224 protein-coding genes, 1 tRNA gene, 1 pseudogene, 1 riboswitch and 6 other annotated features (2 of these 233 running past the window's edge) are annotated in these 230,686 nt (G+C 45.1%); of the genes and pseudogenes, 40 read left to right on the top strand and 186 right to left on the bottom strand.

Annotated elements, in window-relative coordinates:
* The 5 genes from recJ to MHB63_14970 form a co-directional block, all read right to left on the bottom strand.
* Positions 1 to 185: the beginning of a single-stranded-DNA-specific exonuclease RecJ gene (gene recJ, locus MHB63_14990; GenBank protein ID MEK3807826.1), read on the bottom strand. The gene continues 2,158 nt to the left of window position 1, outside the view; 185 of the gene's 2,343 nt are visible here — the first part of the coding sequence; the start codon lies at positions 183 to 185; the stop codon falls past the left edge of the window.
* 863 nt (positions 186 to 1,048) lie between these two features.
* Entirely contained in the window at positions 1,049 to 1,393 is a 345-nt protein-coding gene (locus MHB63_14985) for a lipopolysaccharide assembly LapA domain-containing protein (protein MEK3807825.1), read from the bottom strand.
* Positions 1,394 to 1,583: 190 nt separating this feature from the next.
* Positions 1,584 to 2,018: a cell wall hydrolase gene (locus tag MHB63_14980; protein ID MEK3807824.1), complete on the bottom strand. Its 435-nt coding sequence runs from the start codon at positions 2,016 to 2,018 to the stop codon at positions 1,584 to 1,586.
* Positions 2,019 to 2,130: 112 nt separating this feature from the next.
* Positions 2,131 to 4,386: a protein translocase subunit SecDF gene (secDF, locus tag MHB63_14975; GenBank protein MEK3807823.1), complete on the bottom strand. Its 2,256-nt coding sequence runs from the start codon at positions 4,384 to 4,386 to the stop codon at positions 2,131 to 2,133.
* A gap of 35 nt (positions 4,387 to 4,421) precedes the next feature.
* A complete protein-coding gene (locus tag MHB63_14970; protein MEK3807822.1) occupies positions 4,422 to 4,718 on the bottom strand; it encodes a post-transcriptional regulator in 297 nt (98 codons plus the stop codon).
* Positions 4,719 to 4,860: 142 nt separating this feature from the next.
* Between MHB63_14970 and spoVB the strand changes: the two genes are divergently transcribed.
* Positions 4,861 to 6,423, top strand: coding sequence for a stage V sporulation protein B (gene spoVB / locus MHB63_14965; protein ID MEK3807821.1), 1,563 nt, complete (start codon positions 4,861 to 4,863; stop codon positions 6,421 to 6,423).
* Positions 6,424 to 6,426: 3 nt separating this feature from the next.
* Here the strand turns inward: spoVB and MHB63_14960 are convergent, their stop codons facing one another.
* On the bottom strand, positions 6,427 to 7,077 hold the full coding sequence (locus MHB63_14960) for a DUF421 domain-containing protein (GenBank protein MEK3807820.1): 651 nt from the start codon (positions 7,075 to 7,077) through the stop codon (positions 6,427 to 6,429).
* 180 nt (positions 7,078 to 7,257) lie between these two features.
* Here MHB63_14960 and MHB63_14955 point away from each other — a divergent pair, with 180 nt between their 5' ends.
* Positions 7,258 to 7,605 (top strand): TIGR04086 family membrane protein, encoded by a 348-nt coding sequence (locus MHB63_14955; GenBank protein MEK3807819.1) that lies wholly within the window; start codon positions 7,258 to 7,260, stop codon positions 7,603 to 7,605.
* Between the two features lie 50 nt (positions 7,606 to 7,655).
* On the opposite strand, the gene yajC is transcribed toward MHB63_14955, so the two are convergent.
* The 12 genes from yajC to nadB form a co-directional block, all read right to left on the bottom strand.
* Entirely contained in the window at positions 7,656 to 7,940 is a 285-nt protein-coding gene (gene yajC, locus MHB63_14950) for a preprotein translocase subunit YajC (GenBank protein ID MEK3807818.1), read from the bottom strand.
* 82 nt (positions 7,941 to 8,022) lie between these two features.
* Entirely contained in the window at positions 8,023 to 9,168 is a 1,146-nt protein-coding gene (gene tgt, locus MHB63_14945) for a tRNA guanosine(34) transglycosylase Tgt (protein MEK3807817.1), read from the bottom strand.
* 27 nt (positions 9,169 to 9,195) lie between these two features.
* On the bottom strand, positions 9,196 to 10,224 hold the full coding sequence (queA, locus tag MHB63_14940; GenBank protein ID MEK3807816.1) for a tRNA preQ1(34) S-adenosylmethionine ribosyltransferase-isomerase QueA: 1,029 nt from the start codon (positions 10,222 to 10,224) through the stop codon (positions 9,196 to 9,198).
* Between the two features lie 30 nt (positions 10,225 to 10,254).
* Entirely contained in the window at positions 10,255 to 11,256 is a 1,002-nt protein-coding gene (ruvB, locus tag MHB63_14935) for a Holliday junction branch migration DNA helicase RuvB (GenBank protein MEK3807815.1), read from the bottom strand.
* An 11-nt stretch (positions 11,257 to 11,267) separates the two neighbouring features.
* A complete protein-coding gene (gene ruvA / locus MHB63_14930; protein ID MEK3807814.1) occupies positions 11,268 to 11,876 on the bottom strand; it encodes a Holliday junction branch migration protein RuvA in 609 nt (202 codons plus the stop codon).
* A gap of 133 nt (positions 11,877 to 12,009) precedes the next feature.
* Positions 12,010 to 12,558, bottom strand: coding sequence for an intercompartmental signaling factor BofC (locus tag MHB63_14925; protein MEK3807813.1), 549 nt, complete (start codon positions 12,556 to 12,558; stop codon positions 12,010 to 12,012).
* Between the two features lie 76 nt (positions 12,559 to 12,634).
* Positions 12,635 to 13,306, bottom strand: a complete 672-nt coding sequence (locus tag MHB63_14920; GenBank protein ID MEK3807812.1) for a hypothetical protein — start codon at positions 13,304 to 13,306, stop codon at positions 12,635 to 12,637.
* A gap of 293 nt (positions 13,307 to 13,599) precedes the next feature.
* Positions 13,600 to 14,331, bottom strand: coding sequence for a YhcN/YlaJ family sporulation lipoprotein (locus MHB63_14915; GenBank protein MEK3807811.1), 732 nt, complete (start codon positions 14,329 to 14,331; stop codon positions 13,600 to 13,602).
* 204 nt (positions 14,332 to 14,535) lie between these two features.
* Positions 14,536 to 16,131, bottom strand: a complete 1,596-nt coding sequence (gene safA / locus MHB63_14910) for a SafA/ExsA family spore coat assembly protein (GenBank protein MEK3807810.1) — start codon at positions 16,129 to 16,131, stop codon at positions 14,536 to 14,538.
* 183 nt (positions 16,132 to 16,314) lie between these two features.
* Positions 16,315 to 17,424, bottom strand: a complete 1,110-nt coding sequence (gene nadA / locus MHB63_14905) for a quinolinate synthase NadA (protein MEK3807809.1) — start codon at positions 17,422 to 17,424, stop codon at positions 16,315 to 16,317.
* A 15-nt stretch (positions 17,425 to 17,439) separates the two neighbouring features.
* The gene (gene nadC, locus MHB63_14900) at positions 17,440 to 18,270 is read right to left on the bottom strand and encodes a carboxylating nicotinate-nucleotide diphosphorylase (protein MEK3807808.1); all 831 of its coding nucleotides are present in this window, start codon (positions 18,268 to 18,270) and stop codon (positions 17,440 to 17,442) included.
* Positions 18,257 to 19,831, bottom strand: a complete 1,575-nt coding sequence (gene nadB, locus MHB63_14895; protein MEK3807807.1) for an L-aspartate oxidase — start codon at positions 19,829 to 19,831, stop codon at positions 18,257 to 18,259. The genes nadC and nadB overlap by 14 nt, the downstream gene beginning before the upstream one ends.
* 93 nt (positions 19,832 to 19,924) lie before the next feature.
* Here nadB and MHB63_14890 point away from each other — a divergent pair, with 93 nt between their 5' ends.
* Both MHB63_14890 and MHB63_14885 read left to right on the top strand, forming a co-directional pair.
* Positions 19,925 to 21,067, top strand: coding sequence for an IscS subfamily cysteine desulfurase (locus MHB63_14890; protein ID MEK3807806.1), 1,143 nt, complete (start codon positions 19,925 to 19,927; stop codon positions 21,065 to 21,067).
* A 6-nt stretch (positions 21,068 to 21,073) separates the two neighbouring features.
* Positions 21,074 to 21,610, top strand: a complete 537-nt coding sequence (locus tag MHB63_14885; protein ID MEK3807805.1) for a transcription repressor NadR — start codon at positions 21,074 to 21,076, stop codon at positions 21,608 to 21,610.
* Between the two features lie 413 nt (positions 21,611 to 22,023).
* Here the strand turns inward: MHB63_14885 and pheA are convergent, their stop codons facing one another.
* From pheA to MHB63_14705, 36 genes are all read right to left on the bottom strand, one after another.
* On the bottom strand, positions 22,024 to 22,881 hold the full coding sequence (pheA, locus tag MHB63_14880) for a prephenate dehydratase (protein MEK3807804.1): 858 nt from the start codon (positions 22,879 to 22,881) through the stop codon (positions 22,024 to 22,026).
* Between the two features lie 19 nt (positions 22,882 to 22,900).
* Entirely contained in the window at positions 22,901 to 23,344 is a 444-nt protein-coding gene (locus MHB63_14875; protein ID MEK3807803.1) for an ACT domain-containing protein, read from the bottom strand.
* Positions 23,345 to 23,419: 75 nt separating this feature from the next.
* Positions 23,420 to 24,706 carry a GTPase ObgE gene (obgE, locus tag MHB63_14870; protein MEK3807802.1) on the bottom strand — a complete coding sequence of 429 codons (1,287 nt, stop codon included), beginning with the start codon at positions 24,704 to 24,706 and terminating at the stop codon, positions 23,420 to 23,422.
* 22 nt (positions 24,707 to 24,728) lie between these two features.
* A complete protein-coding gene (locus MHB63_14865) occupies positions 24,729 to 25,277 on the bottom strand; it encodes a sporulation initiation phosphotransferase B (GenBank protein MEK3807801.1) in 549 nt (182 codons plus the stop codon).
* A gap of 228 nt (positions 25,278 to 25,505) precedes the next feature.
* Complete coding sequence (gene rpmA, locus MHB63_14860) at positions 25,506 to 25,799, bottom strand: 50S ribosomal protein L27 (protein ID MEK3807800.1); 294 nt, start codon at positions 25,797 to 25,799, stop codon at positions 25,506 to 25,508.
* Between the two features lies 1 nt (position 25,800).
* Positions 25,801 to 26,154 carry a ribosomal-processing cysteine protease Prp gene (locus MHB63_14855; GenBank protein MEK3807799.1) on the bottom strand — a complete coding sequence of 118 codons (354 nt, stop codon included), beginning with the start codon at positions 26,152 to 26,154 and terminating at the stop codon, positions 25,801 to 25,803.
* A gap of 11 nt (positions 26,155 to 26,165) precedes the next feature.
* Complete coding sequence (rplU, locus tag MHB63_14850) at positions 26,166 to 26,474, bottom strand: 50S ribosomal protein L21 (protein MEK3807798.1); 309 nt, start codon at positions 26,472 to 26,474, stop codon at positions 26,166 to 26,168.
* 15 nt (positions 26,475 to 26,489) lie between these two features.
* Positions 26,490 to 26,573, bottom strand: a sequence feature (ribosomal protein L21 leader region).
* 52 nt (positions 26,574 to 26,625) lie between these two features.
* Positions 26,626 to 28,056, bottom strand: a complete 1,431-nt coding sequence (locus MHB63_14845) for a ribonuclease E/G (GenBank protein MEK3807797.1) — start codon at positions 28,054 to 28,056, stop codon at positions 26,626 to 26,628.
* Between the two features lie 59 nt (positions 28,057 to 28,115).
* On the bottom strand, positions 28,116 to 28,982 hold the full coding sequence (locus tag MHB63_14840; protein MEK3807796.1) for a M50 family metallopeptidase: 867 nt from the start codon (positions 28,980 to 28,982) through the stop codon (positions 28,116 to 28,118).
* Positions 28,975 to 29,751 carry a peptidoglycan DD-metalloendopeptidase family protein gene (locus MHB63_14835; GenBank protein MEK3807795.1) on the bottom strand — a complete coding sequence of 259 codons (777 nt, stop codon included), beginning with the start codon at positions 29,749 to 29,751 and terminating at the stop codon, positions 28,975 to 28,977. Before MHB63_14835 ends, MHB63_14840 begins: the two co-directional genes overlap by 8 nt.
* A gap of 282 nt (positions 29,752 to 30,033) precedes the next feature.
* A complete protein-coding gene (gene minD, locus MHB63_14830) occupies positions 30,034 to 30,840 on the bottom strand; it encodes a septum site-determining protein MinD (GenBank protein MEK3807794.1) in 807 nt (268 codons plus the stop codon).
* A gap of 2 nt (positions 30,841 to 30,842) precedes the next feature.
* Positions 30,843 to 31,526: a septum site-determining protein MinC gene (gene minC / locus MHB63_14825; protein MEK3807793.1), complete on the bottom strand. Its 684-nt coding sequence runs from the start codon at positions 31,524 to 31,526 to the stop codon at positions 30,843 to 30,845.
* A 177-nt stretch (positions 31,527 to 31,703) separates the two neighbouring features.
* The gene (gene mreD / locus MHB63_14820) at positions 31,704 to 32,225 is read right to left on the bottom strand and encodes a rod shape-determining protein MreD (protein MEK3807792.1); all 522 of its coding nucleotides are present in this window, start codon (positions 32,223 to 32,225) and stop codon (positions 31,704 to 31,706) included.
* Positions 32,222 to 33,118 (bottom strand): rod shape-determining protein MreC, encoded by an 897-nt coding sequence (gene mreC, locus MHB63_14815; protein ID MEK3807791.1) that lies wholly within the window; start codon positions 33,116 to 33,118, stop codon positions 32,222 to 32,224. The genes mreD and mreC overlap by 4 nt, the downstream gene beginning before the upstream one ends.
* 94 nt (positions 33,119 to 33,212) lie before the next feature.
* Positions 33,213 to 34,235 (bottom strand): rod shape-determining protein, encoded by a 1,023-nt coding sequence (locus tag MHB63_14810; GenBank protein MEK3807790.1) that lies wholly within the window; start codon positions 34,233 to 34,235, stop codon positions 33,213 to 33,215.
* A gap of 136 nt (positions 34,236 to 34,371) precedes the next feature.
* On the bottom strand, positions 34,372 to 35,055 hold the full coding sequence (radC, locus tag MHB63_14805; protein ID MEK3807789.1) for a DNA repair protein RadC: 684 nt from the start codon (positions 35,053 to 35,055) through the stop codon (positions 34,372 to 34,374).
* A gap of 36 nt (positions 35,056 to 35,091) precedes the next feature.
* Positions 35,092 to 35,661 (bottom strand): Maf family protein, encoded by a 570-nt coding sequence (locus MHB63_14800; protein ID MEK3807788.1) that lies wholly within the window; start codon positions 35,659 to 35,661, stop codon positions 35,092 to 35,094.
* Positions 35,662 to 36,166: 505 nt separating this feature from the next.
* Positions 36,167 to 37,123 carry a thymidylate synthase gene (locus MHB63_14795; GenBank protein ID MEK3807787.1) on the bottom strand — a complete coding sequence of 319 codons (957 nt, stop codon included), beginning with the start codon at positions 37,121 to 37,123 and terminating at the stop codon, positions 36,167 to 36,169.
* Between the two features lie 25 nt (positions 37,124 to 37,148).
* Positions 37,149 to 37,829 (bottom strand): 4'-phosphopantetheinyl transferase superfamily protein, encoded by a 681-nt coding sequence (locus MHB63_14790; protein ID MEK3807786.1) that lies wholly within the window; start codon positions 37,827 to 37,829, stop codon positions 37,149 to 37,151.
* On the bottom strand, positions 37,822 to 38,583 hold the full coding sequence (locus tag MHB63_14785) for a hypothetical protein (GenBank protein ID MEK3807785.1): 762 nt from the start codon (positions 38,581 to 38,583) through the stop codon (positions 37,822 to 37,824). The genes MHB63_14790 and MHB63_14785 overlap by 8 nt, the downstream gene beginning before the upstream one ends.
* 2 nt (positions 38,584 to 38,585) lie before the next feature.
* Positions 38,586 to 39,257 carry a C1 family peptidase gene (locus MHB63_14780; protein MEK3807784.1) on the bottom strand — a complete coding sequence of 224 codons (672 nt, stop codon included), beginning with the start codon at positions 39,255 to 39,257 and terminating at the stop codon, positions 38,586 to 38,588.
* Between the two features lie 17 nt (positions 39,258 to 39,274).
* On the bottom strand, positions 39,275 to 40,243 hold the full coding sequence (locus tag MHB63_14775) for an ImmA/IrrE family metallo-endopeptidase (protein MEK3807783.1): 969 nt from the start codon (positions 40,241 to 40,243) through the stop codon (positions 39,275 to 39,277).
* Between the two features lie 10 nt (positions 40,244 to 40,253).
* On the bottom strand, positions 40,254 to 40,559 hold the full coding sequence (locus tag MHB63_14770; GenBank protein MEK3807782.1) for a helix-turn-helix transcriptional regulator: 306 nt from the start codon (positions 40,557 to 40,559) through the stop codon (positions 40,254 to 40,256).
* Positions 40,556 to 40,810: an acyl carrier protein gene (locus tag MHB63_14765; protein MEK3807781.1), complete on the bottom strand. Its 255-nt coding sequence runs from the start codon at positions 40,808 to 40,810 to the stop codon at positions 40,556 to 40,558. Before MHB63_14765 ends, MHB63_14770 begins: the two co-directional genes overlap by 4 nt.
* A gap of 20 nt (positions 40,811 to 40,830) precedes the next feature.
* Positions 40,831 to 41,457, bottom strand: coding sequence for a dTMP kinase (gene tmk, locus MHB63_14760; GenBank protein MEK3807780.1), 627 nt, complete (start codon positions 41,455 to 41,457; stop codon positions 40,831 to 40,833).
* A gap of 430 nt (positions 41,458 to 41,887) precedes the next feature.
* Complete coding sequence (locus tag MHB63_14755) at positions 41,888 to 42,406, bottom strand: DUF1643 domain-containing protein (GenBank protein MEK3807779.1); 519 nt, start codon at positions 42,404 to 42,406, stop codon at positions 41,888 to 41,890.
* A 364-nt stretch (positions 42,407 to 42,770) separates the two neighbouring features.
* Positions 42,771 to 43,799, bottom strand: a complete 1,029-nt coding sequence (locus MHB63_14750; protein ID MEK3807778.1) for an SPOR domain-containing protein — start codon at positions 43,797 to 43,799, stop codon at positions 42,771 to 42,773.
* A gap of 117 nt (positions 43,800 to 43,916) precedes the next feature.
* Positions 43,917 to 44,738, bottom strand: coding sequence for a hypothetical protein (locus MHB63_14745; protein ID MEK3807777.1), 822 nt, complete (start codon positions 44,736 to 44,738; stop codon positions 43,917 to 43,919).
* On the bottom strand, positions 44,719 to 45,333 hold the full coding sequence (locus MHB63_14740) for a PilN domain-containing protein (GenBank protein ID MEK3807776.1): 615 nt from the start codon (positions 45,331 to 45,333) through the stop codon (positions 44,719 to 44,721). Before MHB63_14740 ends, MHB63_14745 begins: the two co-directional genes overlap by 20 nt.
* On the bottom strand, positions 45,334 to 46,305 hold the full coding sequence (pilM, locus tag MHB63_14735) for a pilus assembly protein PilM (GenBank protein ID MEK3807775.1): 972 nt from the start codon (positions 46,303 to 46,305) through the stop codon (positions 45,334 to 45,336).
* 16 nt (positions 46,306 to 46,321) lie between these two features.
* Complete coding sequence (locus MHB63_14730) at positions 46,322 to 47,083, bottom strand: A24 family peptidase (GenBank protein MEK3807774.1); 762 nt, start codon at positions 47,081 to 47,083, stop codon at positions 46,322 to 46,324.
* 18 nt (positions 47,084 to 47,101) lie between these two features.
* Positions 47,102 to 47,509 (bottom strand): prepilin-type N-terminal cleavage/methylation domain-containing protein, encoded by a 408-nt coding sequence (locus tag MHB63_14725; protein ID MEK3807773.1) that lies wholly within the window; start codon positions 47,507 to 47,509, stop codon positions 47,102 to 47,104.
* A 106-nt stretch (positions 47,510 to 47,615) separates the two neighbouring features.
* Positions 47,616 to 48,821, bottom strand: coding sequence for a type II secretion system F family protein (locus tag MHB63_14720; GenBank protein MEK3807772.1), 1,206 nt, complete (start codon positions 48,819 to 48,821; stop codon positions 47,616 to 47,618).
* A complete protein-coding gene (locus MHB63_14715) occupies positions 48,821 to 49,861 on the bottom strand; it encodes a type IV pilus twitching motility protein PilT (protein ID MEK3807771.1) in 1,041 nt (346 codons plus the stop codon). Before MHB63_14715 ends, MHB63_14720 begins: the two co-directional genes overlap by 1 nt.
* Positions 49,862 to 49,866: 5 nt before the next feature.
* A complete protein-coding gene (locus tag MHB63_14710) occupies positions 49,867 to 51,534 on the bottom strand; it encodes an ATPase, T2SS/T4P/T4SS family (protein ID MEK3807770.1) in 1,668 nt (555 codons plus the stop codon).
* Positions 51,527 to 52,837 (bottom strand): G5 domain-containing protein, encoded by a 1,311-nt coding sequence (locus tag MHB63_14705; protein MEK3807769.1) that lies wholly within the window; start codon positions 52,835 to 52,837, stop codon positions 51,527 to 51,529. Before MHB63_14705 ends, MHB63_14710 begins: the two co-directional genes overlap by 8 nt.
* A gap of 181 nt (positions 52,838 to 53,018) precedes the next feature.
* Between MHB63_14705 and MHB63_14700 the strand changes: the two genes are divergently transcribed.
* From MHB63_14700 to MHB63_14690, 3 genes are read left to right on the top strand one after another with little or no spacing between them, the layout of a single operon-like run.
* Entirely contained in the window at positions 53,019 to 53,450 is a 432-nt protein-coding gene (locus MHB63_14700; GenBank protein MEK3807768.1) for a type II secretion system protein, read from the top strand.
* Complete coding sequence (locus MHB63_14695) at positions 53,447 to 53,956, top strand: prepilin-type N-terminal cleavage/methylation domain-containing protein (GenBank protein MEK3807767.1); 510 nt, start codon at positions 53,447 to 53,449, stop codon at positions 53,954 to 53,956. Before MHB63_14700 ends, MHB63_14695 begins: the two co-directional genes overlap by 4 nt.
* A gap of 10 nt (positions 53,957 to 53,966) precedes the next feature.
* Positions 53,967 to 55,640 (top strand): hypothetical protein, encoded by a 1,674-nt coding sequence (locus MHB63_14690; GenBank protein MEK3807766.1) that lies wholly within the window; start codon positions 53,967 to 53,969, stop codon positions 55,638 to 55,640.
* Between the two features lie 36 nt (positions 55,641 to 55,676).
* Here the strand turns inward: MHB63_14690 and MHB63_14685 are convergent, their stop codons facing one another.
* The 3 genes from MHB63_14685 to MHB63_14675 all read right to left on the bottom strand — a co-directional run bounded on the left by MHB63_14685 (position 55,677) and on the right by MHB63_14675 (position 61,492).
* Positions 55,677 to 57,389, bottom strand: coding sequence for a sensor domain-containing diguanylate cyclase (locus MHB63_14685; GenBank protein ID MEK3807765.1), 1,713 nt, complete (start codon positions 57,387 to 57,389; stop codon positions 55,677 to 55,679).
* A 95-nt stretch (positions 57,390 to 57,484) separates the two neighbouring features.
* The gene (locus MHB63_14680; GenBank protein MEK3807764.1) at positions 57,485 to 58,777 is read right to left on the bottom strand and encodes a folylpolyglutamate synthase/dihydrofolate synthase family protein; all 1,293 of its coding nucleotides are present in this window, start codon (positions 58,775 to 58,777) and stop codon (positions 57,485 to 57,487) included.
* Between the two features lie 72 nt (positions 58,778 to 58,849).
* Complete coding sequence (locus tag MHB63_14675; GenBank protein ID MEK3807763.1) at positions 58,850 to 61,492, bottom strand: valine--tRNA ligase; 2,643 nt, start codon at positions 61,490 to 61,492, stop codon at positions 58,850 to 58,852.
* A 75-nt stretch (positions 61,493 to 61,567) separates the two neighbouring features.
* Positions 61,568 to 61,797: a binding site (T-box leader), on the bottom strand.
* Positions 61,798 to 61,958: 161 nt separating this feature from the next.
* Here MHB63_14675 and MHB63_14670 point away from each other — a divergent pair.
* Positions 61,959 to 62,150, top strand: coding sequence for a hypothetical protein (locus MHB63_14670; GenBank protein ID MEK3807762.1), 192 nt, complete (start codon positions 61,959 to 61,961; stop codon positions 62,148 to 62,150).
* 27 nt (positions 62,151 to 62,177) lie between these two features.
* On the opposite strand, the gene ysxE is transcribed toward MHB63_14670, so the two are convergent.
* A complete protein-coding gene (gene ysxE, locus MHB63_14665; protein ID MEK3807761.1) occupies positions 62,178 to 63,200 on the bottom strand; it encodes a spore coat protein YsxE in 1,023 nt (340 codons plus the stop codon).
* Positions 63,201 to 63,308: 108 nt separating this feature from the next.
* Positions 63,309 to 64,325 carry a stage VI sporulation protein D gene (gene spoVID / locus MHB63_14660; GenBank protein MEK3807760.1) on the bottom strand — a complete coding sequence of 339 codons (1,017 nt, stop codon included), beginning with the start codon at positions 64,323 to 64,325 and terminating at the stop codon, positions 63,309 to 63,311.
* A 158-nt stretch (positions 64,326 to 64,483) separates the two neighbouring features.
* On the opposite strand from spoVID, the gene MHB63_14655 reads away from it, so the two are divergent.
* Both MHB63_14655 and MHB63_14650 read left to right on the top strand, forming a co-directional pair.
* Positions 64,484 to 64,672 (top strand): CsbD family protein, encoded by a 189-nt coding sequence (locus MHB63_14655; GenBank protein MEK3807759.1) that lies wholly within the window; start codon positions 64,484 to 64,486, stop codon positions 64,670 to 64,672.
* 83 nt (positions 64,673 to 64,755) lie between these two features.
* Positions 64,756 to 64,923, top strand: a complete 168-nt coding sequence (locus tag MHB63_14650) for a hypothetical protein (GenBank protein MEK3807758.1) — start codon at positions 64,756 to 64,758, stop codon at positions 64,921 to 64,923.
* A 38-nt stretch (positions 64,924 to 64,961) separates the two neighbouring features.
* Here MHB63_14650 and hemL read toward each other — a convergent pair whose 3' ends face one another.
* The 6 genes and pseudogenes from hemL to hemA form a co-directional block, all read right to left on the bottom strand.
* Complete coding sequence (gene hemL / locus MHB63_14645; protein MEK3807757.1) at positions 64,962 to 66,248, bottom strand: glutamate-1-semialdehyde 2,1-aminomutase; 1,287 nt, start codon at positions 66,246 to 66,248, stop codon at positions 64,962 to 64,964.
* Positions 66,249 to 66,267: 19 nt separating this feature from the next.
* Positions 66,268 to 67,248, bottom strand: coding sequence for a porphobilinogen synthase (hemB, locus tag MHB63_14640; GenBank protein ID MEK3807756.1), 981 nt, complete (start codon positions 67,246 to 67,248; stop codon positions 66,268 to 66,270).
* A gap of 3 nt (positions 67,249 to 67,251) precedes the next feature.
* The gene (locus MHB63_14635) at positions 67,252 to 68,034 is read right to left on the bottom strand and encodes a uroporphyrinogen-III synthase (protein MEK3807755.1); all 783 of its coding nucleotides are present in this window, start codon (positions 68,032 to 68,034) and stop codon (positions 67,252 to 67,254) included.
* Positions 68,034 to 68,966, bottom strand: a complete 933-nt coding sequence (hemC, locus tag MHB63_14630) for a hydroxymethylbilane synthase (GenBank protein MEK3807754.1) — start codon at positions 68,964 to 68,966, stop codon at positions 68,034 to 68,036. Before hemC ends, MHB63_14635 begins: the two co-directional genes overlap by 1 nt.
* Before the next feature lie 32 nt (positions 68,967 to 68,998).
* Entirely contained in the window at positions 68,999 to 69,832 is an 834-nt protein-coding gene (locus MHB63_14625; protein ID MEK3807753.1) for a cytochrome c biogenesis protein, read from the bottom strand.
* 84 nt (positions 69,833 to 69,916) lie between these two features.
* Positions 69,917 to 71,206: pseudogene (hemA, locus tag MHB63_14620) on the bottom strand (glutamyl-tRNA reductase).
* Between the two features lie 268 nt (positions 71,207 to 71,474).
* Between hemA and MHB63_14615 the strand changes: the two are divergent.
* The 3 genes from MHB63_14615 to MHB63_14605 all read left to right on the top strand — a co-directional run bounded on the left by MHB63_14615 (position 71,475) and on the right by MHB63_14605 (position 73,137).
* Positions 71,475 to 71,960: a DUF5668 domain-containing protein gene (locus MHB63_14615; protein ID MEK3807752.1), complete on the top strand. Its 486-nt coding sequence runs from the start codon at positions 71,475 to 71,477 to the stop codon at positions 71,958 to 71,960.
* A 667-nt stretch (positions 71,961 to 72,627) separates the two neighbouring features.
* Positions 72,628 to 72,885, top strand: coding sequence for a hypothetical protein (locus tag MHB63_14610; protein MEK3807751.1), 258 nt, complete (start codon positions 72,628 to 72,630; stop codon positions 72,883 to 72,885).
* A gap of 105 nt (positions 72,886 to 72,990) precedes the next feature.
* Positions 72,991 to 73,137, top strand: a complete 147-nt coding sequence (locus MHB63_14605; GenBank protein ID MEK3807750.1) for a hypothetical protein — start codon at positions 72,991 to 72,993, stop codon at positions 73,135 to 73,137.
* Positions 73,138 to 73,458: 321 nt separating this feature from the next.
* On the opposite strand, the gene MHB63_14600 is transcribed toward MHB63_14605, so the two are convergent.
* Positions 73,459 to 73,707, bottom strand: a complete 249-nt coding sequence (locus tag MHB63_14600) for a hypothetical protein (protein MEK3807749.1) — start codon at positions 73,705 to 73,707, stop codon at positions 73,459 to 73,461.
* Positions 73,708 to 73,789: 82 nt separating this feature from the next.
* Here MHB63_14600 and MHB63_14595 point away from each other — a divergent pair, with 82 nt between their 5' ends.
* The gene (locus MHB63_14595) at positions 73,790 to 74,425 is read left to right on the top strand and encodes a hypothetical protein (protein ID MEK3807748.1); all 636 of its coding nucleotides are present in this window, start codon (positions 73,790 to 73,792) and stop codon (positions 74,423 to 74,425) included.
* Between the two features lie 38 nt (positions 74,426 to 74,463).
* On the opposite strand, the gene yihA is transcribed toward MHB63_14595, so the two are convergent.
* From yihA to MHB63_14465, 26 genes are all read right to left on the bottom strand, one after another.
* Positions 74,464 to 75,051: a ribosome biogenesis GTP-binding protein YihA/YsxC gene (yihA, locus tag MHB63_14590; GenBank protein ID MEK3807747.1), complete on the bottom strand. Its 588-nt coding sequence runs from the start codon at positions 75,049 to 75,051 to the stop codon at positions 74,464 to 74,466.
* Positions 75,048 to 77,372 carry an endopeptidase La gene (lon, locus tag MHB63_14585; GenBank protein ID MEK3807746.1) on the bottom strand — a complete coding sequence of 775 codons (2,325 nt, stop codon included), beginning with the start codon at positions 77,370 to 77,372 and terminating at the stop codon, positions 75,048 to 75,050. The genes yihA and lon overlap by 4 nt, the downstream gene beginning before the upstream one ends.
* A gap of 377 nt (positions 77,373 to 77,749) precedes the next feature.
* A complete protein-coding gene (gene lonB, locus MHB63_14580) occupies positions 77,750 to 79,408 on the bottom strand; it encodes an ATP-dependent protease LonB (protein ID MEK3807745.1) in 1,659 nt (552 codons plus the stop codon).
* A gap of 271 nt (positions 79,409 to 79,679) precedes the next feature.
* On the bottom strand, positions 79,680 to 80,945 hold the full coding sequence (gene clpX / locus MHB63_14575; protein MEK3807744.1) for an ATP-dependent protease ATP-binding subunit ClpX: 1,266 nt from the start codon (positions 80,943 to 80,945) through the stop codon (positions 79,680 to 79,682).
* A 449-nt stretch (positions 80,946 to 81,394) separates the two neighbouring features.
* Entirely contained in the window at positions 81,395 to 82,681 is a 1,287-nt protein-coding gene (gene tig, locus MHB63_14570; GenBank protein MEK3807743.1) for a trigger factor, read from the bottom strand.
* A gap of 242 nt (positions 82,682 to 82,923) precedes the next feature.
* Positions 82,924 to 83,931 (bottom strand): tetratricopeptide repeat protein, encoded by a 1,008-nt coding sequence (locus MHB63_14565; protein ID MEK3807742.1) that lies wholly within the window; start codon positions 83,929 to 83,931, stop codon positions 82,924 to 82,926.
* Between the two features lie 223 nt (positions 83,932 to 84,154).
* Positions 84,155 to 84,742 carry a 3-isopropylmalate dehydratase small subunit gene (gene leuD, locus MHB63_14560; protein ID MEK3807741.1) on the bottom strand — a complete coding sequence of 196 codons (588 nt, stop codon included), beginning with the start codon at positions 84,740 to 84,742 and terminating at the stop codon, positions 84,155 to 84,157.
* Positions 84,714 to 86,153 (bottom strand): 3-isopropylmalate dehydratase large subunit, encoded by a 1,440-nt coding sequence (gene leuC, locus MHB63_14555; GenBank protein ID MEK3807740.1) that lies wholly within the window; start codon positions 86,151 to 86,153, stop codon positions 84,714 to 84,716. Before leuC ends, leuD begins: the two co-directional genes overlap by 29 nt.
* Positions 86,154 to 86,230: 77 nt before the next feature.
* On the bottom strand, positions 86,231 to 87,343 hold the full coding sequence (gene leuB, locus MHB63_14550) for a 3-isopropylmalate dehydrogenase (protein MEK3807739.1): 1,113 nt from the start codon (positions 87,341 to 87,343) through the stop codon (positions 86,231 to 86,233).
* Positions 87,344 to 87,386: 43 nt separating this feature from the next.
* A complete protein-coding gene (locus tag MHB63_14545) occupies positions 87,387 to 88,931 on the bottom strand; it encodes a 2-isopropylmalate synthase (GenBank protein ID MEK3807738.1) in 1,545 nt (514 codons plus the stop codon).
* Entirely contained in the window at positions 88,918 to 89,940 is a 1,023-nt protein-coding gene (gene ilvC / locus MHB63_14540) for a ketol-acid reductoisomerase (GenBank protein ID MEK3807737.1), read from the bottom strand. The genes MHB63_14545 and ilvC overlap by 14 nt, the downstream gene beginning before the upstream one ends.
* Before the next feature lie 217 nt (positions 89,941 to 90,157).
* Positions 90,158 to 90,673, bottom strand: a complete 516-nt coding sequence (gene ilvN, locus MHB63_14535) for an acetolactate synthase small subunit (protein ID MEK3807736.1) — start codon at positions 90,671 to 90,673, stop codon at positions 90,158 to 90,160.
* On the bottom strand, positions 90,670 to 92,388 hold the full coding sequence (ilvB, locus tag MHB63_14530; GenBank protein ID MEK3807735.1) for an acetolactate synthase large subunit: 1,719 nt from the start codon (positions 92,386 to 92,388) through the stop codon (positions 90,670 to 90,672). The genes ilvN and ilvB overlap by 4 nt, the downstream gene beginning before the upstream one ends.
* A gap of 154 nt (positions 92,389 to 92,542) precedes the next feature.
* Positions 92,543 to 92,800: a binding site (T-box leader), on the bottom strand.
* 3 nt (positions 92,801 to 92,803) lie between these two features.
* Positions 92,804 to 93,709, bottom strand: coding sequence for a branched-chain-amino-acid transaminase (gene ilvE / locus MHB63_14525; protein ID MEK3807734.1), 906 nt, complete (start codon positions 93,707 to 93,709; stop codon positions 92,804 to 92,806).
* Between the two features lie 832 nt (positions 93,710 to 94,541).
* A tRNA-Arg gene (locus tag MHB63_14520) sits at positions 94,542 to 94,617 on the bottom strand.
* Positions 94,618 to 94,742: 125 nt separating this feature from the next.
* On the bottom strand, positions 94,743 to 95,255 hold the full coding sequence (locus MHB63_14515) for a metallophosphoesterase (protein ID MEK3807733.1): 513 nt from the start codon (positions 95,253 to 95,255) through the stop codon (positions 94,743 to 94,745).
* Positions 95,256 to 95,274: 19 nt separating this feature from the next.
* Positions 95,275 to 95,862 carry an XTP/dITP diphosphatase gene (locus tag MHB63_14510; protein ID MEK3807732.1) on the bottom strand — a complete coding sequence of 196 codons (588 nt, stop codon included), beginning with the start codon at positions 95,860 to 95,862 and terminating at the stop codon, positions 95,275 to 95,277.
* Between the two features lie 5 nt (positions 95,863 to 95,867).
* Positions 95,868 to 96,626 carry a ribonuclease PH gene (gene rph / locus MHB63_14505; protein ID MEK3807731.1) on the bottom strand — a complete coding sequence of 253 codons (759 nt, stop codon included), beginning with the start codon at positions 96,624 to 96,626 and terminating at the stop codon, positions 95,868 to 95,870.
* 167 nt (positions 96,627 to 96,793) lie between these two features.
* Positions 96,794 to 97,879: a GerMN domain-containing protein gene (locus tag MHB63_14500; protein MEK3807730.1), complete on the bottom strand. Its 1,086-nt coding sequence runs from the start codon at positions 97,877 to 97,879 to the stop codon at positions 96,794 to 96,796.
* A gap of 157 nt (positions 97,880 to 98,036) precedes the next feature.
* Positions 98,037 to 98,834 (bottom strand): glutamate racemase, encoded by a 798-nt coding sequence (gene racE, locus MHB63_14495; GenBank protein ID MEK3807729.1) that lies wholly within the window; start codon positions 98,832 to 98,834, stop codon positions 98,037 to 98,039.
* 9 nt (positions 98,835 to 98,843) lie between these two features.
* On the bottom strand, positions 98,844 to 99,296 hold the full coding sequence (locus MHB63_14490) for a MarR family transcriptional regulator (protein MEK3807728.1): 453 nt from the start codon (positions 99,294 to 99,296) through the stop codon (positions 98,844 to 98,846).
* 188 nt (positions 99,297 to 99,484) lie between these two features.
* The gene (gene gerE / locus MHB63_14485; protein ID MEK3807727.1) at positions 99,485 to 99,709 is read right to left on the bottom strand and encodes a spore germination transcription factor GerE; all 225 of its coding nucleotides are present in this window, start codon (positions 99,707 to 99,709) and stop codon (positions 99,485 to 99,487) included.
* 134 nt (positions 99,710 to 99,843) lie between these two features.
* The gene (locus MHB63_14480) at positions 99,844 to 100,311 is read right to left on the bottom strand and encodes an acyl-CoA thioesterase (GenBank protein MEK3807726.1); all 468 of its coding nucleotides are present in this window, start codon (positions 100,309 to 100,311) and stop codon (positions 99,844 to 99,846) included.
* A gap of 72 nt (positions 100,312 to 100,383) precedes the next feature.
* The gene (gene sdhB / locus MHB63_14475) at positions 100,384 to 101,148 is read right to left on the bottom strand and encodes a succinate dehydrogenase iron-sulfur subunit (protein MEK3807725.1); all 765 of its coding nucleotides are present in this window, start codon (positions 101,146 to 101,148) and stop codon (positions 100,384 to 100,386) included.
* A 3-nt stretch (positions 101,149 to 101,151) separates the two neighbouring features.
* Positions 101,152 to 102,912, bottom strand: coding sequence for a succinate dehydrogenase flavoprotein subunit (gene sdhA, locus MHB63_14470; protein ID MEK3807724.1), 1,761 nt, complete (start codon positions 102,910 to 102,912; stop codon positions 101,152 to 101,154).
* Between the two features lie 30 nt (positions 102,913 to 102,942).
* A complete protein-coding gene (locus MHB63_14465) occupies positions 102,943 to 103,551 on the bottom strand; it encodes a succinate dehydrogenase cytochrome b558 subunit (protein MEK3807723.1) in 609 nt (202 codons plus the stop codon).
* A 345-nt stretch (positions 103,552 to 103,896) separates the two neighbouring features.
* Between MHB63_14465 and MHB63_14460 the strand changes: the two genes are divergently transcribed.
* The gene (locus MHB63_14460; protein MEK3807722.1) at positions 103,897 to 104,313 is read left to right on the top strand and encodes a YslB family protein; all 417 of its coding nucleotides are present in this window, start codon (positions 103,897 to 103,899) and stop codon (positions 104,311 to 104,313) included.
* 49 nt (positions 104,314 to 104,362) lie between these two features.
* Here MHB63_14460 and MHB63_14455 read toward each other — a convergent pair whose 3' ends face one another.
* The 13 genes from MHB63_14455 to zapA all read right to left on the bottom strand — a co-directional run bounded on the left by MHB63_14455 (position 104,363) and on the right by zapA (position 119,632).
* Entirely contained in the window at positions 104,363 to 105,604 is a 1,242-nt protein-coding gene (locus tag MHB63_14455; GenBank protein MEK3807721.1) for an aspartate kinase, read from the bottom strand.
* 141 nt (positions 105,605 to 105,745) lie between these two features.
* Positions 105,746 to 105,930: riboswitch (Lysine riboswitch) on the bottom strand.
* A gap of 74 nt (positions 105,931 to 106,004) precedes the next feature.
* Positions 106,005 to 107,789, bottom strand: coding sequence for an excinuclease ABC subunit UvrC (uvrC, locus tag MHB63_14450; protein MEK3807720.1), 1,785 nt, complete (start codon positions 107,787 to 107,789; stop codon positions 106,005 to 106,007).
* A gap of 281 nt (positions 107,790 to 108,070) precedes the next feature.
* Positions 108,071 to 108,385, bottom strand: a complete 315-nt coding sequence (gene trxA, locus MHB63_14445) for a thioredoxin (GenBank protein ID MEK3807719.1) — start codon at positions 108,383 to 108,385, stop codon at positions 108,071 to 108,073.
* Between the two features lie 164 nt (positions 108,386 to 108,549).
* On the bottom strand, positions 108,550 to 109,527 hold the full coding sequence (locus tag MHB63_14440) for an electron transfer flavoprotein subunit alpha/FixB family protein (GenBank protein MEK3807718.1): 978 nt from the start codon (positions 109,525 to 109,527) through the stop codon (positions 108,550 to 108,552).
* A gap of 56 nt (positions 109,528 to 109,583) precedes the next feature.
* Positions 109,584 to 110,357, bottom strand: a complete 774-nt coding sequence (locus tag MHB63_14435) for an electron transfer flavoprotein subunit beta/FixA family protein (GenBank protein MEK3807717.1) — start codon at positions 110,355 to 110,357, stop codon at positions 109,584 to 109,586.
* Between the two features lie 72 nt (positions 110,358 to 110,429).
* Positions 110,430 to 111,203, bottom strand: a complete 774-nt coding sequence (locus MHB63_14430) for an enoyl-CoA hydratase (GenBank protein MEK3807716.1) — start codon at positions 111,201 to 111,203, stop codon at positions 110,430 to 110,432.
* A 42-nt stretch (positions 111,204 to 111,245) separates the two neighbouring features.
* Complete coding sequence (locus MHB63_14425; GenBank protein MEK3807715.1) at positions 111,246 to 111,830, bottom strand: TetR/AcrR family transcriptional regulator; 585 nt, start codon at positions 111,828 to 111,830, stop codon at positions 111,246 to 111,248.
* A 285-nt stretch (positions 111,831 to 112,115) separates the two neighbouring features.
* Complete coding sequence (locus MHB63_14420; GenBank protein ID MEK3807714.1) at positions 112,116 to 113,804, bottom strand: AMP-binding protein; 1,689 nt, start codon at positions 113,802 to 113,804, stop codon at positions 112,116 to 112,118.
* Between the two features lie 341 nt (positions 113,805 to 114,145).
* The gene (locus MHB63_14415; protein MEK3807713.1) at positions 114,146 to 114,550 is read right to left on the bottom strand and encodes a DUF350 domain-containing protein; all 405 of its coding nucleotides are present in this window, start codon (positions 114,548 to 114,550) and stop codon (positions 114,146 to 114,148) included.
* 17 nt (positions 114,551 to 114,567) lie between these two features.
* The gene (locus tag MHB63_14410) at positions 114,568 to 116,925 is read right to left on the bottom strand and encodes an endonuclease MutS2 (protein ID MEK3807712.1); all 2,358 of its coding nucleotides are present in this window, start codon (positions 116,923 to 116,925) and stop codon (positions 114,568 to 114,570) included.
* Between the two features lie 43 nt (positions 116,926 to 116,968).
* Positions 116,969 to 118,693, bottom strand: a complete 1,725-nt coding sequence (gene polX / locus MHB63_14405) for a DNA polymerase/3'-5' exonuclease PolX (GenBank protein MEK3807711.1) — start codon at positions 118,691 to 118,693, stop codon at positions 116,969 to 116,971.
* A gap of 115 nt (positions 118,694 to 118,808) precedes the next feature.
* Positions 118,809 to 119,351, bottom strand: coding sequence for a CvpA family protein (locus MHB63_14400; protein MEK3807710.1), 543 nt, complete (start codon positions 119,349 to 119,351; stop codon positions 118,809 to 118,811).
* 8 nt (positions 119,352 to 119,359) lie between these two features.
* Positions 119,360 to 119,632 carry a cell division protein ZapA gene (gene zapA / locus MHB63_14395; GenBank protein MEK3807709.1) on the bottom strand — a complete coding sequence of 91 codons (273 nt, stop codon included), beginning with the start codon at positions 119,630 to 119,632 and terminating at the stop codon, positions 119,360 to 119,362.
* Between the two features lie 103 nt (positions 119,633 to 119,735).
* Between zapA and rnhC the strand changes: the two genes are divergently transcribed.
* Complete coding sequence (gene rnhC / locus MHB63_14390) at positions 119,736 to 120,674, top strand: ribonuclease HIII (protein ID MEK3807708.1); 939 nt, start codon at positions 119,736 to 119,738, stop codon at positions 120,672 to 120,674.
* A gap of 54 nt (positions 120,675 to 120,728) precedes the next feature.
* Here rnhC and pheT read toward each other — a convergent pair whose 3' ends face one another.
* The 3 genes from pheT to MHB63_14375 all read right to left on the bottom strand — a co-directional run bounded on the left by pheT (position 120,729) and on the right by MHB63_14375 (position 125,315).
* The gene (pheT, locus tag MHB63_14385; GenBank protein ID MEK3807707.1) at positions 120,729 to 123,143 is read right to left on the bottom strand and encodes a phenylalanine--tRNA ligase subunit beta; all 2,415 of its coding nucleotides are present in this window, start codon (positions 123,141 to 123,143) and stop codon (positions 120,729 to 120,731) included.
* Positions 123,144 to 123,157: 14 nt separating this feature from the next.
* A complete protein-coding gene (gene pheS / locus MHB63_14380; GenBank protein ID MEK3807706.1) occupies positions 123,158 to 124,192 on the bottom strand; it encodes a phenylalanine--tRNA ligase subunit alpha in 1,035 nt (344 codons plus the stop codon).
* Between the two features lie 66 nt (positions 124,193 to 124,258).
* Positions 124,259 to 124,502 (bottom strand) — a binding site (T-box leader).
* Positions 124,503 to 124,562: 60 nt separating this feature from the next.
* A complete protein-coding gene (locus MHB63_14375) occupies positions 124,563 to 125,315 on the bottom strand; it encodes an RNA methyltransferase (protein ID MEK3807705.1) in 753 nt (250 codons plus the stop codon).
* A 357-nt stretch (positions 125,316 to 125,672) separates the two neighbouring features.
* On the opposite strand from MHB63_14375, the gene sspI reads away from it, so the two are divergent.
* Positions 125,673 to 125,885, top strand: coding sequence for a small acid-soluble spore protein SspI (gene sspI / locus MHB63_14370; GenBank protein ID MEK3807704.1), 213 nt, complete (start codon positions 125,673 to 125,675; stop codon positions 125,883 to 125,885).
* A gap of 150 nt (positions 125,886 to 126,035) precedes the next feature.
* Here the strand turns inward: sspI and MHB63_14365 are convergent, their stop codons facing one another.
* Positions 126,036 to 127,121 (bottom strand): M42 family metallopeptidase, encoded by a 1,086-nt coding sequence (locus MHB63_14365; GenBank protein MEK3807703.1) that lies wholly within the window; start codon positions 127,119 to 127,121, stop codon positions 126,036 to 126,038.
* Between the two features lie 62 nt (positions 127,122 to 127,183).
* Positions 127,184 to 127,672: a dUTP diphosphatase gene (locus MHB63_14360; protein MEK3807702.1), complete on the bottom strand. Its 489-nt coding sequence runs from the start codon at positions 127,670 to 127,672 to the stop codon at positions 127,184 to 127,186.
* Positions 127,673 to 127,800: 128 nt separating this feature from the next.
* On the opposite strand from MHB63_14360, the gene MHB63_14355 reads away from it, so the two are divergent.
* On the top strand, positions 127,801 to 128,196 hold the full coding sequence (locus tag MHB63_14355; protein ID MEK3807701.1) for a sigma-w pathway protein ysdB: 396 nt from the start codon (positions 127,801 to 127,803) through the stop codon (positions 128,194 to 128,196).
* A 22-nt stretch (positions 128,197 to 128,218) separates the two neighbouring features.
* On the opposite strand, the gene MHB63_14350 is transcribed toward MHB63_14355, so the two are convergent.
* The 26 genes from MHB63_14350 to MHB63_14225 all read right to left on the bottom strand — a co-directional run bounded on the left by MHB63_14350 (position 128,219) and on the right by MHB63_14225 (position 154,952).
* Positions 128,219 to 128,803: a VTT domain-containing protein gene (locus MHB63_14350; protein ID MEK3807700.1), complete on the bottom strand. Its 585-nt coding sequence runs from the start codon at positions 128,801 to 128,803 to the stop codon at positions 128,219 to 128,221.
* Between the two features lie 61 nt (positions 128,804 to 128,864).
* The gene (locus MHB63_14345) at positions 128,865 to 129,134 is read right to left on the bottom strand and encodes a DUF1294 domain-containing protein (GenBank protein MEK3807699.1); all 270 of its coding nucleotides are present in this window, start codon (positions 129,132 to 129,134) and stop codon (positions 128,865 to 128,867) included.
* A 65-nt stretch (positions 129,135 to 129,199) separates the two neighbouring features.
* Complete coding sequence (gene rplT, locus MHB63_14340; GenBank protein ID MEK3807698.1) at positions 129,200 to 129,559, bottom strand: 50S ribosomal protein L20; 360 nt, start codon at positions 129,557 to 129,559, stop codon at positions 129,200 to 129,202.
* Positions 129,560 to 129,586: 27 nt separating this feature from the next.
* Entirely contained in the window at positions 129,587 to 129,787 is a 201-nt protein-coding gene (rpmI, locus tag MHB63_14335) for a 50S ribosomal protein L35 (protein MEK3807697.1), read from the bottom strand.
* A 21-nt stretch (positions 129,788 to 129,808) separates the two neighbouring features.
* Positions 129,809 to 130,327 carry a translation initiation factor IF-3 gene (infC, locus tag MHB63_14330; GenBank protein MEK3807696.1) on the bottom strand — a complete coding sequence of 173 codons (519 nt, stop codon included), beginning with the start codon at positions 130,325 to 130,327 and terminating at the stop codon, positions 129,809 to 129,811.
* A 49-nt stretch (positions 130,328 to 130,376) separates the two neighbouring features.
* Positions 130,377 to 130,506: a sequence feature (ribosomal protein L20 leader region), on the bottom strand.
* Between the two features lie 131 nt (positions 130,507 to 130,637).
* Positions 130,638 to 132,566 (bottom strand): threonine--tRNA ligase, encoded by a 1,929-nt coding sequence (gene thrS / locus MHB63_14325; GenBank protein MEK3807695.1) that lies wholly within the window; start codon positions 132,564 to 132,566, stop codon positions 130,638 to 130,640.
* A 371-nt stretch (positions 132,567 to 132,937) separates the two neighbouring features.
* Positions 132,938 to 133,762 (bottom strand): putative sporulation protein YtxC, encoded by an 825-nt coding sequence (ytxC, locus tag MHB63_14320; GenBank protein MEK3807694.1) that lies wholly within the window; start codon positions 133,760 to 133,762, stop codon positions 132,938 to 132,940.
* Positions 133,763 to 133,878: 116 nt separating this feature from the next.
* Positions 133,879 to 134,814, bottom strand: coding sequence for a primosomal protein DnaI (gene dnaI / locus MHB63_14315; protein ID MEK3807693.1), 936 nt, complete (start codon positions 134,812 to 134,814; stop codon positions 133,879 to 133,881).
* Between the two features lie 22 nt (positions 134,815 to 134,836).
* Positions 134,837 to 136,234 carry a replication initiation and membrane attachment family protein gene (locus tag MHB63_14310; protein ID MEK3807692.1) on the bottom strand — a complete coding sequence of 466 codons (1,398 nt, stop codon included), beginning with the start codon at positions 136,232 to 136,234 and terminating at the stop codon, positions 134,837 to 134,839.
* A gap of 84 nt (positions 136,235 to 136,318) precedes the next feature.
* Complete coding sequence (gene nrdR / locus MHB63_14305) at positions 136,319 to 136,777, bottom strand: transcriptional regulator NrdR (protein MEK3807691.1); 459 nt, start codon at positions 136,775 to 136,777, stop codon at positions 136,319 to 136,321.
* Between the two features lie 114 nt (positions 136,778 to 136,891).
* Positions 136,892 to 137,290, bottom strand: a complete 399-nt coding sequence (locus MHB63_14300) for a cytosolic protein (GenBank protein ID MEK3807690.1) — start codon at positions 137,288 to 137,290, stop codon at positions 136,892 to 136,894.
* 116 nt (positions 137,291 to 137,406) lie between these two features.
* Positions 137,407 to 137,787: an adenosylmethionine decarboxylase gene (speD, locus tag MHB63_14295; GenBank protein MEK3807689.1), complete on the bottom strand. Its 381-nt coding sequence runs from the start codon at positions 137,785 to 137,787 to the stop codon at positions 137,407 to 137,409.
* A 1,419-nt stretch (positions 137,788 to 139,206) separates the two neighbouring features.
* Complete coding sequence (locus tag MHB63_14290) at positions 139,207 to 140,229, bottom strand: glyceraldehyde-3-phosphate dehydrogenase (GenBank protein ID MEK3807688.1); 1,023 nt, start codon at positions 140,227 to 140,229, stop codon at positions 139,207 to 139,209.
* Positions 140,230 to 140,353: 124 nt separating this feature from the next.
* On the bottom strand, positions 140,354 to 140,959 hold the full coding sequence (gene coaE, locus MHB63_14285) for a dephospho-CoA kinase (protein ID MEK3807687.1): 606 nt from the start codon (positions 140,957 to 140,959) through the stop codon (positions 140,354 to 140,356).
* A gap of 18 nt (positions 140,960 to 140,977) precedes the next feature.
* Positions 140,978 to 141,613, bottom strand: a complete 636-nt coding sequence (gene ytaF / locus MHB63_14280; protein ID MEK3807686.1) for a sporulation membrane protein YtaF — start codon at positions 141,611 to 141,613, stop codon at positions 140,978 to 140,980.
* Between the two features lie 61 nt (positions 141,614 to 141,674).
* Complete coding sequence (mutM, locus tag MHB63_14275; GenBank protein MEK3807685.1) at positions 141,675 to 142,499, bottom strand: DNA-formamidopyrimidine glycosylase; 825 nt, start codon at positions 142,497 to 142,499, stop codon at positions 141,675 to 141,677.
* Positions 142,500 to 142,511: 12 nt separating this feature from the next.
* Entirely contained in the window at positions 142,512 to 145,142 is a 2,631-nt protein-coding gene (polA, locus tag MHB63_14270) for a DNA polymerase I (protein ID MEK3807684.1), read from the bottom strand.
* Positions 145,143 to 145,243: 101 nt separating this feature from the next.
* A complete protein-coding gene (locus MHB63_14265; protein ID MEK3807683.1) occupies positions 145,244 to 146,179 on the bottom strand; it encodes a protease modulator HflC in 936 nt (311 codons plus the stop codon).
* The gene (gene hflK / locus MHB63_14260; GenBank protein ID MEK3807682.1) at positions 146,169 to 147,146 is read right to left on the bottom strand and encodes an FtsH protease activity modulator HflK; all 978 of its coding nucleotides are present in this window, start codon (positions 147,144 to 147,146) and stop codon (positions 146,169 to 146,171) included. Before hflK ends, MHB63_14265 begins: the two co-directional genes overlap by 11 nt.
* A 200-nt stretch (positions 147,147 to 147,346) precedes the next feature.
* Complete coding sequence (locus MHB63_14255; GenBank protein MEK3807681.1) at positions 147,347 to 149,107, bottom strand: ATP-binding protein; 1,761 nt, start codon at positions 149,105 to 149,107, stop codon at positions 147,347 to 147,349.
* Positions 149,100 to 149,819, bottom strand: coding sequence for a response regulator transcription factor (locus MHB63_14250; GenBank protein MEK3807680.1), 720 nt, complete (start codon positions 149,817 to 149,819; stop codon positions 149,100 to 149,102). Before MHB63_14250 ends, MHB63_14255 begins: the two co-directional genes overlap by 8 nt.
* A gap of 216 nt (positions 149,820 to 150,035) precedes the next feature.
* A complete protein-coding gene (locus tag MHB63_14245) occupies positions 150,036 to 150,509 on the bottom strand; it encodes a MaoC/PaaZ C-terminal domain-containing protein (GenBank protein ID MEK3807679.1) in 474 nt (157 codons plus the stop codon).
* 87 nt (positions 150,510 to 150,596) lie between these two features.
* Positions 150,597 to 151,535 (bottom strand): malate dehydrogenase, encoded by a 939-nt coding sequence (gene mdh / locus MHB63_14240; protein MEK3807678.1) that lies wholly within the window; start codon positions 151,533 to 151,535, stop codon positions 150,597 to 150,599.
* 79 nt (positions 151,536 to 151,614) lie between these two features.
* Complete coding sequence (gene icd / locus MHB63_14235; protein MEK3807677.1) at positions 151,615 to 152,883, bottom strand: NADP-dependent isocitrate dehydrogenase; 1,269 nt, start codon at positions 152,881 to 152,883, stop codon at positions 151,615 to 151,617.
* A gap of 100 nt (positions 152,884 to 152,983) precedes the next feature.
* Complete coding sequence (gene citZ, locus MHB63_14230; GenBank protein MEK3807676.1) at positions 152,984 to 154,102, bottom strand: citrate synthase; 1,119 nt, start codon at positions 154,100 to 154,102, stop codon at positions 152,984 to 152,986.
* A 391-nt stretch (positions 154,103 to 154,493) separates the two neighbouring features.
* Positions 154,494 to 154,952: a DUF441 domain-containing protein gene (locus MHB63_14225; GenBank protein MEK3807675.1), complete on the bottom strand. Its 459-nt coding sequence runs from the start codon at positions 154,950 to 154,952 to the stop codon at positions 154,494 to 154,496.
* A gap of 50 nt (positions 154,953 to 155,002) precedes the next feature.
* Between MHB63_14225 and ytvI the strand changes: the two genes are divergently transcribed.
* The gene (gene ytvI, locus MHB63_14220; protein ID MEK3807674.1) at positions 155,003 to 156,112 is read left to right on the top strand and encodes a sporulation integral membrane protein YtvI; all 1,110 of its coding nucleotides are present in this window, start codon (positions 155,003 to 155,005) and stop codon (positions 156,110 to 156,112) included.
* Between the two features lie 593 nt (positions 156,113 to 156,705).
* On the opposite strand, the gene MHB63_14215 is transcribed toward ytvI, so the two are convergent.
* The 8 genes from MHB63_14215 to dnaE form a co-directional block, all read right to left on the bottom strand.
* On the bottom strand, positions 156,706 to 157,092 hold the full coding sequence (locus MHB63_14215; protein ID MEK3807673.1) for an FxsA family protein: 387 nt from the start codon (positions 157,090 to 157,092) through the stop codon (positions 156,706 to 156,708).
* Between the two features lie 112 nt (positions 157,093 to 157,204).
* Positions 157,205 to 158,965, bottom strand: a complete 1,761-nt coding sequence (gene pyk / locus MHB63_14210) for a pyruvate kinase (protein MEK3807672.1) — start codon at positions 158,963 to 158,965, stop codon at positions 157,205 to 157,207.
* A 54-nt stretch (positions 158,966 to 159,019) separates the two neighbouring features.
* Positions 159,020 to 159,979 carry a 6-phosphofructokinase gene (gene pfkA / locus MHB63_14205; GenBank protein ID MEK3807671.1) on the bottom strand — a complete coding sequence of 320 codons (960 nt, stop codon included), beginning with the start codon at positions 159,977 to 159,979 and terminating at the stop codon, positions 159,020 to 159,022.
* Between the two features lie 337 nt (positions 159,980 to 160,316).
* On the bottom strand, positions 160,317 to 161,294 hold the full coding sequence (gene accA / locus MHB63_14200) for an acetyl-CoA carboxylase carboxyl transferase subunit alpha (protein MEK3807670.1): 978 nt from the start codon (positions 161,292 to 161,294) through the stop codon (positions 160,317 to 160,319).
* On the bottom strand, positions 161,288 to 162,151 hold the full coding sequence (gene accD / locus MHB63_14195; protein ID MEK3807669.1) for an acetyl-CoA carboxylase, carboxyltransferase subunit beta: 864 nt from the start codon (positions 162,149 to 162,151) through the stop codon (positions 161,288 to 161,290). The genes accA and accD overlap by 7 nt, the downstream gene beginning before the upstream one ends.
* 126 nt (positions 162,152 to 162,277) lie before the next feature.
* Positions 162,278 to 162,904, bottom strand: coding sequence for a GntR family transcriptional regulator (locus MHB63_14190; protein ID MEK3807668.1), 627 nt, complete (start codon positions 162,902 to 162,904; stop codon positions 162,278 to 162,280).
* Between the two features lie 10 nt (positions 162,905 to 162,914).
* Positions 162,915 to 164,150, bottom strand: a complete 1,236-nt coding sequence (locus MHB63_14185; protein ID MEK3807667.1) for a malic enzyme-like NAD(P)-binding protein — start codon at positions 164,148 to 164,150, stop codon at positions 162,915 to 162,917.
* A gap of 120 nt (positions 164,151 to 164,270) precedes the next feature.
* Positions 164,271 to 167,633: a DNA polymerase III subunit alpha gene (gene dnaE / locus MHB63_14180; GenBank protein ID MEK3807666.1), complete on the bottom strand. Its 3,363-nt coding sequence runs from the start codon at positions 167,631 to 167,633 to the stop codon at positions 164,271 to 164,273.
* Between the two features lie 132 nt (positions 167,634 to 167,765).
* Between dnaE and MHB63_14175 the strand changes: the two genes are divergently transcribed.
* The 3 genes from MHB63_14175 (at position 167,766) to MHB63_14165 (ending at position 168,922) form a co-directional block, all read left to right on the top strand.
* Positions 167,766 to 168,104 carry a YtrH family sporulation protein gene (locus MHB63_14175; protein ID MEK3807665.1) on the top strand — a complete coding sequence of 113 codons (339 nt, stop codon included), beginning with the start codon at positions 167,766 to 167,768 and terminating at the stop codon, positions 168,102 to 168,104.
* Complete coding sequence (gene ytrI, locus MHB63_14170; GenBank protein ID MEK3807664.1) at positions 168,101 to 168,604, top strand: sporulation membrane protein YtrI; 504 nt, start codon at positions 168,101 to 168,103, stop codon at positions 168,602 to 168,604. The genes MHB63_14175 and ytrI overlap by 4 nt, the downstream gene beginning before the upstream one ends.
* 135 nt (positions 168,605 to 168,739) lie before the next feature.
* Positions 168,740 to 168,922, top strand: a complete 183-nt coding sequence (locus MHB63_14165) for a hypothetical protein (protein ID MEK3807663.1) — start codon at positions 168,740 to 168,742, stop codon at positions 168,920 to 168,922.
* 15 nt (positions 168,923 to 168,937) lie between these two features.
* On the opposite strand, the gene MHB63_14160 is transcribed toward MHB63_14165, so the two are convergent.
* Positions 168,938 to 169,879 carry a bifunctional oligoribonuclease/PAP phosphatase NrnA gene (locus tag MHB63_14160; GenBank protein MEK3807662.1) on the bottom strand — a complete coding sequence of 314 codons (942 nt, stop codon included), beginning with the start codon at positions 169,877 to 169,879 and terminating at the stop codon, positions 168,938 to 168,940.
* A gap of 146 nt (positions 169,880 to 170,025) precedes the next feature.
* Here MHB63_14160 and MHB63_14155 point away from each other — a divergent pair, with 146 nt between their 5' ends.
* Entirely contained in the window at positions 170,026 to 170,322 is a 297-nt protein-coding gene (locus tag MHB63_14155; protein MEK3807661.1) for a YtpI family protein, read from the top strand.
* 60 nt (positions 170,323 to 170,382) lie between these two features.
* Here MHB63_14155 and MHB63_14150 read toward each other — a convergent pair whose 3' ends face one another.
* From MHB63_14150 to MHB63_14140, 3 genes are all read right to left on the bottom strand, one after another.
* On the bottom strand, positions 170,383 to 171,702 hold the full coding sequence (locus MHB63_14150; protein ID MEK3807660.1) for a DRTGG domain-containing protein: 1,320 nt from the start codon (positions 171,700 to 171,702) through the stop codon (positions 170,383 to 170,385).
* A 65-nt stretch (positions 171,703 to 171,767) separates the two neighbouring features.
* Entirely contained in the window at positions 171,768 to 172,001 is a 234-nt protein-coding gene (locus tag MHB63_14145; GenBank protein ID MEK3807659.1) for a hypothetical protein, read from the bottom strand.
* Positions 172,002 to 172,098: 97 nt separating this feature from the next.
* The gene (locus MHB63_14140) at positions 172,099 to 172,779 is read right to left on the bottom strand and encodes a metal-dependent hydrolase (protein ID MEK3807658.1); all 681 of its coding nucleotides are present in this window, start codon (positions 172,777 to 172,779) and stop codon (positions 172,099 to 172,101) included.
* Positions 172,780 to 172,902: 123 nt separating this feature from the next.
* Between MHB63_14140 and MHB63_14135 the strand changes: the two genes are divergently transcribed.
* Positions 172,903 to 173,256 carry a hypothetical protein gene (locus MHB63_14135; GenBank protein MEK3807657.1) on the top strand — a complete coding sequence of 118 codons (354 nt, stop codon included), beginning with the start codon at positions 172,903 to 172,905 and terminating at the stop codon, positions 173,254 to 173,256.
* 550 nt (positions 173,257 to 173,806) lie between these two features.
* Here MHB63_14135 and ald read toward each other — a convergent pair.
* Together ald and MHB63_14125 are read right to left on the bottom strand one after the other, a co-directional pair.
* Positions 173,807 to 174,925: an alanine dehydrogenase gene (ald, locus tag MHB63_14130; protein MEK3807656.1), complete on the bottom strand. Its 1,119-nt coding sequence runs from the start codon at positions 174,923 to 174,925 to the stop codon at positions 173,807 to 173,809.
* 185 nt (positions 174,926 to 175,110) lie between these two features.
* On the bottom strand, positions 175,111 to 175,869 hold the full coding sequence (locus MHB63_14125) for an SDR family oxidoreductase (protein ID MEK3807655.1): 759 nt from the start codon (positions 175,867 to 175,869) through the stop codon (positions 175,111 to 175,113).
* 141 nt (positions 175,870 to 176,010) lie between these two features.
* Here MHB63_14125 and MHB63_14120 point away from each other — a divergent pair, with 141 nt between their 5' ends.
* Positions 176,011 to 177,306, top strand: coding sequence for a cytosine permease (locus MHB63_14120; protein MEK3807654.1), 1,296 nt, complete (start codon positions 176,011 to 176,013; stop codon positions 177,304 to 177,306).
* Positions 177,307 to 177,321: 15 nt separating this feature from the next.
* Here the strand turns inward: MHB63_14120 and MHB63_14115 are convergent, their stop codons facing one another.
* From MHB63_14115 to MHB63_14105, 3 genes are all read right to left on the bottom strand, one after another.
* Positions 177,322 to 177,489, bottom strand: coding sequence for a hypothetical protein (locus tag MHB63_14115; GenBank protein ID MEK3807653.1), 168 nt, complete (start codon positions 177,487 to 177,489; stop codon positions 177,322 to 177,324).
* Between the two features lie 82 nt (positions 177,490 to 177,571).
* Positions 177,572 to 178,945: an argininosuccinate lyase gene (gene argH / locus MHB63_14110; protein MEK3807652.1), complete on the bottom strand. Its 1,374-nt coding sequence runs from the start codon at positions 178,943 to 178,945 to the stop codon at positions 177,572 to 177,574.
* The gene (locus tag MHB63_14105; GenBank protein ID MEK3807651.1) at positions 178,942 to 180,153 is read right to left on the bottom strand and encodes an argininosuccinate synthase; all 1,212 of its coding nucleotides are present in this window, start codon (positions 180,151 to 180,153) and stop codon (positions 178,942 to 178,944) included. Before MHB63_14105 ends, argH begins: the two co-directional genes overlap by 4 nt.
* Positions 180,154 to 180,341: 188 nt before the next feature.
* Here MHB63_14105 and MHB63_14100 point away from each other — a divergent pair, with 188 nt between their 5' ends.
* Together MHB63_14100 and MHB63_14095 are read left to right on the top strand one after the other, a co-directional pair.
* Positions 180,342 to 180,653 (top strand): hypothetical protein, encoded by a 312-nt coding sequence (locus MHB63_14100; GenBank protein MEK3807650.1) that lies wholly within the window; start codon positions 180,342 to 180,344, stop codon positions 180,651 to 180,653.
* Between the two features lie 236 nt (positions 180,654 to 180,889).
* The gene (locus tag MHB63_14095; protein ID MEK3807649.1) at positions 180,890 to 181,069 is read left to right on the top strand and encodes a hypothetical protein; all 180 of its coding nucleotides are present in this window, start codon (positions 180,890 to 180,892) and stop codon (positions 181,067 to 181,069) included.
* Positions 181,070 to 181,143: 74 nt separating this feature from the next.
* On the opposite strand, the gene MHB63_14090 is transcribed toward MHB63_14095, so the two are convergent.
* From MHB63_14090 to sppA, 10 genes are all read right to left on the bottom strand, one after another.
* Positions 181,144 to 181,659: a MogA/MoaB family molybdenum cofactor biosynthesis protein gene (locus MHB63_14090; protein MEK3807648.1), complete on the bottom strand. Its 516-nt coding sequence runs from the start codon at positions 181,657 to 181,659 to the stop codon at positions 181,144 to 181,146.
* A complete protein-coding gene (locus MHB63_14085; GenBank protein MEK3807647.1) occupies positions 181,646 to 182,500 on the bottom strand; it encodes an EcsC family protein in 855 nt (284 codons plus the stop codon). The genes MHB63_14090 and MHB63_14085 overlap by 14 nt, the downstream gene beginning before the upstream one ends.
* Before the next feature lie 81 nt (positions 182,501 to 182,581).
* A complete protein-coding gene (locus MHB63_14080; protein MEK3807646.1) occupies positions 182,582 to 183,991 on the bottom strand; it encodes a Na+/H+ antiporter NhaC family protein in 1,410 nt (469 codons plus the stop codon).
* Between the two features lie 106 nt (positions 183,992 to 184,097).
* Positions 184,098 to 185,285: an acetate kinase gene (locus MHB63_14075; protein ID MEK3807645.1), complete on the bottom strand. Its 1,188-nt coding sequence runs from the start codon at positions 185,283 to 185,285 to the stop codon at positions 184,098 to 184,100.
* Between the two features lie 244 nt (positions 185,286 to 185,529).
* The gene (locus MHB63_14070) at positions 185,530 to 186,519 is read right to left on the bottom strand and encodes a class I SAM-dependent methyltransferase (protein MEK3807644.1); all 990 of its coding nucleotides are present in this window, start codon (positions 186,517 to 186,519) and stop codon (positions 185,530 to 185,532) included.
* 517 nt (positions 186,520 to 187,036) lie between these two features.
* Positions 187,037 to 187,537, bottom strand: a complete 501-nt coding sequence (gene tpx, locus MHB63_14065; protein ID MEK3807643.1) for a thiol peroxidase — start codon at positions 187,535 to 187,537, stop codon at positions 187,037 to 187,039.
* A gap of 132 nt (positions 187,538 to 187,669) precedes the next feature.
* Positions 187,670 to 188,137, bottom strand: coding sequence for a GerW family sporulation protein (gene ytfJ, locus MHB63_14060; protein MEK3807642.1), 468 nt, complete (start codon positions 188,135 to 188,137; stop codon positions 187,670 to 187,672).
* Between the two features lie 16 nt (positions 188,138 to 188,153).
* Positions 188,154 to 188,846, bottom strand: coding sequence for a DUF2953 domain-containing protein (locus MHB63_14055; GenBank protein ID MEK3807641.1), 693 nt, complete (start codon positions 188,844 to 188,846; stop codon positions 188,154 to 188,156).
* Between the two features lie 86 nt (positions 188,847 to 188,932).
* The gene (locus MHB63_14050; GenBank protein ID MEK3807640.1) at positions 188,933 to 189,391 is read right to left on the bottom strand and encodes an RDD family protein; all 459 of its coding nucleotides are present in this window, start codon (positions 189,389 to 189,391) and stop codon (positions 188,933 to 188,935) included.
* A 78-nt stretch (positions 189,392 to 189,469) separates the two neighbouring features.
* Positions 189,470 to 190,474 carry a signal peptide peptidase SppA gene (gene sppA / locus MHB63_14045; protein ID MEK3807639.1) on the bottom strand — a complete coding sequence of 335 codons (1,005 nt, stop codon included), beginning with the start codon at positions 190,472 to 190,474 and terminating at the stop codon, positions 189,470 to 189,472.
* 163 nt (positions 190,475 to 190,637) lie between these two features.
* On the opposite strand from sppA, the gene MHB63_14040 reads away from it, so the two are divergent.
* Together MHB63_14040 and MHB63_14035 are read left to right on the top strand one after the other, a co-directional pair.
* A complete protein-coding gene (locus tag MHB63_14040; protein ID MEK3807638.1) occupies positions 190,638 to 191,441 on the top strand; it encodes an NAD kinase in 804 nt (267 codons plus the stop codon).
* Positions 191,442 to 192,282: 841 nt separating this feature from the next.
* Entirely contained in the window at positions 192,283 to 192,621 is a 339-nt protein-coding gene (locus tag MHB63_14035) for a hypothetical protein (GenBank protein ID MEK3807637.1), read from the top strand.
* Positions 192,622 to 192,704: 83 nt separating this feature from the next.
* Here MHB63_14035 and MHB63_14030 read toward each other — a convergent pair whose 3' ends face one another.
* The 6 genes from MHB63_14030 to MHB63_14005 form a co-directional block, all read right to left on the bottom strand.
* Positions 192,705 to 194,279, bottom strand: a complete 1,575-nt coding sequence (locus MHB63_14030; GenBank protein ID MEK3807636.1) for an amidohydrolase — start codon at positions 194,277 to 194,279, stop codon at positions 192,705 to 192,707.
* Between the two features lie 94 nt (positions 194,280 to 194,373).
* On the bottom strand, positions 194,374 to 195,951 hold the full coding sequence (locus MHB63_14025; protein MEK3807635.1) for an acyl--CoA ligase: 1,578 nt from the start codon (positions 195,949 to 195,951) through the stop codon (positions 194,374 to 194,376).
* Between the two features lie 124 nt (positions 195,952 to 196,075).
* Positions 196,076 to 196,207, bottom strand: a complete 132-nt coding sequence (locus MHB63_14020) for a hypothetical protein (GenBank protein ID MEK3807634.1) — start codon at positions 196,205 to 196,207, stop codon at positions 196,076 to 196,078.
* Between the two features lie 104 nt (positions 196,208 to 196,311).
* The gene (locus MHB63_14015) at positions 196,312 to 196,512 is read right to left on the bottom strand and encodes an alpha/beta-type small acid-soluble spore protein (GenBank protein MEK3807633.1); all 201 of its coding nucleotides are present in this window, start codon (positions 196,510 to 196,512) and stop codon (positions 196,312 to 196,314) included.
* A gap of 89 nt (positions 196,513 to 196,601) precedes the next feature.
* Positions 196,602 to 197,801, bottom strand: a complete 1,200-nt coding sequence (thiI, locus tag MHB63_14010) for a tRNA uracil 4-sulfurtransferase ThiI (protein MEK3807632.1) — start codon at positions 197,799 to 197,801, stop codon at positions 196,602 to 196,604.
* Positions 197,802 to 197,805: 4 nt separating this feature from the next.
* Positions 197,806 to 198,945 (bottom strand): cysteine desulfurase family protein, encoded by a 1,140-nt coding sequence (locus MHB63_14005; GenBank protein MEK3807631.1) that lies wholly within the window; start codon positions 198,943 to 198,945, stop codon positions 197,806 to 197,808.
* A 241-nt stretch (positions 198,946 to 199,186) separates the two neighbouring features.
* On the opposite strand from MHB63_14005, the gene brnQ reads away from it, so the two are divergent.
* A complete protein-coding gene (gene brnQ / locus MHB63_14000) occupies positions 199,187 to 200,536 on the top strand; it encodes a branched-chain amino acid transport system II carrier protein (protein MEK3807630.1) in 1,350 nt (449 codons plus the stop codon).
* Between the two features lie 43 nt (positions 200,537 to 200,579).
* Here the strand turns inward: brnQ and ezrA are convergent, their stop codons facing one another.
* On the bottom strand, positions 200,580 to 202,277 hold the full coding sequence (ezrA, locus tag MHB63_13995) for a septation ring formation regulator EzrA (protein ID MEK3807629.1): 1,698 nt from the start codon (positions 202,275 to 202,277) through the stop codon (positions 200,580 to 200,582).
* Between the two features lie 230 nt (positions 202,278 to 202,507).
* Here ezrA and hisJ point away from each other — a divergent pair, with 230 nt between their 5' ends.
* On the top strand, positions 202,508 to 203,311 hold the full coding sequence (hisJ, locus tag MHB63_13990; GenBank protein MEK3807628.1) for a histidinol-phosphatase HisJ: 804 nt from the start codon (positions 202,508 to 202,510) through the stop codon (positions 203,309 to 203,311).
* A 13-nt stretch (positions 203,312 to 203,324) separates the two neighbouring features.
* Here hisJ and refZ read toward each other — a convergent pair whose 3' ends face one another.
* Entirely contained in the window at positions 203,325 to 203,969 is a 645-nt protein-coding gene (refZ, locus tag MHB63_13985; GenBank protein ID MEK3807627.1) for a forespore capture DNA-binding protein RefZ, read from the bottom strand.
* A 129-nt stretch (positions 203,970 to 204,098) separates the two neighbouring features.
* On the opposite strand from refZ, the gene MHB63_13980 reads away from it, so the two are divergent.
* On the top strand, positions 204,099 to 204,578 hold the full coding sequence (locus tag MHB63_13980; GenBank protein MEK3807626.1) for a GAF domain-containing protein: 480 nt from the start codon (positions 204,099 to 204,101) through the stop codon (positions 204,576 to 204,578).
* 63 nt (positions 204,579 to 204,641) lie between these two features.
* Here the strand turns inward: MHB63_13980 and megL are convergent, their stop codons facing one another.
* Both megL and MHB63_13970 read right to left on the bottom strand, forming a co-directional pair.
* On the bottom strand, positions 204,642 to 205,826 hold the full coding sequence (gene megL, locus MHB63_13975) for a methionine gamma-lyase (protein ID MEK3807625.1): 1,185 nt from the start codon (positions 205,824 to 205,826) through the stop codon (positions 204,642 to 204,644).
* 91 nt (positions 205,827 to 205,917) lie between these two features.
* Positions 205,918 to 207,714: a sensor domain-containing diguanylate cyclase gene (locus tag MHB63_13970; protein MEK3807624.1), complete on the bottom strand. Its 1,797-nt coding sequence runs from the start codon at positions 207,712 to 207,714 to the stop codon at positions 205,918 to 205,920.
* A gap of 344 nt (positions 207,715 to 208,058) precedes the next feature.
* On the opposite strand from MHB63_13970, the gene rpsD reads away from it, so the two are divergent.
* Complete coding sequence (gene rpsD, locus MHB63_13965; GenBank protein MEK3807623.1) at positions 208,059 to 208,661, top strand: 30S ribosomal protein S4; 603 nt, start codon at positions 208,059 to 208,061, stop codon at positions 208,659 to 208,661.
* A 414-nt stretch (positions 208,662 to 209,075) separates the two neighbouring features.
* Here rpsD and MHB63_13960 read toward each other — a convergent pair whose 3' ends face one another.
* The 4 genes from MHB63_13960 to MHB63_13945 all read right to left on the bottom strand — a co-directional run bounded on the left by MHB63_13960 (position 209,076) and on the right by MHB63_13945 (position 211,727).
* Positions 209,076 to 209,366: a hypothetical protein gene (locus MHB63_13960; GenBank protein MEK3807622.1), complete on the bottom strand. Its 291-nt coding sequence runs from the start codon at positions 209,364 to 209,366 to the stop codon at positions 209,076 to 209,078.
* Positions 209,367 to 210,273: 907 nt separating this feature from the next.
* The gene (locus MHB63_13955; GenBank protein ID MEK3807621.1) at positions 210,274 to 210,480 is read right to left on the bottom strand and encodes a DUF6440 family protein; all 207 of its coding nucleotides are present in this window, start codon (positions 210,478 to 210,480) and stop codon (positions 210,274 to 210,276) included.
* Positions 210,481 to 210,621: 141 nt separating this feature from the next.
* The gene (locus MHB63_13950) at positions 210,622 to 210,996 is read right to left on the bottom strand and encodes a cyclophilin-like fold protein (protein ID MEK3807620.1); all 375 of its coding nucleotides are present in this window, start codon (positions 210,994 to 210,996) and stop codon (positions 210,622 to 210,624) included.
* A gap of 152 nt (positions 210,997 to 211,148) precedes the next feature.
* Positions 211,149 to 211,727, bottom strand: a complete 579-nt coding sequence (locus MHB63_13945; protein ID MEK3807619.1) for a sugar O-acetyltransferase — start codon at positions 211,725 to 211,727, stop codon at positions 211,149 to 211,151.
* Positions 211,728 to 211,954: 227 nt separating this feature from the next.
* Between MHB63_13945 and MHB63_13940 the strand changes: the two genes are divergently transcribed.
* A complete protein-coding gene (locus MHB63_13940) occupies positions 211,955 to 212,350 on the top strand; it encodes a MerR family transcriptional regulator (GenBank protein MEK3807618.1) in 396 nt (131 codons plus the stop codon).
* Positions 212,351 to 212,441: 91 nt separating this feature from the next.
* Here the strand turns inward: MHB63_13940 and MHB63_13935 are convergent, their stop codons facing one another.
* Positions 212,442 to 212,660 carry a hypothetical protein gene (locus MHB63_13935; GenBank protein MEK3807617.1) on the bottom strand — a complete coding sequence of 73 codons (219 nt, stop codon included), beginning with the start codon at positions 212,658 to 212,660 and terminating at the stop codon, positions 212,442 to 212,444.
* Between the two features lie 128 nt (positions 212,661 to 212,788).
* Positions 212,789 to 214,054, bottom strand: a complete 1,266-nt coding sequence (gene tyrS / locus MHB63_13930; protein ID MEK3807616.1) for a tyrosine--tRNA ligase — start codon at positions 214,052 to 214,054, stop codon at positions 212,789 to 212,791.
* Positions 214,055 to 214,102: 48 nt separating this feature from the next.
* Positions 214,103 to 214,324, bottom strand: a binding site (T-box leader).
* A 131-nt stretch (positions 214,325 to 214,455) separates the two neighbouring features.
* Here tyrS and MHB63_13925 point away from each other — a divergent pair.
* Complete coding sequence (locus tag MHB63_13925; protein MEK3807615.1) at positions 214,456 to 217,365, top strand: transglycosylase domain-containing protein; 2,910 nt, start codon at positions 214,456 to 214,458, stop codon at positions 217,363 to 217,365.
* A gap of 484 nt (positions 217,366 to 217,849) precedes the next feature.
* Here the strand turns inward: MHB63_13925 and acsA are convergent, their stop codons facing one another.
* Positions 217,850 to 219,568, bottom strand: coding sequence for an acetate--CoA ligase (gene acsA, locus MHB63_13920; GenBank protein ID MEK3807614.1), 1,719 nt, complete (start codon positions 219,566 to 219,568; stop codon positions 217,850 to 217,852).
* Positions 219,569 to 219,730: 162 nt separating this feature from the next.
* On the opposite strand from acsA, the gene MHB63_13915 reads away from it, so the two are divergent.
* From MHB63_13915 to MHB63_13905, 3 genes are read left to right on the top strand one after another with little or no spacing between them, the layout of a single operon-like run.
* A complete protein-coding gene (locus tag MHB63_13915) occupies positions 219,731 to 220,363 on the top strand; it encodes a GNAT family N-acetyltransferase (GenBank protein MEK3807613.1) in 633 nt (210 codons plus the stop codon).
* Between the two features lie 39 nt (positions 220,364 to 220,402).
* Entirely contained in the window at positions 220,403 to 221,047 is a 645-nt protein-coding gene (locus tag MHB63_13910) for an acetoin utilization AcuB family protein (protein MEK3807612.1), read from the top strand.
* Positions 221,044 to 222,216, top strand: a complete 1,173-nt coding sequence (locus MHB63_13905) for an acetoin utilization protein AcuC (protein MEK3807611.1) — start codon at positions 221,044 to 221,046, stop codon at positions 222,214 to 222,216. The genes MHB63_13910 and MHB63_13905 overlap by 4 nt, the downstream gene beginning before the upstream one ends.
* Before the next feature lie 42 nt (positions 222,217 to 222,258).
* On the opposite strand, the gene ccpA is transcribed toward MHB63_13905, so the two are convergent.
* Both ccpA and MHB63_13895 read right to left on the bottom strand, forming a co-directional pair.
* Positions 222,259 to 223,329, bottom strand: a complete 1,071-nt coding sequence (gene ccpA, locus MHB63_13900; protein MEK3807610.1) for a catabolite control protein A — start codon at positions 223,327 to 223,329, stop codon at positions 222,259 to 222,261.
* A 232-nt stretch (positions 223,330 to 223,561) separates the two neighbouring features.
* On the bottom strand, positions 223,562 to 224,638 hold the full coding sequence (locus MHB63_13895; GenBank protein MEK3807609.1) for a bifunctional 3-deoxy-7-phosphoheptulonate synthase/chorismate mutase: 1,077 nt from the start codon (positions 224,636 to 224,638) through the stop codon (positions 223,562 to 223,564).
* A 324-nt stretch (positions 224,639 to 224,962) separates the two neighbouring features.
* On the opposite strand from MHB63_13895, the gene MHB63_13890 reads away from it, so the two are divergent.
* On the top strand, positions 224,963 to 227,083 hold the full coding sequence (locus MHB63_13890; protein MEK3807608.1) for a cell division FtsA domain-containing protein: 2,121 nt from the start codon (positions 224,963 to 224,965) through the stop codon (positions 227,081 to 227,083).
* A 169-nt stretch (positions 227,084 to 227,252) separates the two neighbouring features.
* Here MHB63_13890 and ytxJ read toward each other — a convergent pair whose 3' ends face one another.
* From ytxJ to MHB63_13875, 3 genes are all read right to left on the bottom strand, one after another.
* A complete protein-coding gene (gene ytxJ / locus MHB63_13885; GenBank protein ID MEK3807607.1) occupies positions 227,253 to 227,582 on the bottom strand; it encodes a bacillithiol system redox-active protein YtxJ in 330 nt (109 codons plus the stop codon).
* Positions 227,583 to 227,685: 103 nt separating this feature from the next.
* Positions 227,686 to 228,183 (bottom strand): YtxH domain-containing protein, encoded by a 498-nt coding sequence (locus MHB63_13880; protein ID MEK3807606.1) that lies wholly within the window; start codon positions 228,181 to 228,183, stop codon positions 227,686 to 227,688.
* A gap of 46 nt (positions 228,184 to 228,229) precedes the next feature.
* Complete coding sequence (locus MHB63_13875; protein ID MEK3807605.1) at positions 228,230 to 228,673, bottom strand: DUF948 domain-containing protein; 444 nt, start codon at positions 228,671 to 228,673, stop codon at positions 228,230 to 228,232.
* 216 nt (positions 228,674 to 228,889) lie between these two features.
* Here MHB63_13875 and MHB63_13870 point away from each other — a divergent pair, with 216 nt between their 5' ends.
* Positions 228,890 to 230,005 carry an aminopeptidase gene (locus MHB63_13870; protein MEK3807604.1) on the top strand — a complete coding sequence of 372 codons (1,116 nt, stop codon included), beginning with the start codon at positions 228,890 to 228,892 and terminating at the stop codon, positions 230,003 to 230,005.
* 213 nt (positions 230,006 to 230,218) lie between these two features.
* Here the strand turns inward: MHB63_13870 and murC are convergent, their stop codons facing one another.
* Positions 230,219 to 230,686: the final stretch of a UDP-N-acetylmuramate--L-alanine ligase gene (murC, locus tag MHB63_13865; protein ID MEK3807603.1), read on the bottom strand. Its footprint extends 831 nt past the window's final position; 468 of the gene's 1,299 nt are visible here — the last part of the coding sequence; the start codon falls outside the window, past its right edge; its stop codon occupies positions 230,219 to 230,221.

The raw sequence follows: 230,686 nt of genomic DNA, 5'->3' as shown, positions 1-230,686 counted from the left end.
GTAAAAGGATCGAGAAAGCCGTGCTTTTCTATGTGAAGAAACTGGTCGGCCTCTTCAGCCGATTCAATTCCCCGGTTAAGCAAAAGTGAAGCTACCAGAGGCGTAAGATTCAAAGTATTCATCAATTCATTCATTTTTTCGGGATGGTGTTCGTGAACATCCCATCTGTTCTTTGCTTTCAGCAAAAAAATCACCCCTCAACCACCCTATTATACTAGAGGCGGGATGGGGTGACAAACGAATATAAAGGCAGACGCTGTCGGCAGATTCAAATTGTATGTGCAATCCGGCGGAAAAATAGCGTGATGTATAATGCCTTCCTTCCTGTATGAATGACTGATTTTTATAGTAGAATTCCTATCCTTGCTTACCCTCCAAAACTGTTTTTCGGTTTTAGAGGGTAAGATTAAGCTAAAGCATGAATCGGCGCGGATCCTCAATCGGAGGCGACTGCGTTACTACCGACAATCCGGATAACACAACCAGCTTCATATGTTTTACAACCAACAATCATTGCGTTACAACCAATTTTCCCCGTTTTATTACCAACCCCTCTTTTCACACACCAACTACCTCTTTTTCTAGCAAGATCTTGGGCATTTGTCAGTTGATTTGCGGTCCTGGACTGCGCAAATCAGCTATATCATGGACGCCGCGGATCCGCTGCTCAGAGCAGGGTGCGTTACTACCGACAATCCGGATAACACAACCAACTTCGTATGTTTTACAACCAACAATCATTGGTTTACAACCAACTTTCCCTGATTTACTGCCAACACCTTTTTTCACACACCAACTACCTCTTTTTCTAGCAAGATCTTAGGCATTTATCAGTTTATTTACGGTCCTGGACTGCGTTCGTTCACACGTTTGCTTACCCTCACAAAACTGTTTTTCGGTTTGAGAGAGTACGACTCATACAACCTGATTCCTCTGCCTCGTCATGGTCCTCCATCCAAACACTCCGGCCACTCTTTTTACGCATGAAAAAACAGGCCTCCGCAAATAAAGCGGAAAACCTGTTGATCTGTCATTTATTCATACAATTCTACATCTCATCAGATGTCTGGCCAATTTGTTTTGCGCCATGAGAACTGCTTTTCGTTTCATCTGGAACGTCTTGCATCTTCAATTTTTCATTTTCACTCAGCAGCTCGGCATTTTCTTTTTCAAGAGCCTTCACTCTCCGCTGCAAGGAGAAAATTCTGGTTAGTCCGGCAGAAGCAATCATCAGGCCGCCAAGCAGAACAGAGCCTAAAATAATCAGAATCAGAGGCCATCTGGCTTCTCCGAACAAATAATCCACTTCAACCGAATCCACGTTGATGACAGCAAAAACAGCAACAATAAGTGCAAATAGGATGGCAAAAAGAAAACTCCATTGTCTTTTCATCCTGTACTCCCCCTTTCTTTCGATTCTCTTTTATACCCGGATGTTTCAGTCCGCAAAACATGCTGGCAAAGAGAATCATTTTCCCATTCTACTATGATGTCCATTAGCATGGAAAGCATGAATGTGTTCATAGGGAAAGGGGGAGCCTGCTTAAGCTTTCAGCTCCTGCATCACTGACTGCTGTCAGCTTTTAGTATACACTCGCACATGTTCCTGCTTTAGGCTCATAAAAACAATGCTTTTTAAATTGCCCCGAATGTGGCTGGCCGTACCATGTCGGAGGGCATGGCGCGTATGGATTGAAATACCAGAGGGCAAATTTAGCCGGATGATCTCTCCAGGATTCCAATGTTCTTCTGGCAAGCTTCTGTTCGGAAGATCTTGCCCTGCTGTAAAAGAGATTCCCCTTTTGAACCGCTTCAAACGAATAATTACCGCCCTGAACCTGGTAAATGACCTGCCTGATCGTTCTGACATCCTTAAAATCGAGACAATCCGCCACCGCCCGGTTAACAATGACATTGCCTACATAAAGCATTCCCTGCTTTCCTTCCCCCTCTGCTTCTGCTCTCATCATTCTCGCCACTAAATCAACGTCTGCACTTGTATATTTCACCCTTGGCATTTATATCACCCCATATTTAGTGTATGAACACCAGCCGCTTTGATGCTATTTTGGGCCTTTTCTGAAGAGGCAGCAGCACACAAAAACCGCGGAAATGATTCCGCGGTTCTAGTTAAACAATCGGTTCTTCCTGTTCCTGCACATTTTTCGCTTTGCTTTTCTTTTGGATTTCTTTCCACTTCCACATCATCCACAGCTGTGCTGCGATGAACAAGGAAGAATAGGTTCCTGAAATTAAGCCGATCAGAAGCGCGATGGAGAAGTTCCGGATGGATTCACTTCCAAAGACCATAAGCGCAATGACGCAGAATACGACGGTCAGGACCGTATTGACTGATCGCGTAAACGTCTGCTGAAGGCTTCTGTTTACAATACTCTTCAGGTCATCATATGTTTTGACCTTCGTTTTCTTATAAAGCTCTCTTATCCGGTCAAACGTAACAATTGTATCATTGATTGAATACCCCACAATCGTCAGAACAGCGGCGATAAAGGTAATATCCACTTCAAGACGCGTGATGCTGAATACTGCAATGATAAAGAAGGCATCATACAGCAGTGCAAGAACAGCAGCCACGGCCATTTTGTATTCAAACCTCAGGGAGACATAAATAATAATTCCCAAAGAGGCGATCAGCACACCGTACATGGCGTTTCTGGCAAGTTCTTTTCCTACTTCAGGCGAAACCGTGCTGATGCTCGGTTCTTTGCCGTACTTTTCATTAAAGAAATCTTTAACATCTGCAATTTCCCCTTTGTCCAGCACGCCGGCAAATCTTGCTACAGCCGTCTGGTTCTGGTTTCCTGCAAAGACAATATCTTTTGCTTCAAGATCGAGCGATTCAAGATCTTTCTCAACTTCTTCAGCTGTCAGTGTCTTATCGGCACCGATTTCAATGCGGGTACCGCTTGAAAAATCAATGCCAAGGTTCAGTCTGAAAATAATCAGCAGTACTAGACCCGCAGCAAGCAGGATTCCGGAAGCTGCAAAGAATTTTTTGCGGTGCTTAACAAAATCCACTTTATCAAATTTAGTCGGCGCATCCACATCTTCAGTTGATTTGCTCAAATCGATAATATCTTTTTTGTTTACGCCGAAGTATCCAGGCTTCTTATCAAGCCATCTGCTTTCCACCAATAAACCGAGCAGCAGTCTGCTCAGGAAAACGGACGTCAGGAAACTCATTAAGATACTGAGAATAAGACTCGTTGCAAATCCTTTGACGGCACTTGTCCCAAAAAAGAACAGCACTCCGCCTGCAAGCATCGTGGTGATATTTGCATCAAAGATTGTCGCAAACGCCCTTCTGCTGCCAGCTCTGTAAGCTGATCTGATTGACTTTCCAAGCTTGATTTCTTCTTTAATCCGTTCATAGGTAATGATATTGGCATCAACGGCCATACCCACCCCGAGAATCAATGCAGCAATACCCGGCAGTGTTAAGACGGCATTCATCCAGTCGAATACCTGCAGGACAAAGTACAGATATGTAGTAAGGGTTACAACTGCGATGACTCCAGGTAAACGATAGAAATACAGCATGAAAAGGAAAATGAACCCGATTCCGATAATACCTGCAAGAACCGTTGTCTGTAGCGCTTCTTCTCCGAACTGGGCTCCTACTGAAGTTGAGTAGGTTTCAACCAGCTTAACCGGAAGTGATCCTGCATTAAGAAGATTGGCAAGATCTTTAGCTTCTTCCACAGTAAATTGACCGGTAATCGTTACGTCTGTTGTATCAAACACTTCATTGACGTTTGGATTTGAAATAAATTTCGGTGACTCTTTTGATACTTCCTCTTTATAGGAATCACCTTCAGCATAATCAAGCCAGATGACCAGCTGATTTTCATTTTGCGGCGCCATGGCAGAGATCTGCTGTGTTACCTTTTTAAATTTATCAGCATCTTTCAGCTTTACAGCAACAATCGGCTCTTGTGTTTCCGGGTCGAATGTCTGTTTAGAAGCTCCTTCTACAAGGTCTGATCCGTTCATCATGACCTTGTCATTCACATCGCGGAACGTCAGCTCAGCCTGTGTGGAAAGAATCTCCCTCGCCTGATTCTGATCCTTTACTCCCGCAAGCTGCACCCTGATGCGGTTCTCGCCTTCAATTTGAATGTTCGGCTCGCTTACGCCAAGGACATTCGCTCGTTTTTGAAGGGCATTGACCGTGCTGACGAGCGCATTTCTGTCAATTTTATCCCCATCATTGGCAGGCTCAACGTCATACAGAATCTCAAACCCACCCTGCAGGTCAAGACCAAGGAGTATATTTCCTGTAGCCTTGTTCCCAAAAGCACCGATTAAACTTCCTACGCAAAGGACGAGTAAGAAAAAAACAATGATGCGTCCCTTTTTAACCATGTTGCATCCTCCTTAAGAAAACCGTTCAATATGTATTATTCTTTTGCCGTGCCTATTTGTCTGCCTTCTTCACTGTCAAACCAGCTGCCGGACTTAAACGACTCAATTGTTGCAAACGTCATAAATTCATTCGGTTTTACAGCCATAATATCAGCCACCATTTCGTGAACCATCAGCTCGGTCTTCTTTTTCCATTTTTTATTTCTCAGGTAATTCCATATCTCTGATTCTGTCACATCGCCGTAATCAAGAATCTTAAACTCTTCTGCTTTGCTGACAAGCGCCGGTTTCACATGGTGGCGGTATTTTTCAATTTCATCCTTTTGGGTCATGGCACGCTCCTCCATTCATTATGTATGCGTGATCGGGACTTTATCAGCGGCCATGCGCGAACATCTTGTCATGCTTGGCCAATCATAGCGCATATAGTTAATTGTATATGATTAGATGCTATTTGAGAAGGCGGGGAACGTGATGTCAAAGCAAACATTTTTACAGGGGACGCTCATTTTAATAGCCGCCGGCCTGATTACCAGGGTTCTTGGATTTATGAACCGGATTGTAGTCGCCCGTTTTATCGGAGAAGAAGGCGTTGGACTCTATATGATGGCTATGCCGACACTTGTGCTGATCATCACCATAACTCAGTTTGGGCTGCCGGTGGCAATCTCAAAGCTTGTGGCAGAAGCAGAAGCGGAAGGAAATCAGAGGAAAATTAAAAAAATCCTGATTGTATCTCTTGCGGTTACCGGCACGCTGAGCCTTATATTTACACCTGCCATTATTTTGCTTGCCCCGTATTTATCAAACTCGCTCCTGACAGATCCAAGGACGCTCTATCCGCTTCTTGCCATCTCGCCGGTTGTCCCGATCATCGCTGTATCTTCCGTCCTCAGAGGATACTTTCAGGGCAAGCAGAATATGCGTCCGGCTGCGATTTCACAAGTGCTTGAGCAGGTTGTGCGAATTTCTCTTATTGCTGTCTGCACAAAAACCTTTTTGCCTTACGGAATTGAATACGCTGCTGCAGGGGCGATGGCATCAGCTGTTGCAGGAGAACTCATCTCCCTCTTGTATATGTTCTCCATGTTTAAAATGAAAAAGAAGTTCCGGATACGCCGCAAATTTTTCACTTCCCTGAAAGAAGGAAAAACAACCTTTCAGAATTTAATGAGCATCGCCCTTCCGACTACAGGAAGCCGCATGATCGGTTCGATCGCCTGGTTTTTCGAGCCGATTGTAGTGGCTCAGAGCCTTGCCATTGCAGGATTTACCGCCACAATGGCAACTAAGCAGTACGGGGAGCTGACAGGATATGCCCTGCCCCTTCTGATGCTTCCGTCATTTATTACGTATTCTCTCTCAACGGCTTTAGTCCCCGCGATCAGCGAAGCGATGGCGCAAAAGAAAATACATGTTGTTCAGCACAGGCTCCAGCAGGCCTTCAGGCTCTCTTTAGTAACCGGAGGGTTTGCCGTCGTCATTCTGTACATCTATGCAGATCCGCTGATGACAGCTATGTACGGAAGCAGCCATGCCGCGATTTTTGTTCAGGTCATGGCTCCGTTTTTCATCTTTTATTACTTTCAGGGTCCTCTCCAGGCAGTCCTGCAGGCCCTTAACCTTGCAAAGGCTGCGATGATCAACAGCTTTGTCGGATCGGCAGTAAAAACCGCCCTGATCTTCCTTTTGGCTACTAGGCCTACTCTCGGTATTATGGGAGCAGCGCTTGCGATTGTGGCAGGCATCATGCTTGTTACCCTTCTGCATTTGGCAACGGTGATGAAAGTTATTTCCCTGACCATTAAAGTGAGTGAATATCTCAAATGCTTTTTAACGATGATCCTCTCAGGCGTTGCAGGCTATTTCTTTTTTAAGGTTCTGCCCCTCGGTTTGGGCATGAATCTGATGATTTCGGTTTGCTTTACTTTTTCTGTATACTGCATCCTTCTTGCAGCCTTCAGGCTTGTATTGAAGGACGATGTCGGCAGACTTCCGTTTATCGGCGGTCATCTTTCAAAATTTGTGCCGCGATAATGCCTACTTGTCATCAATTAGATCTATAAAAAAAGTTTGTTTGTTGTGGGTGCAAAGAGAAATATTCTTCACATCAAAGTACCCGAGCTTTCTCAGCTGCTGTCTCAGCCATAAATTCGTTTTGCCGATCCGGTACAAATTTTCCTCCTGGATCAATCCGTCCACAATAAGCGGCAGCTGAAGCTCCTGATGCTCACTGCCATTTTCTTTTTTTATAACTGACAGTTTGCCTGAAGGTTCGAGAATCGCAAAATCAACTTCGCTTATGTCATTTACATCCTTTTCTCTAAGCTGAGTCATGAGGTCATCAAAATTGTAGCGCTGGGTTTTCATTGCACGCTCATTGATTTTCCCTCTGTCAATGATGATGGTCGGCTTTCCGTCTATCAGTGCACGCACTTTCTGGTTCTTCAGTGAAAAGTAGGCAAGACTGATCTGGATCAAAAGAAGCAGAAACATTGGAATAATCGTATGAATCAGGGGATCATTCGTATTTTCAATCGCCATGACTGCCATTTCCGCAATCATCAGAAAGACCACAAGATCCAATAAGCTGAGTTCCCCGATTTCACGTTTGCCCATCAATCTGAAAATAATCAGAATAAGAATGTACAGAAAAATGGTGCGTCCGATGATTATGAAATGCACTTCCATTTTTTTTGCCCCCTTGCTGCATCGATACGTTTATTTTGAACGGATAAACCTTTTTCATGTAGAACAATTTCGATTCTATTTTTGCTTCATGTGAATAGGATGGTAGTAAGACGAGCGAAAACAAGCTAAGGAACAGAGGGGGAGATTGGAATTAATACGCGCAGATGGGGAAAAGCCATCATGTATGGCTTATCAAGTATTTTAATCGCAGCACTTGCTGTAAGCTTATTATTTTCTCTGCTGCTTAAATTCACTTCATTAACAGAGGATTCCATTAAGTGGGTTATTTTAGGCCTCTCATTTCTGGCTGTCTTTATAGGGGGATTTATAGCGGGCGGAAAAGGCAAAGAACGGGGATGGCTCGTTGGAGGCACAACAGCACTCCTTTACACGCTGATCATTTTTTTCTTTCAGTTTTTGGGCTACGGCAAGACGTTTACGATGGAGCAGACGATGTATCACGGGGGATTTCTTGCCATCGCCATGCTTGGCGGCGTGATGGGAGTCAACTTGTCAGGATCCAAATAGAAAAACAAAAGAAGCGCCCGCGGGCGCTTCTTTTGCTTTTGCCGTATGTATTAGGCTTTTTCCATTGAGATGCCTTTTTGTTCAACAACGTCGCGGATTGCGCGGCGGTCAAATGTCAGACGGGATCCGTCTCCTGCTTTGATGACAACTTTCTCTTCATCGATTGAATCAACGATGCCATGCATTCCGCCGATTGTAACGACTTTGTCGCCTTTAGACAGACTGTCCTGCATTTCACGCACTTTTTTCTGCTGCTTCTGCTGCGGACGAATCAGCAAAAAGTAAAAAATCGCAAACATCAGAATCAGCGGTCCAACTGTAGTCAATAGTTCCATTTTTTTCACCCCTTTCAAATATGGCAGCTGCCAAGAGATACCGTATCTATGAAGCTGCCTGCAGGGCAGGCAGCAGAACTAATTAGAAGTTTTTCGCGTTTGGTTTATTGAACCCGTACTGCTCGAAGAATTCATCTCTGAAATCCCCGAGGCGATCTTCGCGGATTGCCTGTCTTACCTGCTCCATTAAGTTTAACAGAAAATGAAGGTTATGGTAAGAAGTTAATCGGATGCCGAATGTTTCGTCACACTTCATGAGATGGCGGATATAGGCGCGGCTGTAATTGCGGCACGTATAACAATCGCAATTCTCGTCAATCGGACCGTAATCACGGGCAAATGCTGCATTTTTGACGACCAGGCGGCCTTTGCTTGTCATAAGGGTTCCGTTACGCGCAATGCGTGTCGGAAGCACACAGTCAAACATATCAATGCCTCTCACTGCCCCGTCAATCAGTGAATCAGGAGATCCTACGCCCATCAAATAACGCGGTTTATCAGAAGGCAGCAGCGGTGTTGTAAACTCAAGCACGCGGTTCATCACATCTTTAGGCTCTCCGACTGAAAGCCCGCCGACTGCGTAACCAGGGAAATCCATTGAAATCAGATCTCTTGCACTCTGTTTTCTGAGCTCCTCATATTCTCCGCCCTGAACGATTCCGAATAGACCCTGATCGTTTGGACGTTCATGTGCAGTCAGACAGCGCTCTGCCCATCTGCTTGTCCGCTCAACAGATTTTTTCATGTAATCATACTCTGCCGGGAACGGAGGGCATTCATCAAATGCCATCATAATATCTGAGCCGAGGTCATTTTGAATCTGCATCGCTTTTTCCGGAGACAGGAAAAGCTTGTCTCCATTCAGATGGTTTCTGAAGTGGACGCCTTCTTCTTCGATCTTTCGGAATTCACTTAAACTGAATACCTGGAAACCGCCTGAATCCGTCAAAATGGCACGGTCCCAGTTCATAAATTTATGAAGGCCGCCCGCTTCTTTGACAATTTCATTTCCGGGACGAAGCCATAAATGATACGTATTGCTTAAAATAATGCCTGCTCCCATTTGAACAAGCTCTTCCGGAGACATTGTTTTAACTGTCGCAAGCGTTCCCACCGGCATAAAAACAGGCGTTTCAAATGACCCGTGCGGTGTATGAACCCGTCCGAGCCTTGCTCCTGTCTGCTTGCACGTTTTAATTAATTCATAGCGAATTGGTGGATATGACACCTTTTTTCCTCCTTCAAGGCAGTATTTCTAGATGATCAGCATGGCATCGCCAAAGCTGAAGAAACGGTATTTTTCCTTAACAGCTGTTTCGTATGCATGCATGACGTGCTCCCTTGTTGCAAGAGCACTGACGAGCATAATCAGGGACGATTTCGGCAAATGGAAATTGGTCACCATGCCGTCGATTGCCTTGAATTCATAGCCCGGGTAAATGAAGATATTGGTCCAGCCGCTGTCTTCCTTAAATGTACCGTTATTTGCCGACGCGATTGTTTCAAGGGTGCGGGTCGACGTCGTTCCGACAGAGATAATCCGTCCGCCTTTTTCCCTGACCTGATTAAGCAGCTGTGCTGTGCCTGCGCTCATCTGATAAAACTCGGCATGCATTTCGTGCTCTTCCACTACGTCAGCGCTAACCGGGCGGAATGTACCGAGGCCGACATGCAGTGTAATAAACGCAAGATGGACTCCTTTTTCTTTCAGAGCTTCAAGAATCTGTTCGGTAAAATGAAGACCGGCCGTCGGGGCTGCAGCAGACCCGACCTCTCTTGAGAATACCGTCTGATAACGTTCCTGATCATCAAGCTGTTCTTTAATGTACGGCGGCAGCGGCATTTTACCGAGAGAGTCAAGCGCCTCATAAAAAATACCTTCGTACTTGAACTCAAGCATTCTGCCACCGTGATCGGCCTCTCCTGTGCAGACCGCACGCAAAATGCCGTCGCCAAATACGATTTCAGTTCCGACTTTCACGCGTTTGGCAGGTTTTGCAAGAACTTCCCATACATCTCCCTGTTCCTGTTTTAGCAAGAGCAGTTCAATTTTTGCGCCTGTATCTTTTTTCTCGCCAATGAGTCTTGCAGGCAGAACACGTGTGTTGTTCAAAACAAGACAGTCGCCTTCCTGAAAATAATCAATAATCGATTTGAACTGGGCATGTTCCACCGTTCCGGATTCTTTATCAAGCACCATCAGTCTTGACGCGTCCCGCTCGAGCAGAGGAACCTGCGCGATCAATTCTTCAGGCAAATCAAAATCAAACAAATCTACTTTCATCATTTTTCACCTTTTCCGTTATGCAAATCTCTATTGTTTCGGAACTTCCATTTGAAAGTGATGATAAACAGCATCTGTTACCATTCTTCCCCTTGGAGTCCGTTGTATAAAACCAATCTGCAAAAGATATGGTTCGTATACATCTTCAATTGTGTGCGATTCTTCGCCTATTGTAGCAGAAATCGTGTCGAGTCCCACGGGTCCGCCTTTAAATTTTTCAATAATGCCCATCAGCAGCTTGTGATCGATATGATCAAGGCCAAGTCTGTCGACTTGCAGCCTTTCAAGCGCTTCATTTGCGAGGCTGCCTGTAATGGCCGGTTTTCCGAGAACCTGCGCAAAGTCTCTTACCCTCCTGAGCAGCCTGTTGGCTATCCTCGGAGTCCCGCGTGACCGGCGCGCCAGTTCGAGTGATGCTTCTTTTTCGAGGCCAATGCCAAGAATATCTCCTGTCCGCTCGGCAATCAGGGAGAGCTGGTCTTCATTGTAGTACTCAAGACGGCTCAAAACACCGAAACGGTCCCTGAGGGGTGCAGTCAGCAGCCCGACTCTTGTTGTCGCTCCAATGAGCGTAAACGGAGGCAGATCAAGGCGCACGGACCTGGCTTGCGGTCCTTTTCCAATGACAATATCAAGACAGAAATCTTCCATTGCAGGATACAGCACTTCTTCAATGGAACGCTGAAGGCGGTGGATTTCATCAATAAATAAAACATCACCGGGTTCGAGAGCGGTCAGAATGGCGGCAAGGTCGCCCGGCCTTTCAATGGCCGGTCCTGAAGTCGTTCTGATATTGACGCCCATTTCATTTGCAATGATGGTGGCAAGGGTCGTTTTGCCAAGCCCGGGAGGCCCGTAAAGAAGCACGTGGTCAAGTGTTTCGCTTCTCATTTTTGCTGCTTCGATAAAAACCTTAAGATTATCCTTTACTTTATCCTGCCCAATGTACTGCGATAAAGTCCTCGGTCTAAGGGAGAGCTCAAGAGCTCCTTCATCAAGCTCCGCTTCGCCGGAAACAAGACGTTCGTCCATAAATGATCACCTTACTTTAATAGCTTTTGCAACGCTTTTTTCACATACTGGTCTGTGGAAAGCTCCTCTTCCATAAGAGCAGGAACAACTTTGCTGATTTCCCGTTCTGCATAGCCGAGAACTTTCAGGGCTTCAAGTGCTTCACTCAGTGATTTGGAGGCTGTTTCTGATGCAGCATGCTCTTCGTGGGTAAACAGGTCCGGCGCAAGTTCGCCTGCAATATCTCCAAGCTTCCCTTTCAAGTCAAGGATGATCTGCCTTGCCGTCTTTTTGCCTACGCCGGGAAATTTCACGAGGAATTTTTCATCCTCACTCTCAATGGCTCCGACTACTTGTGACGGATTCCCGGAAGCAAGTATCGCGAGAGCTCCTTTAGGACCGATGCCTGTCACATTTAAAAGCTTCATGAATAAGGCTTTTTCTTCTCTTGTATGAAAACCGTACAGCGCGAGGATATCTTCTCTGACATGCTGATACGTATAAATCGTCACTTCCGAGGAACGGCTGCGCTGGTAGCTGAATGGGTTAGGAGTGTGAACCTGATAGCCAATGCCCCCGCGGTCAATCACTACATACTCGGGAGTCACCAGATCAATGGTTCCTTTTATAAATTCGATCAAACTTTTCACCTCTTTATAACTGTACCTCATTGTAACATACTTTTTTTCTCTGCCTGTAGTATTAAACAGCGGATTTTGCCTAAACAAAACAAAAAAATGCACCCGTTCAAAAGATCGGGCACATAAGACAGCTTCAGTTCGCCTCTGCAGGCGACGAGTAGGCTTTATATGATTGAATGACTTTTAAGTAATGGTCTTTCGACTGGATGCGAATGCCGTGTCTCAGCTCGTCATGTTTCCTGGTCTCGAGCTTCCCAACATCAATCTGAAAGAAGGAATGGATGATCTCCGAAGCATCATCAGGCTTGCCGTTGAAAATAGAGAACACCCCTTCTGATGAAAGGCCGAAATACCCGTTTGCTTTTAACAATGGGGAGATATCATCAACTTCTTTTTGAAAAATGATCTGATTATCATCCTGATCGACAAGCTGCCAGCCTTCATACTTAGCCCAGAAATCTTCCATTGCAAGAATGGTTTCTGTTTTAACCTCTTCGCTGATTTCCCCGTCCAGGTAGATCCTTTCAAGAACCACTGTCACAGTCAGGGGACCGCTGACTTCATAGGCCTGATCGTCATTGCCGGCTGCATCGTACGGTTCATGCACAGCAGGAAAAGAAAGAAAAAAGATTCCAATGAACGCTATTGCAGCTGTAAACAGGAAACGATGAGATGACATCATTTTTTACACCCCAATCCATTTACCGTTCCGGTAAAGAAATATTAATTCGTTATTAGTTTGACCATAAATAGAAGGATTAACCATAGAAAAGCGGAATCAGCCGTTTAGCTCCGACAGACAGAAAAGAAATCACCCGAAAAGTCCGGGTTTGACTTTTTGGGGGATTTTGTTCTGGCGGAGGAGCTGGCTGATGGAGCTGGACACCATAGAAAAGCGGAATCAGCCGTTTAGCTCCGACAGACAGAAAAGAAATCACCCGAAAAGTCCGGGTTTGACTTTTTGGGGGATTTTGTTCTGGCGGAGGAGCTGGCTGATGGAGCTGGACACCATAGAAAAGCGGAATCAGCCGTTTAGCTCCGACAGACAGAAAAGAAATCACCCGAAAAGTCCGGGTTTGACTTTTTGGGGGATTTTGTTCTGGCGGAGGAGCTGGCTGATGGAGCTGGACACCATAGAAAAGCGGAATCAGCCGTTTAGCTCCGATAGGCAGATAAGAAATCACCGAAAAAGTCCGCTTTTGACTTTTTTGGGGATTTTGTTCTGACAGAGGAGTTGGCTGATGGAGCTGGACACCATAGAAAAGCGGAATCAGCCGTTTAGCTCCGATAGGCAGATAAGAAATCCCCAAAAAAGTCCGCTTTTGACTTTTTTGGGGATTTTGTTCTGACAGAGGAGTTGGCTGATGGAGATGGACACCATAGAAAAGCGGAATCAGCCGTTTAGCTCCGATAGGCAGATAAGAAATCACCGAAAAAGTCCGCTTTGACTTTTTTGGGGATTTTGTTCTGACAGAGGAGTTGGCTGATGGAGCTGGACACCACAGAAAAGCGGAATCAGCCGTTTAGCTCCGGGAGTCAGATAAGGATTCGGCAGAAAAGGCGCTTTTTGCCTTTACTGCCGAATCTGTTCTGGCAGAGGAGTTGGCTGATGGAGCTGGACACCACAGAAAAGCTGGATAAGAAATTACACCAAAGGCCGGATCATGCGGGTATAAAATTGGACAAATTAAAAAGAGGCGCACTGAGGCACCTCTTTTAACCGTTATCGGGCTTGCTGAACCGGTTGGTTCATCATGTTCCCCATATCATCAAACAAATCGCGGATATCGGCATCAATGGACTTTTTATCATTTCCATTTTCAATATTGTCGTTGATCGTTCTCACGCGGGTAAACGTTCCTTCATCGGTGACAACTTGTACGTCTTTTCCTTTAGCTGCAGGTTTGACTGCATCCATTACTGCATTTTTCACGTTTTTGTCATTCTTGTCGTCCGTGTCAATTGCAACCAGGACCTGATCGCCATTTACAAGGGTCCGGACGTCGTCAACGTTTTTCACATCTGCAGCCTGTTCAGAAACTTTTTTAGCCATAGCTTTCTCATTGTCATTGTAATAGCTGATCTGCTTTACCTGACCATGATAATTTTCATCATTTCGGCTGAAACGATTATCTCTCTCGAGCATGCCGTCTTCATTTGAAAGCGGCGCAGTGGGATTATCCATTCTTCCATTATGAAAAGCTGTATCCCGATCATTTACTTTTGTAAAGTAATTATCGTTCATATCGCCTTCCATCATTTCAGTCAGAGGTCCATCATTATCTACGTTGTCTACATTGCCATTATTGCCGCGGTGCTCATTTGAATAATAGCCGATCGGTCTGGCGTTATCATTGTAGCGTGTATCAAGCGCGCCTTCGTTATTGTTATTACAAGCAGCGAGACCTGTTGCAGCGACAGCAATTGCAGCAAAAGCAGTAAGTTTATGCCTCAATATAAAAACCCCCTGATTTTTCTGATGCGAGCAAATCCGCTCTTGTATAGGTTGCTCGTTCAGGAGGGGATTAACCTGTTAGTTAAAGGTAAGTTCTTTAAATAATGGAGAGGAAATTTCACTTGTTCCGGCTGATGATTTTATTTCATAAACAGTTAAAAAACATAAAAAAAGAGACGAACAAATCCGTCTCTTCAGGCGACATTAGTCTTCTTCTTCTTCGTCAAATCTTGGCATGGCGAACTGATCACTCTGCCCAAACTGGCCTGGCATCCCGCCGAATTGACCCTGACCGCCCGGCATGCCCCCGAACTGACCTGGCATTCCGCCAAACTGTCCTTGACCAAATTGGCCAGGCATTCCGCCAAACTGTCCCGGCATGCCCATTCCGTAACCTGGCTGCCCTCCAAACCCCGGACCAGGTCCTCCGCATCCGCAATCCTCTTTATCCATTACAGGACTGACCTGAGGCGGCTGGTTGTTTTCCGGCGCTCCTCCGCCGTATGCCCCCATCACTTGACCAGGCATATTTGGCGCTCCGCCGTATGCTCCCATGACCTGACCAGGCATGTTCGGCGCTCCTCCGTATGCTCCCATGACCTGACCAGGCATAGGTCCTCCGCCATATCCTCCCTGCTGAGGATATCCGAAACCCGGTCCAGGCATGACTGGGGATACCGGTACACATCCAGGAGGATAGCCATAGCCCGGTCCGCCGAAGCCTGGACCCCCGAAGCCCGGACCGCCAAATCCTGGTCCGCCTCCAAATCCCGGGGCTCCGCCATATCCTGGTCCGCCAAACCCCGGTCCGCCGAAGCCAGGCTGCTGCGGACTGTATGCGCCCATTACATCATCATCGTCATCGTCATCAAACGGCATCTGCTGCGGCATTCCCTGCATTCCGCCGTAAGGCTGCATTTGCGGGTATCCTCCATATCCAGGACCGCCGCCGAAACCAGGTCCTCCAAATCCAGGACCGCCGCCGAATCCAGGTCCTCCGAATCCAGGTCCCCCAAAACCCGGTCCGCCAAATCCTGGTCCAGGCATGACCGGTGATACTGGATAACAGTCATCTCCCCCTGGCCCCTGATCCATAGCTCCGGCAACCATGCCCGGATTCTGGAACGGCACTCCCTGCTGGCCGGGAAATCCTTGACCCTGAGGTTGGCCAGGGAATCCCTGAGGGCTTTGCTGGCCGGGACCGCCCTGATAGGCACCCATTACCCCTTGCTGAGGCATGCTTGGTTTGTTTTCCATGTCTTTATCAGCCTCCTCTTTGCTTGCCGGCGACACATATTTCGGTTTTTCTTTTTCGGCAGGTTTCTCAGCCGGTTTTTCAGCCGGCTTCATCATTTCCGGCATGACATTTGACGGCTTAGGCGGCAGTTGAGGCTGAGGCGCCTGAGGCATCATCGCCATATTCAGCATGTAGTAGTTGTTAATATCAAGCTCCGGATAGGCCGGCTGCTTCATATTCGGTACTGGCGGAACATAAGGAACAGACGGTTTTTCCTTAGGAACTTCTTTTGGCTTTGTATCCGAAACTTCCATTACCTGCTTAGGTTTTTCCTTCGAAAAAGGATGTTCGGACTTAGGCATTTCTTTTTTGCCTGAAAAATTAAGCTTTGTTTCGTTTTTCACAGGCACGCCGCCGGTTGGAACCTTTATTTTCATTCCCGGCATAATTAAATCAGGATTGCTGAGCTGAGAATTCATTTTTTTCACTTCTTCAAAGTCTACACCATATTTTTTGGCAATCTTCCAAAGGGTATCGCCTTTTTGAACAATGTGGATTTTCAACCTTTCCCCCTCCTATGCTTGAAACTTTATCGCATATGATTAGCAGGCAATGATGCCATTCTTCTTCATCACAACTTATGCTTGTGAAGACAAATATATGTTCAGGGGAAAAGAAAAAACTGACAAACATTAGGCCTGTGCAAGCATATCTGCTTACATGACCGAGTGTCTGCCAGTTATGGGTTAAACGTTCTCAAGCATCCTCTCAAGAGCAAGGACTGCATCCTTTGCTGTATGTTCATCAACGCGAATCTGATTGACCGGTTTTCCTTCTGCAATTCCCTCAAGAGACCAAAGCAGGTGGGGCAGATCAATTCGGTTCATTGTCAAACAAGGACACATGAACGGATTCAGCGAGACAATCTCTTTGTCAGGATGCTGATCAATAATCCTTTTAACAAGGTTCATCTCTGTTCCGACTGCCCATTTGCTGCCAGGCTCTGATGCCTCAATGACATCGATAATGTATTTGGTAGAGCCTGCAAGATCGCTTGCCGCCACAACCTCTCTGCTGCATTCAGGGTGAACAATAATGTTCATGTCGGGCTTTGTGCTTCTGATATGCTCGATGTTCTGCACGGTGAATTTTTCGTGGACAGAGCAGTGGCCCTTCCAGAGGATCACAATGACATCTTCAGGATTGCCGTCACATTCAAGTTCATTGGTATGAGGGTTCCAGACAGCCATTTTCTCAAGGGGAATGCCAAGGTTATAAGCTGTGTTTCTTCCAAGATGCTGATCAGGCAAAAAGAGAATTCTTTCCTTCTGTCCAAAAGCCCAGCTCAGCATTTTTTCCGCATTTGAGGACGTGACCGTTGCACCGCCATTTCGGCCTACAAACGCTTTAATGGCAGCCGTTGAATTCACATATGTCAGCGGCAGAATCGTGTCGCCAAACAATTCCTGAAGCTTGATCCATGCCTGCTCTGTCTGGCTGATATCCGCCATATCGGCCATCGAGCACCCGGCTCTCATATCCGGCAAAAAGACCTTCTGATGTTCTGTTGTCAGCATATCGGCTGTTTCAGCCATAAAATGCACGCCGCAAAAAACAATGTATTCGGCTTCTTTGTTGGCAGCTGCAGCCTGTGCAAGCTGCAGGGAATCACCCGTTATATCTGCAAACTGGATCACTTCATCTTTTTGATAATGATGGCCGGGGATCAGCAGTTTCTTCCCGTACTTGTCTTTAATTGCCCTGACTCTTTCAATCATTTCTTTTTCACTTAGCTCTTTATAGTGCGGCGGCATTTTTTCATTTGTTTCAAATTGAAGCATATCCAAAACGTTCATGTCACGTTCCCCCTTCTATTCTACATTCATGCTCAAATCAAGCGCCTTTGCGGAATGAGTCAGCATACCTAGTGAAACATAGTCCACTCCCGTGCGCCCGTAATCTGCTAAATTTTCAAGCGTAATGCCCCCTGATGCTTCAGTAATAATGGAGTCTGGTGTGATGGCTGCAAAAGCTGCCGCTTCAATCGGGGTCCGGTTATCAAACATAATAATATCTGCGCGTGCCGCGATGGCCTCGTGCAGCTGCTGCTCCGTTTCAATCTCAACCTCAATTTTGATCATATGCCCTGCTTTCGCTCTTGCTTTTTGAACCGCTTCAGCAATCGAGCCCGCGCTTGCGATATGGTTATCTTTCAGCATGATGCCGTCATACAGTCCAAATCTGTGGTTGTACCCTCCTCCGCACCTGACAGCATATTTTTCAATCATTCTGAGGCCCGGAGTCGTTTTTCTTGTATCGCAGATTTTCGTATGATCTGAATTCAGCAGCTTTACCGCCTGATTGGTCAGAGTTGCAATTCCGCTCATCCGTTGCAGAAGATTCAGCACGACTCGCTCTCCTGTCAAGATGGATGCAATCGGCCCGGTCATGACAGCCGCCTTTTCCCCCCTGTAAATGGCCTCTCCGTCCCGTTTCAGAACCTGGACGTTAACCCGCGGGTCTAAAACGGCATATCCGGCTTTCAGCACTTCTTCACCGGCGAAAATACCATCTTCCTTTGCACGGATAACAGCAGTACCTGTCTGTCCTTCCGAAAAAATGAACGTGCTCGTTGCATCAAAGTCTCCGATGTCTTCTGTAAAAAAACTTTCCAGCTGCTTTTTTAATTTAAGTAAATTCAATGATCTTCACCTCTGAATGTTGTTGATAGCTGCACCCTTTTTTCGAAAGAAGAATTTGTTTTTTCAGCCAGAATGCATCGTTTGATCCTGGAAAATCCAATCGGCAGTGACCTCCTCTGCTTTCGGTCCTCTGAAGAGCAGCCGATACAATCAGCCAGCCTGAGGTCATCATATTAAGACGTTCAGCACTATCATTTGTGAGGTCTTTCACATTAATAGCCCAATACGGCTTCAGCCATTTTTCAAACCAGTGCAATGCTTTCGCAAGATCTTTCTCAGTCCGTTCAATTCCCGCATATGCGGTCATCACCTGCTGAATGTCTTCCTGTTCCGGCAAATCGATATCTGCAGGATATGAGAATACTTGTGCATCCGATCCTTTTAGATCAACTGTTTCCTGGATGCTCTGTATCTTGTTTGCCAGACGCTTTCCGAAGACCAGGCCTTCAAGCAGGGAGTTGCTCGCCAGCCTGTTTGCTCCATGAACCCCCGTGCACGCCGTTTCTCCTGCAGCATAAAGCCTGCTGACAGATGTCCGGCCATGCAGATCGGTCTTGATGCCGCCCATTAAAAAATGCATGCCCGGCGCAACCGGGAGCAGTCCGTTTTCAATCGCTATGTTATATTTCCTGCACATAGCCGTAATGGTCGGAAACCGTTCTTCAAAGCTTGAAACCGGCAGGATGTTCAGATAAACGCTCCGCCCCTTTTTGATCTGCGAAAAGATAACGCGTGCAACGATGTCTCTCGGCGCAAGGTCTTTAAGAGGATGGATGCCTTCCATGATCCGTTCGCCCAAATCATTTTGAAGAAAGGCCCCTTCCCCTCTTACTGCCTCAGAGATCAGTCCGGCACACCCGCCGCCTGCAAGCAGCATCGTCGGGTGAAACTGGGTAAATTCCATATCCGCAAGCACCGCGCCTGCTCTGTATGCAAGTGCAAGGCCGTCTCCTGTAATGCCGTCAGCATTGGACGAGTGCTGATACAGCTTTCCGCAGCCGCCTGTCGCAAGAATTGTATGCTGGGCAGTATGCGTGTTTACAAGTCCGTTCTGAGATCTTGAAACGGCACCGAGGCATACTCCGTTTTCCACAATCAATTCAAGCACCATCTCGTTTTCATGAATGACCGTGTTTTCATTCAGGCAGGACAAAAGAAACCGCATCATCGCTCTTCCTGTGGCATCTCCTCCTGCATGGAGAATTCGGCTGAAGCTGTGAGCGCCTTCCATGCCAAGTAGGAGCTCGCCTCTGCTGTCCCTGTCAAAAGGAAGCCCGTTTTCTGCCAGTGAAAGAACGTCTTTTGCTCCCTGCCTGACAAGCAGCTCAACAGCTTCATCATCATTATGAAAATGACCGGCATTAAGCGTATCCTCGGCATGATTCTTGAAGCTGTCATTCGCACGAATGGCGGCAGCAATCCCGCCTTGAGCAAGCATCGAATTGCTGCTGACTTTCGCCCCTTTGGTCAGGATGGTCACTTTTTTCGTTTTTTGCAGCTGACAGGCTGCAGATAAAGCTGCGATGCCGCTTCCAATGATTAATACATCCGTTTGAGGCAAAAAAATAACCCCCATTCTTTACAAGTGTCTTGACACCTATATTTACACAAAACTAAACTAATGACAAGAGATTTTTTTGGAGGAGAGAATGGGATGATCTATCTTGATTACGCAGCAGCAGCTCCGCTTAGTGAAGAGGCTCTTCATGTATTTTCTGAAGCGTCCAGGAAGGCGTTTGCCAACAGCAACAGTCTTCATGATGAAGGAGATCTTGCGGGTTCATTGCTTGAGGCATGCCGGAGAAAACTTGCAGGTCTTATAGGCGGTACGGCTAAGGGAATTTGCTTTACATCAGGCGGCAGCGAGTCAAATGTGCTTGCTGTTGACACTCTTTTGGCGAATGCGGAGGGAAAAAACCACATCATTGCATCCGCATTAGAGCATTCGTCGATCTATAACTACTTGACGTTTTTACAGGGAAAAGGCTATGAGGTAACATTTTTAATGCCGGACAATCATGGTAAACTACATGTGGACAGTATTAAAGAAGCAGTTCGCGAAAACACCGCACTGGTGACCGTTCAGCACGTAAATTCGGAAATAGGCTGTATACAGAATCTGCAGGAGATCGGCCAGTGGCTTTTAATGCAGCCGGTTTATTTTCACAGTGACTGTGTTCAGTCGTTCGGGAAGGTCTCTCTTAAGGCTGATGAGTGGGGACTTGATGCAGTGTCTCTTTCAAGCCATAAGATTTACGGGCCAAAAGGGGTCGGCTGTTTATATTTAAATCCGCGGCATGTTTTTAATCCATACATCCACGGGGGAACACACGAAAATGGATTCCGGGCGGGCACCGTAAACGTTCCAGGGATTGCAGCATTTGCAACTGCAGCTGAACAGGCGTGTTCGGATATGGAATCTGAATCTTTAAGGCTCAGTGAATTGCGGGACGTTTTTTTCGAGATGCTGAAGCCCTTTAAAGAGCATGTGCACATCATCAACCAGCACAGCTCAGATCAGGTGCCGTCGATTATCGGCCTTCACATAAAAGGAATCGAAGGGCAGTATATGCTGCTTGAGAGCAACCGGAGAGGTGTCGCCATTTCAACAGGAACGGCCTGTCAAATCGGCATGCAGGAGCCTTCCAGATCTCTTCTTTCCATTGGCTTGTCACCTCAGGCTGCCCTGCAGTACATCAGGATCTCAACAGGTAAATACACCACGGCTGAAGATCTGAAAAAAATGGCCGGCATTATCGGCCGGACGCTCAGCGAAAGACAGGCAGAAAGGACGTAAGAAAGAATGAAAATTCCGGGTAATGAAAGAAGAAATGTGATCCTTAACTGGCTGAAGGAAGCGGACGAACCGCTGAAGGGGAGCGAGATTGCGCAGCGGACAAATGTGAGCAGACAGGTCATTGTGCAGGATATCTCCCTTCTGAAAGCTCAAAATGAACCCATTCTTGCGACAAGTCAGGGCTATGTGTATGTCATGCAGGATAAAGAAGAGCTGCCTGTTTACAAGCGGATCATCGCAAGCAGCCATGGCCCTGAAGCAACAGAAGAAGAGCTGAACCTGATTGTGGACCACGGGGTAACGGTCAGGGATGTAATAATCGAACATCCTGTCTACGGGGAACTGACAGCCTCCATCATGGTCAGCAACCGCAAGGAAGTCAAAGATTTCATCAAAAAAATTGAAGACCGCAACGCCGCCTACTTATCACAGCTGACAGAAGGTCTCCACCTTCACACCCTGGCAGCAGACAGGCAGGAAAAAATAGATGAAGCATGTGCTGCACTTAAAGCTGAAGGATTTTTGGTGGATGAGGATGATTGAGTGTTGCCTTTTCGGCGCAACTTTTTGTTGAGTTGTGGCATTATTCGCCCGAGTGCTGCCACTTCGGCGCGATTTTTCCAATGAGTTGTGGCGCTTCTCACCCTAATGGTGCCACTTCGGTACAACTTTTATATTGCGTTGTGGCATTACTCGCCCGAGTGCTGCCACTTCGGCGTGACTTTTCCAATCAGTTGTGGCGCTTCTCACCCTAATGGTGCCACTTCGGTACAACTTTTATATTGCGTTGTGGCATTACTCGCCCGAGTGCTGCCACTTCGGAGAAGCTTTGCTTTGATTTCTGGGTGCTACTCTGCTGAGTGCTACTAAAATCCTTTAATCACGACAAAAAAGACAGGCAGGATCCAAATCTGGAATCCTGCCTGTCTTCTTTATGGCTAATAGCCGTTTTCTATCTAAATGGCATAAGCCGAGTATGTCCCTAAAATCCTGACTCCGCAGCCAAGGGCTTCAAGCTCTGCCGTTGCACCCGGGATAAGGACTTCATCTAACTTCATATCAATGTCCACGATAAAAAAGTAATTGCCGAGACCGGTTTTCATCGGCCGCGACTCAATCTTTGAGAGATTGAGCTTTCTCCATGAAAACGCAGAGAGCACCTGATGCAGGGCTCCTGACTGATCGGATGGCAGGGTAATCATCAGGGTGGTCCGGTCAGTTACTTTTCTTAAATTTGTTCTGAAGGATCCTGACTTGTCGGGATGAAGCACGGCAAAGCGCGTATGGTTATGGGGGTAATCATGAATATCCCTTCTGACCATTTTCAGCCCGTATTCTTTAGCTGCCAGCTCATTTGCGATGGCCGCAACCTTTTCTTCAGGATGTTCCTGTATGTATTTTGCAGCAGCACCGGTTGAGGCGGCATTTTCGTAGGCTGCATCCGGAAGCTCCCGGTGCAGGAATTTATGGCACTGGGCAATGGCGTGGGAGTGGGAGTATACTTTCTCCGTCTCTTCCCAGCAATGTTCTCTTTCAGGATGCACTAATAGATGCTGCTGAATCGGCGCAACAATCTCCCCTACAATCGGCAGCGGCTGTTCATGCACGAGGTAATCCACTGTTAAGTTAACAGATCCTTCAAGAGCGTTCTCAAGCGGAACGACCGCGACATCAATTTCACCAGCCGCAACGGCATCTATGCATTTGGGTATATTCAAAAACGGTATCTGCTCTGCTTCATCTTCAAAATATTTCGTCACTGCAAGATGGGTAAACGTAGCTGCAGGCCCTAAATAGCCAACCTTAAAAGACATACTTGTAATCCTCTCCTCGCTAAGCTCCAGATCCTAATATCTCTACTTTCTCCACAAATTCAAGCCGTTTAAGCTTTGCCATGACACTGTTTATATCTTCTTTCATTCCATTGGTGTTCAGGGACAGCGTGACGTTTGCCCTCCCCTGAAGAGGAATGGTCTGGTGAATCGTCAGAACATTGCACCCTGCCGATGCGACAACTGCAAGCAGCTGGGACAATGTACCGGAACGGTCCTCAAGATGGAAAAAAAGTGTGATAATCCGTTCATTCACCATGGTGTGAAACGGAAAAACGGCATCTCGGTATTTATAATAGGCGCTTCTGCTCATATCAACGCGCTGAACAGCTTCTGCAACCGATTCCGCTTTCTTCCGCTCAATGAGCTGCTTCACTTCAAGTGTTTTTCTCATCGCTTCCGGCAGAACATCTTCTCTTACTAAAAAAAAGGTTTCTTCTTTCATGACCTTCTCCTTTATGAAAACTGCACTTTTTTCCTTTTGAAAAAAGAAGAGCAGGCAATCGCTCTTCTTTCATGACTATTCAACAAATTCAAATTCAAAATCAAGCAGACGAACAATATCGCCGTCTTTCGCTCCGCGCTGACGCAGGGCTTCATCGACACCAAGTCCGCGAAGCTGTCTTGCAAAGCGGCGGATTGATTCTTCGCGCTGGAAGTTTGTCATTTTGAAGAGATATTCGACTTTCTCTCCTGTTACGTTGAACGTACCGTCGCTGTCACGGTTGATTTCAAACTCCGCTGCCTCTTTATCGAATTTATAAAGGACGCGGTGATCAGACAGATCCTCTTCCTCATAAAGAGGGAACTCAGGCGTCTTCTCAATCGTATTCATCACTTCATAAAGCAGTTCGCGCACACCTTCGCGGGTAATGGCTGAAACAGGGAAAATCGGAAGGTCGTCCTCAAGCTTCTCTTTGAAGATTTTCAGATTTTCTTCTGACTCAGGCATGTCCATTTTGTTGGCTACAATAATCTGCGGTCTTTCAGTCAGACGCAGGTTGTATTCCTTTAGCTCCGCATTGATTGTCAGATAATCCTCATAAGGATCGCGGCCTTCGCCGCTCGACATGTCGATCACATGCACAATGACGCGTGTACGCTCGATGTGGCGGAGGAACTGGTGGCCAAGTCCGACACCTTCATGCGCCCCTTCGATCAGACCCGGAAGATCTGCCATGACGAAGCTTCGGCCATCGCCCGTTTCAACCACTCCAAGGTTTGGAACAAGCGTTGTAAAGTGGTATTCTGCAATTTTCGGTTTTGCGGAACTGACAACAGAAAGAAGCGTTGATTTTCCTACGCTCGGAAAACCGACAAGTCCTACATCTGCAAGAAGCTTAAGCTCCATGATGATGTTTCGCTCCTGACCAGGCTCACCGTTTTCAGAAAGCTCCGGTGCCGGGTTTGCAGGAGTGGCAAAACGGCTGTTTCCGCGTCCTCCGCGTCCGCCTTTTGCAATAACAGCCTGCTGGCCGTGCTCTGTTAAATCAGCAATAACCGTTCTTGTTTCTTCTTCCATCACAACGGTACCCGGCGGAACTTTGACAATCATCGCCTCCGCATTTCGCCCGTGCTGGTTTTTGGACATGCCGTGCTGTCCGCGGTCTGCTTTAAAGTGGCGCTGATAGCGGAAATCCATCAGTGTGCGCAGTCCTTCTTCCACCTGGAAAATGACATCTGCGCCTTTACCGCCGTCTCCGCCTGCAGGTCCGCCCTTCGGTACGTATTTTTCTCTGCGGAACGCGACAAGGCCATTGCCCCCGTCTCCGCCTTTCACATATATCTTCACCTGATCTATAAACATGGTAATCCTCCGTCCAAGCCAATTATGCAAGTTCAACCGCAACGGTCAATTCATTCGGGGAAAGCTCATAGTGCTTCACTTCAACCCCGCTTTGCTCATTTGCCTTCAGCCAGTTTAATAACAGTGCTTTATCTGTTATTATGCCGTTAAAGTCAAAAAAGAACCGGGCTTGTCTTTGATTGGCTTCTGTTTCTATTGTAATGCTCATATGATTTTCAGCGCAGCGGTCCGCAGCATCATCAAGAATCTGAAAGAATTTTCCGCACCACTCTGTTGCTGTCTGATCGAGTTCAGACAAATCACACGCAGTGCCAAGCACCTCGTATTCGAGGGCATAGTGATGCCTGTGCCAGTTAAATGTCATCAGCATGCTTGCAAACGAAAGCATCTTCAGATTGCAGAGTTTTGATTCATTCTGGGATTCAATCACAATTTCTTCAATAATCTGCTGTACGCGGTCATATTTATTCAGCGTTATGTTTCCTTTTAGTAACTGAAGTTTATTCATCCAGTCGTGGCGGGAATGACTCAGCACCTCGACAATATTCCACTCTTCATTTGTTTTTTTCATGTCGGCACTCCTGCTCCCTTATCTTTCTCTATTCATTTCTCTAGGAGTTTCAACTTGGAAACTGAATGTCGTACTAAATTATAACAAACAATCCAGGGGAAAATAAGGGCAATTTGAAAAAAGCAGAAGGAATCAGCTAGATGGGGGGTATTGAATGAGGCTGCCATCGTTTGCATTTATTAAACAAAAGAAAAACTCTAACCGTGGGCTAGAGTTTTCCTAAAGAAATTATGCTTCTTGTGCTACAGGATATACGCTAACTTTTTTGCGGTCACGTCCGAAACGCTCGAAACGCACAACTCCGTCCACTTTCGCGAAAAGAGTGTCGTCGCCGCCGCGGCCAACGTTTTCACCTGGATAAATTTTCGTACCACGCTGACGGAAAAGGATAGAACCACCGCTTACGAATTCGCCATCTGCACTCTTAGCGCCAAGACGCTTAGAGATTGAATCACGTCCGTTCTTAGTAGAACCTACTCCTTTTTTAGAAGCGAAGAACTGAAGATCTAAAGTTAAAAACATTCTAGTCCACCTCCTGCTGGTTGTTATTTATAACAATGTGTATGAAATGTCCGTAGCTAAGTTCAATTGACTGCAGAGAAACAAGCATTCCCTCAAGCAGAAGCTGTGCCTTGGCGGCTGCATCCTGCTCCAGTTCCTGCGGCAGCTGAAACGAAAGATATCCTCCGTCGCCGCCCTGCTCGACAATCGGCGTTATGCCTGTTAATTTATGTACTGCATTAACAGCGCCGAATGCGACAGCAGATGCTCCAGCACAGACAATGTCCTTGCCGTGAACATCGAAATCGGCATGTCCAGATAATGTAAACGATTCAATTAAGCCGCTGCGAGAGCGGTTAATGACTGCTTTTATCATCTTAAAAAGCCTTAAGCGTTGATTGCATCAATAACAAGTTTCGTGTATGGCTGACGATGACCTTGCTTTTTGCGGTAGTTTTTCTTAGCCTTGTATTTGAATACAGTGATCTTTTTAGCGCGGCCCTGTTTTTCAACTTTCGCTGTAACAGTCGCACCAGCAACGATCGGGCTTCCAACTTTCACGTCATCTCCGCCGATAAATAATACTCGGTCAAAAGTAACAGTGTCACCTTGCTCACCAGCAAGCTTTTCAACGTAGATCGCCTGACCAGCTTCTACTTTGATTTGTTTGCCACCAGTTTCAATAATTGCGTACATTCCTATGCACCTCCTAATTAGACTCAGACTCGCCAGCAGACAGGTGTTCCGGATAATCCGAAAGGCTTTATACCTGCATCTGAGCGGTTGTAGCACGGGTGCTACAATCAATAACATAACAATACTATCAAAAGCGGGCTATCTGTGTCAATCACATTTTCTCTTTATTTTTCAGCAGGCGGATGATTTCTTCCGCGTCTCCCTGGTGAACAATTCTGTATGTGCCTGTTTCAGACGACGGATTCAGGAAGATGCGAAAATGCAGAACGCTCTCAAGACGCTTTACATGCTCGTCCTGTTCTCCCCTGAAAATCCTTGCCGCGTCCTCCGGAAGTTCGACTAAAACGGCTTCATGCTCCATATACTGCCGCTCCCACAGCTCCCGCTCAAGTCTGAACGCTGTCGTTTCCGCTGAAACGACCGTTCCGGTGCCGCTGCAGTGCGGACAGGGGCTCATCAGCAGGGAGGCAAGATCTGGCCGGACTCTTTTTCTTGTCATCTGAAAAATATTCATCTGGGTAAACCCGATGATCCGTGACTGCACCTTATCCCGTTTCGCCTCTTTCAGCATTTCAGAGAGAACAGCCTGCCTGTCATCCTGCCTGTCCATATCAATGAAATCAATAATGATCATTCCGCTCAGATTGCGGAGCCTGATTTGGCGGGCTGCTTCCTTTGCTGCTGCAAGATTTGTCTTCAGCACCGTATCCTGAAGAGAGCTCTTGCCGGAAAATTTCCCAGTATTGACATCAATGACAGTCATGGCCTCAGTCTTATCGATCACAAGGTACGAGCCATTCGGCAGCCAAACGATCCTCTTGAGGGCTTTCTCCATTTCCTGTTCAACCCCATACGCTTCAAAGACCGGCTGCTTAGACTGGTGAAAGATCACCTCCGCCCCTCTGCACCGCGCTTTAAGATCCAGAGCAAGCTCACTATCATCACAGACAATCCGGTCAACTTCCCCCAGGTCATACTCCCGCAGCATCCGGTCAAAAAACGGTGTCCCCTCGGCAAGCAGGGATGGCACTTTTTCCGGTTTCTTCATTTTTACTTCTTCGTATTTCCCTTTTAAATAATCAAATTCACGCGTGAGTTCCTCTTTCTCTCTTCCGTTTGCCGCGGTCCTGAAAACAAGGCCTTCTTCTTCTTTGCAAAGAGAGGCTCCGATGGCAAGCAGCCTCTCTCTTTCAGCGGAGTCTTCAATTTTTTTAGAGACGGCTGTATATCCGGAATCAGGCATATAAACAAGATACTGTCCGCCAAACTCCAGTTTTGCTGTGAGTTTTGGCCCTTTATGCTCTGTTGCCTCTTTTGCCACCTGAACGATGATCTGCTGTCCTTCTCTTATTCTTTTTTCCATAGAGGAAGGAAGATCATGGACAGAAAGATAGCCGTTTTTCTCCGACCCGATATCAACAAACGCAGCCGCCATTCCCTTCAGAACATTTAAAACACGGCCCGCGTAAATGGCGCCGGCCGTTTCATGTATATGATGAATGTGTATTTCCTGAACATCTTTGTCTTCAAGCAGCGCGCAGCGGTTCTCACTGCCCTTTGCATTGAAAAGTAACGTACGCAATGAAACATCCTCATTTCTATAAGTGCTTTCTCTTATTTACTCATTTTATGAGGCCAGCGTCAATAGAGGTAGTTCAGCTCACCGACTGTCGACTGCACGCGTTTATCGGCAAAATAAGCATGCAGCAGCTCATTTTCATCAAGCTCAAACAGTTTTTTTCCGTCACGTTCTACAATAATCGGGTGCTTGCATCCCCTCCTGAACTTCAGGAGAGTCTGATAAATCATCTCATCCTCATCTACTACAATCGGCTCAAGGATCCCCGGGTCCTGTTTATTGCCGTAATACCTCTCAAGCAGAAAACGCATGCTTACAAAGCTTCGGTGTTTGTATTCAGTATATAAGGAATAGATGAGAAACCCTGCAATGATCCAGACGTTCAGCTGCTGCGGAGAAAACAAGAGGAAAACCAGCAAATACACCCCAAGAAAAACAGCTGACACCATCAGCATCAATCGGTGGGCCTCCTGATAGGACCGCCTCACAGATACAAACAAAAACAGCAGCTTTCCGCCATCCAGCGGCCAGATCGGCAGCAGATTAAACAGAAAGATCATTCCGTTGTAAAACGTAAAAAGCTGAAACGTTTCCGGACTCATATAGCCTGCTGAAAACAAAAGAAAGGCAGCTCCCTGCAGAGGAAGATGCTGAAACGGTCCCGCAGCAATCGTAATAAGCTCTTCCTTCAGCGGCCTGTTCCCATGCTCCTCAACTTCTGCCACCCCTCCAAATGGAAGGAGGACAATTGATTTCAGCCTCCAGTCAAAATGTCTTGCAGCCATTGCGTGCCCAAGCTCATGCACAAGAATGATCACAAGCAGAATCAACAGTGACTGAAAGTGGGCAGTCATGACCGAGATTCCCATGATCAGCCATAGAATGGGGTGAATATGAATGTGAAGAAACACAGACAAATATTTATTCAAAGGAGATCACCTGTATCGGGTCTATAAATTGCTCACCCTTTTTAATAGCAAAATAATACGTTCCCTTTTGATCTTCTGCTGCTTTGATTTTGCCGATTTCTTTGCCGTTCTCAACAAAGTCATACAGGGAAACCTGCACTTCTTCGAGGTTTCCGTACCAGCTTTCTGTTGAATCGTCATGCTGGACGACTACCGTCAGACCTGACTCTTCCTTTTTTCCGATTTCAATGACGATACCCTCATTCATCGCTTCCACAAGCGTGCTGCTTGTTTCTACCATCACACCCTGGCCATTGTCTTCAAACGTTTCAAGCACCTTGCCTGATGCAGGAGCGGTATACTGGTCTGAAGCAGGCTGTTTGTCAGCAGCAGGCTTTATCAGAGCCAGAGGGTCACCGAACTGTTCCCCGTACCATTTTGATATTCTCGCAAACTGGAACTCTTCTTCAAACGTGCTTGTGACAACATGCTGAACCTTTTCAAACGGAGGCGAATCATTTTTAAACACGATCGCTGATACCAGCACAAGACAGGCGCCGATCAGCAGTTTGAACATAAACACATCCGGCTTAAACAGCGGATGCTTTCCTCCCCCGGCGTCACTGCCGGGATCGTACGAATGATACGCAGCGCCGCTGTATTTCTCCTCATCATCCGTGTAAGGAAGAGCTGAAAACGGTTTGGGATCCCGTTTAGAAGCATCCCCCAAACGGAGCTCCCGTTTTCTTTTCGCCATTTTTTTCCGCAGATCATCCGCACGATTCCCCATTGCAGCTCCCATCCCCTCATAGCACATTTACTGCATCATATGCCTTGTCCGACGGGATTATGACAAGCCCTGATACAAAAGCGCAAGCGCCAAGGCCCGCTCCGATAGACAGATAAGAATCCGGCAGAAAAGTCCGGTTTTGACTTTTTTGCCGGATTTGTTCTGACAGAGGATTTAGGTGCTGGAGCTGGACGATGATGACTTTGTTATGTTAGCCTATTATTCTTTATAATTTACTTAACAACGAAAAAAACAGCCTCCCTGAATAAGGAGACTGCCCGTTTATACTCTTACACCGAAAAAGCGTTTGATTTTTGTAAACATGCCCGGATTCGCATCCTCAAGCGACTGAAGAGGAACGGCTTCGCCAAGGATCCGGCGCGCGATGTTCCGGTAGGCAATGGATGCGCGGTTTGAAGCGTCCATTGCGATCGGCTCGCCTTTATTGGAAGCTTTAATCACATCATCGTCATCCGCTACAATCCCAATGAGGTCAATCGACAGATGAGCAACAATATCATCTATATCAAGCATATCGCCGTCTTTTACGAGATGATTCCGTATCCGGTTAATCACAAGTTTTGGAGGCTCAATGCTTTCTTCACGTTCAAGCAGTCCGATAATTCGGTCTGCATCCCGCACCGCAGATGTTTCGGGAGTTGTTACGACAATTGCCTTGTCCGCCCCTGCGACTGCGTTTTTAAAGCCCTGCTCAATGCCTGCCGGACAGTCGATCACGATATAATCGTAGTCCTGTTTCAGCTCATCAACAAGCTTTTTCATCTGGTCGGGATTCACAGCCGACTTGTCGCTCGTCTGAGCAGCAGGAAGCAGGTAAAGCCTGTCTTCAAAGCGTTTATCTTTAACCAGAGCCTGATGAATTTTGCAGCGCCCTTCTACAACATCCACCAGATCATAAATGATCCGGTTTTCAAGTCCCATTACAACATCGAGGTTTCGAAGACCGATGTCAGTATCAATGAGACATACCCGTTTTCCTAAAATCGCCAATGATGTTCCTAGATTGGCAGAAGTCGTTGTTTTTCCAACTCCGCCTTTGCCAGAGGTAATAACGATTGCCTCACCCACGGTTAAATTCCTCCCTCAAACCTTGTCAATTCAGGTCGTAAATGAGTTAACTGCTGCAGTCGGTCAATGACGATCGACTCGCTTTCATCTATGTACGCACATTCCATCTCATGCGTTTCTTCCCGGACATAATCAGGCGCTCTGCCGACTGTTGAGCCAATCCGGATTTGCGACGGCATCATCACGGATGCGGCAATGACAGCTGAGCTCTTCCCGTTATATCCGGCATGAGCAATTCCTCTGAGTGTTCCCATAATGAAAATGTTGCCCCCGGCAATCACAGTGCCGCCAGGATTCACATCTCCTATCAAAAGAAGATCACCGTCAACCTTAAGAACCTGGCCTGAACGGATGACCTTTGCCACAGAAACGATTTCCGCTTCTTTCTTCATGCGTGCGGCATGTTCTTTTGTAACAACATTGCTTTCGAATGTTTCAACAACCAGATTACGCTTTTTCTGAATCACAGCCTCAATTTGTTCCTGATGGCTTCTGTGAAGCAGGCGGTTGCCCGCTTTTACGTTAACGGTGATCGTTGGCCCATCTTCATGTATATACTGTTTCAGAGACAGCATCTGCTCAAGATCATTCAGCAGTTCTTCAAACGAACACGAATCATCAAGATGCAGGGTTAAGCCGTCTTTCGTGCCTTTTATCGTGACATAATGCTGTTTTTGAGCCTTCATGACGTTCACCTCAACGACTATACAATTTCGACAGATCGATGCATTCTTCCTCTTTTTAAAACGCAATTTCTCAAACTTTGCCCGTTTCCTGATTCAGGAAGAATGGCTCACAAGCAGTACTCATTTCACCCGGCCATATCTGTCTGCACAGGCAGTAATCTGCTGTCAGATTACAGTCTACAGATCATCCATATAGTCCCTTTTCACTTTTGAAATAAAACGGCTCATCGGATAGATCAGGACGATGGCGCCAACTGAGTTTGCAAGAATCGTCGGAAGAAGCCTCAGATTTGTAAAATCATAGAATGGCAGATTTGAATAGCCGATCAGCATCTGAATGCCGTAAGAATAAAACTCCAAAAGAGTAACTGCCAGCAAAGACAGGAAAAGCACAACAAGCATGTTCCCTTGAAGAGCCTTCAGAGCTTTTGAGATCAGGTAGGCAAACAGCGGATAGGCAAACAAATAGATGCCGAGGATTTCGGTATACACAATATCATGCAGCAAACCGAAAACCATTCCGTAGATGATCCCCATCTTCTGGCTGTAGTAAGCCGTAATAAAAACGACGGATAGCATCACAAACCTCGGGATAATCACTTGATCTTCGGATGTGAACGGAAGCTCAATCAGATCGGTAAAGGTGCTCTCCGATATAAAAACGAACAAAATGAAAAGAGGAAGGAGGATACGGTTCATGATTCCTCCTCCTCCTCTGGATCCATATTTGTAATATCGATTGTTTCTTTTACTCTGTCTGTTACAAATACCCGGTCAATATCATACAGATCTGCTTCCGGCTTAATGTAGGCCATTTGCGATAGTCCGTAGGAATCTGGTTCAACCTCGAGCACTTCACCAATAACAAGTCCTTCCGGGAAGATTCCGCTGCTGCCGGAAGTCACAACTTTCTGGCCTTTTTCGATTTTGACGTCCGATTCAATCTTCTTAAGCAGAAGAGCTTTTTTCTTCTCGTCATATCCTTCGATCAGACCGAAAATATTCGGCTGTCCGTCTTTGCCCTGAATTTCAGCCGCGATCCGGTTTTTCCGGTCAGGGGAACTTAAAAGCTGAACGGTGGAGTTGAATTTAGAAGTGCTCTTCACTTTCCCGATCAGGCCTTTATTTGTAATAACAGCCATATCCTTTTCAACGCCGTGCTGTGATCCTTTATCAATGGTAATCAGATCAAACCATCTGCCCGGGTCCGGGTTGCGGGCAATCAGCGCTGCCGGAATGGGGTTGTATTCCCTTAATGATTCCTGTGCACCCAGCTCTTCGCGCAGCTTTTCATTATCGCGTCTGAGAGCCTGCAGCTCTGTTTCAATTTTCATATGCTCATCGATCTTGCTTTTGAGGAGCTTGTTTTCTTCATACGTATTTTTAAGATCGCCGACATTCTCAAAGAAGCCCGCTACATATTGTGCGGGCTTATGAAAGACTGTCTGAAATAATCCTGTTGAATCTTTGACAAATTGCTCCGGCCAAGTAAGCTCTCTGTCTTCTTTTAGCGAATAGCCGATCAATGCCACTAAAAAGATAATACTGACCAGGAGCAGGATAAGACGTTTATTCAAGAAAAACTGCGGCATGTGACTTTACACCCTCTTACTATTTGCTGTGTTCGCAGGAATCAGTCCTTGCAAATGCAGCTGTTATGGAGCGGACCTTCTGCAGGTACCTGTATTATCTGCTGTCTTTTGCTTTTGTTTTGAAAAGATGAATATGTTCAAGAGCTTTGCCGGTGCCGATTGCTACACAGTCAAGAGGATTCTCGGCAATAAGGACAGGCATGTTCGTTTCTTCACTAATCACTTTATCAATATTGCGGAGCAAAGCGCCGCCGCCAGTAAGGACGATGCCGCGGTCCATAATGTCCGCTGCAAGCTCAGGCGGAGTCTTTTCAAGTGTGTTTTTAACAGAATCGACAATTGAATTTACCGTATCGCGAAGAGCTTCTGCAATTTCTTTCGCAGTAATTTCAATTGTTTTCGGAAGACCTGTCAGAAGATCACGGCCGCGGATGTCCATGTTCTCAACGCCCTCAGGAGATCCTGCTGAACCGATTTCCATTTTAATGGATTCAGACGTGCGGTCACCGATCATCAAATTGTATGTTTTGCGGATGTAGTTGACGATTGCATCATCCATTTCATCGCCTGCTACGCGGATTGACTGTGACGTGACAATTCCGCCAAGAGAGATGATGGCTACTTCAGTCGTACCGCCGCCAATATCAACAACCATGCTTCCAGTCGGTTCCCAGACAGGAAGATTTGCACCGATCGCAGCTGCAAACGGCTCTTCTATTGTATAAGCATCACGTGCACCAGCCTGTCTTGTTGCATCGATCACTGCACGTTCTTCTACTGCTGTAATGCCGGAAGGAACACAGACCATAACGTAAGGCTTGCTTGAGAAAATGCCTTTCCCTTTTGTTGCTTGTTTTATGTAATACTTCATCATTGCTGCTGTTGTTTCATAGTCGGCGATAACGCCGTCTTTCATCGGGCGGAGCGCCACTACATTGCCGGGTGTGCGTCCGATCATATTTTTCGCGTCGTTTCCTACTGCCACGATCGACTTCGTATCCGTCTGCATCGCCACAACTGAAGGCTCGCGCACAACAATTCCTTTTCCTTTAACAAATACCAGTGTATTGGCCGTACCCAAATCTATACCAAGGTCTCTTGTCCCAATTCCAAACATTAATTGTATCTCCCTTTCTGAAAACCGAATTACTTATTTTAAAAGCAGTCAAATGCGACGGCGAAAAAAACTCATAAACATTATTATAGCGTAATTACACACATTATTATAGCGTAATTACACAAAAATAAAAGTGTTACAAATATCCTTTTTCTTTTAAACTCACATATTTTTGCTCGCCGATAATAAGATGGTCCAAAAGCTCTATCCCTAACATTTTACCACACTCTGTTAATCTTTTAGTAACTTCAATATCTTCTCTGCTAGGGGAAGGGTCGCCTGACGGGTGGTTGTGGATGCAGATAATCGAAGCGGCAGAGCGTTTCAGCGCTTCTTTAAATACTTCGCGGGGATGAACGATTGAGGCATTCAGGCTTCCGATAAAAACGGTTTGTTTATGAAGCACCTGATTTTTCGTATTTAAATAGAGGCAGACAAAATGCTCCTGTGACAAAAAGCGCATTTCCTCCATGACATAATTGGCGCCGTCCTGAGGGGATTTAATGACATATCTGTCTTCATAGGCAAGACGGTTGATCCGTCTGCCGAGCTCAAGCGCCGCCAGAACCTGAACGGCCTTAGCCTCTCCGATTCCGGAAATGCTCGTCAGCTCGGCGACTGATGCTTCCTTTAAAAACCGCAGGCCTTCAAAATGGTTGAGCAAACGGTTGGCAAGCTGCAGAACAGACTCTTTTTTTGAACCTGTTCGAAGCAGGATGGCAAGCAGCTCATGGTTTGCGAGACTTTCAGGACCATCATGAATCAGCCGTTCACGCGGCCTGTCTTCCAACGGGAAATCATGGATTTTCAGCACGTCCAATCTGTTTCTCCTCCTGATTCCCTCTCTGCCTTTCTCTTAACGGATGTAACCCGCTTTTTTCAGCTCTCTCGCTGTCCTTGACAAAGGAAGTCCTACGACAGAAAAATAATCACCGCGGATCTCTTTTACAAACAGTGATCCAAGACCTTGTATGCCGTAGGATCCCGCCTTGTCCATCGGCTCTCCGGACAGCACATACTCTTCAATGTCTTCAACTGTAAGCGGCCAGAATGTCACATCTGTCTGCTCGTAAAAAACGATTTTCTTCTCCTGATGCAAAATGGCAACACCTGTGAGCACCTGATGTGTTTTGCCAGAAAGCTTGGCAAGCGTTGTCTTTGCATCCTCTTCGTCGGCAGGTTTTCCGAGAATTTCGCCGCCGTAAACGACTACTGTATCCGATCCAAGAACAACGGAGTCTCTGAAGCGCTCTGCAACAGCAGCGGCCTTCTGCTCAGCGAGAGACATGACAATGTCAGAGGGCGAAAGCGCAGGGTCAACTGTCTCTTCCACATCACTGACAACAACAGTAAACGGGATGCTGACTTTTTCAAGAAGCTCTTTTCTGCGCGGAGATCCTGAGGCTAAAATAAGATGATGTTTCATTCTTCAACATCCTTTCATTCGGTATAAAGGGAGATACACTCGTATCTTAGCAAACACCGGCAGGTTTCACAAACGGCCAAAATAGAATTTTGCACGAAAAAAAGCAAGGATTAACGGTTGTGTTTGCTCTGTATTCGGAAAGCGCGGATAAAAAGACTGGCTGGTCCCCCCAACAGCCTCCTTATAATTATGCAACTTAATAATCAGTTTTTTCTCAATTATCAAGTAGCTTTCTCTTACTTTCTTTTTCTTACTATGTATTTTTGTATTTGTTGACTAATCATCTTTTGATTTTCCAGTTCCTATTAAACCATCGAATACTTCCAATAATCTAATACCCGAGATTTACGCTCGTATTCTAGTTCATTTTCCGATGTCTTAACATTTTGCTTCAGTTTCCAAGACATTCATTGAAATCCACCATAATTCATCTCTAAAAAAAAAGAATATAAGTATAAGTTACTTACATTCTTTACTGTTTTGAAATTTAATTGTTCATTTCTCTCTAAAATTTACAAAAGGGTCTAAAGTCTTTCTTTTCTTTGAACCAAAGAAATACACTATATCCTAAAAGATTTTTAGGCAAGTCTTCTACAGCAGTATTTGAATCAATATCACCATTTTTGTATAAGTTATAGAGGTTAAATAATTTCTGATAAGGTTCACATACCTGATTATAAATACGATTAATCATTTTATCATGTTCTACATTTACAAAGTTTGAGATATCAAAACTTTCCTTTTCTACATACAATTTTTCAATTATTTGAGGATCATTTTTCTCAAGTATTATTTTAACTTTTTCAAAGTGCTTCGAATATAAATGTAGTGAATCAGTAAAATGCCTTTGATGACCAACTTTACAATTAATTTGTTCTGCAATATAGCTTTGTAATAAATAGAAAACTAGTACATTATAGGGTACACCTAAATACACATCATTTGATCTATTAATAACGGTCATATCTAATTTATTATCTCGTATTTTTAACATTATCGATACGTTACAAGGAATATCTTTTGAATCATAACCCAAATCCCTACTACTCCACATTGTTAAAACTACTCTTCTTGTAGTTTTATCTTTCTTTAAAACTGATATAGCTTTTCGAATTTGGTCTTGACCGTTAAGAGTCCTTAATCGATAGCCATAAGCCCCATAAAGTGTTTGTCCATCATCAGAAAATTGATTATAGTTCTTAATAAAATAGCTTAAAGGCTCTAACTGATTTGAACCACTTATCAACCAAGAATACTCCATTAGAGCAAAAAAAGGATTAAATCCTCTACCATCTAACAGAGGCATTCTAAAGATATCCTTATTGCTAATCTCAAAGTATGCAGGTCCTAAATCTCGGACATCTCCATTCCTAGAATTAGTAATAGATGAGGTACTGTTTATTGATTCTTTTAATAAGTTGTAATAAATTTCACTAAAGTTATTACCTAATATAGTGAGCAAAGGTATCTCCCCAATATACATACTTTTATAATTTCACAGCTATACTTAGTACAAAATCAGAATACTTATCCCAATAGCCTATCCCCTCATTTTTCTCAAAGGAAAACTTAAACTGTTTTTCTTCTAAAATAATACTGTGGATATTTATGTCAAATATTGATTCAACATTGTAACCAATAGAAGATAAGCACTTATAACAAGCTTCCTTAGAACTCCAAGCAATAGTTAACAATGTATGCATATCTTCTTTGGAAGTTTCCCTTAGCCACAAATCCTTTTCACATTCAGACAAAAAATAGTTAGGGAATTTATAGTGCCTAATTTTAATTTTTTCTATGTCGCAGCCTATAGAATTAAATTCCGAGCTAGAACAAGAAAACCCAACCCCTCTACAATGTGCAATAGAAAACCTTATATCATTATCATAATTAAATAGAAAAGGTGAACCATTTCTTCTATTTTTAATATTTAATAATTTTATATCTTCATTGTCTAAACCTAGACATCTTATTATTGAATATTTTGCAGTAATTCTACCAGCCAACCAATTACAACCGTTTCTTAAATACCTCTTATTATTTTCCCATAATTCTAGCTCTTCTTTATGTAAACAATTTAAATCTTCAGTAGTATATCCCTTAATAAATGCATGTATTTTTTTATTTAGGAGCTTAGAGCTACTTTTATTTATTGGGCTATCAAGCATCAAAATTAAGTTCCACTTGTTTCTGATTGGCACATATGTCAACCATTTTGCTAAAGTTTGCTTTAGGACTTATAGAGCCTAAGTCAGCGTGAGTTGCGATACATGTTAGTTTTCCAACCTTATAACCAGCTTCTTTAGCAATAAACTCTAATAATCTACCCAATCCAAGGTAATTTCCATAAGCCTTTTGGACAAAGTATTGGTTTCTGTATACTGCAGTTAAATCTACAAACTCTTTTCTAATCTTTACACTTATAAAACTCATACAAGGAAAACCCATCTGATTATTAAGGTCTAGAATTGGATCATATATAGACATTTCGTACATAACCCTTATACCTCTACCATTTTCTTTTTCTCTACTTAATTTGAAGATAGTATTTTCTAATTGATTAAAACATTTATCTGTTCCATACCCGCATTGAACTAATCTTCCAAAGTAAGTTCCTTTATTATTTTCTTGAACTTTCCGTAATGTTGGATATACTTTAATAAACCTTTCATATAATTTATTTCTATTTTCACTTTTAGACCAAATTCCATAAGGGAAAATTGTATTAGCAACAGTTTCAATACTTTGATTCCCCATACCTAATAAAACACTATTAAACTGCCTTCTCGTCTCTGAGTCATCTTTTGTAGGATCTTCAACCTCAACTATTAGATTATAATCTTCTCTACCATTTTTTAGTAAATGATTAATAGCATTTTTCCATGCGTTAGAGATATTTTCACCCTTAATAACATCATTCATAGTTATGCCCCCTTAGGAATAGTCCAGGTTCCAATACTATATTTTGTAAAATATTCATAAGAAACATATGCGTAGCCACTATCTCCCCAATCTGCACCCCAACTATTCCTAATAATAAAACATTTGTTTCCATCATTTCTTTCTCCATAACCTACAATTACAATTGCATGATAACCTTCAACAGATTCAATGGAAGGGACATCTATAAAATTATTTCCAGGGGATAACCAAAATGTTGGTTGTACTACAACACCAGCGATTACAGACCGTTCTTCACTAAGTTGAGTTTCTATATCACTTATAATCTGGCTAACTGTATTATATGAGGTTATTTTTCTGGTTTCAGCTTCAGTTAATATTCCTTTTGGAATATCTTTAAGTAATAAGGGGAATTCCGAAGTTTCTCTATAGGGTAATAAATCATTTGTTGTATGACCATAAAGATAAATTGATTTTAATGCTGTAATTATACTTACTCCTTTATCATCGTAAGCTCCTTGGATTGATTTTGCACAGCTAAATAGAAACTCTTCTGACAATCGCTCTTCTAAGTTTCTATGATGCTCATGACTAGAAGTAACCGCAAAAGCAGTACACGTCCCTCTTCTACCTTGATCTCTTACTTCCGGAAAACTATATCTTAGATCCACTGTGAATTTGTATTTTTGACTCATAATTTCAAATAACCCCTTTAAGCAACCAAATTATTTATGTGAATGCCATGTCTCTTCTTTTGAACAGAGATATTTAAATTGAACATATTTATCGAGTCAGATAAAGGTCGCCAAGGTCGATTGTGATATAGATTCAATTTTATGTCCTCAATTTCCTCAATCTTCAATATAATATTTCTAATACCAGAACCTCCAAACATACTGCTATCTTCTTGAAATGAATTCCAAAAAGTGGTTATCCCCTCGATATCCGGAGGTAATATCCACTTATATCCAGTAGTTGGATTTTCCTCCAATAATATTCTTACTTCATCTCCAACATTTGGATAAATAGTACTAGCCTTCTCTTCCTCCGATAAATTCCAAATATTATTCCAATTTGAAGAAAGTTTATCAATTCCATATTCTTTTTTAATCTCTATTGGTTCTACGTCTAATTCATCAAATTTTTTCTTTGTTTGAAAAATCTTTAAAGTAAATAGTCTATTTAATGTAGCCTGGTAACTAGTCCCCATTCTTAAAGAAAGGTCATAAACAGCTCTAGGATTAATTAATTCACTGTCCCTTATACCTATATTTTTAAGAATACTCAATACTAGTCTCCTAGGCATTAGCAAACAAGAAGCAAATTCTTCTGCAATCCTCTCATTATCTTCTCTTTTATAACTTTCATAAAATAACTCTTCTGAGGTATCAAAACTTGCTGAATCTCCCCTTATAAAATGACAAAATTCATGTGCTGCTGTATACCTTTGTCGAGATAATGGTAAGTTCTCATTTATCAATATCCCTGCACGATTCTCTTTTGTCTCAGGTATATATGCACCAGCTAAATTCTCCAGTTTTTGAAAATTTAAAATTACGTTACAATTATCAATTATCTTAAATATGTCTACTGGTTCTGTAAGAGAAACTTTGCATTTCGCTAAAACTCTTGAAGCGTCTGCGAAGGCTGTTTTAATTATTTCTTGTCTAGATAAACTCATTGTTACACCCCTATTTCATGTTTGAAAGTATGTATGAAAACCTCATTACATGTTCACGATCGTTATCTGATAAATCAGAAGTTGCTCGGGCCATCACTTCAACATCAGATTTAAAACTATATTCGCTATCTAAAAAATAATTTATGGAGTGCTTATATAACTTTGAAAACTTTTCTAAATCCTCTGTTTTTGGTATCACCTGACCATTTTCGATTTTAGTCAAGGATTCTAAGGGAATATTTAAGATTTCTGCAACAGATTCTAAAGTTAGCCCAACGTAATCGCGTGCATTGATTAATCTTTTATTTATATTCATGTTTTCCCCTCCAAAATCTCATCTACTAGTGTACAAAAATCTTTGAAAGAAGATTTAACACGTTTATGTACTTGTTTTACTGGTATATTAATGCCCATATCTTCTTCCAACATACCGATTATTTCTAAAAAAAAGATTGACTCCACATCTGTATCACCAAATTCAAGAATTTCATTAATAATTCTTTCCGCACTGTCACCACAAATATCTTCAAGATAGTCTGCGATTTTCTCAACTAATTCTCCTTGCATTTGTATCATCCTTTATTTTTCTACTTCATTTGAGATTCAATTATCTGTACGATATCTTTATTTAATGATTGAAAATCCTTTGTGCCATCAACAATCTTTATCCTATCTGGGTCTTTCTCAGCAGTATATAAAAATCCTTCACGAACTCTACTTTGAAAATCTATTTTTTCTAAATCGAATTTGTCTAAGGTTTTATTATCCCTTAATGCAATTCTTTTCTGGGCAATTTTCGGCTCTATATCTACTAAAAAAGTAATATCTGGTTTTCTATTATTAGTCGCAAGATTTGTTAAAGTACTAATTATATTGATATCAAGACCTCTTCCAAATCCTTGGTACGCTATAGAACCATCAATACCTCTGTCACTAATAGTAATTACCCCTTCTTTACTATTAGGCTCTACAATCTTCTTAAAAGTCTCATGTCTATCAGCTTCAAACAAAAATAACTCAGATAAACTTTCTGGTTTAACATCTAAATTAGTTACGAGGATATTTCTTAATAAACCACCTATTAAAGTTCCGCCTGGTTCTTTTGTTAACGCTACATTTATTGACTGTTTTTTTAAGTATTCATACAAAAGGCCCGCTTGAGTCGACTTTCCAGATCCACCAATTCCTTCAAAAGTAATCCATAGTCCCTTCATTGTCATCTCTCCATTTACTATATTTAGTTAATTATACAGTTTTAAAGCTTATATAAATACTTAAAAGGCTAAAAAATTGTTTATTTTTTACAAGAGTCGAAAGTAGTTCTTTTGAATTATAGTATTAATAAAAAACCGGGAAATTATTACTTTATGTGGATCAACAAAGAAACGAGTTTGAATTAATTAACGAAAAATTAACTCTTTCAGGCAACAGTTGTACTATGTGTTGAAGTATTTGTAAAACAAATAGATATGATACTGAACAAAAAGAAATGCTTGATCAATCACATAAAAGTTATCGATGTAGATAACTTTATTAGCAGCACAAAAAATGAAATTAATAATGATTATTATTCTGACACTAGTAATCCCTACTATTAAAATATTAGAAAAAGCTAAGCCATCAAGGTCATATTCCTTCGACGACTTAGCTTTTATTCAAAAAAGGTTCTGGGATTTTATCAGCTTTTACATAGAGAGGATGTCTTGGATACCCATATCGTGTTAACTCTAATGTATATATAGGAGTACTAATATCTTTTAACAATTGTAAAACTTCCTTATCTCTATCTAATAAACTCCCTTTGGTCCCCCAAGCGAGTACTACTTTATCAGATCTATTCAACGCTTCTCTAATATATTCATTATTTTTTTCACCTATAGGATCATGCGCTGAAATTAATAATTTGGGATCTGTTGACCTATAGGCGAAAAGATTCACAACTTCAAGTGACCCAAATCCCCAACCCATAGCAAATTTTATACATCTGCGAAGTGTTGGATCATCTTCTTGGTCATCTGCTGTACTAGGGTTTAACATGATAAAAGTAATCCTTGGAAGATTTTCATTCCAAATTCTCCACAAAGAGTACCTATATTCTTTCTTTTCATCAATTATAGCACCACTTAAATTCTTATTTAATTCATCATGGAATGTTAATTGCATCTGTATCACCTATTATAATTATATAAAATATATAAATTTTACATTCTCAATTCTATTTTACTAACGGATAACTAACTTAACAAGTAAATAAGGGCATTAACTCGGATATTCCGCCCAATAATACTGAATAAAATAAAAATATTATAAGTTTAGTAATTTTTAAGATTTTACTTCACCCTAAAAACCTTGAAAATATGTCCCAAGATAATCAAAGGGGTAGAACGTTTCAGCGCTTCTTTGATACACTCGTATCTTAGCAAACACCGGCAGGATGCACAAAAGGCCAAAATAGAATTTTGCACGAAAAACAGCAGCTTTTTCCCGCAAAAAAAGCACCTCTTTTCATAGAGATGCCCCGGGAAATTCAGTTAAGCGAAACAAGCAGGTCCATCAGCTTCTGCTGTGCGGCCCATCCTGTCTTTTCATCAGCACCTTCAGCAAGCAATGACGACACATCCGTTAATTCTTTTTTCATCGAAACAAGACGTTCATCCTTCGGTTTAAGCTTTCCAAGCTCTGAAAGAACAGCTTCAGATTTCGATTTTACCTCTTTGCCGTTTCCTTCCACCGCGGCGGATGAGAGGGAAACAAGTGTTTTGAAATGGCCGATGAATGCTGACGCATCTTCATTTGATTTCACAGAGAAGTCAGCCGTTTTTCCGCTCCATGTATCAATGGAGCTGGACTTATAGACATTGCTCAGCCCGTCTGCCTCCTGTTTTTCATTGCCGACTCCCCCGTAAACGAAGTAGGAGCCGTCTTCCTCAACTGCTGCAGCAGGAAACCCTTTAGCTTTTAAGTCGGCAGCCGTGGCATCGGCACCCTCCTTAGAAGAAAACTTTCCGATTTGAGCGAAGTAAAGCTGAATCGTTTGCTCTGCAGCTCCTGCGCCCGCATCCCCGCCTGCTGCCTCAGGAGCCGCCGTTTCTCCTTCCGCCTGTCCCGCGCCTGTCTGAAGAGCGGCAGGAAGATCCTCGTCTGACATGAAATTCAGGGCAAGAAATCCGAAGCTTACGCCCAGCACAATCGCGAGCACAATGGTGATGGCATATTGCTTAAATGGATACGCACTTAGATGAACCTTTTTCCCAGTACTGAAGTATGGAGAATGCTTGGATTTAGAGGATACCTTTTTAACGGCGACAACTTTGGGGTCATCCTGGAAAACCTCCCCGTCATCATCCGGGAGGACCCATGTGAACTCATCTTCTTTTTCAGCATCAGACGCGGCCGCCTCCTGCTCTGCCATCGCTTTTTCATTCCAGCTCGTTACAGGAATGTCAGGCTTTTCTGCCTCTTCCTCTTTCTTTCCTTTTTTTCGATTATTCTTCCCCTTCCAATTCCGTTCCTCGCCATTGATCTTAACCTTCATTGCATGTGCACGCTTGTCCACCTCTACACCGCCTATCTGTACGAATCGAGTATTTGGTTTTCATGCTAGCACAGCAAAAATAAAAAAGAACAAGACATTTGTCGTCTTGTTCAGAAAGGTTTTCGTCAAATACCCGCTCTATTCGCCATCTTCTTCCTTTACGAGGGAAGTGTTGAGGGGATTCAGCTTGCCCCCCGGCTCGGGCGCTGCCACTTTTGGCGTTTCATCCTTAAGGTCCTGAAGAGTATCCATATAAAAGGCGGAGACCTGAAGGGAATACTTCAGCGGTTCTGCTTCCTGATCAAGGGAAGTCAACTCTTTTGCTCCATTAAACGTTAGCAGGTCAACTTTCGCGACGCGCTGCTGTGTTTCAAGTTCTGCAATAAAGGCTTCCATGTCGAAATAGTTGCCGGACGTCACCTCTAGCGTAATAAGGATGCGTTTAAGTCCCTCAGGTGCCGCTGGCAGTTCGGCTGCCGGTGCAGCAGCCTGGGCATTTTCAGGCTGAACAGGTGCTGTCTCAGCTGAATCTGGAACCTCAGGGCTTTCAGTCTGACCAACAGGAGTTTCATTATCGGCTGCTTCAGGCTGGGTTTTTTCCGGTTCAGCAGGCGGGGGAAGAAGGGCGTTTTCACTCTCAGCAAACGTGATGCTCTCAATTTTACTGTTTGAAATGGTCTCCGCCCTTTCAAGATCAAGCACAATCTGCTCCACCATCGGGGAAACCGGGACTTTTCGCTGTAATTCTACAGAATGAACGGGAGCCTTTGTTTCTGTCGAAGGATTCTCTTCTAGAGCAGCCACCTGGGCGTTTAGCATGTTTTTTGAAGTCTCAAGCGTGCTGATTTCCTGTTTTACAGGCTTCAGAAACAGAAAGTACGCACCAAAATAAAGCAGGCCAAGCAAAAGGGCTGCTGCAAGCAGGACGATAAGATGTTTTTTATGAAGATGAATTGTCATCAGCCTGTTCCCCGCTCTCTGCCTGTAAATAATCCGGATTCACTCTGAGAATGTACTGTGCTTCTGACCTCGAGACCTCATTGGTTTCTTCTTCAGGCGTGACAGTTCCTTCGCCTTTGACCGCAGCTATACTGATCAGGTCAGCTTTTGTAAAATAAGATGATTCTTTCAATCTCGCAAGATAGTACGCTGCCTCGCGGTTTGTATCAAACTGGACAGAGAGGGTCAGCTCTCCTGCGTCATTGTAGGAGAAGGTTTTGAAGAAGCCCCGTTCAGGAAGTTTGCCTGCGAGTTCTTTTACTACCGGAACAGAATCGAGCGAAACGCCATCAGCATATTCAACAGCGCTTTGAAGAGCGGAAACAGAAGAGCTTGAACTGCCTTCTGTTCCTTTCTCAGCCATGAGCCGCTCAAGCTCTGATTCAACTGCCGCAACCTGGTTTTTAACGTCTGCTTTTTCTCCATTGGCAGAAGTCAGCTGAATGATAAAAAGCCCCGCAAAGATGACGGCGATAAAAGCAAGAAGAAGATAGAGCGTGGCATTGGCCACATTCCTGGGATCTTTCTTCGGCAGCAAATTAATATCGGCCAGCATTTAACGCACCTCTTTTAATGCCAGACCGGCAGTCAGATAAAACAAAGCAGGCAGCGGAGTTTTATTCAACGTTTCAGCTTGCGCATTCTTTAATGAATCAACAGGATAGTCATACCGTTCAGCCAGAAGCCGCTCTGCTTCATGGAGCAGCGGGTGATCTCCCGTCAGGATGAAGGATGAAACTTCATCATTCCCCTGATTCAGTGAAAATCTGTAGAAATTGAGGACATGGTCGATTTCCTTTATGATTTCGTTTGCCTGGAGACGGAAATCTTCTGGTGACATGCTCACGCTAATTTGTTCAGATTCACGGATATTCTTCTCAACCTCTATATTCCGCATAAACACAGGCTGCTCCTGCTGAAAGATGCTCAGGTTTACGCCTGACAGATCATACTGAATAAGCATGACAGAGGATGCATGATCCACTTTTGGTTTTTGATTCAGGTAAAAGCGGTACTGGCAAAGGGGAGAGATATCGGCGGCATCCGGTTTCAGGCCCGCACTGTCAAACAGGTCTGAATAGCTCCTGACAAGCTCTTCGCCCGACGCAAACAGCAGCAGCTGAAGCTCCTTGTCCGTCCGGCCAGTTACGATATAGTCAAATACAGATTCATCAAAAGGCAGATGGATCGACGAACCGATTTCGACATAGAGATGCCCTCGAATCTCATCGTCGATTAAATCGCCGGGGACACTCACCTTCCGGATCACTACATGGGAATCAGGAACCGTAAACCGTACTTTCCTGCCCTTAATGCCCCATTCTCTCACACACTCATCCAGAATTAGTGAAAGGGTGTCAAAATCCTGGATGACCCCTCCGCGGATGAGCCCTTCAGGAAGCAGGCGCTCTTCGCACATCCCCATCATCAATGGTTCTGCCTGCTTAAGTTCCGCATAGCGGATGGCATCATCTTTGATCGTAAAATTTCCTGTCTTTTTGCTGAAACGAAATCCGGAAAGCCTCAATATGCTCCCTCCTTTCCTAATAACCGATCAAACGGATATACCAGTCTATTAATGTTTCTCCGAAAAAGTAGGCTGCAAGAGTCCCCGCCATGATGGAAGGTCCGAACGGCATCGGCTCCTTCCGCTTTGCTTTTCCAAAAAGCATCGCAATCCCTCCGGCAAGCGAACCGGCGAGACACGAGAGAAAGAAGGCAAGCAGTACAAGCTTCCATCCAAGCGCAAGGCCAAGAACTGCAAAGAGCTTGATGTCCCCGCCGCCCATACCTTTGCCCCTCGTCACGAAAGCAATCGCATAAAGCAGCGAAAACCCGGCTGCAGCACCTGCCAACGGAGCCCACCAAGGCGAAAGCGGAATTAAAATTCTTTCAAGAGCCAAAAGCCCGCCGAAAAAAAGCAGTACTTTATCAGGAATCACCATGTATTTCACATCAGACACAAAAATAATCATAAACAGCGAAATCAGCGTCAGGGCAACAGCCAGTTCCCCCGTCCATCCCAAAAGCAAAGCCGCCGCTGCAAAAAGCAGCGCCGTCATCCCTTCCACAAATGGATACAGCGGAGAAATGCGGGCTTTGCACTTTCTGCACTTACCGCCCTGTAAAACATAAGAAACAACAGGAATAAGCTCGCCTGCTGTTAATGTATGTCCGCACCCCGGACACGCGGAGCGGGGTGCGACTATGGATTGTTTCATTGGGACGCGAAGGCCGACTACGTTGTAGAAGGAGCCTAGTAGGAGGCCGTAAGTAAACAATATTAAGCAAAAGAAATACGCCATATCTATATTAGAGACCAATTATTTTTTTAACTCATCGGCTATTAACTGCTCTGTAGCACCTGTGGTAAGACCACTTATACTATTGACCTTATGCCCTGTAATTGTATAAGTCAGTTTATCATTTGTACCCTTAGTAACAGTTAGAACGAAATTACTTGAACGATCAAGATATTTCGACAAATCATTTTTTGTGCTAGTTTTCTCTAATGTTTGAGGATAGGTAGGTGTAGGTTCACTAGCTACATATAACTTAGCAGCATCTATGATCTGAGAAGCTTCAGTCAGAGCAGCATCATCTTTAGAGTTAGCTATCACATTCCCAATAGCAGGCACAGCAATAGCCGCAATAATCCCCAAAATAACAACAACAGCAAGTAATTCAATCAGTGTTAATCCCCGTTCGTTCTTAAGCATTTTTTTAAACATGTCTCTTTCTCCTTATCTAGTAAATTAGAAGTATAGGTCTTTGTGTTTATTCTACCGTCATTATAGCATACAAAATTGGATTTTACTTCTATTTTTTCCACGAAAATTAATTTATTTTGTTGAAAATATCAAACATAGGTACTAGGATGGAAGTCACGACTACACCGACAATTCCTGCAAGGAAGACAATCATCAGGGGTTCGATGAGGGACTTCAGCCTGTCTGTCGCCTGCTCGACCTCATCTTCGTAAAAATCCGCGACTTTTGCGAGCATTTCGTCGAGTGAGCCCGTTTCTTCTCCAATTGCGATCATTTGTGTGACAAGCGGAGGGAATACCCAGTGTTCTCTCATCGGCTCCGTAAGAGAATTACCTTTTTCAAGAGCGTTTCTTGAGTCTTTCAGCACCCGGCTGATCACTTCATTTTCTACAATGCTCTCTACTATTGAAATCGCCTGCAGGATCGGAACGGAGCTTGAGAACAGAGAACTGAGTGTCCTTGTCATTCTTGCAAGCGCCGCCTTTTGCAGCATTTTTCCAAATATCGGCATTCTCAGCGCAGCCGCATCGAGATAGTACTTTGATGAGGGCTGTGACTTCATCACTGCAATTCCGGCAAAAAACAAAAGAATCAAGAGGATGACAAGCCACCAGAATGACTGCATCCATTCACTCGCCCCGAGGACAAACTTTGTAATGAGCGGAAGATCGGCCCCGAAATCCTGAAACATGTCAACAAACGTTGGTACGACCGCGACCAAAAGAAAGATAATGACTGCAATGGCCACCACTCCGACAACGGCAGGATAAGCAAGCGCCGAAATGATTTTCTGTTTTGTTTTATGCTGTTTTTCATAATGTACGGCGAGGCGGTCGAGCGTTTCGTCCATGTTCCCTGCGGCTTCGCCCGCCTTGACCATGTTTGTAAACATGCTGGAGAAGATTTTTTTATGCTTTGCCGCTGCGGCAGAGAGCGGATTTCCTGACCTTAGCTCCTCTTCCACATCAAAAAGCGCTTTTCCCAATGCCTTGCTTTCTGTTTGTCTGGCAAGGATGTTCGTCGCCTCCACAACGGAGATTCCAGCTTTGAGCAGCGTCGAAAACTGCCTCAGGTAGATGACGAAGTCCTGGAGCTTAACAGGGTTTCCTATGCTGATTTCTTTTGTCAGCAGCGTTTCCTGCAGCTCCTCAATCTTTGTAATCCGGAGTCCCTTTTCCTGAAGCTTTACAATCACATCTCTTTTTGAAGTTCCGGTGACCACACCGCTTGTCTGGCCTGCTTTTCCCCGTCCTTCATATTTAAACCGCGCCATTACCGCATCGTCTCCTGTAAATATGGTTCTGCCATTTCCCTTAAAATGACGCCTGATTGAACAAGCTCCCGTATTGATCCTTCAAGGGTCATCATGCCCTGATCACGGCCTGTCTGGAGTATATTCGGAATCTGGTGGATTTTTTCATTCCGGATCAGGTTTGCTATCGCCGGGTTGTTGACAAGAATTTCTGTTGCCGCCCGTCTCCCTCTGAAATCCGCGGTCTGAAAAAGCCTTTGGGACAGAATTCCGGTTAATACGGATGCAAGCTGAATTCTTACCTGCGCCTGCTGGTTGGGAGGAAAAACATCAATGATTCTGTCGATGGTCGCAGGGGCACTTGAGGTATGGAGAGTCCCCAGGACAAGATGGCCTGTCTCTGCAGCCGTAATCGCTGTATGGACAGTCTCCAAATCTCTCATTTCCCCTACGAGGATGACATCCGGATCCTGCCTGAGTGCTGCCCTCAGACCGTTGGCAAAGTTCAATGTGTCAAACCCTACTTCTCTCTGGTCAATGATGCAGGATCCGTGCTTATGAAGATATTCAATCGGATCTTCAAGGGTAATAATGTGCTTTCTGGCCGACTGGTTCATGTGGTGGATCATAGCAGCAAGCGTAGTGGATTTCCCGCTTCCTGTCGGTCCTGTTACTAAAATAAGTCCCTGGGGTTTATGGGAAAGTGTCTTCAGCACATCCGGCAGGTGCAGGTCTTCAAGCGTCGGGATGGACGTCGGAATAATCCGGACGGCAAGCGCCGTACAGGAGCGCTGCTTGTAGGCATTTATTCTGAATCTCGATACACCTGCTATGCCATAGGAAAAGTCAAGCTCTCCTTTTTCCTGAAACTTCTCCCACATCGCCCTCGGCAGAATGGACTTTGCCATTTCCTCTGTATCCTCCGGCGAAAGAACCAGACCGCTGTAGCTTCTTAGTTCTCCGTTCACTCTAAGCATAGGGGCAATTCCGACTGTCAGATGGATGTCGGATGCTCCAAGTTCGAACGCGGCTCTCATGATTTCTTCAAGTTTCACTTTCATCTTCATCACTCAGATAAGGCTACGCGCAGAATTTCTTCTGTCGTCGTCAGCCCCTGTTTCACTTTCAGCAGGCCGTCATCAATCAGGAAGAGCGTTCTGTTTTTAACAGCCAGATCTCGTATGGCAGAGAAGGATTCTCCGTTCATAATGACTTTTTTCATTTCATCTGTTACAACTAGCAGCTCATGGATCGCAAGGCGGCCTTTATAGCCCGTCATGTTGCATGTACCGCAGCCTCTTCCCCTGACAATGGATTCAACGGTCATGCCTCGTTTGGCGAAAATCTCTTTTTCCCGGACGGTGGGCTGAACGGTTTCCGCACAGTCGCGGCAGACTTTCCGCACAAGTCTCTGGGCAACCACTCCCGAGAGTGAAGTAGCCACAAGAAACGGTTCTACCCCCATATCAATCAGGCGGGTAATCGTGCCGACAGAGTCATTCGTATGAAGGGTGCTCAGCACAAGGTGACCTGTCAGCGAAGCCCGTATGGCAACCTCAGCCGTCTCTTTATCACGGATTTCTCCGACCATGATAATATTCGGATCCTGCCTCAGAATGGAGCGAAGCCCTTTTGCAAATGTCATGCCGACAGTCTGATTCACCTGAATCTGATTGATGCCTTCAAGCTGGTATTCAACCGGATCTTCAATGGTGATGATGTTGACCTCTTCAGAATTCAGTTTGTTCAAAGCGGCATAGAGCGTTGACGACTTCCCTGAACCGGTCGGTCCGGTAATCAGCACAATGCCGGACGGCCGTTCAATCAGCTGCGAGAAACGCTCCAGATTCATTCTATGGAAGCCGAGCTGCGTCATGTCATTTAATGCACTGCTCAAATCAAGCACCCTCAGCACAATCTTTTCCCCGTATACGGTCGGCAGGGTGGCAACGCGCAGATCAATCGGGTGAAAATCAAGCGTCAGCTTAATTCTTCCGTCCTGAGGAACACGCTGCTCCGTAATATCAAGATTGGACATAATCTTGATTCTTGCAGTGAGAACACTCTGCATATGTTTAGGAAGAACCCGTTCCGTTTTCAGGACGCCGTCTATTCTGTAGCGTACGGCAATCTTGGTTTCCTGAGGATCAATATGAATATCGCTCGCCCGCTGCTGAACGGCATTTTGCAGCAGCTGATTAACAAGCCTCACAATCGGCGAATCCGCTTCAGTTGCTTTCTCGTCCTTCACCGTTTCTTCCGGCGCACCGATCAGCTGATCAATGTCTTCTTCCATATCAAAATATTTTGTAATGGTTCTTAAAATATCGTCCTTCGTGGCAATGGCAGGCTCCACCTGAAAGCCTGTGGACAGCCTCAAGTCCTCAATTGCGTAGTAATCCATCGGATCCGCCATGGCAACGTACAGCTTGTCCCCTTCTCTTTTCAGCGGAATCATATAGTTCCGTTTGGCCGTTTCCTTCGGAATTAAGGTGAAAAGCTTTGTATCGAAAGGATACCTGAACAAACTGACGTGCGGAATGCCGAGCTGAAATTCAAGCACCTCTATCAGCTGCTGCTCTGTAATGTAGCCGCGCTGCAGGAGAGCATCCCCTAGCTTTTGACGTTCACTTTTTTCCTTCAGCGTTACTTTCAGCTGCTCATCCGTTATCAGTCCTGTTTCCACAAGAAGGTCCCCGAGCCTTTTTCGCGTCTGCTTCACCGTGCTATTCATCCCCTTTCTCAAATGCCGGTTCTTCCCACAGCTCCTGATCGCGGTCGCCTCCAGCCGGAGGGGTCTTGTCAGGCTGATTCTCCAGTGGAGAGTTCCCCGTTCCTTCTGCAGGTTTGTTTTGATCAGCCCCTGCTTCCGGCTGAACGGTTCCTTCTTCGCCGCCCGGGACTGATTGCTGTTCTGACTTGAGCGCTTTTACTTCCACTCTGTGAACAGGTGCGTAAAAGTCGTCTGATATCAGGGTGCTTGACAGTACGCTGCCGTTACTGTCCAGCTCATTCCTGTACACTTCAGCAGACTGTCCGCTTCTGCCTTCCTCTTTTACTCTTGTCGTCTGATCATCAAGAGCCGGGTCATAGTGAATGATGGTTTTAGGCTTAAATTCTTTTTCATTTTCCATTGTTAAACTGTACGCATTCTCAAAGGCAGCTCCTTCAAGACTGATGGAAAGGGACCCTCCGTCCTGAACAAGCTTCAGTTCATAAGCCGCATCGTTCGGGTTGTAAAAGACAAGGTCCTGCTTACCTTTCATAAATGCAGCTTCCTTGCCAAGCTCTGCATAGGCGGGCAGTTCTGCACTTATGTGGCGTTCAAGAATGTCAAAGTTCGTGAGGAGAATGGTCTGATAGATTCCTGTTGCCATCCTGCTCAAAGCGGCATCATCCAGCTGCAGGGGAAACTCTTCGAGATACGCTTCCAAAGAGAACGTTTCGAGAGGGTCTATCCGGATAACAGCCGGCTGCAGGAGAAGACCCGGATCTGCAGGAAGTTCAGATCCTGCAAGCAGCGTTTTTGGAAGTTTTTCTTTCAACAGGTACTTATTGATAGACAGAGTGAAAATCCCCTCTGTCAATTCAGATGCTGCGAGCTCTATTTCGGCTGAGAGCGCTTTTTGGTCAACAGCTCCGAACGTGTCTGCACTGAGCTCATTTTCAAGAAATGTGCTAAGAGCTTTTTCATCAACCGCGGCAATCAGCCGGTTCGTTTTATCGGCAACAGCGAGATCCGCTGTTTTTTTCACATCGAATACGACAAGATTCAGATCCAGACCGAGCTCCCGGTCTGCCTGAAGAAAATAAAAGCTGTTTTCTTTCCAGGCGGTGATGGCCTGATTCAGCTTTGCTTCCGCTTCCTTCTGAGACAGGCCGGACAGCGGTACTCCGCCCGCCTCGACACCAGAAGGAACCGTTTTTTCATTAAAAAGCGCTCCATACGCCTTCGCTCCAAAAAAAGAAAATCCAAAGAGAATAAAAACACATCCGAACAAAACAAAAAACGTTTTTCTTTTTGATGATGTACCCACTTCATGCCCCCCTTTGTCACACATACCGTTTACTAGTTAAATAAACCTAAGTAATTCGAATTATTTTTTTCCAAATACTAGACAAAAATCGACTAGTTTTATTGTATAATAGCTTTATTCAGAAGAAAAGAAAGATTTTCCTTTCTGCCCATAATTTATAAAAGAAAGTACGGGGATGCCCATGAAAACGGCTTTTAAAAAAGAACGGGGATTTACATTGATCGAAGTTTTAGCCTCCATCGTCATTTTGACCATCATGTTTTCGGTTCTGAGCAGTTTTTTCGTGAATAGTGCTTCTTACTCAAATTCTTTCGACAAAAACATTACATCCCAGCAGCTTAGCAAAAGTCTTCTTGAAGCCTATCAGGCGGAAGGATTTATTGAAGCAAAAAGAAAACTAAGCACAAGAGAAGTTCTGGCCCCTGATGCCATAAGGCAGAAACTCGCACTTCAAGAAGAAGCTTTTTCTCTGAGCGGATATTCTGCCGACGTCTCCTTTAAAGAACCGCCGCAGGCAAATTTAAGGGGAAAGCTTGTAGAAATTTCAGTCACAGTGACAAACCGTGACGGGATATCGTCCTCTTCTACACTCGAAGGGTATGTGCGCAAATGAAGAAAATTCTTTTAAATCAAAATGGAATAACATTGATCGAGCTGCTGCTGGTGCTTGCCCTCTCCTCTATTATTCTCACAATGAGCACCGGATTTTTAATGTCTATGATGAAAGCGGGGGAATCTACGCTTTCTAAAACCAATCTCAGAAATGAAGCGGTACTGATTGTCGACTCTTTAAACAAGGCGCTTGAGAACGCAGATGAGTTTGGACTTGGAGATTTAAAAGGACAAGAGCTTACAAAAGTCACTCCCGTTAAAGTCACTAAAACGGTTAATCCTTCAAATTTATTAGATGAAACAAGAACGCCCATTCCGGTTATTTTTTCTGGCGGAAATTTGAGCATTGACGGAAAACCCGTCAATAATGAAAACATTTCATTAGAAGGCAGCCATTTTTTCATCTCAGACGACTCCTCCCAATTGATCTGCAAGCTGGTCCTGAAAGAAAAAAACACTGATTCAAAACCGTATGAAATCCTGAAAATATATAACCTGGCAGATTGAGGTGATTGGTTTGAAAAAATTAAATCAGAACGGCTATGCACTGCTTAATGTGCTGATGGTTTTTACATTAGTTTCGATTCTGGGTATTTCACTTCTCAGCATTACGATAAGCTCTCAGGCATTTGTAAAGCATTCGAAAACGTACCTTGAGGATATGACCAAAGCGGAGAAACTCCTTGACGAAGCTTCGGCAGAATATGAAGTTCTATTGGAAAACATCAACAATGAAGCGCTGAATTCTCAGACTCTGCTCACCAAATTGAGCAGCTTGGAGTCAAGAATTGAGCAGCGATCAGGAATTGAGGTAACCGGAAAAATCTTAAAGCCGATTTCTGCAACCAACAATCTGTTTGTTCAAACGGTTGATATAGCAGCTCCAGTCGGTCCTGAGAGTTCCGGAAAGCAATTGAAGCGAACTCTCAAGGTGTCCACTATTGCGGATATTTTCAACTACGGTGTTGTAACAAATGGAGATTTAACGCTGAATGGCGCTGTGGATATTAAAGGAAATATCTTTGTACAGCAAAGGCTTTATTTAGGCAGCAGGGGCAAATTCATCCAATCTGGCTCAACGTATTATCCCGGAACCGTTTATCCGTCGATACAGGGTGATATGACAGTAAAAGGCCAGGACTCTTCCGGTCAGACTTATCCATCCAAATATTTTTATAACAGCTCTTTTTCCAATACTGCTGCCGCAAATTTCCGGCCCGTTGCGAATTCAGGCAGCCTGCCGAGTTATTTTGTGACGCCTCCAAGAATACGAGATGCGATTGTCTCAACAAACCAGATTAACATCCTGAGCCGGATCAATGAAAAGCATGCAGCATTTACAGCAAGAAGAGGACAAATTGCAAACGGTTTGAATGACACCCTCCTTTCAGGCAGCACCCTTCACAATACCAGCAAAAAGTTTCTTCAGAATCTTGAATTGACGGGTGTTCTTAACGTAGCCGGCGATGTTTTAATGGAAGGCAATTTCACTATGGGAGAAGCAAGCAGGCTCATTACAAGCGGCAATGTCTTTATTAATGGACAGGCGGATTTAAAGGGCACCATCGAATTAACAAACCCCAACAGCTATGTCTATATTAACGGAAAAGCTGCGATATCAAATCTGAAACTCCAGGGACAAATGTATATCTCGGATGCAGCAGATATCCGATCAGATTTTAATACTAACGGAACGGTTTATGTAGAAAAGAATACTTCAATTGAAAATCTCAACAATGTAAGCGGCGGAACAGCTGTTATCTTGAGCAACGGCAGCATGCTTGTCGCAAATAATAATGAGTACAGCAATACTCCAAAGATTATAGATGCCTTTCTTTACTCAAACGAAACTCTTGAAATGTATGGAGTAGGTTCCAATATTAAAATTAGAGGAGGCGTTTATGGATCGAATATTACTCTGAATGCCACCAAGGGAGAGACAAGAAATACCCTTGGGGCACGCTATGTCTGGGTTGGGCCTAAATGGTATCAATTTGCCTGGCGGTATGATTTTGATCCTGAGCTGTACAACAATATCGGCGGGCTGTATTTTGAAAAGAATCAGCAGCAGCCGGGATTGCCTTCCCGACTGCAAATAGAATTCAAAGAGGACCTGATCCTTAATCCCCCTACAGGCATTCCGACAGTAGAAAAACTGAAAGTCGAAACCATCGATACAGAAGTTAAATAATGTAAAAGCCGGCATCCAAATAGATGCCGGCCTTTCCTATTTCACATATTGCGCTACTCTGTTCCGTCCCGCCTGCTTTGCACCGATGTACATGGCGCGGTCTGCGTGGCGGATGAGGTCTAGCGGACCTTCGGCATCTTCCGGGGCGGTTGCGTAGCCGATGCTTGCTGTAATGGATACAGGCTGGCGCTTGCCGGGATGACCGATGCTTTGTTCAACGATGAAAGGACGATTTGCGATGCTCTGGCGTATGCCTTCTGCCGCTGCGAAGCATGCATGCTTGTCCATACTTGGCAGAAGGATGACAAACTCTTCACCGCCGTATCTTGCGACCGTTCCTCTTTCCCCGACGAATTTGCAAAGACGCTCGGCAAGTGAAATCAGAATTTCATTTCCTGCCTGGTGCCCGTATGTATCATTCACTTTTTTGAAATGATCGATGTCGAGCAGAATCAGCGACATGCTGCCGCTTTTTTGCTGAATCAGTTCCGTGTATTCATACTCCAGCAGCTTCTCCATGTAGCGGTAATTATAAAGGCCTGTTAATGGACAGCGTTCACTTTGTTTTTTCGTCTCTTCGTAGCTTTTTGCATTTTCAATTGCCACACCCAGATAGGCGGTCAAAAGATCCGTAATCATCAGCTGTGCGCGGTCATAAAACCGTTTTTTATTTGACGCAAGAATGACAATCCCAACGACCTTCTGGTTTCTGACAATCGGAACTGCAATCACGCTCTCTACGCTTTCCGGCAGCAGGGTTTTCTCAAGTTTCGCCCATTGATCCCGCTTAGTGTACAGCATGCTTTTTTTGGTTGCATAAACCAGACCGCTGACACCATGGTGAACAGATATGGATTCCTGTACATTCTTGACGATCCGGCCGTTTTCAAGTTTCCGGATGACCTTCAACTCATTGTCGTCGATCACATCAATAATATATGCATAATCCGCTTTGATCATGGACGTCAGTTTATTCAGGTACACCTTAACAACTTTCTTCACTTCCAGCCTTTCGGTAAGCTGATGGCCGATTTCGCTTGCCTGCTGAAGATACGTATTGAGGCGCTGGCTGCGAGACAGCAAAATAAGGATATAAGAGGTTCCCACAAATGGAATGCCCACATAAAACAATGCCTCAAATCCAAGGTCAAGGTACAGAATGTAGAGCAAAATGCCCACCGGCAAAAACATGAGCGTTGTGAGAATTTCCCACAGAAAATCCCTCGAGAAAAATTTTTCTTTCATCTTATAGAAATACCCTCTGATCACATGCTGGAGAAAGAAGTGATTAACAAGGCAAATGGTAAATGAATAGGCAATCACTTTGAGAATAAACGGAAAGGTGAGAGCCTCCCGTTCATGTGTACCGCCAATCGCATAATAGACGGCTGCCCCTGCTGCTGATACGATCAGAAACATCAGGGAGTTCGTCGGAAACCGGTAAATTTCCCGTTTTCCAACTCTGAGCTTCAGCAGAAGCACAGTGAGGGCTGCCTGCATAAGAATCATTTCAACAAAAGGACCGAAGAGCAGAAAGACGGATATGGAAACACCCTGAGCAAAAAAAACGGGCGTTTCATTGACGATGATCGGGAAAACCGAAACAATGCACATGAAAACCAGAAAAGCGGCAATCGTCCATTCATTTTCTGAAATTTTTACCGGCCAGAGAGTATACGCTGCAAATAGTGATGAAGGAAATACGATGGCCCAGACGGCCCACAAAATGGACTTCAGCTTTGTTTCCATGGATTGTCCCCCTCTCCCGCCGTGCTGTTATTTATATTTTAACAAAAATTCAGATTTTTGTCATTTATTTCGGGACTATCAGCCTAATTTTTATGTTATATTTTTCGACAATAAGGCCTAACCTCAGAAATAAAGTAGAGAGAACCTGTTATTAAAAAGATGTCTCCCCCTTTGCCCGCTGCAATCATTTCATCAATTGCCCCTTTCCAGTCTTCATGGAACGATTTTACCGGATGCGTGCACGCTTCATACAGCTCTGATGCTCCAGCGGCTCTCGGAAAATCAAAGGTTGTGAAATGCATGCTGTCCGCAATAGCGGATAGAGTTGAAATCATCGGGCTGTATTCCTTGTCTTTCAGGGCTGAAAAAAGAACATGAATCCGTTTGCCGGCATAGTGTCTTCTCATTACTGCCGCAAGACTTTCAGCTCCCTCTTTATTGTGTGCGCCGTCAAGGATGACGGCAGGAAACTCGGAAACCTGTTCAAACCTTCCGCTCCAATTAGTCTGATGAAGACCTTTTCGAATGTGCTCATCCCCGGCAACAAACAAGCCGTGGACCCGTAAATAATCCAGAGCCATAACAGCAAGCGCGGCATTTTGCACCTGATGCTCTCCCCTCATGGAGATCTCTAGCTCCTCGAATGAATGATACGGTGTTTTCATATCGAACCTTTCCCCGCCCCTTAGCGGCTCGTGTTTCAGAACAGGAAAAGAATCGTGGAACAGATCAGCATTTTTTTCTGCCGCTCTTCTTTTTATGACATTAAGGGCGCGCTCATCCGTTACTGCTGTAAGCATGGGCACACCCTTTTTAATGATGCCCGCTTTTTCACCTGCAATTTCCTCTATGGTGTTCCCAAGGATATGCATGTGATCATAGCCGATGCTTGTAATCATAGTCAGAACCGGCTCTGAAATATTCGTTGAATCAAATGTGCCTCCAAGCCCTGTTTCAAGCAGCAGCACATCTGTCTTTTCATGGTTGCCGAAATAATAGAAAGCCATGGCGGTGATGATTTCAAACTCGGTCGGCCCTCCAAGCTCTGTTTGCTCAAGCTCGTCTGACAGCGGTTTTATCGTATTTGCCAAAAACAGCATCTCCGCATCAGGAATGGGAATCCCGTTCATGCTGATCCGCTCGTTGAAGGTTTCAAGGAACGGGGATGTAAAGGTGCCGGTTTTATAGCCTGCTTCTGTAAGCACGTTTCTCATGTAGGCAATGGTCGACCCTTTTCCGTTTGTGCCTGCCACATGGATGGTTTTCACTTTTTTATGAGGATTACCGAGTCTGTTCATCAGCCATTCCATACGCTTCAGGCCGGGTTTGATACCGAATCTGAGGCGCGAATGAATCCATCCGACAGCATCTTCGTACGTTTGAAACATATCATCTGCCCCTTCTTTTTATATACATGAAAACTCGGGCATGATCATAAATCACACCCGAGTCTTTGTCATTCAGCCTTTCAGCTCTCCGATTCTTGAGAGAACGGCTTCTCTTTTTTCTGTATAGTCTTTTTCTTTCGCGCGTTCTTCTTCTATAACCTTCTCAGGCGCTTTTTTAACGAAGCCTTCATTGCTCAGCTTTTTCTGAACACGTTCAACTTCCTTATTTAATTTTTCAAGCTCTTTCTCAAGACGTGCAATTTCTTCATCGAGGTTGATCAGGCCTTCAAGAGGGAAGATCAGTTCCGCTCCTGTTACAACAGATGTCATCGCTTTGTCGCCTGTTTCAGCATCCGTGCCGATTGAAAGACTGGACGTGTTGCAGAAACGCTCGATATAGGCGCGGTTTTGCTCGAGCTGATTTTGGATGTCAGCTGACTTTGCTTTAATCATCATTGGAATTTGCTTGCTCATCGGCGTGTTCACTTCAGCTCTTACATTTCGAACCGAACGGATTACTTCAACTAGAAGCTTCATATCTGCGGCTGCTGCTTCATCAGTCAGTGACGGATCGGCAACCGGCCATTTGGCGATTGTAATGGATTCCCCTTCGTGCGGAAGGTTTTGCCAAATTTCCTCGGTAATAAACGGCATGAACGGATGAAGAAGTCTCATCGTGTTATCAAGTACATATGCAAGGATTGAACGTGTTGTCTTTTTCGCCGCTTCGTCGTCGCCATAAAGCGGAAGCTTCGCCATTTCAATGTACCAGTCACAGAAATCATCCCAGATAAAGTTGTACAGATGGCGGCCGATTTCACCGAATTCGTATTTATCGGCAAGCTTTGTCACGTGCTCAATGGTTTCATTGAGACGTGTCAGAATCCACTTGTCTGCCACTGACTTTTCACCGGTCAGATCGATTTCATCGAATTTCAGGCCGTCCATGTTCATCAGCGCAAAGCGAGAAGCGTTCCAGATCTTATTGGCAAAGTTCCATGTTGCTTCTACTTTTTCGTAGCTGAAACGCAGATCCTGGCCAGGCGAGCTTCCTGTTGAAAGGAAGTAGCGAAGAGAATCCGCTCCGTACTTATCGATCACATCCATCGGATCAACACCGTTTCCAAGCGATTTACTCATTTTGCGTCCCTGCTCATCGCGGACAAGTCCGTGGATCAGCACATCTTTAAATGGACGCTTGCCGGTAAATTCAAGACCCTGGAAAATCATGCGGGAAACCCAGAAGAAAATGATGTCATAGCCTGTGACAAGCACATCTGTCGGATAGTAGCGCTGGTAGTCAACGGAATCCTCATCCGGCCAGCCCATTGTCGAAAACGGCCACAGTGCGGAACTGAACCACGTATCGAGTACGTCTGTATCCTGTTCCCAGTTTTCAAGGTCTGCAGGCGGTGCATGATCAACATGCACCTCGCCAGTTTCTTTATGATACCAGGCAGGAATGCGGTGTCCCCACCAAAGCTGTCTTGAAATACACCAGTCGCGGATATTTTCCATCCAGCGCATATAGGTATTCTCAAAACGGTTTGGTACAAAGTTGACTTTGTCATCTCTGTCCTGAAGCTCAATCGCTGCATCTGCAAGAGGCTGCATCTTAACGAACCACTGCGTAGATAGGTACGGTTCAACAACCGCTCCGCTCCGTTCGCTGTGCCCGACTGAATGCATGTGCTCTTCAATTTTGAACAGAACATCCATTTCCTGAAGATCCTTCACGATCTGCTTTCTGCACTCAAAACGGTCAAGTCCGCTGTAGATTCCTGCTTTCGCATTCATCGTTCCGTCCTCGTTCATCACAAGAACACGTTCAAGGCTGTGGCGGTTTCCGATTTCAAAGTCATTCGGATCATGCGCCGGAGTAATCTTAACCGCTCCGGAACCGAATTCCATATCAACATAGTCATCTCCGACAATCGGAATTTCGCGGCCTACGATAGGGAGAACAACGGTTTTGCCAATCAAATGCTTGTAGCGCTCATCTTCAGGGTGAACAGCAACCGCTGTATCGCCAAGCATCGTTTCAGGACGTGTCGTCGCAACTTCAATTGCACCGGAACCGTCTGACAGAGGATAGCGCATGTGGTAAAAAGCACCCTGAACATCTTTATAGATAACTTCTATATCTGAAAGAGCTGTTTTTGTCTGCGGATCCCAGTTGATAATATATTCGCCGCGGTAGATGAGCCCTTTTTTATAAAGAGAGACAAATACCTCATTAACCGCTTTTGAAAGTCCCTCATCAAGCGTAAACCGCTCTCTCGAATAATCAAGGCCAAGGCCAAGTTTTGACCACTGCGCGCGGATATGGGATGCGTATTCTTCTTTCCATTTCCAAGTTTCCTCAACAAACTTTTCGCGGCCAAGGTCATAGCGCGACTTGCCTTCCTCGCGCAGCTTTCCTTCCACTTTAGCCTGAGTGGCGATTCCGGCATGGTCCATTCCCGGAAGCCAGAGAACGTCATAGCCCTGCATGCGTTTCATGCGCGTCACGATATCCTGAAGCGTCGTGTCCCAGGCATGGCCAAGGTGTAGCTTTCCTGTTACGTTCGGCGGAGGGATCACAACCGTGTACGGCTGCTTTTCCTGGTCGTTTGAAGCTTCAAAAAACTTTCCCTTCAGCCAGTAGTCGTAGCGATCGCGCTCAATTGCCTGCGGATCATATTTTGTAGAGAGTGTCTGCTCCTTGTTCTCCATGTTTCTTCCTCCTTAAAATCTTCAAATCAGTTCATTTCCGCACTTTTCGGAAAATAAAAAACTCCCCTCGTCCGGTAAAAGGACGAAAGGAGTTGATTTCGCGGTGCCACCTTTTTTCACAGGCAAAAAAGAACCTGTGCTCTCAAATGGGATAACGGCGTTCATGCCGATTCTCTCTACTTCATGGTTCAAGAGAATTACTCCAGGGCGACCTTCAAGCACGCTTGTTTAAGAAATCTCTCAGCAGGCGATTTCTCTCTCTGAAAACAGCTTTCCGCTTTACTCTTCCCTATCACGGTATGTGTTCGATTATGAAAATATTATATATGTTGTATTGTATACAATCCAGTCAATTCACGTCAATCATCTTCTCCATTTTTCAATGCCTTTATTCCCGAAAAGGCACAAAACTGGGTAAATGCACATATTCTTTATACAAGAAGGATTCAGTGAGGAGAGTTTTAGGATGCGCAGAAAAATAAATGATTATAACCTGTCGCCTTATGTAAAGCAGTTCAAGCTCATTGCCGGTCAGTTCATCGTGCCGATTACCCTCTTTCAGACCGTCCGGACCCTGATTTTCCCGTCGCCCGTCGACCTTGTCCTGCTGGCGCTGCTGATTTTGCTTGGGGTTGCTTTGTACATGGAGTGGATTTAAAAAACCCAATCACCGATTGGGTTTTGTTTATGTCGACTGCTCTGCGGCCAGTTTTTTGTTTTCTTCGATCTGCGTCACTTTCATGACGAAGTACTCGATGTTTTTAAAGGTCCAGTAAGATTTGATCAGGTCCTGATTTTTCTGAAGCTGCGATGCGCTTCTGCCTTTCAGGTTCATGTGCTTTTTCACTTGTTTGTAGACAAAATCGGGATAGGCGAGATAGCAGATGAACAGCTGCATTTCCTCTTCTCTGTACGGGAACGTCTGCTGATAGGTGTAAAACCAGTCGGCACAGTTGTCATCTGCAAACGGGTACGTATGGAACGTCCTGTGATAAAAAAGAAGCGCATCATCAATGGGCGATGAATACCTGGCATGTTCAAAATTGGTGAAATACCCCGTTCCCTGTTCATCATACAAGTAATGATGAATGGACGCTCTGCCGTGGATCATGACTTGCCGCACATCCTCTTTTTCCTTCATCATCTCGTACCACTCATCAAGTTTTTTGCGGGCAAATTCTGTCGCACGTGCGGTTTCAAAGTAATAGGTGACGGCCTGCAGTTCAAACGGGGAGAGATACCACTTCTTCTCGCATTCCTCCACGTATTTTTCATACAGGGCTTTGTTGTCATCCCATTGCTTGGCAAGGGTATCGTAATGAATTTTCAGTGCATTCTGATTCAGCTTTTCCTCAGCAGCCGTTCTCTGATGAAGCGCTGCAAGTTCCCTGAACATATTTTTATGCCGCTCATCCCGCTCTTCTTCTGTTTCATTCGTGAGCCAGGGCATAATGTAATACCAGTTCTCTCCGTCTGAGGTAAAAAACTGCCGGTGCCTGTTTCTGAAGATGGGCACATACCCTGAATACCCTTTCTGATGAGCACCGTGAAGCGTTTCGATGAATTGGCCATTCCGGTTCGATGACATCTTTTTTAATGCGTAGGAGGCGCCTGAACTGGCATAGACCTTCGTCAGTTTATCTGTAACAGACTCCGCATATTCCGCTTTCAGCTCATACTCTTTTAAAACCTCCGCAAGTTTATCCATATTTTCTCTCATCATTTTTTGTCTCACTTCCTTTTAACCAGGTCTCATGTAAAGAGACTTACAAAAAAAACAGCTGAGGAACTCTCCTCCCCAAGCTGCTTTCTTTTCTTAATGAGTATTTGCATAAACAGGAATGTAGAGTGTCTGGCCTTCGTGCACATCTGCGCTTGAATTCAGCTGATTAACTCTGTGCAGCTGCTGAACCGTAATCCTGTATCGGTCGCAAATGCTGTCAATTGTGTCACCCTGCTGGACAAGGCAGATCTTAAGCTTTGTAAACTCCTCTTCTTCATCTCGTTCAAAAAGCTTCGTTAAGTAGAGGGAGTTTTCCGTATGCTTTGGTTCATCCTGCTTTCTTGCTTCTTCTTCTTTTCTTGCTTTCGGACTTTGCTTTTGAGGCGCCTTATACGTTTCCTCATACTGCGGCCTGCTTGCAAAATAAGAAATGTCCGGTGCAGCGGCTTCTTCCTCTGCCGCCTCTTTTTTCACTTCTACATGAAACGGTTCATAAAGATCCGCATGATTCTGGCTGCCTGCATTCGCAAAAGCATCATACTCTTCTACTTGCGTTTCCTCTTCATACAGTGCCTGAGGTGAGCGGAACAGCGGCTGGAGCTCCGGTTCCTGCTCCTGCTCAAACACATATGCCTGCTCAAGTTCCTGTTCTTCTTCAGCTTCTTCAGCCTCAACAGCCGCATCCCCGCTTGCAATTCCGCTGATTTCAAGGTCAGCTACAAGCCTCAGGTTTCTGCTTTCTGACAGATCATAATCAAAAGATTCAATCGTTACATAAACTTCTTCCAAGTTTCCAATGCGGTTCCTCGGAATCGTGATATCTACAGGAAAACCGTGAACAAGCTGCGATATGCCGTCTTCTCTCGTTTCTACATTGCTGATAAAACGGAGATTGGCATATTCAAATTCCTCTTCGCTATAATCCTCATCTATTTTGTACTCACCCGTAAGCTTAAGCGCACCCCGAATCGAGATGTACTGGTCAAACTCCTGGATGGTGATGTCTGGATCTAATGAGATGGATAACAGCTCACCCACTTCCTGTCCCTTTTGAAACCAAACGGATTCCTCAACAGAGAACCGCAATGATGATTGTTGATCCTGTGACAACTTGAACTCCTCCTTTCAGGTGTCCTTACGAAAATACCTGTGACATTAAAGGAATATGCCGCACGGTGAAGGTTTATGATTTTTTTGATTAAATGCCTGGTTTAAGCTCTGTAAATGCAGGGAACATGAAAGATACAAGAAGAAAGGAGTGTTTGATGATGTCAAAAGATCATGGCATGAGCGACAAAGTAAAAGGCAAGGTAAACCAGGCAAAAGGCGAAGTGAAAGATCAGGTGGGCAATGCAGCAAACAATCCTGAGCTTCAGCGTGAAGGAAAGAAAGACAAACTGAAAGGGAACCTTCAGGAAGGCGCCGGAAAAGCAAAAGAAGGTTCAGCTAAATACTGAGTACATAGAGAACCTGCCGTCTGCAGGTTCTCTTTTTTCGGCCCCATTTGCTATACTAGAAGAAAAACAATCAGGAGATTAGTATGAGACCCCTATTCTTTGTCATCATCGGCGCAATCTTTTTACTGCAGATACCGTTATGGATCACGATTGTATCTGATCTGCTTATGATTGCAGTCGCCACTATCGGACTGACCATTATCCTTGCCAGCAAATGGCTGAGCCGGAAATCAGGATATACGCCCAAATAATAAAACCCCTTGCAAATGACGCGCAGGGGGTTTTCACTTTATTTAAGGGCAGCGAATGCTTTCTCTGCCGCTGCAATCGTCTTTTCAAGATCCTCATCACTGTGGGCAGTGGAAAGGAACAGACCTTCGAACTGTGAAGGCGGCAGAAAGACACCTTCGTTTGCCATTTCGCGATAGAACTTTGAGAAGTACTCAAGATTGGATGTCTTCGCTTTTTCGAAATTGATGACGTTCTCGTCTGTAAAGAAAAAGCCAATCATTGATCCCGCGCGGTTCACTGTAATCGGAATGCCGTGTTTTTCAGCAGCCGCTGTTAATCCTTCTTCAAGGATGTCCGCTTTTCTGCCGAATTCTTTGTAGGTATCCGGAGTAAGCTGACTGAGCGTTGCATAGCCTGCTGTCATCGCAAGAGGGTTTCCGGACAGGGTGCCAGCCTGGTAAATCGGTCCGCTCGGCGCAACCTGTTTCATAATGTCGGCACGGCCGCCATATGCTCCGACAGGAAGTCCGCCGCCGATCACTTTCCCGAGGCATGTCAGGTCAGGCGTAACGCCGAAGTACCCTTGAGCACAGCCGTAATCAACCCGGAAGCCTGTCATCACTTCATCAAAGATAAGCAGTGAACCGTACTCCTGTGTGATGCTGCGCAGGCTTTCTAGGAAGCCTGGAAGCGGAGGGACAACGCCCATGTTTCCTGCAACCGGCTCCACAATCACACCGGCAATGTCATCACCGAACTGTTCAAAGGCGTATTTTACGCTTTCCATGTCATTGTACGGAACAGTAATCGTGTTTTTGGCTACTCCTTCGGGAACTCCCGGGCTGTCAGGCAGTCCAAGAGTTGCAACGCCTGAACCTGCTTTGATCAGCAGAGAATCCCCGTGGCCGTGATAGCAGCCTTCGAATTTCAAAATCTTATTTCTTCCGGTAAAACCGCGAGCGAGTCTCAGGGCACTCATCGTTGCTTCCGTTCCAGAGCTAACCATCCGGATAATTTCAATAGATGGCACGCGGTCAATCACAAGCTTTGCCAGCTCATTTTCAATCAGCGTCGGAGCTCCGAAGCTTGTACCGGATTCTGTCACCTTTTTGATGGCTTCAACAACCGCGTCATTTGTATGGCCCAAAATAAGCGGTCCCCATGAAAGCACATAATCAATATATTCATTTCCATCAATATCGTAAATTTTAGAGCCTTTTCCCCGCTCCATGAAAATTGGATCCATAGCGACGGATTTAAAGGCGCGAACAGGGCTGTTCACTCCGCCAGGCATCAGCCCTTGGGCTTCTTCGAAGGCCTTGCCTGATTTTTCATAACTGCGCATTTGACTTCTCCTCCTGCGATTAGTGTTGTTCCTTCAGCCAGCGTGCACAATCCTTGGCATGATACGTCAAAATCATATCAACGCCGGCGCGCTTCATGCTGATCATCATTTCCATCACGATTGCCTTTTCATCGACCCAGCCGTTTTGTGCGGCTGCCTTGATCATGGCATATTCGCCGCTTACGTTATAGGCAACAATCGGCACGTTAAAGTTGTTTTTCACATCGCGGATGATATCAAGGTAAGACAAGGCAGGTTTCACAATCAGGAAGTCTGCCCCTTCCATCATGTCCGATTCTGCTTCTCTGAGTGCTTCAAGACGGTTGGCAGGATCCATCTGATACGTTTTCCGGTCTCCGAACTGGGGAGTGCTGTGGGCAGCATCCCTGAAAGGTCCGTAAAAGGCGCTTGAGTATTTAATTCCGTATGACATAATCGGCACATCTTCAAATCCGGCTTCATCCAGGCCATGGCGGATAGCAGCCACAAACCCGTCCATCATGTTTGAAGGAGCGATGACATCAGCACCCGCTCTTGCCTGGCTGACCGCAGTGCGCGCCAGCAGATCAAGCGTCGGGTCATTGAGGATTTTTCCCTCTTTCACAATTCCGCAGTGGCCGTGGTCTGTATACTGGCAAAGACACGTGTCGGCAATCACAACAAGCTCAGGGAAATGTTCTTTAATCTGGGAGATCGCACGCTGAACGATGCCGTGGTCATGGTAAGCCTGTGTGCCAAGCTCATCCTTTTGATCAGGCACTCCAAAGACGATGACAGACTTGATTCCGAGATCGCTTACCTCCTGCATTTCTGCATTCAGGTAATCAAGCGAAATCTGCTCAACACCGGGCATGGATTTTACCTCATTGCGTTTTTGCTCGCCTTCTACAACGAAGATCGGATAAATAAAGTCTTCTGCGTGCAGATGTGTTTCGCGGACAAGTGATCTCATGCTGCCTGTGCTCCGCAGTCTGCGGTGTCTTGTAAATTGAATGTCCATAGCTTATTCCTTCCTTTCAGCATGTGTTTGGATACGGTCAATCATGGCATCGATGGTGTAGGGATCTGACACAATGCCGTCATAGCCGTACTTCTTAAGTGTTTTATGTGTAATCGGTCCAATGCTCACAAGCGTAACGCCCTCAAGCAGAGTATCCAGATTTTTGTTTTTCATGACCTTCATGAAGGCATCAACTGTGGATGAGGAGGTAAAGGTAATGTAATCGAGTTTTTGCTCCTGAAGCAGCTGCTCAATCCTGTTTCCATCCTCTATATTATGTATTGTTTCATATAGCGTAAGGTCTGTCACGGAGAAGCCCTTGAGAGTCAATTCTTTCATAAGAATTTCCCTGGCAAGATTCCCCCTGAAGAGATAAACATGCTGGTCATGCCTGATGCTCCCCGCGATTTCTTCCGCCAGCCTTTCTGCTACATACTCCTTCGGCATGATTCTGACTGTATAGCCCCTGTCTTCAATCAGCTGCCTTGTTTTCCGCCCCACGGCGGCAAACGTGCAATCAGACAGGAAATCAGAAGGGATGCCGTGTTCTTTCAGAAAATCAAAAAAGAAAAGCACGCCGTTCATGCTTGTAAAGACAAGGCAGTCATCCGCCTTTATCCCGCGGATTTCCTTTTTAAGATTATGTATATCCTTCGCTTTTTCAAAAGAAATCAGCGGAGCAGTAACAGGAACTCCGCCGGCTTTTTTAATTTTCGCTGCAAAAGTGGTTGCCTGCGTTTCTTCTCTCGTAATCAGAATGTTCTTTCCAGAGAGACCGCCGGCCATTAAAGGTCAAGCTCCTCTTTCACCTTGTCGATCAGCTGCTTTGCCCCCTGAGCTATCAGCCTTTCAGACACTTCTTTTCCCATGGCTACGGGATCTTTGCCTGTGATTCTTTCTTTATAGATCTCTTTTCCGTCAGGAGAGGCAATCAGTGCGGTAAGCGAAATTTCTTTGTCAAAAGCCACTTCTGCATACCCTGCAATCGGCACCTGGCATCCGCCCTCCATCACGTGAAGGAAGGTGCGCTCTGCCTGAACGGCAAGCTGTGTCGCTTCATCCGTAAAATGGGACAAAAGAGTAAGCAGCTCATGATCGTCTGCACGGCATTCGATGGAAAGCGCGCCCTGGCCGACTGCCGGAACGCAGTCTTTCGCATCAAGAAATTCTGTCACAACGTCCTGGCTCCAGCCCATTCTCGCAAGACCGGCTGCTGCAAGGATGATCGCATCATAATCTTCATGCTGAAGCTTTGCCAGGCGCGTGTCGATATTGCCTCTGATCCACTTGATATCAAGATCAGGCCTCATGGCAAGGAGCTGGGCGCTTCTTCTTAAACTGCTTGTTCCCACCACTGCACCTGCAGGGAGGTCAGCAAGACTGACGTGATTTTTAGAAATAAAAGCATCCCTTGCATCTTCACGGTGCGGAATGCAGCCGATTGTCAGCCCTTCCGGCAGTACAGCCGGCATATCCTTCATGCTGTGAACAGCCATATCAATCTCGCCGTCAAGCATGGCCTGTTCAATCTCTTTTACAAATAGGCCTTTTCCTCCCACTTTTGAGAGGGTGACATCAAGAATCTGATCGCCCTTTGTCACGATTTCCCGGACTTCAAAGTCAAAAGGCAGCCCGATTTTTTTCAGCTGGTCAATCACCCAATTCGTCTGGGTCAAAGCCAGTTTGCTTCGTCTGGATCCTACAATGATTTTGCGCATAATGAGTTCCTCCAACTAGGATGTATCTTGCATTAAGAGTCCCAAATATGAAACCTTGAAAGGCTTCCGAATAAAAAGAAATTAATTAATAAAATTAAAAAGGCTGCTGCGTTATAATAAGCCACCTGTTTTCCATGCCACTCCTTCACAATCCGGCTGTATAAATAATAGCCGTACACAAGGAGCATCATGAACGAACCGGTTACCTTCGCGTCGTACCAGTGGAAGTTCGGGATTTTCAGATAGGCCCAGATCGTTCCGAGAATTAAGCTCAGTAACAGCATCGGTACACCAATCACATTTAATACATATGACATGTGATCAAGCTTGGCCAGATCGTCAATCCGGATCAGCTGCTTTCCCCATTTTTTCTTCTTCAGCAAATTGTACTGAATCAAATACAAAATAGAAAAAACGAAAGACAGGGTAAAAGCCCCGTAAGACAGGATGGCCATTGTGATGTGGATAAACAAAAGCTCCGAAATCAGCTGTCCGGAAACCGCTGCCGATTCATATTGTGACGGCGCGAATGTGTGGATGCTCAGCATGATAAAACCGAGCACATTTGTAAAAAAGATAATAAAATCCGCTTTCAAAAAACGGTTTAAGACGACCGACAGCGTCACTAGCACCCACGAATAAAAATAAAGCCCTTCTGATATGTTCAGGACTGGAAATCTGCCGGTCTCAAACATTTGATAAAACAAAAAAATTGTTTGCAGCAGCCAAACAATAGAAAGCAACCAGAAGGCAATTTTGCTGGCCTTCCGGTTGTTATGAATAAAATCTATGAAAAAAAAGAGAACACTGAATGCATAAAGAATTATAATCAGTTCGTTTATTCTAGGTAAACTCATTTCTGGCATACATCAAATTCCTCTCACTTACGTTTGAAGTGAAGCTCTTGCCTGCCCAGGCACCGCCTGAGAGCTGCTTAAAGAAACCGAGTTTTCTCTGCGTTTTTGCTCTTCAACTGCTTCTTCAATATCAAAGATCTTCATGAAAAGCTCCAGATTCTGTTCTGCGTCCGACTCAGCAGCAAGCTCTTTCACCTTAAGAATCGGATCGCGGAGCATCTGGTTAATAATGCTTTTTGTGTGCTTGTTCAGAAGCTTCAGTTCACGGTCAGTCAGATTAGGCATTTTGCGCTCGAGGCTTTGCATCGTTTCAGCCTGAATGCCAAGCGCTTTTTCGCGAAGCGCCGAAATGACAGGAACAACTCCGAGTGTGCCGAGCCATTGCTTGAAGGCGACAATCTCTGCCTCTAGCATCAATCCGATTTCCTCCGCTGCTTTTTGGCGCTCCTGAAGGTTGGCGTCCACAATTCCCTGAAGATCGTCAATATCATACAGAAACACACTTTCAAGTTCATCAAGAGCAGGGTCAAGATCACGGGGAACCGCAATATCCACCATAAACAGCGGCTTGCCCTTTCTCATTTTTTCAGCAGGAGCCATCATCTCTTTTGTGATGACAAAATCACTTGAACCGGTTGAGCTGATCAGGATGTCCGCTTCGACCAGCGCGCACTGCAGTTCATTTATCCCTTTTGCATGGCCGCTGAATTTTCTGGCCAGAACCTCTGCTTTTTCAAACGTGCGGTTTACAACCGTCACTTTGCGCACTCCGCTGCCATGAAGGTTCTGTGCAGCAAGCTCGCCCATTTTGCCGGCACCGAGAATAAGGACGTGCTTGTTCGTCAGGTCGCCGAATATTTTCTTCGCAAGTTCAACAGCTGCATAGCTGACAGAAACTGCGTTAGCTCCGATATCAGTCTCAGAGTGTGCTTTTTTGGCAAGCGTCACTGCCTGTTTAAACAGATGGTTAAACACCGTTCCGATCGTACCTTCTGTTTGTCCGAGCATGAAGCTTGTACGCACCTGGCCGAGAATCTGTGTTTCTCCGAGAACCATTGAATCAAGGCCACATGAAACACTGAAAAGATGCTCAATGGCACCGTCGTTTTCGTACATGGTCAAAAAAGGAGAAAATGTGTCCTTATCAAGGCCGAACCACTCGGCTAAAAATGCTTTAATATAATAACGGCCAGTATGAAGCTGGTCCACAACTGTATAAATCTCTGTCCGGTTACAAGTCGAAACAATGATGTTTTCAAGAATGCTCTTCTGCTCTTTCAGTGCTTTCATAGCATCTCCGAGTTCATTCGGCTGAAAGGTCAGTTTTTCACGGATTTCGACAGGGGCAGTTTTATAATTTAAGCCTACAGCTAAGATATGCATAATGTCATACACCCCACATACAAGAATTCTACTACTATTATACCATGTCTCGATTTTTTCTCTTTTTACAAATGTGAACAGTTCTTGAAAGCTTGCCGGACTGTGATATCATACTAGATAAACAGCCGGCATGATTCCGCATGATGATGCGGTTTCGTGCTGATTTGTATTTTAAACTGCAAAAGCTGCAGCAAATTCGTCCACCTTGAACAATACCAAAAAAAGTGCTTACAATCAAGGTAATCGTCTTAATTAAGAGGTGACTGAAATGAAAAAATCGACAAACTTTTCTGCCTACGCCCTGCTTGCGATCGGTTTTTACTATGCGCTGGAAACCTTTCAGATCAAGCTATTTGACCAGCAGCAGTCATGGCAGACCCTGCTCATTCTTTTTGGGCTTGCTTTTCTGATCGGAGGCCATTTTGATCAGGATGAAAATGCCATACTTCCCGGCATCCTGCTTGGAGGACTCGGCGTGCATTTTCTTTGCTTCGGACAGTTCCCCGACTGGCCTGAACACGCGCCTGCCATCACTTTTATCATCGGACTCGGCATCATACTCCGGTCAGCCAAAACGAAAACAGGATCCGTACAAGGAATCATTCTACTCCTGCTCGCCGCATTTCTCCACTTTTTCGACTCGATCATAAACGGTCTCGGTTGGGTCGAGCAAGGCGTTCAGGTCGTCCAGAAATTCTGGCCTGTTCTGTTAATTCTTGGCGGTTTTTACTTATTGTTTCTTAAGAAGAAGTAAGTTATGTACGAAAAGCGGAATCGCCCGGTTAGCTCCGAAGGACAGAAAAGGATCCGACGAAAAAAGCCGGGTTTGCTTTTTACGACGGAGCCGTTCTGGCCGAGGAGTTGGGCGATGGAGCTGGACAACGAGAAAAGCGGAATCGCTTGTTTAGCTCCGCAGGACAAAAAACAAAACCATCCGTAAAGTCTTCAACTTGCTTTACTGGTGGTTTTTTTGTCATGGATGACTTTCCTTTATGCTCATTTGTAAATGCTGAAGGGTCATTAACTCCTTGCTTTTAACTCTTCAGGCTGATCCTCAAACGCTGAAGGGTCATTTCACTTTTGCTTTTAACCCTTCACGCTCATCCGCAAGCACTGAAAGGTCATTTCACTCCCGGTTTTAACCCTTCATGCTCTTCCGCAAGTACTGAACGGTCATTTCTCTCCTGCTTTTAACCCTTCACGCTCATCCGCAAGTACTGAAAGGTCATTTCTCTCCTGCTTTTAACCATTCACGCTCATCCGCAAGCGCTGAACGGTCATTAGCACCTTACTTTTAACCCTTTATCGAAAGGTCATTTACCACTTATATCGCTTCGCCCCTAACAATCCAGCCGCGTTTAACCAAACAAGTTCACACTACCCGCATCCAACACATATACTAACGTATTACAGCAGGAGAAATGGAGGATTGGATTGTGCCGGTATCTGTCGTATTCAATATGATCAATGTTGTAAGCATGGCTGCAAATTCCATCATTTCTTCGGGGCAGAACAGCCAGCCGGACTGGAATGCCCAGGGGAAATTCAACTCGGGAAACGGGAACTTCATCAATTCGGGTGCAATTGGCTGCACAAATATTATCAACGATCAGGATCTGGCCGATATGGCGATTGCCCAGCCTGAAAATATAAACCCTCAGCCGGTTTCACAGATTTAGATGAAGAGTTTATCTATACAGTTCACCAATATTAATGTGACCTCCCTGTCCGGAAATTCCGGAATTTTCACGGGGACGAATACTCAATATGACTGGACAGTGAGCATGAAGAGCAATTTTGGATTCGGGAAAATCATGGGTGCGAATAATCTGGCCGTAGATACGGTGAATATTATCCATGATGATGATTTTATGGATTCGGATTTCACTCAGAATCAGGGCTCCAATGATCAGCCTGTCTACCAAAGCTGACTGAAAACCACCGCAAACAGTGGTTTTCTTTTTGCTGCGGTCATACTTCATCAGAGATTCTATATACATGTAATAGGGGAAAATAGTGTGCAGAGTTTGAGAGAGGGGCTTGGAATTGGCAAATATCCATTTTCATTCAATAAATGTATACCAGATAAAGCATAGCTCCGGGATGTTTTATGGGGAGAACTTTCAGTACAAATGGACAAATCGATCCGGCGCCCATGAAGGATTTGGACGAGTACGCGGAAATTCCAATACGATTCACCATACAATCACATCGGCGAACGTTCAGAAAAAGAAAACAGACGGTGAACAGAATTAGGGTGCCACGCTTCCTTTGTCCGCCTGCTGAGACCCTTTTTCTTTTTTTACATGCTCATGCAGGACAAGATGTATCGAATGAGCGATTTCATTTTCATTGCCGGAGACTCTGCCGAAGCCGGAGTGGCTGCAGGCCGCAGTATTCCACTTGACCTGCCTGTTTCTGCCTATAAATACCCCAGAGTTATTTGCTATTTCAAGAACATTAAGGTCTGAAAAAGAAATTTTGGAGGATCTGATTTTCATTGCATCTGCCTCCATTCAAAATTCCGGTTTGCCTCCTATTCTATTCATCAATCGGGCGAACGTGCTAAAGGGGTGAAACGGTATGACGCTTGAGGAAAAGTCTTTCCTGACACTTCTTCGCAAAATGGAAAAAAGACTGCATGCATTAGAGGAAGCGGTTAACGCTCAAAATCAGAGCCGCCAAACCTTTCACATAGACCGGGTACAAACAATGAATGTCCATGAACTTGTTTACAGGCTTGAAAATGTAGATGTAAAACAAGTAAACGGAACAATGAATATAGGAAATACCTTTCTTTCAAAATCACGTCACAAGCCACAACGCGAAAAGGACATTTCCATTATCGTCAATGGCAAACACATTCCTTACGAAATAAACGAAAAGAAAAACAGCCCCACTCCGCCGGATCATAATCAGGCCCTGTCCTCATCTTTTAGAATCGGAGATATACACATCGGCACAGTGGAAGCTGCTTCAGCCGTGAACTTCGGCAATAACTTTCCTTCCAATTTCAAAAACAGCAGCAAGCTGAATCAGGGGTTCGGCAACATACTCGGAAATGGAAACGATATCCACGATATCTTTTCACATCAGGATGAACGGGATACGGTTAAAGTTTTTAGCGAAGGTCCTAATCAGCCTCTGCCCGAATGGCTGAAATCGCTTAAAGAGGTGCAGAATGAGGACACCGATGATGAGAAAGAGGAAGAACAATAAAAAAACCTGTGCAGATCGTTCTGCACAGGTTTTTGCATTTAAACGCCAGTGTACTGTCTGATGACAGCCCACGATTCTTCTTTGCCGAGCCCTGTTTCGGATGAGAAGCAGATCATCGGGTCTTCAGGGTCTTTGTTCAGCGTTTCTCTTACGACTTTCATGTGTTTTTGCCATTTGCCTTTAGGGATTTTATCTGCCTTTGTAGCAACGACCATAACAGGAATATCATAATGCTTTAAAAACTCATACATCATGACATCGTCTTTTGACGGTGCGTGGCGCAGATCGACAAGAAGGACGGCTGCACGAAGCTGTCTTCTTTTCGTAAAATACGTTTCGATCATTTTCCCCCAGGCTTCGCGCTCGGTTTTTGAAACCTTTGCATACCCGTAGCCAGGCACATCCACAAAATGCATGATTTCATTGATAATGTAGAAGTTCAGGGTCTGGGTTTTGCCGGGCTTTGATGATGTTCTGGCAAGGTTCTTCCTGTTAAGCAATTTGTTGATAAACGATGATTTTCCTACGTTTGAGCGTCCTGCCAGCGCAATTTCAGGCAAATCAAGATCAGGATACTGATCCGGCTTCACTGCACTGATGACAATCTCGGAACTTGTGACTTTCATTTATTCTCTCCCGTTAATGCATGCTGCAGCACTTCATCAAGATGTGATACAGGCACAAAAGTTAATTCACTCCGTACACTTTCCGGAATATCTTCAATATCCCGTTCGTTGTCTTTTGGCAGGATGATTTTCGTCAGGCCTGCACGGTGAGCGCTTAGTGTTTTTTCTTTTAACCCGCCAATCGGCAGCACTCTGCCTCTAAGGGTAATCTCCCCTGTCATGCCTACTTCTTTTCTGACCGGCCGTCCGGTAAGAGCTGAAATTAGGGCAGTTGCCATGGTAATCCCTGCAGATGGTCCATCCTTTGGCACAGCGCCCTCCGGCACATGAATATGAATATCATTTTTCTCGTGAAAATTCTCATCAATGTTCATTTCTTTAGCGCGCGAACGGATAAAGCTGAAGGCTGCCTGTGCAGATTCTTTCATGACGTCACCAAGTTTTCCGGTCAAAATCAGCTTTCCTTTTCCCGGGGAAAGCGACACTTCGATTGAAAGGGTATCTCCGCCGACAGTCGTATAGGCAAGGCCTGTCGCTACTCCGACCTGATCCTCAAGCTCTGCCTGTCCATACCTGAATTTATTCTTGCCAAGATAATCGGACAGGTTTTTGTCTGTGATGATCAATTTCTTTTTCTCTTCAGATACAATTTGCTTCGCAGCTTTTCTGCAGATCGATGCAAGCTGTCGTTCAAGGCTGCGGACTCCCGCCTCGCGTGTATGGTAGCGCACGATGTTCCGGATTGCAGACTCTCTTATTTGAAGGTGGGATTTTTTCAGCCCGTGATCCTTCAGCTGCTTTGGAAGCAGATGATCTTTGGCAATGTGAATTTTCTCAAGCTCTGTGTATCCGGCGATGGTGATAATCTCCATCCGGTCACGAAGCGGGCCCGGTATCGTGGCCAGATTATTGGCTGTTGCAATAAACATGACCTTTGACAGGTCATACGTCTCTTCAATGTAATGATCGCTGAACGTATGATTTTGTTCAGGGTCAAGCACTTCGAGCAGGGCTGAAGAAGGGTCCCCCCTGAAATCATTGGACATTTTATCGATTTCATCAAGCAAAAAGACCGGATTAATCGTTCCTGCTTTTTTCATGCCCTGAATAATGCGTCCCGGCATTGCCCCTACGTAGGTTCTGCGGTGTCCGCGAATTTCTGACTCATCCCTGACTCCTCCAAGGGAAATACGGACAAAATGCCGGTCAAGGGATTTTGCCACTGATTTTGCAAGGGACGTTTTCCCTACTCCGGGTGGTCCTGACAGACAAAGGATCGGGCCTTTAAGCGAATTGGTCAGTTTTTGGACGGCAAGATATTCAAGCACGCGGTCTTTTACTTTTTCAAGGCCGTAATGGTCCTCATCAAGAATTTTCTCGGCGCGCTTTAGATCAAGACGGTCTTCTGTCGCATTTGACCACGGCAGGGAAATAAGCCAGTCGAGGTAATTGCGAATGACCGAGCTCTCAGCAGAAGTTGAAGGTACTTTTTCATACCTCTCAAGCTCTTTAAGTGCTGTAAGCTTTACATGGTCAGGCATTCCCGCTTCCTCAATCCTGCTGCTCAAGATGTCCACTTCTCCGGTTTTGCCTTCTTTATCGCCAAGCTCTTTTTGGATGGCTTTCATTTGTTCGCGGAGATAGTATTCCTTTTGCGTCCGTTCCATTGATCTTTTAACACGCTGTCCGATTTTCTTTTCCAGCTGAAGAACTTCTTTTTCATTGTGAATAATCTCAATGACCTTGTTCAGCCGCTCTTTAATGTCCAGGGTTTCAAGCACTTCCTGCTTTTCTTTGAGCTTAAGCGGCAGGTGAGAAGCAATGATGTCAGCCATTCTTCCGGGTTCATCAATATCAGAAACGGTCGAGAGCGTTTCTCCGGAGATTTTTTTTGACAGCTTTATGTACTGATCAAAATGATCAAGCAGTGTTCTCATCAGCGCTTCATCTTCAGCATCCTTGCCGTCTCTTTCATCCAAAGGAAGAGCGCTTACCGAAAAATAGTCGCCTTCGTCTGTATATTTGGTCATTTCTCCGCGCTGCATGCCTTCGACCAGAACTCTGATTGTTCCATTTGGAAGCTTCAGCATCTGTTTTATTTTTGTGAGCGTACCTACTTTGAAGATATCCTCTTCAGCAGGTTCATCAATTGAAATATCCCGTTGTGTCGTTAAAAAGATTATGTGATCATCCATCATCGCTTTTTCCAGCGCCTGTACGGATTTTTCGCGTCCTACATCAAGGTGAAGTACCATTGTCGGGTACACTAACAATCCTCTAAGAGGTAGGAGGGGGACGATTTTCTCTTCTTTTTTCGCCAACTTTAAAAGCACCTCCATGACTAAGTATCAATCATTATAATATAAGAGCTTCATTCTTGTACAATCCTATTCTGCCGGCAGAGTCATCTGTAAAGCATATAGGTTTACCTTATGTAGTATACCCTTTCCGTGACCAGAAGACTAAAGAAATTACTTCTTAATCGCAAATTAGCGTAACTTCACATCGTACCCGTTCCCTTTCGCTCCAGTCACTTGCTTTCCGCGGGGAGTGCCTGAAGCTTCCTCGCTGCGCTTGCGGGATCTTCAGTGCCCTCTTCATCCCGCAGGAGTCAAGTGCCTTCCGCTGCAGTCCACTGGAATTTTATAGTGAACACGAAAATCCCGGCATATTTTTTCCATAAAAAAACCCCGAGATATTACCCGAGGTCCTGTTTTATAAGTGTAACCGGGGTTTCCTGCTCAGTAGGCGGGTTGACAAGCGCAAGGTCAAAGACTTCCTGCAAATGAGCGACCGGTATAATGCTGATGCCTTCAATGGTTTTTAAGATGGACTGCATGTTTTCAGCCGGAATAATCACGGTTTTTGCGCCTGCAAGCTTGGCTGCTTTAATCTTAGGCACCACTCCGCCTATCGGCTTTACGCTTCCGTGAATGCTGATTTCCCCTGTCATGGCTACTGTGTGATCGACCGGTATTTTATGAATGGCGGAGAAAATTCCCGTAGCCATTGCAATGCCGGCTGATGGTCCGTCAACAGGAATGCCGCCGGGGAAATTGACATGAATGTCATAGTCATTGGCGTTGATGCCCATTGAGCGAAGGACCGTTATGACATTTTCAATGGATCCCTTTGCCATACTTTTTCTTCTGACTGATTTTCCTCTGTCGCCGATGCTTTCTTCTTCAACAATGCCTGTTATGTTTATTGTGCCTTTATCTTTTGCATAAATAACGGTTACCTCGATTTCAAGCAGAGAGCCTGAATTTGGGCCGTGTACAGCAAGGCCGTTTACAAGACCGACCCTCGCGTCTTCATAGATTTTTTTATCATGACGCGGCGTCAGCTGGCTTGAACTGACAACCCATTCAATATCCTGCATGGTGATTTCGCTGCGGTCTTCCGTCATGGCCATCCCGGCTGCAATCTGCATCATATTGACAACTTCGCGCCCGTTCCGCACATAAGACGTCAACGTGGCAATGCTCTTGTCGCTGACGTTCATATTCACTTTTACTGCTGCTTTTTTGGCAACAACGGCCAGTTCCTCTGACTCCAAATCCCTGAAAAAGACCTCAAGACATCGTGAGCGGATGGCCGGAGGAATTTCGTTCGGTGTTCTTGTTGTCGCACCAATCAGCCGGAAATCAGCAGGCAGCCCATTTTGAAAAATGTCATGAATATGGTTTGGAATTTGTGTGTTTTCTTCACTGTAATAGGCACTCTCCAAAAAGACTTTCCTGTCTTCAAGCACCTTCAAAAGCTTGTTCATTTGAATTGGATGAAGCTCTCCAATTTCGTCAATGAACAGCACACCGCCATGTGCATTCGTGACGGCTCCCTGCTTCGGCTGGGGAATCCCTGCTTGTCCCATCGCTCCTGCTCCCTGATAAATAGGATCATGGACAGAACCGATCAAAGGATCTGCAATGCCCCTCTCATCAAATCTCGCCGTTGTGGCGTCCAGTTCAATAAATACGGCCGAAGGCTTAAACGGGGACTTGGCATTGCGTCTTGCCTCTTCTAGAACCAATCTCGCAGCTGCGGTTTTCCCCACTCCGGGCGGACCATATATAATCACGTGCTGCGGGTTGGGTCCGCAAAGGGCGGCTTTAAGGGCCTTAATGCCATCCTCCTGCCCCACGATATCTGTAAAGCTTTTAGGACGCACTCTCTCAGATAAAGGCTCTGATAACTTAATTGATCTCATTTTCTTCAGCTGTTCCATTTCTTTTCGTGATTCTCGGTCAATTGAAACTTTCTGCGTACGCTGATTTTTTAATAAGTTCCAAAAGTACAAGCCAATGATGACCCCGAAAAAAAGTTGTACAAACAAGGCAATGCCAGTCCAGCTCATAGTGGTCCCTCCTACTGCGATGTCATTTTATCCCGCATAAACGTGCAGTAATCACCCGCCGGCTTTCCTGTCCGCACATGCCCGGTCTGTTCCACTCGTCATCTATTGATGAAAGTTTCACTGTACAAGCTAGTATCTCCGAGGGGTAATTTTAATAAACGTAAATATGCCAACTATAATTGCGCCGTTTATGTATAAAACAAATGAAAACGAAAAAGGAAAAAACACCAAAAACCCCCGGAATCCAAATTCCAGGGGTGAAAAATAAAGGTTATGCAGATGTTTTCGTATCTTCTACGATCACTGTTCCATCTGTCAGCACAAGCTTCGGAGGAACTTTGTCTGTGACCGTTTCTGCCGTGATGACACACTTCGTAATATCGTCGCGGGACGGCAGCTCGAACATTACTTCAAGCATGATTCCCTCGATAATCGAACGGAGTCCGCGTGCGCCTGTTTTGCGTTCAATCGCCTTTTTGGATATTTCCATAAGGGCGTCGTCTTCAAATTCAAGCTCTACGCCGTCAAGATCCAGCATTTTTTGGTACTGCTTGACAAGCGCATTTTTAGGCTTCGTCAAAATTTCAACAAGGGCTTCTTCATCAAGCGGCTGAAGGCTTGCAATAACCGGCAGACGGCCAATGAACTCCGGAATAAGCCCGAAGCGGAGAAGATCCTCCGGAAGAACTTTAGAAAGCAGCATTTTTTGGTCCAGATCGTCATCCTTCTTATCGGAACCGAAGCCGATAACCTTTTGGCCAAGACGGCGTTTTACGATTTGCTCGATGCCGTCAAACGCTCCGCCGCAGATAAAGAGAATGTTTGTTGTATCAATCTGAATGAATTCCTGATGAGGGTGCTTGCGTCCGCCCTGCGGTGGAACACTCGCAACGGTTCCTTCAAGAATTTTAAGAAGGGCCTGCTGTACACCTTCACCTGACACATCGCGTGTGATGGACGGGTTTTCGGATTTGCGGGCCACTTTATCGATTTCATCGATATAGATGATCCCTTTTTCAGCCTTTTCTACATCATAATCAGCAGCCTGGATCAGTTTTAGAAGAATGTTTTCAACATCTTCCCCTACATAACCGGCTTCTGTGAGCGATGTTGCATCGGCAATGGCAAACGGTACATTCAGGATGCGCGCCAGAGTCTGGGCAAGAAGGGTTTTACCGCTTCCTGTAGGCCCGATCATGGCGATGTTGCTTTTTGAAAGCTCAACTTCATCAATTTTGCTGTTGGAGTTGATGCGTTTATAGTGGTTATAAACCGCAACTGCCAGGCTTTTCTTCGCCTGTTCCTGACCGATAACATATTCGTCAAGAATTTCACGAATCTCCTTCGGCTTTGGAACATCCTTAAATTCTACTTCTTCCTCTGTTCCAAGTTCCTCTTCAACGATCTCTGTGCACAGCTCTATGCACTCGTCACATATATAGACACCCGGTCCAGCAACTAATTTACGGACTTGGTCTTGTGTTTTACCGCAAAACGAACACTTAAGCTGACCTTTTTCGTCGTTAAATTTAAACATGTCTTCACCCCTTATTTCTTTGTATCATCAGCGGGCCACACCTTTATCGGCCGGGACTGGCAGCTTCATTCATGCTTATCCTCAGGCAGAAAGGAAATGGGGATGACGATTGCGCAACTGACTTGCCGCAAGAAGCGGAAAAAGTCTGAAAAAATTGGTATGTATTGCATTGTACCATAAGTATGTAGACTACTGGAAATAAAACAGCTTTACCTAAAAGAGGAGTATATTATAGTATTCGCTCTTCCCGGCCAAAATCCTTGCTGGGGTAAAAAATGAGTTCATTTCTTACCTCTATATGTATGTAGCATGCAGTAATTATATAGTACCCAAAGAGCGGAAAAATAAATCCGGCCGAGCACATCGATTTGCGCTGCAGGGCCTCATAGCTCTTTATTTTGCAAAACAAGGCACGAATGAACTCGCGCCTTGTTTCTTTTTTATCATTATTAAGCTGCTTCTTTGCTGTTTTCAACAAGGAAGTCGATTGCTTTGCGTACTTTAAGATCTTCTTTCAGTCCTTCAAGAGATCCAAGAGCCTGCTTGATGTTTTCAACCGGCATGTTGTACATTTCTGCCATCTTAGCAATTTCAGCTTCCACTTCTTCATCAGTAGCTTCGATGTTTTCAGCTTTTGCGATTGCTTCAAGAGTCAGATTGTACTTCACGCGTTTAGATGCATCTTCTTTCATTTGTTCTTTAAGTGCATCCTCATCCTGGCCTGAGAACTGGAAGTAAAGTTCAAGGTTCATGCCCTGAGCTTGAAGACGCTGTTCAAACTCCTGCATCATGCGGTTTACTTCATTGTCGATCAGCACTTGAGGAATGTCAACTTCTGCATTGTCAGAAGCTTTGTCAACAAGTGTGTCGCGAAGTGTATTTTCAGCTTCTGCTTTTTTAGCTTCTTCTAGGCGTGTTCTTGTTTTAGCTTTAAGAGCTTCAAGGCTTTCAACTTCTTCGTCCACATCTTTAGCGAACTCATCGTCAAGAGCAGGAAGTTCTTTCGCTTTGATTTCGTGAAGCTTCACTTTGAATGTTGCAGGCTTTCCTGCAAGGTTTTCAGCGTGATATTCTTCAGGGAATGTTACTTCAACATCCTTTTCGCCGCCAGCTTCCAAACCTACAAGCTGATCTTCAAAGCCAGGGATGAATGAACCTGAGCCGATTTCAAGCGTGTAGTTTTCAGCAGTGCCGCCTTCGAATGCTTCGCCGTCAGCGAATCCTTCGAAATCAATAACAACTGTGTCGCCGTTTTCAACAGTGCCTTCTTCTTTCACAACTAGCTCTGCGTGACGCTCTTGAAGTGTTTTAAGTTCTGCATCAACATCTTCATCAGATACAGATGCGTCCATTTTTTCAACTTCAAGGCCTTTGTATTCGCCAAGTTTTACTTCAGGCTTTACAACAACTTTAGCAGTGAAAATAAGGTTTTTGCCTTTTTCGATTTGCTCAACGTCGATTTCCGGACGGTCGATTGGGTCGATTCCAGCTTCTTCAACCGCTTGAGGATAAACCTCAGGAAGAAGGATGTCAAGCGCATCCTGGTAAAGTGATTCAATGCCAAAGCGCTGTTCAAACATTGCGCGAGGCACTTTTCCTTTACGGAATCCAGGTATATTTACTTGCTTTGATACTTTTTTGAATGCTTCGTCAAGGGCTTTGCCGAACTTTTCAGCTTCAACTTCTACTGTAAGAACGCCTTGGTTGCCCTCAAGCTTTTCCCATTTTGCAGACATTAGTTTCCCTCCAAAAAATCTATTTGAAATAGTGACATAATCTAGGTTAGGTTTTGACAGAGGATACCTGTCCATTGTTGACAAACAGATTCTCCGCTATACCCCTATGTAGATGACTTACTAAATCGTCCAGTGTATGGCTGATGTCTGCACGCACAGGGATCTGTTCCCTCATGTACGGCTGATCATCAATTTACAACCATTTCATTATAACATAGAAAAAATTCCTTTCAACATATACGTTAGATTTGCAAATAAGAAATTTCTTCTATCTCGTAAATTTTTTTCACAGCCTGAACAAGCTCATCCTGCGCGATATCATATGAATCACATACCTCTTCTGCAGGTGCCGAGATCCCGTGCATCTCATAGCCTGTATAATGAAGGGCTGCGGCCCAGAGCCTTGCTTCTGACGGTTCGGGCAAAAATGGAAACAGCACATACAGGTGCCTGATCCAGATTTCTTTCACCGCTTCATACAGCGACGGGTTTTCCTGTCCGAGGATGTCATCGAGGGCATTCAGCACTTTTTTCGTAAAAGGCATCTCGGATAAGTCCTCGAGCTCTGACGGAACAACCGCCATCATGTGGCCGAATTTTGCAACTTTCACTTCTTTTGCTGTCTCATTTTCCATGAGGAGATGGAGGATCATGGACTGTACGACAGGATGGCTTTCAGGATTCTTCAGAATCGTCTGCAGCTTCTGAATATGCCTTGATACATTCCGGTCCTTCAGTGACTGCACATAAGCTACCTGCTGATTAATCGTATCAAGAAGCAGTTTAGGTTCACCGGGTTCGCCTTCATCATCATCCTCTTCAAAAATGGAACCTTCGTCTTCATTCATTTTCCTGCTGAAATCAAGAAGCTTGTAAAAATGCTCCGCCTGATCATGGGGAAGATGATTCTCCTGAAGGACAGCCTCGATTGTCTGCTGCACTTCTTCGTACTGTCTCAGCTGAATTAAGATGGTCAAGTAGACCTGCAGGACCGTAAAATAGTCCCCGATATCTTCATGAAGCATTTTTTTGCAGACCGTCTTTGCTTCTTCCAAATCGCCAAGCTCCATCAGACAGAGCGCAATGCCAAGATGAATTTCCGCTCTGTCCTCGCCAAGCTCAAGCACTTCATAAAAGAGAGGCAGCGCCTCTTTGAACTGTTTATTTTTTAAAGCGTCCAGTCCTTTATCAACCAAGCGCTCACTTAAGTTAGGGAATGGAATGACTTTTCTCTGTTTCTTCTCGCTCATTCAATCATCTCCGCTGTGCATTTGCCTTCAAGTGTACCAATGGAATATAAAGAACACAAGAAAAGCATAGCCGACCGTTTAGCCCTGACAGGCAGAAAAGAAATCACCGGAAAAGTCCGGGCTTGACTTTTTCGGTGATTTTGTTCTGACGGAAGGGCTGGGAGGCGGAGCTGGACAAGATTCAAAGTCAAATTTTTATATATCTTCAAAAAAAAAGCCTGGATTATCTTAACCAGGCTTTTCTTGTGTTTTCGTAATTTGAAATCTGCTCTTCATACATAAAGGTGAGGGAAATTTCATCATGGCCGTTTAAAAGCATGTCCTTCCAGTATGGATCAATGTCAAAATGGCAAAGAACGTCTTCACCTTCTCGGATTTCCTGCTTTTCCAGATCGACCGTACACTCGAAGGCTCCCTTTTCAACCAGCTGCTGATGAATCTTTTCTTCTATTTTAATAGGAAGAAGACCGTTCTTCAGACAGTTCTGATGGAAAATGTCGGCGAATGAAGGCGCAATAATCACTCTGAAGCCGAAGTCTGAAAGCGCCCACGGAGCATGCTCTCTTGAAGATCCGCATCCGAAGTTCTCCCCTGCAATCAGAACGCTTGCCCCCTTTGCCTCAGGCTTGTTTAATTCAAATTCAGGATTTTCGGTATGATCGCTTGTATAGCGCCAGTCAAAAAATGCGAAGCGTCCGTATCCAGTGCGTTCAATTCGTTTCAGAAACTGTTTGGGGATGATCTGATCGGTGTCCACATTTGATCTGTTCAGTACCGCCGTTTTACCCTTGTGCACTTGAAATGCTTCCACTTGCAGCCCCTCCTATCCATTCTCTTACATCAACAAATTTCCCGTTAAGCGCGGCTGCTGCAGCCATTGCAGGACTGACAAGGTGCGTTCTTGCCCCTTTTCCCTGACGGCCTTCAAAGTTCCGGTTGGAGGTAGAAGCACAGCGCTTTCCTTCCGGCACGACATCATCATTCATGCTCAGGCACATACTGCACCCTGATTCCCGCCACTCAAAGCCTGCTTCTTTAAAAGTATGGTGAAGCCCTTCAGCTTCCGCCTGGAGCTTTACATTTTGAGAACCGGGAACTACGATTGCCCTTACGGAAGGTTTCACTTTATGGCCTCTGATTACTTCTGCCGCCTGACGCAGGTCTGTGAGTCTTGAGTTTGTGCAGGAGCCAATAAAGACATAGTCTACTTCTATCTCTTTTATAGCTGTATCCGGCTCTAGGCCCATATAGAAATAGGCCCGCTCTGCCTCCTGTTTTTCCTCCTGTTTTGAGAACGTGCCTGTGTTCGGCACTCTCTCATCTATCGACACAGCCATTCCGGGATTTGTTCCCCATGTGACCATCGGGGCAATGTCAGATGCCAAAACGATAATCTGATCATCATATTCCGCACCCGGGTCACTGTGGAGTGTGCGCCAGTATGCAACAGCTTCTTCAAATTCCTCTCCCTTTGGAGCGTAAGTTCTTCCCTCAATATACTTGAACGTTGTTTCATCAGGTGCAATCAGTCCAGCTCTGGCGCCGGCTTCAATTGACATGTTGCAGACCGTCATTCTCTCATCCATCGACATATTTTCAATGGCTTCACCTGTAAATTCGATCACATACCCTGTGCCGAATCTCACTCCGAAGGAACCGATAATGGAGAGAATGACATCTTTAGCCGTCACGCCTTTTTTCAGGGATCCCTTTATGTGAACATTTAATGTTTTCGGCTTCTGCTGCCAAAGCGTTTGAGTGGCCAGGACATGTTCCACTTCACTCGTTCCAATGCCGAATGCAAGAGCTCCGAAAGCTCCGTGTGTTGATGTATGGCTGTCCCCGCATACGATGGTTTTGCCGGGCAGAGTCAGGCCAAGCTCTGGTCCGATGACGTGAACAATTCCCTGATCTGAGCTGTTAAGATCAGCAAGCCTGATGCCGAATTCTCTGCAGTTTGTTTCAAGGGCGCTCACCTGAAGCCGCGCTGTTTCGTCTTTTATTTCAAACCTGTTGACGGTTGGAATGTTATGATCCATTGTAGCAAAGGTGTTTTCAGGCTTTCTCACCTTTCTCCCGTTTTGTCTTAAGCCTTCAAACGCCTGGGGAGACGTTACTTCATGAATCAGGTGCAAATCAATATATAATAGATCAGGCTGATGATCTTTTCTGTATACTACGTGATCATCCCAAATTTTTTCGACGATTGTTCTTGCTTTCAAGACTGATACCTCCCTGCACGTATTTATATAGAAGGAAAAGAGGGGCGCTTTTCATCGAAATGAAAAGCGCCGTTTTTTTATGCGTAAGCTTCCATAATGTTAAAGATGGCGTGGTCGTCCGCCAAAGCAGCTTTCACTTCTTCAACCAGAGCCGTTGTAGTCAGAGGAGCTTCTCCTTTTTTCGCAAGGTCTGCTGTGCGCTTGCCTGAATCAAGCACGTGTTTTACGGCATTTTCAACGGCTTCTGCCTCTTCATTCATGCCAAAGGAGTGTCTGAGCATCATCGCGGCTGATAAAATCATGGCCACCGGATTTGCTTTATCTTCTCCTGCAATGTCAGGTGCAGAACCATGGACCGGTTCATACAGATGAAGGCCTGATGAGCTTAAGCTCGCGGATGGCAGCATGCCGAGCGAGCCCGTCAGCATCGAAGCTTCGTCACTTAAAATGTCGCCGAACATGTTCTCTGTTACGATGACATCAAACTGTTTAGGATTATGAATGAGGGCCATGGCTGCATGATCGACAAGCATGTGCTGCAGTTCAACATCAGGATACCTTGCAGCTACCTCTTCAGCGACTTCCCTCCACATTCGGCTCGATTCTAAAACATTGGCCTTATCAACTGACGTCACCTTTTTCTGCCTGCCCCGGGCAAGCTCAAATGCCTGTTCAATGATCCGCACCATCTCATCACGCTTATAAAAAAGGGTATCAACAACCGTCTCTTCACCGCCATCAACCTTGCGCTCGCTCGGTTTTCCAAAGTAAAGACCGCCCGTAAGCTCCCTTACAATCATGAAGTCGACGCCTTCCACAAACTCCCGCTTCAAAGGGGAAGAATCAAGGAGGCTTTCTACTGTCTCCACAGGACGGAGATTCGCATACAGATCAAGCTCCTTCCTGAGAGCCAGAAGCCCCCTTTCAGGCCTTAAATGCGAAGGATTCTGATCCCATTTCGGACCTCCTACAGATCCAAGCAGAACTGCGTCCGCCTCTTTGCACATGTTGAGCGTTTGTTCAGGAAGCGGAGAATTGGTTTCATCAATTGCCGCCCCGCCGATCAGTCCATACTGAAAGTGAAAACGATGGTAGTAATGCTCTTCAATGGCCTTCAGAATCTCTACAGCACCGTTCATCACTTCTAATCCGATGCCGTCTCCCGGCAATAATGCAATTTTCTTCTCCATTTTTTCTGCCTCCTTCATGATTTTTAATCTGGTTTTTCTTCTATTAGACAGTCGCTTTTAATTGTTCCTGAGCCTGTGCATTCAGAATGAGAATCCGGTTTACAGCGTTCAAGTAGGCTTTTGCTGATGCCTCAAGAACATCCTGCGCCATTCCCCTTCCGCTTGATTCCACTCCGCCAACGGTAACTCTGACAAAAACCTGGGCAAGAGCATCCCGGCCGCTCGAATTTGATTGGATCCGGTAGTCTAGAAGCTTGATCGTAAAGCCGGTGCAGCGCTCAAGCGTATTGTAAATCGCCTCTACGCTTCCTCCTCCGGTAGCAGCCTCCTGTACAAGGACCTGCTCCTGGTTTTTGAGAGTCACAGTGGCAGTCGGCACTTGTGAGGTTCCGTACTGAACCTGAAGGGATACAAGTTCAAACATATCCTCGCTCTTTTCCACTTTTTCCTCGATGACAAGTGCTGCAATATCCTCATCCGTGAATTCTTTCTTTCTCTCAGAAAGGGTTTTGAATGTTTTAAAGATTTTATGTGTCTCTTCTTCTGTTACATTGAAGCCAAGCTCAGCCACTTTGCTCTTGAAGGCGTGGCGGCCTGAATGTTTGCCGAGTACCATCGCATTTGATCCGACCCCTACGAGTTCAGGAGAAATAATTTCATAGGTTGTTTTTTCTTTCAGGACCCCGTCCTGGTGAATACCGGATTCGTGCGCGAATGCATTTTTCCCGACGACCGCTTTGTTTGGAGGGATCATCATGCCGGTCAATTTGCTGACCAGGTCACTCGTTTTTTTGATTTCATCAAGCTTCATGTTTGTTTTGGCGCCAAAATAATCTGAACGGATGTGAAGAGCAACGCCGATTTCTTCAAGTGAAGCATTTCCTGCCCGCTCTCCGATTCCGTTGATCGTTCCTTCGATCTGTCCCGCCCCGTTTTCGATGGCGGCAAGCGAGTTGGCTGTTGCCATTCCAAGGTCATCGTGGCAATGAGCGGAAAGAATAACATTTTCTATGCCATTTACATTAGATTTTAAGTACTGAAAGATTTCCCCGTATTCTTTCGGGTTAATATAGCCTACCGTGTCTGGAATGTTAATGACATTTGCGCCCGCTGCGATGACCCGCTCTACAATTTTGGCCAGAAACGGCAATTCGCTTCTGCAGGCATCCTCTGCAGACCACTGAATAAGCGGAAAGAATTTAGATGCGTATTTAACTGATTCAACTGCTGTCTCAATGACCTGGTCGGGAGTCTGTTTCAATTTGTATTGCATGTGAATCGGCGATGTTGCCAAAAACACATGCAGCCTTGGATGCGCCCCGTCCTTCAAAGCTTCCCACGCAGCATCAATATCTGTTTTGACCGAACGCGCAAGACCTGTAACGGAGCAGTTTTTAATCGTTCTTGCAATCTCCTGCACTGCTGAAAAATCACCCTTTGAGGAAGCCGGGAAACCGGCCTCCATAATATCAACGCCAAGACGTTCAAGCTGAAGGGCAATCTGCAGTTTTTCCTTTGCGTTCAAGTTCACTCCGGCTGATTGTTCCCCGTCTCTCAGTGTTGTATCAAAAAGGTTAATTTTTCGCACTGGCGACCACTTCTTTCCGTTTAGGTTTTACAAACGGCATCATTTCGCGCAGCTTTCTGCCGACTGTTTCAATCTGATGCTCGCTTTCTCTGTTGTTGATCGCATTGAACTGCGGGCGGTTGACCTGATTTTCTATGATCCAGTCTTTAGCAAATTTTCCTGATTGAATATCATTAAGCACTTCTTTCATGGATTCTTTTACTCTTGCATCTACTACTCTAGGTCCTGACACAAAGTCTCCCCACTGGGCTGTATCAGAGATGGAGTATCTCATGCCCGCCATTCCGTCTTCATACATAAGGTCTACGATGAGCTTAAGTTCGTGCAGACATTCGAAGTAGGCAAGTTCCGGCTGATATCCCGCTTCCACCAGTGTTTCAAATCCAGCTTTCACAAGGGATGTGAGTCCCCCGCACAGAACAGCCTGTTCTCCAAATAGATCTGTTTCGGTTTCTTCTTTAAATGTTGTTTCAAGAACTCCCGCACGCGCTCCTCCGATTGCTTTTGCGTATGCCAGAGCAAGATCTTTCGCCTGGCCTGTTACATCCTGATAGACCGCAAACAATGCTGGAACACCGGCACCGTCTTCAAAGGTTCTTCTTACAAGGTGACCCGGACCTTTAGGAGCTACGAGGAATACGTCAACAAATTCCGGAGGAACGATCTGATTAAAGTGAACATTAAATCCGTGTGCAAAAACTAACGCATTTCCCGGCTGAAGCTGATCTTTGATTTCTTCTTCATATACTTTCTGCTGCTGCTCATCCGGCAGAAGCACCATCACGACATCAGCCTGTGCTGCAGCTTCTTTAACGGTTGTTACCTCCACTCCGTCTGATGCTGCTTTATTAAAGGAATTTCCTTTGCGGACGCCTACTACAACATCTGCTCCGCTGTCCTTTAAGTTCAGTGCATGTGCATGGCCCTGTGAGCCGTAGCCGATTACTGCGATCTTTTTGCCTGATAGTACTTCCTCATTTACATCACCGTTATAATAAACTTTTACCATGTTCATTCTCTCCTTTTAATTTCCATTTTTTATTTGATTTGTAATTGTATACGTTCCATCCGTTCCCTTTCGCTCCAGGAACTTGCTTTCCGCGGGGAGCCCCGGGAGCCTCCTCGCTGCGCTTGCGGGGTCTCCCGTGTTCTCTTCATCCCGCAGGAGTCAAGTTCCTTCCGCTGCAGTCCACTCAAATCTGTTACCGTTCATTGCCATCTTCTCTTTATACAATTGAATATGTTTTCGAACTAGACGGCCGCTGTGTTCCTCTTGGGAACGCTGTTGTGCCGGTTCTGGCTATTTCTTTGATTCCATAGGGTCTGAGGAGATCGATGATGGCTTCTATTTTGTCTGATTCTCCGGTTACTTGAACGACCAGGCTGTCCCGGCTGACATCTATGATGGAGGCCCGGAATGGTTCAATGACTCCCTGCACTTCCATTCTCACTGCCGGTGCAGCGATCACTTTGATCAGCGCGAGTTCTCTTGCAACGATTGATTGATTGGTAATGTCCTGAACCTTGAGCACATCGATTTGCTTGTTGAGCTGTTTTGTAATTTGTTCTACTTCTTTTTCGTCTTCCACATGGATGACAAATGTCATGCGGGATATGCCTTCAATCTCTGCGTGCCCCACTGTGATGCTTTCAATGTTATAGTGTCTTTTCGTAAACAGCCCGGTAATTCTGTTGAGTACGCCCGACCGGTTGTTTACGGTTAATGTCAATATTCGCTTCATGCCTTAACACCCACCATTTCATGCAGTCCTTTTCCTGGTGCAATCATTGGATACACATTTTCCATCTGGCTTACATTAACGGAAATCAGGACAGGTTCCCTGGATCTAAGCGCTTCTTTAAAGGCCGGGAAATCACTTTCAGTCTGAATATTCAGTCCTTTCATGCCGTACGCTTCCGCAAGTTTCACGAAATCAGGCTGTGATTGAAAGACGGACTGGGAATATCTTTCTTCATAGAAGATTTCCTGCCACTGTCTTACCATTCCAAGCACGCCGTTGTTTAAAATAATGACCTTAACAGGAAGGTTCAGTTCGTGAATAACAGAAAGTTCCTGTAGGGTCATTTGGAATCCGCCGTCACCCAGTACAGCAACTACTGTCGAATCCTTTTCAGCAAGCTGCGCTCCAATCGCCGCCGGAAGTCCAAACCCCATTGTTCCAAGCCCTCCGGATGTGACCCACCTGTTTGGCTGCTGCATCCGGTAATACTGCGCCGCCCACATTTGATGCTGTCCGACATCAGTGGTTACGATTGCTTCTCCATCTGTCCACTCATGGATCAGTTCAATCATGTGCTGCGGCTTCAGCTCTTCATTTGAAGGCTTATACCAGAGAGGAAGCGTCTTTTTGTTCGTTTGAAGAGCTGTATACCACTCATCATGCTCGCTTCTTTTCCCGTTTTGGTGGATGAGCTGTTCAAGAACCAGCAACGCATCCCCGACAACCGGAATCTGCGTTTCGACCACCTTGCCGATCTCGGCTGGATCTATATCGATATGGGCAATAACAGCCTTTTTTGCAAAGTGGTTTAAGTTCCCTGTCACCCTGTCGTCAAATCGCGCTCCCACGCTGATCAGCAAATCGCAGTCATACAGCGCCATATTGGCGGTATATGTACCATGCATCCCTGCCATTCCGAGGAACAGCGGATGGTCTGCCGGGAAACTGCCAAGCCCGAGAAGGGTGCTTGCAACCGGTATTTGCTGCTGTTCTGCATATTCTTTCAGCTTATCGCTTCCTTTAGCGTGAATAACACCTGCACCCGCGAGAATGACTGGTTTTTTAGCACGGCTTACAGCTTCTACAAGCTTTCTGATCTGGAGGTAATTTGGCTCTGTCTTCGGCTGATATCCAGGCAGGTGTACAGGTTCGTCATAGTTGAAAATGCCTTCGGCTACAGCGATATCTTTCGGCACATCAATCAGTACTGGTCCCGGTCTGCCGGTTGTTGCAATATGGAATGCTTCTTTGATGATACGGGGAAAGTCGTTGACATCCCGTACTTGAAAGTTGTGCTTTGTAATCGGCATTGTAATTCCGAGTATATCCGCTTCCTGAAAAGCATCGGTTCCAATCACAGAAGTCGCAACCTGTCCGGTAAAGACAACGAGCGGAAGGGAATCAATCATCGCGTCTGTGAGTCCGGTAATTAAGTTTGTAGCTCCCGGTCCAGAGGTGGCGATTACGACTCCGGGTTTGCCTGAGACCCTTGCATAGCCTTCTGCTGCATGAATGCCTCCCTGTTCATGTCTCGTCAAAACGTGAAACATGCCTGAGCTGTACAGTTTGTCGTAAATCGGAAGGACAGCTCCTCCGGGATAGCCGAAAATCACCTCTGTCTTTTCCCGTTTAAGAGCTTCAATCATCATCATGGCACCGGACATCGTTTTCGTACACTTGGCAGATTCAGCGTCCAATTGTACCTTCATATTCATCGATTTTTGCCTCCTTTTTTCCCGCTATCATCTAAAAAGCCCTGCTCGATCGAAAAGAACTGATCGAGCTTTATCCAGCGAAATACTGGTCTTTTTGCCTTTAAAATCCACATAAAAAACCTTCCCGCCCCAATATTGCCCACTAGTTGTGAGTCAAAGGGGCGAAAAGGTTTGAAAACACTTTTCGCGGTACCACCCTTGTTCATGACCTAAAATCAGGCCACCTTATGAAAGCTTAAAGCTTTCTTTTGGTAACGGGTGGTGTGAAAAATAGCACCCGGCTGATCCTACTCCATTTCAAATCAGCACTCAGAGGCGAGTTCACGCTGGAAGGGAACACCGGCTTTCAGCAGCCGCCGGCTCTCTGTGGATCCTTGTTTCCATAGCTACTTATCCTCTTCAAAGTTTTCACTTATTAACTTACACTTAAGCTTGAATTGCCTGTTTCAACTTTCACGCCGTCTTCAATGACTTTTTTCCTGAATTGCTCAAGCAGGCGGTTTGTGTGCTCGCCCGGCTTGCCTTCACCAATCTCCCTGCCGTCTACCTTTACAACAGCAATGACTTCTGCTGCTGTTCCTGTCAGGAAGACCTCATCAGCTGTATACACGTCGTGGCGGGTAAATGGTTCTTCCCGCACATCATAGCCAAGTTCTGCCGCGATTTCGATGATGACGTTTCGCGTAACTCCTTCAAGGGCGCCAAGGTACCCCGGCGGAGTCAGAAGTTTGTTGTTTTTATAGATAAAGACATTGTCTGCAGATCCTTCTGCGACATAGCCCTGATCATTCAGCATGAGCGCTTCGCTTACATTCGCCAGATGAGCTTCAATTTTTACAAGAACGTTATTTAAATAATTGAGTGATTTTACTTTCGGACTGAGAACGTCCGGACGGTTCCTTCTTGTAGGGACTGTCACAATATCAATTCCTGTTTCATAAAGATGCTTAGGAAAGATTGAGAGCGGCTCTACTATAATGACGACGTTTGCCTCTTTGCATTTATATGGATCAAGCCCAAGATCTCCGACTCCTCTTGAGACTACCAGTCTGATATAAGCATCATCCAGTCCGTTTTTCTCGACCGTTTTTACCGTCAGGTCTGTCAGTTCTTCCTGGGTGTACGGCATAGTGAGCAAAATGGATCTCGCTGATTCATACAGTCTTTTCATGTGCTCTTTTAAACGGAAGATGTTGCCGCTGTAGACTCTGATTCCTTCGAAAATCCCGTCTCCATACAAGAATCCGTGATCATACACCGAAATCTTCGCATCTTCTTTTCTTACAAATTCCTTGTTCAAAAAAATCCATTGGTCACCCATAAAGAGCACACCTTTCTTTTAAAGTCTAAACGCGTTAATCAGCTGAATTCCAGTGTGTAAAAAAAATCCTTATAACGTTAGTTATGGACTCTTTTAAAAGATATAAAGTGATCTTGCTGCCGCAGCTAAACGGCCTGTTATGTTTTCTTTTAATGAACCTCACATGTTCATGTAACTTATATTTGAGCCTATCTTACGCCCATTAAAAAGCGGTGTCAACCGTCTTTTTTCGAATTGTTAGATAATTTAGATTTGTTTGTTAATTTGTATACGCTTACATGCCTGTCACTATGGGAATTGTGTTTTTGAAAAATTTTTTTTGAAGTTTTTTTCTGTGAGATTGTCTGACAGGGTTTTGGGTGATTTCAGCTGGGGAAAAGGAACTTTTTAAGGGTGGATCCGGAATCGGATTCTTGATTAAAACGGATAAGATCCAGAGGAAAAATTATGAACATTTTTCGAACAAATGAGAGATGGCATGTTTGCAACTGTACCCGTTCCCTTTCGCTCCAGTCACTTGCTTTCCGCGGGGAGGACCGGGAGCTTCCTCAGCTGCGCTTGCGGGATCTCCCTCGTCCTCTTCATCCCGTAGAAAAGCGGAAGCGCCCGTTTTGCTCCGGCAGTCAGATAAAAAATCACCCGAAAAGTCCGCTTTTGACTTTTTGGGTGATTTTGTTCTGACAGAGGAGTTGGGCGCTGCAGCTCGACAAGGAGTCAAGTGCCTTCCGCTGCAGTCCACTGGTGTTTTACGGATAAATCAGCGAAATGCAGTGACGAAAAAAAACAAAAAAACTTCTTTCATTTTCAGAAAGAAGTTTGTATGTATATAGTATGGCGTCCCAGGAGAGATTCGAACTCCCGACCAACGGCTTAGAAGGCCGTTGCTCTATCCACTGAGCTACTGGGACATGTTTTTTTGTGACAATCGCGATTATGTATCAGCGACATTTTTTATTATATGTGCGATCAGCTATAAAGTCAATAACTTTTTCTAAAAAGTTTTGAAAGAGGGAAAAAATTCCCCCTTTCCTTTTTAAGACAGCTTAAACCTCTGCGCCATGCCTTTTACAGGCGTTCCGTCCTGCTGATAAAATGTTACAGTTGCCGATCCGTTTTGTATTTCTAATATAACATATGTTTTTTCGGTGCGCATCCTCGGCAGCCTGATGCTGCCCGGATTAATGAAGAGGACTCCGTCTGCAAATTCTGCTCCTGCTATATGAGAATGCCCGAAACAGACAATCTTCGCAGCGTGATCTTCAGCAGCATATTTCAAGTTCATCAGAGTGGACTTCACGTTATGCATGTGGCCATGCGCAATGAAAAAACGGAACCCGCCTGCTTCTTCAATCAGTTCCTCCGCATATTTCTGTTCATAATCGCAGTTTCCCCGCACTGATACAAAGCCCTGCATAGAAGGGTGATCGGCAGGCAGTTCTGAATCGCCGCAGTGAAACATCGCTTCTGTTTCGGATTCATGCCTGTTTCTGATCTCCTGAAGCTCGTCTGTCAGCCCGTGACTGTCGCTGATAATAAGAACCTTCATGACTCAAAACTCCCTGTAATCAGGCTTCAAGCAGCTCTGACAGCTTCTTTAGAGCCGCTGCCCTGTGACTGATTTTGTTTTTTTCTTCTTTCGACAGCTCGGCCATTGTTTTTGCTTTATCCTTGACGAGAAAAATCGGGTCATATCCGAACCCATTTTCTCCAGCCGGCTCTTCTGTTATATACCCTTCGACAGATCCTTCAACCGTTACCGTTTTGCGGCCGGGCTCAGCAAGGGCAAGTGCGCAGCGGAATCTCGCGGTGCGCTCTTCCTTTTCTGCGCTCTTCAGCTCAGCCAGCACCTTTTGGATATTGGCTGCGTCATCTTTTTCTGGGCCTGCATATCTTGCGGAAAAAATACCCGGCTCTCCGTTCAGGTAGTCAATCGACAATCCTGAGTCGTCAGCGATCGCCATTTTTCCGTAAAGCCTGGATATTGCCTCCGCTTTTAAAATGGCATTCTCTTCAAAAGTCGAACCCGTTTCCTCCACATCAGGTGCATCGTCAAAATCAAGCAGCGAGATGCAGGTCAAATCGTATGCAGAAAGAATCGTCTGAAATTCAAGAAGCTTTCCTGCATTTTTTGTGGCAATAATGACTTCCTTCATCAGGTTCATCCCTTTCCGTTTTTCTGGTCCATAATTTTAAGCGCTAAATCACCCAGCGCTTCCATTTGGATTGTAACCAAAGATTGAATCCCTTTTTCTGCAAGGTTTAAAAGTTCATTCAGCTCTTCGCGAGAGAATGTTGCCTCTTCGCCTGTTCCCTGCAGCTCTACAAATCGTCCTGAGCCTGTCATGATGACATTCATGTCCACTTCAGCCGATGAATCTTCAATATAGTTTAAATCGAGAATCTCGCCTAGCTTTGAATCCATGCCGACAGAAGTTGCAGCAAGGAAATCTGTAATCGGAAGCGAACTGATTTTCTTTTCAGATACAAGCTTTCCAAGAGCAATCGTCATGGCCACAAATGCACCTGTAATGGATGCTGTTCTTGTACCGCCGTCCGCCTGAATCACATCACAGTCGATCCAGATTGTACGCTCGCCAAGCTTGTCCAGGTCTACCACTGCACGGAGAGCCCGTCCAATCAGGCGCTGAATTTCCATCGTTCTTCCGGTGATTTTCCCTTTTGAAGATTCTCTGATGGTTCTCTGTTCCGTTGCGCGCGGCAGCATGGAGTATTCTGCTGTAATCCAGCCCTTTCCTTCTCCGCGCATAAACGGCGGCACACGGTCTTCAATGCTCGCATTGCAGATGACCTTTGTATCTCCCACACAGATCAGAACCGATCCTTCCGGGTGCTTCACATAATCTGTCACTATTTCTACTCGTCTAATTTCATCTTGCTTTCGTCCGTCATGTCTCATTAGGATTCCTCCGATCATTCCTGATCCTGATTGATTTGCGTTTTCGTTATATGTATAAGGCTTGTCCCGGCTTCCTTTCAAAGACATAAGGTCCGGAGGCAATAAAGAAGAGGCAGTGCCAATGACTACCTCTTCGTTTCACTTTATAGTATATCAAAAATCACCGATTAAAAACTACCTGTGTTGACATTCACTGGACGCGCAACAGGATCTGTCATCTTTTTGCCGTCCTCGTTTACAAGGTCTGCCTTGCCGTCCACTGTCAGCACAACGTTTTCAATTCCCGGCTGCTCTGTCAGAGACAGGACAAGTGAATTAACGATATGAGATGAAACCATCTTCTTCTCTTCATCCGCACTTCCGAAAATCGATTCGTTAAAATTAAGCGTGACCGTTCCGTCTTCAAGCTTAGGCTCTTCAAGCAGCTTCACATCTTGTGAAAAATCACTGAGGAGCGCTGTATCAGCAGACGGCCCTTCTGTCAGCTTTTTAACAACAGCGGCAATCGGATCTTCCTCATCATTGCTCACGCGTGTTGTGACAGGCACATAATACGTCTTGTCATCGTGCTGCGCTGTATAATAAACCGTAAGCGGTTTTGTATCTGTGATATCCATGACACCTGCCGTATCCAGGTTGATGCCGTCAGCCCTGCTCAGCTCGCTGCTGATCGGCGTGCCCCCGACAGGCATTTCATTTTGCTCATGGCCGTTGATCATAATCTTGACCGTTTTGACTGAATCAAACTGAGTAAGCGTCCATGTGATTGACTGAAGAATCTTCAGCTCATCTTCTTTTTGATAGTTTTTAAATTCTTTGGAAAAATCGACTAAAGCAACGCCGTCTTTCACATTGACGCTGACCTGTGTATCCTGCGGAATAACCGCTCTGAATCCATCAGGCAGCATATTTGTTACAGGCCCGCCTTCAACAAGGTAGTCAAGCACCTGCTTTGCTACGCCTTCCTGCTTTGGCAGATCAAATGTCTGGGCTACGACAAGTCCATTGCTGTCAATTAAATACAACTGCCTGGAGTACGTTTGCCCCGACTCTTCCCCTTTTTCCTCTTCTGCTGTTGTTTTTTCCTCATTTACTGTTTCTTCAGCAGCTTTATCTCCTTCATCCACATACGATACGTCTTGTGGAGGATCGATTTCCTTGGCCTTCTCCCCGCCGAACAATCCGCAGCCGGACAATAACAGCGCTGAAGTCATTACAGTAGCAGCAATCTTCACGTTTCTCTTTTGAGACATACATTTCCCTCCTAAGGCAGTTTGTACTACTATGTATACGAGCTGTAGATTGAATTAGACCGAAATCAGGAAGAAATTTTTAATAGAGCGTGAGAGGGAAGAAGTTGACTGCTTACAAAAGAAAAAACCGCCAGCATCATGCTGACGGTTACCTTGTTTAAAGCGCAATGGACTGAACATTTTTCACCGGCTCTTCAAACAGCTGCGAAGCGATGCGCTGGAAGAGATCCTTAGATCCGGTTGTCAGGAAGAGGTGATGGTTTTCTTCCTGCGATTCATTCAATGCTTTCTTATAAGACAGGATCGTACTTACCTCACGGGCTGTTTCGTCTCCTGAACTGATAATTTTCACTCTTGGTCCCATATAGTTCTCGATCAGGTCTTTCAGAACCGGATAATGCGTGCAGCCGAGAATAAGTGTATCGATCGGATGGTCCTTCAGCGGAAAAAGGGAATCCTCTACAATTGAGACCGCATAGTCATTATCAAAGTCCCCGCTTTCAACAAGCGGAACAAACGCAGGACAGGCAAGGCTTTCAACCGTCACTGACTTCTTGATGGTCTTCAGTGCCTTTTCGTACGCGCCGCTTGAGACCGTATTGACCGTTCCAATGACGCCGATGCGGTTGTTTCTAGTCACTTTAATGGCTGTGCGGGCACCCGGGAACACAACGCCGACAACAGGGATATCAAGCTCATCCTGAATTTCCTGAAGGGCAATGGCCGTTGCCGTATTGCACGCAATCACAAGCATTTTAATATGATGGTTAGAGACGAGGTAATTCGTCATTTGCCATGTAAAAGCCCGAACCTCTTCAATCGGTCTTGGACCATAGGGACATCTTGCTGTATCACCTAAATAGATGATGTCTTCATTTGGTAGCTGCCTCATAATTTCCCGCGCAACGGTCAGGCCGCCGACACCGGAATCAATGACGCCGATTGCTCTGTTCAAAAAATCGCCTCATTCTTCTCTCATTTCTAGGTGCAGTTTCGTCAATGAGCTTTCAAGCTGAATTATTTCCTGCATATCATAATTTCTGATTACGTTTTTTAAGTATTGTTGCCGCTTATGAATAACTTCTTCGATAATGCGCTGCCCTTCTGCAAGAAGGTGCACTCTTACCACTCTGCGGTCATTTGGATCTTTCACGCGCACGACAAGTTTGTTTTTCTCCATCCGGTCAACCAGATCAGTCGTAGTGCTGCATGCTAGGTACAATTTGTTGGATAATTCACCGACTGTCATGTCGCCGTGTTCTGAAAGCCATTGCAGCGCCACAAACTGAGGCGGTGTAATTGGGAATTGACTCAGGATCTCCCGGCCTCTCTGCTTCACCATCACAGAAATATGCCTTAAGGATTTTTCCAGGTCAGCCACCATTTTATCACTTAATACATCATTATGAACTGTCATCAGCAACCCTCACTCATTCAATCTGACCGCACGGAGCAGAATATACACTAGTAGTGTGCGTATCATATCCATTTTCTATGTTTTCACACAAAAATGCAAGTTTGATATTTTAGCTGACAGTCATTACAAGAAAAAATCCCGGCAGAAATAATAACCGGCCAGCCTAAAATAAGGTCAGCCGGTACGTATTAGAGCTCAAGTTCACCCATACGAAGAAGCTCAACAACTGCCTGTGATCTTCCTTTTACTCCAAGCTTTTGCATCGCATTGGAAATATGGTTCCGAACTGTTTTTTCACTAATGAAGAGCTCGCCCGCTATTTCTTTCGTCGTTTTATCCTGTACTAATAATTCGAAAACTTCTCTCTCTCTTTTCGTGAGTAGTGGCTTTGATTGAAACTCTTTCTCTTTCAAGAATGGTAACCCTCCTTGCTAGGTGCGAGCCGGTCTAACGAATGGGTATAAGATTAGTCAACATATAGTATGTGCACTCTGTATTGGCGGTGACTGTTACTTTAGCTGATTCGTGAAATTAGGTGTCTATTTTTTTATGTGGCAAAGACCTCAGAACCTATGAGCATTTTCTTTTCCGCATTCAGAAATGGTACACTTTTTCCATTGTATTTCGATATCTGCACAACGGTTCCTCGTCCTGTAAAGCAGACTTCCCTTTTTTTATTTACGGCGCAGTAATGGAGCTCGGCAGACGAATTTCCAACAGATGCAGCTTTGACATACAGCAAGAGCTCCTCATCGAAAAACACCTGTCTGATGTAATCGCACTGGATGTCGGCCACAACAGGAATCAGCTCCCCGTCCTTTTTCAGCCAGTTCTCCATCAGGCCTGCATGTTTAAAAAACTCGATCCGTGCTTCTTCAAAGTATGCAATCGGTGCCGTGTTGTTCATATGACCGAACATATCTGTTTCGGAAAAGCGAACCTTTAGCGGGTGATGAAAGGCAAATGTATCCTTCCACTCCTGCAGCGGCATTGTGATATAGGGAATTTTGTTCATGGCTGTTCCTCTTTTCTTTGATGATATGTAAAAAACACCTCTTATTTAAAGAGGTGTTTTCATTCTTATTGCTTAGACTTGATCGCTTCCGAAGAAATTGCGGAATGCCTGGAACGTAGTATCTCTGTTCAGCGCAGCAATAGAAGTCGTTAAAGGAATTCCTTTCGGACATGATTGCACGCAGTTTTGAGAGTTTCCGCAGTTTGCAAGTCCTCCGTCACCCATAATCGCTTCAAGACGCTCGGATTTGTTCAATGAGCCTGTTGGATGAGCGTTAAACAAACGAACCTGTGAAAGAGGAGCCGGTCCGATGAAATCAGAATTGCTGTTAACGTTCGGGCATGCCTCAAGGCAAACTCCGCACGTCATGCATTTTGAAAGCTCATATGCCCATTGGCGTTTTTTCTCAGGCATACGCGGGCCAGGTCCAAGGTCGTATGTTCCGTCAATCGGAATCCACGCTTTTACCTTCTTAAGGGAGTCAAACATTCTGCTGCGGTCAACCTGAAGGTCGCGCACAACAGGGAATGTTTTCATCGGCTGAAGGCGGATAGGCTGTTCAAGCTGGTCGACAAGTGCTGTACATGATTGGCGCGGCTTGCCGTTAATAACCATAGAACAGGCTCCGCATACCTCTTCAAGACAGTTCATATCCCAAGTGATCGGCGTTGTTTCTCTTCCCTCAGAATTCACAGGATTCCTTCTGATCTCCATCAGCGCGGAGATCACGTTCATATTCGGACGGTAAGGAATTTCAAATGTTTCATCATAAGGGGCAGCACCGGGCTGATCTTGGCGAGTAATAATAAAACGAACTACTTTCTTTTCACTGTTCATTTCTTATTCCCCCTTTTTCTTCTTCGAGTAGTCGCGTTTGCGCGGTTCGATTAAGCTGACGTCCACTTCTTCGTAGTGGAACTTAGGAGCAGCTGTCAGACCGGCAAACGTAGCCATCGTCGTTTTAAGGAAGTCTTCATCATTACGTTCAGGGAATTCTGGCTTATAATGCGCTCCGCGGCTTTCGTTGCGGTTGTAGGCGCCCAATGTCACGACGCGGGACATTTGAAGCATGTTCTGAAGCTGGCGGGTAAACGTAGCACCCTGGTTGCTCCATTTCGCCGTATCATTAATATTGATATTCTGATAGCGTTCAATCAGCTCTTGGATTTTCTCATCGGTTTTCAGAAGCTTGTCGTTGTACCGGACAACCGTTACATTGTCTGTCATCCATTCGCCAAGCTCTTTATGAAGCACGTAGGCGTTTTCCGTTCCGTCAAGGTTCATGATGTTCTGCCATTTTTCTTCTTCCTGCTTCACGTGAGCGTCATATACAGCAGATGAAAGATCTTCTGCAGAAGCATCTAAGCCGCTGATATAGTCAACCGCTTTGGGTCCTGCCACCATTCCGCCGTAGATGGCTGAAAGAAGGGAGTTCGCACCAAGACGGTTTGCGCCGTGCATGGAGTAATCACATTCTCCCGCAGCAAATAAGCCCGGAATATTCGTCATCTGGTTATAGTCAACCCACAGACCGCCCATTGAGTAATGAACAGCAGGGAAGATTTTCATTGGAAGCTTGCGCGGGTCATCACCCATGAATTTTTCATAAATTTCGATGATGCCTCCAAGCTTAATGTCAAGCTCTTTCGGATCTTTATGAGACAGATCCAGATAGACCATGTTCTCGCCATTGATGCCGAGCTTTTGAGAGACGCACACATCGAAGATTTCGCGTGTTGCGATATCACGCGGAACAAGGTTTCCGTATGCAGGATATTTTTCCTCAAGGAAATACCATGGCTTCCCGTCTTTGTACGTCCAGACGCGTCCGCCTTCACCGCGAGCTGATTCACTCATCAGGCGAAGCTTGTCATCTCCCGGAATAGCTGTCGGGTGAATCTGAATGAACTCGCCGTTTGCATAGTGAACACCCTGCTGATAGACGATGGAAGCTGCTGATCCGGTGTTGATGACAGAGTTTGTTGATTTTCCGAAGATGATTCCAGGTCCGCCCGTTGCCATGATGACAGCGTCTGAACGGAATGATTTGATTTCCATGCTTGTTAGATCCTGTCCGGTAATGCCTCGGCACACACCGTCGTCATCGACAACCGCTCCAAGGAATTCCCAGCCCTCGTACTTTGTCACAAGACCTGCCACTTCATAGCGGCGGACCTGCTCATCAAGCGCATAAAGAAGCTGCTGCCCTGTCGTTGCACCGGCAAATGCCGTGCGGTGATGCTGCGTTCCTCCAAAACGGCGGAAGTCAAGAAGCCCTTCAGGCGTACGGTTGAACATGACACCCATGCGGTCAAGCAAGTGAATGATTGACGGAGCCGCTTCGCACATCGCTTTTACAGGAGGCTGGTTGGCAAGGAAATCCCCGCCGTAAACCGTATCATCAAAATGCTCCCACGGAGAATCGCCTTCTCCTTTTGTATTAACAGCGCCGTTGATTCCGCCTTGTGCACAAACGGAATGAGAGCGCTTAACTGGTACTAATGAAAATAAATCTACATGAACGCCGGATTCTGCTGCTTTGATGGTTGCCATCAGGCCTGCCAAACCGCCTCCGACGACAATAATTCTTCCTTTACTCATCTGGCCCACTCCCTTTGATTCTAATACTCATCAAACAAATGCAAAAATAGTGCTTACTCCAACGTAGGACAATGCAAGGAAAAGTGCGATTGTCACGTAAGTGGAGATCAGTTGTGATCTAGGAGTGACTGTAATTCCCCAGCTCACAGCAAATGACCACAGGCCGTTTGCAAAGTGAAAGATTGTTGATACAACACCAACTACGTAGAAAACAATCATGAATGGATTGCTGAAAATAGAGGCCATCATGTCAAAATTCACTTCTGCGCCAAAGGCAGCTGCAATTCTAGTTTCCCAGACGTGCCATGAAACGAAAATAAGCGTAATAACACCTGAGATTCTCTGAAGCATGAACATCCAGTTGCGGAAGTATCCGAACTTGCTTACGTTGTTTTTTGCTGTAAACGCAATGTAAATTCCGTAGATTGCATGGTATAAAAGCGGGAGGAATATAATAAATGTCTCCAGAACAATTCTAAACGGCAAGCTTTCCATAAAATGTGCAGCATTGTTAAATGCTTCTTCTCCTCTTGTTGCAAAGTTATTTACAACAAGATGCTGAATTAAGAAGACGCCAACCGGAATCACTCCAAGCAAGGAATGAAGTCTTCGGTTCAAATACTCTCTGTTTCCAGCCATCTCAACATAACCCCCTAGTAATCTTAAAATCTTTTTTTTAATGTTTCTCCTATTCCCGGCAATCTTTTAAAAAAATAAACATTGTATGATAAAATGTGACAAATTTATTGTACTCCTCACGCGTTACAGCGTCAAGAAAACGTGTTCATAAATTTTAATTTTGTGACAAATCTCGTTTTCAAACAATTTTTATTTTCTTGAAATACTAATCTGGCGCTGGCCGGGCAGATAATTTACTTTTATTGCATGTGCCTCATGCCGCATCTTGATATATAATAAAATCAGAAAGAGGGGAAGAATGTGAAAAAAACGAAAGAACAAATTGACACGGCACAGCTCAGAGATATGCAGGTGCCTGCGTTTGCATATGAACTCCTTAGAGAAGTGCTTATTCCTGACATTCTGGGGAGCGAGTCCGCTTCCATGATGTACTGGGCAGGCAAAAGCCTTGCGCGGAAATATCCGGCAGATTCCATCGACGAGCTGATTGCTTTCTTTTCGCTCGCAGGCTTTGGAAACCTTTCACTTGTACATAAGAAAAAAGACGAAATGGAATTTCAGCTGCAGAGCGAACTGATCCAGACAAGATTTAAAACGATGAAAGAACCGTCGTTCCAGCTTGAAGCAGGTTTTATTGCCCAGCAGGTGCAGCGCATGAACAAGCAGATCACCGAAACCTATGAGCATGTTAAAAAACGTGCGGACAAAGTTCACTTTACTGTGAAATGGGACTACAAAGACATGGAGTTTGAAAACGAATAAAGGACGGGTACTCATGATCCCCGTCCTTTTTTCATTTTCATCAAAGCCGTCAGTTGGCGTTAAATACGCCTGCCGGCTGCTCTGATAATTCAAATGCATCGTGAAGCGCTTCTACCGCTTTCACCATATCCGCATGGCCGACCACCGTTGAAACTTTTATTTCTGACGTGCTGACCATTTTCACTTCAATCCCTTCCTTTGCAAGAACATGGAACATTTCCGCCGCAACACCCGGGTTTGAGACCATTCCGGACCCCACGATCGACACTTTGGACAACCCGTTTTCAAATTCGATCCGTTCAAATCCGAGCTCCTCTTTATATGTTTCAAGAACGTGCACGGTCTCTTCGACCTCACCTGTTTTTACGGAGAATGAAAGAGAAGCAATCTGTGCGTCTGATGTACTTTGAATAATAATATCCACATTTATTCCGTGGCTTGCGAGTGTTTTGAAAATGGTGGAAAGAGCCAACAATCCGTTCTGCAGCCCGCAAACCGTCACTTTTGACACCTGATCTTCAAATGCAATGCCTCTTACAATCAAATTCTGTTCCATATCTGTTTCCTCCTCAATAAGCGTGCCCCGTTCGGCTTCTGTGCTGGATCTGACTTCAAGCGGTACTCCGTAATTCTTTGCAAATTCAACTGCTCGCGGATGCAGGACACCCGCTCCAAGGTTGGCGAGCTCAAGCATTTCATCATAGGAAATTCCTTCAAGCTTTCTTGCGCCTTTTACAAAACGCGGATCGGTTGTGAATACACCCGTGACGTCTGTATAAATATCGCATTTGTCCGCTTTCAGCGCTGCTGCTAATGCAACTGCGGTTGTATCGGAGCCACCGCGTCCAAGAGTCGTAATCTCGCTGCCGTCTGCGAAGCCCTGAAATCCGGCAACAACGACGATTTTCCCTTCAGAAAGCCGTTTTTCCATTTTCTCTGTATCGATTCCGGAAATTCTCGCATTTCCGTGGACATGCTCTGTGCTGATCCCGGCCTGCCAGCCTGTGTAGGAAACAGCGTCATAGCCTTTCGCCTGCAAAGCCATTGTCAGAAGAGAAATGGTCACTTGCTCGCCTGTAGAAAGAAGCATGTCCATTTCGCGCTTGCTCGGCTTTTGAGTGATTTCAGCGGAAAGTGATACTAAGTGATCGGTTGTTTTCCCCATTGCCGATACAACGACAACTACGCTGTTCCCCTTTTGTCTTTCTTCAGCTGCACGGTTTGCAGCATTCATGATCTTCTCAGGAGAACCAACAGATGTGCCTCCGAATTTTTGTACAATTAAACCCATATCGCCTCTCGCCTTTCAAGTCTTATTTAAAGTCTAATTTGATCGTCAGCAAGTAAAAGGGAGAATCCCGGAAAACGCAAAAAAGCAATGAGATTCTCTATCTCATTGCTTGCATAAACGAATAATGGAACTTCATTCATACAATGAGATAGCGCTCCAAGAAAAACATCATTTTCTTGACAATCCTGCGTCTCTTAAACGCAAAACCAGCAAAGAGAAGAAATGGCTCTTTCTTTGCTTCGGCGGCGCTCCCCTTTCACGCGTCTTCAAAGGAATCCATTTTCCTCTGACGCGCTACTCTTGAAGTCCGCACCTCTACCGTCATTTAACGAACTAAACGATCTGATTTATGAAATTAGTTAAAATTTTAGCAAACCTTACTGCTTAAAGCAAGAACATTTTATGCTTCTTCTTTTTCCTGCAGTTTCTCATAGATTAATTCTGCGGTATTTGAAGGCATGCCTGCAGCGATAATGTCATCTACACTTGCCTCTTTCATTTTTTTCACAGACCCGAAATGTTTCAGCAGGACCTTCCTGCGTTTTTCTCCAACGCCAGGTATGTCATCCAGAATGGATTGAAAGGCGGTCTTTCCCCGAGTTTGCCTGTGGAAAGTAATCGCAAACCTGTGAACCTCATCCTGAATGCGCTGGAGGAGATAAAACTCCTGGCTGTTTCGTTCAAGTTCCACAATTTCAGGCGGACTGCCGACCATGAGGTTGGATGTTCGATGTTTGTCGTCCTTTACAAGGCCTGCTACAGGTATGGTCAAGCCAAGCTCATTTTCAAGCACATCCTGAGCTGCTGCAAGGTGGCCTTTCCCCCCGTCAATAATAATTAAATCAGGAAGCGGAAGTTCTTCTTTCAGGACGCGCGTATAGCGTCTGCGGACAACTTCCCGCATCGATTCATAATCATCAGGGCCTTTAACAGTTTTAATTTTATACTTTCTGTATTCCTTTTTGGCAGGCTTCCCGTCAATGAAAACAATCATGGCCGATACCGGATCTGTTCCCTGAATGTTTGAATTATCAAAGGCTTCAATTCTTGCAGGCGTATAAATGCCCATTTTTTCACCCAGCTGGTCAATCGCTTTTATCGTTCGTTCTTCATCGCGCTCGATCAGCGAGAATTTTTCCTTGAGGGCAATTTTTGCATTTTCATGTGCCAGCAGAACGAGATCCTTTTTCTTCCCCCGCTGAGGCTGTGTCGCCGTAACCTGTAGAAGCTCAGCAGCCATTTCCCCGTCAACGCTGTCCGGAAGCAGAATTTCTTTCGGCAGAATATGATTGCTCTTTGAGTAAAACTGGCCGAGGAAGGTCAAGAATTCTTCCTCAGGTTCCTGATAAAGCGGGAACATGGCTATATCCCTTTCAATCAGCTTGCCCTGCCTTACAAAAAACACTTGAACGCACATCCACCCCTTGTCGAACGAATAGCCGAACACATCACGGTCAACAAAATCATTCATCGTCATCTTTTGCTTTTCCATCGTGGCGTCGATGTGGGCGATCTGGTCCCGGTATTCTTTTGCACGTTCAAAATCAAGATTCTCTGATGCAGCCAGCATTTTCTTTGAGAGTTCCTCTTTAATCTGCTTAAATCCGCCTTTAAGAAAGCGCGTCATTTCGTCCACCATCTGCCTGTTCTGTTCCTGCGTCACATTGTAGACGCAGGGTGCAAGGCATTGTCCCATATGGTAGTAAAGGCATACTCGATCAGGGAGTGTGGAGCATTTTCTTAAAGGATAGAGACGGTCAAGCAGCTTCTTCGTTTCCCTTGCTGCCTGTACGTTCGGGTATGGCCCGAAGTATTTTCCTTTATCCTTCTTAACATTCCGGGTAACGATCAGCCGCGGATGTCTTTCACCGGTGATTTTGATAAACGGATAAATTTTGTCATCCTTCAGCATGATATTGTATTTTGGATCATGCTTTTTTATCAGGTTCAGCTCTAAGATAAGCGCTTCTATATTTGAAGAGGTTACAATGTATTCAAAATCTCTGATTTCACTCACAAGGCGCTGCGTTTTCCCGTCATGTGAGCCTGTAAAATAAGAACGGACACGATTCTTCAGCACTTTTGCTTTTCCGACATATATAACGGTGCCGAAACGGTCCTTCATTAAATAGCAGCCCGGCTGATCCGGCAAAACGGCCAGCTTTTCTTTTATCAATTGCTCCATTGCGGACACTCCATTAATAAGGTTTATTCCAATATTGTACCATTTTCCTGTCTGTGAGTCGTGCGGAGATATGCACGCTTATTTGCAGACGCAGTCAGAGGAGAATTCGTGCATACTTTACATGCAGCGGGGCAATCATTTCCTGAGCAATAATTGACATATTTTTTGATTCGGAGAGGAGCGCTTTCTCCTTTTTTGAAAGAGAAACTAAAAACCCAAGCTCGTAAGCCTGGGTTTTTAGTTTGAAAGATCCAGCCGAATGATCTCAGGCAGGTTTTCGATTATGCGTGTTTATTAAGAAGTTCAGCCAAAGCTTCTTTAGGCTGGAAGCCAACCGTTTTGTCTACAACTTCGCCGTTTTTGAATACAAGCAAAGTAGGAATGCTCATAACACCGTATTTGCCTGCTGTTTCCTGGTTTTCATCAACATCAAGCTTAACCACTTTCACTTTATCGCCCATTTCCTGATCAAGTTCTTCAAGAACCGGGGCAATCATTTTACAAGGTCCGCACCATGGAGCCCAAAAGTCAACGAGGACTACGCCTTCGCTAGTTTCTGCTGTGAATGTTTGATCTGTTGCATTTGTAATTGCCATTGTAATTTCCTCCTATAAATCGAGTAATAACTGAAGTATAGCATTAAAGAATTGGGTCTGCGAATTTTTTGCTCACTTATACTTTTCCCCAACTTTCTGATGAAAAACATATCCGGACTGGAGAAAATAAAAACACGACGGGCGAGGTCGTGTTTTATGGTCTTTTAAGAATGAACTTTAAGCTTTTTGAACTCTTCTGTCAGAAGCGGTATGACTTCAAAAAGGTCACCGACAATACCGTAATCGGCCACTTTAAAGATATTAGCTTCCGGATCTTTGTTGATGGCAACAATGATTTTTGAGTTGGACATACCTGCTAAATGCTGAATGGCTCCGGAGATGCCGCAGGCAATGTACAAGTCAGGAGTGACAACTTTTCCTGTCTGGCCAATCTGCAGGGAATAATCGCAGTAATCCGCATCACATGCACCGCGGGAAGCGCCAACCGCTCCGCCAAGAACATCCGCAAGCTCTTTAAGAGGATTAAAGCCGTCTGTGCTTTTCACTCCGCGTCCGCCTGCAACAATCACTTTTGCTTCTGAGAGATCAACGCCTTCAGTTGCTTTGCGCACCACTTCTTTTACAACTGTGCGAAGATCCTTGATATCAGCTGAGACTGAAGAGACTTCGCCGCTTCTTGATTCATCCTTCTCAAGAGGAGCAATGTTATTTGGACGGATTGTAGCAAAAATTGTTCCGTCTGTCACAATTTTCTTTTCGAACGCTTTTCCTGAGTAGATCGGTCGTGTGAACACGGCATTTCCGCCTGTCACTTCTAAATCCGTTGCATCAGAGATCAGGCCAGAACCGATTTTCGCAGCGATTTTGGGCGATAAATCTTTTCCAAGAGCTGTATGGCCAAAAATCAGGCCTTCAGGTTTTTCCTGTTCAATTACAGCCAGAAGAGCCTGTGAATAACCGTCAGGCGTATATGTTGTCAGCTTTGCGTCTTCTACCGTAATTACGCGGTCTGCACCGTAGTAGATCATTTCCTGTGCAAGCGAAGCAACGCTTTCCCCTAAAAGAACAGCTGTTACTTCCCCGCCTTCTGAAATCGTTTTGCCTGCAGCAATTGCTTCAAAAGAAACATTGCGGAGTGATTGATCACGTACTTCTCCGAGTACCAGTACTTTTCGTGCCATTATAAGTCCCCCTGTTATACGTTTGATAGAAAGTAATTCCGTGCTGGTCCAGATTGTCAGATGACTTTCGCTTCGTTGCGAAGAAGTGATACCAGTTCTTTTACCTGGGCATCAAGCTCGCCCTGAAGTACTTTTCCTGCTTCTTTCTTTGGCGGCATGTAAATTTCGATTGTTTTCGTTTTCGGTTCAACGTCATCTTCCTCTAGATCCAGATCATCCAGTTCCAGCTCTTCAAGCGGCTTTTTCTTTGCTTTCATGATTCCAGGCAAAGAAGGGTAGCGTGGCTCGTTCAGTCCCTGCTGTGCTGTCACTAGCAAAGGAAGAGCTGTTTCGATTACTTCTGAATCACCTTCTACATCGCGGACAACGGTAGCCTGATTTCCATTGATTTCAAGCTTTGTAATTGTCGTAACATAAGGAATATCAAGGAGTTCTGCTAGACGAGGACCTACCTGGCCTGAACCGCCGTCAATCGCAACGTTTCCGCCGAGAATCAAATCTGCTTCCTTGTCTTTGAAATATTCAGCAAGGATTTTTGACGTTGTAAACTGATCTCCGTCTTCAAGATCATCTTCCGTATTAATAAGAACAGCCTTGTCACACCCCATGGCAAGAGCTGTGCGCAATTCCTTCTCAGCCTCTTCGCCGCCGATTGTCACAACTGTTACTTCTCCGCTGTTTGCATCGCGGATCTGAATCGCTTCTTCAATCGCATATTCATCGTAAGGATTAATAATGAACTCGGCGCCGTCTTCATTGATTTTGCCGTTTTGAAGCGTTATTTTTTCTTCCGTATCAAACGTTTTTTTCATGATTACATAAATATTCATGTCCATCCCCCTATTTACGTTAAGCATTTAAATTGTATAGAAAAAACGTATGTAACGTTTAATCAGTGACGTTTATTCGCCCTTGAACTGCGGCTGTCTTTTCTCAAGAAAAGCACTTATGCCTTCTTTGGCGTCCGCACTTTCAAAAACGGTGCCGAAATATCCGGCTTCCTTCTTTACTCTTTCATGGTAAGGAAGAGTTTTAGAAGCGTTGATCAGATCAATGGCTGCCGCAACGGCTATCGGACTTTTCGCTGCAAATTTCTTTGCAAGCTTCATTGTCTCTTCAGCGAGAGAGTCTTCAGGGAAAGCATGGTTTGCAAGTCCAAATGACACCGCTTCCGTTCCTGAGATCGGTTCGCTCGTCAGCAGCATTTCAAGCGCTTTCGCTTCTCCTACATATTTAGGCAGGCGCTGCGACCCTGCAAATCCCGGAATCAGGCCGAGCTGCAGTTCAGGAAGTCCAAGCTTGGCGTTTTCAGTGACAAGCCTTACGTGGCAGCTCATTGCGAGTTCGAGACCGCCGCCGAGGGCAGCTCCATGAATGGAAGCGATGACCGGCTTTGGAAAAGTCTCAATTCGTTCAAAAAGCTCTTGGCCGTTTGCGGCAAGCCCTGAAAATTCTTCGCCGTTTTTCACTGCCGTAAATTCCTTAATGTCAGCTCCTGCCGAGAAGAAACGTCCTTCTCCGTGAATGACAATAACTCGTACTTCTTTGTTTGATTCAAATCCATCCATCAGTGATGAAAGCTCTTTCAAAACATAGGACGATAATGCGTTTGCGGGAGGTTGGTGTATGGTTACGTCCGCAACATAATCTTCTACTTTGACTTTTAAATAACTCACAGCGCAGGCCTCCTTTTGTGCATGTTGGCGCAGAGGGTGACGCTACACCCTGCCGCAGCCGTTGATTAAGAGTTTGTGAACATTTCCTGCAAGTGCAGGGAGGTCAAACTTCAGGTCGTTCATAACCCAGGTTGTGACTGTTTCGTCAATTGTTCCGAAAATCATCTGCCTTGCAAGTCTTGCATCGAGATCCTCGCTGAATTCAGAGGTATCTTTGCCAGTCTGAATAATGGAGTCAAGGATATTCAGGTAGCCTTTGAGTATCTCGTTGATTCTCAGGCGAAGCTCCTTATTGGACTGCCTGAGTTCAAGCTGGGTCACAACAGCCAGGTGATGGTCTTCTGCCAATAGAGAAAAATGCTTTTCTATCAACATATATAATTTCTCCGCAGCCGTGTCTTTTCCTGCTATTTCTTGTTGAATTTTTTCGATGAACACGCCCATCTTTTCCTGAAAGAGGGAGATAAGGATATCTTCTTTGTTTTTAAAATACAGATAGATTGTGCCATCAGCTACTCCAGCCTGCTTGGCAATCTTTGATACCTGTGCATGATGGTAGCCGTTTTCGGCAATCACGATGACAGCTGCATCAATGATCTGGAGGTATTTTGGTCGTTTTTGCTTCAATGTTCATTCTTCCTTTCAAATTATGAATGAATCATCATTCATAATTTCATCATAAAATGACAAAGCTCTTCTGTCAAGAAAAAGATGCAACCCGGTAAAAGCTTTTAGAAGTGTTTCTCCATCATAGCGTGAAAAGACCCCCGCAGCAACTCGGGGGGCCGTTTCAAGTTATTCTTGCTTGTTGCAATGTACCCGTTCCCTTTCGCTCCAGGATTACTGCGGGGAGTGACTGGAGCCTTCCACTGCAGTACACTGGAATCTTAATGCTTAATAAGTAATGATGAATCAATTCGCATTTTTCAGCTTTTCTTTTTCCTCTTCAACAAGAGAGCGCCTCAAAATCTTTCCGACAGCTGTCTTTGGAAGCTCCTGACGGAATTCATAGATCCTTGGAATTTTATAAGCTGCCATATGTTTGCGGGCAAATTCGTCAAATTCCTGCTCGGTTGCCTCTTCTCCCTCTTTCAGGACGATGTAGGCTTTGACCGTCTCCCCTCTGTACGGGTCAGGTATGCCTGCGACGACCACTTCCTGCACTTTTTCATGCTCGTAAAGCACTTCTTCAATCTCGCGCGGATAGATATTAAATCCACCGGCAATAATCATATCTTTCTTTCTGTCGACAATATAAAAATAGCCTTCCTCATCCATATAGCCGATATCACCTGTAAGCAGCCAGCCATCCTTGATCACAGCAGCCGTCTCTTCAGGTTTTTTCCAATATCCCTTCATGATCTGAGGACCTCTGACAGCAATTTCTCCGAGCTCGTTAAATGCGGCCGGTTTTCCGGTTTCAAATGAGAGGATCACAGAATCTGTACTTGGCCACGGCACTCCGATGCTTCCTTTTTTTCGGTGCGACCAGAGGAAGTTGGAATGTGTAACGGGAGATGCTTCTGAAAGACCGTATCCCTCTACAAGTTTCCCTCCGGTTTCCCGTTCAAATTGCTCCTGAACTTCAACCGGAAGCGGAGCGGATCCGCTTATGCAGGACTCAACGGAAGAAAGGTCATATTTTTTAAGATCGGGATGATTCAACAGGGCGATATAAATAGTCGGAGCGCCCGGAAACAGGGTTGGCTTCAGCTTGTCGATTGCTTTCAGCGTATCCGTCGCATCAAACTTCGGCAGCAGAATCATCTTATATCCCTGCATGATGGACAGGTTCATGACAGCAGTCATTCCGTAAACGTGAAAAAATGGCAGGATGCCGAGAACAGATTCTTCGCCGCGCCTGCACTGATACATCCAGGATGTGCACATGGACGTATTGGCCACCAGATTTTCGTGCGTCAGCATAACACCTTTTGGAAAACCTGTTGTGCCGCCTGTGTACTGAAGAAGAGCCACGTCCTCTTTTGCATTCACTTCAAATGCATCTACTTCTGTATTCTCTCTTTTCATAATTTCTTTAAATTGGTGTGTATGTCCGCCATGCTCAATTTTGACGACAATCTGGTTCTGTTTTTTTTGCACGAGCGGATAGAGCAGATTTTTAGGAAATGGAAGATAATCTTTGATGCTTGTTGCGATGATGTGTTCAAGCCCTGTTAACGCTTTCATTTTTGAGACCCTTGGATAGAGAAGGTCGAGCGTAATGATATATTTGGCGTCAGAGTCATTCAGCTGATATTCAAGCTCTCTTTCCATATACAGCGGATTTGTCTGAACAACAATTCCTCCGGCAAAAAGGACGCCGTAGTAGGCAATGACTGCCTGAGGGCAGTTCGGGAGCATAATCGAAACGCGCTCATCTTTTTTCAGTCCCAGCTCCTGAAGGTAGGCTGCAAGTTTCAAAGACTGTTCGCGGACTTCCCTGAACGTAAGCTCCTTTCCTAAGAAGTGAATGGCGGTTTTTGCCGGAAATTCATCTGCTGCTTTTGTAAGATAGGCTTGTAGAGGCAGGTTGTCAAACTCTGTGTAGTGGGGTATTTCGTCAGGATATAGATGAAGCCATGGTTTTTGCACTTCCATTTTCATTCCTCCCTTTGCTGCCATTATGACTTTTGGCTTATATAGAAAGTATACCAAAGATATATTCAGAATATAGAATATTTTTTATTAATTTAACTATATGAAAAAAACCCGGATTCATGTTATGAAATCCGGGTTCTCTTCTGGGACTGGTTGTTTTGGCGCGCTTTTGTACGCATGGCCAATATCAGAAGTTTGCAGCCGCTCCCTTCCTCTGCAGTCCGCTAATATTCGATTTCACAAATTTAAGCAAAAAAGACCAAAAAGATAATTCCAACTGCGATGAAAAGGCCGCATACGGCAAGAAGTACTTTTGCTAATGTTTCCACTGTTTTCTCCCCTTATATCCCTGCGCCGATCACGTAGGACAATCCGATGGAAATGACCATTGAGATAAAGCCCACAGCACGGTTGTCCTTTTGGATTTCATCATCGATTCTGAATTTCGGCGTTAAAAATTCATAGATAAAATACCCAAGAAGCAGCAGGACGAATCCAAACATCCCCCAGCCGATCATTTCAAACAGCGAATCATGCTGCCCGATGGAAAAGCGGAAGACGTTTGCTATTCCGAAGATTTTTCCTCCTGTTGTCATCGCAACCGCCAGATTCCCTTTTTGAATTTCATCCCAGTTGTTGTACTTTGTCACAATTTCAAATATCGCCAAAAAGACAACAATGCATAAGATGACCACGCTGTAATACGCAGCTGTTTGAACGAATTCATTCTCCCAAAATTGATTCATCGAAGATCTCCTAATGTCTATTTTAATTCAACAATCGTTACACCCGTTCCGCCTTCTCCTGCTTCTCCGTAGCGCGCGCTTTTCACGTTCCTGTGTTTTTTCAGGTATTCCTGTACTCCGGTGCGAAGGGCTCCGGTACCTTTTCCGTGGATAATGGAAATCCGCGGGTAGCCTGCAAGAACAGCATCATCCATATACTTCTCCACCCTCATGAGGGCATTTTCATAGCGCTCTCCCCTTAGGTCAAGCTCAAGTGATACGTGATAATCCTTACCCTTAACCACAGCAAGCGGCTTTGTTTCAACCGGTTTTGGCCTGCTGATGTACTGAAGGTCCTTTTCATTCACTTTCATTTTCAGGATACCGATCTGAACCTGCCATTCGCCCTCTCCTACTTTGGAGAGAAGATGGCCTTTTTGATTAAAGCTGATGACCTTGACTTCGTCGCCTTCTTCAAACCGGTGTTTCTGAGGGGCGGTTTTCACAGGTTTTTTGCTCTTTTCAAATTCCGGAACAGCTTCCTCCAGGCGTTTTTTTGCATCGATCAGCTCATGCTCTTTAATGCCCGTACGATGTTCTTTCTGCATTCTTCTCAGCTCGCGGATAATCGATTCTGCTTCCGCTTGTGCAGCTTCCACTTTTTCAGCTGCTTTTTTTTCTGCTTTTTCAAACAGTTTATCACGTTCTTCATTAAATTCGAGTATTTGTTTTTGCAGTTCAGCATGCAGATCCTCTGCATCTTTTCTCAGCTGCTCTGCCTCTGTAAGCTCAAAGTCCGAACGTTTTTTGCTCTCTTCAAGCGAGGCAATCATAGAATCAACTTCATTGCTGTCTTCGCTCATATGGGATTTCGCCCGCTCAATCACTGAATTCATGAGTCCGAGGCGCTTTGAGATTTCAAATGCGTTGCTTCGTCCCGGCACACCAATCAGCAGCTTGTACGTCGGGCTCAGTGTTTCCACATTAAACTCGACACTTGCGTTCACGACGCCTTCGCGGTTGTATCCATAAGCTTTCAGCTCAGGATAATGGGTCGTTGCGATGACCCTTGCCCCCCTGTGATGAACTTCATCCAGGATGGAAATCGCAAGTGCTGCGCCTTCCTGCGGATCTGTTCCTGCACCAAGCTCATCAAACAGCACGAGACTTTCAGAATCAACCCGTTTTAAAATATCCACAATGTTGACCATGTGGGAAGAAAACGTACTCAAGCTCTGTTCAATCGACTGCTCGTCCCCGATATCGGCATACACATTTTCAAAAACAGCCATCTCTGAACCGTCAAGCGCAGGAATCTGAAGCCCTGACTGAGCCATCAGCGTAAACAGGCCGACGGTTTTAAGCGTGACGGTTTTTCCCCCTGTGTTTGGTCCTGTAATAACAATCGTGGAAAAGTCTGTCCCGAGCTCAATATCGTTTGGGACTACTTCGTCAGGATTTAAAAGAGGATGGCGCGCTTTGAACAATTTGATTCTTCCGCTGCCGTTCATTTCCGGCTTGGATGCTTTGATTTTTTGGGCATAGCCAGCTTTTGTAAACATAAAGTCCATTTCGCTTAAAGCTTCAACATTGACAAGAAGCGCTTCAGATTCTTCCGCGACTTTAAGAGAAAGATCTGTTAAGATCCGGTCAATTTCTATTTTTTCTTTCATCCGCGCCTGCTGCAGCGTGTTGTTCAGATCAACAATGACCTGAGGCTCAATGAAAAGCGTAGCTCCTGATGATGACTGGTCATGGACAATTCCGCCGTAAGCGGAGCGGTATTCCTGCTTGACCGGAATTACATACCGCTCGTTCCGGATTGTTATGATCGCATCAGAAAGCATCTTTTGGGCAGATGACGACCTGATCATCGATTCAAGTTTCTCTCTTATCCGGGATTCAGTTGTTCTAAGGGAGGTTCGGATCGACCGCAGTGTGTCGCTTGCACCGTCAAGCACCTCTCCGTTATCTCCAATGCAGTGCGAAATTTCCTGTTCGAGTTCCTGCAGAGGTTCAATTTGGGCAGCAAACCCGTCAAGATGAGGCAGTTCAATTCCGCTTTCAATCATATCCTCAATAAACCGCTTCATCTGTTTGCCGGCATAGAGGGTCCCCGAAATCTCTGTCAGTTCATGGGGATTCAGCATACCGCCGATTTGAGCGCGCTTAATGCTGCTGCGGATATCGGTCAGCCCGCCAAGCGGAACATTCCCTTTAAGCCTCAGCACTTTAGCTGCTTCATCGGTTTGCTCCTGCCAGGTTTTCACTTCTTCTACATTTGTAGAAGGAACCAGCTTTTCTGCTTTTTCTTTCGCCAAAGATGACGACGCATGCTTCACAAGCTGTTCCTTCACTTTATGAAATTCCAATACGTTCAACACTCGCTGCTGCACGTTATACAGCCTCCTTGCTGTCTTTTAGACCTTTTGTCCGCGTTTATCTGCTTCCTTCTTTTTTTAAAAAGGATTGAAGCTCGTCCAGGTCCCATGTATTTATCACATTTTCAGCTTTCACCCAGCCTTTAATGGCTGTTGAAACGCCTGTTTTCATATCTTCAAGCATGTCCAGGTTATGGGCATCCGTATTAATGGCAACCTTGACTCCGGCCTCATGCGCTTTTCTGATGTGTTCTGCACTCAGATCCAGTCTGTTCGGGTTGGCATTCAGCTCAAGAACCGTATCCGTCTCTTTTGCAAGCTGAATCAGCATTTCAACATCAGGTTCATATCCGCTGCGTTTGCCGATCAGTCTCCCGGTAGGATGTGCAATCATATGGACACGGTGGTGGTCCAGCGCCGTTTTCAGCCGTTTCATAATCACATCCTGGGGCTGAGAAAAACTTGAATGGATGGAAGCAATCACAAAATCCATGCCATCCAGCACATCGTCGCTGTAATCAAGCGTTCCGTCAGGCAGAATATCCATCTCTACACCTGCAAGAATCTTAAAATCATCGTACTGCTCATTCAGCTTATCAATTTCCTCCCGCTGTGCTTTTAACCGTTCGGGAGTCAGGCCGTTTGCAACCTTCAAATACTGGGAATGGTCTGTAATGGCCATATATTGATAGCCCCGGAGCCTGCACGCTTCCGCCATTTCACTGATGGTAAACGCACCATCGCTCCATGTGGAGTGCATATGGAGATCTCCTTTAATATCCTGGAGTGAAATCAGCTTTGTATCTTTGCGGTATTTTTCAACCTCTGTTCCGTCTTCCCTGATCTCAGGCGGGAAGTGAGGCAAATCAAAGTGTGCGTAAAACTCTTCTTCCGTTGAAAACGTCTTGATTTCACCTGTTTCAGTATTTTCAACCCCGTACTCGCTGATCTTTTCTCCGCGCTCTTTTGCAAGCTGGCGCATTTTCACATTGTGATCTTTTGATCCCGTGAAATGATGCAGCGTTGAGGCAAATTCCTTCAATGTAACTAAACGGAAATCGACGCCAATTTCATATTCATATAAAAGCTCGACAGATACCTTCGTATCTCCGCTTGCAATGACGGAAGAAATGTTCGGCATCTTCAGGAGTTGCTCTCTGACAAACTGCGGATGATCTGTCGCGATGATAAAGTCCAGATCTTTTACTGTTTCTCTCATGCGCCTTAAACTTCCGGCCCTGCTGTATTTCAGAATTTCCCCGCACGACTCAAGGTATGTCTCAATTTCATCTGCGATTGGCAGGACAAAAGAAAGCGGAAGCCTTTCAGGACGGGAGCCCATTTCCTTGATGGCATCAAGGATTTTTTCTTCCGTCTTTTTGCCGAAGCCTGCCAGCGCCTGTACTTTTTCTTCTTCACATGCCTGTTTAAGAGATTCAGCGTCCGTTACGTCAAGCTCCTTATAAAGCTTCGCTATTTTCTTTCCGCCGAGTCCAGGCAGCTTTAACAGCGGGATAAGCCCTTGAGGCACCTCTTCCTGCAGCTGCTTCAGCGTTTCTGATTCTCCGGCTTCCATATATTCTTTAATGACAGCAGCCGTCCCTTTTCCGATGCCTGCAATCTTTGTAAAATCATCAATCGCAGAAAGACTGCGATCATCTGTTTCCAGGGCGTTTGCCGCTTTTCTGAATGCTGCGGTTTTAAACGGATTTTCTCCTTTAAGCTCCATATGAACGGCAATAAGCTCAAGCAGTTTAATGACATCTTTTTTATGTATAGTCAACGTTTTTCACCTCATGTACGTGATCAGATCATCTAGTTAGAATGATACAAATAATTGGAGCAAATGTACAATCGTCCACTTGCGCCAAAAAAACTTCTCCTGATTGGAGGAGAAGTTATTTTGGTGCATATTGAATCCACAGTTCCTGAACTTTATCTGAAAAATATGGTGTATGATGGACAATCACTTTGGCAATTCCCGAATTCCCCATCGCCGACTGTACTTCAGGAATGGGCAGAAGACCTCCGATAAAAAGGAGAATGAATAAAATCAAATAGACTTCTAGAAAACCAAGAATGGCACCGGCCCATTTATTCAGCTGCTTTAATACAGGAAAGTATGTAACAAAATCAAGCATAGATCCGACAATCTGAAGCACAATCTTTGTTCCGATGAACAAGATGACAAATGCAACAGCGCGGTAGTAGGCATTCTCAAGGTTTCCGCCTGTAAAGAACGAAATGCTGGAGCTGCTTTCCCCAAAGCTCGGGTATGGCACCCACAGTTCAAGCTTCGGCGCCAGAACCCCGAAGTATTTATAGGCTACAATATAGGCGATAATGAATCCTGCAAGGTGAATGAACTGAAGGATGAATCCCCGTTTCAGTCCGACGAGCAGACCCATTATTAAGATAATTAAAAGGGCAATATCAAGCATTAACTGCGTCAATCCTTTTCTGTAATTTGTCTCTCCAGTTTTTCAAATTCATCTCTTAATTTCAGGTAGTCATGAACGACATTGACCGCCGTCAGAACGGCAAGTTTATTTATATCAAGGTTAGGACTTTTACTGCTGATTTCCCGCATTTTATCATCAACAATAGAAGCCACCAGACGCACATGGCTTGTGCTCTCTGTGCCTACTATTGAAAATTGCTGTCCATATATATCAACTGTCGTTTTCTTTTTTGAGTGGTTATCCAACGAAAAATCCTCCATTCTTGAGAATCCTAATCTTTATCATAACATGATATTTAGTATAATGGAAAGATAATGCCAATCAATCCCGTACCCACTACTACTATAGAAGAGGTGTCTTCTCTTGTCCAATACCGTTATAAAAATTGATCAGCAGACCATGCTGAAAATGAAAACCTATTATTCTTCCGGACTCGGATCAAAGCTTCCTCCGGGTGCCGTTTTTACGGCAAAAGCAAATGGCTGCTCCATCACTGCCTACAAATCAGGGAAAGTTCTTTTCCAGGGAAATCTCGCAGCAGAAGAGGCTTCCAAATGGTCCGAACCCGAGAAAAAGGCTACTAAGAAACCTTCGCAGCAAAAGACCGTTTTCAGTCCGCCGCCAAATATTTCATCTCTTTCGATCATCGGTTCAGATGAAGTAGGCACGGGTGACTTTTTCGGCCCTATTACGGTCGTTGCCGCCTATGTAAAAAAAGAGCAGATCCCGCTCCTTCAAGAGCTTGGAGTAAAGGACTCAAAACATTTGAATGACACTCAGATCATAAGCATTGCGAAGGACCTTCTTAAAGTCATTCCATACTCTCTGCTGATCCTGCACAATGAAAAATACAACCAGCTCCAAAGCACAGGAATGTCCCAGGGAAAAATGAAAGCCATTTTGCATAACCAGGCGATAAACAAACTCTATGACAAAATCGCGCCGGAAGAACCTGAAGGCATATTGATTGATCAATTTGCAGAGCCTTCTCTGTATTTCAAGCATTTATCTGGAAAATCCTTCAAAAGAGAAAAAACATTTTTCAGCACAAAGGCAGAAGGAATCCACCTGGCTGTAGCGGCCGCCTCAATTCTTGCACGCTATGCCTTTTTAAAGGAAATGGACCGCCTGTCAGAAAAAGCAGGAGTTACCCTTCCAAAAGGAGCAGGAGCTAAAGTAGACGAGGCTGCAGCAGCCATCATCCTAAAAAAAGGCAGCCCGGCACTGAAAGAACTGACGAAGTTTCATTTTGCCAATACCGATAAGGCTGAAAAAATCGCCGCAAAAAAAAGAAAAAGATAAAAAAGAGCAGCCGGACCTTAATGGTCAGCTGCTCTTTTCCTGTTGTCTCTGCGATTAACCTCTCAGCACGGCGGAAAATTTTTCCTCGACCGTACGGAGTACTTTTTCATGCGCTTTTGTTACTTCTTCGTCTGTAAGCGTACGCTCAGGGTCGAAATAGCGCAGTGAGAAGGCCAGTGATTTTTTATTTTCATCAAGCTTATCGCCTTCGTATAAATCAAAAATGGAAACGTCCTTCAGAAGCTTTCCTCCTGCCTCTGAAATAGCGCTATGCAGATCGCCCGCTACAACGTCTTTATCAACAACAAGGGCAATGTCCCTCGTCATAGACGGAAAGCGAGGAATAACAGAGAATGTTAGTGGTTCTGCTTCTGTTTGAAGAAGCTCCTGAAGAGCAAGTTCAAACACATATGTCTCAGTCAGGTCCATTTGCTTTTGAAGCTTCGGATGCACCTGTCCGATAAATCCTGCAGAAACGCCGTTAAGAAGAATTTCTGCCGTACGCCCCGGGTGAAGTCCGTCGCGTTTTGTCTGCTGATAAGTGATGTGTTCGTTTAATCCTAAACGATCGAACAGGCCGTCAAGAATTCCCTTTACCACATAGAAGTCGACCTGTTTTTTCTCAGCCTGCCACTGGTTCAGGTGCCACAGCCCTGTTACAGCTCCGCTTAACCGTTCTTTTTCCAGAGGCTGTTCACCTGGTCCGTTTGAAATGAACACAGAGCTCATTTCATAAAGAGCTGCCTGGTCATTTTGACGGGCAAGATTGTATTTCAGCGTCTCAAGCAAGTGAGGGATTAAGCTCAGGCGAAGAACGCTGCGCTCTTCACTCATCGGCATGGACAGGCGTGTCAGATCAGATGCTTCAAGCGCAAACAGGGAAGCTTTGTCTTCGCTCGTCAGCGAGTATGTGATCGCCTGATGCAAGCCGGCTCCTTCTAAGAAGCGGCGGGCCATCCGGCGTTTTTGCTGATAATCCGTCAATTTGCCCGGTGCGGATGCGCTGACAGGGAAAGTAGACGGAATGTTGTCATAGCCGTACAGTCTTGCAACTTCTTCAATCAGGTCTTCCTCGATTGTAATATCTCCGCGTCTTGTAGGCACAGTTACCGTGAAGGCCCCGTTATCCTCCTGCACTTCAAATCCAAGACGTGTAAAGATGGACTGCATCTCCGAACCTGAAATGTTCATGCCGAGCACACGGTTAATTTTATCTATGTGAACGGTCACGACCGCAGGTTCAGCTTCAAGATAATTCACCTCAGCCGATCCCGAAAGAACTTCTCCCCCCGCAAGCTCCACCATCAGCTGGGCAGCGCGTTCTGCTGCAGCACGAACTCGGTTCGGATCGACGCCTTTTTCAAAGCGCGCACTTGCTTCACTTCTTAATCCGTGATCTTTGGACGATTTTCTTACAGTCTGGCCGTTGAAGTACGCAGATTCAAGAAGAACAGCCGTTGTATCGGAATGAACTTCCGAATTCTCTCCGCCCATTACACCCGCGAGTGCAACCGGCACAGTTCCGTTAGTAATGACAAGGTGCTCCGGAGTAAGCGTGCGTTTTTGTCCATCAAGTGTCACGATTTCTTCGCCGTCTTTTGCCATGCGGACAAGAATTTCTTTTGAGCCTAAACGGTCATAGTCAAAGGCATGAAGCGGCTGTCCGTACTCGAGGAGTACGTAGTTCGTGATATCCACCACATTGTTGTACGGACGGATGCCTGCAGCCATCAGTCTTGTCTGCAGCCAGAGCGGAGACGGGGCAATCTTCACATTGCGAATCACTTTTGCCACATACAGCGGATTCTCTTCTTTTGCTTCAACGGAGACAGTAATGCTCTCAGATGCCTTCTCTGAACCTTCATCATGCGTCAAGTCAGGGTACGTTACGCTTCGGCCCAAAATAGCCGCTACTTCATGCGCGACGCCAAGCATGCTCAGGCAGTCTGAGCGGTTAGGGGTAAGACCAAGCTCAAGAATCTGGTCATCACGCCCAAGTTCTGCAAGAGCATCTTTTCCAGGCTCAGCATCGTTTGGAAAGACAAAGATGCCTTCCGAATACTCTTTTGCAACGGTTTTTGATTCAAAGCCCAGTTCCTGAAGAGAACAGATCATTCCGTTTGACTCTTCGCCGCGAAGCTTTGCTTTTTTGATTTTAAAGTTACCCGGAAGTACCGCGCCTACTGTGGCTACTGCTACTTTTTGCCCTTTATCGACATTTGCAGCTCCGCAAATGATTTGAACAGGGTTCTCGCCGCCTGTATCGACCAGACATTTGTTGAGCTTATCTGCATTCGGGTGCTGCTCTTTTTCAAGCACATGCCCGACGACTACACCGCTCATCCCTTCATTTAAAACCTCTACACCCTCTACTTCAATTCCGCTTCGGGTGATTTTCTCTGCCAGTTCTTCTGCCGGGATTCCGCTGAGATCCACGTAATCCTGCAGCCATTTATAGGAAACAAACATTTGGAACCCTCCTTTTATGCTCTTTTAAATTGTTTCAGAAAACGCATGTCGTTCGTGTAAAAATGACGGATGTCATCGATGCCGTATTTCAGCATGGCAATTCGCTCCGGTCCCATGCCAAAAGCAAATCCGCTGTATTTCTTTGAATCAAACCCTGCCATCTCAAGCACATTCGGATGAACCATTCCTGCACCGAGAATTTCAATCCAGCCAGTCTTTTTGCAAACACTGCAGCCTTTGCCGCCGCACACGAAGCATGAAACATCGACTTCAACTGAAGGCTCTGTAAACGGGAAAAAGCTTGGGCGCAGACGGATTTCGCGCTCTTCGCCGAACATCTTTTTGGCAAAAGCCTCAAGTGTTCCTTTCAAATCGCTCATGCTGATGTTCTCGTCAATGACAAGTCCCTCAATTTGCGTGAATTGATGTGAATGTGTCGCATCATCATTATCGCGGCGGTATACTTTGCCCGGACAAATGATTTTCACTGGTCCCTGACCTTTGTATTTCTGCATCGTTCTTGCCTGAACAGGTGACGTATGAGTACGAAGCAGCGTTTCTTCCGTTATGTAGAAAGAATCCTGCATATCACGAGCCGGGTGTCCTTTTGGAAGATTCAGCGCTTCAAAGTTGAAATAATCCGTCTCTACCTCAGGGCCTTCTTCGACGGAATAGCCCATGTTAAGGAAAAGGTCCTCAATTTCCTCAATGACAGACGTAATCGGATGATGATTGCCCGTGCGTACAGGACGTCCCGGAAGTGTCACATCGATCGTTTCAGCTGCAAGCTTCTCTTCAACTGCCGCTTCCTCAAGTCCTTCCTGTTTAGCCGAAATGCTTGTGGCAATGCTCTCGCGCACCTCGTTTGCCAAAGCTCCCATTAGCGGGCGCTCTTCTGCAGAAAGTTTGCCCATCCCGCGAAGAACTTCTGTAATTGGCCCTTTTTTACCCAAATATGATACGCGGATCTCATTCAGGCTCTTTAAATCATTTGCTGCCTGAATTTTTTCAAGCGCTTCAAGCTGAAGCTGTTTTAATTGCTCCTGCATCATTTTTTCCTCCTTTTATTTCAGATGATTCCTGATTTTTTTTGAACAAAATAAAAAACCCGTCCAAAAAGGGACGAGTTGACAGTCGCGGTACCACCCTTGTTAACAGCAAAAAAACATGCTGTTCACTTCGTTCATAAATAACGGATAGGATCCGGAGCACCTTTACACCCGGGATTTTTCCGGATGGTCCTGGTGTCAGCTAAAGAGGTGAATTCATCTGCTGCTGTCAAAAAAATGCTCACAGTCACCGGCATTTTCTCCCTGATTGACGCTTTCGCAGACTACTCTTCTCTGTCAAAGCTGTTCATGGTATGTAACTGTCTTTTATTATAATGAATTCATGATGGCGATGCAACCACGCTTTTGCCTATTTCACAAGGTGATACATCAGGATCCCGGCAGCAACTCCCGCGTTTAAGGATTCAGCTTTTCCAAGGATCGGGATGTACAGGTTCTGGTCGGTAAGGGACAGCCATTCCTCCCTTACCCCGCTGCCTTCATTGCCGATAAGCAGGGCAAATTGTCCGGAGGTTTCTGCTTTTCTGTAATCGGATCCGTTCTGCAGGGAGGTTCCGTAAATGGACACTTCATTCTGCTTCAGTTCTGAAATGGCTTCATCCATTTTTTTTCTTACAACCGGTATATGGAAAATGGAGCCCTGTGAGGAGCGCACTGCTTTTGAGTTATACGGATCAACTGTCCCATCTCCGAGAATGACGCCGTCAAGACCTGCTGCATCGGCAGTCCGGATAATGGTTCCAAGGTTCCCCGGATCCTGAAGCGCATCAATCAGAATGACTTTTTTCCATGTGCTTATGCTTCCGCTGTCCTTCTGGATGCAAACGGCCGCAGCACCCTGGGGAGTTTCTGTTTCGGAAATGGCTTTCATGATTTCTTTTGTTACGTAAATGATGGACAGATTGTCTAGATCCCAGTGTTTTGGGATGGCTGTTTCTTCTGACAGGATCAGTTCTTTTATATCTGATTTATTTTTGATGGCTTCCTCCACGAGATGCATGCCTTCTATTAAAAATGTGCCTGATGCATCACGTTCTTTTTTTGTGTGAAGTTTGCGCCATTGTTTGACTTTTTGATTTTGTACGGATTCAATTCGCTTCAATTGTCCTGCTCCTTTTGCTGTCGGGTTTTCCTGCCCATCTATTTTCATTTGTTATTATCAGAAGCTATAGAAAAACTTCTGCACCTCTACCCGTTTCCTTGCGCTCCAGTCACTTGCTTTCCGCGGGGAGTGCCTGAAGCTTCCTCGCTGCGCTTGCGGGATCTTCCGTGCCCTCTTCATCCCGCAGGAGTCAAGTGCCTTCCGCTTCAGTCCACTGGAGTGTAACGTACCTATGTAAAATCAGCTGCCAATTCTACATTATAGGCTTTTCTTATTATTTTAACGGAAGATACATAAAATAAGCAAAGTGATGCACGATAAACAGAGATCAACTATTTTAAAAATGGAGTGAGTCAGATGGATTTAAATTTACGAAATGCCATTATCTCAAATGTTTCGGGCAATGACCAGGGGCAGCTTGAGGATACGATTGTCGATGCGATCCAAAACGGAGAAGAAAAAATGCTTCCGGGACTTGGCGTTCTGTTTGAAGTGATCTGGCAGAATTCAAGTGAAGATGAAAAGAATGAAATGCTTACGATTCTTGAAGAAGGCTTAAAAAAGAAATAAATGCCGGGCGCCTGCCCGGCATTTTTTATGGGATCCAGCTCCAGCGCCCAGATCCTCCGTCAGAACGGCTCAGGCAAAAAAGTTAAACCCGGATTTTTCTGCGTGACCCTTTTCTGCCTGTCTGATCTGAACAAGGCGCTTACGCTTTTCTTAGTCAAAAGTTATAGCTTTAACTGTTTCTTCATCCAGACGCTTAATAACCTCTGTAATCAGCTTAACCGCATTTTCGTAATCGTCGCGGTGAAGCATGGCTGCATGGGAATGGATGTATCTTGTCGCAATGGTGATGGAAAGTGCAGGCACACCGTTTGCTGTCATATGGATTGCACCTGAGTCTGTTCCTCCGCCTGCGATTGCATCGAACTGATATGGAATGTTCATTTCATCGGCAACGCCTGTAACGAAGTCGCGAAGCCCTTTATGAGAAACCATTGATGCATCATAAAGAATGATTTGAGGCCCTTCCCCCATTTTGCTTGAAGCTTCTTTGTCAGAGATTCCAGGAGTATCGCCTGCAATCCCGACATCCACTCCAAATCCGATGTCCGGCTGGATGGCATGAGCAGAAGTGCGCGCTCCGCGGAGTCCTACTTCTTCCTGAATCGTCCCTACCCCGTAGACAACGTTTGGATGATCCGCATCTTTCAGTCCTTTTAGAACGTCAATGGCAATGGCACAGCCGATGCGGTTATCCCACGCTTTGGCAAGAAGCATTTTCTCATTGTTCATCACGGTAAATTCAAAATAAGGAACAGCCTGATCTCCCGGACGAACGCCGAATTCCATTGCTTCCTCGCGGCTAGATGCGCCGATATCAATAAACATATCTTTAATGTCCACCGTTTTTTTCCTTGCTTCAGGAGGCAGGATGTGCGGCGGCTTAGAGCCGATCACACCTGTTACATCCCCTTTATTCGTCACGATGGTTACACGCTGTGCAAGCATCACCTGTGACCACCATCCGCCTACTGTCTGGAAGCGGAGAAACCCTTTATCATCAATTTGCGTGATCATAAAGCCTACTTCATCAAGGTGGCCCGCCACCATAATCTTCGGTCCGCCTTCTTTGCCGGTCTTTTTAGCAATCAGACTTCCAAGTCCGTCTGTTGTTACCTCATCGGCATAGGCTGATATGTAGTTTTTCATAACCTCTCTCGGTTCGCGTTCATTTCCTGGAATTCCCTTTGCATCTGTCAGGTCCTTCAGCATCTGAAGTGTTTCGTCTAATTTTGTCATCCCTTTACCCCTCTCGTTTATTATCTACTATTATACTAAACGCTGGAAAGTAATACAAAATGTTAATAACCCTGTTTCTGGCGGTCATGGTTGACTTCATTCTTTTTCATATAGGCATCTTCAATCTGGGCTCCTGAAAATCCAAGGGCCTGTCCAAGGTGCATATATTTGCTGAACAGCTGGATAAATTGTTCATCCGCACAGTTCTTTTCAAACTGGGCAATTGCGTTAAAAACATCGGCAAAATGAGCAGTGAGCGACTTTTCTTCCGTATCCGGCTGAATCTCGATTCCACTCGTTTTTCCGATCTCAATTCCAAGAGACAAAATAAAATGGACGCCGTCCACATACTCTTCAAGAATGACATCTGTTTCTGCCGGCGGTTTCAGGCTCCAGAATTTGAAGCATCTCGTTTCATTCGCAAGTTCCCCCACTTCCACATACAGGGCAAGAATCTTCTTGTGAATAAGGGATTCCTTCTCTAGGCCATGCTGTTTTTCTATTTTGCTGTCAAGGGTATGCTGCATCTCAAACAATTTTGTTAAATTCACGATTTCACTCTCCTCTAAGAGCCAATTTTATCACTGCAGGAACCATGCTTCAAAAATTTTTCATGAAATATGAAACCTTCCGCCGCACTTATACGTATTGTAACAAAATATGTCTTGGAGGCACTGCTATGATTGTTATTTTTCTACGGCTGCTCCTGTTCGCACTCGTCATTTTCATCCTTTATTCTTTAGCAAAATACGTGCTGAATCCTAAACGCAAGCTAGAGCTTGCACAAGAACAGAACCGGTTTTATCTGCTCGATGACCCTGGCAATGTCCGCAAGAATTTTCTCCTGACATATAAAGGCGTCCGGTTTGAAGGCGAAAAATATCTCGGCACGACCGAGCAGGCGTTTGAAGTCGTCTCCATTTTCATCTGGACCGACACACCGAGCAAGCTTCAGGGACTTTCTTTCTCAGATTTCCAATTTATTGAAGATAAAGTGAAAGAAAACTATCCGCATGCAGCCGTTGACTGGAAGAGTCCAGTCAGAGAATTTCTCTCAAAAGCACAAAAGCCGTGACCTTGTTGATCACGGCTTTTGGCTATTTCAGAAAAAATTCGTTCCATTTAATAATGCTTCTTCGTTCTCTGAGCAAATAGACAAATACAATAAGCGTGCAGAGGATCAGAATGGTCGCAATGAGCGACAGTCTGCCAAAGTAAGTGCCAAACGAAGTAAAACAGAAGGCCGCAGGAATATGCGTCCAGAAGGAAAGCTTTGCATATTCTTTAAACGAGCCGGATCTGTCCAGAATGCAGAGGGATAAGAGCGAAAAATTCACGAACGGAATCATCCGAAGCACGGTAATCTGCCCAACCGAAAGACGCGTATAATTCCCCAGCCATTTTTTCTTAAGCCCTGAAAAGCGGTCTAAGAAGGATGGAAACTGTTTCGACAGCGTATAAAAAGTGATGCTCGCAACAGTCAGCCCGATAATGGAATAAAACGTGCCGAATTCTGTTCCGAAAAGAATGCCCCCGACAATACAAATGGCCACAACAGGTATGAACAAAAACTGCCTCAAAATGTGCATGCCGATAAAAAACACAGGTGCCAGAAATCCCGCAGACTGGACGGTATTGACCACAGCCGAAGTAGCAAGATCGATTGTTCCCACCTCTTTCATGCAGTCCCTGATGATGCTGTGTGAGAATCGTTCCCTAAAGTGTATCGGATGGGAGGCTGTCTTATGACAGCTTATAGAGAAAATAGACAAACAAAACGAGATGGACAACCATCAATGCCGGAAGACCTGCCGCAAACGTTCGGTGCTTCGTTTTGTGGCGGTACGTATTCATCCCTACAGTAAGTCCCGCTGCACCCCCGATAAAGGCGACAAGCCAAAGAGTGTTCTCCTTGATTCTCCACTCACCGCGTTTCGCTTTTTTCTTATCCGCTCCCATTATGTAAAATCCGTACACATTCAAAATCAAATAGTACGCAATCAAGAGTGCCATATCATTCAACTCCATAATAAATGATAAAAAGACCATTCTCATACGGTGAGAATGGTCTTTTGGTATTAGCTGTTAAGTTTAGCTTTAGCAGCGTCTGCAAGTTGAGCGAAAGCTTTTGCATCAGTAACTGCAAGCTCAGCAAGCATTTTGCGGTTTACTTCGATGCCTGCAAGCTTTAAGCCATGCATTAAACGGCTGTAAGAAAGACCGTTCAAGCGTGCAGCAGCATTAATACGAGTGATCCAAAGCTGACGGAAGTCACGCTTTTTCTGACGGCGATCACGGTAAGCATACATTAATGATTTCATTACTTGCTGGTTAGCAACTTTGTATAATGTATGTTTTGAACCGAAATAACCTTTAGCTAATTTAAGAACTTTTTTACGTCTTTGACGTGAGACAGTACCGCCTTTTACTCTTGGCATGTCAATTCCCTCCTATGTGAAAACGAATTATTTAATGTTATCTAATAAATGACGGATGCGTTTGAAGTCGCCTTTGCTTACTAGCGTGCCTTTGCGAAGCTTGCGTTTTGCTTTCGTTGATTTGTTAGCAAATAAATGGCTAGTGTAAGCGTGTGAACGTTTTAATTTACCTGATCCAGTCTTTTTGAAACGCTTTGCAGCGCCGCGATGAGTTTTCATTTTTGGCATAAGGTATTCCTCCTCGTATCTTTACTTTTCAGCTTTAGGTGCAAGCACCAGGAACATACTGCGTCCATCCATTTTCGGATGAGACTCAATTGTACTTAAATCTTCACAAGCTTTAGAAAAACGGTCCAGAACACGCTGGCCAATTTCTTTATGAGTGATTGCACGTCCTTTAAAGCGGATGGAAGCTTTCACTTTATCTCCTTTTTCAAGGAACTTGCGTGCATTTTTAAGTTTTGTGTTAAAATCATGCTCATCAATCGTCGGGCTGAAGCGAACCTCTTTCATGCTGATGATCTTTTGATTTTTACGTGCTTCTTTGTCTTTCTTCTGCTGCTCAAAACGGAATTTTCCGTAGTCCATAATGCGACATACAGGAGGCTTCGCGTTTGCGGCAACTAACACTAAGTCAAGATTCGCTCTGGCAGCAATCTCAAGCGCCTCTTGGCGTGTTTTGATTCCAAGCTGGTCGCCGTTTGCACCAATCAGACGAACCTCACGAGCGCGGATTCCATCGTTTACCATCATGTCTTTGCTAATAATTAGCCACCTCCAAGGATTTTTAACTGAACAGACTCTGCTCGCACTTTTTTCAAATAAAAAAGTGCGGGCGCATAAAACACCCACACTACGATTTAGTATACTAAGTATAAAATGGTCGTAAACCTGCAGACTGCGCAATGCGTCAATCAGGTGAGAAGCGGGTGCTTCTGCTTGCTAGACAAACGTTCTATTCAATTACCATGCAAATTATATCACGGAAAAAATTCCTGTGTCAAGTCATGTTGGCTTTTATTGCAACAAAAAGAATTGTATCAAACATCTTCCGCATGTGCAATACTTTTTTACAGATTTATCTTTTAACTTCTTTCACGATGCCGTCAATAAATGCATCCAGGCTGATTGTTTCAGATTTCTGCTCGCCGTATTTACGGACATTCACAGCTGATTCAGCTGCTTCATTATCGCCCACTACAAGCATATAAGGTGTTTTCTGAATCTGCGCCTCGCGGATTTTATATCCGATTTTCTCATCGCGTGCATCAAGCTCGACGCGGAGACCTGCAGCCTGCAGCTTCTCCTGAACGCTTTTCGCGTAATCAAGATGAACAGAAGGCGAAACCGGGATCACCTGAACCTGAGTCGGAGCAAGCCAAGTCGGGAACGCCCCTTTGTACTCTTCAATCAGGAAGGCTACAAAACGTTCCATCGTTGAGACAACCCCGCGGTGAATAACAACCGGACGGTGCTGTTTGCCGTCTTCTCCTACATAGTTCAGATCAAAGCGCTCCGGCAATAAAAAGTCAAGCTGCACAGTAGATAGCGTTTCGTCTTTTCCAAGTGCTGTGCGGACCTGAACATCAAGCTTAGGACCATAGAACGCCGCTTCACCTTCTGCTTCAAAATAGTCATGACCAAGCTCGTCCATCGCAGATTTAAGCATACTCTGTGCTTTTTCCCACATCGCATCATCGTCAAAATATTTCTCTTTGTCTTCCGGATCGCGGTAGGAAAGACGGAAGGAATAGTCATTGATGCCAAAGTCTTTATAAACTTCTTCAACAAGTTTTACAACCCGGATAAATTCATCTTTGATTTGATCAGGACGGACAAAGATATGGGCGTCATTCAGCGTCATTGCGCGGACGCGCTGCAGTCCTGTAAGAGCTCCTGACATCTCATAGCGGTGCATCGTTCCAAGCTCTGCCACGCGGATCGGAAGTTCGCGGTAGCTGTGAATGTCATGCTTGTACACCATCATGTGATGCGGGCAGTTCATCGGACGAAGAACAAGGTCTTCATTGTCCATGTTCATTGCAGGGAACATGTCATCCTGATAATGATCCCAGTGGCCGGATGTTTTGTACAGCTCCACACTGCCAAGCACCGGTGTGTATACATGCTGGTATCCCAGACGCTCTTCTTTATCCACAATGTAGCGTTCTACGATGCGGCGGATTGTCGCGCCTTTTGGAAGCCAGATTGGAAGGCCCTGTCCTACTTTTTGAGACGTTGTAAAGAGGCTCAGTTCTTTGCCAAGCTTTCGGTGGTCGCGCTCCTTCGCTTCTTCAAGCAGGCGCAGATGCTCATCAAGGTCTGCTTTTTTAATGAAGGCCGTACCGTAAATGCGCTGCAGCATTTTATTGTTGCTGTCCCCGCGCCAGTATGCGCCGGCTACACTTAAAAGCTTAAATTCTTTCAGCTTTCCTGTTGAAGGAACATGCACCCCGCGGCAAAGGTCAAAGAAATCGCCCTGTTCATAGATCGTCACTTTTTCCCCTTCAGGAATGGCATCAAGCAGCTCAAGCTTCAGGTGATCGCCTATTTCTTCATATAACGCCTTTGCTTCTTCGCGTGTTACTTCTTTGCGGACGACCTCTATGTTTTCATTGATGATTTTCTTCATTTCTTTTTCAATCGCCGGCAGATCCTCAGCAGAAATCGACTCTTCCATATCGATATCATAGTAGAACCCGTTTTCAATAACCGGACCGATTCCAAGCTTTACATTTCCATATAATCGTTTAATGGCCTGGGCGAGTACGTGGGCAGAGCTGTGGCGGATGATTTCCAGCGCATCCGGGCTGTCGAGTGTGACAATTTCAATGCTTCCGTCCTGCTCAATCGGTGTTTTCAAATCAATCAGTTCACCGTTCAGTTTACCGGCAATGGATTTTTTTCTAAGACCCGGGCTGATGGAGGCTGCGATATCTTCAGTTGATGTGCCTGCCTGATATTCCTTTACAGCTCCGTCCGGAAAAGTAATGTTTACAATTGACATCCTAAAGTCACTCCTTGCATGTTTTCTTAAAAAATAAAAAACCCGTCCCTAAAATAAGGGACGAGTGATTATTCGCCGTGGTTCCACCCTTGTTTCCATTCACAATACGCGCGGTGAATGGCTCAAAAAAGATCTGTAACGGGATTTCCCGTCAGCACTTACTCAGGAAAAAGTCCTTTTCAAAGCTGAAGTTCAGAGGCGGTAAGCAGGTTATTCGTACTGGGAAGCTTTCAGCCGTGTCTTCCCTCTCTTTGAGCCGTGATAACTCACCCGTGTCCTCATCAAAACTTTTCTTCTATTCATAACGTATTATAAAAGCATTCCGGGAGGAAATCAAGCTGATTCCGCTTTTTCCCTTCCGAAAGCTGAATTTAAACGCCGGCCATCTTTCTCGGATAAATGCTTACCCGTTCAAGAAAGATATTCTGGATGGTCTGCACCATTCCAAAATCAGGTGAATCGGTATACAGATGGATCTTCCCTGGGGCTATAGAGACAAGGGGAGCCAAAAGGGAAGCATCGATATACATCGGATGCTGATGAACGAACGTCCTGTCAATATGCCCCGCTAAATCCTCTTTGCTGATTTCAGAAAAATGCTCATTGTAAACGGTCAATTCGTGTTCATGAACAATGTGAATAACCTCTGCCTTCGTTTCCCTGTTCATGGCATACTCTCTTAAACTATGAATAAACGTCTGATACTCCTGTTCAAGCTTATACTCTTCAATCGCAATCTCAATATATTTATATAAACGCTCCACATAGCTGTGAAGACGGAATTTTATAAAGGACGAAAGAGCAAATGCAAGATCAGGCTTAATAAAATCATGCAGCGCTTCATAAATCGGCGTTTCTCTCACGGGAAGCTGTTTGGCACCGGGAATTTCCGTCCGTTCACCTTCAATGATCGCCTCTGCAATATGTATGATTTGCTGCTGTTCTTCAGGCTCATGAAAATAAAAGCGGTCCCTGATGATCGAAAGCATAAGACGTGATTCGTTGTATTTAAGAATATAAGACGCAAGCGCCGGAATAAAAAGCGTTCTTGCCGCCGCATCAAAATCACTTGCCGAAACCCCGACTCCGTTTCCGTCAATTATGCACAATTCAACGTTCCGCTGATTTTGCTTAAGGACAAGCATTGTATAAAATCTCTCTGCTTCATCCGGAGAATTAAAAAATACTTTGATCAAGGTTGTCCCCCCTTTTAGCCAATACCTGATTCCATGTATATGGCCAGAGAAGAACAATTAGAATCACAAAACCAAAAAAAGCAGCACGCCGCAGGATTTGCGGTGTACTGCTTTTTCTATCTTTCGCGCCAGTTGCGGCCTTTCAGTTCGAACGGTTCTGCCAGATACTTGATTCGCTCCATAATTCTCGCTGATTTTACAGGCTCTTCTTCACCGCGCTGTGTAACGCTTAAATGCGATTGAAGGTCTTTCATGCTGAAATTGGAGGTGAAAAACGTTGGAAGGTTTTCAAGCATGCGGTATTGAAGGATTGATCCCAGAATATCATCACGCACCCAGCTTGACATCGCCTCGGCACCAATGTCATCAAGCATCAGCACCTTTACCTTTTTAACCGCCTCAACCTTCTCTTCCAGCGAATGATCATGCATGGAGCTTTTTAATTCCCTGAAAAATTCCGGCACGTACACAAGCATGGAAGGAATCTTTTTCTTTGCAAGTTCGTTTGCAATCGCTCCGAGAATATAGGTTTTGCCGATCCCGAACGGTCCGTACAAGTAAAGCCCTTTGCGGTACTTGCCCTCTTGATAGTCCCTGCTGAAGCTTAGGGCCATGTCCACAACCTTCAGCCTGCTTGCTTCCTTGAGATCAATGTCTTCAAGGGTTGCATTCAGAACGTCACGCGGAATAAACATGGACTTGATGAGCGACTGCTGTTTTTTCCGTTCATCATCCGCTTCTTTCGTCGGGCAGACCTCATACTTCAGGTCAATCGTTTTCCCCTGAAGGATCAGCTTCGGATGATAGCCTTCGACGAGATTTTTGCATTCCCTGAGACTTGGGCAGTCTGCGCAGCGCTTGCTTTGTCCAATGTATTCGTAGAGTTTAATCAGGCTTCTGTTAATCATTTCTTCATTCACTTCAGAACTGTTTTCATGCAGAAATTCCTGGATATCCGGATTTTGCATGATCTGAGCCTTCATGGCACCCAGCCTCTTCTGAAAATCTTCCCGGCCTGAAAGGCGCCCAAGAGATTTGTTGATGGATTCCATTTTTGTTCACCTCCGCCTGAAATTAATTTTGTTCCCTGTACTGTCTGAGCTTTTCTTCAAGCCGCTTCCGTTCAAGCTCCGTTTCTTCGTCATCCTGCTCTGCGGCTGGATCTGCACGTTCTTCGCTTTGCTGTAAATACTGTGGCAGCGTTTCTTTCCGGACAATTTTTCTGCCGGAAGATGTTTTCTTTGAAGCCCAGTCCTGATACTTTCTGTGCTCCTGCTTTGCAAGGTCCATCGCTTCCTTGACAGTTGACACCTGTTTCCGCGCCCAGTGGCTCGCGATTCGCTGAACATACGTCTTTGAGAGCTTCATGTCGGTTTTGAGCATGACATAGTAGATCAGGACGTTCACAACGCCCGGATGAAGCTTTTGTTTGAACATGACTTCTTCAACGATCTGCAGGTCTGCAGCAGATGGCTCTATGCCGTCTGCCAGGTCCTTTAAAAACTGCTTCGGCGAGATGCTCTCAAGCTGTCTGATCAGCGATTCTTCCTGTGACAGTTCAGCCTGAACCGCAGGCTTTGACCTGAGGTGGGAAGGCTGTACTTTTTCAGTAAGAGCAGGAAGTCTTTCTCCGTGCTCAAACTGATACCAGTCTCTTGCAGCCTTTCTCAGTTCATCTATTTGAATAGATTCATTCGCATCAATGGCGTTCATCACAACATTCTTCATCTCCATGGCTCCAATGCCGTAAAGATAAGAAAGTTTCTTGATCGTTTCTTTTACTTTCGGCGTAATGGATTTCCTTGGAATAACAGCTTCTGAAAGCCCGGCGTAAAACAGATCAAAATCAAAAACAGTGTCCGTCATATGGGGAGAGCTTCCCGTCTGAGAACCAAGTAAGTCCTTGCCTTCTTCAGGTATCATGGATTCCTGCATTTCTCCTGAAGCAAAAGAGTGCATTTCTGTTGGCTGCAGGGACTGAAACACCTCATTGAAAGGCTTTGTCACCTGCGTCAAGTTTTCCGGAAGGCTGCTGTCTGAAAAGTAGGCTTTCAGCTGACTGTATTTTGACTTTCCGATCCGGTTATACAGATAAATGTTCAATACCCCGTCCTGAAAAAATTCATCCGGCATGATGGGCGGCATCAGCTCATAAATGTAGAGTCTGGAATCTCCTTCTTCTTTCAGATAGGTTTTAAGCAGTCCTATGCCCTCAAGCTTAATCCGTTCTTCATAGATCTCCCTCAGGTTACTTTGCATAAGAGACATCAAGCCATGATGCGTCGTTTCTCTGCTCCATATCCGGTCCTGTTCAAGCTCTGACCAGAGTGTCATATAGAGGGCATAGCATTTTGCCCCAAGCAGAGGCTGATAGAGCAGCGTCAGAACTTTTCTGTCAAAATCCTGCAGCAGCCCGTTCATTTTAACGAGATACCTGTCTACCGGAAGTAATTGTTTCCAATGATTGTCCATAGCATTCCCTCTGTTTCATCGGCCGAAACAAGCAGCATGCCTGCGAAAAGGAAAAAAGAGCCCAAAACCATGTTCTGCGCGCTCTTATTTCACCTTTTTGATCAGCTCTGATAATTCTTGAATAAATACATTTATATCTTTAAACTGGCGGTAAACGGACGCAAACCGGACGTAAGCCACTTCATCCACACCGGCAAGCCTGTCCATAACCATTTCGCCAATGTCGTCGCTGTTCACTTCTGATATTCCCTGATTCCGGAGTTCTTTTTCAATATCCTGCACAATCTCCTCCAGTTTCGGAAGAGGAACAGGGCGCTTTTCACACGCTTTGATGAGCCCCCGAAGAATCTTATCTTTGCTGAATTCTTCCCGGACCCCTTCTTTTTTGACAACGATGAGCGGAATCTCCTCTACCTTTTCAAACGTTGTGAAGCGGTACTGGCACTCTTCGCATTCACGCCGTCTCCGAATGGATTTTCCCTCATCAACAGGACGGGAGTCCAGAACTCTCGTGCCATTATGATGACATGTAGGACATTTCATACAACCAGCTCCAATCAAAAAGCATCGGGATTTCTGTTACAGTCTGATCTTGATGCCGAATCTTTTCTTCTATCTTTCCCAAAAGCATGGACTTTCCTTCGCACGCAGCCGTTATCACTTCGGATAAAGTCCTGTGCCGATAAACGGAAGATCCTTATTCAACTTTTCGTAAGCCTCACTGATCAGCTTTTTGCTGAACCCGAAATCTGTTCCGAGCTTTGAATCTGTTGACACGTTGAAATCAATGGCTGTTTCGTAAGGCCGTACAGATATGACCGTGACAATCATCAGCGCTTTTTTAGGTTTTTCAATGGCAAGACTGATTTCGCCGTGCTCTTCGGAAACGGATGTCACTTTTGCTCCAGGCATTCTGCCGAGCGTTTGCTGAACGGTTTCCATTGCCTTCTTGGCGGTCGTTTTATAATAGTGGCTTCTCAATGCCTCATCGTAATGATTTTCAGACGTTTCCTGTCCTGCAGAGAAGAAACTTTTCATTTTATGCATCATGCTCATAGTTAGGCTCGGCTCCTTTTCTAATTAGAATAAAAGGTATGTATGTAAAAGGTCATTGCATAAGAAAAAGAGGTGCATGCTGCACCTCTTTCATTTTACATGAAAATGAGTAATCATTAAAGAGCTTTTACTTGAGCCTGTTTCACTTGTACAGGACCCATGCCGCGCGGGATCTCAATGTTCTCGCGTGTTTGTGCGCAAAGAGCCTCTGCAATATAGTCTGCTGCAACATTCGGGTTTAAATCTCCGCAAGTATATACATCAATGCTTGCATATCCATGTTCAGGGAAGCTGTGAATCGTTAAGTGAGACTCAGAGATGATGACAACCCCGCTCACTCCTTGAGGAGCAAATTTGTGAAAAGCTACCTCGCGCACTTCAGCACCTGATTTCAGCGCAGCATTTACAAACGTTTTTTCAATAAAGTCCATATCATTCAGTTTATCAAAGTCGCATCCCCACAGTTCAGAGATTACGTGACGTCCCATTGTTTCCATTATATGGTTCCCCCTTTAGGAATTTTAGTTTACATGAAGTTCTTCGCAATGGATTGTTGAACTACCACGGGGGAAAGTTAGTCCAGAGAGGTCCTAACCCTTTAAGTAGCCACAAGGCCGCGTTCATTAAGAAGTTCACGAAAAATAGTATACTTTCTTTAGTTTGTTTTTGCAACACACTTTTTTCAAAAAAACGATGCTTCTCTTTCATTCAGGGGCTCACAGCGTACGTTGCCGGGTGTTTTAGTATTTTTTTAGCAGAGATAAATTTCGTTTTTTGCGGAGGACATAATTTGGAATACTTTCTGGCGGGATGGTGCTATTGAACCGGATTTTTTCTGCTTGAGGGTTCTTATTGGGTAGATCGGTGCCATCAAACTGGATTCTTATCTGCTTGAGGGTTCTTATCGGGCAGATCGGTGCCATCAAACCGGATTTTTTTCCGCTTGAGGGTTCTTATTGGGTGGATTGGTACCACCAAACCTGTTTTTTTTCTGTTTGAGGGTTCTTATTGGGTGGGATGGTGACATCAAAACAGATTCTTCTTTGGTTGAGGGTTCTTATCGGACGGAATGGGGCCATCAAACTGGATTCTTATCTGCTTGAGGGTTCTTATCGGGCGGATCGGTGCCGGTGGATCGGTGCCATCAAACCGGATTTTTTTCTGCTTGAGGGTTCTTATTGGGTGGGATGGTGCCATCAAAGAGAATTCTTCTCTGCTTGAGGGTTCTTATCGGGCGGATCGGTGCCATCAAACCGGATTTTTTTCTGCTTGAGGGTTCTTATCGGGCGGATCGGTGCCATCAAACCGGATTTTTTTCTGTTTGAGGGTTCTTATCGGGTGGATCGGTGCCATCAAACCGGATTTTTTTCTGCTTGAGGGTTCTTATCGGACGGATTAGGACCACCAAACTGGATTTTTCTTTGGTTGAGGGTTCTTATCGGGCGGATCGGTGCCATCAAACCGGATTTTTTTCTGCTTGAGGGTTCTTATTGGGTGGGATGGTGCCGTCAAACCTGTTTTTTTCCGCTTGAGGGTTCTTATCGGACGGATCAGGACCACCAAACAAGATATTTCTCTGTTTGAGGGTTCTATCCTCACTGAGTCTTGTTACAGAGTGATTACTAGTTTGCTTATAACCCTTCGCACCATCTCCATCCTTATGAAGGGTCATTTCTTATGCACTTATGACCCTTCGCGCAATGCTCAATCTGCTGAAAGGTCATATCTCATGCACTTATAACCCTTCGCACCATCTCCACCCTGCTGAAGGGTCATTTCATATGTGCTTCTGTTTGTTCACGCGAAATCCCCGTGCCATTCTCCGTCAGATAAGATGTCTCGCAGGCTTGCACCACCCCTAAATGCTGGATGCATAAAGAAAAGACAGCCAAAGGCTGTCTTTTCCACTTATACGTTTATACTGCTGATAACTTCTTCATTTTCGAAGCAACAAATCGAACGAGATCCACGACTCTGCATGAGTAGCCCCATTCGTTGTCATACCATGCGAGCACTTTAATTTTCCGGTCTGCCATGACCATAGTGGACAGGCCGTCGATGATTGCGGAATGCGGGTTTGTGTTAAAGTCAATCGATACTAGCGGCTCTGTTGTAAAATCCAGGATTCCCTGGAGTTCTCCGTCTGCAGCATCCATGAACGCAGCACTCACTTCTTCAACTGTCACGTCTCTTTTCACATCGACAACGAGGTCGACGAGCGAGACATTCGGAGTCGGAACTCTAAGTGCCATGCCATGAAGTTTGCCTTTTAGATGAGGCAGGACTAGAGACAGCGCTTTTGCAGCGCCTGTTGTTGTCGGGATGATGGACTGGCCGCATGCTCTTGCTCTGCGCAGATCTTTGTGCGGGTTATCAATGTTTTTCTGATCGTTTGTGTAGGCGTGAACGGTTGTCATGAGGCCGTTTTCAATGCCGAACTGTTCATCGAGCACTTTTACAACAGGTGCCAGGCAGTTTGTAGTGCATGATGCATTTGAAATGATGACGTGCTGTTCATTGTTGTAAGCCTCTTCATTTACGCCCATGACAACTGTAATGTCTTCATTTTTCCCCGGTGCTGTTAAGATGACTTTTTTTGCACCAGCCTGTACATGGTACATCGCTTTTTCACCGTCGTTGAATTTACCCGTAGCTTCAACAACTATATCAATATCCATGAGCCCCCAAGGCAAATCCCTCGGATCTCTGAAATTAAGTAATTGGACCTTTTGTCCGTTAACTAGCAAATAATCATCAAAAGGAAGCACTTCCCCTTCGAACTTCCCGTGGTTTGTATCATATTTGATCATGTGCGCCAGCGTCTCGGCCGGATAGCTTGCGTTGATGGCGACAATCGTCATGCTTTCTTCAAAGATTGCTTTTCTGAATACCATTCTCCCAATTCGACCAAAACCGTTAATGGCAATCTTCGCTTTCATACCATTACCCCTCTCGGATTATGTGATATACTAATATATGCTTATTCGCACGATTAGTATATCACATTTAAGCCCAAATAGGATGATTAAATGTTCTTTTTTCAAAAAAAAATGAAACGAGGCTTCACTTAGAAGCCAGGTTCCATTTTTCAAGCAATGTATGAAACTGTTCTTTTGTTGCTTCGATCGTTCCGTTGTTGTCGATCACTTCATCCGCCTGCTCCTTTTTTTCATTAAGGGGGAGCTGGGAAGCGATTCTCCATTTTGCATCTTCTTCTGATAAGCCGTTGCGTTTCATTAATCTGCTGAGCTGCACATCCGGATTCACGTATACGACCAGCGTAACATCCGCCAAGTGTGTCAGCTTGCTTTCAAACAAAAGCGGAATATCCAGGACGACCGCAGCCTCGCCGCTTGCTTCCGCCTCTTTTTTTTGCCTCAGCATTTCTTTTCTGACTGCCGGATGCACGATGCTGTTCAGTTTTTCCCGCTCTTTTGCATGTTGAAAAATAATGCTCCCAAGCTTCTCGCGGTCAATCGATCCGTCTTCGTGAAGGATGCCGCTCCCAAATGCTTCTGCAATCAGCCGGTATGCCGGCGCGCCTTGTTCTACGACCTGTCTTGCGATGATATCTGCATCTATAACCCGGATGTTTGCTTCTTTGAACATGTTTGATACGGTGCTTTTTCCGCTTGCAATACCGCCTGTTAATCCAATTGAGAGCGTCACTTTTTATTCCCCCTGCTTCTAAAGCTTCCAGATTCCGAGTATAATCAGCAGAACTCCCGGAAGAAATGATAGTTTTTCCATCCAGGCAAATCTTGAAAAGAGGTGCCCGGATTTGATTCCGAACATTACAAACAAAGAGCTCATAACGGCCACAAGCACGCTTGTCGCAAAAGGAGAATAGCCGAGCAGCGCCGCTCCTATTCCTGCTCCAAACGCATCAAGCGACAATGCAAATCCGAGCAGGAGGGCTTCAACCCCTGTGATTGTGCCGGATTTATCAATATCTGCTGCAGCCGGTCTGCTCAAAATGTTAATCACGATGCCAAACGACTTGATTTCAAGGTTAAGCAGGGTCTTTTCAGATTCTTCCTTTGTCATTTCCCTGACAGGCTGAAGAAATTGATAAAGCACCCATGCGCCAATGCCTATTAAAATAATGCCCCCAAGCTTTCCGGTCAGACTGTGCGGGAGAACAGAGGCAAGCGCGTGTCCAACCCCCATTGCAAGCAGCAAGGTAACTGCCGAGCAGCAGGCAATGATGAAGACCGACTTAAACGGCATGCTCATTTTCCTTAATCCATAAGTGAAACCGACTGAAAAGCTATCCAGACTTACTGCAAATGCCAATAAAAAAAGTGATGCAGCTGCAACCATAAACCATGCCCCTTCCGCAAATGCTACGGTAGTATATGACATCGGCCTATGAGGTGTTCACTTATCTCTGGCACCTGCTGCAGTAGTGCGTCCCTCTTCCTCCAACTACAGTTTTGATCAGGGTTTCGCCGCAGACCTTGCATGGTTCATTCGTTCTTCCGTATACAAACAGCTGAAGCTGAAACATGCCGATCTGACCTTGCGTGTTCACGTAGGATCTGACCGTGCTGCCGCCTTTTTCAACGGCTTCACTCAGAGTGCGCACAATTTCCTGCTGAAGCTTTGCTGTTTCCTCTGCGCTGAGTCCGTTTGCAGGACGCTCAGGGTGGATGCCGGATCTGAAGAGAGCTTCATCGACATAAATGTTCCCAAGGCCTACAAGCACCTTCTGGTCAAGGAGCACAGCCTTGATTTTCCGGTTCGTCTTTTTCAGCTTTTCCTGCAGGTATTCGGCGGTGAAGCTTTCAGAGAACGGTTCGGGCCCAAGATGGGACAGCGGCATATGGAGTTCTTCCTCGCCTTTGGTGAAAAGGTGCATCGTGCCAAACTTTCTGACATCCTTATACCTGAGCTCAGAGCCATCCGTCATCTTAAAAACCACATGCGTATGCTTGTCGATCGGGTCAGAGGACTGAAACAGGCCGTATCTCCCTTCCATTCTGAGATGGGAGACAAGGACATAGTCATCAAGATAGAATTTGAGGAACTTCCCCCGTCTTCCGACATCCCGGATCGTCTGACCGGCAACAGCATCCTGAAACTGCACCGTTTCTTCCGGCTTTTTAATCATCTTCGGCCAATGGATATACACGGCCTCAATTGTTTTTCCTTTGACTAATTCAATCAGTGTCCGTCTGACGGTTTCAACTTCCGGCAGTTCAGGCATATTCTCACTTCCTTATTTTGCGTCGTACCAGGATGAACCATAGGAGTAGTCCACTTTAAGCGGCACTTTCAGTTCAACGGCATGTTCCATTACTTGCGGAACAAGTTTTTCAAGTACCGGGATTTCTTCTTTTGGGGCTTCAAAAATCAATTCATCATGCACCTGAAGGAGCAGGCGTGTCTGCAGCTTTTCCTCTTTCAGCTTTGCAGCCATGTCAATCATCGCTTTTTTGATGATATCGGCCGCACTTCCCTGGATTGGGGTATTCATCGCCGTTCTCTCTGCAAAGCTTCTGATATTGAAATTTCTGCTCGTTATTTCAGGGATATAGCGTCTGCGGTGAAGAAGCGTTTTTACATAGCCGTTTTGCTTGGCTTCCTGTACAATCTCCTCCATATATTCCTTCACTCCGTCGAAGCTTTCAAGGTACCGTTTAATAAACTCTCCTGCCTCTTTTCGGGTAATATTCAGACTTTGAGAAAGGCCATAGTCGCTGATTCCATATACGATACCAAAGTTAACGGCCTTCGCCTGCCTTCTCATATTTGAAGTAACGGCATCCGCTTCAACGCCGAAAACGTCCATGGCTGTTTTCGTATGAATATCAAGGTCATTTTGAAAAGCCTCAATCAGATTGCTGTCGCCTGCGATGTGAGCAAGAACCCGGAGTTCAATCTGCGAATAATCTGCTGCAAACATGACCCAGTCTTTTTCAGAAGGGACAAAGGCCTGGCGGATTTTGCGACCCTCTTCAAGGCGGATCGGGATATTCTGAAGGTTCGGGTCCGTCGAGCTCAGGCGGCCTGTCTGAGTAAGCGTCTGTACATATCTTGTATGCACCTTTCTTGTGTCCTTGTGGACGACTTTCAAAAGCCCCTCAATATAGGTGGACTGAAGTTTTCCAAGCTGGCGGTAATGAAGGATTTCCTGCACGATTTCATGTTTTCCTGCAAGCTTTTCAAGGACGTCTGCAGACGTGGAGTATCCTGTCTTTGTTTTCTTTGCAGCAGGCAGTCCAAGCTTGTCAAAGAGAATCGAGCCGAGCTGCTTTGGCGAATTGATATTAAAGGCTTCACCGGCGAGACGGTGAATCGTTTCTTCCAGTGTCATCAGACGGTCTGTCAGCTCCCGTCCCATGTCTTCGAGACGCTCAATATCAACACTCACACCTGTTGCTTCCATTTCAGCAAGAATAATGGAAAGCGGCATTTCAAGATCAAGATAAAGCTCAAGCTGCTCATTTTCCTCAAGTTGGAGCTGAAGCTTTTCTTTAACAGCCTTTAGGGCGAGACCTTTTCTCACAAGGTGTTCAGCAAGCATCGAAGCTTCCGGAATGGCGCGTTTTGCCCCCTTGCCATAAACCGTTTCGTCGGACTGAACAAGGTGAATTCCGCTGTGGCGGGCCACTCCTGCTGCATCAGCAAACGACTGCGAAGGGTCAAGGATATAGGCTGCAAGCAAAACGTCAAATTCAACTGCGTTCAGCTCAATCCCCTGCCAGTGAAGAGCAACGATGGATTGTTTGGCATCATAAACCGTTTTTCGTTTCGTCTCGTCTGCCGCCCATTTTTTAAACGCCTCAGATTTAACGGCAAGTTCTGCCGGCACATAGTAGCTGCCATTTTCATTGATAACGGCAAGTCCGATTATGCTGCTGCTGTGATAGTTGTCATCAAGGACTTCGACAATAAGGACGGATTCATCAGCCAGATGTTTATCCGCTATTTCGTTAAGCATTTCAAATTGAACATCTTCGATTGGCTCAAGCTCAGCTTCTGTGTCCGCTCCCAGTTTGTCCAGGAGAGAATTGAAGCCGAGCTCTTTGTAAATACCCGCTACATTCTTCGCCTCAAAGCCCTTATACTCAGCTTCAGACAAGGTAATTTCAAGCGGCGCCTCACAGTTGATTGTTGCAAGCTCTTTGCTCATCATTGCCTGTTCTTTGTTTTCTTCAAGCTTTTCTTTTAATTTTTTGGCCGTAACCTTGTCTAAGGATTCATAGAGCGCTTCAAGGGTTTCATGTTCCTTCAGAAGTTTGATGGCCGTTTTTTCTCCGACCCCCGGAACACCCGGGATGTTGTCTGAACTGTCTCCCATAAGCCCCTTCATATCGATAATCTGAGAGGGGGACAGGCCGTATTTCTCCATAACAAATTGGGGCGTATAGGAATCAACATCTGTTATTCCTTTTCTTGTAATGTCAACGGTGATCTGTTCTGAGACGAGCTGCGTCAAATCTTTATCACCTGAAATGACTTTTACTTCAAAACCGTCTTTTTCGGCTTGTTTTGACAGCGTTCCGATGATATCATCCGCTTCATAATTCGGAAGCTCATACCGTGAAATGCTGTAGGCATCAAGCAGCTCCCTTATAAACGGAAATTGCTCCGACAGCTCCGGCGGGGTCTTCTGCCGGCCGCCCTTGTATTCTTTGAACGTTTCATGCCTGAAGGTCGTTTTTCCCGCATCAAAGGCAACCAGCATGTGAGACGGCTTTTCATCTTCAAGTATTTTCATTAGGATCATGGTAAATCCGTAAATAGCGTTTGTATGTACACCTTTGTCATTATTCAGCAGCGGAAGGGCAAAAAAAGCCCGGTAGGCAATGCTGTTCCCGTCAATCAGCACGAGTTTTTTCGGCATAGGTAAACCTCCCTGTAAAAGGATATAAAAAATCCCCTGATTTTCTTTCTCTATTCTACCATGACAGGCAGACAGAATGAAAATCAGGGGACAGGACGCTGTTAGTCAGTTCCGCCCATCAATGTTTTAGCATAATCAGAGTCAAACGGCATGATAATGACCGTTTCTTCGTCAATTGTCTTTTTATAGGATTCAAGTGTTCTGTACAATTCATAGAATTCCGGGTTTTTAGAATAGGAACTGTTGTAGATTCTCCCTGCTTCCTGTTCTCCCTGACTTCTGATAACATCTGCATTGGCTGCTGCTTTAGCCAGCATTTCCTTTACAGTCCGGTCGGTTGCTGCAATGGCACTGTTTTTCTTTGCATCACCCTGGGACAAGTAATCCTGGGCCGTTGACTGTCTTTCGGAGATCATGCGGGTATAAACAGATGCTTCATTGTCCTCAGGCAGGTCGGTGCGTTTGATTCTGACATCTGTAACTGTAATTCCGTACCCGTCTTTTTCCAGAAGACCATTCACGATTTCAGTGACTTTATCATTAATGCTGCCTCTTGACGACTTTTCATCATTGATGATTTCATCATAGTTGAGCCGGCCAAGCTCTGAACGGACTGTGGAAAAAGTGAACTCTGCCATTTTTGTTTCAGCGTTCACGAGCGTTCTCGCGTTGGCAATCATTTTTTTAGGATCATCCACTTTCCACACAGCATAATTATCGATCAGTATTCTTTTTTTATCTTTCGTATTGATTTCCGCTTCTTCAACATCATATGTCATCTGATATTTTGGAATGGAGGAAACCGACTGTACAAAAGGCACCTTCAAGTGCAGCCCCGGCTTTTCGATGATTCTTACAACCTCACCAAACTGGCGGACTGCTTTATATTCATTTTCTTTTACGACAAACATGTTGGTGAAAAGAACAATCGCTGCAGCAAGGGTGAGTAAAAGCCAGAGTCCCGTCTTTATATATTTGCCGTATCCTCCGGAATCTCCGCGCTTTTCACTCATGTCCACCAGGTTGTCATTGGCCATTCTTTTCACTTCCTTCCTCAGTTTCAGGTTTTGGCTCTTCCTTTTTCTTCTGCAGTTCGCCAATAGGGAGGTATTTCATTGTGCTTCCGTCATCTTTCATAAAATAGATCGTGGCTCCAGGAAGCACTTGATCGATCGTTTCAAGAATGAGACGCTTCTCTGTTATGCCCTCGGCTTTTTCATACTCGCTAAGAACAGCGTTGAAATTAGCTACTTCTCCGCGGGCTTTTTCGATTCTTGCCGTTTTGTCAGCTTCTGCTTTTGAGATGAGTGCATCCTCTTCCCCTTCAGCCTCACGTGTTCGCTGATTTGAGTATTTTTTTGCTTCATTGATTTTTGTATTCATCGTTTCACGCGCGCTTGTTACGTCCGTAAAGGCTTTCCTTACCTCATCATTCGGGAGGTCAACATCCTGAAGTTTGACGGCCAGAACCGAAATGCCGATATCATACTTCTCCATCAAGGAAATCAGCAGTTCCTGAACATTTTCCTCGATTTCCACTTTTCCGGACGTGAGCGCATCGTCAATTTCAGAGCTGCCGATAATGCTTCGCAGGGAAGCTGATGTGGCGTCATACAGGATTTCCTCTGGATCTTCCGAGTTAAACAAGTACTTTTCAGGATCGGTAATTTTCCACTGCACAACCATATCTGCGAGAACGATATTTTCATCCCCTGTGATCATTTTTGTATCCTTTGGAAAGGATTTAACTTCGCCGTTTTCTTCGGAATAGCCGAACTTAAGACTGAACGTTTCTTTGGACAGCTTTTCAACGGACTGTATCGGCCATGGCATTTTGAAGTGAAGACCGGGCTCACTGATGCCTTCTTCTACTTCACCGAATGTGATGATAACCGCCTGATCGGATTCATCGACCGTATACCATGTTGTAAATGCAACGATCAACAGGACTGCAGCCAGCAGAACTGCCCCTATGATCGTGTAAATGCGCCTGATGCTGATCATTTCTCCGCCCCCTTTTTCTCTTCACAAATATTTACGTTCTTTCCATGAAAAGGTTTCATCTTTTTTTGAAGACAAAAAAAGGGACGAGAACAGGGATGTTCTCGTCCAAAAGATTGGCTCCTTGGATGAAGGGGTTTTCACTTAGTATATTATCAGCATTTTATTAAGCAGGAATAAATGTGATGTAAATATATTGTAAACTAGCCTTCGTTTTGGTTTTTGTTCAGTTTAACTGTAAACGTAGTCCCTTCTCCAACGGTGCTGCTCACATAAATCCGTCCTTTGTGGGCTTCTACCAGATGTTTGACAATGGCAAGCCCGAGCCCTGTCCCGCCTGAATTCCGGCTTCTCGCTTTGTCTACTCTGTAAAAACGTTCGAAAATCCGCGGAATTTCTTCTTTTTCAATGCCAATCCCCGTGTCACTCACGATAAATACGGCATGGTCACCGCCATCTTTGAGGATAACATTCACTTTGCCACCCTTGGGTGTATAGTTCAATGCATTGCTGATCAGGTTGATGAAGATCTGCTTCAGGCGGTACACATCCCCGTAAATATGAAGCTCATCCTCCGGCATAGCAAGTGAGAGCCCGATTTCTTTTTCTTCTGCTTTGCTTTTTAGGATAATGATGACTTCTTCGAGAACTTCCTTCGCATTGCAGTGCTGAAGGTTCAGCTTAAAGCCCTGCTGTTCTATTTTGGACAGGTCAAGCAGATCCTGAATAAGCGTTTGAAGACGGTCGCTTTCTTTCAAGATGATCGAGAGAAAGTACTCCAGCGTCTGCCTGTCTTCAAGTGCTCCGTCAAGCAGCGTTTCCGTAAACCCTTTAATCGATGTAATCGGTGTTTTCAGCTCATGCGATACGTTCGCAACAAAGTCTTTTCTCATCTGTTCGAGTTTTTTCAGCTCAGTGATATCATGGAAAACAAGCACAATGCCTTTCCATTCATCGTTTGTGCCTATAATCGGCGCACCGTAAACTTCAAAATGCCTGCGCTCAATTTTCAGAGGGAGATGCAGCTGTTTTCTTGCTTTGATTTCAGTCATGAAGATATGCTCGACCAAATCAACAATCTCCCGGTGTTCGAACGCTTCATAATAAAGCTTGTATAGGAAGTCTGTTGACTTAATGTGAAAGAGCTCTTTGTATGCCCGGTTTACCAGGTTAATGTAGCCTCTTCCGTCAATCAGAATCAGACCGCTGCCCATATTTTCGATCAGTGTCTGCAGCCTGTCCTGCTGCATTTCCTGTGCACGGTTCATATCCTGAAGGTTTCTGGCAAGCACATTAATAGACTGGCTGAGCATGCCTGTTTCATCCAGGTGATCTTCATAGGTTCTTGCTTTATAATTTCCTTTTGCAAGCTCCATCGCAACGTTTGTCGCCGATTCAATCGGCCTTGTGTAGCGTGATGTAATTCTGACAGCAAGCAGCAGAATGACAAGGAGGGCCATTCCAAGACTTGCAATCAGCAAGCCCCATATTTGCTGGTTGATTTTCTTTAAAGACGATTCTGTAGAGCTGAGGACGATGTACCCCCGCTTTTCGTTGTTTTCCAAATAAGGAAGTCCGTAAAAATACAGTTTGTCATTTTGTATATTTAATTTGAAGCCTTTGTCTGCATTCCGATGCTTTAGAAGAATCTCTTTTGAAATAGAAGTGTGATCCTGTTTAAACGGCCCGGCATCATGCAGAACATTTCCGTTTCTGTCATAAATGGTGATATGAGCTTTAATGGCTTTGCTGTAGCGGTTCAGGAAGGAATCCATCTCAGAAGACGACAGTCCCTTTTCCTTTACCAGAAGCTCAGTAATTTTCGCTTCCTCTTTCATCCGCTCCTGAAAAGAACTCATGTAATAGCTGCCGAAAATTTGACCAAGCAAAAGCCCCAGGCCGATCAATACGGCAATAATCAGAGTAATAAGGGCAAAAATAAGGCGTGACCGGAATCTATTCATCCAGCCTAGGCTCCTCAAGCTTGTAGCCGAGTCCCCTTATTGTTTTAATATAAAGCGGTTTTTTCGTATTGCGTTCAATCTTTTCCCTCAAGTGACTAATGTGGACATCCACGATTCGTGTATCCCCTGCAAAATCATAGTTCCATACGGCACTCAAAAGCTGGTCGCGCGTCAGTACTCTTCCTTTATGACGTGCAAGGTATACAAGCAATTCAAATTCCTTAGGTGTCAGCTCAAGGCGTTCATCCCCGTAATACGCTTCATAATGTTCAGGAAGAATTCTCAAATCGCCTATCATAATTCTTTCAGATGTATCGACTTCTTTTTCTTCAGATTCCGAAGTTGTCTGCGTTCTTCTCAAAATGGCTTTCACTCTCGCCACAACTTCTCTCGGACTGAAAGGCTTTGTCATATAATCATCAGCGCCAAGCTCAAGGCCAAGCACCTTATCAAATTCATCATCTTTAGCCGTCAGCATGAGAATCGGCACCATGATTTTCTTTTGTCTAAGCTGCTTGCACACTTCAATCCCGTCCATTTTAGGCAGCATAAGATCAAGAACCATTAGATCAGGGGACTCATTCAAACCCTTCTCAAGCCCGTCTTCTCCATCTATAGCGGTTATTACCTCATACCCTGCCTGAACCAGATTGTATTGCAGCAGAGTCAGGATTGATTGCTCATCATCTACGACCAGAATTTTCTTACTCATATAAAGCCTCCACCAAATAGTATTCCCCTAGCAATCCAACGTGTTTTCTCTCTTTTATACTTCCATTATAGAGGATAGATTCAAATGAACAAATGTTTTCTTTCAAATGATCCTTTCAGCACGCTGTCTGTCTCTATTAGAATAGCCAAAACAGGAAAAGACATTCCAGTCACAGGCAGTAAAATGCCGGCACCCTGATCAGGTGCCGGCATTGGATTAAAAATTTTCCAGAGCACTGCCGTCCATAGAGGCAATCGCTGCAGGAGGCGAAACTGTTAACGTTCCCTGGATGACGGTCTCGTCTTTGTCATTGTGCGCATGTACCTTTAGGAGCACAGTATTTTCGGACGCATTCACTTGGGTCACCTCGAACAGGAACTGAATCATGCTGTAATGATAGACTGCCCGGACAAATTCAAGGTTTTGACTGAGAATGTGGCTTCCCGGTCCGGGCATATATTTGGATATCGCAGATGTTATGATGCCCGTCAGCATGATGCTTGGGACAATCGGCTTTTCATAAGGCGTCAGTGACGCATAATCGTGCTGAATATAGAGCGGATTTGAATCATTTGTCAGTCCAAGATAGAGCAGCAGGTCTTTATCTTCAATTTTTTCGGTCAGCGTTAATTTCTCTCCAACCGTGATTTCATCAATCTGTCTTCCGAGTTTTCTTTTTTTGCCAAGCAGCATTGTCGTCATCCTCCAATCGTTTGAAAACGTTTACAAAACACTTGCTGAAAGGGGCTGGAGAGTATTCTCCAGCCCCGGCAGCGATTAAGAAAGAACCTTCATGACACTTTTGACCGAGTCAGCAGACCTTGATAATGCTTCTTTTTCATCATCATTCAAATCGAGCTCGATAATCTGCTCAAGCCCGTTTCCGCCAAGAATGACAGGAACTCCAAGGTAGATTCCTTCGAACCCGTATTCTCCTTCTAAGTAAACAATAGCGGGGATCACACGGCGCTGATCTTTAAGAATAGCTTCTGCCATTTCTGCAAGAGATGCAGCCGGTGCATAGTAGGCGCTTCCGTTTCCAAGAAGATTGACAATCTCACCGCCGCCTTTGCGTGTTCTCTCAACAATTGCTTCCAGGCGGTCTTTAGGGATCAGCGTTTCAAGCGGAATTCCGCCGGCATACGAATATCTCACTAGAGGAACCATGTCATCACCATGTCCGCCAAGAACAAATCCAGTCACATCTTTCACAGACAGATTCAGCTCCTGTGCCGCAAATGTGCGGAAGCGCGCAGTGTCGAGAACACCTGACTGGCCGATGACGCGGTGTTTAGGAAAACCTGACTCTTTGAAAACCGTGTAGGTCATGGCATCAACCGGATTGGTCAAAACTAGAATGACCGCATCTGGCGAATACTTCACAATCTCCTTTGTCACGCTTTTCATGATTTTCTGGTTCGTCTGAACAAGGTCGTCGCGGCTCATTCCGGGTTTTCTAGCAATGCCTGCTGTAATGATGACAAGATCAGAATCAGCCGTATCTGCATAGTCACTGGTTCCTGTAATCTGAGCGTCAAATCCCTGGACAGGACCTGCCTCAAGCATGTCCAAAGCCTTTCCTTTAGTCGGATTCTCCTGCTGCGGAATATCAACAAGCACAACATCAGACAGTTCTTTTTGAGCTAATAAAAATGCAGTGGTTGCTCCTGTGAAACCTGCGCCGATTACGGAAACTTTTTTGCGCTTCATGCCCATTAAAACATCCCCTTTAGCATAGCAGAGCTGTTTTCCATAAGTGAAAAACAGCTCTGCGGATTATTGACCTGAGAAGACCTTACATTTTGCTGATCAGTGCATCTCCGAACTCAGAGCATTTCACTTCTTTAGCGCCGTCCATTAAACGGGCAAAGTCATAAGTGACAACTTTTTCAGAGATTGAATTTTCCATTGCTTCTACAACAAGTTTAGCTGCCTCATTCCAGCCTAAGTGCTCAAGCATAAGGACACCTGACAGAATAACAGAAGATGGATTTACTTTATCAAGACCTGCGTATTTAGGAGCAGTTCCGTGTGTTGCTTCGAAAATAGCATGTCCAGTTTCATAGTTAATATTTGCTCCAGGAGCGATTCCGATTCCGCCGACTTGTGCAGCAAGAGCATCTGAGATGTAGTCGCCGTTCAGGTTCATTGTAGCAACTACGTCAAACTCGCGCGGACGAGTAAGGATCTGTTGAAGGAAAATATCAGCAATGGAATCTTTTACGATGATTTTGCCTGCATCTTCAGCTTCCTGCTGCGCTTTGTTTGCAGCGTCTTTGCCGTCTTTTTCAACGATGCGGTCATATTCAGCCCAAGTGAATACTTGATCTCCGAATTCTTTTTCAGCAAGCTCGTAGCCCCAGTTTTTGAAGGCTCCTTCTGTGTATTTCATGATGTTGCCTTTGTGAACAAGTGTTACGGATTTGCGGCCTTCTTTGATTGCATAGTTGATGGCAGCACGCACAAGACGCTGTGTACCTTCTTCTGATACAGGCTTGATGCCGATGCCTGAAGTCTCAGGGAAACGGATTTTGTTTACGCCCATTTCATTTTTAAGGAAAGCAATCAGCTTTTCAACTTCCTCAGAGCCTTTTGCATACTCGATGCCGGCATAGATATCTTCAGTATTTTCACGGAAGATTACCATGTCTGTATCTTCAGGGCGTTTGATTGGAGACGGAACACCGTTGAAGTAGCGTACTGGACGCAGGCATGTGAACAGATCAAGCTCCTGGCGAAGTGCAACGTTCAATGAACGGATTCCGCCGCCTACAGGAGTTGTTAAAGGTCCTTTGATTGCGATGAAATACTCGCGGATCACGTCAAGTGTTTCTTCAGGAAGCCACTCGCCGGTCTGATTGAATGCTTTTTCTCCTGCAAGCACTTCTTTCCATACGATTTTCTTCTCGCCATTGTAAGCTTTGTCAACAGCTGCTTCAAGAACGCGTGAAGCTGCAGCCCAGATATCAGGACCAATGCCGTCTCCTTCGATAAATGGAATAATTGGATCGTTTGGTACGTTAAGTACTCCGTCTGTAACTGTGATTTTTTGTCCTTGTGTCATTGTAGTTACCTCCTGTTATGTAAGTGAAATTTGTTTTTTTGGAGTAATGCGCAGGGACAGGCAGCATCAGCATATGCCGATACTGCCTCATCCGCTAAAATCAGCCGCGCTGCTCAATTGGAACGTATTTTTGCATGTCAGGGCCTGTGTAATCTGCGCGAGGGCGGATCAGGCGGTTGTTTTCGTACTGCTCAAGAATGTGGGCAAGCCATCCTGATACACGGCTGACAGCAAAGATCGGCGTGAAAAGGTCATGGTCAATTCCAAGGCTGTGGTACATGGATGCTGAATAGAAATCAACATTCGGCGGAATTGATTTTTCGCGTGTAACAATCTCTTCGATTTTTGTGGACATTTCAAACCATTTCGGTTCGCCTGTCAGGTTAGTGAGCTTCTCGGACATTTCTCTCAGATGCTTGGCTCTCGGATCTCCCTGACGGTATACGCGGTGGCCGAATCCCATGATTTTTTCTTTGCGGGCAAACTTTTCGTGAAGGTACGCTTCAACGTTATCCACATCGCCGATTTCCTTCAGCATCTTCATAACAGCTTCGTTTGCTCCCCCGTGAAGCGGCCCTTTTAGAGCTCCGATCGCTGCAGTGATTCCGGAATAGACGTCTGACAGTGTCGCCACGCAGACACGCGCTGTGAATGTAGATGCATTTAATTCATGATCGGCATGAAGAACGAGCGCCTTGTTGAAAGCCTCAACAGCAACACTGCTTGGCTCTTCGCCTGTCAGTGTATACAGGAAGTTTTCTGCTAAGCTTACATCTGCCTTCGGTTTAATAGGCTCAAGACCCTTGCGGACACGTGCGAATGCAGCCACAATTGTAGGCAGTTTAGCCTGCAGGCGGATCGCTTTGCGGTAGTTCGCTTCCGGATCCATGACATCGGCTTCGCTGTCAAACAGCCCCAGAAGGGAAACAGCTGTGCGGAGCGCCGCCATCGGATGCACTGACTTAAGGTCGTACGATTTAAAATGGCTGACAACCTCCTGCGGAATTTCCGCATTCTCTGCAAGCTCTTTTTTAATTTGTGCAAGCTCTGCATGATCAGGAAGCTTTCTGTGCCACAATAAATATACAACCTCTTCGAAACTAGCATTCTCTGCTAAATCATCGATGTTATACCCCGCATATGTAAGAGTATCATCAATAATTGAACTTACGGATGAAGTAGTAGCAACTACTCCCTCCAGACCCCGTGTTGTTGTCATGTAAATCTCTCCTTTGCAAAAATATCCCCATTGATCCGCTCTTCTCGTCAGCAATAAAAGATAGCATTCGACAAATCTTTTTTTCTTCTTATTTGCCCATTCTTCCAATTATTTAAACGACCGAGCGCTTGCTCAATACTCAAGCATTTTTAAAAAGAAAATGCTTACATTTACAGCCATTATAAGAGCCACATCGAATGTTATCTTCAATTGTGACTTAAGATGAACAAGAAGGCGTAATCAAACTGCCTATATCCATTATAAACAATTATCTGATTTTTGTGAACGAAAAGAATTTCCAGAAGCAAAAAATTTGTCAGAAAAATGATATTTAAGATGAATAATAGGTTTTCAAGGCGCCTTCTCGTATATTGTATCAGAATTTATTATATTAACCAAAAAATTTAACCGTTTGCATGGCCAGATAGGCAATGCCCGCTCCAATCAGCGGCCCGACTGCCACTCCCCCAAATAAAGAAACAGCAAGAATGGTTCCAAATACAAGCGCCGTTGTAATGTGCGGGTCATCCTGCAGCAGAGTCAAACCGTTTTTCGCAATCAGCGCCACAGCAATTCCTGCACCAAGGGCAATCCATGCGTACGAAGATTTCATTGCTTCTGTCAGCTGCTTAAACCCGATATCACCTGTAGCAATCGGGACGAGAACAGCAATCGTAATAACCGTAACACCCCAGTTTATGCCTTTTGACTGAATGTGCGGAAACAGTTTTTCATCAAGTCCGGTCAGTTTGACAGCAAGAAGAAAACCTACTGCAAACATTAATGACTGATTTTTGGCAAGAAATCCAACGATGAATAATATGATTAAAAATAGGACAGGTTGATTCATTTCATTCTTCCTTTCCAGATTTTTCTTAAAGAGAACAGGAGGGTAATTTATTGAATGCACATCCGGCACAGGCCGCCTTCAGAGCCCTTGCAGTCACGGCGGTCATCATAGCTGCAGCTGCGTCCGTCTATTATGTATCTGCCCTCGCTTATCCATTTATTATAGGTTTTCTATTAGCCTCTATTATAAATCCCATGGTCGATCTGCTTGAGAGGCGGATGGTTCGCGGCGCTGCCGTGTTTTTGTCTATTGCGTGCTTAGTCATTGTCTTTGCGGGAATGGTTACACTTCTTATTGCAGAGATTGTAGCGGGAACGACTTATTTAGCTTCATCTGTTCCTGAACATTTTAAAACGCTTGTTGTTTATATTGAAACATTTACGTTAGACCGGATTCTGCCGGTCTATGAGGACTTTGCAGCGCTGTTTAATACTCTTGATGCATCCCAGCAAAAAACGATTCTTGCAAACATCCAGCACACCGGTGAACAAATTGGATCTAACGCGGCTGATTTTTTAAAAGAAATTTTAGAAAACATTCCGCTTCTGATCAGCTGGCTTCCAAATGCAGCAACCGCCGCTGTCTTTTCTCTTTTAGCCGCTTTTTTTATCAGCAAGGACTGGTACAAGTTCCAGCGGCTCCTCAGAAAATACCTTCCCGTCAAAGCACGGAAAAGCGGAAGGTCAGTCGCAGATGACTTAAAAAAAGCATTATTCGGTTTTATAAAGGCTCAGATTATTTTAATCAGCATCACTGCTGTGACCGTCCTTATAGGGTTGCTCTTATTGAGAGTGGATTATGCAATCACGATTGCTCTGCTGATTGGCCTGGTCGATCTTTTGCCGTACCTTGGCACCGGTCTTGTATTTGTTCCCTGGATCATCTACTCTGCTTTCAGCGGCGAACTCCCCTTTGCTATTGGACTTTGCGCGCTGTATCTTATTATCTTAATGCAGAGGCAGCTGATCGAACCGAAAATTCTCTCTTCCACCATTGGTCTTGATCCGCTTGCTACCCTGCTTTCTCTGTTTGTCGGCTTTAAGCTGATCGGGTTTTTAGGCCTGATTGCAGGACCGGTTGCTCTTGTCATTTTTAACGCCCTTCAGAACGCCGGGGTTTTTGAGGATGCGTGGAAGTTTATAACAGGGAAAAGCCGGTGATGAGAAATAGCGTAACTGCTATGCCCAGAAGCAGTGTCCGCGTTTTCGGCAGCTTTCCTGCACGTTCAACTCAGAGGGTGCAGTTTTCATAGTTCCTTACCCTCGCATATCGTTTTACGGTTTTAAAGGGTACGATTCCAGCCTTTCCTTACCCTCGCATATCGTTTTACGGTTTTACAGGGTACGATTCTTGGCTTTCTTTACCCTCGCATATCGTTTTACGGTTTTACAGGGTACGATTCCGGGCTTTCCTTACCCTCTAATATCGATTTTCAGTTTTACAGGGTACGATTCTTGGCTTTCCTTACCCTCGCATATCGTTTCACAGTTTTACAGGGTACGATTCCGGGCTTTCCTTACCCTCTAATATCGTTTCACAGTTTTACAGGGTACGATTCTTGGCTTTCCTTACCCTCTAATATCGTTTTTAAGTTTTACAGGGTACGATTCTTTGACTTACTTTCACTCCAAATCATCCAAAAATCTCCAATTTCATGACAAAGTGTAAGCACCTATTATACCCCTGCAGCAAGATAAGAAATCCCCCGAATTTTTTCGGGGGATTTCTTATGGACGGACAGCTTCACCCGGCTCTATCTTATGATGGTAAACCGGTTTCGCTCGATCATTTTGCTGATCTGCTTCTGAAGAAGCGGTTTAACCATTTTCCTCGTGCCGGGTATGAGCAGCATAAAACCGGTGATATCGGTGACAAAGCCCGGCGTGAGCAAAAGAAGGCCGCCTGTAAGGATACAGAGTCCGTCGAGAATCGAGTCTCCGGGAATGTTGCCCCTGCTCATTTCTCTCTGGACTTTTTGAACGGCTTCTATGCCTTGTTTTTTGGCAAGCCATGCTCCGCCTACTCCAGTTGCAATGATCAGCAGGATGGTCGGAACAATGCCGAGTGTTTTGCCTGAGAACAGCAAAATGCCAATCTCAAGCGCAGGGATGATGATTAGAAAAGGCAGGATATATCTCAATCTGATTTTCACCTCGCGTTTTGGATAAAAAGGCTTGTTCATCTACTGCAACAGTATATGAAACACATGCAAAAAAGAGAAGGGATCTGCCCTTCTCTTTTCCTGTATTCACTTAAAGTACGCTTGCGTGTCCTTGGTAGATGGCTCCACGTGATCCGTCTACTGTGATTTCCTGTCCGTCTTTTAAGATAGCTGTTGCGTTTTCAACGCCGACAATAACAGGAATTCCAAGGCTTAAGCCTACTACAGCAGCATGACTTGTCAAGCCGCCTTCTTCTGTAATAAGAGCTGCTGCTTTTTCAAGCGCAGGCATCATGTCGCGGTCTGTGCTTTGAGAAACCAGAATGGCTCCCTGTGTCATTTTTGCTTCTGCATCAGCAGCTGAGCTTGCTACTACAACTTTGCCGAATGCCGTTTTGCGGCCAATGCCCTGGCCTTTAGCGATAACATCGCCGACTACATGAACTTTCATCAGGTTCGTTGTGCCTGTTTCTCCGATCGGTACACCAGCTGTGATGACAATCAGATCACCATGCTTGACTACACCTGAAAGCAGAGATTCCTGAACAGCCTGATCAAGCATTTCATCTGTTGATGAAGACTGTTCGCCGTTGCGTGAATGTACGCCCCATACAAGAGCAAGCTTGCGTGAAACAGATTCACATGATGTAACCGCAACGATTGGAGCTTTAGGACGGTATTTTGAGATCATGCGTGCAGTATGGCCGCTTTCAGTCGTTGCTACAATGGCAGCTGCCTGAAGGTTTAAGCCTGTATGTGCAACCGATTGTCCGATAGCATCCGTAATCGTCATATCAGCCTGCTCGCTGCGTTTTGCAAGAATCTGCTTGTAATCCAGTGCCTGTTCTGCACGTGATGCGATGTTGTTCATTGTTTGAACAGCTTCAACAGGGTATGAACCGGCTGCTGTTTCACCAGAAAGCATGATTGCATCGGTACCGTCGAAAATGGCGTTTGCAACGTCACTTGCTTCTGCGCGTGTAGGGCGCGGGTTGCGCTGCATGCTGTCAAGCATTTGCGTAGCCGTGATAACCGGCTTGCCTGCTGCGTTGCACTTTTTGATCAATTCTTTTTGAACTAGAGGCACTTCTTCTGCCGGAATTTCAACGCCAAGGTCTCCGCGCGCTACCATCAGGCCGTCTGATACTTCAAGAATTTCATCGATGTTGTCGACGCCTTCCTGGTTTTCAATTTTCGGGATGATCTGGATTTGAGGAGCTCCATTTTTTTCAAGCAATTCACGGATCTCAAGAACATCTGCTGCGCGGCGCACGAATGATGCAGCGATAAAGTCCACTCCCTGCTCAATTCCGAACAAGATGTCATTTGCATCTTTTTCTGTGATTCCAGGAAGTTTTACACTTACTCCCGGCACGTTGACGCCTTTTTTATTTTTAAGTGTTCCAGTGTTAAGGATCTTAGTTCTGATTTCATTGGCCTGCTTATTGATTTCAATGACTTCAAGACCGATCAGACCGTCATCAAGCAGGATGATTGAACCTGTATGAACATCGTTGATAAGACCTTCGTAAGAAATGGAGAACTTGTCTGCTGTACCAAGAACTTCAGTCATAGATACCGTTACTTCAGATCCTGCTACGAGTTCAATTGCTCCGTCCTGCATAGAGTGCGTGCGGATTTCCGGTCCTTTCGTATCAAGAAGGATGGCAACATTCTTATTAAGCTTTGCAGCTGCTTCGCGGATATTTTTGATGCGTGCTCCGTGCTCTTCAAAATCTCCATGGGAGAAGTTCAGGCGCGATACGTTCATGCCTGCTTCCATCAATTGTGTAAGCTTCTCTACACTTTCACTTGCAGGGCCGATCGTACAAACTATTTTCGTTTTTCTCATTCGATAAATTCCTCCTGTTTATTGGTATGAAAACGATACCAGTCTGATGGGATATCAGATGGATAATTCTTTTGAAAGCTGGTACATGTTCTGATCAATCGTATGCGGTGTGTCTAGAATTTCGAGGATATCATTGTTTGTCAGCTTGTTATTCTGGATGCCGACCGCACGTCCGCCTTTGCCTTCAAGAAGCAGTTCTACAGCGTAAGCTCCCAGGCGGCTTGCAAGGACTCTGTCAAATGCTGTTGGCGATCCTCCGCGCTGAATGTGGCCAAGAACGGAGACACGTGTTTCGAGGTTTGTAGCTTCTTCGATCTTTCTTCCGAAGTCAACTCCGCTTCCGACGCCTTCAGCAACAATGATGATACTGTGCTTTTTGCCGCGGTCTGTTCCGTGCTTCAGACGGGCAAGTACATCTTCCATATCATAGTCAACCTCAGGAATCAGAATGGTTTCTGCTCCGCCTGCAAGGCCGGACCATAGTGCAAGATCTCCTGCATGGCGTCCCATTACTTCAATTACATATGTACGCTCATGTGAAGTTGCTGTATCACGAATTTTGTCTATTGCATCAATCACGGTATTTAGTGCCGTGTCAAATCCGATTGTAAAATCTGTCCCTGGAATGTCATTGTCAATGGTGCCTGGAACGCCTACGCACGGGAAACCGTGTTCAGTCAGTTTTTTAGCTCCCATGTAAGAACCGTCTCCGCCGATGACTACAAGGCCTTCAATGCCGTGCTTTTTCAGCTGTTCGATGCCTTTGAGCTGGCCTTCAACCGTTTTAAACTCCGGGCAGCGGGCTGTGTAGAGCTTTGTACCACCGCGGTGGATAATATCTCCTACCGAACCGAGTTCAAGTTTTTCTATATGGCCTGCAATTAAGCCTGAATAACCATGATAAATGCCGAACACCTCTACGTCATGATAGATCGCTTTACGTACGACAGCGCGTACGGCAGCGTTCATGCCAGGTGAATCTCCTCCACTGGTTAATACGCCGATTTTTTTCATTTTTCTCACCCCAAAGTAGTATGTGATATTAAAATAACATGAAGAAATGGGCAATACAATAGACAAGAAACGACAAATGTCGAAAATTCACGTTACCTTTAAACCTTTCTCATTATACAATAAAACCGCCTGTCCTGAAGGGTTTTCAGCGAATCTTTGAAAATTAAGTCAAGTAAACGCTTCCTTTTCGGATTGTCGAATAATCTCACTCACATGAACTGGCTGTTTTTCTATGAATAACCAGATTTGGCATTCTTCATTTATGATTTAAGGTCTGCAAAACAGTCCTTTCAAAAAAAGAAACGTGCCGCCTTCCTGACGAAGGCTACACGTTAACCTATTTTACCCCAATAATTTCCTCTGCAAACGAAACCTGGCCGATTCTTTTAAACTTTTCATAGCGGTGCTGAATCAGCTGCTCTCCATTGAGTTTTAAAAGCTCCTTCAGAGAATCATGAATGACCTGATTCATATTTTTTGCCTGTTCAGCAACATCCCTGTGGGCGCCGCCTTTTACTTCTTTGATGATTTGATCAATAACACCCAGTTCTTTCAGGTCCGGTGCAGTAATTTTCATCGTTTCCGCTGCCTTTTTGGCAAGCCCTGAATCTTTCCACAAAAGGGCCGCAGCTCCTTCTGGGGAAATAACCGAATAGGTTGAATTCTCAAGCATATGGATGTGGTTGCCGACTCCAAGAGCAAGCGCACCTCCGCTTCCGCCCTCGCCGATTACGATACAGATGACCGGTACGGATAACCCCGCCATTTCAAAAAGGTTCTTTGCAATGGCTTCACTTTGGCCGCGTTCTTCGGCTGCTTTTCCAGGGTATGCTCCTTTTGTATCAATCAGGCAAATGATCGGACGGCCGAACTTATCAGCCTGATGCATCAGCCTGAGCGCCTTGCGGTAGCCTTCGGGATGAGGCATTCCGAAGTTTCTGCGGATGTTTTCTTTTGTATCTTTTCCGCGCTGATGACCAATGACCGTTACAGGAAGTCCGTTAAATTTGGCAATTCCGCCGACGATGGCTTCATCATCCCCGTAATAGCGGTCCCCGTGAAGCTCAAAAAAGTTTGTGAAGAGCTTTTCAATATAGTCAAGTGTTGTCGGACGGTTCGGATGTCTTGCAATCTGAACTCTGTCCCACGGCTGAAGATTTGTATAAATTTCTCTCTCAAGCTTTTCAAGGCGTCCTTCAAGTTTTGAGATCTCAGCAGACAAATCCACATCTGTACTCTCTGTAAACTCTTTCAGTTCAGAGATCTTTGCCCTCAGTTCTGTAACGGGCTTTTCAAATTCCAGTTCCCCTACCATGAAGATGCACCTCCTGAGGAATGAAGCTCAAGGATATTCGAAAGAGTATCCTTCATATCGAGACGGTTGATGACCGCATCAAGCTGACCGTGTTTTAAAAGAAATTCTGCCGTCTGGAAATCTTCCGGAAGATCTTCCCTGATCGTCTGTTCAATAATCCGTCTGCCGGCAAAACCGATCAGCGCTTTCGGTTCAGCAAAATTGTAATCTCCCAAAGAGGCAAAGCTTGCTGATACACCGCCTGTTGTCGGGTGTGTCATAACAGAAATGATCAATCCGCCGTTATCACTGAACAGTTTCAGGGCAGAGCTCGTTTTGGCCATCTGCATGAGGCTTAAAACACCTTCCTGCATTCTCGCTCCGCCTGAAGCTGTAAAGATGATAAATGGAAGTTTTCTTTCATTCGCGCGCTCAATCGCTCTCGTAATCTTTTCTCCAACGACTGACCCCATGCTTCCCATCCGGAAGGTTGCATCCATGACCGCAACCACGGTCTGATTGCCGTTAATGGCTCCCTCGCCTGTTACGACCGCTTCATTCATCTTTGTTTTCTTCCGGTCTTTTTCTACTTTTTCAAGATAGCCCGGAAAATTAAGAGGGTTTTCAGAAACCATCTCTTTATCAAACTCTTTAAATGTATGCTCATCAAATAAACTCTTAATGCGCTCTTTGGCATTCATTGTATGGTGGTGGCCGCAGTTCATGCACACGCGCAGGTTTTTATTTAATTCTTTCGTATACATAATCTTTTTACAGCTTGGACATTTTGTCATAATTCCTTCAGGCACATCGTGCTTTGCCTGATCTGAAGGAATGGATGCATATTTCTTTTTCTTTGAAAATAAATCCTTTAACAAATCGCTGCCTCCTTTTCTATGAAAACGACCGGGCAATTGCCAGACCGTCATCCATTTTTTTGCAGGCTGTGAAGCTGCGCCGCTGATAATAAGCCGGCAGCAGGGAAGCCTTTCCGAAAAAAGATGTTATGCCTTATCGGCACTTTCTTTATGAGCTAGAGTGTAAAAAGATTGGAATACACGATTTTCGTCCTTGGAAAGCAGTCCGTCAATGATTTCTTCATAGACGGCTTGAGATCCGGTTTCAGGTTTGGGCTGAATCAGCTTTACGTATTCGCTGACAACTGTCCAAATGCGGTACAGCAGAAAATTATCCGACAGTTTCATAAGCTCTGTCATGAATGCTGCATGGGTCATCATCTCTTGCTTCAACCTGTCTCTCAGTTCTTTCAGTTCCGCCTCGCGGTCTTTTGCAAGCAGGACCTGCAGGGCATTATATTCAAGAAGCTTATTCATCTCAGTAAGATCAGAAATCGCATTTTTATCCTGAAGAATAAAGGTGCCGAGAATTTCGACAAGGTCATTGTCGCGAAAGTCTTTAATAAATGTGCCTTCCCCGCGCCTCGTTTCAATGATCCCCAGGAGCTCAAGCGCCCGAAGCGCTTCTCTGACAGAGGAACGCCCGGCCTGAAGCCGTTCGGCAAGCTCGCGTTCAGATGGAATCTTATCGCCCGCAGCGAGCCCGTCTTCTTTGATGATCGACCTGATTTCGCGAAGAATTTCAATATATACTTTAGGTTTGGATGCACTCATTGTACATCACTCACTTTGTTTCAATAATCGCAAGCTGCTTCGTTTTTTCTGCAATTTCCTCAGGATCGGCTTTTATTCTGGCCACTCCGGTTTCCATTGCTGCCCTCGCAACAGCCGCCGCCACCGCAGGAGCAACCCGGGCATCAAATGGAGCCGGTATGACATAATCCGCCGTCAGTTCCTCAGTTGAAATCAGGGCAGCAATCGCTTCTACAGCCGCAATTTTCATTTGTTCATTTATGTGTGTAGCGCGCACATCAAGCGCCCCGCGGAAAATGCCCGGAAAAGCGAGAACGTTGTTTACCTGATTCGGGAAATCGGAACGGCCTGTTCCGATGACCATCGCGCCCGCTTCTTTCGCTTCATGGGGCATGATTTCAGGAACAGGGTTTGCCATAGCAAAGATGATCGGATCTTTTTTCATGGATGCAATCATTTCCTTCGTTAAAGCTCCTTCTACTGAAACACCGATAAACACGTCCGCATCTTTAATGACGTCGGCAAGGCTTCCCTCTGTGCGGTCACGGTTTGTATATTTGGCGACTTCCTCTTTTACACTGTTCATTCCGTAAGAGCGGCCTTCAAAGATCGACCCTTTGGAATCGCACATGATAATATCGCGCACACCGTAGCGGTAAAGCAACTTAATGATGGCAATGCCTGCTGCACCCGCTCCGTTTGCAACCACCCTGATGCTTGACATAGATTTGCCCGCAAGCTTCAATGCGTTCACAAGACCTGCCACTGTTACGATGGCTGTGCCGTGCTGGTCATCATGGAAAATCGGGATATTTGTTTCTTTTTTCAGGCGCTCTTCAATAACGAAGCAATTCGGAGCAGCAATATCCTCAAGATTTACGCCGCCGAAAGTAGGTTCGAGAAGTTTGACCGTTTCTACAATCTTGTCCACATCCGTTGTGTTTAAACAGATTGGAAACGCATCAACCCCTGCGAAGCTTTTGAAAAGAACAGCTTTCCCTTCCATAACAGGAAGCGCTGCCTCAGGTCCGATATTTCCTAGCCCAAGCACAGCCGTTCCATCAGAAACAACGGCAACCATGTTGCCTTTCATTGTATAGTCGTACACTTTATTTTTATCTTCATAAATCGCTTTGCAAGGTTCAGCGACCCCTGGAGAATATGCTAAGCTCAGGTCTTTAGCATTTCTGACTGGTACTTTTGATTTCGATTCAAGCTTTCCTTTATGAACTAGATGCATATGTAATGCTTCTTCGCGCAATGACATGTTCTCACTCCTTAGGGTCTATTTGGAGGTGGTCAGACCACCTCCAGCCAATAATAAATCATAACATAATTTTAAGTATTGTAAAGTCCTGTCTTTTTGTCCGGCACCGGACCTTTGTCCTTATTCTTTGACTGCTGCATTTTTCTCTCCGAGTAATTTTTTAAGCTCTGAAAGACATGCAGCACTCGCTTCTGTGTTATATTCATCCGGCAGTCTGACGCTCTTTTTCTCTTTTTCATAGTAGAGAATAACAGGCGTTGTGCCGCGGTGCTTTTTAAGAGTATTCTGCACGGTTTGAAGCTTTCCTTCCGCAAGATGCATTTCCTCGATTTTTAAAAAGAGCGTCTTTGCTCTTTTCTTCAGGTCCTCTACTGTTTCCGCATCGGAAATAATCAGCTGCGTGCGGTCGCTGCGGGTTTCCATTTTGCCTGTAAGAATGACCACATTTCCCTGATCAAGCAAATTCCGGGCCTTCGTATAAACGTTTGGAAAAGCGACCGCTTCAAGATCCCCGCTTTCATCACTTAAGGCAAGAAACGCCATGACCTCGCCTTTTTTCGTCCGGATCGTGCGCATGGCAGAAATGAACACGCCGACTTTCACTTTTTTCTGGCCGAAAAGCACGGCTTCACTCAGCGGAAGAACTCCCGCACGCTGAAACAGCGGCAAATGGGCTGAAGCAGGATGGCTTGAAAAATAAAAACCAAGCGACTCTTTTTCAAACTTCAGCTTTTCTTCTGTTTTGAACGGCTCAACTTCTATATATTTCGGCTTGATGCTGAATTCTTCCTCTTCTAAAAACAAATCAAATTGATTTTCATCATCTGTTGAAAAGAGGGCAGCATGTTCAATCGCAAGATCAAGGCTTGCAAGCAGAGTGGACCTCTCCATCCCAAACTCATCCATGGCTCCCGAAAAGATGAGAGACTCAACAACCCGTCTGTTCACGGTTTTCATGGATACCCTGGTGCAGAAATCAAACAGATCAGAGAATGCTTTTTTCTTTCTGGCCGCATAGATTTCTTTTACAGCGTTGACGCCTACACTTTTAATCGCATTCAGACTGAAGCGGATGCTTCCGTTTTCGACAAGAAAAGGATATTCGCTCTTATTAATAGAAGGAGGAAGAACTGTGACTCCATGCTGCTTTGCCTCACGAATGTACTGGGCGGTTTTTTCATCGTTTCCGATCACGCTCGTTAAAAGAGCGGCCGTAAAATAAACAGGATAGTGGGCTTTTAAATAGGCAAGCTGAAAGGAAATCATGCTGTAGGCAACAGCATGGCTCCGGTTGAACCCGTAATTTGCAAATTTGACGATTAAATCGTAAATATGGTTTGCAGACGCCCGGTCATAGCCGTTATTCAGACAGCCCGAAACAAAGTGCTCTCTCTCCCGGTCAAGAATTTCTTTTTGTTTCTTTCCGACAGCGCGCCTTAGAAGATCCGCTTCACCTAAAGAAAAACCGGCCATTTTAGACGCAATCTCCATGATCTGCTCCTGGTAGACGATAACGCCGTTCGTCGTTTGAAGGATGGGCAACAGGTCCGGATGCGGGTACTCGATTTGCTCTTCCAGGTGTTTCCTTCTAATGTAAAGCGGAATGTTTTCCATCGGACCCGGACGGTACAGGGCATTTACAGCCACTATATCTTCAAGATCTGTCGGCTTGAGCCGTTTCAGAACGCTGCGCATCCCGTCTGATTCAAGCTGAAAAACCCCTGTTGTATCCCCTTTGCCAAGAAGCTCGAACGTTTTATCATCCGCGTAGGAAATGCGGTCAAAATCGATCCGTTTCTTTTCATGGCGTTCGATTAAACCTGTGATCTGCTCAATCAGCGTTAAATTTCTGAGGCCGAGAAAATCCATTTTCAAAAGCCCGAGATCCTCAAGATAATCCATTGAAAACTGCGTTAAATAAATGCCGTTATGCCCCTCCTGGATCGGAACGATATCTGTAAGCGGCTGGCTGCTCAGCACCATGCCCGCTGCATGTGTGGAGGTGTGCCTCGGAAGGCCTTCAAGCTTTACGGCTGTTTCAAAAATCCTCCTGTACAAATCCGAATCATCCAGAAGCTGCTGAAGGTCTTTGGATTCTGAGAGAACCTGCTCCAAGGTGGACCCGGGCTTTGAAGGAATGAGCTTTGCCAGAACATCCGCTTCCTTGGCAGATGCCCCCATGACTCTCCCGACATCCCTGAGGGAAGCTTTTGCAGCGAGTGTGCCGAACGTCACAATTTGAGCAGCGTGCATCGCCCCGTACTTTTCTGCCACATACGAAATGATCTCATCCCTTTTAGAATCAGGAAAATCAATATCTATATCAGGCATATTTATGCGCTCGGGATTTAAGAAGCGCTCAAATAAAAGGCGGTGCTCAATTGGATCCACATCTGTGATTCTCAAAACATAGGCAACAAGTGAGCCTGCTGCAGATCCCCTTCCAGGACCTGTGAGAATTCGATGATCATGGGCATATTTCATGAAATCCCAGACAATCAGGAAATAGTCGCTGAATTTCATCTCCCTGATTACATTCAGCTCATAGTCAAGCCTTTTATAGTAGCTGTCTGGCGGATCGCTGAACCTCTCTTTGAGACCGGACAGGCAAAGGCGCTCCAAATATTCGTCAGCCGGAAGGCCGTCAGGTGCTGGATACTTCGGAAGACGGGTTTGTCCAAGTTCCATTGTGACCTGGCACATATCTGCTATTTTCAGAGTGTTTTCCAGAGCCTCGGGGCAATCCCTGAACAGCTCTGCCATTTCAGCAGGGGTTTTTAAATAATATTGATTGGAAGGAAGGGCGAAGTCACTGTCGTCTTCAAGCTTTGCTCCGTTTTTAATGGCCAGAAGGCAATTGTGGGCAAACGCATCTTCTTTTTCAATATAGTGAACGTTGTTAGCAGCGGCAGCAGGCACCCCTGTTCTTCCGCTTAATTCTAAAATTCCTTTCTCCAGTTCTTTATCTGTATGCAGGCTGTGGTTTTGGAGCGAAAGATAGAAATCGCCTTCATGAAACAGAGATTTATAGAGCAAAAGCGTTTTTTCCGCTTCCTCTTTATTCCCGCTCAAGACCGCCTGTTCGACCAGGCCCTTGTCGCCGGGTGTTAACCCGATAATTCCTGAGCTGTAGGATTTCATCCACCGGGATTTTATTCCTCCTGGAGATCTTGTTTGAAGGACACTGCTGATTTTGATCAGATTTCTGTATCCTTCATTGTTTTTGGCAAGCAGAACAAGGGGGTATCCGTCGCTTGCACCCTGTTCTTCGAGCGTAACAGACGCTATTAGCCCGATAATGGGTTTGATGCCGTGTTTCATGCATGTTTTATAAAACGCTACCGCTCCATACATCGTATGGAAGTCAGTAATCGCGAGTGATTTTGCTCCGTGGGCTGCTGTTTTTTCAACAAGCCGGTCAATTCGCGCGGAACTGTTCAGCAGACTGTAGGCACTTTGAACTTGAAGGTGAACAAATGGCAATCGCATGTCCCATCCTTTCTTTGAATCTCATCTTTTTATTATATTCTCTATTGAAAAGTGACACAAATTGAAGCCGTCCCATCTCATACTTCCATTGTTTGTCCATATACATAGAAGAAAGGGGTGAATCGCATGGAGGTTAAAGAGGCGTTTATTCCGGCCTTTATCAACAGTTATTTCATAGCACTCGGCGTTATTCTGGGCGGATCGATCGTTGGCGGCATCGGTGCTTACTTAGCAGGTGAGCCTCCGCTGTCGACCATTTACAGTCTCGCAAACAGACTGAAAATATGGGCCCTTGTCGCTGCAATCGGGGGTACCTTTGACGCTTTTTCAAGCTTTGAAAGAGGATTTTTTGAAGGAGAAACGCGTGATGTAATTAAACAGGTCCTGCTGATCATTTCAGCCATGGGCGGCGCGCAGACCGGCTGGCTCCTGATCTTATGGCTGACGCAGGAGACACCGGAATGAGAATTCCTCCATTATACAGACGCCCATCCTGGCAGCGGCTTTTTGGAGGCATGGTGCTCGGAGCCATCATCAGCTGGTGCATCTTCCTTTATATATACGGCGAGTGGCAGGAGAAGCTGGTGACAAAAATTGAAGAACAGACATACACAATTGAAGATTTGAAACAGACAAATAAAAGCTACTATGAGGAGATTCAGAATCTGAATAAAATCACTCAGGAAAAACTCCGGGTGCAGAAGATCAGCGTGACCTTAATGAACGGGGAACGCTATCAGTTTACGTCCCTGATGACATTTATGATTGAGGATCAGGTGAAAGAAGATGTATCTGATGTTTTGGCAAAGGATCTGGAAAGTGTTTATAAAACGAGAAAGCTGATGAAAAAAGCGGTTGAAAACAAAGTATATAAAATCGATGACAAGCAGTACCGGGTCGAAATTGAGGAAATGTTCATATACACCACCCTCTCAATCGAGCTTAAAGTCTCATTCGCAAAATAGAAAACGGGACCAATGAACCTTGCCGCGGGAACCGAATGGTTTATTTTTAGAAATTTCAATTAATTTACCCGCACTCCTTCCTGCCTTTCGGGTAGAATGGTAATAGCAGCAAACCCAAAATCAGGAGGAATGAGGATGTATGTCTTAAACCACAAACAGATGGCCCGGGAAAAAGCGGCACGCCTGAAAGAAGGCTACTCAGCTTATGCGGAGTCAAACGAGCTTGCTTCACTGATTAAAAAAGAACTTCTTGCACAGGGACTGACCTTTCACGAAGATTCAACTGAATTCGGGTACTGGTTTATCCCTGTGAAATAAGTTCATTTATCTTGTTTATTGAAAGCTCCGGCAAATGCTTTCAAGATCTGAAAGAACCTGATCCGCTTCTTCCCAGCTTGTAACAGATGCACCTGAAGCAAGCGGATGGCCGCCGCCGCGGTATTTTTTTGCCAGTTCATTAATAACCGGACCTTTGGATCTAAGCCTTACTCTGATTTGATCTGCTTCTTCTACAAAAAAGACCCATGCCCGAAGACCTTCAATATTGCCAAGCATGCCCACCAGCTGTGAAGCCTCAGAAGCACTCACTTCAAATTGCTCCAGGATCTCTTTCGTCAGGATCATGGAAGCAGCACCCGATGACGACAGCTTGAAATTCTGCAGCACATAGCCGCTGAGCTTAGCCGCATTATATTTTGTCTTATACATCTCATCATAAATGCCCGTAAACGAAAAATCATACTCAACAAGCTCACTGGCGTATCTTAATGTTTTTTTCGTCGTGCTTGGAAAAAGGAATCTGCCCGTATCGCCGACAATTCCCGCATAAATCAGCTCTGCTGCTTTGTCAGGCATAACAAGCCCGTCTTCTTTGCCCGCAAGATAAAATTCATAAATCATTTCACTGACAGAACTGGCGGACGTATCGACCCAAAGAAGGTCTCCATAAGGATCTTCATTTGGATGATGATCAATCTTTATGAGCTTTGCACCGGTATTGTAGCGCTGGTCACACACACGCTCCTGATTGGCGGTGTCGCAGACAATCACGAGCGCACCCTCGTAGTCACTGTCTTTCACGGTGTCCATTTTATATAAAAATTCGAGTGAGGGTTCACCAAGTCCCGCTGCAAGGACGTTCTTTTCCGGGAAAGAAGCCTTGATGATCTCTGCCAGTCCGCATTGCGACCCGTATGCATCGGGATCAGGACGAACGTGGCGGTGAATGATGATTGTTTCATACTGCTTAATCTCTGACAGAATTTCCTGTTTCATATGTAGTCTCCTTTTCGAACCTGATTATAGACTAATTAAAGCATAAAACCGTCCGGGCAGAAAGCGAATCTTGTCTTTGGTTATAGCAATCCTGCGCAAGAATGATTAAAATAGAGGATGTAAGTTTACTATGGAGGTTATTCTTAATGCCTGTACTTGTCATTCTGATCGTATTTGCCTTCTCTTTTTATCTTTTCTATAAAGTGAAGTTTTACAGAACTAGAAAGCCGATGGAAAAACAGTGGCTCTCTGCAAAATCGAGCATCGCACTGGGTGTATTTGTGTTTTTGTTCGGCCTGAACCAGCTGTTTTTATTTCATTCAACGGTTTCATTGATCGTTGGAATTATTTTTATGGTTGTCGGACTTGCCAGCAGCTGGGCCGGCTACAAAGCCTATAAGCACTATCTTCCTCACGCTGCAAAAGAAGCAAGGGAAGGCTGACCGTTCAAAAAAGCAGGCAGGAAAACCTTTCGTTTTCCCTGCCTGCTTTTTTGCATATATTCAGCTTCTCTCAATCAGCTGCACCATCAGCATGGCTTTGCCTACTGCCACTCCGCTGCTGAATACTTCTACATCAATCTTTCCGAACTTGCGCCCGACTTCAAGGATCTTCGGATGCACTTCAAGCATACTGTCCATCTGAACAGGCTTCATAAAATAAATCGTGATGTTTTCAACGACAATCTCGCCTTTTTTCTGTGTGCGAAGGTACCGGTTTGTTGCTTCTGTCACAACGGTTGTAAATACACCATACGAAATCGTGCCGAGATGATTGGTCATTTGCGGGGACACTTGAAAACGGTAGACATTCGCTTTTTTGGCATCCTCAGCCGTGACAATAAACTGATTGGTCACGATGTCATCCAGCTTCTCTCCGATTTGAGGCTGCCTTTGAATCATCTGCAGCGCTTGAAGAACGTCCTGACGGCTGATCATTCCTTCCAGCCGGTTGTTCTGATCGACTACAGGCAAAACCTCAATGCCTTCCCAGACCATCATCTGAGCTGCTGAGGCAACAGATGTTTTCCCAATGACCGTGATTGGATTTTTCGTCATGACTTTCTCAACGATCACACTGCGGTCATACCCCATTACGTCTTTTGAGGTGACCATACCCTGTACCCTCAGCTGGTTATCAATGACCGGAAAACGGCCGTGGCCTGTATTCACATTATGCTGATACCACGCGTCTACTGTATCAGTCGTTTTCAGGCATATCGTTTTATCAAGCGTTGTCAGAATATCTTCAACCAGAACAATTTCCTTTTTGATCAGCTGATCGTAAATCGCTCTGTTAATCATGGTTGCTACAGTAAACGTATCATAGCTTGTTGAAATAATCGGAAGCTCGGCTTCATCAGCAATTCTTTTTACATGCTCGTCGGTGTCAAATCCGCCGGTAATCAACACGGCTGCACCCGCTTCAATGGCGAGCTGATGGGCATTTGTCCGGTTCCCTACGATAAGCAGATTCCCCGCACCCGTATAGCGCATCATCGCCTCAAGCTTCATGGCGCCGATGACAAACTTGTTGAGCGTCTTATGGAGTCCCGCCCGTCCGCCGAGGACTTGTCCATCTACAATATTTACAACTTCAGCGTATGTGAGTTTTTCAATATTTTCTTTCTTTTTCTTTTCAATTCTTATCGTTCCGACACGCTCAATCGTGCTTACATAGCCTTTGTTTTCAGCTTCTTTAATCGCACGGTATGCAGTGCCTTCACTAACGTTCATATCTTTTGCGACCTGCCTGACCGAAATTTTTTCCCCGATCGGGAGGCCGTCAATATGCTGCAGTATTTGTTCATGCTTTGTCGCCAAGCTTCTTCACCCTTTTTTATCAGCCATTCTTTCTTTTTCTATTATAAGGGTGAGACCGCTTTATATCAACGCGCCTCTGCACGCTGCCTGACTTTCATCTTGCGCACTTGCGCCTGTTTTGCTTTGTGTTTTTTCGGTGCATACATCAGACCCGTTAAATTCCCGCCTGCAGCAAAAAGAGCAAATAGAATCCAGATGAGAGAAAACAGGCTTTCAAGAGGATTTGCACTTGAGATATCCAGTCTTGGCAGTGCATAAAACAGCATGGCTCCCGCCAGCAGCAAATAAAGAATACGCATATCAACCAGCTCCTTTTAAACAGCTTGGTTCATTTTATGCGAGTGGAGTGGCTTTCATGAAAAAAATGCAGGCTTTCGCCTGCATTTTTGCTGGTGCTTATAGTTTAATAGAGTCTCCCGCTTTCATGACTTTTCCCATTTTATCTGGAAGACTGTCCGCAAAATCCTGTGGATTCTGCTCAATCACAGGAAATGTATTGTAATGCATTGGAACAACGGTTTCCGCCTTGATCCATTTTGCTGCTATGGCTGCATCCTCCGGCCCCATTGTAAAATTATCGCCGATCGGCAGAAACGCAAGATCAATCTCTTCGAGTTCCCCAAGAAGCTTCATATCTGAGAAAAGACCTGTATCTCCTGCGTGATAGACTGTTTTTCCGCCATGTTTAAAAAGTATTCCGGCAGGCATCCCGGTATAAACGATTTTTTCTCCTTCTTCCTCATAGCTCGAGCCGTGGAAAGCCTGAGTCAGCTTGACCGTGCCAAAATCAAATGTGTGAGATCCTCCAATGTGCATCGGATGAACATCAAGTCCCTTCCATCCTAAATATGTAGCAAGTTCAAACGGCGCCACAACGAGCGCATTATTTTTCTTTGCAAGCTCAATCGTATCGCCAACGTGATCATTGTGCCCGTGTGTTAGCAAAATAACATCTACTTTCAAGTCATCCGTCTTCAGGTCTGTCTGACCGTTCCCGTTAATGAATGGGTCAATAATAATCGTGTGCTGATCGGTTTGAATCTGTACAACAGAATGGCCATGGTATGAAACGTTCATTTCTCTCACTCCCATTTAATTGATAGTTTTATCGTACTAAAAATGGATGGGGCTGTCGAATGTGAGGTGCGGGAGAATGGGTTTGAGAGACTTCTTTTTTTGGAGGCGGGGTTTGATGAATTTTTGCGTTTAGTGCTATCAAACGGATTGGCGCTGCTTTTGAGGGTGCTATTTCCGTCGTTCAGTGCCTTCAAAACGCTTCCGACAGCTCTTGAGGGTTCTTATCCGGATGTTCAGTGCCTTCAAAACGCTTCCGGCCGCTTCTTGAGGGTTCTTTTCCGGCTGTTCAGTGTCATCAAAACGCTTCCGACAGCTCTTGAGGGTTCTTATCCGGATGTTCAGTGCCTTCAAAACACTTCCGCCCAGCTCTTGAGGGTTCTTTTCCGGCTGTTCAATGCCATCAAAACGCTTCCGGCTCCTCTTGAGGGTTCTTATTCTGCTGTTCAGTGCCATCAAAACGCTTCCGGCTCCTCTTGAGGGTTCTTATCCGGCTGTTCAGTGCCTTCAAAACACTTCCGACAGCTCTTGAGGGTTCTTATCCGGCTGTTCAGTGCCTTCAAAACACTTCCGGCTCCTCTTGAGGGTTCTTATTCTGCTGTTCAGTGCCTTCAAAACGCTTCCGGCCGCTTCTTGAGGGTTCTTATTCTGCTGTTCAGTGTCATCAAAACGCTTCCGGCTGCTTCTTGAGGGTTCTATTCCTGCTGTTCAGTGCCTTCAAAACGCTTCCGACAGCTCTTGAGGGTTCTTATCCGGCTGTTCAGTGCCATCAAAACACTTCCGGCTCCTCTTGAGGGTTCTTATTCTGCTGTTCAGTGTCATCAAAACGCTTCCGGCTCCTCTTGAGGGTTCTTATTCTGCTGTTCAGTGCCTTCAAAACGCTTCCGGCTGCTTCTTGAGGGTTCTATTCCGGCTGTTCAGTGCCATCAAAACAATTGCATACAGCTCTTGAAGGATCCATTCCCGCCGTCCTGCAAAACCTTGCTCCCCCACAAAAAAAAGACACGGGCTCTTCATGCCCGCATCCAATCTATTCACCAAGAAGAGCTCTTGCATCTGCGTAAGTTAACGAATGCGCTTCTGCGACTGCTTCGTAAGTGACAAATCCCTTTAATGTGTTAACGCCTTTTAAAAGCGGTTCATTTTCAAGGCACGCTTTTTTGTATCCTTTGTTTGCAATCTGCACCGCATATGGAACGGTCACGTTTGTCAGCGCGATTGTCGAGGTCCGCGGCACGGCCCCCGGCATATTTGCCACAGCATAATGTAGGACCCCGTGCTTTTCATACGTAGGATGATCGTGAGTTGTGATTCTGTCGGTTGTTGCAAAGATGCCCCCCTGATCGATGGCAATGTCAACAATTACAGAACCGGGCGTCATGCTCTGGACCATCTCTTCTGTCACGAGCTTCGGTGCCCGTGCTCCTGGGATGAGGACCGCACCAATGACAAGATCTGACTGGGCCACAGCGTATGCAATATTAAATGGATTGGACATCAGTGTGGAGATTTCTTTGCCGAAAATGTCATCAAGCTGGCGGAGCCGTTCCGGATTCACATCAAGCATCGTCACATCCGCCCCGAGTCCTACCGCGATTTTCGCAGCATTTGTGCCTGCTACTCCTCCGCCGATGATGGCAACTTTTCCTCGCTTTACGCCTGGAACTCCTGAAAGCAGGATGCCCTTTCCGCCTTTTGTCTTTTCTAAAAACTGTGCACCGATTTGTGAAGCCATTCTGCCGGCCACTTCACTCATTGGCGTCAGCAGCGGCAGGGACCGGTTTGGGAGCTGGACCGTTTCATACGCAATGCCTGTGACTTTCCGATCGATCAAAGCGCGCGTCAGCTCAGGCTCTGCTGCCAGATGCAAATAGGTAAACAGGATCAGGTTTTCGCGGAAATACTGATATTCAGAAGGCAGCGGCTCTTTTACCTTCATCACCATTTCCATCGACCAGGCTTCTTCCGGGGAAGAAACGATTTTCGCCCCTGCTTCTGTATACTGGTGATCCGGAAAACCTGATCCTTCGCCTGCATTTTGTTCAATATAGACTTCATGTCCTGCCTGAACAAGGTGAACAACGCCGGCCGGGGTCATAGCAACACGGTTTTCATTATTTTTAACTTCCTTGGGGATGCCGATTTTCATACATCTTCCTCCTGTGCCATTACATTCCGTTTCTGCTATAAGTATTTCCTTTCTTTAGTATATGGAAACACACGAAATTTGGAAATCCATTCCTGGTAAATGTGCGCATCTGAACGGGCTCTTCTTCCACAGCGATCCCCATTAAAACAACATGCAAAAAAACCCCGGAATATCCGGGGTTTCTCTTATGGTCTGCGGCTCAGCACGTTGACTGCCCCTGAAGCTTCAACGATGGCTCCAGTGATCATATCAGAATCTTCCTCGCACAAAAAGGAGATGAGCCTGCCGATATCTTCTCCTGTGCCGGATCTGCCTACAGGTGTTTCAGAGTCGGGTGTTCTTCGAGACTTATGGATGGATGCTTCCTTCATCTCCCCAACAATATTGCCCGGGCAAATCATGTTCGCCGTAATGCCGTTCTCCGCTTCTTCGATGGCAATTGTCTTTGTCAGAGAAGCAAGCCCTGTCTTTGCCGCGCTGAAAGCAGAACGGTGGAGCCAGCCGGATGATGATTCAGCTCCCTGAAATCCATAGGTGATAATCCGTCCGTACTGCTGCTGTCTCATGACCGGTATCACTTTTTTGAAAAGATGAAAGACCGCGCTCAGGTTGCCTTCAATCATTTCATACCACTCGTCATCTTCATAATCTGCAAGCTTCTTGCGCTCAAATATGTATGGCCCTGCATTATTGATTAAGCAGTCAATCCGGCCGAATTTGCTGAGAGTTTCATCCGCAAGCTTTATGAGATCATCTTTTTTTGTGACATCGCCTTTCAAAAAAAGCATGCGTTCGCTTATGTGCGCATATTTTTCTTTTAGCTGCAGCACAGCATCTTCATCGCTGCGGTAATTGACCGTAACGGAATAGCCTTTCTCAAGGAAGATTTCCGTCACTTTTCGTCCCAGTCCTTTGGAACCGGCTGTAATAATTGCGTGTCTCAATGGCAAAATCCTCCTCGGTGGTCCGGGAAATGTAATGCTGCTTCTTTTCCATTGTATTGAACAGAAAGGAATCTTACAATAATCTTATCTGCGCTGAATGTTTTTCACGGTGCGTTCACTTTAAAAAAAGGCGGAATACATATGTCTCAACCTGCAGTACAGTCAAAAATGGAACGTTTTGGTCTGGAAGCTGTTCCAAAGGAGCTCCGCAGCACATCATGGTTTGATTACTTTCTGATTCAATTATCTTTTTCGGTGAATGCAGGCAATTTCCTTCTTCCTGCTCTGGCCGTCATGGAAGGAGGGCTGTCTGTTATGCAGGCAGCAGTCTCCACAATCATTGGAGCTGCATTCGCCTTTTTATTTGTCTCTCTGCTCTCCTTGCCGGGCTCCGTTCACGGAATCCCTGCCCAATATGCAATAAGATCGTTTATCGGGGTCAGCGGAGCGCGTTTTTTCTCATCGCCAGTCAGAACACTGACCTCCCTATACTGGTTTTGTGTTCAAACAATTGGCGGAACGTTTATGATCATAGAAATCTGCAGGCGCTATTTTTCTTTTTCCCCTCATTTTGCTCTGACTGCCGTGTTTCTTGGGATTTTCATGGCTGCTGTCGCTGCAGCCGGGTTTGATGCCGTCAAGCGCATGACCAAGTATTTTCTGCCATTCCTTCTTGCGGGGCAGGCTGTTATGGTTTATTTATATTTTACTGCAGAACCTGCTCTCTTATCATCGCCAAGTGTGCCGGAATATTCTTCCTCATCCCTGCCTGTAATGGCTTTTTATGCGAGCCTCGTGTTTGTCCAGTATATTTCAGGTGTCAGTGCTTCTGCTGATATGGCAAGATACGCAAAATCTCCAAAGCAGGGATTTTTCGGACTCTATGCAGGCAATCTGTTTGGTTTTATCCTGACCGCATTTTTCGGCGCTTACAGCGCGGCTCATTTCGGGGAGCTGAATCCCTTCATTTCAGCGAGTGCGCTGACAGACTCGGTGACGCTTGTATCTGTCATTCTGATCTGTTCCATATTGTCCATGTTTTCCATCAATTTAAACAATGCGTATACAGGGGCTTTCAGTCTGCTTAATATTTTCCCTTCGCTTGGAAGACTGAAGAGTGCAGTCGTGTTCGGGACAGCCGCTGTCGCATGCAGCACGATGCCCACTTTAGTGACAGAAGCATCCTCCTTCATTTCATGGATGGGCTCTGCCATCGTCCCGCTGTCTGCTGTAATTATTGCTGAATTTACATACTTGCAACTAAAGGGAAGGGAATTGCATGTACGAAAGCTTAACAGGAAAGGTGCAGCGGCCATCCTGTGCGGCATTGCGTTTTATTGGATCATCCCGGAATCTCTGTCCCCGGGGTTTGTTTCTTTCCTATTTACACTTCTCCTGTACAGCGCTTTGCTGAAAGGACAAAAAAAGTCATCCTGAGATGACTTTTTTTGTTTACTCTGATTCTTCTCTCGGCTGCAGATTTTCCTGCAGGAAGTTTTGCTCATATTGCTGCTCAACGACTCCGCTTGAATACGCTTCAGTAATTAATTGAGACGTTTCATTTTCTCCTTCGTAATCGAAGTAGGCAGAATGGTTTTTAGGATCCTTTTCTTTTCCCATCTTCCTTCAGCTCCCTGTCACCTGATTGTGTTCCATGTTATCGTTTGTGAAATGGGGAGGAAATACGATGGTAATATCTTCTTTATGACAGCGCGTCTTCAGCCTTCAGCAGCGCTTCCTTTACTTTTGAAAAACCGGTGCCGCCATCACTGATTCTCTTTGCAACGGCTGTGTAGGGATCGATCGCTTCAAACAGATCTTCTGAAAATAAATCAGATGCAGCTTTGTATTCAGCAAGCGGCAGATCTTTTAAATAGATGCCTTTTTGGATGCACGTATACACAAGCTTTCCGACCACTTCGTGCGCTTCTCGGAATGGCATGCCTTTTTTAGCAAGATAATCCGCAAGCTCGGTTGCATTTGAAAAATCCTCCGTTGTCGCTTTCTTCATTTTCTCTTCTTTGACCTTGAGTGTGCCGATCATTCCAGTGAAGATCTGCAGACTGCCTTCAACCGTGCGGACTGCATCAAACATGCCCTCTTTGTCTTCCTGCATATCTTTGTTGTATGCAAGTGGAAGACCCTTTAACGTTGTGAGCAAAGCAAACAGATTGCCGTAGACCCGTCCCGTTTTTCCGCGGATCAGTTCGGCCATATCCGGATTTTTCTTCTGAGGCATCATGGAACTGCCGGTTGCATAAGTGTCATCAAGCTCGACAAACTGAAATTCCTGACTGCACCAGAGAATCAATTCTTCACAAAGACGGGACAGATGCATCATCATGATTGAGCTGTTGCTTAAAAACTCAACAATGAAATCACGGTCGCTTACGCCGTCAAGGCTGTTTTCATAAATGCCGTCAAACTCCAAAAGCTCAGCAGTCAGCTTGCGGTCAATCGGAAAAGTGGTGCCAGCGAGAGCACCGCAGCCAAGCGGGGAAAGGCTGATCCGTTTCAAGGATTCCGAAAAACGCTGTTTGTCCCGCTCAAGCATCCAAAAATAGGCAAGAAGGTGATGAGCAAAGGAAATCGGCTGCGCTCTTTGAAGATGTGTATACCCCGGAAGAATGGTCTCAACATTTTCTTTCGCCTGCTTGAGAAGCGTTTCCTGAAACGCAGAGATCAGTCCGACAATTTCGTTCACATGGTTTTTCAGATACAAGTGCATGTCCGTCGCCACTTGGTCATTTCTGCTTCTCCCTGTGTGAAGCTTGCCTCCGACTGGACCAATCTCATCGATCAGCAGTTTCTCAAGATTCAGATGAATATCCTCATAATCCACTGAAAAAGAAAGCTCTCCTTTTTCGGCTTTTTCTTTCAGAAGAAGCAGGCCGGATTTAATCTGCTCTGCTTCTTCAAGTGAAAGGATCCCGCATTCGCCAAGCATATGAACATGTGCGAGGCTGCCCTGAATGTCTTCAAAGACAAGCTCTTGATCGAATGAAATAGATGCGCCAAACTCATCTACCCATTTCTCGGGTGTTTTTTGAAAACGGCCTCCCCACAGCTTTTTCATACATTCACCTTCTTTTTCCCCTGCACCATGCTGCTTACTTTTGTCGGAAGTCCATACAGAGAAATAAATCCGACTGCAGCCCCGTGGTCAAAGGAATCTTCGGTTGTGTAAGTTGCAAGCTTTTCATCATAGAGGGAATACTCCGACTTTCTTCCTTCTACAATGGCATGCCCTTTAAACAGTTTGACACGAACTGTGCCTGTCACATATTCCTGCGTTTCTTTCAGGAAGCCCATCAGCGCATCTTTAAGCGGCGAGAACCAAAGACCGTTATAAATCAGTTCGGTCAGCTTCATTTCAATGACCGGTTTAAAGTGGGCCACTTCTTTCACCAGCGTCAGATCCTCAAGCTCCTTATGAGCTTTGATCAGCGTCATGGCTGCAGGGCATTCATATACTTCACGGGATTTGATGCCCACAAGGCGGTTCTCAACATGGTCGATCCGTCCGACTCCATGATTGCCGGCAACTGTGTTTAAATGAAGAATCAGATCAGAAAGCGGGTAGGAAACGCCATTTAACGTAACAGGAACCCCTTTTTCAAATCCGATTTCAATGATTTCAGGCGTGTCAGGTGTATGTTCCAGCGCGTTCGTCAGATCATAGGCTCCTTCCGGCGGAGCCGCCCACGGATCCTCTAAAACGCCGCATTCATTGCTTCTTCCCCATAAGTTCTGGTCGATTGAGTACGGGCTGTCAAGGTTGACCGGGATCGGAATGTTGTTGTCCATTGCATATTGGATTTCCTCTTCCCGTGACCAGCTCCACTCACGAACCGGCGCAAGCACTTCAAGGTCAGGATTCAATGCTTTGATGGATACTTCAAACCGCACCTGATCGTTTCCTTTTCCCGTGCAGCCGTGGGCTACAGCTACAGCCCCTTCCTGTTCAGCAACTTCTACAAGTTTTTTTGCAATGAGCGGACGGGACAGCGCGGATACAAGCGGATACTTTCCTTCATACAGAGCATGTGCCTGCAGAGCAGCGAGTGCATATTCATCAGCAAATTCTTTTTTTGCATCGATCACATACGATTTTGATGCGCCGACCTGAAGGGCTTTGCTTTGAACAAACGCCAGGTCTTTTCCTTCTCCAACGTCCAGGCAGCAGGCCACAACTTCATATCCCTGATCCTGAAGCCATTTAACTGCTACTGAAGTATCTAATCCGCCTGAATAGGCAAGAACTACTTTTTTATTTTCAACCATCTTTAATTTCCCCTCTCGGATGTATAAATATTAATTTGGATTTATATTAATTCATTTTAATAACTATCACTTTAACAAGTTATCGCCTGTTTTTCAATACATTTCTTAAAAGTTTTTACGATATTTTCGTGAATTGTATACAGCCCTCATGTAAAATGGAAGAAAATCATGCCTACGGGGGAATGAAGATGAAGCACTTTGAATTCAGCAGCCGTCTGGGAATCTACATCCCGCGGCTTGAAAAGGAGTGGGAGAAGCTTACGGAGCAGGAACAGGAATCCATTCTTATGCAGTGGGAAAAAATTCGCGGCCATATACCCGATCAGATTGCAGCGATCGAAACGATCATAAACAAGAAGCAGGCAGCACTCGATTCAGAGGATGACTTTACTGTTTCCTGCAGGCTGAATTCAGAAATCTCGGAGCACGCGTCGGTGATTAACGACCTTTGGCTGTGGTTCAGGCAAAATCAGCATGTGTCGGAGAGGGTGCATCAATAGCAGAAAGATCATGAATACACTGAAGAGCAGGCCATTCGCATTGAATGTGCCTGCTTTTTGTCCTGATAAGTAAAACCGAATGAAAAGGATATATCTTTTTGTGTTATAATTGTAAAAAATAGTTAATTAAGGATGAATGTCATCTGGTTTTCATTCGCAGCAGCCTTTGAGATGGAATACCTTACATTCTATACAGTGAACAAAAACGACCAAAAACCGATGGGAGCGTGACCGATATGATCTGGTTGTATATTTTGACACCTGTAGTTCTTCTAGGGGGCCTTGCAGTTTATTTCGATAGGAAGTCCGGAAGCATCCCCCCTGATGAAACGGTCCAGGATGAAAAATTAGGGGAAGTGTACAGTCAAAACGTCATGAATTCCAATGGTTTTCATGATGGCGGATCCGGTTATTAAATGAATATCAGCTGTAAATAAGAAAAAGCACCGCGCTGTAAGCGGTGCTTTTTCCTTTGGTTTCCCGTTTTTGTTCATGAGAGATCTTTCTTCAATTCTTTCACTATATGCCCAAGCTCCGGCAGAATGAGCTTCTCCATTGCAAGTCTGACTGCTCCGGTTGAGCCGGGCATGGAGAAAACAATCGTATTGTCGGCGGTTCCTGCGGCCGCCCTGCTCAAAATGGCGGCAGAACCGATGTCTTCCTGATAGCTGAGCATGCGGAAGATCTCGCCGAAGCCTGGAAGTTCCTTTTCGAAAATGCCGGACACAGCTTCAAGTGTAACGTCTCTTTTTGCAATGCCTGTGCCGCCGCTGATTAATACAGCGTCTATATCAGGAGCTTTGCAGCCGCTGACTGCTGCATTTTTTATGAGCATTTCTTCATCGGGAACTATTTCATATTCTGCTGCCCCGTGGCCTGCTTCCTCTAAAAGAGATAGAATGAGCCTGCCGCTTTTGTCTGTATCTGCTGTTCTGGTGTCGCTGACGGTGATCACTTTACAGGATACACGGACAGGAGCCATTTTTTTGTGCTCAATTGAACTCATGCTCTGAATCCTTTTTTTCAAGCAGAAGCCTGTATCTGTAGAATTGATGGGCAAACTCCGTGATCTGCCGTGTCATCTGGTAATTCACCCCGGCCCCGATTGCCATTCCGATCAATGGTATGCCGCCAATCATTTTTTTTCTCAGCATCGATATCGCTGATACTTTGACAAGCTGCTTCACAAGATGATCAAGTGTCGCCTGATTGGCAAACCCATCTTCCCCTTCATAAAAGAACGGATGGCTCTCGCTGTCCTGCAATTCTTCCTTAAGGGAAGTCCATTGCTCATACCTCAGGTGCTTCGGCAAAATGGATGCATGATAAACCTTTAAAGAAGTCATCATTTCATACGGGGTGTTCACTTCATATCCATAGCTGAGTGCCGTCATTTGAACGGCGCGGAGGTTGAGCAGCATTTGAGCAGGCAGATCAATTCCCATCAGCAATAGTCCTCCCGTACCTGCGAGGCCGCCCTGAACGAACGAATAAAGCCTGTGCTTTGACAGCTGAAGATCGGATAAATAATGCAGCTGGTCAACAGATAATTTTTTCAGGTCCTCTATCTGTTCGATTTCATCATGAAATGTCTTTGCCGTCATCAGAAGCTGCTGACGGGCATCCTGCTGCACATGAGAGTTTTGGATAAACGCATGCAAGTGAAACAAAATATCATCCAGTTTGCCGAAAAATTTCTCTTTCATCGGACCCGGCAGCTGATTCAGTTTCCCGTTCAGCCATTTGTCGTATGTCCGTCCGAAATCCGAGCGAAGATCCTCCCCCATGGAGTCTTCCCATCTTTCGATTTCTAAAAGCAAGGCGGTTTCACGTTTTGTTAGCGCCATGTTCAGCCTCCTGTACATCTCCATTGTTTTCCTTATTATATCACAGGGAACGCTCCGTGCATCAGGATGTAATCAAGTCTGTTAGTTAAGAAAAAATCCCGCACATGCATACAGGACCGCAGCTGCAGCACAGCCGACGGCGGTAAATTTCAATTTATACCTTGCATAGGACACAACCGGCATTTCCAAAATGGATGCTGTTGTAATCGTCGTATCCCCAAGCGGAGAAGTCATGGCCCCAAAAGCCCCGCTTGCAAAAACCGCTCCGACTGTCAAAGGCAGTGATGCTCCTGAAGCAGCTGCGAGCGTCATGCCAAGAGGCATAAACAGCCCCCACGTCCCCCAGGAGGATCCGATGAAATATCCTACTGCCGAACCGAGCAAAAATATGATGGCCGGGACAAAAGCAGCCGGCAGCACATTTCCAAGCGTTGAGCTGATAAAATCTGAAAACCCGATATCTTCTGCAGAGAGAGACAATGCCCACACAAGGATCAAAAGAATAATTGCCTGCATCAGCTGGTTGCCTCCGTCGTAGAAGTGATAGAGCGTCTCTTTCAGCGGTACTCGCCTTATGCTGTAAAACACAAATGTCAGAACGAGTGTTAAAAACACAGCAAGCAGCATGACAAATGTGGCATCAGCTTTTGCAAATGCCTGAAAAAGGGACTTTGCACCTTTTTCCATCCCGTCCTGCCACAGCAGAAACATCGAAAGACCCAGCAGGAAGAATAAAGGCACAATCAGGTGCCACGGCTGAGCCTCTACTTGTTCAAGCTCTTTTTTAAGCCCGATGCCATGATAGGGATGTTCCTCTACTGCTTCTTTCTTTTCATCCAGCTTTTTCTTCGGCTTTTTAAACGTGCTGACAAGACCAAGAACCAGCATCGCGATGGCAAAAAAGTTAAACGGGATACTCTGGAGATAGATTTGATACGGCGGAAGATCGAGCTGATTCCGCTCAATTCCCCCTTCTACAAGTGACAGCATGAATCCCGTAAAGGCCGTTCCCGCCGGCAGGAGAACAATGGTTGATGCTGTTGAAACGTCCATTGTAAATCCTACTTTTTGTCTTGAAAGATCGCTTTTTTCCATCAGCGATTTAATAACCGGGCCGATCATCATGATCCTGAACATCGGCATCATAAACGTAAACGGCAAAGACAGCCAGATCATGCTTAAAAGGCCTCTTTCTGATTTGACCCTTTTGCCTACCCATTCTGAAAAACCTTTAATTCCTCCTGAGATTTTCATCATGCCGACAAGTCCGCCGAACAAATAAAGAAACCCGATAATCTGAATATTTGTATCATCTTCAAGTGTTTTTAATACATACTTCAAAACCTGCTCAAGCCCTCCAAGCAGGTCTGGTTTTACAAGATAAGAACCGATAATAAGACCCGCTACAAGTCCGGGCAGTATTTCCTTCAGCCATATGGAAAAAGCAATAACGATGAGAAACGGTACAAGTGAAAGCCAGGCATACTCCATGATTGGCGCCCTCCTTTTGCATAACGTTTCTGCTTAGTATTGCCTATAATGGCCATTATTTGCGCAAAAAAAGACAGCCGTTATGCAGGCTGCCTTTTGCATTTCATTATTTTGCAATGCGCTCTACGTCGCGTGCAATCATTACTTCTTCATTTGTAGGGATGATCATGACTTTAACCGGTGAGTGAGGATAGCTGATAAACGCCTCTTCACCGCGCACCTGGTTCAGCGAAGGATCCCAGTAAACACCCATGAATTCAAGACCGCGGAGAACGCGTTCACGAATATCAATGCTGTTTTCGCCGATTCCTGCCGTAAAGATGATCGCATCTACACCGGACATGCGCGCTGCATAGGAACCGATGTATTTATGAATTCTGCTTGCAAACACTTCAAGAGACGTTCTTGCACGGTCGTTTCCTTCTTCAGCAGCTTTAGTGATGTCGCGAAGGTCTGAAGACAGTCCGGAAATACCTAGCAGTCCGCTCTTTTTGTTCAAGATATCAAGCACTTCAATCGCTGAGTGTCCTGTTTTTTCCATGATGAACGGGATAAGGGCAGGGTCAATGTTCCCTGAACGCGTACCCATTGCAACACCTGCAAGAGGTGTGAAGCCCATAGAAGTATCAATAGACTTACCGCCTTCAATAGCAGCGATACTTGCGCCGTTTCCTAAGTGGCATGAAATCAGGCGAAGCTGCTCGATTGGACGGCCAAGAAGCTCAGCCGCTCTTTCTGATACATATTTATGCGACGTACCATGGAATCCGTATTTACGGATGCCGAACTTTTCATAGTATTCGTATGGAAGGCTGTAAAGGAAAGACTGATCAGGCATTGTCTGATGAAAAGCAGTGTCAAAAACGGCTACAGCCGGCACATTTGGAAGCACTTCTTTAAATGCCTTAATTCCGACAACGTTTGCCGGATTGTGAAGAGGAGCAAGCTCTGACAGCTCTTCAATTTGTGCAAGTGTTTCCGGTGTAATCAGGACGGAATCGTCGAACTTTTCGCCACCGTGAACAACACGGTGTCCGATTCCTTCAATTTCATCAAGTGATTGAATGATGCCAAGGTCTGTCAGCTTAGAAAGAAGAATTTTAACAGCCACTGCGTGATCTGGAATTTCCGTTGTTTCTGTTTGTTTTTCTCCGTTCACAGAAATCGTGAATACAGCTTTGTCTAGCCCGATGCGCTCAACAAGACCTGCTGTCAGCACTGTCTCTGCAGGCATTTCAAACAACTGGAACTTCAATGAAGAGCTCCCAGCATTAATTGCAATTACTTTTGCCATAATGATTACCGCTCCTTTTTATATAAAAACACGTTTGTGTATTAAAAAAATAAAGAAAATCGTTTCTTCTTTATTCTTTACAAATGAACCCGAATATTATCTGCCTTTCTCATTTAAACATTGCATGTCAGACATTTCAAGTGCAATTCACCCCTGCAATCGTTTACAGTTCATATTCATTTAATTCTGACTTTTTTGTTGTCAGACATAAAAAAGAACCGCATTATATAGCGGTCCCTGAATGTTATTTATTTTCTTTGAACCAGCCGTCAAGCTGCTTCATGATGGACTGCATGCCTGCTTTATCGGAGAATCTCGGCAGCTCAGCAAGCATGGCGTGCTTCGGTGCAGAAACACCTTCGCCTTTCTTTTGAAGAATAAACAGGCTTTTTTCATGCTGCTTGTCTTTAAACAGGGTCTGCGGGAGCTTCAAAAGACCTTGAACAATAGCATGATCCTTTAAGTATGCTTTCAGCTTCGGTGCTTCTGCAGACTCAAAAAGATGATTCGGCACAATAAAGAAAAGATAGCCGCCCGGTTTTGTATAGTTCAGACTCTGCTCAATAAACAGGTGATGGGAGTATGAATGGCCGCTGTCTGCTTTTAATTTGAATTTGTCTGCACCGACATCATTTGGATAATACCCTACAGGCAAATCGCAGATGACGTAATTTACAGGATCTACATAGAGCGGCTCAAGAGAATCCTGGTTATAAAACTGAACAGTATGCTCTCCAAGATTGGCATTCAGGTAGGCAAGCTTAATCAGGAGGTCATCCACTTCCACACCGTAGCTCAGCACATTCTCCCCGCCAATATGGTTAAGAACGGCCGTGAGAAGGTTGCCCGTCCCAACAGCAGGATCAAGAATCGAAATGTTCTTTTCCCCGGCTGCAAACTTGCTTACCAAGTAGCCTGTAAACAGCCCGACTGTATCCGGAGTCATCTGGTGATTGGCATGGGCGCCATCTTTAAGACCCTTTAGAATAACAAGCTGAAAGGCTTTGCGGATCTCTTCCTTTTGAAAAGAAGAGATGTTTGCCTGTTCATATTTTTTTGCAAGGTTCTTTTTCGTGACCTCGCTCATTTCATCCTGCAGCACTTCATTCTGGAAAAGATTTTCGCCGGTTTCAGCTACGGCTTCAATATATGTAAGGTTGCATTCTTTTGAAATAATCTCGGCTGATTCATTCATCATCGTGAACAGCTTTTCAACATTCGAAACGGCTTGCATGGTCGTTTCCTCCTTCATGGTTCGTATCCCTCATTCTACTCATCAGGAGGGGATAATTCAAGCAGGATTGCCTGGGCGGCAACAAGCAGAACACTTTCTCTTCTCTCATACTTGTAGAAAGTGCTGTTATAACCAGGTTAGAACATTTTCTCTTCTCTCATGGGTGTGGAAAGTGCTGCTATAACCAGTTTAGAACATTTTCTTCTCTCTCATGGGTGTGGAAAGTGCTGTTATAACCAGGTTAAAACACTTTCTCATCTCTGACGATTTTGGAAAGTGTTCTTAAAACCCGAGTAGAACACTTTCTCCTCTTTTGCAAGTGTAGAAAATGCTGTTATAACCAGCTTAAAACACTTTCTCATTTCTGACGATTTTCGAAAGTGTTATTAAAACCCGAGTAGACAAATATTTTTCTTTTCAGGTGTGGGAAGTGCTGCTCTATATATTTCACTGCTCGGTTCAATACAAAAAAAAGAACCTCGCTGCCCAAAGGGCAAGAGGTTCTCCGGAAGACTGATCAGTTGGCAGCTTTAGCCGCTTCGATTGCAGCATCATAGTCTGGATGGTCTGTTGCTTCGCTCACATATTCTACATACGTTACTTTGTCATTGCTGTCGACAACGAATACAGCTCTCGCAAGAAGTCTGAGTTCTTGAATGTGTACGCCGTATGCTTCGCCAAAGGAAAGGTCGCGGTGGTCAGAAACGGTTTGGACATTTTCGATGCCGTTAGCTGCACACCAGCGTTTTTGCGCGAATGGAAGGTCGACGCTGACAGTCAGCACTTTCAGGTTGTCAATTTTTGAAGCTTCTTCATTAAAACGGCGCGTCTGTGCATCACAAACACCTGTGTCGATAGAAGGAACGACAGAAAGAATGCGGACTTGTCCTTTTGAATCGGACAGTGAAACTTCTGAAAGATTATTGGCAAGCACTGTGAAATTTGGAGCTGTATCTCCGACTTTTACCTCGTTTCCAATAAGTGTTACCGGATTTTGCTTGAATGTAATAGACGCCATTTAATATTCCTCCTCCGAAAATATGTACAGTGTAAATATAGCCTGAATCAGGCGCTGTTTGCAACGGAAAAGGGCATTGATTCCCAAATATCAACAAAAAAACGCCTGTCATTTTATGACGGGCGTCCTTGCTTAAATATCAAAATCATCTTTTTGCTGCTGATGACCAGTGTGGCTGTGATCATTTTTGTTCTTTTTGAAGATTCCCTGAATTTTTTCAACTGCCTGTGGAGCCGTATCGAGAATTCGTTCGTACAGGTGTGTGCTTTCATCTAAATGAAGCATTTTAATTCCGTTGTGGCCGACAATGAGAAAGGCAATCGGCGTGATTGAAACTCCGCCGCCGCTTCCGCCGCCAAACGGATGTTTATGGTGGTCATGCTGACCGCCAGCTGTTCCGCCGGTATTCTTTTCTTCAATACCCGTTCCATTAAATTCACTGCCCCCTGCTGCAAACCCGAAACCAACCTTTGAAACGGTCAAAATGACGCTTCCGTCAGGTGTTTCGACAGGGTCGCCGATGATTGTGTTCACATCAATCATCTGCTTAAGATTTTCCATAGCCGTTTTCATCAGGCCCTGAATTGGATGATCGCTCATAATAAGGTTCCTCCTTTTAAGCTGGTGTGTTCTTTTTCTTGGACAAAAAAGAAAACTGCTGATCCCGTAAAGTTGGACGTCCGCCTCTCCAGTATTTGAGCAGGCGCAGTCCCGCCAACATAGCATGCCCTGTTCGAAAGTGGAGCATACATGAAAGCATCGTTTTTGAGCTCTTTTGATAAAAATTCGGCTCAATTGAAAGAATGGGAGGTTTCTTCAGTTTCATGTAATGGCTGATGATGCCGAGAGCCGCTCCTTTTAATGTCCACCCGGGTCCAATAAGAAATCCTGTTTCAGCGGCGTCACCTGTGCCTATCTCTGACCGCCACTCAAACTTCGTGATGGAAATATGTGCGAGAAACCGTTTCACGATCGCATGCAGATGCACAATGTGCTCGGTCAATTCTTTCACATCCTTTATGCTCGTCAGCATATCATCAGGAGAAATTTTTTCGTCACTGTTCTTAGGCTTTTGATTCTCGCCGACTGCTTTTTCTTTTTTCAGCAGCAGGTTCGGTCCATCAGGATCCACTTTAATTAAAGGAATTTTATAGGTGTATTTCAGCAGTCCAAACATAGCTCTAAGTTTCAGGCTTATTTCATCGTCGTGTCCTACGTGTCTGATATCAGCGATAATCGTTATTTTCATAAACAAGAAAAGCGTAATAAAAAAAAGTAGTGCAATAGCGCAAATCCATATCCAGACCACCTGTTTCACATCCTTTCAATCCTCCAGTATCGTCCTCGGCAAAAAAAAATAAACCTGCGGCGGCCGCAGGTTTATTTCCTCAAAGCTTATTCTGCCCTTGCCGGAGCAAGGGTTCTTTCGCTTTTTCTCAGATATTCAGTTACAACGGCTGTATCTGCAAACAAATCGTGCACTCCCTGTTTCTTTGGAGTGAATGCTGCGACAGCGTAGCCGATCCACGTGAACTTTGAAATAAATCGCCCGATAAACTCTCTGAACAGAACGGTGCTCCATGTCAGTTTTTCCTGTTTAACAGAAATCACTTTCAGACCAAGCACCATTTTACCGAGAGTTTGCCCGAGAAATTTCGTCATCAGGACAAAATACGCGTAAAAGACGGCCGCGGAACAAATCGCGATCGGAGAAAAAATAAACGTTTTCGATACTGGAATATCCAGCCATGTAAAAAGCGGATGAAAGACAATCCGGTTGATGCTCCAAATGACAATGATATCAATCAGATACGCCCAGAATCTAAGCCAGAAGCCGGCGTAGTGGACATCCATTTCTTCTAGGTGATAAAGAGGCTGCTCCCGGGTTTGGCTGTTTTCTTCAAACGTAGCATCCATCTGCAAACCCTCCTTTTATTCTGAGTACAAATACATCATTCTCGGTGAATTCGACTGCGAGAAGAAACGGTATAAGCCCATCAGCTCAAATTCCTCGCTGAACACTTTTGTTGCGCCAAGTGACAGCAGTGAATCTAGTCCGGCATTCATTTCATACTCGACTACCTGTGCACCGTCGATCTTCAAATCTTTTTTCATGCCTTTTAACGCATCATCAGAGTATCCCAGTTCATCAATCAAATTCAGCTCTTTTGCCTGGCGTCCATCATAAATACGGCCGTCTGCAATTTTTCTTACTTCTGCATCTGACATTCCGCGCCCGCCTGCAATAACGTCGACAAATCCGCTGTACGCATTATCAACCATTGCCTGAAGGATTTTGCGGTCTTCTGCTGTCATTTCCCGGGAAGGAGACATGATATCTTTAAACTCCCCGCTCTTGATCGTTTCGAACTTCACGCCGTATTTTTCAGCAAGGCCGCTGTAATTCACTCCCTGCATGATGACGCCAAGCGAACCGGTTAAAGTATCCGGGGCTGCGTAAATTTTATCGGCAGGGGCAGAAATATAATAGCCTCCTGAGGCAGCTGTCGTTCCCATTGACACATAGATTTTTTTATCATGCTTTTCTTTAGCATCCATTAAATGTTTATGTATTTCCGCACTCTCCACAACTCCTCCGCCCGGAGAATTCACTTTAAGCATAATGCCGCTGACATTGTTGTCTTCCGCTGCAGCATCAATCATTTTCAGGAACTGCTGATGATTGTAGCCTGCCGTCTCAAAAAAAGACGTCACATTTTCACCCGTGTCCTGAATCACGCCGTTCACTTCAAGGACGACGATTTTGTCTGATTCATTTCCTGCTTCAAGCACCGTCTCTGCAAATTCTTCATTTGCTGAAAGTGCATCTGTAAAGGCATTGCTGTTGGCCAAAGCCATACTTGTCAAGCTGATCACAACGGATACTCCGAACAGAACAACTGCGGTGACAAGTGCCCCCCATCGTTTCCCATTCATGCTGATTCCTCCTAAAACAGTTTCTGCAGGCCGAAAAAACCTTTAGCCTGGCACGTGCAATTATTTTAATATTTAAGACGAAAATGGTAAACTAAACACCATAAAGTATTGTAACACCATTTTCTAGGAATGTGTAACTTTTCCAACATTAAGGAGGATCACCATGACAGATAATCGGCGCAATGTTTACTTTTTCTACAAAAAACAGGATGATTTGGTACATAAAGTGGAAGGGCTTACTTCCCTCGCTTCCGAAAATGGATTTACAGTTGTGCAGGATGCAAAACAGGCTAACATCATTGTCAGCATTGGCGGGGACGGCACATTCCTTCAGGCTGTCAGAAAAACCGGATTCAGAGAAGACTGCCTGTATGCAGGGATATCCGTAAAAGGAACTGTAAGCCTTTACTGTGATTTTAAAATTGAAGAAACAGATAAAATGATTGAGGCCATGAGAGAGGCTCAAGTGGAGGTAAGACGTTATCCAATCTTAAATGTAACCGTTGACGGCCATACATCCTTCCAGTGCCTGAACGAATGCTCCATCCGCTCCGGCATCATCAAAACCTTTGTCATCGACGTCTTTATTGATGACCTTCACTTTGAAACATTCAGAGGAGACGGCATGATCATCTCTACGCCAACAGGCAGCACGGCCTATAACAAATCCGTTCAGGGAGCAGTGGTTGACCCGCTTCTGCCATGTCTGCAAGTAAGCGAGCTTGCCTCTTTGAACAACAATAAATATAGGACACTCGGTTCCCCGTTTATCTTAAGCGGAGACAGAAAGCTTACACTGAAAATCGTTCAGGACGGCAATGACCACCCTGTCATTGGCATGGACAACGATGCCCTGAGCATCCGCCACGTTGAAAACGTCGAGCTGTCCCTAAGCCCGTCCATGATTAAAACTGTCAAACTGAAAGACAATTCCTTCTGGGAAAAAGTGAAGCGGACGTTTTTATAAAGAAAAGCGGAATCGCCCGGTTAGCTCCGGGAGTCAGATAAGGAAATGGCGGTAAAGGCGCTTTTTGCCTTTGCCGACGGTTCCGTTCTGACAGAGGAGTTGGGCGATGGAGCTGGACACCACGAAAAGCGGAATCGCCTTGGTCAGCTCCGAAGGGCAGAAAAGGATCCGCCGTAAAAAGCCGGTTTTGCTTTTTACGGCGGATCCGTTCTGACCGAGGAGTTAGGCGATGTAGCTGGACACCACGAAAAGCGGAGCCGACCGTTTAGCCCTGACAGGCAGAAAAGAAATCACCGGAAAAGTCCGGGTTTGACTTTTGCGGGGATTTTGTTCTGACGGAAGGGCTGGGAGGCGGAACTGGAAACCAAGAAAAGCGGAATCGCCCGTTTAGCTCCGGGAGTCAGATAAGGAAATGGCGGTAAAGGAGCTTTTTGCCTTTGCCGACGGTTCCGTTCTGACAGAGGAGTTGGGGGATGGAGCTGGACACCACTTAATGCTGATACTCTGTATTTTGCTCATGAGGATTGACAGATTGGCATTCTGGTTTTATTACCCTGTATTTCGTGATTGATGAAATATAGGGTATTATTTTGGTTTTTGCTGCCCTATATTCTGCTACTCCTAATTTACAGGGCAGCAGTTCGCCTTTTTGCATCCCTATATTCTGCTACTGCTAATTTACAGGGCAGCATTTCGGCTTTTTGCATCCCTATATTCTGCTACTCCTAATTTATAGGGCAGCATTTTTCCTTTTTGCATCCCTATATTCTGCTACTCCTAATTTACAGGGCAGCATTTTTATTTTTGCATCTTGCCGCTCCAAAATAACCGACAGAGGAGGATGAACGGAATTTCAAAATTTGTTTTGCACGCTGTCTCCAATTTCCTCTTCGGTTACGTCTTTCAATACATGTTTGTCTTATTTGTTATACTCTTCCTTTATGTGAGTGAAGCTCTTGGCTATACATTAGATCCAACATTGGAAAAAGGATTATTGGTTCCTTTTCTTTTCATTACCGCTGCGGCAGGTTTGGTTTACTTTTCAGCAGTCATCTTGACAAACATGTATTACCGGAAGAAAATCAAATTGAAAAAAACGCATTTTCTACTGCTCACTTTTCTCTTCTTTTCATCAGGTGTCTTTGCAAACGGAGAGAGAATAGCAACCTTTTTCAATTGATAAAGCGATTGAACTGCAAAGCAGCAATAAAAAAACGCCTGGGAAGCCAGGCGTTTTTTATTACCTTCTAATCCAGCGTTCATTCACTTCTTCTCATACACAACCGTATCATCAACAACCGTCATAACCACTTCGGTTTCAAGAAGGGCATCTTCTTCAAAGATATCCCTGCTCAGGACGGTGAAGTCTGCGGTGTAGCCTTTTGCGATGCAGCCGTATTCATGTTCATGATGCACAGCATACGCGCTCCCTTTTGTGTACAGCTCCACCGCTTCATATACTGACAACCTCTCTTCTGGAAGATAGACCTGCCCGTCGTAAATGCTCTCTCTTTTTACAGCCGAGTAGATGCCAAGGAGGGGGTCAATCGGTTCTATCGGCGCATCTGATCCCCCTGCACATTTCACGCCTTCTCTTATTAGCGTTTTCCAGGCGTAGCAGTACTTCATTTTATCCCGTCCGATGCGGTCCATCACCCATGGAAAGTCACTTGATGAAAATCTGGGCTGAATGTCGAGAATCACCGGAAGTTTCTTTACACGTTCAATGAGTTCCCCGCTCAGAATCTGAGCGTGTATCAGCCGGTCGTGCTGATGCTTTTGACGGGGCGGATTCGCCTCAATTGCATCAAGCGCTTTTTCAAAGGCGAGGTCGCCGATTGTGTGAATGGCTGCCTCCATGCCATATCCTCTGGCTTTTTGTATCAGGCTGTTAAGCCCTTCATCTGAATGGATGCTGACGCCATTTGTTCCGGGATCATCTTCATAAGGCTCGCTTAATAGAGCCGTTCTTCCCCCAAGTGCACCATCGGTAAATAGCTTCATTGCGCCAAATTCGATAAACGGCCCCAAATCCCGCTCTTTATGCTGAAATTCATCTGTTACATGATGATGAACAAGAAGATGTGCTCTAAATTTTTTCTTTTCTCCATTAATCACGGAGTCAAATGCGCCAAGAACATTTTCCAGGCTCCCGTAATATGACAGGTCTTCGGTATGTCCACCAACTAGACCTTTTTTATGGCAGTCCTCGATCGATTTCAGCAATGCTTTATGTAAATACTCCTTTGAAACCTGCGGCTGCGCTTGAAAAACAAGCTCCTGGGCCCCATCATGCATATAGCCTGTCGGATCTCCGTCCTTATCCCTGACGATCACGCCGCCTTCTGGGTCAGGAGTTTCTGCAGAAATACCTGCCAGCTCCATAGCTTTTGTATTCACAATGACGGCATGATGGCAGATTCGTTTAATTAAGATGGGATGAACATTCGAAATGTCATCAAGCTCTCTTCTGTGAAGAATTTTGCGGTCAGGAAATTGGTTTTCATTAAACCCTTCTCCGATAATCCACTCACCGTGCTGAATAGTCTTTGCACGCTCACGCAAGCTTTCAAGCACTTCCTCTGAAGAAGCCATTGCTGAAAAATCAAGGTGCATCAGCTTTTCGCCATGGCCAATCACATGCATATGACTGTCCGTAAAACCCGGCAGCATTGTATGTCCGTCTAAATTCATTTCTGCGGCCCCGGGATATAAAGACCGGAGTTTTGCCAAATCCCCCGTTTCTTTAATGATGCCTTTTTCGGTATAGACCGCTTCAACTGTATCTCTTTCTTCTATTAAAGTATAAATATTTCCGCCGAACCAAAGCGTGCCCACGTTCTCATTCCTCCAGCTCTTTCATTTGAATCTATGGTATCATTCAGAGCATGGAAAAACCAGACAGAGAGCTCCTGTCTGGTTTTCATAAAATTTAAGCTTCTGCAAGCTCACGCTGTCTGAGCTCAATCCGTCTGATTTTGCCTGACGTCGTTTTTGGCAGTTCCTCGACAAATTCAATTTTACGCGGATATTTGTAAGGTGCTGTCAGTTCTTTGACATGATCCTGAAGAGCCGGAATCAAATCCGGTGAGGAGGCATCCACTTCCTCCTGAAGCACGACAAATGCTTTTACGATGCTTCCGCGAAGCTCATCTGGACTTGCGACAACCGCGCATTCCTTGACGAAAGGATGCTTGACGAGCGCATCTTCAACTTCAAACGGTCCGATTGTATAGCCTGAGCTGATGATGATATCGTCTCTTCTGCCTTCAAACCAGAAGTAGCCGTCTTCATCCTTTCTGGCGCGGTCACCTGTAATATAGTAGTCTCCTCTGAACTGCATGGCAGTCCGCTCGGCATCTTTGTAGTATTCTTTGAACAGGGCAGGAGTATCAACATGCACAGCGATGTCGCCGACTTCACCAACCGCACAGATGTCTCCGTCCTCATTGATGATTTCCACTTTATTGCCCGGCGTCGGCTTGCCCATAGAGCCAGGCTTCAGCTGCATTCCTTTCATCACGCCGACGAGCAGTGTATTTTCTGTCTGGCCGTAGCCGTCTCTGACTTCTATGCCGAAGTAGTTTCTGAACGTATCAATCACTTCCCTGTTGAGCGGTTCACCTGCTGAAACGGCGCTGTGAAGCTCAGGAAGAGAATAATCCTTCAGATTGTCCACTTTGGCCATCAGGCGGTACTCTGTAGGTGTACAGCAAAGTACGTTTACTTTATAATCCTGAAGCAGCTGCAGATACTTCTTAGGTTCAAAGCGGCCGTTGTACACAAGTCCCGTCGCCCCTGATCCAAGAACCGATAAGAACGGGCTCCAGATCCATTTTTGCCAGCCTGGTCCCGCCGTCGCCCAGACCACATCGTTCTCTTCAATACTAAGCCAATTGCTTGCAGCGGTTTTAAGATGGGCAAAAGCCCAGCCGTGCGTATGAACGACGCCTTTTGGATTGCCGGTTGTTCCGGATGTGTAGGACAAGAAAGCGTGGCTGTCTCTCTTTGTTTCTGCCATCTTGAGATCGCCTGACTGCCCGGCAGCCTCTTCTTCAAGACTGTACCAGCCCTCTGAAGTCCCTCCGACTGCAAATTTATGCAGGCTGTCATATTCGTTAATCCCGCTGCATTCCGCAGTAAAGTCGGTGTATGAAATGATGGCTTTCACATCTCCGTGGGTCACCCGGTATTGAAGATCCTTGGTGCGCAGCATTTCTGAGCTTGGTATGACAACAAAGCCTGCTTTAAGAGCTCCCAAGTAAACCGCATAAGCTTCTGGAAACCTCGGAATAATGACAAGAATTTTATCTCCCTGCTTAAGACCCTTACTAAGTAAAGCGCTTCCAATTCTGTTCGCTCTGTCTAGAAGCTGTCCGTATGTAAGTTCCTGTTTTTCTCCCTGCTCATTTTCCCATTTAAGAGCGACCCGGTTTGCATCTTTTGCGTGTTTTTCAACTTCTTCTACTAAATTGTAGATTTCTGGAGCAATTAGTTCATTTCTCAGCATCAGTGACCCCTCCTTGTACTTTCTATTCGATTATACATAATAATTTAACATTTTTGAATATTATTACAAAATAACTTCCTTTTTTAAAAATGAAAAAAGACACGGATAGAATCCGTGTCCTGTCTTAACTCTGTTCATTTGATTCCACTGCATTTTTAGGTTCGTTTCTTCGTTTTCTGCCTTGCTTTCTTGACTTTTGAAGCTTTTGGTCCTGTTCCGGTCCCTCAGAAAACTCAGTGCGGTTGTTTTTTGTCATGTTTGGCAGCCTCCTCTATATGAATTGCTCATCGAGCAAAAAAGGGCAAAGAAAAGAGCGGGGTATGATCCCCACCCTTCGTAGCCATATCTATTTAGTTCAGGTTATTTTGAAAATCCACCCATGTTTTGTTGAGCGTAAGATACTAGACGTTTAGTGATCTCACCGCCAACAGAACCGTTAGCACGAGCAGTTGTTTCAGGTCCTAAGTTCACTCCGAACTCAGAAGCGATTTCGTATTTCATTTGGTCGATCGCTTGTTGTGCGCCTGGTACTACTAGTTGGTTTGAGCTGTTGTTTGCCATGTGTTTTCACCTCCTTGTGAGTATAGATTGTGTAAAAACACATGGCTTCATACAAACTTAATTTGGTAATTGTTCACAATTTCATTTCATTAGAAGAATTCATCGAATTCTTCTTCAGAAACAGCAGACAATTCCACTAACTCAGTCCGTTCAACAGCTTTTAAAATCATCGGCTCAAAATCAAGAAAGCTTTCAAAACGCTGAGCTTTCTCAAGCTTTGGCTTCGTTGCCGGTGATGGAGGCGTAAAAATGGTGCAGCAGTCCTCATACGGCAAGATGGATGTATCATGCGTGCCGATCTGCTTTGCAAGAGAGATGATATCTTTTTTGTCAGAGGCAATCAGCGGCCTGATGATAGGCGTGTTCGTCACGTCGTTAATGGCATACATGCTTTCAAGCGTCTGGCTTGCTACCTGCCCGAGACTCTCTCCTGTCACAATGGCAAGCGCGTCATGCTTCTCCCGTATTTTATCGGCTATTTGCAGCATCATCCTGCGTGTGGAAGTCATGACATAGCTTTCAGGAACCTGCTTTTGAATCGCTTCTTGTATCTCTGTAAAAGGAACGATATGCAATCTGATTCTGCCCCCGAAAACAGTAAGCCTGCGGGCAAGATCAATCACCTTTTGCTTTGCTCGTTCACTTGTGTACGGCGGGCTGAAAAAGTGGACAGCTTCTAGCTCTATCCCTCTTTTCATCGCAAAATAGCCGGCTACAGGACTGTCAATTCCTCCTGAAAGCATCAAAACGGCTTTACCGCTTGCACCTGCCGGCAATCCGCCGATGCCCTCGTAGTCTTTGGAAGACAGGTAGGCTGCTTCCCCGCGGACCTCAACCCTGACGTCAATATCCGGGCTGTGTACATCTACAGTCAGTCCTTCAGTATTTTTCAAGATATGGCTGCCTACTTCATAATTAATTTCATTTGTCAGCAATGGAAATGTTTTATCCGCTCTTTTAGCAGAAATTTTAAACGTGTCTCCTGACTTGTATTGGTCTTCTATTAAAGCGAGAGCACCATTTTTGATTTCTTCCAGTTCTCTTTTCGTCTTCAATACAAGACTGAAGGAGTGAATGCCGAATACGAGCGGAAGCTTCTCAAGAATCCCCTCGTGATTTTCCCCGTTCAAGTTGATATAAAGCCGGTCGCGGTTGCCCCAGTATCCCAGTGCAGGATAATCAGACAGCACCGATTTGAGGTTTTGCTTCAGACAGTTTACGAACCATCTTCTGTTTTTTCCTTTAGTGGTAATTTCCCCGTACCTTACCATAATGTGCTCATACTTCATAAAACTACCTCGCAAGTTTCACTAGTTTTTTTACAGATGCTTCTAAAACGGTTAAAAACCGCTCCAGGTCTTTATCTTCTGTGTCGTACGAAAGGCTCACCCTGATGGAGCTTGAAGCAACTGACCCGCTTTTTCCCATCGCAAGCAGCACAGTACTGCTGCGCTTTCGCTTTGAAGAGCAGGCCGAGGTGGTGGAGACGTAAATCTCTTCCTGTTCAAGCATCCGCAATAGAACTTCAGCCTCTGTACCCGGCACGGAAAAGTTGATAATATGGTCGGCCGACTGCCCGCCAGGCGTGTTGATCTGGACCGTTTCCATATTTGCGAGCCCCTTCAATAGGAAGTGCTTTTGGCGGTTCATCTTTTCCCTGTTCGATTTGTACCGTTCAGTCGACATTCTTAGTGCTTTTGCCATCGATGCAGCAAGAGCAGCACTTTCCGTTCCGGAGCGTGCCCGCATTTCCTGATCGCCTCCTGAGAGCATTGGCAAAAGCTTTACCCCTTTTTTCATATAAAGGGCACCGCATCCTTTCAAACCATGGAATTTATGGCCTGATATGGTGCACAAATCAATATGCTCAAGCGACAATGGAACCTTTCCTGCTCCCTGGACAGCATCCACATGAAATGCGATTCTCGGGTATACCGCAAGCATTTCCCCTATTTGTTCAACAGGCTGAATGGTCCCAACTTCATTATTTATATGCATGATTGACACCAGGATCGTGTCAGGTCTAATGGCTTCTTCTGCCTTTTCTATTGTGATCATCCCGTACTCATCCGGCTGCAGGTATGTAACGTCAAAGCCGAAGTGTTCCTGCAGCTGCTTGATGCTTTCAAGGACTGAGGGATGCTCAATCTTGCTTGTGATGATGTGTTTCCCGTGATGTTTTCGCGCAAGAGCTGACCCTTTGACTGCCAGATTGTTCCCTTCAGTGCCGCCTGAAGTAAATATGACTTCGTTTTCTTCGGCACCTAAAAGCATGGCTGTCTGCCTTCTTGCCTGCTTGAGAACCTTTTCCGCTTCAGCTCCCAGGCTGTGCAGGGAGGAAGGATTGGCAAAAAACCGGGTTGCAACTTGTGAGAAAGCGTGCAATACTTCATCGTATGGTTTTGTTGTAGCGCTATTGTCCAGGTAAATCATTTCCTGCTCCTCCTGTGTACAAACGAGGATGATTTCCTCAATCTTTATAGTTTGCACGAAACAAACAATCATAATAACACAGTTTGATGAAATAAGAAATCTTCAAATAACATTTGACAGATTTAATTTTTAGAATATAATAAAAATTGATTTAATCACATTTTTCGACAAATTTTTTGGCGAATGTGATAGGATGTAAACGGATACATTGTTAGTACGTATATCTCAGGGGGATTTTTTGATGTCGAATAAATCGTTAACCATAAAAGAAACATTTGTTATAGGACTGATGCTGTTTGCATTGTTTTTTGGCGCAGGGAACCTGATTTTCCCTCCGGCACTGGGGCAGCTCTCAGGAGATCACATGTGGACGGCGATTATAGGCTTCCTTATTACAGGTGTGGGACTTCCGCTTCTTGGAGTCATTGCCATCGGGCTGTCCGGCAGTGATATTCAGTCGCTTGCCGGCAGAGTCCATCCGCTGTTTGGATTCTTCTTTCCTTTTGTTCTCTATCTTGCAATTGGCCCAATCTTTGCGATTCCCAGAACGGCGACCGTCACATATGAAATTGGAGTGATTCCATATTTGCCGGAGTCATTGAGCGGGAACGGCTGGATCTTGTTTCTTTTCACGCTGGTCTTTTTTGCAGTAACGTACTGGCTGTCACTGAACCCTACCAAACTAGTTGATACAATCGGTAAACTGCTTACGCCGGTGCTGCTTTTGGTACTTGCCCTGATTGCAGTGAAAATGCTGATTTCTCCGCTTGGAACGTTTGAAAGTCCCACGAAAGAATACGAGAACGGCGCGTTTTTCAAAGGGTTTCTTGAAGGCTACTTGACCATGGACACACTTGCGGCACTGGTTTTTGGAATTGTTGTCATCAATGCGGTGAAAGACAAGGGAGTTACGGACAGATCCCAAATAGCAAAAATTTGCTTGAACTCAGGGCTAATTGCTGCTGCAGGACTTATGCTTGTATATATTTCATTGGCCTATCTAGGCGCTACAAGCGTCTCAAAAGTTGGATACCTTGATAACGGCGGAGCTATTTTATCTGAATCTGTTCATTACTTGTTCGGATCTTTTGGAAATGCAGTCCTTGGGACGGCCATCCTGTTTGCATGCCTGACTACAAGTATCGGACTCGTTTCTTCCTGCGGCAATTATTTTTCGAAAATTTTCCCAAGTCTGTCTTATAAAACGATTACCTTAATCATTTGCCTGTTCAGTATGACAGTGGCAAACGCCGGATTAACAAAGCTGATTTCGTTTTCTGTTCCTGTTCTGGTGGCGTTGTACCCTCTTGCCATTGTGCTGATTGCTTTATCTTTCTTCCACTCCTATTTCAGGGGGGCTAACGAAGTTTATCTTGGAAGCCTGCTGTTTACATTTGTGATAAGCGTCGCTGACGGTCTAAAAGCGGGAGGACTTCTTCCAGCAGGACTGGACGCCTGGATGAAAGGGAATGTTCCATTGTTTGAATACGGTATTGGCTTTATAGTCCCTGCTGCAGTCGGCGGCGTTCTGGGATATGTCTATTCCTCGTTCAGAACGGCACCTGCTTCACCAGACAGCCGGAGAAAGTAACAAATAAAAAAGATCCCGCACCGTTGAAGGTGCGGGATCTTTTTTATTTGGACGTCTGTTCTTCCAGCATGCTTTGAAGCTTTGACAGCGAGCCAGGCTCAACCTGTTCCAAGGCTGCAGCTGCTTTATCGAGCGACTTTGTATATTCATAATTGCGGAAGTGATCCTCCGCTTCTTTCAGCTGTTCAGCAAGCGTACCATTTCTTCTCCGGTACTTGTTGCCGTACTGAATGACTTTCTCTGTCAGGTAGACTTGTTCAATCATTTCGTCTGACTGTCTTGAAAAAATTTCAATATGAGCAGTCGCTTCTTCAAGGATACGATTAACATCAATCATATTAAGCGGGATTTCTTCAAGCTTTCGGCCAGCGTCTGCGAGCGAACGCTTCGCTTCTTTCAAAAGTTCTGCAAGATTTGGCGGCAGTCCCGGAACGTTGCTTTTTTGAATCTTCCGGCTTGCTTCATAAAGCTGTTTTCTTCCTTCAGCAAGGGCTGCCCGCGCTTCTCTTTCTTCCTTCCTCAGTACACGGAGCATTTCACTGAATTCCTGGTGCTCTGCACGCACTTCTTCGATTTGTCTTTGGAGCTGTTCGAGCTCTTCCTTCAAAATGGAATGGGCCAGCTGTTCGGACTGAAGCTTGTTCTGGATAAGAGAAAACTGTTTGCACAGCGCTGAAATCTGTTTTTCAATTTTACGGCGGCGGTCAAGGTCCACTTCTGAAATCTGGTAGCTTTCTTTGACAAGTTCCGCTTCTTCTTCTGTTTCCTGACGCTTTTTAAGAAGATCTGCAAGCTGCTCATCTATTTTTACAGCAGCGGTCTGGACGAAATGATGGGCGAGTACTTCTTTTTCAAGCAAGTCGTAAAAAGTATCAATCGCTTCCTGCATCTCTTCTATATTTTCTTTTACTTCGAGAGTCTCGCCTTGAGCAAGAAGGGCCATATACGCCTCCAGCTGTTTGTTCATTTTTTCAAGCTCTGTCTCAAGCTGGATATGCTTCAGGTGGAATCCGTTCTCAAGCATTTCCTGATAGCCGTCAGACAGCTCTGAAAGCTGATTTGGAATGACAGTCTGACATTCTGCGAGCAGCTTTGGAATTTCGTCAATCTTCTCAAGGAGAATATGGATCTCGTCCTTTTGCCCCAGAAGGATTTCACGTGCTGCAAGGTAATTCCCTTCTTCTGTTTCCGCTTCAAACTGCTTAAGCGCCTCAGTGATTTCTGCAAGCCTGATTTCAAGCGCAGCATGCGACTTTCCGAAGGTATGGCTGTGCGCAAGCAGGGTCTTCTTCGCTTTTTTGACCTGTATTCTTACCTCTTCGATTTCTGTGCTGTTTTTCTCTTCACTTGTAATCAGTTCATCAATTTCAGAGATGATGATTTCAATTGATTCGTCAACAAGCTTAAGCGTTTTCTCGATATGTTCAAGCACTTTTTTCGATTTGGAAAAGCGGTACTTGTCTGCGTAATCCTCTGCATCAAACAGGAGCTCCTCTACTTCCGGAAGCTGGGCTGTCAGGATCTCGTCCCACTCTTTTCTCCACCGCTCAAATAATTCTTCCGCCTGTCCTGTCATCTTTAAATCTTTGACCTTTGAAAGCTCATCTGCAATCGACCGGTTCATGATTTCGATTTTCAAGGCTTCCAGCCGGTCTACTTCTTTGTAAATATTTCTTCTGATTGCGTAGCCGACTCCAAATAAAACCAGCAAAATGACAATAAGTCCAATAACGACTTCCATAGTGAGCCCCCTCGTTGTGTTCCAGCAAATCGTCATAACAAGGTATAATATATTTATATGAATGTAAGTAACGATTGTCGAATTTTCATATGTAATCAGTTCATTATACGGTTAAATGTTTTTTCATTGTATTTATGATACCATGTAAACGACAATTTTTGACCGGTATTTTAAATTTTTTTGCACAATTTATCGCCATATTTCGCGGTACTTGAGAGGGGATTTTCTGCATGAGAAAAAAAGACGGACATGTACATACGCCATTTTGCCCGCACGGCTCTGATGACAGCCTTGAAATGTATGTTGAAAGGGCTTTGAATGAAGGTTTTGAGGAGCTGACTTTTACAGAGCATGCCCCTCTTCCGGAAGGGTTCAATGATCCTGTTCCAGGGAGCGACAGCGCTATGAGCCGGTCTAAATTGGAGGATTATATTACCCGGGTCACTGCAGTGAAAAAGTCCTTTGACGGAAATATAAAAATTAATCTCGGCTTTGAAGTGGACTTTATCCGCGGTTATGAAAAAGGGACAGAACGCTTTTTAAACGACTATGGCCCGTACATGGATGACGGGATTCTGTCTGTTCATTTTCTGAAACCCGGCACTGAGTATCAATGCCTTGATTTTGACAGTGACACCTTTTTAAAAATGGCGGAATTGGCCGGAGGCGTAAGGAAGCTGCATGAACTTTACTATGAGACTCTGCTTGCTGCAGTTCAATCAGAGCTTGGTCCTTATAAGCCGGGCAGGCTGGGACATCTGACGCTAATAAAAAAATTCCAGAAAGCATTTCCGGCTGAGTTTGACTTAAAAGACCTGCAGCTGTCCCTTCTTTCTGCTGTTAAAAAGAACCGGATGGAACTCGATTTTAATACAGCAGGACTGAGAAAAGATCTTTGCGGCGTGATTTATCTTGACGGATGGATGATCAGGGAGGCACAAAAACAAAACATCCCTCTCATATACGGGTCTGATGCCCATAGTGCAAAGGATGTTGGAGCACACTATTTTCATTATGAGGAGGCCCTTGTCTGATTGGAAGGATTCCTTACACAATCGCTTCCTTCTTTGACGGATCGCATAAAAGATGGTCAATCCAGATTTCGATTTCGTGAAAATACTGTTTCACGAAGTAGATTTCATGTGTTTGAATATAGAGGACTTCGCTCATATATTGCGGCTGAAGGTACGGCATGTTCAGAAGGCTCTTCAGCTGTACAAGAATGTGGGCCATCGGTGCTTTCCGGAACTGTCCGGAGAGGATGCCCTCTTCAAGAATGGCTTTAAAAAAGTACTTCTCTTTTGTGAGATACGTTGTCATCACTTCTCTGATCAACATAGAGTCGAGGGTTACTTCTCTCAGAACAAATCGTGCAAGTTGACGGTTTTCATGCTGATAGTTTAGAATATCCCCAATCAAGAGAAGCAAGCAGTTTTTTGGTGTTTCACGGCTCAGGCGGAGATAGCCTGTTTCAATGACTGAAAGGTATCCTTCATAATACTTTGAAACCAAGTATTCCAGAAGGCCGCCCTTTCCATTAAAGTAATAGGAGATGTGAGCAACATTGACATTCGCTTTTTTGGCAATTTCCCTCACGGATGTGCCGTTAAAGCCCTGTGTGTTGAACAGTGCTACAGCTGCATCGATAATCTTTTCTTTCGTTTGATTGGAGGCGTTCGGCTGCACTGGCATAAATCTCACCCCTTTCATCATTACTTTGTACATTCAAGAAAATAGGAGAATATCCTCTATTCTTTTCTCGACAAAGTTTGTCCGCACGCTTATAAACGCGTGAAAAATACACAAAGGTGGGGAAATATCGTGTTTCATGTCGAAAATTACAGCGGAAAACAAGAAGAAAATTACGAAATGCTCATTAAGCAGCTGAAGGCTTTGCTGCATGGAGAAAAAGATGCCATTGCCAATCTGGCCAATGCGTCGGCTCTATTAAACCAGTTTCTTAAGGAGATCAATTGGGTCGGTTTTTATCTTTACAAAGACAGCGAGCTTGTTCTTGGCCCGTTTCAGGGATTGCCGGCGTGCGTCAGAATACCTGTCGGAAAAGGCGTCTGCGGGACCGCTGCTCTTAACCGCAAAACGGAGAGAGTGGCGGATGTTCATGCTTTTCCGGGACACATCGCGTGTGATGCAGCATCTCAGTCTGAAATCGTCGTCCCGATGGTGAAGAACGGAGAGTTAATCGGCGTCCTTGATATTGACAGTCCAATTAAAGACAGATTCAGTGAGCTTGACCAAAAGTATCTGGAGAAGTTCACGGAAACACTTATTGAATTTCTATGAGTTTTCCACTTTTAAAAGTATGACAAAATGCCCGAGAGGTCTGAGAACCCCTTGGGCATTTTTTTATAAAGCATCCAAAGCCTGATTCAGATCATTCCAAATGTCTTCCACATTTTCAAGGCCGACAGACAGCCGCACAAGATTGTCGCTGATGCCCATCTCCTGCCTTTCCGATTCTGGAATAACCGAATGGGTCATAGTGGCAGGATGCTGAATCAGACTCTCCGCATCACCCAGACTTACAGCGATTTTTATAAGATTCAGCGCGTTCATAAATCGCTGAACCTCCAATTTGCTCTCTTCTTTTAACGTGAAAGAAATCAGTCCGCCGCCTTTTTTCATTTGCTTTCTGGCAATACGCGTTTCCTCAGAGTCACCGATAAATGGATACACAACCTGCCCGACTGCAGGATGCTTCAGCAATCTCCCGGCAATTTCGGCAGCACTCTCACAATGCCGGTCCATTCTGACTGGGAGAGTCTTCAGCCCTCTAAGCAAAAGCCATGCATCAAACGGAGACATAATTGCCCCGATATCTTTCCTTTCTGTCATAGCAAGCTTTTGAATGTACTCTTTATCCCCCGCAGCAAACCCGCCGATCACATCTCCATGCCCGCTGATGTATTTCGTGGCGCTGTGAAGAACAATATCACAGCCGTGAGAAAGCGGCTGCTGAAGGTACGGCGAGCAGAACGTATTGTCAACCACGACGCGAAGCCCATGAGCTTTAGCAGCTTCTGCAACGGTTTGAAGACTGATGATTTGCATCGTCGGATTAATTGGCGTTTCAATATAAATAAAGGCAGTTTCCGGTCTAATCTCTTTTTCAATCTCTTCTTTTGAAGCAAGCTCAGAAAACGAATACGTCACGCCAAACTTTTCTTTCAGCATGTTCAAAAGACCAAACGTACAGCCGTAGATCCCTTTTGAGCAAAGAATGTGAGAACCCGTTCTCACCATTGACATCATAACGGCAGAAACCGCTCCCATGCCTGATCCAAAAGCAAGTGCTGCTTCTGCTCCTTCAAGCGACGCAATCTTTTGTTCAGCCAGCTGAACCGTCGGATTGCCGAGCCTTGAATAAATATGTCCTTCTTCTGCTCCTGCAAATCTCTGCTCGCCTGTTTCCGCCCTGTCAAAAATAAAAGTGGCCGTTTGATAAAGCGGCGGAGCCAGACTGTTATATGGATCTTTCATCTTTTCCTGACTGTGAATCACCTTTGTTTCAAATTGATATTCCTTCCCCATGTCTTTTCCCCCTTAAGCTGCTGCCTTACATATCATATGATAAACTAGCTTATTTTGAAAGCGCTTTCTTATTATCATAAAAAAAGAAGCATCAGGAGGTCTCGTGCACGACCTCTGATTCTTCATGAAAGACAACGCAGTTCTTTCCGTTTTCTTTTGCTTTGTAAAGCGCCTGATCCGCTCTTCTTATCATTCTTTTCAGTGATTCAGGCTCCTCTGCCGTCCAGTGGGCGACGCCGCACGAAATGGTAACAGACGGAAAGGTCTCATTCTTTACAGACTCAACGATGCGGTTCGCAAGTTCGATGCCAAAATGAGGGTCAGCCTGAGGCAAGTAAACGGCAAGCTCCTCACCGCCCCATCTGGCTCCAACATCATTTTTTCTGATGCTGTTCATAATGATGCCGGCCACCTGAATTAACACATCGTCCCCTGTCTGATGTCCGTGCGTATCATTAACGGCTTTAAAATCATCAATATCCATTAAGATAAGTGCTCCCTGGCTGTCTGTTTTAAGAGAGTGGTGCACCGAATCATCCAGATAATTGCGGGAATAAAGTTTTGTAAGGTGGTCTGTAATCACAAGCAGTTCAAGTTCTTCTCTCAGCATGGAGTTCATTAATGCAAGCGTTGAATGGTGAATGAGCGACTGCATCAATTTAAACATTTCAAACGTGAACGCATAGGGTTCTCTGTGCAAAATAACAGCAAAACCCTTCAATTCATCCCTTTGCACCATCGGAATGGCAATCATGGAAGAAAAAGCGGCATCTTTCACCTTTAAGTCACCGATGAATACTCCTTCAAGCTCCTGTCTCACTCTGCTTTCTGCAAGTCTCAGGTAAAAATCTGCACCCTCAGTCTTAAAAAAAGAAGTGCTGCCAGGCAGCATCCGTGTTCCGCCTTCGCTGCTGGTATAAAAGAAGCCGGTCTCATCAGCAGAAAAAGAACGGATAATCCTGTCCGACATATAAGTCATCGTATCGATCAGCCTTAAGTTTTTGTTGAGTTTGTGAGATGTCTCATTGATGAGCTGCAAATCAGAAACCAGTTTTTTCGACTGTTCGTAGAGTTTGGCATTTTCATAAGCATGACCGGCAGCTTCTGCAAGTGAAGCCGTCATCACCGTTTCATCCTCGTCCAGTTCAGACCGGTTCTGCTGAGTAACCTCGACTACACCGTATATGCCCTGGTTCCCTTTAAGCGGCGCATACAAAATTACCTGGTTTGCAGACTCCGGGGCATCCCATTTAATCTCTCCCGTCAAATAGGCTTCCATTGCGCTCGCACTGCCTGTTCCTTCGTAATCGAACTCTTTCACCGGCAGTTCATGTCTGCTGTCACTGTCATGCGATAAAAATAAATAAAACAGGTAGTCAGGAAACAATTTCTGAAGAGAAAAAATGAATTGATTTAACACTTCATCCTTATTCATCGTCGCATGAAGCTTTTTAGTAAGCGCATAAAGCTCCTGATAGTTTTTTTCCATTTCCGTTTTCTTTTGAAGGCGCTGAAAGTAAGCAAGAAAATGATTGCACTCTTTAGTTAAAAGTCTATAAAAATCTTCATCGAAAACGTGTTCCTTCTCTGTTACGGAAAGCAGGAATCCCTCAGAAAGCATAAGGTCAACCCTTGACTCTGTCCGCTCAATTAATGAGCGTTTCTGTCTGAAGGGCACCGTGTGGTAGGAATGCGAACTTGCAGCAATCAACAGGTACTGATCCTCTTTGCGCTCAAAAAAAGAAACACACTCTGCACTTAAATATGATTGGAGGCAGCTGACAGCATATTCCTCTGCCTGTCTGCTGTACGGACGTGCCTGACTGCTGATATAATCAAAAAAAGAACTTTTAATGGATAGTAGTATGTATTCAGAATGACTTGTCACAAAAATCCCCCGTATGTCCGAATCAGCTTTCGTTACTTCAGTATAACATATATTTTTTTCCAATTTCTTATCCGAATGTGTTATTTCCTCTATTTGTATTATCGTCTTTCTTAATAGATTGTTGACTTTCAAATATCAAAATTATATAATGATCGTTGTGTAAAATAAATATTCGCAGCCTATTGATACCACTGCTGTGATTTCATTTTGTTCCTCTGTGATGAGGTGTATCGTGTAACTCTCTGCTGCTGGAGCGAGGATATATGAAAACAAAATGTGCACTCAGTCAGGGTCAGTCTGTTTTTATTTTATGCCAAATAAAAACATGTAAGGAGGAGACATCTATGTCTCGTTATACAGGTCCAAGTTGGAAACTTTCCCGCCGTCTGGGAATTTCATTAAGCGGAACAGGTAAAGAATTAGAAAAGCGTCCATTCGCACCAGGTCAGCACGGCCCGACTCAGCGTAAAAAACTTTCTGAGTACGGCTTACAGCTTCAAGAAAAACAAAAGCTTCGCCACATGTTCGGTGTGAACGAGCGTCAATTCCGCAACACATTTGACAAAGCTGCTAAAATGACTGGTAAACACGGTGAAAACTTCATGATTCTTCTTGAATCACGTCTTGACAACGTTGTTTATCGTTTAGGCCTAGCTCGCACTCGCCGCCAGGCACGCCAAGTTGTTAACCATGGCCACATCATGGTTGATGGAAGCCGCGTAGACATTCCATCATACCAAGTGAAGCCAGGTCAAACAGTTACACTTCGCGAAAAATCTCGCAACCTTGACATCGTTAAAGAATCTATCGAAGTAAACAACTTCGTTCCTGATTTCCTAACTTTCGATGCTGACAAATTAGAAGGTACTTTCACTCGTCTTCCAGAGCGTTCTGAAATGCCTGCTGAAATTAACGAAGCTCTTATCGTTGAGTTCTACTCTCGTTAAGTAAAGTGGTTCTTAAATAACTTTTATAAAACCCTAGAAACGTTGATAAAACGGCTTTTCTAGGGTTTTTTTAATTTGTTTGGTTCTTAGAATAACACATAATAACGTATTTATTTGGGGGAGATTGGGGGAGGTTTTGGGGTAATAAAACAAGTGGACAGATCACCTCTAACTATTAATCCCCCTCTATCTTGTTTAAAGATTTCCTGTTTATAAGATATAATTGGAGACAACAATAAAATAGCAAAAAAGGCTTCCCTAAAACTATCGGGAAGCCTCTTATCTGTTTCAGAACAAAAGTAACTGTTATTTTAGATTTTGGGTCATTAGCACATAAAGTTAAACGTTATTACAAAATGTTAGACAACTTTGAGAGAAATTAATATTTTATTTACGCAAGATACCCGCCTTTTATTAAAATAGATGTTTTTTTGCCGTTTTGATAAATTCTTCTCCAAAATCAAATGGTAGATACCTTAAACTATTATCATGGACTAAAATTTCAATTTCATTCCATTTTTTGATATCTTTTTCGACATGAACTTTTTCCAATTCCAAAATTTCTTGCCTTAACTTCTGTATTACCCACTCTTTCTCAGAATCCAGTATATCGACAAATCTCTCATCTAAACTCCCATCAAAGGATTGGTTATAGTAGCAATCGAAAAAAAATTTGAACCATTCATACTCCTCATTGATATTCATCATTCTTACTCCTTTTTATTGTTTTCTAGGATATGCTGTTACTATGCTAAATCCAGTCTCCGAGTTCCTATCTTTTTTAATTAGCATAAACACACCTTGAAGATTTTTGTCTAGGCTAGATCCACCTGAGCTATAACCTTTACCTATTGAAAAATCAATTTTATGTGTCAAGCTTTTTGAACTAGTAGCATTATCGTCTAACAACCACTTTGATATTTCGTTAGAATTAGCAATCAAAGCACTTTCTATTGCTGAAATAGCTGTACTTTGACTATTGAACTTAGATGAGTCTCTTTTTTTGATCCTGGATCTACATACATATCTTATCCTCCTATTGTATTGTCTTTACGATAGGTATATCAGTCTAATATATGGATTAATTTACTATTATTTATAAAATATAGAAATTATTAGAACGTCAATTAATTCTTTAAAGTTATTATTATGTTAATTACTAATATCTCGTTAAATTTGCCCAAATTGGTGAAGGTTTTCAAAAGTCTTTCTCAAAACCTAAAAATAATAGGTTTTTCAAGCTATAGAGTTCTACTCTTGTTAATTCATTCGCTCTTTAAAGAGCAATGTAAAAACCCTAGAAACCTTGTTAAACCAAGGTCTAGGGTTTTTTGTTTATTTTCAGCTTTTAGAATAATGTATTCTCCCCTTGCCAGTTTTGGAAGATTTTGCGGAATCGATAAAATCTATATTTTAAAAAATCTTGGGCAGACGATTTTTTGCATGATTAAACCCAATCTGAGTTTGCTTAGTGGGCCTTTGTCTGCTGTTATAGGCACGGATGCACATTATACTGCGCGAAAAATGTCACTCTTTTATAAAAAGTTTTTTTCAAACAGCCACTAATCACGCTTACATTTGCAGGGATAGTAAAAAACGATCATCTTTAAAATTAATCAGCTTCTATCTGATCCACTATTACTTTACCATGCTCATCTAACAAAGGTGTGAGAGTGCAGCCTTGCGCACTCCAAGTGTATAAATAGTTAACACCTGTTTGACGGTCAACCCATAGAGATATTAGGCTTCCATGCTGAGAGGTCTGTATCAGCTTTTCATCAAAACGTTTATTGGCATTTTTATCTTTTTTATTGAACATCATTTACCGCTCCTTTATACAGATTTTTTCCATACTCAATCTGTTTTCTCCTTTCAAATTAAATTAAACTGCATGTCCTCTCTATTCTATCCGGTAAATGTTTTTCCTGCAGTTAACTGTCTAAATCATTTCTTTTGCTTGTTACTTCCTATTTTCAGCCAGATCAAAAGCAACAGTTACATCTCCCGCTCCTGCAGCTTGAGCAAAACCCGCTGGGTCCTCAATAAATCCCATTCTTGTATAACGATAAGTACTCGAGAAACTTTCATAGAACAGCACAAGACAGTTATCTCCGTACAGCATGATATCTCCTGCCCAAATCTCTCCAGGCACTTCTGAATCTTCAGGAAGAACATCTGAAAAATTGTAGAATTTTTCATTGCGATTATGATCGTTCATATTCATACTCAGGGGCAGTTTCTCAATGAATGCCCGGGTCGTTTGATGGTCATAAAGTTTTGCAGAAAATACCTGTTCCCCAATTGTTAGTGTCACATCAATCATCTGATCTGTCATACCACTCTTCCCCGTTTCCTGAAGTGAGTTTTCCCGGCTAAGTTCCCTTTCACTGCCGGTGCAGGCAGTCAGGGCAAAGCTGCAGAGAAACAAACAGAGGACTGAAATTCTCATATTCCGGCACCCCATATAAAATAGTTCACAGGTCTGTTTTAATCCTGATCAGGTTCTATTTTCTTTATCATTTTCGCGGGCACACCGCCTGCAATGACATTTGGCGGCACATCCTTTGTTACAACTGCGCCAGCAGCAATAATTGCCCCATCACCTATGGTTACACCTGGAAGGATGGTGGCATTTGCACCTATCCAGACGTTGGTGCCAATGGTAATTGGCGCAGGATGCAAAGTGCTGCGCTTTCCGGGATCGATGTCATGATTAAGAGTAGCCAGCACAACATTATGCCCAATGAGTGCACCATCGCCAATCTTAATTCCTCCCTGATCCTGAAAGCGGCATCCAGAGTTGATAAAAACGTTCTTGCCCACATGAATGTTTTTCCCAAAATCCGTATAAAATGGCGGGAATAATGCAAATGAAGGATCCACCGGTTTACCAATCAGCTGCGAAAACAGTTCCTGAACTTCTTGGGGAGTACGGTAACCTCCGTTTAACTCAGCCGCTATCTTCATGGCTTCTTGAGAAAATGTGTGCATAAGCTGATGCATCTCTGAATGTCCCTCCACCGCTTCTCCCCTGTTTAAGTGCGCCAGAAAATCATGAATGTCCATTATAATCCTCCCTGTCAATACGTTTGAATACGCTCATTTACGACTTCTTATTTCTCCCCTGCAGTCTCCATGTTATTCCTTATAGTTAACTCTAGGTCAAGAGTAAAGATAGAGCTGCACTGAACAATTAAATGACTTTTTTGACACGCAAAACAGCTCGTGATACGATTCAATTCACAAATCTCAAGTTAACTGCAGGTTTAAATTTATACTGGAGGAGATGAAGCATGAATACATATTCCATTGGAGAAGCAGCAAAGGAATTAAACCTTACCGTATATACTTTGCGCTATTATGATAAAGAAGGCCTGATGCCTTTTGTAGAACGGACACCCAGCGGTACAAGAGTGTTTAAGGAATCAGATATAGAAGCTTTAAGAATTATTGAATGCCTGAAATCCACTGGAATGCCCATAAAAGAAATCAAAGCATTTATAGATTGGTGTTCTGAGGGAGATTCTACGTTAAAACAGAGGTATGAAATGTTTATGGAACGTAAGGCAAGTGTAGAGGCTCAAATGGAAGAACTGAAAAAGACGATGGAAATCATTCATCATAAATGCTGGTATTACAAGACTGCGATGGACGCCGGAACAGAGAGTATTCATAAACAAAACGTCTAGGTTTGCCTAAGACCTGCCTTTATTTTTTCTTTAAAAAGATGGAACAAAGGCAGGTTTTGTTTCTTTGTTTCGCCACCCGTTTTTTCTATAACTACGCATAATTTACTCGTTTTCCCTTCACACCGGCGGACAAAATATTTTCTATTTTAAAGATCCTCACCTGCTGCTTTGAAAAACAGTACGCCTTCACATAACTGCCGCGCATTTCCCTCACAGCGATTGTTCTCTGAGTCAGAGCTCCTTTTTCAGAAAGATAAATAATTTCAATCGGAAGCTTTTGATTCATCGACCTCTCAACTAATCCGTTCATACTGTCAGCTCCTTTTCTCTCCCTCCATTATATGCAAACACACGTTCGTTTACAACTTATTGGGAGAGGATTTGGAGAGTAAATTTTGGAAAGAAAAAAAGCCCCTATAAAATAGAGGCTTTCCCATATTACTTATACTGAATCAGCGTGTACTTCTTCTTCCCTCTTCGGATGACGGTGAATTTGCCGTCAATGCGGTGTTCGGCTCCAAGAACTTTGTCTGTTTCCTGAACACGTTCGCCGTTAATGTAAACCGCTCCGTTTGATACGTCTTCTCTCGCCTGGCGTTTTGAAGGAGAAATTTTGGCATTGACTAAAAGGTCAATCAGGCCGATTTCGTTCTCTTCTACTGTAAAGGCAGGAACGTCTTTGAAGCCCTGTTCGATTTCGTCGCCAGTCAGCTCTTTAATGTTGCCGCTGAAAAGTGCCTGTGAGATTTTAATCGCCTGTTCGAGTGATTTCTCGCCATGGACAAGCTTTGTCATTTCTTCAGCGAGTGCTTTCTGTGCTGCGCGTTTTTCCGGCGCATCTGTCAGCTGCTGCTCCAGTGAACCGATTTCTTCATGAGAAAGGAACGTGAAAAACTTGATGTATTTGATGACGTCGCGGTCGTCTGTGTTGATCCAGAACTGGTAGAATTCGTAAGGCGTTGTCTTCTCTTTATCAAGCCAGATTGCGCCGCCTTCAGTTTTGCCAAATTTCGTTCCGTCTGATTTTGTTACAAGCGGTACAGTTAAACCGAACGCTTTTGCATTTTCTTCTGATTTGCGGATCAGCTCAAGGCCTGCTGTAATGTTGCCCCACTGATCGCTTCCTCCAACCTGAAGTCTGCAGCCTTCTGTTCTGTAAAGGTTCAGGAAGTCGTATGATTGCAGAATCATGTAGCTGAATTCTGTGTATGATATGCCGGATTCGATTCTTGATGCAACCGTATCTTTAGCAAGCATGTAGTTAATGCCGAAGTTTTTGCCCACATCTCTCAGGAACGTAATCAGATCCATTGAACCGATCCAGTCGAAGTTGTTTGCAAGTACGGCAGGATTTTTGCCTGAAGGATCAAAATCAAGGAAACGTGACAACTGGTTTTTAATTTTATCTGACCATTCTTTGACGATATCAGATGTATTCAGCGTACGTTCCGCTTTTTTGCCGGATGGATCTCCAATCATCCCTGTTGCTCCCCCTACGAGGGCAATCGGACGGTGTCCTGCCTGCTGGAAACGGCGAAGCGTTAAGATTGGAAGCAGATGGCCGATGTGCAGGCTGTCTGCTGTCGGGTCAAATCCTGTATATAGCTTAACAGACTCCTCTTCAAGCACCTTTTTCAGGCCTTCTTCGTCTGTCATTTGATTAATCAATCCTCTGAACTGAAGATCTTTGAGCAATTCACTCATTTTGCTTCTCTCCTTTTTCATAAAATACAAAAACGCCCCTTCATAAAATGAAGGGGCGTGGAATACGCGGTACCACCCTGCTTTGGGAAGCATGCTTCCCGTCTCGAAAAGATAACGGCCTTTAACCGTCTTCCGCTAATTGGCAGATCTGCCGTTCACAAAAGAAGCTCCTGGAGGTAATTCATGATCCATCTTTGTGCTGATTTGCATCGACCATCAGCTTTCTGAGACAGGGAGATGTTCACTACTTCTTCCAATCAAAGCAATAAAATAATAATAAATCTTTTTTACCACAACTCAGCATGACTTGTCAAACGATCCGCCCCGATTTGACAAGATCATACAAAAGAACCGTTTTTATATGATATAATGAAGTGATTGTATAGGGGGATGATACGCTCATGGATAAACTTAGAACGTGGTACAGAAAATGGATGCCTTACAAACATAGAACAATTAAAGGGTTTAACATTACATATGGAGTCATCTGGAACCTGGTGCTTGTGTTTATTGTAATCGGTTTACTGACGGCTTCTTTCGGTGCGGGCGTAGGAGCAGGGTATTTTGCTTCTCTCGTAAAAGATGAACCTCTCCGCACATACAATTCAATGAAAAAAGACATCTACAATTATGAAGAAACCTCACAGGTTTATTTTTCGGATAATGTTTACCTCGGCAAGCTTCAGGCAGATATTGAACGGCAGGAAGTAAAGCTAGCGGATATTTCGGATCATGTGAAAAATGCCGTAATTGCGACAGAAGATGAATTTTTCTATAAGCATGATGGCGTTGTTCCTAAAGCCATTATGCGCGCCCTTTTTCAGGAAGCAACCAACTCGGCTAACCGCTCAGGCGGAAGCACGCTGACACAGCAGCTAATCAAAAATCAGATCCTGACCGATGAAGTTTCTTTTGACCGAAAAGCAAAAGAAATTCTGCTAGCCCTCAGACTTGAACGTTTTTTTGAAAAAGAAGAGATTCTTGAAGCTTACTTGAATGTAGCGGATCTTGGAAGAAATGCATCAGGCAGAAATGTCGCGGGAGTACAGGCAGCTGCTCAAGGCATTTTTGGAGTCGATGCAAAAGACCTGTCCCTTCCTCAGGCTGCGTTTATTGCGGGACTTCCGCAAAGCCCGTTTGGCTATACTCCGTTTACAAACAGAGGGGAAATTAAAGGAAATCTTGATGCGGGAACATCAAGAATGAAAACCGTTCTGCGCCGCATGCATAACAAAGGCTTTATTACCCAGCAGGAATTCCAGGAAGCAAGCAAATTCGACCTCAGAAAAAGCTTAACAGCCGCAAAACCCTCATCAGTTGATGAATATCCTTGGCTCACCTACGAAATCGAAGAACGCGCGAGAGATATTCTTCTTGCCCAGCTCGCGGAAAAAGACGGCCGCAAACTCGATGAATTAAAGCAAAATAAAGAACTCTATGCCGAATACAAGGCTTTAGCTGACAGAAATCTAAGACAAAACGGCTACAAGATTCACACCACTGTCAATAAAACGATGTACGATAAAATGAATGCCATTGCCAAATCCTATGAATATTACGGCAACAGCAAACCAGAATACAAGATTGATAAAGAAACAGGCAAAAAGATTCAGGTACAGGAACCGGTAGAAGTCGGCGCTGTATTAATTGAGAACAAAACCGGAAAGATCCTCAGCTTTGTCGGGGGAAGAGATCACAATGTTTCAGAGACGAATCATGCGACAGATTCGTACCGGTCAAATGGTTCAACGATGAAGCCTCTCCTTGCCTATGCCCCTGCCATGGAAGTCGGAAAACTTCAGCCTGGTTCCGTTCTTGCAGATGTTCCGATGGACGTTCGGGGATGGAAGCCTAAAAACTTTGACGGCAGGTTCCACGGCTTTACAAGTGCACGTTTTGCTCTTGAGAAATCCTATAACATCCCTGCCATTAAATCATATATGAGGGTTATGGATCAAAATCCTACTGAATATCTCAAAAAGATGGGCATGACCAGTATTCATAAAAATGATATCGGAGCCCCCGCTGTTGCCATCGGCGGACTGACCAATGGAGTGACAGTGGAAGAAAACGTGAACGCCTATGCTACCTTTGCAAACGGCGGCAAGTTTGTTGATGCTTACTTGATTGAAAAAATAGAAACCAAATCAGGGGAAGTCATTTACCAGCACCAGTCAAAGGCTGTAGACGTATTCACTCCCCAAACTTCTTACTTGACCATTGATATGATGAGAGATGTCGTTCAATCAGGGACCGGATCGTCTGCGAAAAACTATTTGTCATTCAGTGCAGACTGGGCCGGAAAAACGGGAACGAGCCAGGAGTACAAAGATATTTGGTTTGTAGCCTCCAATCCAAGCGTCTCTTTTGGAACATGGCTTGGCTATGATACACCTAAATCAGTGGATAAAGAGTATAAAGGCATGTCCTACAGCAAGCGGAACATCCTTCTATGGTCGAAGATGATGAATGCTGCACATGAAGTAAACCCTGGACTGATCGCTCCAAAGTCTACATTTAAAATGCCGGGCGGAATTGTCCAGAGATCCTACTGCGCCCTTTCAGGGGACCTTCCGTCTGCGATGTGCCAGCAGGCAGGACTGGTTACAACAGATCTTTTCAACGCCAAGTTTGTGCCTTCTAAGACAGATGACAGTCTGACATCGGGTAAATATGTATTCGTTAAAGACCGTGCGTACCAGGTTCCGCCTTCTGCACCGGCTGAATTTGTCCAGCAGGGCCCGATGCTGAAGAAGGAAATCCTTGAAATGCATAACCTCAGCAGCTTCAGCGATTTAAAAGAACTGCTGCCAAACAAAACAAACTGGGGAAAAATTGTCGTCACCGACGGAAATGAGATCAGGGACAACGGTGCGGTTCCAAGGCAAGTATCAGGTGTCAGAATAAGCGGCAGCTCTCTTGCCTGGAACATAAGCGGAGATTCTGATGTCATCGGATACCGCGTATATGCAGCCGGCAACTTCTCTAAAGACTTTAAAAAAGTTGCCAGCATTCCAGCTTCCAAGAGCCTGTCCGCATCACTTGGCGGCTCTCCGGCAGCCTACTACGTTACAGCAGTTGATGTAGCCGGAAAAGAATCACCTGCTTCCGCCATTGTGAAAAGCGGCAGCTACCAGGCAGAAAAACCGGCCGCTCCAAAACCTGCAGTGCCTAAGCCTGCTGAACCGAAGCCGTCTGAACCAAAGCCTGCGGAGCCTAAGCCGCCGGCTCAGCCTGAAAAACCAAAACCGGGAGAGCCGGCAAAACCACCTGGCGAACCTCAGACACCGCCTGAAAAACCGAATGGATGATGATTTAAAAGGATGCCCGCAGCGGGCATCCTTTTTTAGATTCAGGTAGTGGTGCCACAAACGAAGATTCCACCACCAAGAAAGTGGCTGTACTCCACCGAGTGGCGCCACAAATAAAGGTTCCACCACCGAGAAAGTGGCAACACTCCACTGAGTGGCGCCACAACGAAGATTCCACCCTCGAGAAAGTGGCAACACTCCGCCGAGTGACGCCACAAACGAAGATTCCACCACCAAGAAAGTGGCTGTACTCCACCGAGTGACGCCACAAATAAAGGTACCACCACCGAGAAAGTGGCTCCACTCCAACGAATGGCGCCACAACGAAGCTTCCACCCTCGAGAGAGTGCCTGCACTCCGCCAAGTGGCGCCACAAACCGAGGTTTAAGCACCAAGAAAGTGGCAGCACAAACCAAAATCCTTCCCAACAGAAAAAATCCGAACTAATTACCTCAGTTCGGATTTTCCTTGTTCTATTAGTTCTTTAATCTTCCATCGTCGACAAGTCACCTGTCGGAAGGTCAAGTTCCCATGCTTTCAGGACACGGCGCATGATTTTTCCGCTGCGTGTTTTAGGCAGCTTGTCGCGGAATTCGATTTCGCGCGGAGCCGCGTGCGCAGCAAGGCCTTTTTTGACGAAGTTGCGGATTTCTTCTTTGAGCTCATCCGTCGCCTCATAGCCGTCGCGAAGGGCGACAAACGCTTTGATGATCTCGCCGCGGACCGGATCAGGTTTGCCGATGACGCCTGCTTCTGCGATGGCAGGGTGTTCGACAAGCTTGCTTTCCACTTCAAACGGCCCTACGCGCTCACCGGAAGTCATGATGACGTCATCAATTCTTCCCTGGAACCAGTAATAGCCGTCTTCATCCTTATAGGCAGAGTCACCTGATACATACCAGTCGCCCGGCATGAAATAGGATTCGTACTTTTCTTTGTTGTTCCAGATCGCGTGCATCATGGAAGGCCAGCCTTTTTTAATCGCAAGGTTGCCCATGCGGTACGGCGGCACTTCATTTCCCTGGTCGTCCACGATGGCAGCCTCGACACCCGGAATCGGTTTGCCCATTGAGCCTGGTTTAATTTCCATGGACGGGTAGTTGCAGATCACCTGCGCGCCTGTTTCAGTCATCCACCACGTATCATGGATCCGGTTATCAAACACTTTTACTCCCCATCTGACAACTTCAGGGTTGAGAGGCTCTCCGACACTCAAAACATGTCTTAATGAGCTCAAATCATATTGTTTAACGAGCTCGTCTCCTGCTCCCATCAGCATGCGGAAGGCAGTCGGCGCACTGTACCAGACGGTAACGCCATAGTTTTGGATTGTTTCATACCAATGCTCAGGCTTGAATCTGCCCCCAACAATGACATTTGATGCACCGTGAAGCCATGGTCCGAAAATGCCGTAGACTGTACCCGTTACCCAGCCTGGATCTGCTGTGCACCAGTAAACGTCATCTTCCTTCAGATCAAGAACCCAGCTGCCTGTCTGGTAATGCTGGACCATTGCCTGATGGACATGAAGCACGCCTTTAGGTTTTCCTGTCGAACCGGACGTGTAATGAAGCAGAAGTCCGTCCGTCTTTTCCACCCATTCTATTTCGAGCTTCTTGCTCGCGGTTTTCATTCTTGTAAGGAAATCTATGTACGGACCGTCTTCATTTACATTTTCTCCGACTAAGACAACATGCTTTAAAGCAGGCAGATCGTTGAACGGAACCCGCTCAAGCAGTTCAGGCGTTGTCACAATGACCTTAGCCTCACTGTCTTTCAGCCGGTCGCTTACTGCCCCCTCCATGAATGCCTCAAATAAAGGACCTACGATGGCACCCAGTTTGATGGCTCCAAGGACGGTAAAATAAAGCTCAGGCGTTCTCGGCATGAAGACAAACACTCTGTCGCCTTTTTCAACATCTGCACATTGACGGAGGATATTCCCTGCTTTATTTGAGTGTTCTTTCATTTCTTTAAACGTATACTTCTCTTCTCTTTCAGGGTCCCGGTAGTACAAGGCAACCTTGTTCTTCCGGAAAGATTCTGCATGTTTGTCAATTGCTTCGTATGCAGCATTGATTCTTCCTGTTTCCGACCACGAGAGGTTTTTTTCTGCCTCAGACCAGTCAAATTGGTCATAGGTTTTTTGGTAGTCTTCAAGATTGTGGTTCCCCTTTGCTGCTGGCAGCGCTTCCAACTTCATCTTAATTCCCCCTTGTTCAGTGTATACATCCTCTATTATAGAACAGTTTCTATCTTTTCTCAATTTTTAAAAAAATCCCGGTTTTTTCGTGTAAACGCTTCATTTTCTATTTTTTCTAGTATAATAGATGATAGTTCAGCAGAATAAAAAGGCGGTGAATGAATGGAACACCCGAAAACGTACAACGCAAAAGAGATTAAAACTCCTTTTGGCCCCCTTATTATAGAAGGACCCATTAAGCCTGAAAAACTGGCAGGACTTGAATTTCACAAGGATCTGGTGGCTTTTAGGCAGCCTGAGCAGCAGCACAAGGCGCTGATTGAAATAGCGGGACTTCCCGAAGGCCGGATTATTATTGCAAGAAATCGCCATACCATTGTCGGGTATGTTACATATTTGTATCCTGACCCTCTTGAAAGATGGTCAGAAGGAAAGATGGAAAATCTGATTGAACTTGGTGCGATTGAAGTCATACCTGAATTCCGGGGCTTCTCGGTGGGAAAAAACCTTCTGAGAGTTTCGATGATGGATGATGCCATGGAGGATTACATCACCATTACAACCGAGTACTATTGGCACTGGGATCTAAAAGGAACCGGACTGAATGTATGGGAATACAGGAAAGTCATGGAGAAGATGATGAATGCAGGCGGCCTTGAATGGTATGCGACAGATGAACCTGAAATCAGTTCTCATCCTGCAAACTGCCTGATGGCAAAAATCGGAAAAAGAGTCGATCAGGACTCCGTTCAGCAGTTTGACCAATTGAGATTCAAAAACCGCTTTATGTACTGATATGTTTCGTTCATGCTTTAAAACAAAGGGGTAATAAGAATGATCGTAGAACAAATCATGAATAAAAACGTCGTTACGCTTCCGCCGGATGCAACCATTGCTGAAGCCATCGAAAAAATGGCTGAACACCGGATCCGCCATATTCTTATTGTGTCAGGAAACGATATGCTCTCCGGCATCGTTTCAGACAGGGACATAAAGGATGCGAGCCCTTCCATATTCGAACTGACCAATGACCGGGAAACACTTGATAAACCGCTTAAATCCATTATGAAAACAGATGCGATTACCGGACATCCGCTTGATTTTGTCGAAGAAATCTCGTCTATTTTCTATGAGCATAAAATTGGCTGTCTACCGATTATCAAACACGGAAAGCTAGTGGGGATTGTGACCGAAACGGATCTTCTCCATACATTTGTTCAGCTGACAGGCGCTGACCAGCCCGGCTCTCAGATTGAAGTAAAAGTTCCGAATGTATCAGGAGTTCTTTCAGAAGCAGCAGCTGTTTTCAGCAGACACAATGTGAATATATCGAGTGTGCTCGTTTATCCTGATCAGGACGAACGGTTTAAGATTCTCGTCTTCAGAGTTCAGACAATGAATCCGATGCCTTTAATTGAGGAGCTTGATAAAGAAGGCTATACTGTTCTGTGGCCTAATGTACCGGGGATTTCGTCATGAAAGAAAATATCTTCATCTACTCCCCTCTTTTTCAGCAGTACAAATTTAGCCAGGACCACCCGTTCAACCAGCTGAGAGTTGAGTTGACCTATGACCTGCTGAAAAAGATGAATGCATTGTCTGATGACGAGCTCGCAGCTCCGAGAATGGCCACTGATGAAGAGCTTGCACTCGTTCACGACAAAAAGTACATCGAAGCTGTAAAAAAGGCAGGAGCGGGAGAACTCGATCAAAAAGAGGCAATGAATTACGGAATTGGAACGGAAGATACACCTATTTTTCCGGGCATGCATGACGCCGCAGCACTTCTTGTCGGAGGCACGCTTGCAGCAGTCGAGCATGTTATGGAAGGAAAATCCAAAAGAGCCTTGAATCTTGGAGGCGGACTTCATCATGGCTTCCGCGGCAAGGCTTCCGGATTTTGCATATACAACGACAGTTCTGTTGCAATCAAGTACATTCAGAAAAAGTATCAGGCGAAAGTGCTGTATATCGATACTGATGCTCATCACGGAGACGGCGTGCAGTGGACTTTTTACGATGACCCTTCCGTCTGCACCCTGTCCATTCATGAAACCGGACGCTATTTATTTCCTGGGACAGGCAATGTGACCGAGCGCGGCGCAGGACAGGGCTACGGGTATTCGTTCAATGTACCGCTTGATGCCTTTACTGAAGATGAATCCTGGATGGATGCCTACAGGCAGTCAATCCGGGAGGTTGCCGCTTTCTTTAAGCCTGATGTGATTCTTACCCAAAACGGGGCAGATGCACACTTTTATGATCCTCTTACCCATTTCGCGACAACAACCGCTATTTTCAAAGAAATTCCTAAGCTGGCTCAGGAAATCGCTGATGAGTACTGCGGAGGTAAATGGATTGCCGTCGGGGGCGGCGGGTATGACATTTGGAGAGTTGTCCCAAGGGCATGGGCGATGATCTGGCTTCAGATGAAGAATCTGCCTGCAGAAGGAAATCTGCCTATCGAATGGATTGAACAGTGGCAGTCAAAAGCACCTGTCACACTTCCTTCCTTCTGGCACGATTCCAAGGATGACTATAAAGCCATCCCGAGAAAGCTTGAAATCGAAGAGAAAAATGCCCAGACAACTGCTAAAGCTCTTTTTCCGATCCGTCAGAACAAAACGAAAGACAGGCATTCTCTTTAAACCTGAAAAAAGGCATGAATCGAAGGGATTCATGCCTTTTAATTATGATTTTGTCGATTGTCTTATTTCAATGCGGTGCGGAAGCTCAACGATGTGATTTTCCACTTCTTCTTTGTTCATCAGCTTTGTCAGCAGACGCATAGCTACAGCTCCGATGTCATAAGTCGGCTGAACAACGGTTGTCAGCTTAGGGCGGACCATTGATGCAAGCTTCGTGTTGTCAAATCCGATGATTTCAATATCATTTGGAATCACATAGCCAAGGTCCTGAGCGGCATGTACAACTCCAAGCGCCATTTCATCTGTACCCGCAAAGATGGCAGTCGGTTTATCAGAAAGCTCATTGATTTTCTCAAACGCTTCAAGGCCAGAATCATACGTATAGTCGCCCTCTGTGATCAGCGCTTCATCAGCATCGATGCCTGCTTCTGACAGGGCACGCAGATAGCCTTTCATTTTCATTTCTTTATTAATCGGCTCTTCCATTGGTCCTGTTACATAACCAATGCGCTTATGGCCTTTTTCAATCAGCATGGACACAGCATCATAAGACGCCTGCTCATAGTTGATGTTTACTGAAGGCGTCACTTCATTTACATCAACAGAGGCAGCAAGAACGATCGGCACAGGGGAGCGCTTAAACTCATCCACATGCTCGTCTGTAATATTTCCGCCCATGAAGACAATTCCGTCTACTTGCTTCCCAAGCATCGTGTTCAGCAGGTGAAGTTCTTTGTCGCGGTTTTGATCTGAATTACTCAAGATAATATTGTATTTGTACATAGTTGCAATATCTTCAATTCCGCGGGCAAGTTCTGCATAAAAAGTACTTGAGATATCAGGAATGATAACCCCTACAGTCGTTGTTTTCTTGCTGGCAAGTCCCCGTGCAACGGCATTTGGGCGGTAGCCGAGACGATCTATGGCTTCAGATACCTTTTTGCGCGTTGTCGGTTTTACATTCGGGTTGCCGTTTACAACCCTTGATACTGTAGCCATGGAAACATTTGCTTCACGGGCTACATCATAAATCGTGATATTGTTCATTTTCCTACACTCCTTCGAAATCCATCTATATGTATAGTTAGCATTTACAATTATTGAAAGTAACATGTCATCATTATGAATTTATATGTACATAATGATACGATACTATGAAAACGTAAGCAATCTATTTACAGCGTTTTTACGCAATATAACCGTATTTGTTCATAAATGAGCAAAGTTTTTCATAAACAGCACTGTTTTCTATCATAAATAAAACCTCATGATGTTGCAAGCAAAACAAAATCAGGGTGCCGTGCGGATTCAAGAATTCTCTCCTCCGCGGCACCCTGAACAGGTTTTATGCTTTAACTTTAATTAAAGGTTTAATTTCATTCATGAAATCAGCAAACTGATCGAAATCCATCTGCTGGGCCGAATCTGACAGTGCAACCGCCGGGTCCGGATGAACCTCTGCCATTACGCCGTCTGCTCCGATTGCAAGTGCAGCTTTTGCACATGGAATAAGCAAATCGCGGCGTCCTGTTGAATGCGTCACATCCACAAGTACCGGCAAGTGCGTTTCCTGTTTTAAAATAGGAACCGCTGAAATATCAAGCGTGTTGCGTGTTGCTGTTTCGTACGTTCTGATGCCGCGTTCACACAGGATGATCTGATCATTTCCCTGTGAAATGATGTACTCGGCAGCATTTACAAATTCATCAAGGGTTGCCGCAAGACCGCGCTTCAGGAGCACAGGCTTATTAACGGCGCCGGCAGCTTTCAGCAGCTCAAAGTTCTGCATGTTGCGTGCACCGATCTGAATGACATCAATGTATTGAATCGCGATCTCGATATCTGCCGGGTTGACGATTTCACTGATGACAGCCATATCGTACTCATCGGCAACGCGTTTCAGTATTTTCAGGCCTTCTACACCAAGACCCTGGAAATCGTAAGGACTTGTGCGGGGTTTGAAGGCACCGCCGCGAAGCAGGCGTACACCCTGTTTTTTGGCTTCTTCTGCAACAGCAGCAACCTGCTCATAGCTTTCAACTGCGCATGGACCGGCAATCAGCACCTGGCTGCCGTCTCCGATTTTAACTCCTTTTACATCCACAATCGTATCTTCAGGTTTCTTTTTGCGTGAAACAAGAAGGGCTTTGCGGTGGTCGTCTTCCTGAAGCTCAAGACTCGCTTTAAAGATTTCTTTGAATATATGCTGAATGGTGGAATCCTCGAAAGGCCCGTCATTGTTTTCTTTCAGTTTATTAAGCATTCTTCGTTCACGGACAGGATCATATCGATTAACGCCCTGCGCTTCCTTGGCTTTACCAATATCCTGTACTAACTTTCCTCGCTCATTAATCAGCTGTAAAATCTGCAGATTAATCTCTTCTGCTCTCTCTCGCAATGCTTCTAACTCGGCGTTACTCATCTGACTCATCCTTTCCCGTTTTTATAGAAACCGGCAAACCGGCTTGTACATGCATCTTATTCAAGCATCTGGCCGTATTCAAAGCAGATGCATTATGCACTGAAAAGAAAATAGTAATCATTTTCTTTTGTAATTAGTGATAATTATATACAAAAACAATCCTGTTGTCACGCATTTTTCTTTAACATTTAAACGCTTTTAAGCAATAAAGCGTTTGGACGATTGTTTTTGCTGTCTTTTTCAGGAGTCTGTATGACGCACGGCTGATGTTTTTTCGAAATCAGCCGATAAACTAGATAAGAATAAATGAAAGAGGTGCTGTTCATGAAAGCAGCTGACCATACATTCGCACTCGATATCGGCACGCGTTCAGTCGTGGGACTGCTTCTCTCTCGGCGCAGCGGCGTGTTTGAAGTCATTGATGCCGTCATGGAAGAACATAATGAGCGCTCAATGCTCGACGGACAAATCCACGATATTCAAGCTGTGGCCAGAGTCATTGTGTCCGTGAAAGAAAAGCTTGAAAAAAAACATGGACCTCTGACGAAAGTCTGCGTTGCCGCAGCAGGAAGAGCGCTTAAAACCCTTCGTGCAGAAGCATCCATTGATATAACAGGAAAACCGATTCTGGAAGCTGAGGCAGTCTCCCAGCTGGAATTAATGGCCGTTCAGCTTGCCCAGCAGGAAATCGCCCTGAAAGAAACCGGCATGGCAGGCTATGACTGCGTGGGCTACTCTGTTATTTCCTATAAGCTTGATCAGCAGGAGATTGGCAGCCTGCTCGACCAGCAGGGTCACACCGCATCTGCCGAAATAATTGCTACCTTTCTGCCTAAGGTTGTAACAGAGTCTCTCCTGGCCGCTTTAAAAAGAGCAAATTTAGAAATGCTTGCCATGACGCTGGAACCGATCGCTGCAATTAATGTGCTGATACCGGCATCTATGAGAAGGCTCAACGTGGCTCTGGTTGATATTGGGGCAGGCACATCTGACATTGCCATAACAAGTGAAGGCACGGTTACTGCATACGGAATGGTGCCCTCAGCAGGAGATGCGATTACAGAAGCTGTTTCAGACGAATACTTGCTTGATTTTCATGAAGCAGAACGTGTGAAAAGAGAACTTAATACATCACAGATCATCCGTTTTAAGGATATCCTCGGCTATGAGAAAAGCGTATCAAAAGAGGCAGCGGCTGCTTCCATACAGCCCGCCGCTTCCCGTCTTGCGAAATTAATCAAAGAAGAAATCCTCTCGCTCAACAGCGGAAAGCCTCCAAAAGCTGTCATGCTGATCGGGGGAGGCAGCTTAACTCCGGGACTGCCGTCCCTGCTTGCAGAGCAATTGTCGCTGCCTGAAGACCGCATTGCCATTAGAGGGATCGAAGCGATTCAGCAGCTTCATCTTTCAGAGAGCTTAGGAAAAGGACCGGAGCTTGTGACACCGATCGGCATCGCGATTACTTCAAGCATCAATCCGATTCATTATGTGAGTGTCAGTGTCAATGGACAGAAAGTGAGACTTCTTCAGATGAAAAAGCGGACCGTCTCTGACAGCCTGCTGTCAACCGGCATTCAGCTGTCAGGCTACTACGGCAAACCCGGACTTGCCTATTTTGTTTCGATCAACGGCCGCTCTGTGACCGTTCCCGGCACCTACGGCGAAGCACCGGTCATCTGCAAAAACGGCAGGCGCTGTTCAGTAGATGAAGAACTTCAGAACGGGGATGAAATAACGATTCAAAAAGGGAAGGACGGCCACTCCCTCCCTGTCGTCATTTCAGATTTGATTGATGTTGTACCGGAGAAGAAAATCATTTTAAACGGCGAGCAAGTCGCAGTGCAGGCGAAGCTCTTAAAAAATGGAACACCGGCTGACCCCAATGACCCGGTCGCTGACAGGGATGTGATTACTTATACCTTCCCGGACAAAGTCATGGACCTTTTCCAGGACGCGTCAAGATGCACGCCCTTCTGCCTGTCTGTTGACGGACGATTAGTCCATCTGGACGCATTTTCAGGAAAGATCACGATAAACCATGAAAAAGCACACCCGGATTCCTCGTTCAAAGAATGGGATCAGATAGCTGCCGTCCGCAAAAAAAGGCCAACTCTGGGCCAGGTGCTTTCTGCTCTTGAAATGGATGCCTATGAATCCATCACCATTTTCTATAATCAAGAGCCGACTGTCATTAAGAAAATGCTCCTCCACGTATACAGAGGAGGAAACCTGCTGTCCTTATCAGATGAAATACGAAGCGGCGATGACTTAAAAATTCAAAAACAGCAGGCAGGCTCCTTCATCTTCCAGGACGTGTTCAAAGCTGTGGACGTCACATTCCCCGCTCAGACGAACAAGCGCTTCCTCCTGCTGAAAAATGAACAGGAAACAAGTTTCCATGAAGAGCTCTCTCCGGGGGATCGGTTGAGTATTAGGTGGATGTAAGAAAAGTGGAGCCTCCCGTTTAGCCCTGACAGGCAGAAAAGAAATCACCCGAAAAGTCCGGTCTTGACTTTTTGGGGGATTTTGTTCTGACGGAGGAGCTAGGAGGTGGAGCTGGACAATTAGAAAAGCGGAGCCGACTTTCGGCTCCGCTTTTCTTGCTTTTCTTATGTTAGTTTCCTGCAGCCTGCTTGAGAGAGTCTGCTGTGATTTTCCAGTGTGATTCGTTCCAGACAACCTGCTTGTCCTTGAACAGAAGAGCCTGTGGCGATTCGTGCCTGATTCCGTATGTTTCGGCAATATAGTTGGAAAGTGGTCTTGCTTCCTGCACATTCAAGTAATAGGCGGGAATGGAATCGTTCCCTTCTGTAAACGCGGAGAACTCAGAAAAGGCGGCCTGGGCAATCGGGCACGTCAAGCTGTTTTTAAAAAACAGGAATACACCTTCCTGCTCGGTGATTTTCTGGAAGTCTTCTACTGTATCAATTTTTACTTTTGGCATGATTTTAGGCCTCCACTGGTTTTACCTACATTTTATACGAATAAATGACAAAATAAAAACAATCGGCTTTAAGCTGCCGATTGTTTTTTCTATTTCAGGAAGCTTACTTATTGATTTCTTCTTTTTTCGCTTCCTCAATCTCTTTGTTCACTTGTTTTTTAAGCTCTTCTGAATGTGGCGTTGTTCCGGCAGTTGGAGCCGCTGCCGGGCTTACCGGCGATTGTACTTCCGCATTCAGCTGAGGCTCATCGGATGCTTCAGGAGCAAGTCTGATTTCGTCTTCTGTCTGCTCGTCGTTTTGCTGTTTGGATGCTTTTAGATCACGCACTTTGCTCATGATCTGTGAAGACTGGTCAGTCACAGCCTGTGAAAGGGTGGCTGATTTTTCTTTTGCAATCGCAGCAAACTCGTTGCCTTTTTCAAGGGCGTCGTTTGTGATTTTACCTGTTTTTTCTTTTACAATGACAGCCTGTTCTCCAATATTATCACGAAGTTCTTTACCTGATTTTGGCGCAAGGAAAAGGGCGGTTGTTGCACCCACAATCCCTCCAACAAGTGTTCCGATCAAAAAATCTTTACTGTTGATTCCATCTTTGCTCATGATAAATTCCTCCCTATTGTGATTCTTCTATATTTTTGAAACGGGTTCATATAGTCGGGTACTTCTGCTGTTCTCGAACTTCTTTTTTGAGCTTCCATTTGTTCCAGACATCCATGGCGACGTTGCTCCACTGGACGACCTGATTGATTTTATCCTGGTTTTTCTCAAGGTTTGTGCCGACAGAAACGGCTACCTTTTGAACAGAATCATTGAAGTTCTGCAGGGATGATCCGACACCCTGAACAGCGGATACAACTGTATTCAGTTTTTCGGATTTCTCCTGAATGTCTTCTGCCAAAGCATTGGTCTTATGCAGCAATTGAGTCGTTTCAAGGGTAATACCCTGCACCTGCTTTTCAAGGCCTTCCAGTGTGCCTGCTACATTGTTCAAAGTAGCCGACAGCGCCTTCAGCGTTTTCGACAGGAACACGACAAGAACTGTGAATGCAATTGCAATGAGTGCAACAGCTAAGTATAAAATAATTTCCAACTTCAGCACCTCCAAATAAGCGATAGTAACTGTTTCCCTTAAGAAACAAATCATAAACATGAATTTTTCATACACCTAGTATTCTACAAAACACACCGGATTCCTCTCCTATTATGACCGAGTTTTTCAATTTTCACTAAAAATTTTAACTCTTTTTTAAAACATCGGTTACAATAAAGGCTGTGCCGGTTATTTGTTTACATAGGAGGAAGAAAAATGAAAGATCCCCGCATTCAAACACTCGCCAAAAACCTGATCAATTATTCAGTTAAACTGAAAAAAGGCGAGAAAGTACTTATTGAAAATTTCGGTCTGCAAAGAGAGCTCGTTACGGCTCTTGTTCAAGAAGCCTACGCTGCAGGAGGATATCCGTTTGTATCCCTCAAGGATCAGCAGGTGGACCGTGCCCTTCTCATGGGAGGACAGGAAGAACAATACAGCATGATGGCCGATTTTGAAGCAAATGTGATGAGCAAAATGGATGCTTATATCGGGCTTCGTTCAGGTGACAACATTAATGAGCATGCAGATGTGCCTGATGCTCAGATGAAGCTGCAGAGCCGGACTGTCGGCAAAAAGGTTCACCGTGATATCCGCGTCCCGAAAACAAGATGGGTTGTCCTCCGCTATCCTAACGCTTCTATGGCCCAGCTTGCGAAAATGAGCACGGAAGCATTTGAAGACTTCTACTTTGATGTCTGCAATCTCGACTACGGCAAAATGGATCAGGCAATGGATTCGCTCGTCCATCTGATGAACCGAACGGATGAAGTGAGAATTACAGGTCCCGGAACTGATCTCGTTTTTTCCATAAAAGACATACCTGCTGTTAAATGTGCAGGAGAAATGAACATTCCGGACGGAGAGGTTTATACGGCGCCGGTCCGTGATTCTGTCAATGGAACCATTACGTATAACACTCCTTCACCATACAACGGCTTCACGTTTGAAAATGTAAAACTAACGTTTAAAGACGGCAAAATTGTTGAAGCCGAATCAAACGACACAGAACGCATCAACAGTATTTTTGACACAGATGAAGGAGCAAGATATATCGGCGAGTTCGCCATTGGCGTCAACCCGTACATCCAGCATCCGATGCAGGATATTCTGTTTGATGAAAAGATTGACGGCAGCTTCCACTTTACTCCGGGACAATGCTATGATGATGCATTTAACGGCAACCACTCCAATATCCACTGGGACATGGTCAACATCCAGCGCCCTGAATACGGCGGCGGAGAAATGTACTTTGACGGTGTCCTCATCAGAAAAGACGGCGTCTTTGTGATTGATGAGCTAAAAGGGCTGAACCCTGAAAATCTGAAGTAAATAACAAAAGCGCAAGCGCCTTGGTCAGATCCGATAGTCAGATAAGAATCCGTCAAAAAAGTCCGGGTTTGACTTTTTTGACGGATTTGTTCTGACAGAGGATCTAGGCGCTGGAGCTGGACGAGGATAACTTTATTATTTCGTGCACACCCTTTTATTCATTAAAATTTCATTAAACACACAAAAAAGCATGAGCCGTGGCTCATGCTTTTTTTAACCTAATTCATTTTCGTAGGCACGCTGATATTTCTGAATGTCTCCTGCTCCCATGAACACGAGAACGCCGCCTTCGTGCTTTTTAAGGACGCCAGTTTCTTCTTCATCAATCAGGGCTGCTGAATCAATTTTATTCAATAGATCCTGAATCGACAGCTTTCCGATGTTTTCCCGGGCAGAGCCGAAAATATCGCAGAGGTAAACCATATCCGCTTTCTTCAGGCTGTCTGCAAATTCATCAAGAAACGACTGTGTGCGGGTAAATGTATGCGGCTGGAAAACAGCCACGATTTCACGGTCCGGATATTTTTGTCTGGCTGCATCAATCGTTGCAGTGATTTCAGTCGGATGATGAGCATAGTCATCAATCAGAACCTGATTGCCGATTTTTTTCTCGTTGAACCGGCGCTTTACGCCTTCAAATGTTTGAAGCTGCGCCTGAATGACCTCTGCATCGATTTCTTC

The organism is Bacillus sp. FSL H8-0547 (assembly GCA_038002745.1).
Lineage (GTDB): Bacteria > Bacillota > Bacilli > Bacillales > Bacillaceae > Bacillus_P.
This window is presented reverse-complemented; position numbering and strand designations above follow the sequence as displayed.

Excerpts from the sequence above, each read along its gene's own strand:
- MHB63_14455 (MEK3807721.1), bottom strand. The coding sequence starts at position 105,604 with ATGGGTTTAATTGTACAAAAATTCGGAGGCACATCTGTTGGTTCTCCT.
- hemC (MEK3807754.1), bottom strand. The coding sequence starts at position 68,966 with ATGCGCAAAATCATTGTAGGATCCAGACGAAGCAAACTGGCTTTGACC.
- MHB63_14625 (MEK3807753.1), bottom strand. The coding sequence starts at position 69,832 with ATGCCAGAAATGAGTTTACCTAGAATAAACGAACTGATTATAATTCTT.
- thiI (MEK3807632.1), bottom strand. The coding sequence starts at position 197,801 with ATGAAGTATGAGCACATTATGGTAAGGTACGGGGAAATTACCACTAAA.
- ytfJ (MEK3807642.1), bottom strand. The coding sequence starts at position 188,137 with ATGAGCGATCATCCAATTCAGGGCCTGATGAAAACGGCTATGGAAAAT.
- nadA (MEK3807809.1), bottom strand. The coding sequence starts at position 17,424 with ATGAACGTTTTGGATATGCTTCAATTTGAAACAAATGAAAAAATGCCG.
- speD (MEK3807689.1), bottom strand. The coding sequence starts at position 137,787 with ATGGAAACAATGGGACGTCACGTAATCTCTGAACTGTGGGGATGCGAC.
- MHB63_14300 (MEK3807690.1), bottom strand. The coding sequence starts at position 137,290 with ATGAGCATGATGCATAAAATGAAAAGTTTCTTCTCTGCAGGACAGGAA.
- MHB63_14635 (MEK3807755.1), bottom strand. The coding sequence starts at position 68,034 with ATGGCCGGCGGTCTCTCTGGAAAGAACATTCTGATTACGAGAGAAGAA.
- MHB63_14025 (MEK3807635.1), bottom strand. The coding sequence starts at position 195,951 with ATGCTGAGAAATGAACTAATTGCTCCAGAAATCTACAATTTAGTAGAA.
- nrdR (MEK3807691.1), bottom strand. The coding sequence starts at position 136,777 with ATGAAATGTCCTACATGTCATCATAATGGCACGAGAGTTCTGGACTCC.
- uvrC (MEK3807720.1), bottom strand. The coding sequence starts at position 107,789 with ATGGAGCAATTGATAAAAGAAAAGCTGGCCGTTTTGCCGGATCAGCCG.
- yajC (MEK3807818.1), bottom strand. The coding sequence starts at position 7,940 with ATGGAACTATTGACTACAGTTGGACCGCTGATTCTGATGTTTGCGATT.
- mreD (MEK3807792.1), bottom strand. The coding sequence starts at position 32,225 with ATGAACCGTATCCTCCTTCCTCTTTTCATTTTGTTCGTTTTTATATCG.
- MHB63_14100 (MEK3807650.1), top strand. The coding sequence starts at position 180,342 with ATGAAGCACTTTGAATTCAGCAGCCGTCTGGGAATCTACATCCCGCGG.
- MHB63_14070 (MEK3807644.1), bottom strand. The coding sequence starts at position 186,519 with ATGCAAGCCGTTTCGAATGTTGAAAAGCTGTTCACGATGATGAATGAA.
- MHB63_14765 (MEK3807781.1), bottom strand. The coding sequence starts at position 40,810 with ATGCAAGGAGAATTAGTTGAGAAAATCGCAGACTATCTTGAAGATATT.
- MHB63_13940 (MEK3807618.1), top strand. The coding sequence starts at position 211,955 with ATGAATACATATTCCATTGGAGAAGCAGCAAAGGAATTAAACCTTACC.
- MHB63_14745 (MEK3807777.1), bottom strand. The coding sequence starts at position 44,738 with ATGACAATTCATCTTCATAAAAAACATCTTATCGTCCTGCTTGCAGCA.
- MHB63_13895 (MEK3807609.1), bottom strand. The coding sequence starts at position 224,638 with ATGAGTAACGCCGAGTTAGAAGCATTGCGAGAGAGAGCAGAAGAGATT.
- MHB63_14755 (MEK3807779.1), bottom strand. The coding sequence starts at position 42,406 with ATGCAATTAACATTCCATGATGAATTAAATAAGAATTTAAGTGGTGCT.
- citZ (MEK3807676.1), bottom strand. The coding sequence starts at position 154,102 with ATGACAACAACACGGGGTCTGGAGGGAGTAGTTGCTACTACTTCATCC.
- MHB63_14225 (MEK3807675.1), bottom strand. The coding sequence starts at position 154,952 with ATGAATCAACCTGTCCTATTTTTAATCATATTATTCATCGTTGGATTT.
- rplU (MEK3807798.1), bottom strand. The coding sequence starts at position 26,474 with ATGTACGCAATTATTGAAACTGGTGGCAAACAAATCAAAGTAGAAGCT.
- MHB63_14015 (MEK3807633.1), bottom strand. The coding sequence starts at position 196,512 with ATGGCAAACAACAGCTCAAACCAACTAGTAGTACCAGGCGCACAACAA.
- MHB63_14105 (MEK3807651.1), bottom strand. The coding sequence starts at position 180,153 with ATGGTTGAAAATAAAAAAGTAGTTCTTGCCTATTCAGGCGGATTAGAT.
- pheS (MEK3807706.1), bottom strand. The coding sequence starts at position 124,192 with ATGCAGGAGCAATTAAAACAGCTTCAGCTTGAAGCGCTTGAAAAAATT.
- accA (MEK3807670.1), bottom strand. The coding sequence starts at position 161,294 with ATGGTAGGGGAACTGGAATTTGAAAAGCCCGTTACAGAACTGAGGGCA.
- MHB63_14615 (MEK3807752.1), top strand. The coding sequence starts at position 71,475 with ATGAAAAAATCGACAAACTTTTCTGCCTACGCCCTGCTTGCGATCGGT.
- MHB63_14890 (MEK3807806.1), top strand. The coding sequence starts at position 19,925 with ATGATCTATCTTGATTACGCAGCAGCAGCTCCGCTTAGTGAAGAGGCT.
- MHB63_14970 (MEK3807822.1), bottom strand. The coding sequence starts at position 4,718 with ATGACCCAAAAGGATGAAATTGAAAAATACCGCCACCATGTGAAACCG.
- mdh (MEK3807678.1), bottom strand. The coding sequence starts at position 151,535 with ATGGGCATGAAGCGCAAAAAAGTTTCCGTAATCGGCGCAGGTTTCACA.
- MHB63_14855 (MEK3807799.1), bottom strand. The coding sequence starts at position 26,154 with ATGATAAAAGCAGTCATTAACCGCTCTCGCAGCGGCTTAATTGAATCG.
- MHB63_14500 (MEK3807730.1), bottom strand. The coding sequence starts at position 97,879 with ATGTCTCAAAAGAGAAACGTGAAGATTGCTGCTACTGTAATGACTTCA.
- zapA (MEK3807709.1), bottom strand. The coding sequence starts at position 119,632 with ATGGAGGATTTTTCGTTGGATAACCACTCAAAAAAGAAAACGACAGTT.
- MHB63_13915 (MEK3807613.1), top strand. The coding sequence starts at position 219,731 with ATGGAACACCCGAAAACGTACAACGCAAAAGAGATTAAAACTCCTTTT.
- MHB63_14080 (MEK3807646.1), bottom strand. The coding sequence starts at position 183,991 with ATGGAGTATGCCTGGCTTTCACTTGTACCGTTTCTCATCGTTATTGCT.
- MHB63_14800 (MEK3807788.1), bottom strand. The coding sequence starts at position 35,661 with ATGAAACATCATCTTATTTTAGCCTCAGGATCTCCGCGCAGAAAAGAG.
- hflK (MEK3807682.1), bottom strand. The coding sequence starts at position 147,146 with ATGATCAGCATCAGGCGCATTTACACGATCATAGGGGCAGTTCTGCTG.
- ezrA (MEK3807629.1), bottom strand. The coding sequence starts at position 202,277 with ATGGAAGTCGTTATTGGACTTATTGTCATTTTGCTGGTTTTATTTGGA.
- MHB63_14885 (MEK3807805.1), top strand. The coding sequence starts at position 21,074 with ATGAAAATTCCGGGTAATGAAAGAAGAAATGTGATCCTTAACTGGCTG.
- pfkA (MEK3807671.1), bottom strand. The coding sequence starts at position 159,979 with ATGAAAAAAATCGGCGTATTAACCAGTGGAGGAGATTCACCTGGCATG.
- MHB63_14655 (MEK3807759.1), top strand. The coding sequence starts at position 64,484 with ATGTCAAAAGATCATGGCATGAGCGACAAAGTAAAAGGCAAGGTAAAC.
- ytaF (MEK3807686.1), bottom strand. The coding sequence starts at position 141,613 with ATGGTTGCAGCTGCATCACTTTTTTTATTGGCATTTGCAGTAAGTCTG.
- ytrI (MEK3807664.1), top strand. The coding sequence starts at position 168,101 with ATGAGAATTCCTCCATTATACAGACGCCCATCCTGGCAGCGGCTTTTT.
- MHB63_14095 (MEK3807649.1), top strand. The coding sequence starts at position 180,890 with ATGATCTGGTTGTATATTTTGACACCTGTAGTTCTTCTAGGGGGCCTT.
- MHB63_14960 (MEK3807820.1), bottom strand. The coding sequence starts at position 7,077 with ATGGAAGTGCATTTCATAATCATCGGACGCACCATTTTTCTGTACATT.
- MHB63_13905 (MEK3807611.1), top strand. The coding sequence starts at position 221,044 with ATGAAAGAAAATATCTTCATCTACTCCCCTCTTTTTCAGCAGTACAAA.
- secDF (MEK3807823.1), bottom strand. The coding sequence starts at position 4,386 with ATGGTTAAAAAGGGACGCATCATTGTTTTTTTCTTACTCGTCCTTTGC.
- yihA (MEK3807747.1), bottom strand. The coding sequence starts at position 75,051 with ATGAAAGTCACAAGTTCCGAGATTGTCATCAGTGCAGTGAAGCCGGAT.
- queA (MEK3807816.1), bottom strand. The coding sequence starts at position 10,224 with ATGAAAGTAGATTTGTTTGATTTTGATTTGCCTGAAGAATTGATCGCG.
- MHB63_14670 (MEK3807762.1), top strand. The coding sequence starts at position 61,959 with ATGCGCAGAAAAATAAATGATTATAACCTGTCGCCTTATGTAAAGCAG.
- tyrS (MEK3807616.1), bottom strand. The coding sequence starts at position 214,054 with ATGAGTGAATTGCTCAAAGATCTTCAGTTCAGAGGATTGATTAATCAA.
- MHB63_14680 (MEK3807764.1), bottom strand. The coding sequence starts at position 58,777 with ATGTTTCAAACGTACGAAGATGCTGTCGGATGGATTCATTCGCGCCTC.
- MHB63_14730 (MEK3807774.1), bottom strand. The coding sequence starts at position 47,083 with ATGGCGTATTTCTTTTGCTTAATATTGTTTACTTACGGCCTCCTACTA.
- MHB63_14515 (MEK3807733.1), bottom strand. The coding sequence starts at position 95,255 with ATGAAGGTTCTTATTATCAGCGACAGTCACGGGCTGACAGACGAGCTT.
- MHB63_14720 (MEK3807772.1), bottom strand. The coding sequence starts at position 48,821 with ATGGCGCGGTTTAAATATGAAGGACGGGGAAAAGCAGGCCAGACAAGC.
- MHB63_14610 (MEK3807751.1), top strand. The coding sequence starts at position 72,628 with ATGGAGGATTGGATTGTGCCGGTATCTGTCGTATTCAATATGATCAAT.
- MHB63_14480 (MEK3807726.1), bottom strand. The coding sequence starts at position 100,311 with ATGAACAAAATTCCCTATATCACAATGCCGCTGCAGGAGTGGAAGGAT.
- MHB63_14595 (MEK3807748.1), top strand. The coding sequence starts at position 73,790 with ATGACGCTTGAGGAAAAGTCTTTCCTGACACTTCTTCGCAAAATGGAA.
- MHB63_14980 (MEK3807824.1), bottom strand. The coding sequence starts at position 2,018 with ATGCCAAGGGTGAAATATACAAGTGCAGACGTTGATTTAGTGGCGAGA.
- MHB63_14770 (MEK3807782.1), bottom strand. The coding sequence starts at position 40,559 with ATGAATATAAATAAAAGATTAATCAATGCACGCGATTACGTTGGGCTA.
- minC (MEK3807793.1), bottom strand. The coding sequence starts at position 31,526 with ATGAAGGCTCAAAAACAGCATTATGTCACGATAAAAGGCACGAAAGAC.
- MHB63_14140 (MEK3807658.1), bottom strand. The coding sequence starts at position 172,779 with ATGAACGTTTCATACCATGGCCATTCTGTTGTACAGATTCAAACCGAT.
- MHB63_14020 (MEK3807634.1), bottom strand. The coding sequence starts at position 196,207 with ATGACAAAAAACAACCGCACTGAGTTTTCTGAGGGACCGGAACAGGAC.
- MHB63_14350 (MEK3807700.1), bottom strand. The coding sequence starts at position 128,803 with ATGAAAGAGGTGGGAACAATCGATCTTGCTACTTCGGCTGTGGTCAAT.
- MHB63_14355 (MEK3807701.1), top strand. The coding sequence starts at position 127,801 with ATGATTGTTATTTTTCTACGGCTGCTCCTGTTCGCACTCGTCATTTTC.
- MHB63_14255 (MEK3807681.1), bottom strand. The coding sequence starts at position 149,107 with ATGAATAGATTCCGGTCACGCCTTATTTTTGCCCTTATTACTCTGATT.
- MHB63_14165 (MEK3807663.1), top strand. The coding sequence starts at position 168,740 with ATGTATGTCTTAAACCACAAACAGATGGCCCGGGAAAAAGCGGCACGC.
- sdhB (MEK3807725.1), bottom strand. The coding sequence starts at position 101,148 with ATGAACAGTGAAAAGAAAGTAGTTCGTTTTATTATTACTCGCCAAGAT.
- MHB63_14510 (MEK3807732.1), bottom strand. The coding sequence starts at position 95,862 with ATGAAGGAAGTCATTATTGCCACAAAAAATGCAGGAAAGCTTCTTGAA.
- MHB63_14035 (MEK3807637.1), top strand. The coding sequence starts at position 192,283 with ATGAACGGAATTTCAAAATTTGTTTTGCACGCTGTCTCCAATTTCCTC.
- MHB63_14685 (MEK3807765.1), bottom strand. The coding sequence starts at position 57,389 with ATGGAAACAAAGCTGAAGTCCATTTTGTGGGCCGTCTGGGCCATCGTA.
- argH (MEK3807652.1), bottom strand. The coding sequence starts at position 178,945 with ATGAAAAAGCTGTGGGGAGGCCGTTTTCAAAAAACACCCGAGAAATGG.
- MHB63_14440 (MEK3807718.1), bottom strand. The coding sequence starts at position 109,527 with ATGGCACGAAAAGTACTGGTACTCGGAGAAGTACGTGATCAATCACTC.
- sdhA (MEK3807724.1), bottom strand. The coding sequence starts at position 102,912 with ATGAGTAAAGGAAGAATTATTGTCGTCGGAGGCGGTTTGGCAGGCCTG.
- MHB63_13880 (MEK3807606.1), bottom strand. The coding sequence starts at position 228,183 with ATGAGCAAAGATGGAATCAACAGTAAAGATTTTTTGATCGGAACACTT.
- MHB63_14710 (MEK3807770.1), bottom strand. The coding sequence starts at position 51,534 with ATGAATAGCACGGTGAAGCAGACGCGAAAAAGGCTCGGGGACCTTCTT.
- MHB63_13935 (MEK3807617.1), bottom strand. The coding sequence starts at position 212,660 with ATGAACGGATTAGTTGAGAGGTCGATGAATCAAAAGCTTCCGATTGAA.
- thrS (MEK3807695.1), bottom strand. The coding sequence starts at position 132,566 with ATGTCAATTGTAAACATTACTTTTCCGGACGGAGCTGTAAAGGAATAT.
- MHB63_14145 (MEK3807659.1), bottom strand. The coding sequence starts at position 172,001 with ATGCGTATTCTTTATTTGCTGCTGGCGGGAGCCATGCTGTTTTATGCA.
- MHB63_14290 (MEK3807688.1), bottom strand. The coding sequence starts at position 140,229 with ATGAAAGCGAAGATTGCCATTAACGGTTTTGGTCGAATTGGGAGAATG.
- hemL (MEK3807757.1), bottom strand. The coding sequence starts at position 66,248 with ATGCGCAGTTATGAAAAATCAGGCAAGGCCTTCGAAGAAGCCCAAGGG.
- pheT (MEK3807707.1), bottom strand. The coding sequence starts at position 123,143 with ATGTTTGTTTCCTATAAATGGCTGCAGGATTACGTGGATCTCAGCGGA.
- rph (MEK3807731.1), bottom strand. The coding sequence starts at position 96,626 with ATGAGACATGACGGACGAAAGCAAGATGAAATTAGACGAGTAGAAATA.
- ccpA (MEK3807610.1), bottom strand. The coding sequence starts at position 223,329 with ATGTTACTTTCAATAATTGTAAATGCTAACTATACATATAGATGGATT.
- leuB (MEK3807739.1), bottom strand. The coding sequence starts at position 87,343 with ATGGAGAAGAAAATTGCATTATTGCCGGGAGACGGCATCGGATTAGAA.
- MHB63_14775 (MEK3807783.1), bottom strand. The coding sequence starts at position 40,243 with ATGAGTTTATCTAGACAAGAAATAATTAAAACAGCCTTCGCAGACGCT.
- MHB63_14715 (MEK3807771.1), bottom strand. The coding sequence starts at position 49,861 with ATGAAAGTGAAACTTGAAGAAATCATGAGAGCCGCGTTCGAACTTGGA.
- mutM (MEK3807685.1), bottom strand. The coding sequence starts at position 142,499 with ATGCCTGAACTGCCGGAAGTTGAAACCGTCAGACGGACACTGATTGAA.
- MHB63_14310 (MEK3807692.1), bottom strand. The coding sequence starts at position 136,234 with ATGGACAATCATTGGAAACAATTACTTCCGGTAGACAGGTATCTCGTT.
- ytxJ (MEK3807607.1), bottom strand. The coding sequence starts at position 227,582 with ATGCCAAAAGTAAAAATTGATACAGTAGAAGACTTCCAGAAAATCACC.
- MHB63_14190 (MEK3807668.1), bottom strand. The coding sequence starts at position 162,904 with ATGAGTGCATCCAAACCTAAAGTATATATTGAAATTCTTCGCGAAATC.
- MHB63_14155 (MEK3807661.1), top strand. The coding sequence starts at position 170,026 with ATGCCTGTACTTGTCATTCTGATCGTATTTGCCTTCTCTTTTTATCTT.
- icd (MEK3807677.1), bottom strand. The coding sequence starts at position 152,883 with ATGACACAAGGACAAAAAATCACAGTTACAGACGGAGTACTTAACGTA.
- MHB63_14700 (MEK3807768.1), top strand. The coding sequence starts at position 53,019 with ATGAAAACGGCTTTTAAAAAAGAACGGGGATTTACATTGATCGAAGTT.
- MHB63_14040 (MEK3807638.1), top strand. The coding sequence starts at position 190,638 with ATGACAGATAATCGGCGCAATGTTTACTTTTTCTACAAAAAACAGGAT.
- MHB63_14835 (MEK3807795.1), bottom strand. The coding sequence starts at position 29,751 with ATGGGGAATCGTGCGGATGATCTGCGGAAAAAAATGGCGAAAAGAAAA.
- MHB63_14160 (MEK3807662.1), bottom strand. The coding sequence starts at position 169,879 with ATGAAACAGGAAATTCTGTCAGAGATTAAGCAGTATGAAACAATCATC.
- acsA (MEK3807614.1), bottom strand. The coding sequence starts at position 219,568 with ATGAAGTTGGAAGCGCTGCCAGCAGCAAAGGGGAACCACAATCTTGAA.
- MHB63_13910 (MEK3807612.1), top strand. The coding sequence starts at position 220,403 with ATGATCGTAGAACAAATCATGAATAAAAACGTCGTTACGCTTCCGCCG.
- MHB63_14115 (MEK3807653.1), bottom strand. The coding sequence starts at position 177,489 with ATGGGAAAAGAAAAGGATCCTAAAAACCATTCTGCCTACTTCGATTAC.
- ruvB (MEK3807815.1), bottom strand. The coding sequence starts at position 11,256 with ATGGACGAACGTCTTGTTTCCGGCGAAGCGGAGCTTGATGAAGGAGCT.
- hemB (MEK3807756.1), bottom strand. The coding sequence starts at position 67,248 with ATGGACATTCAATTTACAAGACACCGCAGACTGCGGAGCACAGGCAGC.
- lonB (MEK3807745.1), bottom strand. The coding sequence starts at position 79,408 with ATGAGCTGGACTGGCATTGCCTTGTTTGTACAACTTTTTTTCGGGGTC.
- MHB63_14175 (MEK3807665.1), top strand. The coding sequence starts at position 167,766 with ATGGAGGTTAAAGAGGCGTTTATTCCGGCCTTTATCAACAGTTATTTC.
- dnaI (MEK3807693.1), bottom strand. The coding sequence starts at position 134,814 with ATGGAATCCATCAACAAATCTCTTGGGCGCCTTTCAGGCCGGGAAGAT.
- pheA (MEK3807804.1), bottom strand. The coding sequence starts at position 22,881 with ATGTCTTTTAAGGTTGGCTATTTAGGGCCTGCAGCTACGTTTACCCAT.
- MHB63_14075 (MEK3807645.1), bottom strand. The coding sequence starts at position 185,285 with ATGGCAAAAGTAATTGCAATTAATGCTGGGAGCTCTTCATTGAAGTTC.
- tmk (MEK3807780.1), bottom strand. The coding sequence starts at position 41,457 with ATGAAGGGACTATGGATTACTTTTGAAGGAATTGGTGGATCTGGAAAG.
- MHB63_13955 (MEK3807621.1), bottom strand. The coding sequence starts at position 210,480 with ATGTTCAATAAAAAAGATAAAAATGCCAATAAACGTTTTGATGAAAAG.
- MHB63_14420 (MEK3807714.1), bottom strand. The coding sequence starts at position 113,804 with ATGGAAGTGCAAAAACCATGGCTTCATCTATATCCTGACGAAATACCC.
- MHB63_13870 (MEK3807604.1), top strand. The coding sequence starts at position 228,890 with ATGAAAGATCCCCGCATTCAAACACTCGCCAAAAACCTGATCAATTAT.
- MHB63_14250 (MEK3807680.1), bottom strand. The coding sequence starts at position 149,819 with ATGAGTAAGAAAATTCTGGTCGTAGATGATGAGCAATCAATCCTGACT.
- MHB63_13950 (MEK3807620.1), bottom strand. The coding sequence starts at position 210,996 with ATGACAGATCAGATGATTGATGTGACACTAACAATTGGGGAACAGGTA.
- clpX (MEK3807744.1), bottom strand. The coding sequence starts at position 80,945 with ATGTTTAAATTTAACGACGAAAAAGGTCAGCTTAAGTGTTCGTTTTGC.
- MHB63_14925 (MEK3807813.1), bottom strand. The coding sequence starts at position 12,558 with ATGATGTCATCTCATCGTTTCCTGTTTACAGCTGCAATAGCGTTCATT.
- MHB63_14365 (MEK3807703.1), bottom strand. The coding sequence starts at position 127,121 with ATGACAAAATTAGACGAAACACTTCAGATGCTGAAGGACCTGACAGAT.
- MHB63_14460 (MEK3807722.1), top strand. The coding sequence starts at position 103,897 with ATGCAGGTGCCTGCGTTTGCATATGAACTCCTTAGAGAAGTGCTTATT.
- MHB63_14090 (MEK3807648.1), bottom strand. The coding sequence starts at position 181,659 with ATGAGTTCAATTGAGCACAAAAAAATGGCTCCTGTCCGTGTATCCTGT.
- rplT (MEK3807698.1), bottom strand. The coding sequence starts at position 129,559 with ATGCCAAGAGTAAAAGGCGGTACTGTCTCACGTCAAAGACGTAAAAAA.
- MHB63_14875 (MEK3807803.1), bottom strand. The coding sequence starts at position 23,344 with ATGAAAGAAGAAACCTTTTTTTTAGTAAGAGAAGATGTTCTGCCGGAA.
- trxA (MEK3807719.1), bottom strand. The coding sequence starts at position 108,385 with ATGGCAATTACAAATGCAACAGATCAAACATTCACAGCAGAAACTAGC.
- tpx (MEK3807643.1), bottom strand. The coding sequence starts at position 187,537 with ATGGCGTCTATTACATTCAAGCAAAATCCGGTAACACTTATTGGAAAC.
- rpsD (MEK3807623.1), top strand. The coding sequence starts at position 208,059 with ATGTCTCGTTATACAGGTCCAAGTTGGAAACTTTCCCGCCGTCTGGGA.
- MHB63_13945 (MEK3807619.1), bottom strand. The coding sequence starts at position 211,727 with ATGGACATTCATGATTTTCTGGCGCACTTAAACAGGGGAGAAGCGGTG.
- MHB63_14605 (MEK3807750.1), top strand. The coding sequence starts at position 72,991 with ATGAAGAGCAATTTTGGATTCGGGAAAATCATGGGTGCGAATAATCTG.
- hisJ (MEK3807628.1), top strand. The coding sequence starts at position 202,508 with ATGAGAAAAAAAGACGGACATGTACATACGCCATTTTGCCCGCACGGC.
- MHB63_14185 (MEK3807667.1), bottom strand. The coding sequence starts at position 164,150 with ATGTCATTGCGCGAAGAAGCATTACATATGCATCTAGTTCATAAAGGA.
- MHB63_14120 (MEK3807654.1), top strand. The coding sequence starts at position 176,011 with ATGTCTCAACCTGCAGTACAGTCAAAAATGGAACGTTTTGGTCTGGAA.
- MHB63_14600 (MEK3807749.1), bottom strand. The coding sequence starts at position 73,707 with ATGAAAATCAGATCCTCCAAAATTTCTTTTTCAGACCTTAATGTTCTT.
- MHB63_13925 (MEK3807615.1), top strand. The coding sequence starts at position 214,456 with ATGGATAAACTTAGAACGTGGTACAGAAAATGGATGCCTTACAAACAT.
- ald (MEK3807656.1), bottom strand. The coding sequence starts at position 174,925 with ATGAAAATCGGCATCCCCAAGGAAGTTAAAAATAATGAAAACCGTGTT.
- MHB63_14985 (MEK3807825.1), bottom strand. The coding sequence starts at position 1,393 with ATGAAAAGACAATGGAGTTTTCTTTTTGCCATCCTATTTGCACTTATT.
- tig (MEK3807743.1), bottom strand. The coding sequence starts at position 82,681 with ATGTCTGCAAAATGGGAAAAGCTTGAGGGCAACCAAGGCGTTCTTACA.
- MHB63_14740 (MEK3807776.1), bottom strand. The coding sequence starts at position 45,333 with ATGCTGGCCGATATTAATTTGCTGCCGAAGAAAGATCCCAGGAATGTG.
- spoVB (MEK3807821.1), top strand. The coding sequence starts at position 4,861 with ATGTCAAAGCAAACATTTTTACAGGGGACGCTCATTTTAATAGCCGCC.
- ilvE (MEK3807734.1), bottom strand. The coding sequence starts at position 93,709 with ATGGGTGACCAATGGATTTTTTTGAACAAGGAATTTGTAAGAAAAGAA.
- MHB63_13890 (MEK3807608.1), top strand. The coding sequence starts at position 224,963 with ATGAAAGCAGCTGACCATACATTCGCACTCGATATCGGCACGCGTTCA.
- brnQ (MEK3807630.1), top strand. The coding sequence starts at position 199,187 with ATGTCGAATAAATCGTTAACCATAAAAGAAACATTTGTTATAGGACTG.
- MHB63_14265 (MEK3807683.1), bottom strand. The coding sequence starts at position 146,179 with ATGGCCAATGACAACCTGGTGGACATGAGTGAAAAGCGCGGAGATTCC.
- MHB63_14435 (MEK3807717.1), bottom strand. The coding sequence starts at position 110,357 with ATGAATATTTATGTAATCATGAAAAAAACGTTTGATACGGAAGAAAAA.
- MHB63_14005 (MEK3807631.1), bottom strand. The coding sequence starts at position 198,945 with ATGATTTACCTGGACAATAGCGCTACAACAAAACCATACGATGAAGTA.
- ilvC (MEK3807737.1), bottom strand. The coding sequence starts at position 89,940 with ATGGTAAAAGTTTATTATAACGGTGATGTAAATGAGGAAGTACTATCA.
- obgE (MEK3807802.1), bottom strand. The coding sequence starts at position 24,706 with ATGTTTATAGATCAGGTGAAGATATATGTGAAAGGCGGAGACGGGGGC.
- ilvB (MEK3807735.1), bottom strand. The coding sequence starts at position 92,388 with ATGAATATGAAGGTACAATTGGACGCTGAATCTGCCAAGTGTACGAAA.
- MHB63_14650 (MEK3807758.1), top strand. The coding sequence starts at position 64,756 with ATGAGACCCCTATTCTTTGTCATCATCGGCGCAATCTTTTTACTGCAG.
- MHB63_14565 (MEK3807742.1), bottom strand. The coding sequence starts at position 83,931 with ATGAGCGAGAAGAAACAGAGAAAAGTCATTCCATTCCCTAACTTAAGT.
- MHB63_14085 (MEK3807647.1), bottom strand. The coding sequence starts at position 182,500 with ATGGCGCTAACAAAACGTGAAACCGCCTTGCTTTTAGAAATCGAAAGA.
- MHB63_14785 (MEK3807785.1), bottom strand. The coding sequence starts at position 38,583 with ATGAATGATGTTATTAAGGGTGAAAATATCTCTAACGCATGGAAAAAT.
- polA (MEK3807684.1), bottom strand. The coding sequence starts at position 145,142 with ATGCCGAAAAAACTCGTGCTGATTGACGGGAACAGCATTGCCTACCGG.
- rpmI (MEK3807697.1), bottom strand. The coding sequence starts at position 129,787 with ATGCCAAAAATGAAAACTCATCGCGGCGCTGCAAAGCGTTTCAAAAAG.
- MHB63_14400 (MEK3807710.1), bottom strand. The coding sequence starts at position 119,351 with ATGCTTGATATTGCCCTTTTAATTATCTTAATAATGGGTCTGCTCGTC.
- refZ (MEK3807627.1), bottom strand. The coding sequence starts at position 203,969 with ATGCCAGTGCAGCCGAACGCCTCCAATCAAACGAAAGAAAAGATTATC.
- MHB63_14780 (MEK3807784.1), bottom strand. The coding sequence starts at position 39,257 with ATGAGTCAAAAATACAAATTCACAGTGGATCTAAGATATAGTTTTCCG.
- sspI (MEK3807704.1), top strand. The coding sequence starts at position 125,673 with ATGGATTTAAATTTACGAAATGCCATTATCTCAAATGTTTCGGGCAAT.
- ysxE (MEK3807761.1), bottom strand. The coding sequence starts at position 63,200 with ATGGATAAACTTGCGGAGGTTTTAAAAGAGTATGAGCTGAAAGCGGAA.
- MHB63_14725 (MEK3807773.1), bottom strand. The coding sequence starts at position 47,509 with ATGTTTAAAAAAATGCTTAAGAACGAACGGGGATTAACACTGATTGAA.
- MHB63_14675 (MEK3807763.1), bottom strand. The coding sequence starts at position 61,492 with ATGGAGAACAAGGAGCAGACACTCTCTACAAAATATGATCCGCAGGCA.
- MHB63_14345 (MEK3807699.1), bottom strand. The coding sequence starts at position 129,134 with ATGGCACTCTTGATTGCGTACTATTTGATTTTGAATGTGTACGGATTT.
- MHB63_14810 (MEK3807790.1), bottom strand. The coding sequence starts at position 34,235 with ATGTTTGGAATTGGGACAAGAGACCTTGGTATAGATTTGGGTACGGCC.
- MHB63_14415 (MEK3807713.1), bottom strand. The coding sequence starts at position 114,550 with ATGAATCAATTTTGGGAGAATGAATTCGTTCAAACAGCTGCGTATTAC.
- MHB63_14790 (MEK3807786.1), bottom strand. The coding sequence starts at position 37,829 with ATGCTTGATAGCCCAATAAATAAAAGTAGCTCTAAGCTCCTAAATAAA.
- megL (MEK3807625.1), bottom strand. The coding sequence starts at position 205,826 with ATGGGGAAGGAATATCAATTTGAAACAAAGGTGATTCACAGTCAGGAA.
- ilvN (MEK3807736.1), bottom strand. The coding sequence starts at position 90,673 with ATGAAGCGAATATTGACATTAACCGTAAACAACCGGTCGGGCGTACTC.
- MHB63_14465 (MEK3807723.1), bottom strand. The coding sequence starts at position 103,551 with ATGGCTGGAAACAGAGAGTATTTGAACCGAAGACTTCATTCCTTGCTT.
- sppA (MEK3807639.1), bottom strand. The coding sequence starts at position 190,474 with ATGAATGGGAAACGATGGGGGGCACTTGTCACCGCAGTTGTTCTGTTC.
- MHB63_14865 (MEK3807801.1), bottom strand. The coding sequence starts at position 25,277 with ATGAAAAAAACAAATGAAGAGTGGAATATTGTCGAGGTGCTGAGTCAT.
- MHB63_14695 (MEK3807767.1), top strand. The coding sequence starts at position 53,447 with ATGAAGAAAATTCTTTTAAATCAAAATGGAATAACATTGATCGAGCTG.
- pyk (MEK3807672.1), bottom strand. The coding sequence starts at position 158,965 with ATGAGAAAAACGAAAATAGTTTGTACGATCGGCCCTGCAAGTGAAAGT.
- MHB63_14955 (MEK3807819.1), top strand. The coding sequence starts at position 7,258 with ATGTATGGCTTATCAAGTATTTTAATCGCAGCACTTGCTGTAAGCTTA.
- MHB63_14490 (MEK3807728.1), bottom strand. The coding sequence starts at position 99,296 with ATGACAGTTCATAATGATGTATTAAGTGATAAAATGGTGGCTGACCTG.
- rpmA (MEK3807800.1), bottom strand. The coding sequence starts at position 25,799 with ATGTTTTTAACTTTAGATCTTCAGTTCTTCGCTTCTAAAAAAGGAGTA.
- mreC (MEK3807791.1), bottom strand. The coding sequence starts at position 33,118 with ATGCCGCAGTTTTTCTTGAATAAACGTCTTATCCTGCTCCTGGTCAGT.
- MHB63_13960 (MEK3807622.1), bottom strand. The coding sequence starts at position 209,366 with ATGAATATCAATGAGGAGTATGAATGGTTCAAATTTTTTTTCGATTGC.
- MHB63_14050 (MEK3807640.1), bottom strand. The coding sequence starts at position 189,391 with ATGGATGTCCACTACGCCGGCTTCTGGCTTAGATTCTGGGCGTATCTG.